The organism is Xanthomonas sp. NCPPB 3582 (assembly GCF_041475735.2).
Taxonomy (GTDB): Bacteria; Pseudomonadota; Gammaproteobacteria; order Xanthomonadales; family Xanthomonadaceae; genus Xanthomonas; species Xanthomonas codiaei.
The window spans coordinates 1,403,529-1,634,214 of sequence record NZ_CM192968.1; the positions used below are offsets into that span (position 1 = coordinate 1,403,529).

General features: G+C 66.4%; 174 protein-coding genes, 1 tRNA gene, 4 other RNA genes, 6 pseudogenes and 1 riboswitch (1 of these 186 running past the window's edge). Of the genes and pseudogenes, 99 read left to right on the forward strand and 86 right to left on the reverse strand.

The annotated features are described in order from the left end of the window. Positions 1-123: 123 nt before the first annotated feature. From aspS to ACCQ05_RS05995, 19 genes are all read left to right on the forward strand, one after another. The gene (gene aspS / locus ACCQ05_RS05905) at positions 124-1,890 is read left to right on the forward strand and encodes an aspartate--tRNA ligase (RefSeq protein ID WP_372393217.1); all 1,767 of its coding nucleotides are present in this window, start codon (positions 124-126) and stop codon (positions 1,888-1,890) included. 427 nt (positions 1,891-2,317) lie between these two features. Beyond that, entirely contained in the window at positions 2,318-2,845 is a 528-nt protein-coding gene (locus ACCQ05_RS05910) for a GNAT family N-acetyltransferase (RefSeq protein WP_064510034.1), read from the forward strand. Positions 2,846-3,002: 157 nt separating this feature from the next. Next, positions 3,003-3,680, forward strand: coding sequence for an esterase/lipase family protein (locus tag ACCQ05_RS05915; RefSeq protein ID WP_372393218.1), 678 nt, complete (start codon positions 3,003-3,005; stop codon positions 3,678-3,680). Between the two features lie 89 nt (positions 3,681-3,769). Next, positions 3,770-4,498, forward strand: coding sequence for a YebC/PmpR family DNA-binding transcriptional regulator (locus ACCQ05_RS05920; protein WP_372393219.1), 729 nt, complete (start codon positions 3,770-3,772; stop codon positions 4,496-4,498). 112 nt (positions 4,499-4,610) lie between these two features. Further along, entirely contained in the window at positions 4,611-5,135 is a 525-nt protein-coding gene (gene ruvC, locus ACCQ05_RS05925; RefSeq protein ID WP_228961359.1) for a crossover junction endodeoxyribonuclease RuvC, read from the forward strand. Between the two features lie 157 nt (positions 5,136-5,292). Beyond that, complete coding sequence (ruvA, locus tag ACCQ05_RS05930; protein WP_228961360.1) at positions 5,293-5,877, forward strand: Holliday junction branch migration protein RuvA; 585 nt, start codon at positions 5,293-5,295, stop codon at positions 5,875-5,877. 53 nt (positions 5,878-5,930) lie between these two features. Continuing rightward, positions 5,931-7,838 (forward strand): potassium transporter Kup, encoded by a 1,908-nt coding sequence (locus ACCQ05_RS05935; RefSeq protein ID WP_104539171.1) that lies wholly within the window; start codon positions 5,931-5,933, stop codon positions 7,836-7,838. 2 nt (positions 7,839-7,840) lie between these two features. Then, on the forward strand, positions 7,841-8,959 hold the full coding sequence (locus ACCQ05_RS05940; RefSeq protein WP_372393221.1) for an SMI1/KNR4 family protein: 1,119 nt from the start codon (positions 7,841-7,843) through the stop codon (positions 8,957-8,959). Between the two features lie 39 nt (positions 8,960-8,998). After that, a complete protein-coding gene (gene ruvB / locus ACCQ05_RS05945; protein WP_228961362.1) occupies positions 8,999-10,036 on the forward strand; it encodes a Holliday junction branch migration DNA helicase RuvB in 1,038 nt (345 codons plus the stop codon). Positions 10,037-10,088: 52 nt separating this feature from the next. Beyond that, positions 10,089-10,547 carry a tol-pal system-associated acyl-CoA thioesterase gene (gene ybgC, locus ACCQ05_RS05950; protein WP_372393222.1) on the forward strand — a complete coding sequence of 153 codons (459 nt, stop codon included), beginning with the start codon at positions 10,089-10,091 and terminating at the stop codon, positions 10,545-10,547. An 11-nt stretch (positions 10,548-10,558) separates the two neighbouring features. Next, the gene (gene tolQ / locus ACCQ05_RS05955) at positions 10,559-11,338 is read left to right on the forward strand and encodes a protein TolQ (RefSeq protein WP_104539175.1); all 780 of its coding nucleotides are present in this window, start codon (positions 10,559-10,561) and stop codon (positions 11,336-11,338) included. Positions 11,339-11,495: 157 nt separating this feature from the next. Next, entirely contained in the window at positions 11,496-11,945 is a 450-nt protein-coding gene (gene tolR, locus ACCQ05_RS05960; protein ID WP_372393223.1) for a protein TolR, read from the forward strand. Continuing rightward, positions 11,935-12,975, forward strand: coding sequence for a cell envelope integrity protein TolA (gene tolA, locus ACCQ05_RS05965; RefSeq protein WP_372393224.1), 1,041 nt, complete (start codon positions 11,935-11,937; stop codon positions 12,973-12,975). The genes tolR and tolA overlap by 11 nt, the downstream gene beginning before the upstream one ends. A gap of 222 nt (positions 12,976-13,197) precedes the next feature. Then, a complete protein-coding gene (tolB, locus tag ACCQ05_RS05970; RefSeq protein WP_372393225.1) occupies positions 13,198-14,517 on the forward strand; it encodes a Tol-Pal system beta propeller repeat protein TolB in 1,320 nt (439 codons plus the stop codon). A 57-nt stretch (positions 14,518-14,574) separates the two neighbouring features. Beyond that, a complete protein-coding gene (gene pal / locus ACCQ05_RS05975; protein WP_029220381.1) occupies positions 14,575-15,093 on the forward strand; it encodes a peptidoglycan-associated lipoprotein Pal in 519 nt (172 codons plus the stop codon). 6 nt (positions 15,094-15,099) lie between these two features. Further along, a complete protein-coding gene (gene ybgF / locus ACCQ05_RS05980) occupies positions 15,100-15,918 on the forward strand; it encodes a tol-pal system protein YbgF (protein WP_372393226.1) in 819 nt (272 codons plus the stop codon). Between the two features lie 41 nt (positions 15,919-15,959). After that, entirely contained in the window at positions 15,960-16,643 is a 684-nt protein-coding gene (gene queE / locus ACCQ05_RS05985) for a 7-carboxy-7-deazaguanine synthase QueE (RefSeq protein ID WP_372393227.1), read from the forward strand. Between the two features lie 281 nt (positions 16,644-16,924). Then, entirely contained in the window at positions 16,925-17,599 is a 675-nt protein-coding gene (gene queC / locus ACCQ05_RS05990; RefSeq protein ID WP_228961368.1) for a 7-cyano-7-deazaguanine synthase QueC, read from the forward strand. Between the two features lie 47 nt (positions 17,600-17,646). Continuing rightward, positions 17,647-17,722, forward strand: a tRNA-Lys gene (locus tag ACCQ05_RS05995). A gap of 141 nt (positions 17,723-17,863) precedes the next feature. Here the strand turns inward: ACCQ05_RS05995 and ACCQ05_RS06000 are convergent. Beyond that, the gene (locus ACCQ05_RS06000) at positions 17,864-18,181 is read right to left on the reverse strand and encodes a hypothetical protein (protein WP_228961369.1); all 318 of its coding nucleotides are present in this window, start codon (positions 18,179-18,181) and stop codon (positions 17,864-17,866) included. Between the two features lie 476 nt (positions 18,182-18,657). Here ACCQ05_RS06000 and ACCQ05_RS06005 point away from each other — a divergent pair, with 476 nt between their 5' ends. Both ACCQ05_RS06005 and ACCQ05_RS06010 read left to right on the forward strand, forming a co-directional pair. Next, positions 18,658-19,665: a sensor histidine kinase gene (locus ACCQ05_RS06005; protein WP_104539183.1), complete on the forward strand. Its 1,008-nt coding sequence runs from the start codon at positions 18,658-18,660 to the stop codon at positions 19,663-19,665. Continuing rightward, the gene (locus tag ACCQ05_RS06010; protein WP_104539184.1) at positions 19,662-20,024 is read left to right on the forward strand and encodes a response regulator; all 363 of its coding nucleotides are present in this window, start codon (positions 19,662-19,664) and stop codon (positions 20,022-20,024) included. Before ACCQ05_RS06005 ends, ACCQ05_RS06010 begins: the two co-directional genes overlap by 4 nt. 251 nt (positions 20,025-20,275) lie before the next feature. On the opposite strand, the gene ACCQ05_RS06015 is transcribed toward ACCQ05_RS06010, so the two are convergent. Further along, positions 20,276-20,482: a hypothetical protein gene (locus ACCQ05_RS06015; protein WP_167394408.1), complete on the reverse strand. Its 207-nt coding sequence runs from the start codon at positions 20,480-20,482 to the stop codon at positions 20,276-20,278. Positions 20,483-20,662: 180 nt separating this feature from the next. On the opposite strand from ACCQ05_RS06015, the gene ACCQ05_RS06020 reads away from it, so the two are divergent. Both ACCQ05_RS06020 and ACCQ05_RS06025 read left to right on the forward strand, forming a co-directional pair. Continuing rightward, positions 20,663-21,373 (forward strand): rRNA pseudouridine synthase, encoded by a 711-nt coding sequence (locus ACCQ05_RS06020; RefSeq protein WP_372393228.1) that lies wholly within the window; start codon positions 20,663-20,665, stop codon positions 21,371-21,373. A gap of 1,386 nt (positions 21,374-22,759) precedes the next feature. Continuing rightward, positions 22,760-22,835: non-coding RNA, sX9 sRNA (locus ACCQ05_RS06025), on the forward strand. A 105-nt stretch (positions 22,836-22,940) separates the two neighbouring features. Here ACCQ05_RS06025 and ACCQ05_RS06030 read toward each other — a convergent pair. From ACCQ05_RS06030 to ACCQ05_RS06045, 4 genes are all read right to left on the reverse strand, one after another. Continuing rightward, positions 22,941-23,345 (reverse strand): response regulator, encoded by a 405-nt coding sequence (locus tag ACCQ05_RS06030; protein WP_372393229.1) that lies wholly within the window; start codon positions 23,343-23,345, stop codon positions 22,941-22,943. A gap of 78 nt (positions 23,346-23,423) precedes the next feature. Further along, on the reverse strand, positions 23,424-23,906 hold the full coding sequence (locus tag ACCQ05_RS06035) for a hypothetical protein (RefSeq protein ID WP_228962917.1): 483 nt from the start codon (positions 23,904-23,906) through the stop codon (positions 23,424-23,426). 137 nt (positions 23,907-24,043) lie between these two features. Then, complete coding sequence (gene recQ / locus ACCQ05_RS06040) at positions 24,044-25,846, reverse strand: DNA helicase RecQ (RefSeq protein ID WP_228962918.1); 1,803 nt, start codon at positions 25,844-25,846, stop codon at positions 24,044-24,046. A 262-nt stretch (positions 25,847-26,108) separates the two neighbouring features. After that, positions 26,109-26,657, reverse strand: coding sequence for a Dps family protein (locus ACCQ05_RS06045; RefSeq protein ID WP_104539188.1), 549 nt, complete (start codon positions 26,655-26,657; stop codon positions 26,109-26,111). A gap of 105 nt (positions 26,658-26,762) precedes the next feature. Between ACCQ05_RS06045 and hrpA the strand changes: the two genes are divergently transcribed. After that, entirely contained in the window at positions 26,763-30,875 is a 4,113-nt protein-coding gene (gene hrpA, locus ACCQ05_RS06050) for an ATP-dependent RNA helicase HrpA (RefSeq protein WP_228962919.1), read from the forward strand. 158 nt (positions 30,876-31,033) lie between these two features. Here the strand turns inward: hrpA and ACCQ05_RS06055 are convergent, their stop codons facing one another. From ACCQ05_RS06055 to pqqA, 10 genes are all read right to left on the reverse strand, one after another. Further along, positions 31,034-33,670 (reverse strand): TonB-dependent receptor, encoded by a 2,637-nt coding sequence (locus ACCQ05_RS06055; RefSeq protein ID WP_228962920.1) that lies wholly within the window; start codon positions 33,668-33,670, stop codon positions 31,034-31,036. A gap of 99 nt (positions 33,671-33,769) precedes the next feature. Then, positions 33,770-34,804 (reverse strand): glucokinase family protein, encoded by a 1,035-nt coding sequence (locus ACCQ05_RS06060; protein WP_228962921.1) that lies wholly within the window; start codon positions 34,802-34,804, stop codon positions 33,770-33,772. A 425-nt stretch (positions 34,805-35,229) separates the two neighbouring features. Further along, positions 35,230-36,714, reverse strand: coding sequence for a PhoPQ-activated pathogenicity-related family protein (locus tag ACCQ05_RS06065; protein WP_372393230.1), 1,485 nt, complete (start codon positions 36,712-36,714; stop codon positions 35,230-35,232). Between the two features lie 400 nt (positions 36,715-37,114). Beyond that, positions 37,115-37,189: non-coding RNA, sX9 sRNA (locus tag ACCQ05_RS06070), on the reverse strand. 43 nt (positions 37,190-37,232) lie between these two features. Then, a complete protein-coding gene (locus tag ACCQ05_RS06075; protein WP_372393231.1) occupies positions 37,233-37,745 on the reverse strand; it encodes a hypothetical protein in 513 nt (170 codons plus the stop codon). A 242-nt stretch (positions 37,746-37,987) separates the two neighbouring features. Beyond that, entirely contained in the window at positions 37,988-39,121 is a 1,134-nt protein-coding gene (gene pqqE, locus ACCQ05_RS06080; protein ID WP_372393232.1) for a pyrroloquinoline quinone biosynthesis protein PqqE, read from the reverse strand. After that, entirely contained in the window at positions 39,118-39,396 is a 279-nt protein-coding gene (pqqD, locus tag ACCQ05_RS06085) for a pyrroloquinoline quinone biosynthesis peptide chaperone PqqD (protein WP_104539194.1), read from the reverse strand. Before pqqD ends, pqqE begins: the two co-directional genes overlap by 4 nt. Next, complete coding sequence (gene pqqC / locus ACCQ05_RS06090; protein ID WP_228962926.1) at positions 39,393-40,145, reverse strand: pyrroloquinoline-quinone synthase PqqC; 753 nt, start codon at positions 40,143-40,145, stop codon at positions 39,393-39,395. Before pqqC ends, pqqD begins: the two co-directional genes overlap by 4 nt. Continuing rightward, positions 40,142-41,041 carry a pyrroloquinoline quinone biosynthesis protein PqqB gene (gene pqqB / locus ACCQ05_RS06095; RefSeq protein ID WP_372393233.1) on the reverse strand — a complete coding sequence of 300 codons (900 nt, stop codon included), beginning with the start codon at positions 41,039-41,041 and terminating at the stop codon, positions 40,142-40,144. The genes pqqC and pqqB overlap by 4 nt, the downstream gene beginning before the upstream one ends. 82 nt (positions 41,042-41,123) lie before the next feature. Beyond that, the gene (gene pqqA / locus ACCQ05_RS06100) at positions 41,124-41,204 is read right to left on the reverse strand and encodes a pyrroloquinoline quinone precursor peptide PqqA (protein ID WP_002812057.1); all 81 of its coding nucleotides are present in this window, start codon (positions 41,202-41,204) and stop codon (positions 41,124-41,126) included. Positions 41,205-41,439: 235 nt separating this feature from the next. On the opposite strand from pqqA, the gene ACCQ05_RS06105 reads away from it, so the two are divergent. Next, positions 41,440-43,680 carry a RelA/SpoT family protein gene (locus tag ACCQ05_RS06105; protein WP_372393953.1) on the forward strand — a complete coding sequence of 747 codons (2,241 nt, stop codon included), beginning with the start codon at positions 41,440-41,442 and terminating at the stop codon, positions 43,678-43,680. 385 nt (positions 43,681-44,065) lie between these two features. Next, positions 44,066-45,580, forward strand: coding sequence for a hypothetical protein (locus ACCQ05_RS06110; protein WP_372393234.1), 1,515 nt, complete (start codon positions 44,066-44,068; stop codon positions 45,578-45,580). Positions 45,581-45,756: 176 nt separating this feature from the next. On the opposite strand, the gene ACCQ05_RS06115 is transcribed toward ACCQ05_RS06110, so the two are convergent. Continuing rightward, entirely contained in the window at positions 45,757-47,868 is a 2,112-nt protein-coding gene (locus ACCQ05_RS06115) for a glycosyltransferase (RefSeq protein WP_372393235.1), read from the reverse strand. A 219-nt stretch (positions 47,869-48,087) separates the two neighbouring features. Here ACCQ05_RS06115 and mrcB point away from each other — a divergent pair, with 219 nt between their 5' ends. The 5 genes from mrcB to ACCQ05_RS06140 all read left to right on the forward strand — a co-directional run bounded on the left by mrcB (position 48,088) and on the right by ACCQ05_RS06140 (position 55,522). Beyond that, the gene (mrcB, locus tag ACCQ05_RS06120) at positions 48,088-50,535 is read left to right on the forward strand and encodes a penicillin-binding protein 1B (RefSeq protein WP_372393236.1); all 2,448 of its coding nucleotides are present in this window, start codon (positions 48,088-48,090) and stop codon (positions 50,533-50,535) included. A gap of 13 nt (positions 50,536-50,548) precedes the next feature. Continuing rightward, complete coding sequence (locus ACCQ05_RS06125; RefSeq protein WP_372393237.1) at positions 50,549-51,073, forward strand: tetratricopeptide repeat protein; 525 nt, start codon at positions 50,549-50,551, stop codon at positions 51,071-51,073. 415 nt (positions 51,074-51,488) lie between these two features. Then, positions 51,489-53,480 carry a DNA repair helicase YoaA gene (gene yoaA, locus ACCQ05_RS06130; RefSeq protein ID WP_372393238.1) on the forward strand — a complete coding sequence of 664 codons (1,992 nt, stop codon included), beginning with the start codon at positions 51,489-51,491 and terminating at the stop codon, positions 53,478-53,480. Positions 53,481-53,888: 408 nt separating this feature from the next. Beyond that, positions 53,889-54,608, forward strand: a complete 720-nt coding sequence (gene tsaB, locus ACCQ05_RS06135) for a tRNA (adenosine(37)-N6)-threonylcarbamoyltransferase complex dimerization subunit type 1 TsaB (RefSeq protein ID WP_372393239.1) — start codon at positions 53,889-53,891, stop codon at positions 54,606-54,608. Continuing rightward, positions 54,605-55,522 carry an ADP-ribosylglycohydrolase family protein gene (locus tag ACCQ05_RS06140; RefSeq protein ID WP_228962934.1) on the forward strand — a complete coding sequence of 306 codons (918 nt, stop codon included), beginning with the start codon at positions 54,605-54,607 and terminating at the stop codon, positions 55,520-55,522. The genes tsaB and ACCQ05_RS06140 overlap by 4 nt, the downstream gene beginning before the upstream one ends. Positions 55,523-55,856: 334 nt before the next feature. Here the strand turns inward: ACCQ05_RS06140 and ACCQ05_RS06145 are convergent, their stop codons facing one another. Next, on the reverse strand, positions 55,857-56,732 hold the full coding sequence (locus ACCQ05_RS06145) for an energy transducer TonB family protein (protein WP_228962935.1): 876 nt from the start codon (positions 56,730-56,732) through the stop codon (positions 55,857-55,859). Beyond that, a complete protein-coding gene (gene gshB / locus ACCQ05_RS06150; RefSeq protein ID WP_372393240.1) occupies positions 56,729-57,679 on the reverse strand; it encodes a glutathione synthase in 951 nt (316 codons plus the stop codon). The genes ACCQ05_RS06145 and gshB overlap by 4 nt, the downstream gene beginning before the upstream one ends. Before the next feature lie 237 nt (positions 57,680-57,916). Between gshB and pilG the strand changes: the two genes are divergently transcribed. The 8 genes from pilG (at position 57,917) to ACCQ05_RS06190 (ending at position 70,848) form a co-directional block, all read left to right on the forward strand. Next, complete coding sequence (gene pilG / locus ACCQ05_RS06155) at positions 57,917-58,318, forward strand: twitching motility response regulator PilG (protein ID WP_005913706.1); 402 nt, start codon at positions 57,917-57,919, stop codon at positions 58,316-58,318. A 17-nt stretch (positions 58,319-58,335) separates the two neighbouring features. Then, on the forward strand, positions 58,336-58,698 hold the full coding sequence (locus ACCQ05_RS06160) for a response regulator (protein WP_029220782.1): 363 nt from the start codon (positions 58,336-58,338) through the stop codon (positions 58,696-58,698). Beyond that, positions 58,698-59,228 carry a chemotaxis protein CheW gene (locus ACCQ05_RS06165; protein WP_003482487.1) on the forward strand — a complete coding sequence of 177 codons (531 nt, stop codon included), beginning with the start codon at positions 58,698-58,700 and terminating at the stop codon, positions 59,226-59,228. The genes ACCQ05_RS06160 and ACCQ05_RS06165 overlap by 1 nt, the downstream gene beginning before the upstream one ends. Positions 59,229-59,267: 39 nt before the next feature. Then, positions 59,268-61,304, forward strand: coding sequence for a methyl-accepting chemotaxis protein (locus ACCQ05_RS06170; RefSeq protein ID WP_228962937.1), 2,037 nt, complete (start codon positions 59,268-59,270; stop codon positions 61,302-61,304). A 113-nt stretch (positions 61,305-61,417) separates the two neighbouring features. After that, positions 61,418-68,470, forward strand: coding sequence for an Hpt domain-containing protein (locus ACCQ05_RS06175; RefSeq protein ID WP_372393241.1), 7,053 nt, complete (start codon positions 61,418-61,420; stop codon positions 68,468-68,470). A gap of 7 nt (positions 68,471-68,477) precedes the next feature. Next, the gene (locus ACCQ05_RS06180) at positions 68,478-69,665 is read left to right on the forward strand and encodes a chemotaxis protein CheB (protein WP_372393955.1); all 1,188 of its coding nucleotides are present in this window, start codon (positions 68,478-68,480) and stop codon (positions 69,663-69,665) included. 33 nt (positions 69,666-69,698) lie between these two features. Then, on the forward strand, positions 69,699-70,178 hold the full coding sequence (locus tag ACCQ05_RS06185; RefSeq protein WP_104539208.1) for a chemotaxis protein CheW: 480 nt from the start codon (positions 69,699-69,701) through the stop codon (positions 70,176-70,178). A 79-nt stretch (positions 70,179-70,257) separates the two neighbouring features. Next, a complete protein-coding gene (locus ACCQ05_RS06190) occupies positions 70,258-70,848 on the forward strand; it encodes a GNAT family N-acetyltransferase (protein ID WP_372393242.1) in 591 nt (196 codons plus the stop codon). A gap of 603 nt (positions 70,849-71,451) precedes the next feature. Here ACCQ05_RS06190 and ACCQ05_RS06195 read toward each other — a convergent pair. Then, on the reverse strand, positions 71,452-72,135 hold the full coding sequence (locus ACCQ05_RS06195; protein WP_372393243.1) for a hypothetical protein: 684 nt from the start codon (positions 72,133-72,135) through the stop codon (positions 71,452-71,454). A gap of 450 nt (positions 72,136-72,585) precedes the next feature. Here ACCQ05_RS06195 and ACCQ05_RS06200 point away from each other — a divergent pair, with 450 nt between their 5' ends. Then, on the forward strand, positions 72,586-73,434 hold the full coding sequence (locus ACCQ05_RS06200) for a hypothetical protein (protein ID WP_372393244.1): 849 nt from the start codon (positions 72,586-72,588) through the stop codon (positions 73,432-73,434). Here the strand turns inward: ACCQ05_RS06200 and ACCQ05_RS06205 are convergent. Beyond that, entirely contained in the window at positions 73,389-73,961 is a 573-nt protein-coding gene (locus tag ACCQ05_RS06205) for a sigma-70 family RNA polymerase sigma factor (RefSeq protein ID WP_372393245.1), read from the reverse strand. The two genes, ACCQ05_RS06200 and ACCQ05_RS06205, sit on opposite strands and share 46 nt — an antisense overlap. A 29-nt stretch (positions 73,962-73,990) precedes the next feature. Then, a complete protein-coding gene (locus ACCQ05_RS06210; protein WP_372393246.1) occupies positions 73,991-75,595 on the reverse strand; it encodes a vWA domain-containing protein in 1,605 nt (534 codons plus the stop codon). Positions 75,596-76,487: 892 nt separating this feature from the next. Between ACCQ05_RS06210 and ACCQ05_RS06215 the strand changes: the two genes are divergently transcribed. Together ACCQ05_RS06215 and ACCQ05_RS06220 are read left to right on the forward strand one after the other, a co-directional pair. Next, positions 76,488-77,552: a glycosylasparaginase gene (locus ACCQ05_RS06215; protein ID WP_372393247.1), complete on the forward strand. Its 1,065-nt coding sequence runs from the start codon at positions 76,488-76,490 to the stop codon at positions 77,550-77,552. Beyond that, positions 77,549-78,280, forward strand: a complete 732-nt coding sequence (locus ACCQ05_RS06220; protein ID WP_372393248.1) for a copper homeostasis protein CutC — start codon at positions 77,549-77,551, stop codon at positions 78,278-78,280. The genes ACCQ05_RS06215 and ACCQ05_RS06220 overlap by 4 nt, the downstream gene beginning before the upstream one ends. A gap of 102 nt (positions 78,281-78,382) precedes the next feature. Here the strand turns inward: ACCQ05_RS06220 and xopL are convergent, their stop codons facing one another. Then, positions 78,383-80,158 (reverse strand): type III secretion system leucine-rich repeat domain-containing effector XopL, encoded by a 1,776-nt coding sequence (gene xopL, locus ACCQ05_RS06225; protein ID WP_372393249.1) that lies wholly within the window; start codon positions 80,156-80,158, stop codon positions 78,383-78,385. Positions 80,159-80,243: 85 nt separating this feature from the next. Next, positions 80,244-81,392, reverse strand: a complete 1,149-nt coding sequence (locus tag ACCQ05_RS06230; protein ID WP_372393957.1) for a sialidase family protein — start codon at positions 81,390-81,392, stop codon at positions 80,244-80,246. Between the two features lie 584 nt (positions 81,393-81,976). Here ACCQ05_RS06230 and ACCQ05_RS06235 point away from each other — a divergent pair. Further along, positions 81,977-82,288 carry a RebB family R body protein gene (locus ACCQ05_RS06235; RefSeq protein ID WP_372393250.1) on the forward strand — a complete coding sequence of 104 codons (312 nt, stop codon included), beginning with the start codon at positions 81,977-81,979 and terminating at the stop codon, positions 82,286-82,288. A 60-nt stretch (positions 82,289-82,348) separates the two neighbouring features. Here the strand turns inward: ACCQ05_RS06235 and ACCQ05_RS06240 are convergent, their stop codons facing one another. From ACCQ05_RS06240 to ACCQ05_RS06270, 7 genes are all read right to left on the reverse strand, one after another. Then, positions 82,349-82,549, reverse strand: a complete 201-nt coding sequence (locus ACCQ05_RS06240; RefSeq protein WP_372393251.1) for a hypothetical protein — start codon at positions 82,547-82,549, stop codon at positions 82,349-82,351. Between the two features lie 294 nt (positions 82,550-82,843). After that, the gene (locus tag ACCQ05_RS06245; protein WP_372393252.1) at positions 82,844-83,563 is read right to left on the reverse strand and encodes a M48 family metallopeptidase; all 720 of its coding nucleotides are present in this window, start codon (positions 83,561-83,563) and stop codon (positions 82,844-82,846) included. A 23-nt stretch (positions 83,564-83,586) separates the two neighbouring features. Continuing rightward, positions 83,587-86,877, reverse strand: coding sequence for a type I restriction endonuclease subunit R (locus tag ACCQ05_RS06250; protein WP_372393253.1), 3,291 nt, complete (start codon positions 86,875-86,877; stop codon positions 83,587-83,589). Beyond that, complete coding sequence (locus tag ACCQ05_RS06255; protein WP_372393959.1) at positions 86,874-88,118, reverse strand: restriction endonuclease subunit S; 1,245 nt, start codon at positions 88,116-88,118, stop codon at positions 86,874-86,876. The genes ACCQ05_RS06250 and ACCQ05_RS06255 overlap by 4 nt, the downstream gene beginning before the upstream one ends. 125 nt (positions 88,119-88,243) lie before the next feature. After that, positions 88,244-89,239: a virulence RhuM family protein gene (locus ACCQ05_RS06260; protein WP_372393254.1), complete on the reverse strand. Its 996-nt coding sequence runs from the start codon at positions 89,237-89,239 to the stop codon at positions 88,244-88,246. A gap of 76 nt (positions 89,240-89,315) precedes the next feature. Further along, positions 89,316-90,824: a type I restriction-modification system subunit M gene (locus tag ACCQ05_RS06265; protein ID WP_372393255.1), complete on the reverse strand. Its 1,509-nt coding sequence runs from the start codon at positions 90,822-90,824 to the stop codon at positions 89,316-89,318. Positions 90,825-90,839: 15 nt separating this feature from the next. Continuing rightward, positions 90,840-91,427: a restriction endonuclease subunit S gene (locus tag ACCQ05_RS06270; protein ID WP_372393256.1), complete on the reverse strand. Its 588-nt coding sequence runs from the start codon at positions 91,425-91,427 to the stop codon at positions 90,840-90,842. 158 nt (positions 91,428-91,585) lie between these two features. Here ACCQ05_RS06270 and ACCQ05_RS06275 point away from each other — a divergent pair, with 158 nt between their 5' ends. Then, complete coding sequence (locus tag ACCQ05_RS06275; protein ID WP_372393257.1) at positions 91,586-91,846, forward strand: XAC0095 family protein; 261 nt, start codon at positions 91,586-91,588, stop codon at positions 91,844-91,846. Between the two features lie 73 nt (positions 91,847-91,919). Here the strand turns inward: ACCQ05_RS06275 and ACCQ05_RS06280 are convergent, their stop codons facing one another. From ACCQ05_RS06280 to ACCQ05_RS06320, 9 genes are all read right to left on the reverse strand, one after another. After that, positions 91,920-93,758: a glycoside hydrolase family 35 protein gene (locus ACCQ05_RS06280; protein ID WP_372393258.1), complete on the reverse strand. Its 1,839-nt coding sequence runs from the start codon at positions 93,756-93,758 to the stop codon at positions 91,920-91,922. 331 nt (positions 93,759-94,089) lie between these two features. Next, a complete protein-coding gene (locus ACCQ05_RS06285) occupies positions 94,090-96,435 on the reverse strand; it encodes a GH92 family glycosyl hydrolase (protein WP_372393259.1) in 2,346 nt (781 codons plus the stop codon). A gap of 170 nt (positions 96,436-96,605) precedes the next feature. Further along, on the reverse strand, positions 96,606-98,066 hold the full coding sequence (locus tag ACCQ05_RS06290) for a glycoside hydrolase family 125 protein (RefSeq protein WP_372393260.1): 1,461 nt from the start codon (positions 98,064-98,066) through the stop codon (positions 96,606-96,608). A 766-nt stretch (positions 98,067-98,832) separates the two neighbouring features. Next, positions 98,833-101,487: a glycoside hydrolase family 3 C-terminal domain-containing protein gene (locus ACCQ05_RS06295; protein WP_372393261.1), complete on the reverse strand. Its 2,655-nt coding sequence runs from the start codon at positions 101,485-101,487 to the stop codon at positions 98,833-98,835. A gap of 436 nt (positions 101,488-101,923) precedes the next feature. Further along, positions 101,924-104,626: a beta-mannosidase gene (locus tag ACCQ05_RS06300; protein ID WP_372393262.1), complete on the reverse strand. Its 2,703-nt coding sequence runs from the start codon at positions 104,624-104,626 to the stop codon at positions 101,924-101,926. 21 nt (positions 104,627-104,647) lie between these two features. Continuing rightward, positions 104,648-107,077, reverse strand: a complete 2,430-nt coding sequence (locus tag ACCQ05_RS06305) for a family 20 glycosylhydrolase (protein ID WP_372393263.1) — start codon at positions 107,075-107,077, stop codon at positions 104,648-104,650. A gap of 444 nt (positions 107,078-107,521) precedes the next feature. After that, entirely contained in the window at positions 107,522-108,589 is a 1,068-nt protein-coding gene (locus ACCQ05_RS06310) for a glycosyl hydrolase family 18 protein (protein ID WP_167394412.1), read from the reverse strand. 3 nt (positions 108,590-108,592) lie between these two features. Next, positions 108,593-110,278: an alpha-L-fucosidase gene (locus tag ACCQ05_RS06315; RefSeq protein ID WP_372393264.1), complete on the reverse strand. Its 1,686-nt coding sequence runs from the start codon at positions 110,276-110,278 to the stop codon at positions 108,593-108,595. A 208-nt stretch (positions 110,279-110,486) separates the two neighbouring features. Beyond that, positions 110,487-113,147, reverse strand: a complete 2,661-nt coding sequence (locus tag ACCQ05_RS06320; protein ID WP_372393265.1) for a TonB-dependent receptor — start codon at positions 113,145-113,147, stop codon at positions 110,487-110,489. A 717-nt stretch (positions 113,148-113,864) separates the two neighbouring features. Here ACCQ05_RS06320 and ACCQ05_RS06325 point away from each other — a divergent pair. Then, a complete protein-coding gene (locus ACCQ05_RS06325) occupies positions 113,865-114,863 on the forward strand; it encodes a glucokinase family protein (protein ID WP_372393961.1) in 999 nt (332 codons plus the stop codon). Between the two features lie 4 nt (positions 114,864-114,867). On the opposite strand, the gene ACCQ05_RS06330 is transcribed toward ACCQ05_RS06325, so the two are convergent. From ACCQ05_RS06330 to bioA, 3 genes are all read right to left on the reverse strand, one after another. Continuing rightward, a non-coding RNA gene (locus tag ACCQ05_RS06330) (sX9 sRNA) lies at positions 114,868-114,943 on the reverse strand. A gap of 122 nt (positions 114,944-115,065) precedes the next feature. After that, positions 115,066-115,800 (reverse strand): 16S rRNA (uracil(1498)-N(3))-methyltransferase, encoded by a 735-nt coding sequence (locus ACCQ05_RS06335; protein ID WP_372393266.1) that lies wholly within the window; start codon positions 115,798-115,800, stop codon positions 115,066-115,068. After that, the gene (gene bioA, locus ACCQ05_RS06340) at positions 115,791-117,209 is read right to left on the reverse strand and encodes an adenosylmethionine--8-amino-7-oxononanoate transaminase (protein ID WP_372393267.1); all 1,419 of its coding nucleotides are present in this window, start codon (positions 117,207-117,209) and stop codon (positions 115,791-115,793) included. Before bioA ends, ACCQ05_RS06335 begins: the two co-directional genes overlap by 10 nt. A 41-nt stretch (positions 117,210-117,250) precedes the next feature. On the opposite strand from bioA, the gene nudE reads away from it, so the two are divergent. The 8 genes and pseudogenes from nudE to gcvH all read left to right on the forward strand — a co-directional run bounded on the left by nudE (position 117,251) and on the right by gcvH (position 122,963). Next, on the forward strand, positions 117,251-117,799 hold the full coding sequence (gene nudE / locus ACCQ05_RS06345; RefSeq protein WP_167394413.1) for an ADP compounds hydrolase NudE: 549 nt from the start codon (positions 117,251-117,253) through the stop codon (positions 117,797-117,799). After that, the gene (gene cysQ, locus ACCQ05_RS06350) at positions 117,796-118,596 is read left to right on the forward strand and encodes a 3'(2'),5'-bisphosphate nucleotidase CysQ (RefSeq protein ID WP_372393268.1); all 801 of its coding nucleotides are present in this window, start codon (positions 117,796-117,798) and stop codon (positions 118,594-118,596) included. The genes nudE and cysQ overlap by 4 nt, the downstream gene beginning before the upstream one ends. 184 nt (positions 118,597-118,780) lie before the next feature. After that, positions 118,781-119,626: pseudogene (gene mazG, locus ACCQ05_RS06355) on the forward strand (nucleoside triphosphate pyrophosphohydrolase); the annotation flags it as partial. Between the two features lie 8 nt (positions 119,627-119,634). Beyond that, on the forward strand, positions 119,635-119,970 hold the full coding sequence (locus ACCQ05_RS06360; RefSeq protein WP_372393269.1) for a YnfA family protein: 336 nt from the start codon (positions 119,635-119,637) through the stop codon (positions 119,968-119,970). 141 nt (positions 119,971-120,111) lie between these two features. Continuing rightward, entirely contained in the window at positions 120,112-120,735 is a 624-nt protein-coding gene (locus ACCQ05_RS06365) for an SPFH domain-containing protein (RefSeq protein ID WP_372393963.1), read from the forward strand. Positions 120,736-120,765: 30 nt separating this feature from the next. After that, positions 120,766-121,164 (forward strand): annotated as a pseudogene (locus ACCQ05_RS06370) (NfeD family protein). A 154-nt stretch (positions 121,165-121,318) separates the two neighbouring features. After that, a complete protein-coding gene (gcvT, locus tag ACCQ05_RS06375) occupies positions 121,319-122,428 on the forward strand; it encodes a glycine cleavage system aminomethyltransferase GcvT (protein ID WP_372393270.1) in 1,110 nt (369 codons plus the stop codon). Positions 122,429-122,567: 139 nt separating this feature from the next. After that, entirely contained in the window at positions 122,568-122,963 is a 396-nt protein-coding gene (gene gcvH, locus ACCQ05_RS06380) for a glycine cleavage system protein GcvH (protein ID WP_372393271.1), read from the forward strand. A gap of 430 nt (positions 122,964-123,393) precedes the next feature. On the opposite strand, the gene ACCQ05_RS06385 is transcribed toward gcvH, so the two are convergent. After that, a complete protein-coding gene (locus tag ACCQ05_RS06385; protein ID WP_372393272.1) occupies positions 123,394-123,732 on the reverse strand; it encodes a hypothetical protein in 339 nt (112 codons plus the stop codon). 223 nt (positions 123,733-123,955) lie between these two features. Here ACCQ05_RS06385 and ACCQ05_RS06390 point away from each other — a divergent pair, with 223 nt between their 5' ends. Then, complete coding sequence (locus ACCQ05_RS06390) at positions 123,956-124,399, forward strand: hypothetical protein (RefSeq protein WP_372393273.1); 444 nt, start codon at positions 123,956-123,958, stop codon at positions 124,397-124,399. A gap of 1,105 nt (positions 124,400-125,504) precedes the next feature. On the opposite strand, the gene ACCQ05_RS06395 is transcribed toward ACCQ05_RS06390, so the two are convergent. Further along, on the reverse strand, positions 125,505-126,884 hold the full coding sequence (locus ACCQ05_RS06395) for a serine hydrolase domain-containing protein (protein WP_506191543.1): 1,380 nt from the start codon (positions 126,882-126,884) through the stop codon (positions 125,505-125,507). Between the two features lie 339 nt (positions 126,885-127,223). On the opposite strand from ACCQ05_RS06395, the gene ACCQ05_RS06400 reads away from it, so the two are divergent. Continuing rightward, positions 127,224-128,594, forward strand: coding sequence for an NTP/NDP exchange transporter (locus ACCQ05_RS06400; protein ID WP_372393275.1), 1,371 nt, complete (start codon positions 127,224-127,226; stop codon positions 128,592-128,594). Positions 128,595-128,884: 290 nt separating this feature from the next. Then, positions 128,885-129,238, forward strand: a complete 354-nt coding sequence (locus tag ACCQ05_RS06405) for a DUF1304 domain-containing protein (protein ID WP_372393276.1) — start codon at positions 128,885-128,887, stop codon at positions 129,236-129,238. 433 nt (positions 129,239-129,671) lie between these two features. On the opposite strand, the gene ACCQ05_RS06410 is transcribed toward ACCQ05_RS06405, so the two are convergent. Both ACCQ05_RS06410 and ACCQ05_RS06415 read right to left on the reverse strand, forming a co-directional pair. Beyond that, positions 129,672-132,146 carry an acyl-CoA dehydrogenase gene (locus ACCQ05_RS06410; protein WP_104539241.1) on the reverse strand — a complete coding sequence of 825 codons (2,475 nt, stop codon included), beginning with the start codon at positions 132,144-132,146 and terminating at the stop codon, positions 129,672-129,674. After that, a complete protein-coding gene (locus ACCQ05_RS06415; protein ID WP_372393277.1) occupies positions 132,143-133,066 on the reverse strand; it encodes an alpha/beta fold hydrolase in 924 nt (307 codons plus the stop codon). Before ACCQ05_RS06415 ends, ACCQ05_RS06410 begins: the two co-directional genes overlap by 4 nt. A gap of 136 nt (positions 133,067-133,202) precedes the next feature. Between ACCQ05_RS06415 and ACCQ05_RS06420 the strand changes: the two genes are divergently transcribed. After that, positions 133,203-133,811 (forward strand): TetR/AcrR family transcriptional regulator, encoded by a 609-nt coding sequence (locus ACCQ05_RS06420; RefSeq protein ID WP_104539242.1) that lies wholly within the window; start codon positions 133,203-133,205, stop codon positions 133,809-133,811. A gap of 111 nt (positions 133,812-133,922) precedes the next feature. Here ACCQ05_RS06420 and ACCQ05_RS06425 read toward each other — a convergent pair whose 3' ends face one another. The 3 genes from ACCQ05_RS06425 to hslO form a co-directional block, all read right to left on the reverse strand. After that, positions 133,923-136,772: a TonB-dependent receptor domain-containing protein gene (locus tag ACCQ05_RS06425; protein WP_228962965.1), complete on the reverse strand. Its 2,850-nt coding sequence runs from the start codon at positions 136,770-136,772 to the stop codon at positions 133,923-133,925. 242 nt (positions 136,773-137,014) lie between these two features. After that, positions 137,015-137,848 (reverse strand): XOO1806 family protein, encoded by an 834-nt coding sequence (locus ACCQ05_RS06430; RefSeq protein ID WP_228962986.1) that lies wholly within the window; start codon positions 137,846-137,848, stop codon positions 137,015-137,017. Between the two features lie 152 nt (positions 137,849-138,000). After that, positions 138,001-138,891 (reverse strand): Hsp33 family molecular chaperone HslO, encoded by an 891-nt coding sequence (gene hslO / locus ACCQ05_RS06435; protein WP_228962966.1) that lies wholly within the window; start codon positions 138,889-138,891, stop codon positions 138,001-138,003. A 75-nt stretch (positions 138,892-138,966) separates the two neighbouring features. Here hslO and mtgA point away from each other — a divergent pair, with 75 nt between their 5' ends. From mtgA to ACCQ05_RS06450, 3 genes are read left to right on the forward strand one after another with little or no spacing between them, the layout of a single operon-like run. Next, positions 138,967-139,704 carry a monofunctional biosynthetic peptidoglycan transglycosylase gene (mtgA, locus tag ACCQ05_RS06440; protein ID WP_228962967.1) on the forward strand — a complete coding sequence of 246 codons (738 nt, stop codon included), beginning with the start codon at positions 138,967-138,969 and terminating at the stop codon, positions 139,702-139,704. A 2-nt stretch (positions 139,705-139,706) separates the two neighbouring features. Beyond that, positions 139,707-140,753 carry a glycosyltransferase family 2 protein gene (locus tag ACCQ05_RS06445; protein ID WP_372393278.1) on the forward strand — a complete coding sequence of 349 codons (1,047 nt, stop codon included), beginning with the start codon at positions 139,707-139,709 and terminating at the stop codon, positions 140,751-140,753. Continuing rightward, positions 140,713-141,141: a CBS domain-containing protein gene (locus tag ACCQ05_RS06450; RefSeq protein WP_169706679.1), complete on the forward strand. Its 429-nt coding sequence runs from the start codon at positions 140,713-140,715 to the stop codon at positions 141,139-141,141. The genes ACCQ05_RS06445 and ACCQ05_RS06450 overlap by 41 nt, the downstream gene beginning before the upstream one ends. Before the next feature lie 91 nt (positions 141,142-141,232). Here the strand turns inward: ACCQ05_RS06450 and ACCQ05_RS06455 are convergent, their stop codons facing one another. The 4 genes from ACCQ05_RS06455 to ACCQ05_RS06470 all read right to left on the reverse strand — a co-directional run bounded on the left by ACCQ05_RS06455 (position 141,233) and on the right by ACCQ05_RS06470 (position 146,598). Next, positions 141,233-143,188: an AsmA family protein gene (locus ACCQ05_RS06455; RefSeq protein ID WP_228962969.1), complete on the reverse strand. Its 1,956-nt coding sequence runs from the start codon at positions 143,186-143,188 to the stop codon at positions 141,233-141,235. 56 nt (positions 143,189-143,244) lie between these two features. After that, positions 143,245-143,889, reverse strand: a complete 645-nt coding sequence (trhA, locus tag ACCQ05_RS06460; RefSeq protein WP_064507376.1) for a PAQR family membrane homeostasis protein TrhA — start codon at positions 143,887-143,889, stop codon at positions 143,245-143,247. Between the two features lie 75 nt (positions 143,890-143,964). Beyond that, a complete protein-coding gene (locus ACCQ05_RS06465) occupies positions 143,965-145,569 on the reverse strand; it encodes a peptide chain release factor 3 (protein ID WP_372393279.1) in 1,605 nt (534 codons plus the stop codon). Positions 145,570-145,689: 120 nt separating this feature from the next. Continuing rightward, positions 145,690-146,598: a M23 family metallopeptidase gene (locus ACCQ05_RS06470; RefSeq protein WP_372393280.1), complete on the reverse strand. Its 909-nt coding sequence runs from the start codon at positions 146,596-146,598 to the stop codon at positions 145,690-145,692. Between the two features lie 128 nt (positions 146,599-146,726). After that, positions 146,727-146,847, forward strand: a riboswitch (SAM riboswitch). A gap of 71 nt (positions 146,848-146,918) precedes the next feature. Between ACCQ05_RS06470 and metX the strand changes: the two genes are divergently transcribed. From metX to ACCQ05_RS06485, 3 genes are read left to right on the forward strand one after another with little or no spacing between them, the layout of a single operon-like run. Continuing rightward, positions 146,919-147,950, forward strand: a complete 1,032-nt coding sequence (metX, locus tag ACCQ05_RS06475) for a homoserine O-succinyltransferase MetX (protein WP_104539253.1) — start codon at positions 146,919-146,921, stop codon at positions 147,948-147,950. Further along, positions 147,947-149,164 carry an O-succinylhomoserine (thiol)-lyase gene (locus ACCQ05_RS06480; RefSeq protein WP_372393281.1) on the forward strand — a complete coding sequence of 406 codons (1,218 nt, stop codon included), beginning with the start codon at positions 147,947-147,949 and terminating at the stop codon, positions 149,162-149,164. The genes metX and ACCQ05_RS06480 overlap by 4 nt, the downstream gene beginning before the upstream one ends. After that, a complete protein-coding gene (locus ACCQ05_RS06485) occupies positions 149,161-150,249 on the forward strand; it encodes a homoserine dehydrogenase family protein (protein WP_372393282.1) in 1,089 nt (362 codons plus the stop codon). The genes ACCQ05_RS06480 and ACCQ05_RS06485 overlap by 4 nt, the downstream gene beginning before the upstream one ends. 98 nt (positions 150,250-150,347) lie before the next feature. On the opposite strand, the gene ACCQ05_RS06490 is transcribed toward ACCQ05_RS06485, so the two are convergent. Next, a complete protein-coding gene (locus ACCQ05_RS06490; RefSeq protein WP_372393283.1) occupies positions 150,348-151,355 on the reverse strand; it encodes an alpha/beta fold hydrolase in 1,008 nt (335 codons plus the stop codon). Positions 151,356-151,927: 572 nt separating this feature from the next. After that, positions 151,928-153,310 (reverse strand): L-serine ammonia-lyase, encoded by a 1,383-nt coding sequence (locus tag ACCQ05_RS06495; protein WP_228962975.1) that lies wholly within the window; start codon positions 153,308-153,310, stop codon positions 151,928-151,930. 85 nt (positions 153,311-153,395) lie between these two features. Here ACCQ05_RS06495 and ACCQ05_RS06500 point away from each other — a divergent pair, with 85 nt between their 5' ends. Then, positions 153,396-153,638: a glutaredoxin family protein gene (locus ACCQ05_RS06500; RefSeq protein WP_372393284.1), complete on the forward strand. Its 243-nt coding sequence runs from the start codon at positions 153,396-153,398 to the stop codon at positions 153,636-153,638. 338 nt (positions 153,639-153,976) lie between these two features. Here the strand turns inward: ACCQ05_RS06500 and ACCQ05_RS06505 are convergent, their stop codons facing one another. From ACCQ05_RS06505 to ACCQ05_RS06520, 4 genes are all read right to left on the reverse strand, one after another. Next, on the reverse strand, positions 153,977-154,552 hold the full coding sequence (locus tag ACCQ05_RS06505) for an excalibur calcium-binding domain-containing protein (RefSeq protein WP_372393285.1): 576 nt from the start codon (positions 154,550-154,552) through the stop codon (positions 153,977-153,979). 133 nt (positions 154,553-154,685) lie between these two features. Further along, positions 154,686-155,255: a YceI family protein gene (locus tag ACCQ05_RS06510; RefSeq protein ID WP_372393286.1), complete on the reverse strand. Its 570-nt coding sequence runs from the start codon at positions 155,253-155,255 to the stop codon at positions 154,686-154,688. 9 nt (positions 155,256-155,264) lie between these two features. Beyond that, the gene (locus ACCQ05_RS06515; protein ID WP_372393288.1) at positions 155,265-155,828 is read right to left on the reverse strand and encodes a cytochrome b; all 564 of its coding nucleotides are present in this window, start codon (positions 155,826-155,828) and stop codon (positions 155,265-155,267) included. After that, the gene (locus ACCQ05_RS06520; protein WP_372393289.1) at positions 155,825-156,487 is read right to left on the reverse strand and encodes a YceI family protein; all 663 of its coding nucleotides are present in this window, start codon (positions 156,485-156,487) and stop codon (positions 155,825-155,827) included. The genes ACCQ05_RS06515 and ACCQ05_RS06520 overlap by 4 nt, the downstream gene beginning before the upstream one ends. A gap of 96 nt (positions 156,488-156,583) precedes the next feature. Between ACCQ05_RS06520 and ACCQ05_RS06525 the strand changes: the two genes are divergently transcribed. The 4 genes from ACCQ05_RS06525 (at position 156,584) to ACCQ05_RS06540 (ending at position 171,437) form a co-directional block, all read left to right on the forward strand. After that, a complete protein-coding gene (locus ACCQ05_RS06525) occupies positions 156,584-160,153 on the forward strand; it encodes a hybrid sensor histidine kinase/response regulator (RefSeq protein WP_228962981.1) in 3,570 nt (1,189 codons plus the stop codon). 81 nt (positions 160,154-160,234) lie between these two features. Next, positions 160,235-163,774 carry a sensor histidine kinase gene (locus ACCQ05_RS06530; RefSeq protein ID WP_372360357.1) on the forward strand — a complete coding sequence of 1,180 codons (3,540 nt, stop codon included), beginning with the start codon at positions 160,235-160,237 and terminating at the stop codon, positions 163,772-163,774. A 203-nt stretch (positions 163,775-163,977) separates the two neighbouring features. Further along, positions 163,978-167,547 carry a hybrid sensor histidine kinase/response regulator gene (locus ACCQ05_RS06535; protein WP_372360358.1) on the forward strand — a complete coding sequence of 1,190 codons (3,570 nt, stop codon included), beginning with the start codon at positions 163,978-163,980 and terminating at the stop codon, positions 167,545-167,547. A gap of 383 nt (positions 167,548-167,930) precedes the next feature. After that, positions 167,931-171,437, forward strand: coding sequence for a hybrid sensor histidine kinase/response regulator (locus ACCQ05_RS06540; protein ID WP_372393965.1), 3,507 nt, complete (start codon positions 167,931-167,933; stop codon positions 171,435-171,437). 126 nt (positions 171,438-171,563) lie between these two features. Here ACCQ05_RS06540 and mdtD read toward each other — a convergent pair whose 3' ends face one another. Beyond that, positions 171,564-172,985 (reverse strand): multidrug transporter subunit MdtD, encoded by a 1,422-nt coding sequence (gene mdtD, locus ACCQ05_RS06545; RefSeq protein WP_228961932.1) that lies wholly within the window; start codon positions 172,983-172,985, stop codon positions 171,564-171,566. A gap of 293 nt (positions 172,986-173,278) precedes the next feature. Here mdtD and ACCQ05_RS06550 point away from each other — a divergent pair, with 293 nt between their 5' ends. Then, positions 173,279-174,964 (forward strand): helix-turn-helix domain-containing protein, encoded by a 1,686-nt coding sequence (locus ACCQ05_RS06550; protein ID WP_372393290.1) that lies wholly within the window; start codon positions 173,279-173,281, stop codon positions 174,962-174,964. On the opposite strand, the gene ACCQ05_RS06555 is transcribed toward ACCQ05_RS06550, so the two are convergent. The 6 genes from ACCQ05_RS06555 to ACCQ05_RS06580 form a co-directional block, all read right to left on the reverse strand. Beyond that, positions 174,961-176,745 (reverse strand): hypothetical protein, encoded by a 1,785-nt coding sequence (locus ACCQ05_RS06555; protein WP_372393291.1) that lies wholly within the window; start codon positions 176,743-176,745, stop codon positions 174,961-174,963. The genes ACCQ05_RS06550 and ACCQ05_RS06555 overlap by 4 nt on opposite strands. 40 nt (positions 176,746-176,785) lie before the next feature. Next, on the reverse strand, positions 176,786-177,472 hold the full coding sequence (locus ACCQ05_RS06560) for a glycoside hydrolase domain-containing protein (RefSeq protein WP_372393292.1): 687 nt from the start codon (positions 177,470-177,472) through the stop codon (positions 176,786-176,788). Positions 177,473-177,528: 56 nt separating this feature from the next. Then, the gene (locus ACCQ05_RS06565) at positions 177,529-178,584 is read right to left on the reverse strand and encodes an NUDIX hydrolase (RefSeq protein ID WP_228961929.1); all 1,056 of its coding nucleotides are present in this window, start codon (positions 178,582-178,584) and stop codon (positions 177,529-177,531) included. A gap of 4 nt (positions 178,585-178,588) precedes the next feature. Beyond that, complete coding sequence (locus ACCQ05_RS06570) at positions 178,589-178,945, reverse strand: hypothetical protein (RefSeq protein WP_506191544.1); 357 nt, start codon at positions 178,943-178,945, stop codon at positions 178,589-178,591. A gap of 275 nt (positions 178,946-179,220) precedes the next feature. Continuing rightward, positions 179,221-180,291: a hypothetical protein gene (locus ACCQ05_RS06575; RefSeq protein WP_372393294.1), complete on the reverse strand. Its 1,071-nt coding sequence runs from the start codon at positions 180,289-180,291 to the stop codon at positions 179,221-179,223. 19 nt (positions 180,292-180,310) lie between these two features. Further along, positions 180,311-180,658, reverse strand: coding sequence for a hypothetical protein (locus tag ACCQ05_RS06580; protein WP_104541798.1), 348 nt, complete (start codon positions 180,656-180,658; stop codon positions 180,311-180,313). Positions 180,659-180,732: 74 nt separating this feature from the next. Between ACCQ05_RS06580 and ACCQ05_RS06585 the strand changes: the two genes are divergently transcribed. Continuing rightward, positions 180,733-180,981 carry a hypothetical protein gene (locus ACCQ05_RS06585; protein WP_372394243.1) on the forward strand — a complete coding sequence of 83 codons (249 nt, stop codon included), beginning with the start codon at positions 180,733-180,735 and terminating at the stop codon, positions 180,979-180,981. Positions 180,982-181,243: 262 nt separating this feature from the next. On the opposite strand, the pseudogene ACCQ05_RS06590 reads toward ACCQ05_RS06585, so the two are convergent. From ACCQ05_RS06590 to ACCQ05_RS06645, 12 genes and pseudogenes are all read right to left on the reverse strand, one after another. Beyond that, positions 181,244-181,405, reverse strand: a pseudogene (locus ACCQ05_RS06590) (RebB family R body protein); the annotation flags it as partial. Then, positions 181,402-181,647 (reverse strand): RebB family R body protein, encoded by a 246-nt coding sequence (locus tag ACCQ05_RS06595; protein ID WP_104541802.1) that lies wholly within the window; start codon positions 181,645-181,647, stop codon positions 181,402-181,404. The pseudogene ACCQ05_RS06590 and the gene ACCQ05_RS06595, both read right to left, overlap by 4 nt. A 23-nt stretch (positions 181,648-181,670) precedes the next feature. Next, positions 181,671-182,006 (reverse strand): hypothetical protein, encoded by a 336-nt coding sequence (locus tag ACCQ05_RS06600; protein WP_372393295.1) that lies wholly within the window; start codon positions 182,004-182,006, stop codon positions 181,671-181,673. 106 nt (positions 182,007-182,112) lie between these two features. Beyond that, positions 182,113-182,391 carry a RebB family R body protein gene (locus tag ACCQ05_RS06605; RefSeq protein ID WP_022973268.1) on the reverse strand — a complete coding sequence of 93 codons (279 nt, stop codon included), beginning with the start codon at positions 182,389-182,391 and terminating at the stop codon, positions 182,113-182,115. Between the two features lie 54 nt (positions 182,392-182,445). Then, positions 182,446-182,712, reverse strand: a complete 267-nt coding sequence (locus ACCQ05_RS06610; RefSeq protein WP_101361696.1) for a RebB family R body protein — start codon at positions 182,710-182,712, stop codon at positions 182,446-182,448. A 30-nt stretch (positions 182,713-182,742) separates the two neighbouring features. Beyond that, positions 182,743-183,012, reverse strand: a complete 270-nt coding sequence (locus ACCQ05_RS06615; protein WP_064507351.1) for a RebB family R body protein — start codon at positions 183,010-183,012, stop codon at positions 182,743-182,745. A 38-nt stretch (positions 183,013-183,050) separates the two neighbouring features. Further along, positions 183,051-183,338 (reverse strand): RebB family R body protein, encoded by a 288-nt coding sequence (locus ACCQ05_RS06620; protein ID WP_064507350.1) that lies wholly within the window; start codon positions 183,336-183,338, stop codon positions 183,051-183,053. A gap of 804 nt (positions 183,339-184,142) precedes the next feature. Then, the gene (gene hemE / locus ACCQ05_RS06625; RefSeq protein ID WP_228961924.1) at positions 184,143-185,207 is read right to left on the reverse strand and encodes a uroporphyrinogen decarboxylase; all 1,065 of its coding nucleotides are present in this window, start codon (positions 185,205-185,207) and stop codon (positions 184,143-184,145) included. 14 nt (positions 185,208-185,221) lie between these two features. Next, on the reverse strand, positions 185,222-185,473 hold the full coding sequence (locus ACCQ05_RS06630; protein ID WP_005995035.1) for a WGR domain-containing protein: 252 nt from the start codon (positions 185,471-185,473) through the stop codon (positions 185,222-185,224). Positions 185,474-185,582: 109 nt separating this feature from the next. After that, entirely contained in the window at positions 185,583-185,780 is a 198-nt protein-coding gene (locus ACCQ05_RS06635; protein WP_228961923.1) for a hypothetical protein, read from the reverse strand. A 65-nt stretch (positions 185,781-185,845) separates the two neighbouring features. Next, positions 185,846-186,958: a 3-dehydroquinate synthase gene (gene aroB / locus ACCQ05_RS06640; protein WP_372393296.1), complete on the reverse strand. Its 1,113-nt coding sequence runs from the start codon at positions 186,956-186,958 to the stop codon at positions 185,846-185,848. Next, a complete protein-coding gene (locus tag ACCQ05_RS06645) occupies positions 186,955-187,497 on the reverse strand; it encodes a shikimate kinase (RefSeq protein WP_104541810.1) in 543 nt (180 codons plus the stop codon). Before ACCQ05_RS06645 ends, aroB begins: the two co-directional genes overlap by 4 nt. Before the next feature lie 204 nt (positions 187,498-187,701). On the opposite strand from ACCQ05_RS06645, the gene pdxH reads away from it, so the two are divergent. The 9 genes from pdxH (at position 187,702) to ACCQ05_RS06690 (ending at position 194,017) form a co-directional block, all read left to right on the forward strand. Continuing rightward, positions 187,702-188,301, forward strand: coding sequence for a pyridoxamine 5'-phosphate oxidase (pdxH, locus tag ACCQ05_RS06650; RefSeq protein ID WP_104541812.1), 600 nt, complete (start codon positions 187,702-187,704; stop codon positions 188,299-188,301). Continuing rightward, positions 188,298-188,753: an aminoglycoside 6'-N-acetyltransferase gene (aac(6'), locus tag ACCQ05_RS06655; protein WP_372393297.1), complete on the forward strand. Its 456-nt coding sequence runs from the start codon at positions 188,298-188,300 to the stop codon at positions 188,751-188,753. Before pdxH ends, aac(6') begins: the two co-directional genes overlap by 4 nt. Before the next feature lie 93 nt (positions 188,754-188,846). Continuing rightward, positions 188,847-189,263: a YjfI family protein gene (locus ACCQ05_RS06660; RefSeq protein ID WP_372393298.1), complete on the forward strand. Its 417-nt coding sequence runs from the start codon at positions 188,847-188,849 to the stop codon at positions 189,261-189,263. A 9-nt stretch (positions 189,264-189,272) separates the two neighbouring features. Beyond that, the gene (locus ACCQ05_RS06665; RefSeq protein ID WP_372393299.1) at positions 189,273-190,043 is read left to right on the forward strand and encodes a PspA/IM30 family protein; all 771 of its coding nucleotides are present in this window, start codon (positions 189,273-189,275) and stop codon (positions 190,041-190,043) included. A gap of 26 nt (positions 190,044-190,069) precedes the next feature. Next, entirely contained in the window at positions 190,070-191,152 is a 1,083-nt protein-coding gene (locus ACCQ05_RS06670) for a potassium channel family protein (protein ID WP_372393300.1), read from the forward strand. After that, entirely contained in the window at positions 191,149-191,826 is a 678-nt protein-coding gene (locus ACCQ05_RS06675) for a YjfK family protein (protein ID WP_372393968.1), read from the forward strand. The genes ACCQ05_RS06670 and ACCQ05_RS06675 overlap by 4 nt, the downstream gene beginning before the upstream one ends. 34 nt (positions 191,827-191,860) lie before the next feature. Beyond that, positions 191,861-192,265 (forward strand): DUF350 domain-containing protein, encoded by a 405-nt coding sequence (locus ACCQ05_RS06680; protein WP_372393301.1) that lies wholly within the window; start codon positions 191,861-191,863, stop codon positions 192,263-192,265. 13 nt (positions 192,266-192,278) lie between these two features. Further along, positions 192,279-192,851 (forward strand): DUF1190 domain-containing protein, encoded by a 573-nt coding sequence (locus ACCQ05_RS06685; protein WP_104541826.1) that lies wholly within the window; start codon positions 192,279-192,281, stop codon positions 192,849-192,851. Continuing rightward, positions 192,851-194,017 (forward strand): glutathionylspermidine synthase family protein, encoded by a 1,167-nt coding sequence (locus ACCQ05_RS06690; RefSeq protein WP_372393302.1) that lies wholly within the window; start codon positions 192,851-192,853, stop codon positions 194,015-194,017. Before ACCQ05_RS06685 ends, ACCQ05_RS06690 begins: the two co-directional genes overlap by 1 nt. A 442-nt stretch (positions 194,018-194,459) precedes the next feature. On the opposite strand, the gene ACCQ05_RS06695 is transcribed toward ACCQ05_RS06690, so the two are convergent. Beyond that, complete coding sequence (locus tag ACCQ05_RS06695) at positions 194,460-195,830, reverse strand: MFS transporter (RefSeq protein WP_372393303.1); 1,371 nt, start codon at positions 195,828-195,830, stop codon at positions 194,460-194,462. A 97-nt stretch (positions 195,831-195,927) separates the two neighbouring features. Between ACCQ05_RS06695 and soxR the strand changes: the two genes are divergently transcribed. From soxR to ACCQ05_RS06725, 6 genes and pseudogenes are all read left to right on the forward strand, one after another. After that, entirely contained in the window at positions 195,928-196,374 is a 447-nt protein-coding gene (gene soxR, locus ACCQ05_RS06700) for a redox-sensitive transcriptional activator SoxR (RefSeq protein ID WP_104541918.1), read from the forward strand. Between the two features lie 159 nt (positions 196,375-196,533). Beyond that, a pseudogene (locus ACCQ05_RS06705) lies at positions 196,534-198,513 on the forward strand (M1 family metallopeptidase). Positions 198,514-199,250: 737 nt separating this feature from the next. Beyond that, positions 199,251-202,406 (forward strand): TonB-dependent receptor, encoded by a 3,156-nt coding sequence (locus tag ACCQ05_RS06710; protein WP_372393304.1) that lies wholly within the window; start codon positions 199,251-199,253, stop codon positions 202,404-202,406. A gap of 438 nt (positions 202,407-202,844) precedes the next feature. Next, positions 202,845-203,603 (forward strand): SapC family protein, encoded by a 759-nt coding sequence (locus ACCQ05_RS06715; RefSeq protein ID WP_372393305.1) that lies wholly within the window; start codon positions 202,845-202,847, stop codon positions 203,601-203,603. Positions 203,604-203,607: 4 nt separating this feature from the next. Beyond that, positions 203,608-204,648, forward strand: a complete 1,041-nt coding sequence (locus tag ACCQ05_RS06720) for a cupin-like domain-containing protein (RefSeq protein ID WP_372393306.1) — start codon at positions 203,608-203,610, stop codon at positions 204,646-204,648. 178 nt (positions 204,649-204,826) lie between these two features. Further along, entirely contained in the window at positions 204,827-206,347 is a 1,521-nt protein-coding gene (locus ACCQ05_RS06725) for a tryptophan halogenase family protein (protein ID WP_372393307.1), read from the forward strand. Between the two features lie 33 nt (positions 206,348-206,380). Here ACCQ05_RS06725 and ACCQ05_RS06730 read toward each other — a convergent pair whose 3' ends face one another. Next, on the reverse strand, positions 206,381-207,373 hold the full coding sequence (locus ACCQ05_RS06730; RefSeq protein ID WP_372393970.1) for an MBL fold metallo-hydrolase: 993 nt from the start codon (positions 207,371-207,373) through the stop codon (positions 206,381-206,383). Positions 207,374-207,786: 413 nt separating this feature from the next. Here ACCQ05_RS06730 and ACCQ05_RS06735 point away from each other — a divergent pair, with 413 nt between their 5' ends. Both ACCQ05_RS06735 and ACCQ05_RS06740 read left to right on the forward strand, forming a co-directional pair. Then, positions 207,787-208,545 carry a hypothetical protein gene (locus ACCQ05_RS06735; protein ID WP_372393308.1) on the forward strand — a complete coding sequence of 253 codons (759 nt, stop codon included), beginning with the start codon at positions 207,787-207,789 and terminating at the stop codon, positions 208,543-208,545. A 210-nt stretch (positions 208,546-208,755) separates the two neighbouring features. Further along, a non-coding RNA gene (locus ACCQ05_RS06740) (sX9 sRNA) lies at positions 208,756-208,831 on the forward strand. Between the two features lie 4 nt (positions 208,832-208,835). Here ACCQ05_RS06740 and ACCQ05_RS06745 read toward each other — a convergent pair. The 3 genes from ACCQ05_RS06745 to ACCQ05_RS06755 all read right to left on the reverse strand — a co-directional run bounded on the left by ACCQ05_RS06745 (position 208,836) and on the right by ACCQ05_RS06755 (position 212,057). Further along, complete coding sequence (locus tag ACCQ05_RS06745) at positions 208,836-210,233, reverse strand: trypsin-like serine peptidase (protein ID WP_372393309.1); 1,398 nt, start codon at positions 210,231-210,233, stop codon at positions 208,836-208,838. Between the two features lie 120 nt (positions 210,234-210,353). Further along, positions 210,354-210,563 (reverse strand): hypothetical protein, encoded by a 210-nt coding sequence (locus ACCQ05_RS06750; RefSeq protein ID WP_372393310.1) that lies wholly within the window; start codon positions 210,561-210,563, stop codon positions 210,354-210,356. 111 nt (positions 210,564-210,674) lie between these two features. Further along, positions 210,675-212,057, reverse strand: a complete 1,383-nt coding sequence (locus ACCQ05_RS06755) for an APC family permease (protein ID WP_372393311.1) — start codon at positions 212,055-212,057, stop codon at positions 210,675-210,677. 186 nt (positions 212,058-212,243) lie between these two features. Here ACCQ05_RS06755 and ACCQ05_RS06760 point away from each other — a divergent pair, with 186 nt between their 5' ends. The 12 genes and pseudogenes from ACCQ05_RS06760 to cydB all read left to right on the forward strand — a co-directional run bounded on the left by ACCQ05_RS06760 (position 212,244) and on the right by cydB (position 229,236). Further along, positions 212,244-213,008: a LuxR family transcriptional regulator gene (locus ACCQ05_RS06760; RefSeq protein WP_372393312.1), complete on the forward strand. Its 765-nt coding sequence runs from the start codon at positions 212,244-212,246 to the stop codon at positions 213,006-213,008. Positions 213,009-213,177: 169 nt separating this feature from the next. Then, positions 213,178-214,119 (forward strand): proline iminopeptidase-family hydrolase, encoded by a 942-nt coding sequence (locus ACCQ05_RS06765; RefSeq protein WP_228961906.1) that lies wholly within the window; start codon positions 213,178-213,180, stop codon positions 214,117-214,119. 48 nt (positions 214,120-214,167) lie between these two features. Then, positions 214,168-214,577 (forward strand): annotated as a pseudogene (locus tag ACCQ05_RS06770) (hypothetical protein); the annotation flags it as partial. A gap of 177 nt (positions 214,578-214,754) precedes the next feature. Beyond that, a complete protein-coding gene (locus ACCQ05_RS06775) occupies positions 214,755-215,426 on the forward strand; it encodes a DUF1629 domain-containing protein (RefSeq protein ID WP_228961905.1) in 672 nt (223 codons plus the stop codon). Positions 215,427-215,729: 303 nt separating this feature from the next. Continuing rightward, positions 215,730-217,109, forward strand: a pseudogene (locus ACCQ05_RS06780) (hypothetical protein); the annotation flags it as partial. A 97-nt stretch (positions 217,110-217,206) separates the two neighbouring features. Further along, positions 217,207-217,860 (forward strand): imm11 family protein, encoded by a 654-nt coding sequence (locus ACCQ05_RS06785; RefSeq protein WP_228961904.1) that lies wholly within the window; start codon positions 217,207-217,209, stop codon positions 217,858-217,860. 322 nt (positions 217,861-218,182) lie between these two features. Next, the gene (locus ACCQ05_RS06790; protein ID WP_372393972.1) at positions 218,183-221,845 is read left to right on the forward strand and encodes a coiled-coil domain-containing protein; all 3,663 of its coding nucleotides are present in this window, start codon (positions 218,183-218,185) and stop codon (positions 221,843-221,845) included. After that, the gene (locus ACCQ05_RS06795) at positions 221,805-222,521 is read left to right on the forward strand and encodes a hypothetical protein (RefSeq protein ID WP_372393974.1); all 717 of its coding nucleotides are present in this window, start codon (positions 221,805-221,807) and stop codon (positions 222,519-222,521) included. Before ACCQ05_RS06790 ends, ACCQ05_RS06795 begins: the two co-directional genes overlap by 41 nt. Before the next feature lie 624 nt (positions 222,522-223,145). Beyond that, the gene (locus ACCQ05_RS06800) at positions 223,146-224,207 is read left to right on the forward strand and encodes a pectate lyase family protein (protein ID WP_372393313.1); all 1,062 of its coding nucleotides are present in this window, start codon (positions 223,146-223,148) and stop codon (positions 224,205-224,207) included. 808 nt (positions 224,208-225,015) lie between these two features. Continuing rightward, positions 225,016-226,404, forward strand: coding sequence for an amino acid permease (locus tag ACCQ05_RS06805; protein WP_228963938.1), 1,389 nt, complete (start codon positions 225,016-225,018; stop codon positions 226,402-226,404). Positions 226,405-226,822: 418 nt separating this feature from the next. Beyond that, positions 226,823-228,220 (forward strand): cytochrome ubiquinol oxidase subunit I, encoded by a 1,398-nt coding sequence (locus ACCQ05_RS06810; protein WP_372393315.1) that lies wholly within the window; start codon positions 226,823-226,825, stop codon positions 228,218-228,220. After that, positions 228,220-229,236, forward strand: a complete 1,017-nt coding sequence (gene cydB, locus ACCQ05_RS06815; protein WP_372393316.1) for a cytochrome d ubiquinol oxidase subunit II — start codon at positions 228,220-228,222, stop codon at positions 229,234-229,236. The genes ACCQ05_RS06810 and cydB overlap by 1 nt, the downstream gene beginning before the upstream one ends. Before the next feature lie 175 nt (positions 229,237-229,411). Here the strand turns inward: cydB and ACCQ05_RS06820 are convergent, their stop codons facing one another. Both ACCQ05_RS06820 and mgtE read right to left on the reverse strand, forming a co-directional pair. Next, complete coding sequence (locus tag ACCQ05_RS06820) at positions 229,412-230,149, reverse strand: carboxylesterase family protein (RefSeq protein ID WP_372393317.1); 738 nt, start codon at positions 230,147-230,149, stop codon at positions 229,412-229,414. Positions 230,150-230,350: 201 nt separating this feature from the next. Beyond that, a protein-coding gene (mgtE, locus tag ACCQ05_RS06825; protein ID WP_228963931.1) for a magnesium transporter crosses the window boundary here: on the reverse strand, positions 230,351-230,686 show its 3' end. It continues 1,026 nt past the right edge of the window; 336 of the gene's 1,362 nt are visible here — the last part of the coding sequence; its start codon lies beyond the right edge, outside the window; its stop codon occupies positions 230,351-230,353.

The following is a 230,686-nucleotide window of genomic DNA, read 5'->3' on the forward strand; positions in this document are numbered from 1 at the left end:
TATTCAGCCGGGCCCTGACTTAAGCGCCGGTGACCGCCGCCGCATTTGCTCCCGCCGGCCGCCGGCCCCAGAATATCCGGCTTTCCGGCGCCGTCCTGCGTCGGGTTTTCAGCGGAGCTTTCGATGCGTACCCACTTCTGCGGCCTGGTCGACGAGACCATGATCGGCCAAACCGTCACTCTCGCCGGCTGGACCGACGTGGCCCGCAATCTGGGCGGGGTGTGCTTCATCGACCTGCGCGACCACGAAGGCATCGTGCAGGTGACGGTGGAGCCGGCCGAAGGCGACGCCAACTCCGCCGAGGTGTTCAAGGTCGCCGCCAGCCTGGGCTACGAGGACGTGCTGCAGGTCGAAGGCGTGGTGCGTGCGCGCCACGCGGTCAACGACAAGCTGCGCTCCGGCAAGGTGGAAGTGATCGCCACGCGTATCAGCATCCTCAACAAGGCCGCGCCGCTGCCGTTCCATGCGCACGAAAACCCCGGCGAGGACACCCGCCTGAAGTACCGCTATCTGGACCTGCGCCGTCCGGAGATGCAGCGCATGCAGCGCACCCGCATCAAGCTGGTGCAGGCGCTGCGCCGGCACCTGGACGCACGCGATTTCCAGGACATCGAAACCCCGATCCTGACCAAGGCCACCCCGGAAGGCGCGCGCGACTTCCTGGTGCCGGCGCGCATGCATCCGGGCGAGTTCTACGCGTTGCCGCAGAGCCCGCAGCTGTTCAAGCAGATCCTGATGGTGGCCGGCTTCGACCGCTACTACCAGATTGCACGCTGCTTCCGCGACGAGGCGCTGCGTGCCGATCGCCAGCTGGAATTCACCCAGCTGGACATGGAGTTCGCCTTCGTGCGCGAGCGCGACGTGCAGGATTTCGTCGAAGACATGATCCGCGCCATCTTCAAGGAAGTGGTGGATGTGGAGCTGGCCGCGCAGTTCCCGCGCATGACCTGGGCCGAGGCGATGCGTCGCTATGGCTCGGACAAGCCGGACCTGCGCATCGCGCTGGAACTGGTCGATGTGGCCGAGCTGGTCAAGAGCAGCGAATTCCCGGTGTTCACCGCCGCCGCCAACGATGCCGACGGTCGCGTGGCGGCGCTGCGCATCCCCGGCGGTGCCACGCTCTCGCGCAAGCAGATCGACGACTACGCCGCCCACGCCGCCAAATACGGCGCCAAGGGCCTGGCCTACATCAAGCTGTCGGAGACCGGCGAAGTCAGCTCGCCGATCGCCAAGTTCTTCTCCGAAGACGCGTTCGCCGCGCTGCTCAAGCACGTGGGTGCAGGCAATGGTGACATCGTGTTCTTCGGTGCCGGCGGCTACACCAAGGTGTCCGATTTCATGGGCGCGCTGCGCCTGAAGGCCGGCAAGGACTTCAACCTGGTCGCCGATGGCTGGGCGCCGCTGTGGGTCACCGACTTCCCGATGTTCGAATGGGACGAGGAAGCGCAGCGCTACGTCGCCCTGCATCACCCCTTCACCGCACCGGCGGTGGACGATATCGCCGACCTGCGCGCCAATGCCCGCACTGCGGTATCGCGCGGCTACGACATGGTGCTCAACGGCAATGAAATCGGCGGCGGCTCGATCCGTATCCATCGCCCGGACATGCAGGGCGCGGTGTTCGAACTGCTTGGCATCGGTGCCGACGAAGCGCGGGCCAAGTTCGGCTTCCTGCTGGATGCATTGAACTACGGCGCACCGCCGCACGGCGGCATCGCCTTCGGCATCGACCGCATCGCCGCGCTGATGGCCGGCACCGAGTCCATCCGCGACGTGATCCCGTTCCCCAAGACCACCGGCGCGCAGGACCTGATGACCGACGCCCCGTCGCCGATCGCCGCCGAGCAACTGGCCGAAGTGCACGTGCAGGTGCGTCCCAAGCAGGCCTGACCTGCATCGGGCCTGGCCACGCCAAGTGCGCGGCCAGGCGCTGCGGGACCGCACGCGGCGACACCGCGCTCCGGATCGGAGCCGTTTATACCTTTGGTGAGATGTGCGCAGGAGTCGCCATGCAAGGCATGGCACACCGCGCCGCCATGCCACCGCGACCCCGTCAGCCCGCTGCAGGCAACGGAGAGGCCGGCGCCCATCGCAGATCCTGCCGAGCCTGCCGCTTCCCGGGTCGCGGCCCCTGCTTGTCGCTCCTGCGAATCCCGAATCCCGAATCCCGACTCCCGACTCCCGACTCCCGAATCCCGACTCCCGACTCCCGACTCCCGACTCCCGAATCCCGAATCCCGAATCCCGAATCCCCCCGCTTGCACCACCAACGCCGCATGCGACAAGCTGCCACGTCCATCCGGTACGAGAAGCCCGCATGACCCGCATCCGCCGCGCCACGCCGGACGATGCCGAAGCCTTGTCGCTTCTGGCTGCGCAGACCTTTACCGAAACCTTCGGCCATCTCTACCCGCAGGAAGACCTGCGCGGCTTTCTCGAAGAGACCTACGCGGTCGAGCGCGCGCGGATCGTGCTGGCGCATCCGGACTATGCGATCTGGCTGCTGGAGCTGGACAACCTGCTGGTCGGCCATGCGGCCGCCGGGCCGTGCGGCTTGCCGCATGAGGACGTGCGCCCCGGCGACGGTGAGCTCAAGCGGCTGTATCTGCTCAAGGACTATCAAAGCAGCGGCTGGGGCAGCCGATTGTTCGAAACCGCGCTGGAGTGGCTGGAGCGCGACGGCCCGCGCACGCTGTGGATCGGCGTGTGGTCGGAAAACTTCGGCGCCCAGCGCTTCTACGCCCGCTACGGTTTCGAGAAGGTGGGCGAGTACGATTTTCCGGTCGGCAAGATCGTCGACCGCGAGTTCATCCTGCGGCGTCGGCCGATCGCTGCCGCAGGCTGAGTGAGAGGCGGGGATTGGGGGATTAGAGATTCGGGATTGGCGTGGTCCGCCGCGCCGCTTCCGTTCACGCGCCAGCACCGGGCGCTCGTACACTGCAGGTCCTGCGCCGCGTCCGCCTTGCCCGACGCCCGCGCGCCACGTTTCGGTCCTCCTGCCCTTGTCCAGCGCATCTTCGGCCCTTGCGGTCACGCCGCGACGCAGCGCGCGCAAACAATCGACCACCACCACCGCCGATGTGCTGCTGGTGCATGGCATCTGGAATACCGCGCACTGGCTGCTGCCACTGGCCCGCCGGCTGCGTGACGACGGGCTGGCGCCGGCGCTGTTCGGCTACGCCAGCGTGCTGGGCGGTCCGGCGCAGGCGGTGCCGCAGCTGATCGCGCGCGTGCGCAGCAGTGGTGCGCAGCTGCTGGTCTGTCACAGCCTGGGCGGGCTGATGGCCTTGCAGGCCTTGCATGAGGCGCCCGACCTGCCGGTGCGGCGGGTGGTCTGCCTGGGCTCGCCGCTGTGCGGCAGCGCTGCCGCGCGTGGGCTGGCCCGGCGCGGTGGCGTCTGGGCCATGGGCCGCAGCGCCGCGTTGCTGCAGCAGGGCTTTGCGCAGTGGGACGGGGCGGCCGAGATCGGTCAGGTGGCCGGCTGCATCCCGTATGGCCTCGGTCGCTGGCTGGCGCCACTGGACGGCGACTCCGACGGCACCGTGGCGCTGGCCGAAACCCGCCTGCCCGGGCTGCGCGACCACTGCGTGGTGCAGGCCAGCCACAGCGGCCTGCTGCGCTCGCCGGCTGCCGCCGCGCAGGCGCTGGCCTTCCTGCGCCAGGGCCGCTTTCGGCATTGAACATCCGCTGGCGCATGTTGCGGCCCCGGTGAGTGCAAGCAATCAGGTAAAATCCGCGCCCTGTCATCCAAGCCAGTCTGGAACCACCCATGGGTAGAGGCCCCTCCATCGAAGGCCGCAAGAACGCCTCCGACGCCAAACGCGGCAAGATGTTCACCAAGATCATCCGCGAGATCAGCGTGGCCGCCCGCGCCTGCGGCGGCGACCCGTCCAACAATCCGCGCCTGCGCACCGCCATGGACAAGGGCCTGTCGTCCAACATGTCCAAGGACGTGATGGAGCGCGCCATCAAGAAATCCACCGGCGAGCTGGAAGGGGTGGAGTACGAGGAAATCCGCTACGAAGGCTATGCGCCCGGCGGCGTGGCGGTGATCGTGGACTGCCTCACCGACAACCGCGTGCGCACCGTGGCCGATGTGCGCCATGCCTTCAGCAAGTGCGGCGGCAACATGGGCACCGAGGGCTCGGTGGCCTTCATGTTCAAGCGTCTTGGCGTGCTCAGCTTTGCCGCTGGCGTCGATGAAGACGCGCTCACCGATGCCGCCATCGAAGCCGGCGCCGACGATGTGGTGGTGTACCCGGAGGACGGCGCCATCGACGTGCTGACCGCCCCGGACGCCTTCGCCCAGGTCCGGGACGCCCTGGCCGCCGCCGGCCTGGAGCCCGCGCACGCCGAAATCACCTTTCGCGCCGAGAACGACATCGCCGTCGACAGCGACACCGCCGTGCAGGTCCGCAAGCTGCTGGACATGCTCGAAGACTTGGACGACGTGCAGGACGTGTATTCCAACGTCGATCAAGCGGCGCTTGGCGCCTGATGCAGGCCGGGATGGCGGGATTGGGCATTCGGGATTCGCGACAGCGATGGACGCACCGCGCTGCGCGCAGGTTACCAATCCCGAATCTCCAATCCCCAATCCCGGCCCCCCAATGATCCGCATTCTGGGCATCGATCCCGGCTCGCAGCGCACCGGGGTCGGCATCATCGATATCGACGAGAGCGGTCGCAGCCGGCATGTGCACCACGCGCCGCTGATGCTGCTGGGCGAGGGCGACTTCTCCCAGCGGCTCAAGCGGCTGCTGCACGGGCTGGGCGAGTTGATCGACACCTATCGGCCGCAGGAAGTGGCGATCGAGAAGGTCTTCATGGGCAAGAGCGCCGATTCGGCGCTCAAGCTCGGCCACGCCCGCGGTGCGGCGATCTGCGCGGTGGTCATGCGCGAATTGCCGGTGCACGAGTACGCGGCCACCGAAATCAAGCTCGCGCTGGTCGGCAAGGGCGGTGCGGACAAGCTGCAGGTCCAGCACATGGTCGGCATCATGCTCAACCTGAAAGGCAAGCTGCAGCCCGACGCCGCCGATGCACTGGCCGTCGCCATCACCCACGCCCATGTGCGCGCCACCGCGCAGCGCCTGGGCGTCAACACCCAACAGGCCTGGAGCCGGAAGAAATGAAGATCGGGATTCGGGAGTCGGGATTGGGGATTCGTAACGGCCGTTCCGCGCGCGCTGTGCCAATGCGGCGGTACGCGGCCCTCATCAGTGGCAGCAAGGGATCCTGCCAATCCCCAATCCCGAATGCCCAATCCCGGCACCACCGCGGCGGTGCCCAATGATCGGCCGTCTGCGCGGCATTCTGGCCTACAAGCAGCCGCCGTGGCTGGTGATCGATGTGGGCGGAGTGGGGTATGAGCTGGAGGCGCCGATGAGCACCTTCTACGACCTGCCCGATGTCGGCCGCGACGTCATCCTGTTCACCCACTACGCGCAAAAGGAAGACAGCGTCGCGCTGTACGGCTTCCTGCGCGAGGGCGAGCGGCGCCTGTTCCGCGACGTGCAGAAGGTCACCGGCATCGGCGCAAAGATCGCGTTGGCGGTGTTGTCCGGGGTGAGCGTGGACGAGTTCGCCCGGCTGATCACCAGCGGCGACATCACCGCGCTCACCCGCATTCCGGGCATCGGCAAGAAGACCGCCGAGCGCATGGTGGTGGAACTGCGCGACCGCGCGGCCGACTTCAGCAGCGGCGCGCCGATCACCGGCCAGCTCGGTCCGGATGCGGTGTCCGAGGCCACCGTCGCGCTGCAGCAACTGGGCTACAAGCCGGCCGAGGCTGCGCGCATGGCACGCGACGCCGGTGCAGACGGCGACGATGTCGCCACGGTCATCCGCAAGGCCCTCCAGGCCGCGCTGCGTTAAGCAGTCTCGGCCTTTCCCATTCTTCACGCCCTTCGGCGATACCCTGCGCACCCATGTCACAGACCTCCACTCCTGCAGCGGGCCACGGCCACGCGCCCGCCAACGGCCACATGGCCCTGGTCATCGGCGCCATCGGCGTCGTGTTCGGCGATATCGGCACCAGCCCGCTGTACACCCTGAAGGAGGCGTTCTCGCCCCACTACGGGCTGACCAGCGACCACGACACCGTGCTCGGCGTGCTGTCGCTGGCGTTCTGGGCGCTGATGATCACGGTGACGCTGAAGTACGTCACCATCATCATGCGCGCCGACAACGACGGCGAGGGCGGCATCATGGCGCTGATGGCGCTGGCCCAGCGCACTCTCAGGCATGGCTCGCGTTCGGCCTACGTGGTGGGCATCCTCGGCATCTTTGGCGCCTCGCTGTTCTTCGGCGACGGCGTGATCACTCCGGCCATCTCGGTGATGGGCGCGGTGGAAGGCCTGGAGATCGCCGCGCCCAGCCTGCACCCGTTCATCGTGCCGATCACCGTGGTGGTGCTGCTGCTGGTGTTCATGGCCCAGCGCTTCGGCACCGAAAAGGTCGGCAAGGTGTTCGGGCCGATCACCTGCCTGTGGTTCCTGTCGCTGGGGGCGATCGGCGCCTGGAACATCGTCGATGCGCCGGAAGTGATGAAGGCCTTCAATCCCTGGTGGGCGATCCGCTTCTTCCTGGAGCATGGCTGGCACGGCGTGTTCATCCTCGGCGCGGTGGTGCTGGCGGTGACCGGCGGCGAGGCGCTGTATGCGGACATGGGCCACTTCGGTGCGCGCCCGATCCGCCACGGCTGGTACTTCTTCGTGCTGCCGATGCTGCTGCTGAACTATCTGGGGCAGGGCGCGCTGGTGCTCAACCACCCGTCCGCGCTGAAAAACCCGTTCTTCGAGGCGGTGCCGGGCTGGGCGCTGTATCCGATGATCATCCTGGCTACGCTGGCGGCGGTGATCGCCTCGCAGGCGGTGATCACCGGCGCCTATTCGGTGGCGCGCCAGGCCATGCAGCTGGGCTACATCCCGCGCATGCTGGTCAAGCACACCTCGCGCGACACCATCGGGCAGATCTACGTGCCCGGCATCAATTGGCTATTGATGGTGATGGTCATCGCGCTGGTGCTGATCTTCCGCAGCTCCACCAACCTGGCGGTGGCCTACGGCATCTCGGTGTCGATGACCATGCTGATCGACACCCTGCTGCTGGCGCTGGTGGCGCGCGCGCTGTGGCCGCGCTGGCGCAGCTGGGTGCTGCCGCTGTGCGTGGTGTTCTTCATCATCGAGCTGGCCTTCGTCGTCGCCAATGGCGCCAAGCTGTTGCAGGGCGCCTGGTTCCCGCTGGCGCTGGGCATCGTGGTGTTCACCCTGATGCGCACCTGGCGCCGCGGCCGTGCGTTGCTGCGCGAGGAGATCCGCAAGGACGGTATCCGCATCGACAGCTTCCTGCCCGGGCTGATGCTGGCGCCGCCGGCGCGCGTGCCGGGCATGGCGGTGTTCCTCACCGCCGACCCGATGGTGGTGCCGCATGCGTTGATGCACAACCTCAAGCACAACAAGGTGCTGCACGAACGCAACATCTTCCTCAACGTGGACACCCTGCCGATTCCCTATGCGCCGGTGGACAAGCGTCTGCAGATCGAATCGATCGGCGACGAGTTCTATCGCGTGTACGTGCGCTTCGGCTTCATGGAAACGCCCGACGTGCCCTTGGCCTTGATGCGCTCCTGCGACCAGGGCGGCATCCATTTCGATCCGATGGACACCACCTTCTTCGCCAGCCGCGAGACCATCGTGGCCAGCGCCAACCGCGGCATGCCGATCTGGCGCGACAAGCTGTTCGCACTGATGCATCGCAATGCCGCACCGGCGACCGGGTTTTTCCGCATTCCCGGCAACCGCCTGGTCGAGTTGGGCGCGCAAGTGGAGATCTGAGCATGGCCGCGCTCAAGTGGATGGTCTACGGTCGCTCGCCGAGCCTGGACACCTTCTGGGACGAAGCACTCAACCTCGGTCGCGTGCCGGCCACCGACGCTGCAATCGCTGCAGCGCAAGCGCGGCTCGGCGTGCGCCTGCCGGCCTGGCTGCGCGGGTTGTACGCACGCTACGACGGCGGCGCGGTGCAGATGGCGCGTGGTCAGTCCCTCGAGGAGCCGGACAACTGGCTCAAGGCCGAGTGGCTGATCCCGCGTGCACGCTTGCTCGGCAGCGAGGAGCTGTTTTCTTTCGCCGAGGTCCGTGCTCGCGAGGAGTATCGCGATGACGCCTATGCCGGGCTGGCCATCGGCGGCGACGACCGCCGCCTGATCGCCATCGCCGCCGATGACCGCTCGCCGAGCCGGGCGCTGTGCCTGGATTATTCGGCATCGGATGCCGAGCCCACCCTGGTCTACGTCGATGCAGGCAAGAATCGCCGGTTGTGCGTGTTCGCCACTGTCGATGCCTTGCTCTCGCAGCTGGTCGACGTCCACTACTGGTCGCCGGCCTTGCAGGCCAAGCATGATGGAAATACGGTGCAGTGGCAGCCGCAGCCGCCCGCAGTGAACACGTTCTGGAGCGGCCCCGGGCACTGGAACGAGGCCGGGACTGCGGCCGGCAGCGATGCGCTGGCCGCCGCCGAAGCCCGGCTGGGCGTACGCCTGCCGGCACTGTTCAAACGCCTTTACGGCGTGCAGGACGGCGGCGACACCGGCTGGTGCTGGGTGCCGCGAACCCGTTTTCCCTCCGACCACTACGTGGATTGGGAATGCGTGCTGGTGGATCGCTATCTGCTGCCGTTGGCGAGCATCGGCAGCGTGCTGGATCTGGCTGCGGGCTTCGAAGACCCCACCGAGTTCCGCTCGGCGGCGTGCCTGCATGCCGGTCTGGATCAGGTGCTGGTGCTGTCGTGTCACAACGTCGATTGCCTGCTGTGCCTGGACTATCGCGCGCGCGGCCCGCAGTGCGAGCCGGAGGTGGTCTATTTCGAGCGGTGGGAGCAGCTGGTGCCGACCTGGCGCGCACCGAGCTTCGATGCGTTCTTCAGCGTGCTGCGGCAGGCCGAGCTTGATTTCTAGACCCTGGGCCATCGGTGCGCGGCATGAGAAGATGGCGGGATGACCGAGCAGCGCATCATCGCCAGCAGCTCCACCCGCGAAGACGATGCCGCCGATGCGAGCATCCGGCCCAAGCGCCTGGCCGACTATCTGGGCCAGCAGCCGGTGCGCGAGCAGATGGAAATCTACATCCAGGCTGCCAAGGCGCGCAGCGAGGCGATGGACCATGTGCTGATCTTCGGGCCGCCGGGCCTGGGCAAGACCACGCTCAGCCACGTCATCGCCAACGAGCTGGGCGTCAGCCTGCGCGTGACCTCCGGCCCGGTGATCGAAAAGGCCGGCGATCTGGCCGCGCTGCTGACCAACCTGCAGCCGCACGATGTGCTGTTCATCGACGAGATCCATCGCCTGTCGCCGGTGGTGGAAGAAGTGCTGTATCCGGCGATGGAAGATTTCCAGATCGACATCATGATCGGCGACGGCCCGGCCGCGCGCTCGATCAAGATCGATCTGCCGCCGTTCACCCTGATCGGTGCCACCACGCGTGCGGGCCTGCTGACGGCACCGCTGCGCGATCGTTTCGGCATCGTGCAACGGCTGGAGTTCTATTCGCCGGCCGAGCTGACCCGTATCGTGATCCGCTCGGCGGCGATCCTGGGCATCGATTGCACGGCCGAAGGCGCGGGCGAGATCGCACGTCGCGCCCGTGGCACGCCGCGGATCGCCAATCGCCTGCTGCGCCGGGTGCGCGACTATGCGCAGGTCAAGGCCGCCGGCCATATCGATCTGCCGGTGGCGCAGGCGGCCATGCAGATGCTGAAAGTGGATCCGGAGGGCTTCGACGAGCTCGACCGCCGCATGCTGCGCACCATCGTCGAGCACTTCGATGGGGGCCCGGTGGGCGTGGAATCGCTGGCGGCCTCGCTGTCGGAAGAACGCGGCACGCTGGAAGACGTGGTCGAGCCCTACCTGATCCAGCAGGGCTTTTTGATCCGCACCGCGCGCGGCCGCATGGTCACGCCCAAGGCCTATCTGCACCTGGGCCTAAAACCTCGGGACCGGGGACCCGGGACCGGGGACCCGGGGGAACTGTTCTGATGGCGCTCCTTTGCTCGCCCGCCCGGGCGGTCCCGATCAAAATTTCGTCCCCATGACCATCGAATCCCGATTCCCGACTCCCGACTCCCCGCCTGTATTCAGTTGGCCGACACGCGTCTACTGGGAAGATACCGACGCCGGCGGGGTGGTCTACCACGCGCGCTACGTCGCCTTTCTGGAGCGTGCGCGCACCGAATGGATGCGCGCGGCCGGTTACGGGCAGGAGGCGATGCGCCAGCAGCATGGTCTGGTGTTTGCGGTCCGCTCGATGCAACTGGATTTCCTCAAGCCGGCCCGGCTCGACGACGCGCTGTCGGTGTCGGCGGTGTTGTTGAAGTGCAAACGTGCCAGCCTGCTGTTCGCGCAGTCGGTGCGCCGCGAGGGCGAAGTGCTGCTGACTGCACAGGTGCGCATTGCCGCGCTCGGTGCCGGCGACTTCCGCCCATGCGGCATGGACGACGCGGTATATGACGTTTTGAAAGCTCTAGAAACTCCAGAATCCGATTACTGAGGAACGAACGGATGTCGATTGCATTGCTCCTGGCCCTGCAGGACACGGTAGTGGAAGCACTGCCGCAGGAAGTCACCGCGGCCGCGGCGCAAACCGCCACGGCGGCGCATAACAGCAGCATCAACTACGTGGACCTGATCCTGCGGGCCAGTATCCCGGTCAAGATCATCGTGCTGTTGCTGCTGATCGGTTCGTTCATCAGCTGGGTGATCATTTTCCGCAAGGCGCGCGCGTTCAAGCTGGCCAATCGCGAGGCCGACGAGTTCGAGAACCGCTTCTGGTCGGGTGCCGATCTGGCCAAGCTGTACGCCTCGGCCACCGACCGCAACCGCAGCGTCGGTGGCCTGGAAGCGATGTTCGAAAGCGGCTTTCGCGAATTCTCGCGGCTGCGCGACCGCCGCCGCCTGGATGCGCGCGTGCAGCTGGAAGGTGCCCAGCGCGCCATGCGCACCACCTTCACCCGCGAAGTCGATCAGCTCGAGCGCAACCTGGAACTGTTGGCCAACATCGGCTCCACCGCGCCGTATGTCGGCCTGGTCGGTACCGTGTTCGGCATCATGGTGACCATGCACGACATGGTCAGCAGCGGCGAGCAGGCCGGCATCGCGGCGGTGGCGCCGGGTATCTCCGAAGCGCTGTTCGCCACCGCCATCGGCCTGTTCGTGGCGATCCCGGCGGTATGGGCCTACAACCGCTTCACCACCCGCGTGGAACGGCTGTCGGTGCGCTATGAAACCTTCGCCGACGAGTTCAGCTCCATCCTGCAGCGCCAGGCCGGCGCGGACGAGTGATGCGCGCTCCCGGCATGCATCCGCGCGGTTTGGTGCGGGAGGTGGCCGGGCGAGCCAGTCGCGTCGATGCACAGCGCCCTGCGCGGCGGTCCCTCTCACGGGCGCCGCGCGACTCCGCTGCCGCCCGGCGCCGAGGATCAATTAGGAACGTTTCGCGATGATTTCCGGTATTTCCCGCCGCAAGAAGCGCAAGCTCAAATCCGACATCAACGTCGTGCCGTACATCGACGTGATGCTGGTGCTGCTGATCATCTTCATGGTGACCGCACCACTGCTGACTCTGAGCACCGACGTCAACCTGCCGAGCTCGCGCGCCAAGGCGCTGGACAGCAAGCAGGACCCGGTGATCGTGGTGGTGGCGGCCGATGGGCAGCTGGCCCTGCAATTGCCCAAGGGCAAGCCGCAGGCGATGGACGTGGCGGCGCTGCAGGCGCAGCTGGCCGCCATCGTGGCCCAGGACAAGGACGCGCGCGTGGTGGTGGCCGGCGATCGCGCAGCGCCGTACCAGAAGATCATGGACGCCATCGATGTGCTCAAGCAGGCCAAGGTCGAGAAGGTCGGCCTGATTTCCGACTCCGGCGGCACCGCAGGCAGCGATGCACGCTGACGCATTCCCCACCCAAGGTGCGCGCGAGGACGGCTGGCTGCGGCCGGTGGTCCTGGCCCTGGTCGTGCACGTACTGGTCGCGCTGGTGTTCATCGCCGGCTGGCTGTGGTCGCCGGAACGTTCGGTGGAACCGGCCGCAGGCGATCCCAGCATGGAGGCCTCGCTGGACGTCTCCGCCGCCGAGGCGCGCGTGGCGCGCCAAGCGCTGAAGGCCACCCCGGTGGAGGCGCCGCCGCCACCGGCACCATTGCCCGAGCCCGCACCGGAAGACAGCGTGCCGCCGCCGCAGCCGATTCCCGAGCCGCGCCCGCAGGACGCGCCCACCCCGCAGCAGGCGCAGGCGCAGGAGCGCGTGGCCCAGCCGGACAAGGTCGACCAGGACAAGGTCGATGCCTTGGCCGTTTCCGCCGAAAAGGCCAAGCAGGAACAGGAAGCCAAGCGCCGCCAGGAGCAGATCGACCTGACCGAGCGCAAGCGCCAGGAAGAGGCCGAGCAGAAACTGCGCCTGGCCAAGCAGCAGGAAGAAGCCGACGCCAAGAAGAAGCAGGCTGCGGCGCAGCAGGCGGCCGCCGACGCCGAGCGCGAGAAGAAGATCGCCGAGATCCGCCGCCAGCGCGAGCAGGCCACCAAGGAAGCGGCACTGGCCGAGCAGAAGTTGCGCCAGGTCGCCGCTGCGCGTGCGCAGCAGGCCTCTGCCGCCGCGGCGACCAGCGCGCAGCCGACCGCAGGGCAGGGCGGGACCAGTACCGACCTGTCGGCCAAGTACGCCGCCGCGATCCAGCAGAAGGTGCTGGCGCAGTGGGTGCGTCCGCCATCGGTGCCGCCCGGCCAGAAGTGCACCATCAACATCCGTCAGCTGCCCGGTGGCAGCGTGATGGAGGCCAAGGTCGCGCCGGGCTGCCCGTACGACGAGGCGGGCCAGCGCTCGATCGAAGCGGCGGTATTGAGCGCGCAGCCGCTGCCGTATCGCGGCTTCGAATCGGTGTTCCAGCGCAACCTGACCTTCGTGTTCACCGCGCAGGATCAGTAATCGCCGCATGCCGCCCCGGGCGTCGGTGATCGACGTCCGCTGGCGCCAGGTCGCGCGCGGCAGGCCGCAGGCGATCTGGCGCGATCTGCCCCCAGGCCTCACGGAGATGTCTTCCCGTTGTTCGCTCGCTCCATTTTCACGCTGTCGCGTTCACGATTGCGAGTATGTTCACTCGCTGATTGGTATCCCTTGCCCACTTTTCCTGCCCGATCCGAGCCGTCCATGAAAAAACCGCTGCGTTGGCTAGCCGCCCTGACTGCCCTGTTGTTGCCGCTGAGCGCACTCGCGCAACAGCAAGGGCTCACCATCGATATCGTCGGCGGTAGCGCCTCGGCCACCCCGATCGCCGTCATCCCCATGCCCTATCAGGGCTCTGGAGCCGCGCCGCAGACCGATGTGTCGGCCGTGGTCGGTGCCGACTTGGATCGTTCCGGCCAGTTCCGCACGCTGCCTGCCGCACAGATCGTCGAAAAGCCGACCCGCGGTACCGAGGTGCAGTTCCAGACCTGGCGCACGCTCAAGCAGAACTACATCGTGGTTGGTCGTGTGATGGACGCGGGCGAGGGTGCCTATCGCGTCGAGTACGAACTGTTCGACGTGGCCAAGGGCGAACGCTTGCTCGGCCTGGCCATGACCGCGCGTGCCAACGCGATGCGCGATGTCTCGCATCAGATGGCCGATGCGATCTACGAAAAGATCACCGGGGTGCGCGGCGCATTCTGGACCCGCATCGCCTACGTGACCGCCAGCGGCAAGGGCGGCGCCATGCGCTATGCGCTGATGGTGGCCGATTCGGATGGCTACAACCCGCAGACCATCGTGCGGTCGGCCGAGCCGCTGCTGTCGCCGAACTGGAGCCCGGACGGCAAGAAGCTGGCCTATGTGAGCTTCGAGCGCGGCAATTCCTCGATCTATCTGCAGGACATCGCCACCGGCGCCCGTGAATTGGTGTCCAGCTTCCGTGGCATCAACGGCGCGCCGGCGTTCTCGCCCGATGGCCGCCGCCTGGCGCTGGCCCTGTCGCGCAGCGGCAACCCCGAGATCTACGTGATGGACCTGGGCAGCAAGCAGTTGACCCAGCTCACCAACCACTTCGGCATCGACACCGAGCCGACCTGGGCACCGGACGGCGGCAGCATCTACTTCACCTCCGATCGCGGCGGTCGTCCGCAGATCTACCAGGTGGCCGCCAGCGGCGGCAGCGCCAACCGCGTGACCTTCCAGGGCAACTACAACGCCACCGCCAGCGTCTCGTTCGACGGCAAGAAGATCGCCGTGGCGCAGGGCAGCGGCAATAGCTACCGCATCGCGATGATGGACCGCAGCCTGGGTTCGCCGAGCTGGAGCACGCTGTCGCCGGGTTCGCTGGACGAATCGCCGAGCTTTGCGCCTAACGCCAGCATGGTGCTGTACGCAGCACGCGAGGGTGGTCGCGGCGTGCTGTACGCGGTCTCTTCCGACGCTCGGGTCCGCCAGCGCCTGGTCCTGGCCGACGGCGATGTGAGAGAACCCGCATGGGGGCCTTACCGAACCGCGCATTAATGTTAATATTTCGCTGCGTTAAACCACTCATTGGCCCAGAGCCTCCATAGGTATCCCATGAACAAGTCCACCCGCGTCTTGCTTGTCTCCCTGTTGTCCGTTGCCGTGCTGGCCGGTTGCTCCAAGAAGGTGAAGGAAACTCCGCCTCCGGCAACCGATACCACCGCCGGTTCCTCCGTGCCTACCGGTCCGTCCACCTCCGGCCTGTACGGCCCGGGCGACCTGGATACCGATGCTTGCCTGCGCCAGCGCGTTGTCTACTTCGATCTGGATCAGGACTCCCTGAAGCCGGAATTCCAGGCCATCATGGCGTGCCACGCCAAGTACCTGCGTGACCGTCCCTCCTCGCGCATCACCCTGCAGGGCAATGCCGACGAACGCGGTTCGCGCGAGTACAACATGGGTCTGGGCGAGCGTCGCGGCAATGCCGTGTCGTCGGCGCTGCAGGCTGCCGGCGGTTCGGCCAGCCAGCTGACCGTGGTCAGCTACGGCGAAGAGCGTCCGGTCTGCACCGAAACCAGCGAAAGCTGCTGGTCGCAGAACCGTCGCGTCGAAATCGTGTACACGGCTCAGTAAGAAGCGATGCGCTTTCGAGTGACATCCCTGTTCGTCGCGGCGGCCCTCGTGGTCGCCGCGCCGGCATACGCCCAGCGAGCCAGTCTCGCTGATCGTGTGGCCGTGCTCGAGCAACAGCAGGCCAACAGCCAGGCCAACAACGATCTTCTCAACCAGCTGCAGCAGGCGCGTTCGGACCTGCAGGCATTGCGGGCGACCGTTGAACAGCTGCAGCACGATAACGAGCAACTCAAGCAACAGTCCAAGGACCAGTATCTGGACCTGGACGGACGTCTGAACCGGTTGGAAGGTGCTGGCGGCGCAACGCCTCCGCTGCCTTCTGCCACTGGCAGCGTCCCCCCAGCCCCGGCTCCGGCCGCGCGGCCTGCAGCGGCGGCCACTTCCGAAAAGCCGCCCACCGTTCATGGCGACCCGGGCACCCTGGCCGTCAGCAACGAAGAACGCACGGCCTACAATGTCGCGTTCGACGCGTTGAAGAATGGCAAGTACGACGATGCGTCGCAGCTGTTCCTGAGTTTTCTCGAGCTGTATCCCAACGGCGTCTACACCCCCAACGCCTTGTATTGGCTGGGTGAGAGTTATTACGCCACCCGCAATTTCCAGCTGGCCGAGGCGCAATTCCGCGATCTGGTCAGCCGCTATCCAACGCATGACAAGGCCGCTGGCGGCCTGTTGAAGCTTGGCCTGTCGCAGTACGGTGCGGGCAAGAACAACGAAGCCCAGCAGACCTTGCAGCAGGTGGCAGCGCAGTATCCCGGCACCGACGCCGCGCGCGTTGCGCAGGAGCGCCTGCAGTCCATCCGCCTCGGTCAGCAACTGCGCTGAACCCGCGCACCCGCGCCTTTGGCGCAGCGCATACTTTGCCCATGAATGCCGCCGCCGTCCCCAGCGAGATCGTCCAGTCGCCCTTGCCGCGGCTGAAGATCACCGAGATTTTTCTTTCCTTGCAAGGCGAGGCCGAAGCGGCCGGCTGGCCGACCGTGTTCGTGCGCCTGACCGGCTGCCCGCTGCGCTGTACCTACTGCGACACGGCGTACGCCTTCCATGGCGGTCAGTGGCATGACATCGACGCCATCGTTGCCGAGGTCATCAGCCACGGCGTGCGCCATGTCTGCGTGACCGGTGGCGAGCCGCTGGCGCAAAAGCGCTGCCTGGCGCTGCTGCAGCAGCTCTGCGATGCCGGCTTGGATGTCTCGCTGGAAACCTCCGGCGCGCTGGACGTGGCGGGGGTCGATGCGCGCGTGTCGCGGGTCGTGGATATCAAGACCCCTGAATCGGGCGAGGCGCATCGCAACCGTTGGGACAACCTGCCGCTGCTGACTGCGCGCGACCAGATCAAGTTCGTGATCTGCAGCCGTGCCGATTACGAGTGGGCGCGCACCTGCGTTGCCGAGCACGTGCTGGACCGCCGCTGCACGGTGTGGTTCTCGCCCAGCAAGGGCCAGGTGAGCGCACGCGAACTGGCCGACTGGATCGTCGCCGACCGGCTGCCGGTGCGCTTCCAGATGCAGTTGCACAAGATTCTCTGGGACGACGAACCGGGGCGTTGAGGTCAGCTGACGCGTTATCGCCTCGGCGACTCCAGCCTGATATCCACGAATCCCGCGCGCCCCCTGGAACTTGCGCGCAGGCATTGCGATAGCGTTGGGGAGTCGTCGCCTTGCCGCGCGAAGTATGGCGCGGCCTGTCACCGGGCTGATCGCCTCATGCAGCGACCGTCGCGATGAATTCGTACGGCCATTGGCGGGGGGCTTCGTTCCACCTGCCGCGCTACCTCCTCGCTGGCCGACCCTGCTAGCCTTTCCGTTCTGCTGTCATCGTCCGATCCGTCATGAAGAAAGCCGTTGTGTTGTTGTCCGGGGGCATGGATTCCGCCGCCGTCATTGCGCTTGCCCAGGAGCAGGGTTTTGCCGTGTACGCACTGAGCGTGCGCTATGGCCAGCGGCATACCTCCGAACTGGATGCCGCCGCTCGGGTGGCTGCGGCACAGGGTGTGGTGGCGCACAAGCTGGTCGACGTGGATCTGCGCAGCATCGGCGGCTCGGCGCTGACCGACGACATCGAAGTACCTGAGGCCGGTGGCGATGGAATCCCGGTCACCTACGTGCCGGCGCGCAACACCATCATGCTGTCGCTGGCGCTGGGCTGGGCCGAAGTGGTCGGCGCCAACGACCTGTTCTGCGGCGTCAATGCGGTCGATTATTCCGGCTATCCGGATTGCCGGCCGGAATTCGTGCGGGCATTCGAGGTGCTGGCCAACCTGGCGACCAAGGCCGGCGTGGAAGGCGCGGGCCTGCGCGTGCATGCGCCGCTGCAGTTCCTGAGCAAGGCCGACATCGTCCGTGAGGGCGTGCGCCTGGGCGTGGATTTCGGCCTGACCGTGTCCTGCTACCGCGCCGACGCCGAAGGGCGCGCCTGCGGCCACTGCGACGCCTGCCGATTGCGTGCCGCCGGCTTCGCCGATGCGGGCGTCCCGGACCCCACCCACTACGCCATTTCGCCTTGACGCCTGGGTAGGGTAGAATGCGCACCCCGACGCGCAGTCGGGGCAGTGGGCCGTTAGCTCAGTCGGTAGAGCAGAAGACTTTTAATCTTTTGGTCGATGGTTCGAATCCATCACGGCCCACCATTTCAATCCGCAGTGCAGCTGGCGCCGATGGCGCCTTTTTTGTGCGTTTGCGCTTTGCGGCCGCTGCCGCTGCCGCTGCCGCGGCGATATCCATTCAGCGTCGCTCGACCGCTGGAACGCTTCGAGCCTGGGATGAGACGATCAGCCTCGGCAGATCCATTTGCCGGTGACCTTGAAGGTCTTTGCGTTGATCGCACGCGTATTGACCTGCCCGAGCTGCACGCTCTTGGTCTGCGGAAATGCGTCCCGGCATTGAGCGGCGCCATCGGCCCACTGGTGATTGAAGACTTCGATCCTGCTCGGGCCGCCACTGGTGAGCGAAGTCATCTGCTCGGTACGGGAAACGACATGAATGGTCTTGGCAGATGCTGCGGTGGCGAGCGTAGAACAGCAGACGATTCCAAAAGCCAAAATGGAGCGCTGAAAGGTTTTTCCAAACGAGAAGGTCGGCGTTTTCATCGGCGATGATCCGAAAGAGGGGAGGGTGCTGGTGGAAAATCGCCGCGAGGCTACGACGCGGATAAGACGCCGACGTGACGGGCGGCTTGCGCGACGGATGGGTTATTGCGACGTTCAGCGTTGCGGAGTCTGGTGCCGCAACCTGCGCAAAGCAGCGTGCCGCGCGATGTTCGGTTGACCGGCAGGCGCGCAGTTACGGCTCCGTCATGCAGACGGTCGAGCGGGCCGGAAGGGTGGCGATATGTCGCCTCGCTGCACCAGCCACCTATCGGCGTGTGATCGTCGCAACGGAGCCGAGCGGACACGGCGTTCTGCCCTGCTCAACGCATCGGGTGCGAGTGTTTTCGATTTGGATACGCGTCGCAAAACTTTTGGTAGATATGCTTTTTCAAGCAATCCTCGCTTCCGCGGCGGCATGATCGTGCGTTCACAGCTAGCGCTCTATTGTTTGCTCCAATTTCAGGACCACGACGTGAATGGCCGCGCATCAGGAAGACGCCGCAAGGTCGCGGATCTACGAGGCCTTGTTGCAGGCAACGCCGGATCTTTTATACGTGTTCGATACCCAGCATCGCTTCGTCTACGCCAACCAGGCGCTACTGACGATGTGGGGCATGCGCTGGGAGGACGCCGACGGAAAGACATGTCTCGAGCTGGGCTATGAGCCCTGGCATGCGGCGATGCACGACGAGGAGATCGAACGGGTGATCGCCACCGGCCAGCCGATACGCGGCGAGGTGCCGTTCCCGCATACGGTCAAGGGCCTGCGCATCTACGACTACATCTTTACGCCAGTGTTCGGGCCCGATGGCGAGGTCGAGGCGATCGCCGGGGCAACGCGCGACATCACCGAGCACAGGCAGCACGCGCAACATCTGCAATTGCTGATCAACGAGCTCAACCATCGGGTCAAGAATTCGCTGGTGATGGTGCAGTCCTTGGCGCGTCAGTCGTTCGGCAATGCCCACAGCCTTGCCGACGCCCAGGACAAGATCGATGCGCGCCTGCTGGCCTTGTCGCGCGCGCACGACACCTTGACCCGGGAAAACTGGGTCAGCGCCGATATCCTGGAGCTGACGCGCGACGCGGCGGCACTTTACGAATCGCGCGACAGCCAGCGATTCATCCTGCACGGTGAGTCCTGTCACCTGGATCCACGCCGCGCGCTGGCGCTGTCGATGGCGCTGCACGAGCTGTGCACCAATGCGCTCAAACACGGCGCCTTGTCCTCGTCCGAAGGCAAGGTGCAGATCGTATGGGAGCGCTGCGTGCGCGATGGCCAGGAGGTCCTGGAACTCACCTGGCAGGAGTCCGGTGGCCCGACCGTGCGGGCCCCTGCGCGCAAGGGGTTCGGCTCGCGGCTGCTGGAGCGTGGCCTGAAGCACGATCTCAAGGGAGAAGCGCAGCTTGCCTTCGATCCTGACGGCGTGCGTTTCCAGGTTTCGATCCCATTGCCGACTGTACCCGCCGAGATGCAGCCATGAGCATGCGTGTATTGCTGGTCGAGGACGAATCCCTGGTGGCGATGCTGCTGGAGGATTGCCTGGTCGAACTGGGCTATGACATCGCCGCGACCGTTGGCGACGTCGATGCCGCGCTCGAGGTGGTGCGGCAGGGCAACCTGGATCTGGCGGTGCTGGATGTCAATCTGGGAGGTACGCTCTCGTTTCCGATCGCAGAAGCATTGGACGCGTGCGGCGTGCCCTATCTGTTCGTCACCGGCTACGCGCAGAGCGGGATCCCGGAGAAGTTTCGCCATCGGCATGGGTTGCAGAAACCGTTCCAGTTTCGCGACCTGCAAAACGCCTTGTCGGCGCTGGAGCGCAGGGCCAGCGCCGACTGAGGCTGGCCGTCACCGGGACCACAGCGGCAGTGCTATCACCGGGGGCAGTGGCGCCTGCACGCGTGCGGGGCGACGTCCATTCCTGGCCATGGCGCGGACGCGGTGGACACGGTGCCTGTCTCGTCGGTGCACCGGCAGCGGGTCAACGCAAAAACAACAACGTCGGCATGCCCTGTGCAGCGCGATCCAGGTACTGCGCGTGAGCAATAGCCGATGCCGCTGCCATCGGGTCCACGCGTTGACGTCGTAGATCAATTTTCCAGTGCGGCCAGCACTTCGGCATGCAGCTGCTGGGCACCGGCTTCGCTGTTGAAGCGTGCAAAGACCTCTTCGCCGGAGAGCAGGCCGACCCGAACCGAATGGCAGTACGAGCCGAAACTTTCGCCGGCGTTGAACGGATCGCTGATGACGGAGATATGGTTGAGCCGTACCCGGGTGGTGCCGAACTTGATGAACATCTGCGATCTCCTGAGTGAGCGCCGAGTGTCCCACTTTGCAGCGCATGGCAGAAGCATGCGTGCGATGCGGCGCCACGACGCGGCGGCACGCGCCAGTATCGCCACTGGCCAGGCAGCCCACGCCTCACGCAGCCGGCGACCCAGCACGTACACTGCCGTCCCCGATGCCGAGCCTGCCCGATGTCCGATCCCATCCGTCTGGATAAATGCGTTGCCGCGCACGTGGGTTGCTCGCGGGGCGAGGCGCAGCAGTACATCGAGGGTGGCTGGGTCAGCGTGGACGGGGTGGTGGTCGAGGAACCCCAGGCCCTGGCCACTGCCGCACAGGTGACGCTGGCGCCGGATGCGGTGCTCGAACCTGCCGAGCCCGCCACCCTGCTACTGCACAAGCCTGCGGGGATCACGTCGGCTGCAGCGATGGCACTGGCAAGTCCGGCAACCCGCAGCGAGATGGACCTGTCGGAGGTACGCGTGCTCAAGCGGCACTTCGCGCGTCTCAGCGCGCCGCTACCGCTGGAGGACGCGGCCAGCGGCCTGCTGGTGCTGAGCCAGGATGGCCGGGTGCTGCGCAGATTGACGGCCGACGCGCATTCGATCGAGCAGGAGTTTCTGGTGGAAGTGCGGGGCGAGCTACGTCCATACGGTATGGCGCGCCTGGCACAGGGTCTGGTCTATCAACAGCGCAGTCTGCCGCCGTGCAAGGTGAGCTGGCAGAACGAAGAACGGCTCCGTTTTGCGATCAAGCAGGTACAGCCGGGGCAGCTCCGCTTCATGTGCAGCGAGGTGGGACTTGAGGTGGTCAGCATCCGCCGGCTACGCGTGGGACGCGTGCCGTTGGGCAAGTTGGCCATTGGCCAGTGGCGCTATCTGCCTGCAGGCGAACGCTTCTGAGCCCGGCTTGCGCTAGGCCGCTGCCGCCTGCAAGCAGGCAGCGCAGGCGGAAAGGTTGCAGCGATTCATTTGGATGTTGCAGGCGGCGCGTGTCGCAGTCGTGTGCTCGCTGCAATGCCGTCCGCACTGACCACGATTCCAGCCTCGTGCCCAAGACCGCGGTTCAGAACCGCGGAAAGAGCGTGCGTGGTGGGCCAAAGTCGATGAGGGTTTCAAGGCGATGCTTGAGCAATCGATCATGGGCACACCAGTCGCGCAGTATTCTGTTGTCTATCGGTCGATCGAACGCCAGATTGGTGCCGGAGCAGTGCCGCCTGATCGTCCGTCGTACCTCACACACCGGCATCTGCCGAGCGGTGCGTGCAGCTCACTTCTTGTTGCGCTTTTTCTTGGCGCGGGTCACCAGCCAGATCACTACGGCAATGATGCCGATGACCAGGATGACGAAAGCTGGTGAGAGAAATGCATTGTCGCCCATGAGGATCTCCTGAAATCGTCTGCAGCGAATCACTGCACTGACGTTAGCCTAGCGAGCGGCCTGCTTGATCGCGTGAAATGCGTTGAATCGGCGAGCAGCCACATCGTGCGCGTGCTTGGCATGATGATGGGTTCGATACCGTGTCGATCGGCAGGATCGCAATGAGCAAGCCTGCGTCGATGATGTTGATGATGTCGCAAGCGCCTTGTCGTGCTGCCCTTGCAGTGTCTGGATGGGCGATGCGTATGTCATGCAACGGCAACTGCACTCCAGCGCGAAGACACGCACGCCGAAGCACGCCACAGATGACGAACAGGGCCACGCTGGCGATGTACCCATGACCGACGATGTACCGGCAAGGGCGTGCTCAGCGCCTCGCGAGTCGAGCGGCCCAACAGGCCTCGCGTCCGGTAGCGGCAGTTTAAGTGAGACATGCATCACGTAAATCGGGGCTGCGCTGACGTGGAGTCGGGAGTTTCCTGACGTGTGGTGACTGGATGACGTTTGCAGGTGGGGTGGACGCTGCTGCGATGATGGCGTGCGATGTGCGCTGGCCATGCATGGCGGCGCTCGGCGAGAAAGACGCAGGAATATCCAAGCGTTTGACCGTTGATGCACGTGCACGCCTCGCTTCAAATCGACCGCATCGTGCCTCTCGACGCTTAGGCTTCAGCGTTTCCCGTGCTGTGCGCCACCTGCGGTCGTGGTTTCGACCCGGCAGGCGGGGATGCCGCGATCACCGCACTGCATCGGCTCACCGTTGCCTGGACGGCTGCTGATTAGTTGTCGCTCACTGTGCCGCGACCTTTGCGCCTGCTTGGCTACGCCGTATGGGTATCAGCACTTGGAGCAGCTAGCAAAACGACTGCGCTCACCGCCAGGCGGGCGCGGTCGGTGCTCGGTGCGGCATGTACCACTCATACGCTGCGGTTCCTCCGCGCCGTCCGCACCCACCTGACGACCGCTCGCCACGCTCTGTTAGCCGCTCTCAACCGCCGGGACAGTTGCGCTCGATGACGGACAACGTGCCGACGAGCGTGGCGGCTGTCATGCAGTGCTTGCAGCAGTCGTTGAATCGCGGGCCTGGTATCACGCGCCGGGCGTGGCGAGCATGCGGCGCTTGGCCATCACGCTGCGGATGGCGGTGAGCAATTGCTCGGGGGTATAGGGCTTTTCCAGGAACGCCACGCCGTCGGGCAGGATTTCTTCGACGTATTCGACCGCCAATCCGGAGGTCAACAGTACCGGCAGGTTGTACGGAGCGTGCGCCGTCTTCAGCGCCAGATCGACACCCGTCAGGCCGCCTGGAAAATGGATGTCGGAAAACAATACATCCACGCGTGGGTCGCTTTCGATCAACGCCAGCGCTTCTTCGACCGAACCGGCGCTGCGGCAGGTAAAGCCGTAACTTTCCAGGACAAGGCAGCTGAGTTGTCGGGTGCCATCGCCGTCTTCGACAACGAATACAACCGGCCGATCCTTGTTCTGTGACATGAGCATGTCTCGTGAGGCAGGCCACATTCTCAGCGATGCAGCAGTGAATCCCCCGTCAACGCAGACGCAGCCGTATGGTCACCAGCCGAACGGACCGGGACCATAGCCGCCAGGAGCGAAGCGCGGCCCGAAAACAGGTCCTTCGCCGCGGCCGACGCTGATGCTGACGCCGATCTGGTGCGCCTTGCCGTCGTCGTCGTAATAGGTCTTGCAGGAGTTGAGGTTGGCGGCCTGCCAGTTGCTGTTGCCACCGCGACTGGAATAGCCAATGCCGGTCTCGACTGCGCCGTGCAGTTTGCCCTGGCATTGTTCGGCGCGTTCGGCCGCGATCGAGGCCGCGCTCGGGCGTGCCAGTGCAGGCCTGGGGCCGCTCTTGTCGCCATAGAACGTGCCCGGCGGATCGGTGCTGTATTCCGGGTCCGAACGGTACTGCACCGGTGCCTGCGGGACGCTGAGGTCCAGGGCACGGGCGGATGCCGGCTCGGCGCTGGCGTCGCCGTTCTGGGCGAGTGCGCCACCGGCGGCCAATAGAGTGGCCAGGAGAAGCAGACTGCGTTTCATCGGTTCGACTCGACTCAAGGGACTGGCGGCGCGTGCCAGCTCGCCCTGTGAAACTAGCAACGGTTGATTGAATGCCCGCTGTCGATTCAGGCCGCTGGTGTGCCGGCCTGTGGCTCCCGCTGGCACATACGGTTGCATCAGCCTTGCTCGCGCACGATGTCGATCAACTGCGCGCCATAACGGGCCAGCTTGCCACCACCGATGCCGCCCACGCGCGAGAGCGCATCGATACTGGTGGGGCGCTGCTCGGCGATGTTGCGCAGGGTGCTGTCGTGGAAGATGACGAAAGCCGGCACGTTCTGTTCCTTGGCCAGTTCCGCGCGCAGCCCGCGCAGGGCGTTGAACAGCACCAGATCCTGCGGCTGCACCGGCAGGCCGGTCCGCTGTGTGCTGCGGTCGCGCTCGCGGCCGGCCGAAGGGTTCTCCCGTCGCATCATCACCTGGCGCTCGCCCTTGAGCACCTGGCGGCTGGCATCGGTCAGGCGCAGGCCGCCGTGGCCTTCGCTGTCGACCTCCAGCAGGCTGGCGGCCACCAGCTGGCGGAACACGCTGCGCCAGGTGCGTTCGTCCAGGTCGCGGCCGATGCCGTAGGTGCTCAGCTGGTCGTGGCCCAGCTGTTTGATGCGCTCGTTCTCGCTGCCGCGCAGGATGTCGATCAGGTGGCCCACGCCGAAACGCTGGCCGCTGCGATACACGCAGCTGAGCGCCTTCTGCGCCGCCACGGTGGCGTCCCAGGCGGCGGCCGGGGTGAGGCAGTTGTCGCAGTTGCCGCAGGGTTTGGGATAGGTCTCGCCGAAGCCGGCCAGCAGCACCTGGCGGCGGCATTGCATGGATTCGCAATAGCCGAGCAGGTGGTCGAGCTTGGCGCGCTCCAGTCGCTTGCGCTCCTCGGCCGCTTCGCCCTGTTCGATCATCTGCTTGAGCAGCACCACATCGCCCAGGCCGTAGCACAGCCAGGCCTCGGCGGCCTCGCCGTCGCGGCCGGCGCGGCCGGTTTCCTGGTAGTAGCCCTCCAGCGACTTGGGCAGGTCCACGTGCGCCACGAAGCGTACGTCGGGCTTGTCGATCCCCATGCCGAAGGCAATGGTGGCCGCCATGATGATGCCGTCTTCGCGCAGGAAGCGGCGCTGGTTTTCCGCGCGCACCTCGGCGGGCAGGCCGGCGTGATAGGGCAGGGCATTGAAGCCTTGCGCGCACAGTTGCTGGGCGGTTTCTTCCACCTTGCGCCGCGACATCGCGTAGACGATGCCGGCGCAGCCGCGATGGCGGCCCAGGAACTCCTGCAGCTGCTTGCGCGCATTGTCCTTCTGCACCACGGTGTAGCGGATGTTGGGGCGGTCGAAGGAGCTGACGAAGTGGCGCGCGTCCACCAGGTCCAGGCGCTCGGCGATCTCGCGCTGGGTGGGCGGGTCGGCGGTGGCGGTGAGCGCCATGCGCGGGATGTGCGGCCAGCGCTCGTGCAGCACGGTGAGCTGGCGGTATTCCGGGCGGAAGTCGTGACCCCATTGCGAGACGCAGTGGGCCTCGTCGATGGCGAACAGGGCGATGCGGCTGCGCTCCAGCAAGGACAGGAAGCGCTGGGTCAGCAGCCGTTCCGGTGCCACGTAGAGCAGGTCCAGGTCGCCGGACAGCAATGCGCGCTCCACCCGCTGGGCGTTTTCCGCATCCAGGGTGGAATTGAGGAATTCGGCGCGCACGCCGAGCTGGCGCAGCGCCTCGACCTGGTCCTGCATCAACGCGATCAGCGGCGAGACCACGATGCCGACGCCGTCGCGCAACAGTGCCGGGACCTGGTAGCACAGCGACTTGCCGCCGCCGGTGGGCATCAGCACCAGCGCGTCGTTGCCGGCGGCGACGTGTTCGACAATGGCCTGCTGCGGGCCGCGGAAGGCGTCGTAACCGAAGACGCGGCTGAGCAATTCGTGGGCGGGGGAAGACATCGGCCTAGGATACCGCGCGGGTCAAGCCCTGGCCGGTGTGATGCGTGCAGTGTTGCGCACTGGCGGGTCGGGGAACGCCGCGATGCGATGGTGTGCGCCCTACACTGTCTGGAATAGGCGTCCGGCGTTGCGTTGTTCTCGTGGCACAGGAGAGTTCAGGTAGGCGTTGCCTCTGAAACGACCTGGCTTTCGCCGTACCCTCACCCCAACCCCTCTCCCGGCGGGAGAGGGGCTTAAACCCGAAGGGGCGAGGCCCGCGGGTTTACTGCAACAGCGAGCGCAGCATCCAGGCGTACTTTTCGTGGGTCTGCAGGCGCTGGGTCAGCAGGTCCACGGTCGGGTCGTCGCCGGCATCGTCGGCGGTGCCCAGCACCTTGCGCGCGGTGCGGCAGACCGCTTCGTTGCCGCTGACCAGCTGGCGCACCATTTCGCGCCAGTCGGCGCTGTCGCTCAGGCCCGGCTCTTCCGGGATCGAGGTCAGGGCGACGAATTCGCGATACGAGCCCGGCGCGTTATAGCCCAGGGCGCGGATGCGCTCGGCCACTTCGTCCAGCGCTGCCCATTGCTCGGTGTACTGGGTTTCGAACATGGTGTGCAGCGAATTGAACATCGACCCGGTGACATTCCAATGGAAGTTGTGGGTCTTCAGGTACAGGGTGAAGGCGTCGGCCATGTAGCGGGCCAGGCCGTCGGAGATCTGCTTGCGATCGGCGTCCTTGATCCCGATATCGATATGCGGCGCGGATACGGCAGCGGCCGGCAGGGCATCGTTGACGACGACAGGCTTGTTGGCGTTCTTTTTCTTGGACATGGGATGGTCCTTACCGAGGGTTGGATGTCTGGTGGAACAGATATGGCGTCACAATAGACAGGCTAAAGGATCAAACGTCATTCAATCTTTCACATTCCTCGATCAATGAGCGCTATCGACACCGATCTTGCCACCACCTTGCGCGAGCGTCGCCGCGCGGTCGACGGCGCGATGAGTCGCGATCGTGGGCGCTTGCTTGGCCTGTGGTCGCGTTGGCAGGGCAAGCCCGGGAATATGCAGGCGCGCGAGGCATTCGAGCAAGCACTGGCGGCGTCGCAGGCGCAGCGCCAGGCGCGTGCCGAGCAGCAGCCGGCCGTCACCCTGGATGAGCAGTTGCCGATCGCGCGCGAGGCCGAGCGCATCATCGCGTTGATCCGCGACCATCAGGTGGTGGTGATCGCCGGCGAGACCGGCTCGGGCAAGACCACTCAGTTGCCCAAGCTGTGCCTGGCAGCGGGGCGCGGTGCGGCCGGCATGATCGGCTGTACCCAGCCGCGCCGGATTGCCGCGCGCGCAGTGGCCGCACGCGTGGCCGACGAGCTGAAGACCCCGCTCGGCACCACGGTGGGCTTCCAGGTGCGCTTCACCGACCGGGTGGGCGAGCAGTCGCGCATCAAGTTCATGACCGACGGCATCCTGCTGGCCGAGATCGCCAGCGACCGCTGGTTGTCGGCGTACGACACCATCATCGTGGACGAGGCGCACGAACGCAGTCTCAACATCGATTTCCTGCTGGGGTACCTCAAGCAGCTGCTGAAAAAACGCCCCGACCTGAAGCTGATCGTCACCTCGGCCACCATCGATACCGAGCGCTTTGCCCAGCATTTCGACAACGCGCCGGTGATCAGCGTGGAAGGCCGGACCTTCCCGGTGGAAGTGCGTTACCGGCCGCTCGAAGGCGAGGCGGGCGGCGATGACGACGCTGCTGGGCGCGACGGCGAGCGCACCGTCAACGAGGCCATCGTGGCGGCGATCGACGAGATCACCCGCATCGATCCGCGTGGCGATGTGCTGATGTTCCTGCCCGGCGAGCGCGAGATCCGCGATGCCCACCATGCGCTGGAGCGGCGCAAATACCGCGATACCGAAGTGGTGCCGCTGTATGCGCGCCTCTCTGCCGCCGACCAGGACCGGGTATTCAACCCCGGCCCACGCCGGCGCCTGGTGCTGGCGACCAACGTGGCGGAGACCTCGCTGACGGTGCCGCGCATCCGCTACGTGGTGGACCCGGGGTTTGCGCGGGTCAAGCGCTACAGCCCGCGGCAAAAGCTGGACCGTCTGCATATCGAACCGATCTCGCAGGCCAGCGCCAACCAGCGCATGGGCCGTTGCGGGCGCATCGCCGAGGGCATCTGCTACCGGCTGTATGCGGAGGCGGATTTTGCCGCGCGCCCGGCGTTCACCGACCCGGAGATCCGGCGCTCGTCGTTGTCCGGCGTGATCCTGCGCATGCTGCAGCTGGGGTTGGGACGGATCGAGGATTTCCCGTTCCTGGAAGCGCCGGACGAGCGTGCGGTGGCCGACGGCTGGCAGCAATTGCTGGAGCTGGGCGCGATCGATGCCGATCGACGCCTGACCGCCATCGGCCGGCAGATGGCGCGCCTGCCGGTGGACGTCAAGCTGGCACGCATGCTGGTGGCCGCGCAGCAGCATGGCTGCTTGCGCGAGATGATCATCATCGCCTCGTTCCTGGGCATCCAGGACCCGCGTGAGCGCCCGCCCGAAGCACGCGAGGCCGCCGACAACGCACATGCGCTGTTCGCCGATGCGCGCTCGGAATTCGTCGGCATCCTGCGGCTGTGGGAGGCGTACCGGCAGGCGCACGAAGACCTCACCCAGTCCAGGTTGCGCGATTGGTGTGGCCGGCATTTCCTGGGCTTTTTGCGCATGCGCGAGTGGCGCGAACTGCATCGGCAGCTGCGTCTGTTATGCGAGGAACTGGGCTGGAGCGAGGAGCCGGCCACGGCAATGCTGGCGCCGCTGTTGGCTGGCCCCAGCGCGCCTGCGCGCGCCGACGGCCACAACGCCAACCGGCCCACGCGCGGGCAACTGCACCGTGCGGCACGGCTGGCACGCGAAGGCAGGGCCGATCCGTCGGCGACACCGGCGCAGCCTGCAGCGATGGCGCCGGATCGGCAGGCCGAGGCCGCCGAGGCGGCGGCACGCAGCAGCGAGCGCGAACGGGCGGCCGCCTATCAGGCGCTGCACCGCGCGCTGCTGGCCGGGCTGCCGACGCAGATCGGCCACCGCACCGAGAAAGGCGATTTCCTGGCGGCACGCCAGCGCCGGTTCGTGCCGTTCCCCGGCTCGGCGCTGGCACGCAAACCGCCGCCGTGGATCCTGGCGGCCACGCTGCTGGATACGCAGAAGGTCTGGGGCATGACCAATGCGGCGATCGAACCGGATTGGGCCATCGCCGAACTGGGGCATCTGCTGGCGCGCAAGCATTTCGATGCGCATTGGTCGCGTGCGCAGGGGCAGGTGGTGGCGTCCGAGCAGATCAGCCTGTTCGGGCTGGTACTGGCGCCGAAGAAGCCGGTGCACTTCGGCAAGATCGACCCGGCGGCCTCGCATGACCTGTTCGTGCGCCAGGGCCTGGTGACCGGCGAGATCAACACGCGTGCGGCATTCGTGGCCGACAACCTGCGGGTACTTGAGCAAGCGCGCGAGGAAGAAGCCAAACTGCGGCGCGCCGGCATCGTGGCCGACGAGGACTGGCAGGCGCGCTGGTATCTGGACCGCATTCCGGCCGAGCTGCATTCGGCCAGCGGGCTGGACGCCTGGTGGAAGACGCTGCCGGCCGACAAGCGCCGCAGCCTGCACTGGAGCTTGACCGATCTGCTGCCCGGTGAAGGCAGCGAGGCCGATCGATTCCCGAAGTATTTCGCGCTGGGCGATGCGCGGCTGCCGTTGCATTACCGCTTCGAGCCGGGCGCCATCGACGATGGCGTGACGCTGGAGGTGCCGCTGCATCTGCTCAACGCGCTGGATCCGGCGCGTCTGTCGTGGCTGGCGCCGGGCTTCGTCGCCGACAAGGCCTCGGCACTGATCCGCAGCCTGCCCAAGGCGCAGCGACGCAATTTCGTGCCGGCGCCGGATTTTGGCCGTGCGTTCTACGAGGCCTACAGCCTGCCATCGGCCGACGACATCCGGGGCGAGCTGGCGCGCTTTTTGTCCAAGGCCACCGGCGTGCAGCTGGCGGCGCTGGATTTCGACGAACCAGCGCTGGATACCCATTTGCTGATGAACCTGCGGCTGCGCGACGACGGCGGCAAGGTGCTGGCCGAATCGCGCGATCTGGCCGGGCTGCGTGCGCGCTTTGGAGAACGTGCCGGACAGGCGTTTGCCGCGCGCGCGGGGCGTGCGCTGGCCGCCGAAGGCCTGCGCGAGTTCCCGGCTGCGCCGATCCCCGAGCAGGTGGCCGGGGAAGCCGGCGTGCCGGCGTATCCGGCGCTGGTGGATCAGGGCGAGGATGCGGCGCTACGCATCTTTGCCGACCGCAACGACGCGGCGCAGGCGCATCCGCGCGGCGTGCGGCGGTTGCTGGAACTCGCCCTGGCCGACAAGATCAAGCAGGCGCGCAAGCAGTTGCCGGTGTCGCCCAAGACTGGCCTGCTGTATGCGGCGATCGAGTCGCAGGAGCGCCTGCGTGGCGATCTGGTCGACGCCGCACTCAATGCGGTGCTGGACGAGGGGCTTGGCGCAATCCGCGACCCGGGCGCGTTTGCACATCGGCGCGACGATGCCGGCAAGCGCCTGTTCGGCGAAGCGATGGAGCGCCTGAAACTGGCCGAAAGCATCCTGGGCGCGGTGGCCGAACTCAAGCCGCTGCTGGAAGCGCCGCTGATGGGCTGGGCACGCGGCAACCTGGACGACATGGAGCAGCAATTGCGCGGCCTGGTGCATGCCGGCTTCCTGCGCGACACGCGGGCCGACGCGTTGGCCAATTATCCGCGCTACCTCAAGGCGATGATCCTGCGCACCGAACGCGCCAAGCGCGATCCGGCGCGCGACCAGGCACGCATGCTCGAACTCAAGCCGTTCGTGGATGCGCTGGACGATGCGGCCGCACGCGGGCTGCAGCAGCGCCCCGACTGGCAGGCGCTGCGCTGGGATCTGGAAGAACTACGCGTGTCGGTATTCGCGCAGGAGCTAGGCGCCAAATCCGGCGTCTCGGCGAAGAAACTGGCGCAGCGGGTGGCGGCGTTGCGCGGATAGCCGCAGCGCACGAGCCTGGACAGAGGCCGGTGGAGCGTGGCGCTGCACGCTCATCGCGCGCGACGACAGGGCGCAAGAAAAACTGTACGACCCCGCGCGACTAAGCGATGCATCGGGCCACCCGACGGGGTGGCCCGATGCATCCCGCCAACCATCCCTCAGAACTTCAGATGCAAGGTGGCCATGTAGCGTCGCCCGCTCTTGTAGCGTCCGGCCAGGTGGTCCTTGTCGCCGAGATACTGCAGGTACTGCTCATCCAGCAGGTTCTGCGCATCCAGCTGCAGCGACCAGTTCGGGCTGAATGCATAGCCGACGCTGGCGCCAAGTTCGGCATAGTCGTCCACGCTGGCCGGAGCGGCGCCGGCCACGTAACCGCCGGCCAGGTAGCTGTCGCGCCAGTTGTAGGTCAGCCGTGCGTTGAGCGGGCCTTTCTCGAAGTACGGGCTGAAGGCCACGCTGTTGCGCGACTGGTAGGGCAGGGCATCGCCGGTGTTGTTCTCGCCGTTGGCGTAGGTGTAGTTGCCGGTCAGGCCAAAGCCGCTGTCGCCGAAGGGTTGCTGGAACGAGAGATTGAAGCCCTTGACCTTGCCCTGCCCGGCGTTGCGCGGCCGCTGGATGCTGTAGTCGCAATAGCCGTCGGCGGTGCAGCCATTGCTGCCCACCAACTGCGCCCAGCTCTGCGGCGCGGTGTCGCGCAGTGCGTTGTACTGGCGCTCCACGCTGGCACTGGTGTCGATGTAGTTGTCGATCCTCTTGTAGAACACCGACCAGGCCACCACCGCTTGCTGGGCGAAGTAGTACTCGGCCGACAGGTTGAAATTCCACGACTCGTACGGCGACAGCTCCGCATTGCCGCCACTGCCGGTCAGCGTGATGTCGTTGAGGAAGGTGTTGTTGACCATCTGGTTGTACGGCGCCCAGGCGATCACCTTGGCCGCGGCGAAGCGGAACACCCAATCGGTGCTGGTGTCGTAGGACAGGGTCAGCGAGGGCAGCAGGAAATCCTCCTTGCGGGTGCGGGTCTGCCACAGGCTGTCGGCGTTGGCCAGCGAAGGCGTGCCGCTGTAGACGAAGCCGCTGCCTTCGGTCTTGGAGTCGACATAGCGCACGCCGAGATTGCCGCGCAGGCCACCGCCGGAAAAGTTCAGCTGCGCGTAGGCGGCATTGTTGGTCTGCTGCAGCGCCCAGGTGTTGTTGAGATAGCTGGCCGGGTCTGGAGCGGCGTAATCCACCGGGCTGTTGCGGATCCAGTTCAGCACATTGTTGCGGCCCGCCTGCACATGCCGTCCATGGTCGGGATAGAAACCGTCCAGGTCGGTGAGGCCGATGGTGCCCACGTCGGCCAGCGTGCCGGGTGTGACGCCGCCGTAGACATTGAGCTCGAAACGCTCGTCGTGTTTGCCGTGGCGCACGCCCAGCAGCAATTGATTGAACACGCTGTCGAACTGCAGGTTCAGATCCAGCTGGCCGTAGGTGTCCTTGCTTTGCGTGGAGAAGATGCCGTTGTTGCCGAACCAGCCGCCGGCCGAGCCCCAGTTGGCCGGGTCGCGCGCGGCGGTCGGATCGTCGAAGCGGATGCCGTGGCGGGTATCCCAGCTGAAGCCGCCGTTGTAGAACGGCTCGATGAAGTACTGCGACAGGTCCTTGTTCTCGGACTTGCTTTGGCCGATCTGTCCATTCAGGCCCCAGCCCTCGCCGCGAAACGCGCCGCGCAGGTCCAGGCCCTTGGTGGTGACTTCCGATTCGCGCACGTTGTTGTCGTAGATCACCGTGCCGCCCAATGGGTCGGCATTGGCGCTGGAATGGCCACTGGTCACCACGCCGTTTCGCACATCGCCCAGCCGGTCCACCGCGGCAACGGTGCCGGAATTCCAGGTCAGAAAGCTGTACATCGACTGGTTGTAGTTGTCGAAATTCTCGTTGATGTACAGGCCGCTCAGATTGAACTCCAGCGCCTCGCTGGGTTTGAGCTGCAGGTTGACCACGGCGCTGTCGCGCTCGCGGTCCTGCTGGAACCAGGCCGCATTGATCGAATTGGGCACATCGGCATCGGGCGGCACGGTGCCTGCGGCATTGGCGAAACTGCTGGCCGGTGCGTAGCCGAACACTTCCATGCCGCGGCGGTCCACGCGCTCTTGGTAATGCTGCGCCGACACCGCGATGCCGAAGGTCTGCGCGCTGTTCTTCCAGCTGTAGAGCAATGCCGCGTTGGGCTTGCCCTGGCTGGCCTGGTCGCTGTAGCTATAGCCGATCGATGCGGCCACTTCGTTGACATCCAGGTCCAGCGGCTGGCGGGTGTGCATCAACACGGTGCCTCCCAGGCTGCCTTCGGTCAGCCGCGCTTCGGAGGATTTGAGGATTTCCGCCCGGCCCAGGATCTGCGGCGCAAGCAATGTGTAGTCGAAGCCGCGATTGGGTTGTTCGCCATACAGCCAGATCGCCTGCGCCACCGGGTGGCCGTCCAGGAACGACAGATTCAGGCTGGGGTCGGTGCCGTCGATGCTGACCCGCTCGCCCTGGCCGAAGCGCCGGTCCAGGGTGACGCCAGGAATCTGCGACAGCGCTTCGGCCACGTTGGTGCTGGGGAACTTGCCGATGTCCTCGGCAGTGATCGCTTCGGAAATGCCGGCGTTGTTGCGTTTGGTGTCCAGCGATTTTTCCAGGCTGGCACGGATGCCGACCACCTGGACGGCGTCCAGGTCGGTGGCTTGCTGGCCTGCAGCGTCCTGGGCTTGCACGGTGAATGCCAACGACAACGCAATCGCACTGGACAGCAGGGTGGTGCTGTATTTCATGATGTCTCTCCTCATCACGCACAGGGATGGACGGCGGGCTGCTGCTCGCCGGATGCGGGGTCTTGCCGCCGCGCGCTAAAAAAACGCGCGGCCAATCGCTTACGACACGTCAGCGCGGTGCTGCAGATACCAGTTGGCTGCGCCGAGCACGCCCAATTGCCCGTGCTCGACCAATTTGACCGGGATGCGTTCGAGCACCTCGCGCATGCCGCCCTTGTCGAGCAAGCGCGCACGAAACGCGCTGGCCGCCAGGAAGCTGCCGATGCTCGGCAGGATGCCGCCGGCCAGATAGATGCCGCCGGCCGCGCCGTAGGCCAGGGCCATGTCGCCCACGGCATGGCCGAGCAGCGCGCAGAACACCTGCAGCGTTTCGCATGCCAGCGCATCGTCTTCGTGCAGGGCGGCATGGGTGATCGCCGCGGGCAGCGCGAGCCGCGGGGTGGCGCCATGCAATTGGCAGGTGGCGGTGTAGAGCCGCAGCAGGCCGGGGCCGGACAGCACATGTTCCAGTGGCAGGTAGTGCCGGTCGCGCAGCAGGATGTGCAGCAATTGCGCTTCGTGCGCGTGCGTGCTGGCCAGCGCGACCTGGCCGGCTTCGGTGGCCAGCACGATCGGGCGTGGCCTGGCATCGATCCACACTGCCGCCCCCAGCCCGGTGCCGGGCCCCACCACCAGGATGGGACCGGCGGCGCGCGCATGCCGCGGTGTGGGCCCGCTCAGCTGCAGCACCGCACGCGGCTCCATGAGCGGGGCGGCGTAGGCGACCGCTTCGAAATCGTTGACCAGATGTACGCTGCGCAGATCGAGCGCGCCGCGCAGGCGCCTGGGCGAAATGCTCCACGGCAGGTTGTTGCTGATGAAGGTGTCTTCGTCCAACGCGACTCCCGCACTGGCGATGACCACTGTATTTACGCGGCTCACCTGTGGCAGGAAGTCGGCCAGGATGGCGTCCAGGCTGGGGTACTCGGCACAGCGATAGGTGCGGTAATGCGCCAGCTCGATCGCGCCGCTGTCGGTCTGCAGCGCATGGCCAAGACGCACATGCGTGCCGCCAACATCGGCGGCGACGAAACCGGTTGCGGCGGGAACGGCGGGCGAGACAGAAGCCTGAGCAGAGTGCGAGGTCGCAGCCACATGCAGTCCTTTGGTCCGTCTGATCGGCCCGTGCCGTCAGCGAGTACGGGCCTGTGTAGGAGTTGGTGACAACGATGTCAATGGTTCAGCCGGGTTGGATCGATCTTGCTGGCGGGCTCAAGTGCCAAATCACCCCCATCGACGGGTTGTATGCGGACTTCGTTGCGCAGGCTGGTCAACATCGCCGAGTTGGTGGGTTCCCACGGCGTGGCGGTGCGCATCGGCGAGTCAGGCAGCTGGCACGGATGCGAAATCCGCGGGCCCGGAAGCGGCGCCGGCGGCGCTGGCCAGCACCGCGACCATCCATGCCAGCGGTGGTGCCCGATGCAGAACGGGTGGGTATGCCATGCCGACTCGGGCCGCGACCGCTCACCGCAAGGCGCATCGCTTCGGTCGGAGCAGCGCGGGTGCAGGCGGCTAGCTCTTCAGCGCGCTGCATTGCTCGCAACGCCCGGCAGCGTGCTGCAGGCGGCGTTGTCGGTGGGCGGTGCCTGGGTGGGGTATTGCTGCCGACCGAGTACATAGGTCTGGCTGGTGGCGACGAAGCCATCGGCATAGGTGGCTTCGACGAAGTACGCGCTCCAGCCAGCTGCCGGAACCTGGACGGGCACCGCCACCTTGCCGCCGCGCGGCAATGGCAGCGGGGTCGCGTTGTAGCGGATGCCGCAGGCATGGCGGAAATCGCGCGCCTGGGGATTGCTGGCACTCCAGAGCCGCAGTTGGGTAGGGCGCTCGGACAAGCGCAGGCGGATCCGCGGCGCCGTTCCCGCCTGCAGCGTAGCGCTGAGCTGCGGGAGCGCGCGCTGCTGCTGTAACCGCGTGACAAAAGGCACCAGGCTATCCACCACCGATGCGCGGATGCCCTTATGCCCACTGTTGGGCACCATGCGCAAGGCTTTGTTGCCCGGCAATGCGTCGTAAAAGAAGCGCGTGTTATCCGGCAGGAAGAAATCGTCGCCGCTGGCATTGACGATGTACTTGGGCACCGACAGACGCTTGCGATACGGCGTACGCAGGTAGCTGAGCGGATCCTGGATCTGCACCAATTGCGCGAATTGCGGCGTCTGCAGCTGGGTGGTGATTCCCTGTTTGGCGTAGGCGTTGAAGGCGATCGGCCAATTGCCGCCGTAGGTCCGGTACATATGCTCGAGCACGGCCGGCATGTTGAGGATGTCGATCACGAACGGCGCCACCGCCTCCACGCGCTGGTCGGCGATGGTGGCATGCCAGCTCGCCCAACCGCGCTTGGAGGCACCGGCCAGGATGAAACGATGGATCTTCAGCGGCGCCAGCTCGCGCTCGGCCAGCGACATGGTGCGTGCAATCGCCGCGGCCATCGGAACGTGCAGCAACAGGGTCTTGCGCTGCGGCGGCGCTTTCAGGAATTGCGACCAGGTATAAGCAACGCTGTCATCCTCGCGGCGCGGCGCATCGTCACCGCGATAGCTCAGCGCCTGGTTGGGAATGTCGCTCAGCGCGATCACCACGGTGCGGCTGCGTTGCGCCAATGCCGCCAGCGCGTCGGGCGTCAGTTCGCTGGCCGGTTGCGCCGCGCTGCCCGCAGCCGCATTGCGGATGCCATTGGTGGACAGCAGCACGGCGCGGGTGGGCAGCGCATCGGCGGGGACGTAGATCGCCACATCGTGCTGCCACACGGCCGGGGTGACCAGCGATTCGGGCGACCAGGTCTGCGAGGTCAACACATAGTCGCGCCGCTCCACACCGTTCACCGTGCTGGTGGCGACCGGGGTATAGACCAGCGGTTGCCGCTCCACCGCGTCGTGATAGCAGACCAGCGCCTGGTCGAAGCCAACCTCCGGTCGCGTGCATTGCTCGGCGGCGGTGTCGGCCAGTGCCGACCCGGTGGTGAACAGCAGCAGCGTGAGGGCACAACGTGTCGACAAGGGCATCGGCATTCTCCGGATGCAGCGCGGTGCGCTGCGATGGTCAGCGAGCAGGCATCCATCTGGCGTGTGCGGCAGGCAACAGACGGCTGCGCCGAAGTCTGGCAGACGCGTGCGTGCGGCGGTGTCTCAAGGGCGCAGGGTAGCGGCCCAAGCGAAGCCGCTATCGATCAACTCCACAGAATGCGACCACGGTGGCGCATCCGGTATGCGTACCTGGTGTGCGTACCTGCAGATGATGCTGCCTGCCGGCGGGCTTGCTTTGTCGGGCGATGGCGCAGGCTGGCAGGACCACGCACGTGTCGCGGTGGCGGCGGCGGATCTGGCCGCGCCCGCTGTGGTCGGGCGGGTGTGCCGCGCCGGCTGCCTGGTGGGCAGGCCGCAGCGTCACCGCGCGGCGTAAAGCGGACAACGTGCAATGGCGGGCAGTCGCCGGATGGGCGCGAACGGCGCGCGAGGCCGGGATGTACGGGCGGTACATGCCCGATCCGTGGACTGGCCACGCAGTGGTCCGGCTGGCAACCTTACTTGATCCGCCGTACCTTGGCCGGGGTGTTATAGCCATCGATCTGCAGATACCAGACACCGACCAGGCCGGGTTTGATCTTCACCTTCGGGGCGTCCTTGCGCACGCCCGACAGGCTGGCCGCATCGGTCTGTTCCCACTCCTGCCCGTTGGCCAGGGTGTAGATACGGCCCTTGGAGAAGCCCTTGAACTCGCCCACGAGCGTGCTTTCGATCGGCTCCTTGCTGCCGAAATCGAAGAAGCCGCGGTTCTTGACGATAATCTCCTGGCGGCCGGCTTCCTTGGCCTGTTCGACCACCACCGCCGCCTCCTTGGCGACCTTGCCCTGCAACCAGTCGTTGAGCGAGGCCAGCTCGCTGGTGGTGAGCTTGTCCAGACCGGCGGCCTTGAACTGCTCGGCGCTCATCTGTGACTGCAGGTCGCCCTGCACGGCACGCTGGGCCAGCGTCGGCGTGGCGGTCAATGCAAGGGTCAGGCAGACCAGCAGTGGAATGCGGCGCGCGAGCGACATGGGAGCCATCCGTCAGTAAGAGGCCGCTAGTGTAGACGCTGGGCGGGCAGGCGGTTGCGGGTTGCCGCTGGCTCGCAGAATCTCTGGCGTCTGCCGGGTCCTGCCCGGTGCAGCCGCTTGACGAGCTGGGCATGGCGAGCGGGCAACAGAATGGCCATGCCGAGCCGGGGGATGACCAGGTCGCTGTCTGCCGCGCAGGAATCGGTGTGCCCTGGCAACGCGCGGGCGTGATTGAGTGGCGCCTAGTCCGGCGCGACGTCGGCCGTGGAAGGCGGGCGTTCGGCACGCGCCGGGCGGCGGTAGACGAATTGCGGTGCCACTGCCGCAGCTTCGCGCTCGGCTGTGGCGCGCACCTGTGCGTGCGCGGGCGAGCGCTCGCACACCGGATCCAGCGTGGCGGCATCGCCGCTGAGCGCCAGCGCCTGGCAGCGACAGCCGCCCCAGTCGATCTCGCGTTTGGGGCAGCCCTGGCACACCTCGGGCATCCACGCGGTGCCGCGAAAACGTACGAATGCCTCGCCGTGGTTCCAGATCTGCGCCAGCGTGCGATCGCGCAGATTGTCGAAGCGCATGCCTTCGATGGTTTCGGCAGCATGGCAGGGCAGCACGTCGCCGCGCGGAGAGATATTGACGAAGCGCTGGCCCCAGCCGCCCATGCAGGGCTTGGGCTGGCGTGCGTAGTAGTCGGGGGTGACGAAGTCGATCGCCAGGCGGTCGCCAAGCTCGCGGCGTGCAGCTTCTACCGCAGCAATAGTGCCCATCAATTGTTCGCGGCTGGGCATCAGTGCGGCACGGTTGCGCAGCCCCCAGCCGTAGTACTGGGTGTGGGCCACTTCGATGCGTTCGGCCTGCCATTCCAGCGCCAGCGCGATCATCTGCGGCACCCGTTCGGCGTTGTGCCGGTGCAGCACCGCGTTGAGCGTCAGCGGCAGGCCGCGCGCACGCACGGCGGCTGCGAATTCGCGCTTCTTGGACAGGCTGTTGCGATATCCGGCAATGCGATCGGCACCGGCCGGGTCCACGTCCTGCACGCTCAACTGCACATGCTCCAGCCCGGCGGCCTGCAACTGGTCCAGCATCGGTTCGCCGCCGGCCACGCCGGAGGTGATCAGGTTGCTGTAAAGACCAAGCGCGCGCGCATGCGCCACCAGCTCGGGCAGGTCCTTGCGCAGCATCGGCTCGCCACCGGAGAAGTGCGCCTGCAGCACGCCCATGTCGGCGGCCTGCTGCAGCAGCGAACGCCAACCACTGGTATCCATCTCTTCGCGCAGTGCCGCCAGCGCAATCGGGTTGGAGCAGTACGGGCACGCCAACGGGCAGCGGTGGGTCAGCTCCAGCAGCACGGACAGCGGCGGTGGCGGCACGGCACTGCTCATAGCTTCAACAAACGCTTTTGGTGCAGGGTGCCGGTGAGTTCGATCACATCGGCCTCGATCTGCGCAGGATCGGCGTCGAATTCTGCCGCCAGCTCCAGCGCAATCTGCGCCAGCGAGCGCGCCCCGTCGAAACGTTGCGCCACCACCACCGCGATCTCGTCCAGTTCGACCACGCGCTCGGGTGCGAGCAGCACCCATTGGTCGCGTGCACGGTCGTGCTGCAGGCGCACGCCTGCGCGCAGGGCCGGCTGGCTGTCGCGGCCGATGCTGCTCATGCCGCGACCCGGCTGGCTGCGCGGTCGGGTACGAAGGCATCCGGCCAGACGATCCCCGGCGCGACATAGGCCACGTGCAAGGCATCCAGCTGCGCCCACAGCACCGAGCACTTGAAGTGCAGCGCCGCCTTGACCAGTTCCTGCTTTTCTGCGGTGTCGGCATGTTGCTTGACGTACTCCAGCGCGAAATCCGAATCGCGCGGCGCCTCGGTCAGGCGATGCTCGAAGTAAGCCAGCGCCTCGGGCGAGACGAAGTCGTAATGCTTCAGCATGCCGGCCACACGCTGGCCGATGATGTTGGGGGCGAACAACTCGGTGAGCGAGGACGCAATCGCTTCCAGCAGGCTCTTCTCGCGCACGAACTGCAGATACGCCTGCACCGCGAAGCGCGTGCCCGGCAGCAGGGCGCGCCCGGATTCGACCAGATGGCGGTCCAGGCCCAGTGCGTCGGTCAGGTGCAGCCAGCGCGCGATGCCGCCGTCGGCGGCGCTGTTGCCGTCATGGTCGAGGATGCGCTGGCGCCAGATGCGCCGCAGCGCGGGATCTTCCATGCGCGCCAGGATCGCCGCGTCCTTCAAGGGAATGCAGCGTTGGTATTCGAAGCGGTTGAGCGCCCAGGCCTGCACCTGGCCGCGATCGAGCTTGCCATCGTGCAGCAGCGCATGAAACGGGTGCTGGTCGTGATACAGGCGTGCGCCGATGGCGCGCAGCTCCGCTTCCAGTTGGTCCGGGGTGAGCAGGGCGGTCACAGGGTGATCTCCAGGCCGTCGTGCGCAACATCCCAGCCGTTGGCGCGCGCGCTGGCGTATTCGGGCGAATGGATATCGAGCACGGGATTAGTGGTGTTGATGTGGATGAAGATCTTGCGCGCCACACCGAGCGGTGCGAACGCCGCCATGGTGCCTTCCGGTCCATCGATGCTCAGATGGCCCATGCGCTGGCCGGTTTTCTGGCTGACGCCCAGTTGCACCATTTCGTCGTCGCGCCACAGCGTGCCGTCGAAGAACACCAGCTCGGCGCCGCGCAGGCGCTCGCGCAGTGCGTCGGTCATGGCCGCGCAGCCGGGGATGTAGTGCACGCGGTGGCGGCCATCGCCGATGGTCAGGCCCAGGGTCTCTTCGTTGGAACCGGCCAGGTCGCCGCCGCTGCGCGATTCCATGAACAGCGGGACCTTGCCGGGCACCGAAAATGGGGTCAATTGCAGGCCCAGCAGCGACAGGGGCGTATCCAGCGCAAACGGCTGGCGCGACACGTAGTGCGGGTTGAGGGCGTCGAAGATCGGGTTCTGTGCCAGCAGGTCCAGTACGCGGCTGCTGGCATGCAACGAGAACGCCTGGCTCTCGCGCATCGACAGCAGCCCGGCGATATGGTCGATCTCGCCGCTGGTCAGCAGCACTGCCTCGATCGGTGAATGCCGCAGCCCGTGCTGCGGCCAGAGCGCAGGCGTGGCGAGAAGTTGTTGCCGGAAATCGGGTGAGGCGTTGATCAATACCCAGCGCTGACCATCTGCGCTGACGGCGATGCTGGCCTGGGTACGGCGTTGGGCACCGTCTGCTTGTTGCCAGGCCCGCTGGCTTGCGGGGGTATGGCAATTCCACTGCGGGTGCCCACCGCCGGCCGCCGATCCCAAGACGATAATGCGCATGGAGAACTGTTACCTAATCTGCCGGCCGCGGCCGGTCACGCATCAATGGGAAGGGCGGCAGGTGAGTCAAGAAACGGCCGGATCAAAACTCGCCGGAGACGTAGCAGTTGATTTCGGCGCCACAATTCACTTCACGGACGACAGGCTTCTTCCAGGTCTTCATCGGCTACCTCGCTGTGGGTGGAAAAACGCCGTCGCTGCGTAAGGCGGCGATGACGTACAAGGAGCATAGGCAGGCGGTTTGGCCGAGTTGTAAAGAGCGCGTAAAAAGCTGATGCGATGCAGCGCTGCGTGTGCGCTATCGCACACGTCATGGCGCGCAGCGGTTACGAATCAAGCCCTTGCCGGGTGAACCGACCCTAAGTGCGTCCCGATGAGCTGCCACCGCCAGGCTGGAAATTGCGCGTTGTGGAGATGGTGACGCGCACGTTACCGTAGCTGCCAGCTCCCAGTTATCGCCTGCCGCCGTGTCCACCGCTGTGACCAGTTCCTCATTCGATCGCCTGCAGGCAGTGCTGCAGCGCCCCGCGCTGGCATCGGTTGCTCCGGCATTGCGCGAAGCGCTGGCGCGCGCCTGGCAGGACGCACCGCCTGCGCCAGCCGACAGCGTGGCCTGGTCGCTGCTCGGCGACACGCTGGATGCACTGGCGCTGCTGGCCGCCGACGAGGCCACCTTGATCGCGGCATTGCTGTTCGACCTGCCGACATTGCGCGGTGCGATGGCCGGCCTGCCCTGGCAGCCCGCCGAACGCCGGGTGGCAGTGGAGGGGCTGCTCGACGGACTGGACGCGGCCGATCAGGTCTGGGCGTTGCATGCCGGGCGCGAGGCCGGGCGCAACAGCGAGGGGCTGCGCCGCCTGCTGCTGTCCATCATCCACGACCTGCGCGTGGTGCCGATCCTGCTGGCACGGCAGCTGGCGCGCATGCGCGTGGCCGATCGCCTCAGCGAAGACCAGCGCCGCGCGCTGGCCCAGCTCACCCGCGACATCCACGCGCCGCTGGCCAACCGTCTGGGTATCTGGCAGGTGAAGTGGGAGCTGGAAGACCTGGCGTTCCGGCATCTCGAGCCGGAGACCTATCGCCGCATCGCCCGCGAAGTGGACGAGACCCGCATCGCCCGCGAGCGCTATATCGAGGCGGTCAAGCGCACCCTGTCCGGCGCGCTGGCCGAGCAGGGGCTGCGCGCGGAGGTGAGCGGACGGCCGAAGCACATCTACAGTATCTGGCGGAAGATGCAGAAGAAGCGGCTGTCGTTCGACCAGCTGTACGACGTGCGCGCGGTGCGGGTGATGGTCGATGACGTGGCCGCCTGCTATGCGGCGTTGGGGGCGGTGCATTCGTTGTGGACGCCGGTGCCCAGCGAGTTCGACGATTACATCGCCCGGCCCAAGGCCAACGACTATCGCTCGCTGCACACCGCCGTGGTCGGCCCGGAAGGGCGCACCATCGAAATCCAGATCCGCACCTTCGAGATGCACGCCCAGGCCGAGCTCGGCGTGGCCGCGCACTGGAAGTACAAGGAAGGCGGCAAGGGCGCCGAAAAGGCCTTCGACCGCAAGATCCTGTGGATGCGCCAGCTGCTGGAACAGGTGCAGGAGGGCGACCATGGCGAACTGGCCGGTGCGCTGGATGCCGAGCTGATCGAGGATCGGGTGTATGCGCTGACCCCCAAGGGCGAGGTCATCGATCTGCCGCAGGGCGCCACCCCGCTGGATTTTGCGTACCACGTGCACACCATGGTGGGGCATCGCTGCCGCGGTGCGCGGGTCAACGACCGCATCGTGCCGCTGACCTACCGGCTGCGCAGCGGCGACCGCGTGGAGATCATGACCGCCAAGGAAGCGGACCCGCGTCGCGACTGGCTGCTGGCGGCCAACGGCTTCCTGGCCAGCGGGCGTTCGCGCGACAAGGTGCGCGCCTGGTTCCACAAGCTCGACCGCGCGCGCAACGTGCAGGCCGGCAAGGAACTGCTCGACCGCGAACTCAAGCGGCTGGGCCTGCAGCAGGCCGACCTGGGCGTGGCGACGCGCAAGTTCCACGCCGACAGCGTGGACGATCTCTACATCCAGGTGGCGCTGGGCGACACCGGTCCCAACCAGGTCAGCCGTGCGCTGCTGGAAGCCGAGCGGGCCGCCTCGCAGCCGGCGGTGCCCGCGCCACCGCGTCCGACTGCGCGCCGCGATGGCCTGGGCAAGTCCAAGTTCACCGTGCAGGGCGTGGGCAACCTGCTGGTGCAGCTGGCGCGGTGCTGCCAGCCGGTGGCCGGCGAACCGATCGCCGGCTACCTCACCCGCGGCCGCGGCATCACCGTGCACCGCACCGACTGCGTGGCCCTGGCCCGTTTGGCGGCTGCGCATCCGCAACGGGTGTTGCCGGTGGAGTGGGGCAAGGCAGGCAGCGGCTACGAGGTGGATGTGCAGGTGCGTGCAGTGGACCGGCGTTGGCTGCTCAAGGACATCACCAACCTGATCGCGCAGGAGGACGCCCACGTGCTGGAGATCAACAGCGACAACGTGCGCGACACCGGGCGCGCGCAGTTGCGACTGCGGCTCAAGGTCAGCGACTACGACCAGTTGTCTGCGCTGCTGGGCAAGCTGGATGCCTTGCCCGGCGTCAGCGAAGTGCGGCGGCTGGGCTGAGCGGCCGACGCGACCGCCGCGTTTAGCGTCAAGATGCCTGCCTCCGGTCGATGCTGCCCAAGACGCGTGCGCATCCCGCACCACGCGCCCGTCCGGCTTGCCAGCGATCCGGGCCAGCCGCTCACGCTACAGCCGCGCTTGGCCGCACTGCAGGCGCCTTGAAAATTCGCCGAAAGAGTCCAACGCGCCTCCAGCCGTTCGCACCTTACCCGCCTCAACGACTCCCGAATCCCAAATCCCAAATCCCAAATCCCGAATCCCGAATCCCGAATCCCGAATCCCGAATCCCGAATCCCAAACAACCCACACCGCCTTCGCGCCACCCCGCTACCATGACGGGGTGAACGCGTCCCCGTCAGGTCGCGCCAAGGATGGACGCAACCGCATGTTTCCGCTGCCGCGCTGGGCCAGGTCGCCCCGCCTCTGGGCGCCGTTGCGCAGCCGCGCGCTCTGGCGCGTGGTGCTGGCGCTGTCGCTGTGCCTGCTGATGGGTGTGATCGTGTTGCGCCAGCCGCTTGCCGACTGGCTGTGGCCGGACACCCGGATCCAGCAACTGCTGCAGCGGGGCAATGCCGCATTGGCGCGCGGCAAGCTCAGTGCCGCCGACGGCAACGGGGCACGCGAACTGTTTGCCGCCGCACTTGCGCTGGATGGCGACCGCAGCGAGGCCCGCGCCGGGCTGGCGCGTACCGGTGCGGCTGCAGTGGTGCAGGCGCGCGCGGCGATCGCGGCCGGCGATGCGGCCGATGCGCAACGTGCGTTGGCGTTGGCAACCGCGCTGGAGGTGCCGCAGGCGCAGATCGCCCCGGTCTCCTTGCGTCTGCGCGACCTGCAGGCGCGCCGTGCCGGCTTGGACGCCCTGGTCGCGCAGGCGGTCGCCGCCCAGCACCAGGGCCGCCTGGATGGCACGCCCGACAGTGCGTTGCCGCTGTACCAGCGCGTCCTCAGCCTGGCACCGGACCGCACCGACGCGCTGGAAGGGCGCGAAGACGCCCTGACCGATCTGCTGGCGCAGGCGCGCCACGCCTTGGGACGCGATGCGCTTGGCGAGGCGGCCGCGCTGTTGGTGGCGGCCAAGCGCTACGACGCCGGCCACGCCGACGTGCCGTCGACCGAAGGCCATTACCACCGTGCGCTCGAACAGCGGCGGCAGCGCGCCGATGCCTTGCTGCGGCGTGGTCGCCTGGCACCGGCGGCGCGCGATTTCATGGCAGTGCTGGCAGCCGAGCCGGAAGATGCCGATGCGCGGCGCGGGCTCGATCGGGTGGCCAGCGAATATGCCGCCCAGGCGGGGCGCCAGGCCGCGGATTTCCAGTTCGACCAGGCCATGCAGTCGCTGCAGCAGGCGCGGGTGCTGGTGCCGGGCGCCGCCTCCATCGCCCAGGCCGAACAGGCGATCGCGCGCGCGCGCGATGCCCAGCGCGGGCCTGAAACCGGCTTGTCGCGCGGCGTACGCGAACGCCGGTTGCGCGCGCTGCTGCAACGCGTGGCCGATGCCGAGGCGCGAGAGCAGTGGATGACCCCGCCGGGCGCCAGCGCCTACGACGCCGTGCGCGCCGCACAGGCGCTGGCCCCGCGCGATGCCCGCGTGCTGCAGGCCGCTGCGCGCGTCGCGCCGGCCAGCCGGCGCTGCTTCGAGGACGAGTTGCGCAACAACCGCCTGCGTGCGGCGCGCGGATGCCTGGACGCGTGGCAGGCGCTGACACCCACTGCCGACGCCTTGGCAGGCGCGCGTCGCCGTCTGGCGCAGCGTTGGATAGCAGTGGGGAGCGAACGGCTGGGCCAGGAAGACGCGGCATTCGCCCGTCGAGCGCAGGACGAGGCGCGCCAGCTGGACCCTGGCTTGCCGGAACTGACCGAATTCACGCGACGGGTCAAGGCCGTGGCCGAGCAGCGTTGAGCGGTCGTTGCCAGGTGTCGCCGACATCGGAGCCTGCCGAACCTGTCGCTCGACCCCGCATTCTGAAACAACGCGATCTGCCACGCGCAATCCTTCTCCCATCGGGAGAAGGTGCCCCGAAGGGGAAGATGAGGGTACGAGTCAAGCCTGGCGATCTGTCTCCCGGCCGACACTGCTCACTTCGCAATAAACAACGCACGCACCGTCGCGCGTGCCGCATCCAGCGAAAAATGCTCGGCCACGTTGCGCAAGCCGTTATCGGCTAACCGCTGCCACAGCGCTGCATCCTGATACAGGCGTACGATCGCGCTGGCGAAGGCATCGGCGTCGTCGGCCACGCACACATCCTCGCCATCGCGCAGGTGCATGCCTTCCACCGCACAGGTCGTGCCGACCACCGGTTGCCCGTGTGCCATGCTCAGATTGATCTTGCCCTTGACGCCGGCGCCGAAGCGCAGCGGCGCCACCGCGATGCGGACCTTGTCCATGAACGGCAACAGATCCGGCACATGACCATGCAACTGCACGCCGGGACATTCCTCGGCCAGCAGCTTCAATGCCTCGGGCAGCTCCGCGCCGATGCAGTGGAACACCACCTCGGGCAGGCGTGCGCGCACCTGCGGGAAGATCGCACTGATGAACCACTGCACCGCATCCACATTGGGCGGGTGACGAAAGCCGCCGACGAAGACCAGGTCGCGGCGTTGCCCGAAGCTGGGGCCGTTGCCGGCCACCTCGTGCAGGTTGGAGAGCAGGGCGGTGCGGATCTGCGGCGCGTCCGCGTGCAGCTGCGCCTGTTCGGCAGCGGACACCAGCACGGTGACATCGGTGGCGGCCATGATCTCCAGTTCGCGCAGCCTGGTACGTTCTGCGCTGCGCAGCAGATTGGCGTCGCCGGCCAGTTCGGCGCCGCGCCGCTCGCGCAGGTAATGCAGGTCGACGGTGTCGAACAGCGTGCGTGCCTGCGGAGCGTACTGCTTCAACAGCGGCAGGCAGGCATGCGCGACGTGGTGGCGCACCAGCAGCACCACCGCAAAGCGCGGGCCATGGGTGCGCAGCCAGCTGCCGATGCCGTCCAGAAACGGTACATACCAGACCTCCACGCCCAGCTGCTGCAGCGCCTGGGTGTGGCGCCCGGCGTGCTCGCGGCGGGTTGGCACGAACACCACATGCGCCCCCTCCTCGCAGAGCAATCGGATCAGGTTGAACTGCCGCAGCGATCCCGAGTCGCGGTCCGGCTGCGGCACGCATTCGTCCAGGATCAACACCTGGCGTTGCCCACGGTGCAGCTGCGCCGGTCCGGGAACGGTGCCCACCGGCAAGTGCGCGACCAGGGTGGGCTGCCATTTGTCGGCGAACACACGCTGGTTGCGCACCTGATACGCCTTGACCCCGGTGCGGACGTCGGTGCCGTTGCTGGTGCCCTCGTCGTGCACCACCACGCTGGCCGGTTGCACCAGGACCTGGCGGCCGGCGGCGCGTACTGCGAAGGAAAGATCAGAAGCACTCCACGCCGTCGGCGCGTCGGCGTTGTCTAGCCGATCCAGCCCGCCCAGCGTCTGCAGTAGCGTACGTGGCAGGGCAATCGCCGCCCCCGAGCAGTAATCCATGGCGCGGACATAGGCGTAACGCGGATCCTCGGCCGATTCGAAGCGGCCATAGCTCCAGGCACTGCCATCGGCGAACACCACGCCGCCCGATTCCTGCAACCGCCCATCCGGATAGACCAGCTGCGCGCCGACCAGGCCGGCGCCCGGATGCTGGTCGAAGGTGGCGATCAGCCGATCCAGCCAGTCGGGCTGGGGGATGGTGTCGTTGTTGAGCAACACCACGTAATCGCCGCGCGCCAGCGCGATGCCGTCGTTGCAGGCTGCGATGAACCCTCCATTGCTGGCACGCAGGTGATAGTGCAGGCCGGACAGCTGCGGCAGCTGCACGGCCGTGGCATCGCTGCTGCCATCGTCCACCACGATGATCTCCATCGCCAGCCGTGGCGGATGTGCGGCCAGCGCGCGCAGGCATGCCAAGGTGTGGGCAATATGGTTGTAGACCGGAATCACCACCGTCACGCGTGGCGTGGCGCTGTGCGGCAGTGCGAACGGGGCAAACGGCGCTGCTTCGGGCAACCACAACGGGCTGCCCAGTGCGGCCGGAGGTGCTTGCGTATGCACGCGAATGCGCTGCCAGGTGGCGCGCCACCCACGCGTGCGCATGCTGGCTACGGAGCGGTGGATCAGGCCGAGCACGCGATTGAACAGATAGCGCGCATCGGCCAGGGACATCGACATTGCGTTGGAACTCCAGCGTGAAGGCAAGTGGAACGTGGTGGCGATGACCAGCCGGGCGCGGATAGGTGGCCCAGCAGTGTACCGGCCAGATCCCGCCGCCTTGCGCCCGGCATCCAGCGCCGGAGCATCGTTAGCCGCGCTTAAGTCGGAACGGGCGGGCAGACCGCAACCATGACAGCGCTGCGCTAGACTCGCCGCACCCTACATTCTCGCATCCCCGTGCCCCGACGCTACGACAACGACGATTCCGACGATTTCCAGGACGACACCGACGAGCAAGGCTCCCGCTGGCAGCGCAGACTGATCGTCTGGGGATTTGCCGCGCTTGCGCTGGCGCTCGGTTTCCTGATCCCGTACACGGTGTATCTGAACAAGCAGGTCAGCCAGCGCTTCGGCGAACTGCGCTGGCAGATTCCCACCCGCGTGTACGGGCGTCCGCTGGTGCTGGCGCCCGGCACTGCGCTGGATGCGGCCACCCTCAAGACCGAGCTGGATGCCGCCTCCTACCGCGACGACGGACAGGCCACGCTGGCCGGCACCTACCGGCAGGATGGCAGCCGCTTCCTCATCGCCAGCCGGGGCTATATCGATGTGGACGGGCGCGTGCCTGCACGGCGGATCGAGCTTGCGCTGTCGGGCGGGCGCGTGGCCAGCCTGCGCGATGCAGGCAGCCGCAAGGCGTTGAAGAGCGCGCGCCTGGATCCGGCGCGGATCGCCACGCTGTACGGGCAGAAGCAGGAAGAGCGCCGCCTGGTGCGCATGGAAGAAGTGCCCGAGCTGCTGGTCACCGGCCTGCAGGCGGTGGAAGACCGCGACTTCAATAGCCACCACGGCATCGACCTGAGCGGCATGGTGCGTGCGGCCTGGATCATGCTGCGCTCGGGCGGCCAGGTGCGCCAGGGTGCCAGCACGCTGACCCAGCAGTTGGCCCGCAGCGGCCTGCTCGGCATCGGCAAGGAGCAGACGCTCACCCGCAAGTTCAACGAAATCCTCTACGCGGTGATCATGGAGGCGCGCTACGACAAGCGCACCATCCTGGAGGCCTATCTCAACCAGGTCTACCTGGGCCAGCGGGGCGGGCAGGCGATCCACGGCGTGTCCTCGGGCGCCGAGCTGTGGTTCGGCCGCGAGCTCAATTCGATGACCACCGAGCAGATCGCACTGTTGATCGGGCTGGTCAAGGGGCCGTCGTACTACGACCCGCGACGTAACCCCGAGCGCGCGCTGGACCGGCGCAACTTCGTGCTGGGCAAGCTGCACGAGAACCAGTTGATCGACGCCGCCGAGTACAAGCGCGCACTCGCCGCGCCGCTGGGCGTACCGCAGGAGCCCGGCCTGGTCGCGGCCAACCGCTTCCCGGCGTACGTGGATCTGGTGCGGCGGCAGCTGGCGCACGATTATCCCGAAGGCGTGCTGCAGGGTGCTGGCATGAGCGTGCTCACCGGCATGTCGCCATCCGCGCAGGCGTATGCCGAAGGCGCCGTCACCGGCACCATCAAGCGGCTGGACAACAAGAAGCGCCCACCCTTGCAGGCCGGCCTGGTGCTCACCGACGTGCACAACGGCGATGTGCTGGCGGTGGTCGGTAGCCGCGATGTGGCCAAGCCGGGCTTCAATCGCGCGGTGGAAGCGCAGCGTCCGGTGGGCTCGCTGCTCAAGCCCTTCGTCTACATGCTGGCGCTGGCCTCGCCGGACCGCTGGGCGCTGTCCAGCTGGGTCGACGATTCGCCGGTCACGGTGCAGCTCGGCCGCGGCAAGACCTGGTCGCCTGGCAATTCGGACAACCGCAGCCACGGCACGGTGCGGCTGGTGGATGCGCTGGCGCATTCCTACAACCAGGCCACGGTGCGCGTGGGCATGCAGGTCGGTGCCGACCGTATCGCCCAGTTGATCCAGGTGCTGGCCGGCATCAAGGCCGACCCGAACCCGTCGCTGATCCTGGGCGCCACCGACCAGAGCCCCTACGGCATGGCGCAGCTGTATCAGTTCCTGGCGGCCGGCGGCGAGATCCAGCCATTGCATGCGGTGCGTGGCGTGCTCGACCCGCAGGGCAAGCTGCTCAAGCGCTACGACAAGACCCCGGCACCGGCGCAGGAGGGCGATTCGGTGGCCGCCAACCTGATCAGCATCGGCCTGCAGCAGGTGGTCAGCAATGGAACCGCGCGGCAGTTGCTCGGCGATGGGCTGGGGCGGTTGTCGCCGGCCGGCAAGACCGGCACCTCCAACGACGGTCGCGACAGCTGGTATGCCGGCTACACCGGCGACCATCTGGCGGTGATCTGGATGGGCAACGACCAGAACGAGCAGACCGGCCTGTACGGCGCCACCGGCGCGATGCGGGTGTGGTCGAGCATCTTCGCCCGGCTGCCCAGCGCGCCGCTGAAGGTCAGCGGCAAGGGGCTGGACTGGCAAGCGGTGGATGCAGTCGGGACCGGCGTGACCGATGCCGGCTGCCCGGGCGCGCGCCAGTTCCCGTTCGTGGTCGGCTTCACGCCCGCGTATGTTCCTTGCGCGGGCGATGCGCCGTCGATCGATGGCGTGCCTGCCGATGCTGCCTCCGCGCCGGTCGAGCAATCCAGCGGCGGCGGCTGGCGGCGCTTCTTCGGCCTGGAAAAGAAGCCCGAAGAACCCGCGCCGGCGCCCGCTTCGGCGCCCCCTGCACACTGATTGGAGCGATTCGATGATCCCACTGCACCGTCTGCTCGTCCTGGCCGCGGCCTGCGCCACACTGGCTGCCTGCGTCAGCGCGCCGCCCACGCCGCCACCGACCCCGGTGGATCCGACCACGCCGACGCAGCGCTTGCTGCTGATCGAACGCGAGGCCGGCGCCGATGACACCGAGCTGTCGGTGCAGCCGCTGCGCGACCCGCAGGTGGACGACCTGCGCGACACCGCCAAGAGCAAGCGCCAGTCCGGCGATCTGAGCGGTGCGGCGGCGGTGCTGGATCAGGCGTTGGGGCTGGTATCCGGCGACCCGGCGATCCTGCAGGAGCGCGCCGAAGTAGCGGTGCTGCAGGCCGACTGGCCGGCCGCCGAACGCTTCGCCCAGCGGGCGATCGAATTGGGTTCCAAGACCGGCCCGTTGTGCCGCCGTCACTGGGCCACCATCGAACAGTCGCGCCTGGCGCGCGGCGAGAAGGAAAACGCCGCTTCGGCCAAGGCGCAGATTGCCGGCTGCACCGTGCCGGGCATGAAGCGGTACTGAGCCGATCGCCGGGTGCGTGGCGCCCGGTGAAGTCGGGCAGGGGGCGAAGGGGAGCGGGCAATTGTCCAGCACCGACCTGTGCCATCCGACACAAGGCATCGCTGCCGACGGCGCAGTCGCGCAGCCGTCGTGTCGCCCAAGCGCATCGCTTGAAGCTGCGATCGAAGCCTGCGATCGCCACGGGCATCGGGGCCGCGCCCGACGTGCCGTTGGACGGGAACTCGCTTGCGGCACGCCGGGGCCATGCTTGCCTGTCGAACAGAAGAGCGGGTGTGACGCGACGCTGCCTCGCCATCGCCAGGATCCTTGCGTCGATGGCTGCATCGCGCACCGGCAGGAAACCGATGGCGATCAGACAGCCTCACTGCACACGCGCTAGGCTGTCGTGCTTTCCAGCCTGCATCCGTTCGATCCCATGTCCCAACTTGCCACTGCCAGCATCGAGGCGCTCAGCGAGGGCGGCGCGCTTGCGCGCCAGCTCGATGCGTTCGCGCCGCGCGCTGCGCAGCTGCGCCTGACCGGGGCCATCGCCGAGGCGTTCGAACAACGCGACGTGCTGCTGGCCGAGGCCGGTACCGGCACCGGCAAGACCTATGCGTATCTGGTCCCGGCGCTGCTGTCGGGCTTGAAGACCATCGTCTCCACCGGCACGCGCGCGTTGCAGGACCAGCTGTTCCATCGCGATCTGCCGCGCGTGCGCGCTGCCCTGGGCGTGGGCCTGCGCAGCGCGTTGCTGAAGGGCCGCGCAAACTATCTGTGCAAGTACCGCACCCAGCAGGCGCGTGGCGAACCGCGCCTGGCCACCCCCGAGCAGGTCACCCAGTTCCAGCGCATCGTGGCCTGGAGCGGGCGCACCCAGTACGGCGACATGGCCGAACTGGACGCCCTGCCGGACGATTCGCCGCTGCTGCCGATGGTGACCTCCACGGTCGACAACTGCCTGGGCACCGACTGTCCGTTCTATGGCGAGTGCTTCGTGGTGCAGGCACGCCAGCGTGCACAGGCCGCCGATCTGGTGGTGGTCAATCACCATCTGCTGCTGGCCGATCTGGCGCTCAAGCAGGAAGGCTTCGGCGAGATCCTGCCGGGCGCGCAGGCCTTCGTCATCGACGAAGCGCATCAGTTGCCGGAGCTGGCGGCCAATTTCTTCGGCGAAAGTTTCGGCATGCGTCCATGGCAGGAACTGGCGCGCGACTGCATGGTGGAAGCGCGGCTGGTGGCCGGTGCGCAGGCCAGCCTGCAGGCGCCGATCCTGGCGCTGGACGATGCGCTGCGCAGCCTGCGCGCCGGCATGGAAGGGCTGCCGGCGCGTGGCACGCAGTGGCGCGCATTGGCCAGGCCGCAGGTGCGCGAGGGCTTCGATGCGGTGCTGTCGGCCCTGGCGCGGCTGGGCGAGGCCTTGCTGCCGTTGCGCGCCGCCTCGCCGGGGTTCGATGGCTGCACTGCGCGTGCGCAGGAAGCGCTGAATCGGCTGTCGCGCTGGCTGGGCGAAGACCTGCCGGTGGCCGATTTCGCGCAGGATCCGCCGGAAGACACGCTCGACAACGACGTGCTCTGGTACGAGCTGAGCCCGCGCGGATTCCGCTGCCAGCGCACGCCGCTGGACGTGTCCGGGCCGTTGCGCGAGCACCGCGAAAAATCGCAGGCGGCCTGGGTGTTCACCTCCGCCACGCTGGCGGTGGGCGGGCAGTTCGATCACATCGCGCTGCGGCTGGGCTTGAGCGACCCGGTGACCTTGCTGCAGCCCAGCCCGTTCGACTGGGCACGCCAGGCGCTGTGCTATCTGCCGCCGAACCTGCCCGACCCGGCGGCGCGCGGCTTCGGCACTGCCTTGATCGCGGCGCTGACCCCGGTGCTGGAGGCCTCCAATGGCCGCGCATTCCTGCTGTTCGCCTCGCACCGCGCGCTGCGCGAGGCCGCCGACGCGCTGCGTGGCGCGCCGTGGCCGCTGTTCGTGCAGGGCGAGGCGCCGCGCGCGACCCTGCTGCAACGCTTTCGCGATTCCGGCAATGGCGTGCTGCTCGGGTCTGCCAGTTTCCGCGAGGGCGTGGACGTGGTCGGCGATGCGCTGAGCGTGGTGGTGATCGACAAGCTGCCGTTCGCCGCACCCGACGACCCGGTGTTCGAAGCGCGGCTGGATGCGATCCGCCGCGAGGGCGGCAACCCGTTCCGCGACGAGCAGTTGCCGCAGGCCGTGATCGCACTGAAGCAGGGCGTGGGCCGGCTGATCCGCAGCGAAACCGATCGTGGCGTGCTGGTGTTGTGCGATCCGCGGCTGATCACCAAGAGCTATGGGCGCACCTTCATGACCTCGCTGCCGCCGTTCGCACGCACGCGGGAACTGGCCGACGTGCAGGCGTTTTTTGGGGGGCCGGGACTGGGGACCGGGGACCGGGGACCCGGGTAAGCGCAGGGCGAAGTGCTCATTGCGGTGGCGTATCGTGCTCCTGTGCAATTGCAAGCGGGAACTGGCCGACGTGCAGGCGTTTTTTGAAGAGCCGGGACTGGGGACTGGGGACCGGGGACCCGGGTAAGCGCAGGGCGAGTGTTCATGGCGGTGGCGTATCGCGCTTCTGTGCAATTGCACCGGGTGGTACACCCCAACTCCACCTCTGCCCCCCAAATCGCTCAGTCGAACTACGCTTCCCCGGGTCCCAGTCCCGGCTCAGTCGAACTACGCCTTCCCGCGTCCCCAGTCCCCGGTCCCCGGTCCCGGCTCAGTCGAACTATGCTTTCCCGGGTCCCCGGTCCCGGCTCAGTTAAACTGCGCCTCCCCGGTTCCCCAGTCCCGGGTCCCCGGTCCCGGCGCTCTCCCATGAACATCCTCGCCTTCGAAACCTCCACCGAAGCCTGCTCCGTTGCGCTGCACGTGGATGGACGCGTGATCGAGCGCTTCGAACTGGCACCGCGTCGCCACGCCGAACTGGCCTTGCCCTGGGCCGACGCGCTGCTGGCCGAGGGCGGCCTCACCCGGCGTCAGCTCGATGCGATCGCGGTCGGCCGCGGGCCTGGCGCCTTCACCGGCGTGCGGCTGGCGATCGGTATCGCGCAGGGCATCGCGCTGGCCCTGGATCTGCCGGTGCTGGCGGTCTCCACGCTGCAGGTGCTGGCCTTGCGCGCGCCGGCCGAGGCCAGGCATATGCTGGCCTGCATCGATGCGCGCATGGGCGAGGTCTATGCCGGGGTATTTGCACGCAACGCGGAAGGGCTGCTGGAACTCGCGCCCGAACGCGTGTGCACGCCCGATGCGGTGGTCGTGCCGGACGCCGCGCAGCGCCTGGCCGGGGTGGGAACCGGATTTGCGGCCGCCGACGGATTGCTGCAGCAGCGCCTTGCCGCCCAGCTGAGCAGCGTCGATGCCAGCGCCTTGCCGCATGCCGCCGATCTGCTCACGCTCGCCGTGCCTGCGCTGCAACGTGGCGAAGGGCTGGCGCCGGAGCGCGTGGAACCGGCGTACCTGCGCGACAACGTCGCACTGACCCTGGTCGAGCAACAGGCCGCTCGCGCAGCGAAGGCAGCCGCAACCGCGTCATGACACACAGCGATCTCGAACGCGCGCGCTTTCGCGGCTGCCTGCTCGGCCTGGCGGTCGGCGATGCGCTGGGTACCACGCTGGAATTCCATGCGCCCGGCAGCTTCACGCCGATCGACGACATGCGCGGCGGCGGCCCGTTCGCCCTGCGTGCAGGGCAGTGGACCGACGACACCTCCATGGCGCTGTGCCTGGCGCACAGCCTGCTGCACCGGCAAGGCTTCGATGCGGCCGACCAGATGAACCGCTATTGCAACTGGTATCAGCACGGCTACCTCAGCAGTACCGGCCGCTGTTTCGATATCGGCAACACGGTGCGCCAGGCGCTGGAGCGCTATCTCGATGGTGGCCCGGCCTTCAGCGGTAGCCAAGACCCGCGCGCGGCCGGCAACGGCTCCCTGATGCGGCTGGCGCCGGTGGCGATGTACTACGCGCATCGTCCCGACGAACTGGGCGACCGTGCTGCCGACAGCTCGCGCACCACCCATGCCGCCGCCGAAGCGCTGGACGCCTGCCGGTTGTTCGCGGCCCAGCTGCGCACCGCCCTGCTCGGCGCAACGCGCGAGCAGGTGCTGCGCACGCCTTGCGAGGGAATGGTCTCCCCGGCGGTGCGCGCCCTGTCCACACGCGACCATGCAGCGGTTCCGGCAGCGCGGATTCGCGGCACCGGCTACGTGGTCGACGCGCTGTCGGCCGCGCTGTGGTGCTTCGCCACCACCGAGACATTCGCCGATGCGGTGTTGCGCGCGGCCAACCTGGGCGACGATGCCGACACCACTGCGGCGATCTGCGGCCAGCTCGCTGGCGCGTTCTACGGTATCGAGGGCATTCCCGCCGCCTGGCGCGAACGCGTGCAGGACGCGGCCGAGATCATGGCCTTGGCCGACCGCCTGCACGCCGCGGCGCAGGTGGCCTGAGACACTGGCCATTGCGAACGCGCCGCGCCATCTTCCGCATGCGGCAGATGGCGCAGCCGGTCATGCTGGCTACGCGGGTGCACCATCCGATCGCAGGACGTCGTTGCCGGCCTGCTGCGCGTCCGTGCCGCCGCGGCGCGTCGAGGTCACGCGGCCGTACAGGCCGGTGGCCAGGCTACGCAGGATCGCCGGACTGGTGTCCACGCCCAGGCCGGCTGCATCACGGTATGAGAAGCGCGCGCCGTAGCGCCGCTGATCCTGCGTTTTCGGCCTTCTCTCAGGCCGTGCCGCTCGCGGCGGGCGCCTTGCATCGCGTAGCGCGCGCCTGGGGGTGTCAGCGGTCGTCGTGCAACTCGCCATCGGGCAAGAACAGCCAGGTGCGCGTGACCTCGAGGATGTCCACGTCGTCCTTGGTCCGGGGCAGGGGAGGGAACGGCTGTGCCAGCTGCACCACCCGCAACGCGGCCGCATCCAGCGTCGGCACGCCACTGGAGACCAGTACCCGGCTGCTCTCCACGCTGCCGTCGCGGCGCACGCCCACGCTGATCACCACCTTGCCGCCCAGCCGGCGGCGGCGTGCGTCGTCCGGATAGTTCAGGTTGCCCACGCGCTCGGCGCGGTCCACCCAGGCACGCAGGTAGTTGGCGTAGGCGTACTCGCGGGTGCTGGCGGAGACGAACTTGCGGTTCGGACGCTTGGCGTACTGCTCCGAGCGCAGGTGCACCTCGGCCGCCAGTCGGGCCATCTCGGCATCGCGCTGGATGCGTTGCGCATCGGCCGGGGTGAGCGGGTCGGTCTGCGGATTCGGTTGCGGCGTCGGCATGGCCTGCTCGCCGCGGCGGCTGCTCACCACCCGGGTCTGGGTGGGTGCCGGGGCCTGCACGCTGGTGGCGCGCTGCGCCTGCGGCGCCAGCCCGGTGCGGTCCTGCGGCACCACGCCCGGCTGGCTGTCGCGCGGGCGCTGGGCGGTGTCGTGGTCGCCGCCGCCCTGCTGGTTGGCCTGGGCCAGGAAGTCGGCCTGCTTGGGCGTCAGCGGGGTGCTGGTCTGGCTGAAGATCACGTCCAGGGTCGGAACCAGCGGGGCGTCCTCGCTGACCGCAAAGCCCACCCCCAGGATCAGCGCGCCGTGCAGCAACAGCGAGACCACCAGCGTGGTGGTCAACCGCCGGCGTTCGTCCATCGCTGCAGGCAGGGCCGCGGCCGTGCTCATTGCGCGGCGCCGGCCTCGATCGCATCGAACAGCAGCCCGGCGATGTTCAGGCCGAACTGCGCATCCAGCTCGCGCACGCAGGTGGGGCTGGTGACGTTGACCTCGGTCAGGTAGTCGCCGATCACGTCCAGGCCGACGAAGCGCATGCCGCGGCGGCGCATTTCCGGCCCCACCTGGGCGGCGATCCAGCGGTCGCGCTCGGACAGCGGGCGGCCTTCGCCGCGGCCGCCGGCGGCCAGGTTGCCGCGGAATTCGTCGCCTTGCGGAATGCGCGCCAGGCAATAGTCCACCGGCTCGCCGTCCACCAGCAGGATGCGCTTGTCGCCGGCGCTGATGTCGGGAATGAAGCGCTGCGCCAGGGTCAGCCTGCGGTTGCCGTCGGTCAGCGTTTCCAGGATCACGTTGAGGTTGGGGTCGCCGGTGCCGCTGCGGAAGATCGAACGCCCGCCCATGCCATCCAGCGGCTTGAGCACGGCCTGGCCATGCTCCAGCACGAACGCCTTGAGCGCGGCGGCATCGCGGCTGACCAGGGTGGGGGGACAGCACTGCGGGAACAGCAGCGCGGCCAGTTTCTCGTTGTAGTCGCGCAGGCCCTGCGGGTCGTTGACGATCTGCGCGCCGGCGCGCTGCGCCACGCTCAGCACCTGGGTGTCGTAGACGAACTCGGCATCCACCGGCGGGTCCTTGCGCATCAGCACCACCTGGCCGGGGCCGAAGGCCAGCTCGGCGAACGCGCCCAGGGTGAACCAGTCGTTCTTGTCGTCGCGCACGTTCAGTGCTGCGACCTGCGCCACCGCACGGCCTTCACGCAGGCTCAGCCCGCCCGGGCGCACGTAATGCAGGCGGTGGCCGCGGCGCTGGGCTTCCAGCAGCATGGCGAAGGTGGTGTCTTTGGCGATCTTGATGGAGGCGATGGGATCCATCACCACGACGACGTCGAGCGACATGGGGCTAAACCTTTCGAACAGGCTGCCGATGGTAACTTCAAGCGGCGGGCGATGGCGCGTCCGGCCGGTTGCGAATGCGCGACTTGCCGGTCGAAGCGCACCCGGACGCGGTCGGAACGTCCGCCTGGCGGGGCCCCGGCAACGCGCCCTTGACAGTCGATGCGGGTCTTGGGATATACATGCAGTTTCGTAGCGACGTCGGAAGGGATGAAGCGTTGCGCGTCCGGGGATATTTGCATGAGTGAAAACATCGCTGCGGGTGGGGAACTCGCAGGACTGAAGGTGATGGTGATCGATGATTCGAAAACCATTCGCCGCACCGCCGAAACGCTGCTGAAGCGCGAAGGGTGTGAAGTAGTGACAGCGACGGATGGTTTCGAGGCACTGGCCAAGATCGCGGACCAGCAACCTCAGATCATCTTTGTGGACATCATGATGCCGCGTCTGGATGGGTACCAGACCTGCGCGTTGATCAAGGGCAACCAGCTCTTCAAGTCGACGCCGGTGATCATGTTGTCGTCCAAGGATGGCCTGTTCGACAAGGCACGCGGCCGCATCGTCGGCTCCGAGCAGTATCTGACCAAGCCATTCACACGTGAAGAACTACTGAGCGCGATCCGCACGTACGTCCACGCCTGACCAGGGGGAAAGGCAACATGGCTCGAATTATATTGATCGAGGACTCGCCCACCGATCGGGCGGTCTTCAGTCAATGGCTGGAAAAAGCTGGCCACACGGTCGTCGCCACCGACAACGCCGAAGAGGGACTTGAGCTGGTTCGCAGCCAGGCGCCCGATCTGGTGCTGATGGACGTGGTGCTGCCCGGCATGAGCGGCTTTCAGGCAACGCGTGCACTCGCGCGCGACCAGGCCACCAAGGACATCCCCGTGCTGCTGGTCAGCACCAAGGGCATGGAAACCGACAAGGCCTGGGGTTTGCGACAAGGTGCCAGCGATTACATCGTCAAGCCGCCGCGCGAAGACGATCTGATTGCACGCATCAAACAACTGGTGCGTTGATGCGCTCTCCATTCGACATTCTCGAAGACTACGAGCGGCGTAGTCTTGCGCACGCCACGCCGCTGCCGGAACGCCAGTTCTCCGCAGACATCTGGCGTGGCGTCGGCTATCGCGTCGGTACCCGGCGGCTGGTTTCGGACTTCCGCGAAGTGGCGGAAATCGTGCCGATGCCGCCGGTGACGCCGGTGCCGGGCGCCCAGCCCTGGCTGCTGGGCGTGGGCAACCTGCGCGGCAACCTGTTCCCGGTGATCGACCTGAAGCAGTTCCTGGAGGGCCGGCGCACGGTGCTGCAGGAAGGCCAGCGGGTGCTGATCATGCGCCAGAGCGGCGGCGACGTCGCGCTGACCATCGACGAGCTCTACGGCCAGCGCAGCTTCGAACAGGTGCAGGCGGTCGAGCCTGGCGAGCTGGCCCAGGGCCGCTACGCCCATTTCATCGACCGTGCCTTCCGCAACGAGACGCAGGACTGGGGTGTGTTCTCCCTGGCGTTGCTGTCGCGCACTCCTGAATTCCGGCAGGCCGCGGCCTAAGCCGCGACCCCGCCACGTCATACAGATCGAGGTCGAACCATGAGTACCGCCCCGGACGCCCGCAAGACCAACAAGCTCGGCAGCGTCAGCACCAGCTTCTGGCTTGGCCTGCTGGTGTTGTCGATGATCGTGTTCGGCGCCAACACCGGCGTCGCCACCTGGCAGGGCAGCCGTCTTGCCGGTGCCGGCACCGGCGCCGCCGACCTGCAGGTGCTCTCGCAGCAGCTGGCCAACCAGGGCCGCGAAGCGGTCTCCGGTGACGCCAAGGCCTTTGCCGCCTTCAAGGAGACCAAGGGCCGCATCGACAGCACGGTGAGCGAACTCGATGGCCGCTACGGCCAGGAGGGCTCGGTGGCCAGCGCGATGGCGCAGCTCAAGGCGACCTGGGTGCCGCTGAGCAAGAACGCCGATCAGGTCATCGCCAGCGAACCGGCGGTGCTCGGCCTGGCCGGCAACGCCGAACGCTTCTCCGGCAGCGTGCCGCAGCTGCAGGCGCAGTTGAACGAAGTGGTGCGTGCGATGACGGTCAGCGGCGCGCCCGCCTCGCAGATCTACAACACCCTGCAGCAGGTCGTGGTCGCCGGCACCATGGCGCGGCGGGTGACCGAAATGCGCGCCGGTGGCGCCAATGCGGCCGCCTCCGGCGACGCGCTGGCACGCGACTCGGTGGTGTTCACCCAGATGCTGGAAGGCCTGCGCGCGGGCAACGAAGAACTCGGCATCGCCGCGGTGCGCAACCCGGCCGCCCTGGCGGCGCTGGAACAGTCGCAGACGCAGTGGGCGACGATGAAGAAGGACGTCGACGCCATCCTCGCCAGCTCGCGCAACCTCTTCGCCGCGCAGTCCTCGGCCGCGGCGCTGACCGCCGGCTCGGGCAAGATGCTCGACGACAGCAAGAAGCTGTTCGACGCGTTCTCCGCGTTCGGTTCGGTGCGCGACACCCGCCTGTTTCCCAACTTCTGGCTGGGCGTGGTGTCCGGCCTGGTCGCCTTGCTGGCCATCGTCGGCTTCGTCTGGAGCTCGGTGCGGGTGCGGACCCGCGAGCAGGACGTGCGCTACCAGGCACAGGTGGAATTCAACAGCCGCAACCAGCAGGCGATCATGCGCTTGCTGGACGAAATCAGCTCGCTCGGTGAGGGCGACCTGACCGTCAAGGCCTCGGTGACCGAGGACATGACCGGCGCCATTGCAGACGCGATCAACTACGCCGTGGACGAGCTGCGTCACCTGGTGACCACCATCAACGACACCTCGGCCAAGGTGGCCGTGTCGACCCAGGAAACCCAGGCCACGGCCATGCAGCTGGCCGAAGCGGCCGGCCAGCAGGCCAACCAGATCACCACCGCCTCCGAGCGCATCAGCGAAATCGCTGCCAGCATCGAACAGGTGTCGCGCAACTCCACCGAGTCGGCCGAAGTGGCGCAGCGCTCGGTGGTCATCGCCGCCGAGGGTGCCGGCGTGGTGCGCGAAACGATCCAGGGCATGGACCAGATCCGCGACCAGATCCAGGAAACCTCCAAGCGCATCAAGCGGCTGGGCGAGTCTTCGCAGGAGATTGGCTCGATCGTGGAACTGATCAACGACATTTCCGAGCAGACCAACATCCTGGCGCTCAACGCCGCGGTGCAGGCCGCCTCGGCGGGCGAAGCCGGTCGCGGTTTCGCGGTCGTGGCCGACGAAGTGCAGCGCCTGGCAGAACGCACCTCCAGTGCGACCCGACGCATCGAAGGCCTGGTGCAGACCATTCAGGCCGATACCAACGAAGCGGTCAGCTCGATGGAGCAGACCACCTCCGAAGTGGTGTCCGGTGCGCGCCTGGCCGAAGACGCCGGTACCGCGCTGACCGAAATCGAGCGCGTGTCCAACGCCTTGAACAACCTGATCAAGAACATCTCCATCGCCGCGCACCAGCAGTCGGCTGCGGCGACGGACATCACACAGACCATGGGCGTGATCCGACAGATCACCAGCCAGACATCGCAGGGTGCGGAGCAGACGGCCGAGTCGATCGGCAACCTGGCTCAGCTCGCTGCCGATCTGCGCCGTTCGGTCGCCGACTTCAAGCTGCCGGCGTGACCACGACGCGGAACGGGAAAGGATCAGCAGATGGCGCGTAGTCGCATTACGTCGATGCAGGAAGTGACCGGTGGCTGCGCAAGCGGTGTGCCGGCCGTAGTCAGGGGGCTGCAATGAGTGCGCTTCGCGATGCGATGAGCCACGCCGCGCTGGGCTGGGTCAAGCCGGAGCTGGACGAGACCTTGCGCCAGGCGCGCAACGAGATCGAGTACTTCGCCGAAGAACCCTCCGACACCAGTCGGATGCGTTTTTGCGCCGGCTACCTGCACCAGGTGCAGGGCACCTTGCGCATGGTCGAGCTGTATGCGCCGGCCATGGTCGCCGAGGAGCTGGAGCTGCTGGCCCAGGCCGTGCAGGCAGGCGAGGTGGCCGACCGCGACGAAGCCTGCGCCATGCTGATGCGCGGCACCGTGCTGCTGCCCGATTATCTGGAACGCCTGCAGAACGGCCATCGCGACATTCCGATCGTGCTGCTGCCGCTGCTCAACGAAATCCGTGCCACGCGTGGCCAGCCGGGTCTGAATGAAAGCGTGTTGTTCGCGTTCGACCCGCAGGCCGGTGTCGCCACCGAAGCCGAGCTGGATCACGCGCGCGGCAGCCTGAGCGGGCGCAATCGCGAGCTGCTCGACACGGTCGGCAGCGCGGTCAAGGAAGAATTGCTGCGCGTCAAGGACGCGCTGGACCTGCACCTGCGCACCGGCGGCGACATCGCCGAGTTGCAGACCCAGGTCAACGACCTGGGCAGCGTGGCCGACACCCTGGGCATGATGGGCCTGGGCGTGGCACGCACGGTCGTCGTACAACAGCGCGATGCGCTGGCGCGCGTGGTCGACGGCCAGGTGCAGATGGACGAAGGCGTGCTGCTGGATATCGCCGGCGCGCTGCTGTACGTGGATGCCTCGCTGGATGACCAGGTCGCCAGTCTTGGCGCCGACATCGGCGATGGCAACGAAGCCAGCAACAGCGCCACCTCCTCGGAGGTGCGCCGCACCGTGGACGTGCTGGCGCAGGAAGCGATCGCCAATTTCGGTGCGGCGCGCGAGCACTTCGTCGCCTTCATCGAAACCAACTGGGATCACGCGCGCCTGGCCGAGGTGCCGCACCTGCTGGGCGAAGTCGGCGGTGCCTTGCGCATCCTCGAACTGCCGCAGGCCGCCGATTACCTGGAAGGCGTGCGCCGGTATGTCGATCTGGAGCTGATCGGCAAGCAGCGCGTGCCCAGCGGCCGCCAGCTGGACACTCTGGCCGATGCGATGGCCAGCCTGGAGTACTACCTGGAAGCCCTGCGCGAGCGCCGTCCCGGCCGCGAGGAGATTCTGGACATCACCCGCAACAGCCTGGAAACACTGCGTTATTGGCCGCTGCCGTCCGGGCAGCCGTCCGAATTGCCGGTGGGTACCGACCAGCCGGGCAGCGTCGTCGAGCCGCAACAGGTCGCCGTCGGCGGACTGCAGCTTGCCGGAACTCCGGATGCGGCGGCCAACGATGCCGCCCCGGCCGCCGCGCTGGAATGGGCCAACGCAACCGTGGTGGAAGCGCCGTTCGCGGCCAGCGCGGTGCACGACACCGGCGCGGCAGCGACCGATACGGTGTTTTCGTTCGACCCGGTTGCCGCCGAGGAAACCGTGTCCGGTCAGGCGCACGTGCCGTTTACGGTGGCGCCGCTGGACCTGTCCGAGGATGGCGCGCAGGCGCCTGGCGATTGGCAGCTGGAAACGACCGAGCAGGCGCCGCCGATTGCTCCCTCCGCGTTCGACCCGGTGTCGGCCGAGCAGGATGGGCATCTCGCCAGCGAGGCCGCGCAGGTCAGCTACACCGTGGACCTGAGCGCGCTGGAACAGGAACATGCCGCTGCGCCCGTGGTGGCCGATGAGGCGCCGCTGCAGATCGAACAGATCAGCTTGCCGGGCGACGCCGATCAGACCGACGCACCGCTGGAGTTCATTGCCGAACACCAGACGCGCCGTGCGCAGGTCAGCATCGAGGATGCGTTCTCGCCGCCGCCAGCTCCGCCTGCGCTGCCGCAGGAACCGGACGGCCCGTTCGTGGATGCCGTGCCCGATGCGCCGGACGCAGCGGTCGAAGCGACTGCCGAGCACACCACGCCGCGCGTGCAGCAGGCCGTGGTCAGCGAGTTCGAGCTGGATGCGGCATCGGCTGCGTTCCTGGCCGATCTCGATGCAGCTGCCGCGCAGTTCGACACCGAGCGGCCGCAGGTCTCGCCGGGCAGTACCGATGCCGCAGCCGATACCGCGCCGGTGCAGGCGCCTGGCGAGCCGGTGCCGGCGGCGGCCGATGCCGGCATCTTCGGCGGCTTCGGCGACAGCGATATCGATGACGACATCCGCGATGTGTTCCTCGAAGAATTCGACGAGGAACTGGTCAACCTGGGGCAGTTGCTGCCGGTCTGGCGCGCTGCGCCGAACAGCCCGGACAACCTGCGTCCGATCCGCCGCGTCTTCCACACCCTGAAGGGCAGCGGCCGCCTGGTCGGCGCCAGCGTGCTCGGCGAGTTCAGCTGGAAGATCGAAAGCATGCTCAACCGCGTGCTCGACAACTCGCGCCCGCCCAGCCCGGCGGTGGTGGCGATGGTCGAGCTGGCCTACCAGGTGCTGCCGCAATTCAATGCAGCATTGCGCGAGCAGGGCCGCATCGACGCGGACCTGCCGGAAATCCAGGCGATCGCCGAGCGCGTGGCTGCCGGTGAAGAGGTCTATTACGTGCCTGCGGCGGCGACGCCGGCAAGCACCGAGGTGTCCGCGGTTGCGGCCGTGGCCGGCGCATCTGCGGCCAGTGGCGGAACCCCGGCATCGGTGGACAGCGTGCTGCGCGAGATCCTCGAAGCCGAAGTCGCAACGCATCTGGACACCGTCAACGCATGGCTGCAGGCCAGCCAGGCGGCGCCGCAGTTGGCGACCGAAGAACTGTTGCGTGCCGTGCACACCATGAGTGGCGCGTTCGCAATGACCGACGTGCCGGAAATCACCCTGGTGACGACCCCGGCCGAGAGCTATGTGAAGCGTCTGCTCGCGGCATCGGCAGCGCCGTCGCCCGAAGGTATCGATGCGATTGCGGCCATGGCCGCGGCGATCGCCACCACGGTCACCGCATTGCGCGCCGACGCGCCAATGATTCCATCGTTCGCGCCGTTGACCGAGCGCCTGCGCGCCCTGGTGGACACCCTGCCGGAAGCGCAGTGGCCGCCGCAGGCGTTCCTGGAAGACCTGGACGATGTCGACGCGGCGAGCCAAGAGGCTGCCGGCGGCGATGCGAGGGTCGAATTGACCGGCGTGGAAGACCTGTCGCAGTACCTGGATGCCAGCGCACTGCCGTCCGAGTCCACCTCGCCGACGCAACTGGCCGACCACACGCACGCCGCCGACGCCGAGGCTCCGATCGCGGTGGACGAACTGGCCGAAGCCGAGGCCGATCAACACGCCGCGCATGCGCTGCAGGCACCGGCGCCGGACGATCACGACGCACTGTCGCAGGATCAGCACGCCGCGAACGTCGACACCGCAGAGACGGCAGTCGACGACGCAGCAGCTGTGCAGGGCGACACCGTGGGCGCCGACCACCATGAAGCTGCGACGCAAGCCGACGACGCACACGACACGCTGGCCGATGAGCCGGCGGTCGAAGCCGATGCCTGGGACGCCACCGAAGGGCAGCCTGCCGAAGCCGCCGACGCGGCGCTGGCGCACGCTGCAGCGCAGGTACCGGTCGATTCGGGTGACATGCAGGCGCATGACTTGCCCGATGCGAATGCGTCGTTTGCTGCGCACGACCCAGCAGCGGGCGATGCGGCTGCAGATGGCACGGACACCGGCGTTTCCACGCAGGACACCGTGGCGGTCGACGAGCTGGCCGACGCGGAAGCCGCGCTTGGCCAGACGCAGACCCTTGCCAGCGCGGACGAGGCCCACGCCGTGGCCGACGACGCGACGGTCGAGAGCATCGACGCGCTGCAAGCGGTGCACACCGATGCCCCGGTGGGCGAGGAGGCACCCGCCGCCATCGCCGAGGACTGGACGCCGGAAACCACGGCGCTGGACAGCGTGTCGACCGATCACGACTTGCCGCAGGGCGATCGAGGCGAGGCGGAATACGCCACCGAGTCGTCCGATGCCGATGCCACCGCGCCGGCCCACGCCGAGGACGTCGCCGAGCAGGCAGGTGAAGACGAAGCCGCACCGTCGCACGACGCCGACGCCGACGTCGACGTCGACGTCGACGCACAGCATGCTGCGCAGTCGGATGCCGACGCGGACACCGAAGCGCACGTAGAGCAGCCGCAGCAGCCGGCTGCCTGGGACATGCCGTCCGAGACACACGCAGAGTCCGGCGAGCACACCGGCACGGCCGAACACACGGCAGTCGAGGACGCGACGCACGGCGAACACGTTGCCGAGATCGAGGCCGAACACGCCGATGCGGCGCAGTCCGCTCAGCATGACGATTCGGTGCATGCCGATGCGGCGCTGCCCGAGCACACCATCGAATCGGTGCAGGCGTTCGAGATGGCGCATGCGGCCGACCAGATGGAAGAGGCGGGTGATCCGCCATCGGACATCGCGCCCGACGTGCATGCCGAGCCGGTTGCCGAGACCGACGCACAGCACGATGGCGAACCTGCATCCGTCGATGCGATGGCCACGACAGACGAGGTCGAGCACCTGGAACAGGCCGGGCACACCGATGCTGCCGAACACGACGCCTCTGCCAGCGAACACGCGGCCGAGCCGGCTGACGCTGCCGCTGCCTTCAGCGCGCCGGTGGAAGACCGCGCGCGTGCCGATACCGTCAGCAACGACGTCGGGGCCGCGTTCGATGTGGGCCCGCTCAACTTCGATCAACTCGATGGCGAACTGGTCGACATCTTCGTCGAGGAAGGCCGCGACCTGCTCGATCACAGCGATGGCCTGATCGCGCGGATGCGCGAAACGCCGGACGACCGCGAGGTGCTCAACGGCTTGCAGCGCGACCTGCACACGCTCAAGGGCGGCGCGCGCATGGCCGGCATCAACGCCATCGGCGACCTGGGCCACGCGATCGAATCGCTGCTCGAAGCCGTGGCGGCCAACCGCACCGACATCGACCGCGACGACGTGCGCCTGTTCGAACGCGGCTTCGATCGTCTGCACCAGTTGCTGACCCGTACCGGCATGCACCGCGCGGTGGCCATGCCCACCGACCTGGTGGATGCCTTCGAAACCCGCACCCGTGGCCGCAATGCCGCAGAGCCCAGCGACGCGGACGTGCGTGCGATCGCCAAGGCGTCGGTGGAACCGGCACCGCTGTCGGCACCGATCCCGGTCGAAGGCCAGAGCGAAGACGATTTCCTGCCGCGCGTGCAGCAGGAGCAGGTGCGTGTGCGTGCGGATCTGCTCGACCGCCTGGTCAACCACGCCGGCGAAGTGGCGATCTACCGCTCGCGCCTGGAACAGCAGCTGGGCGCGTTCCGGGGCGCCATGGGCGAACTGGATCGCACCAACGCCCGTCTGCGCGACCAGTTGCGCCGCCTGGATCTGGAAACCGAAGCGCAGATCGTGGCGCGTTACCAGCGCGAGCAGGACCAGGGCGACCGCACCTTCGATCCGCTGGAACTGGACCGCTTCTCCACCCTGCAGCAGCTCAGCCGCGCGCTGAACGAATCGGCGGCCGACTTGGGCGGTTTGCAGGGCGTGCTGGAAGACCTCTCGCGTCAGTACGACGGCCTGCTGCAACAGCAGTCGCGCGTCAGCTCCGAACTGCAGGACGGCCTGATGCGTGCGCGCATGGTGCCGTTCGACGGCCTGGTGCCGCGCCTGCGCCGTGTGGTGCGCCAGGCCGCCAGCGATACCGGCAAGCAGGTGCACCTGGTGCTGGAAGGCACCCAGGGCGAACTGGATCGCAACGTGCTCGATCGCATGGTCGCGCCGCTGGAACACATGCTGCGCAACTCGGTCGCGCATGGGCTGGAAACGCCCGAGCAGCGCCGCGACGCGGGCAAGCCGGAAGAAGGCAGCATCGCGATCCGTCTGCGCCGCGAAGGCTCGGAAATCGTGCTGGAAGTGGCCGACGACGGCGCCGGGCTGGACCGCGAGGCGATCCGTCGCCGTGGCGAACAGCGCGGCCTGATCGAACCGGGCCAGGAACTGAGCGAGGCCGAACTCGACAACCTGATCTTCGCCTCCGGCTTCAGCACCTCCGAGCAGGTCAGCCAGCTGGCTGGCCGTGGCGTGGGCATGGACGTGGTGCGCAACGAAGTGCGCCAGCTCGGCGGCTCGGTGGACATCCACTCGGTGCGTGGCCAGGGCGTCACCTTCACCCTGCGCCTGCCGCAGACGCTGGCGGTCACCCAGGCGGTGTTCGTGCGGATCGGCGACACCACCTTTGCGGTGCCGGTGGCGTCGGTCAGCGGTATCGGGCGCATTTCGCGCACCCGCTACGAGTCGGGCGAGGGCGGTTATCACTACGCCGGCGAAGAGTACGTGCTGCACGACCTGGGCTCGCTGGTCGGCCAGGCCGCGGCGCGTGCCGATGGTCAGGCGCAGGTGCCGTTGCTGCTGGTGCGTGCGGGCGACCTGCGCGCGGCGGTGGCGATCGACCAGGTGCTGGGCAACCGCGAAATCGTGGTCAAGCCGGTCGGCCTGCAGATCGCCTCGGTGCCGGGCATCTACGGCGCCACCATCACCGGCGATGGCCGCGTGGTGGTGATCCTGGACGTGGCGCCGTTGGTGCGTCGTTACCTCAGCCAGCCGGCGCGTCCGGCGCTGGACACCCCCGCCGAAGCGCAGCGCCAGGTGCCGCTGGTGATGGTGGTGGACGACTCGCTGACCATGCGCAAGGTCACCAGCCGCGTGCTGGAACGCCACAACCTGGACGTCACCACCGCCCGCGACGGTGTCGAGGCACTGGAACTGCTCGAAGAGCGCGTGCCCGACCTGATGCTGCTGGATATCGAAATGCCGCGCATGGACGGCTACGAGCTGGCCACCGCGATGCGAGCCGACCCGCGCTTCAAGGCGGTGCCGATCGTGATGATCACCTCGCGCAGTGGCGAGAAGCATCGCCAGCGCGCCTTCGAGATCGGTGTGCAGCGCTACCTGGGCAAGCCTTACCAAGAGTTGGATCTGATGCGAAACGTGTATGACCTGCTGGGGATCGCCCGTGTCCGAGACTAATGGCGCAATGGGAACTCCGGTCGCCCTGCTGGGCCGGCCCGGACAGGCGCGCGAACGCCTGCGCGAAGCGCTTGGCCTGGCCGGTGCGCAGGTGGTGCTGGAAGACGAGCCCGCGGCGGTGGACGTGCAGATGCTGCGCGATGCCGAGCCGGTGGCGGTGCTGGTGGCGCTGGAGCCGGCCATCGAAGACGCGCTCGAAGCGCTGGAGCCGGCCTTCAACATCCCTGGCGTGACGGTGATCTTCGACGAGGCCGAACTCACGGTGCGCCGCGAGGGCTGGGAAGCGCAGCGTTGGGTACGCCATCTGGCTGCCAAGCTGCACGGCCATGCCGACGTGTTGCCGCCGGGTACCGAAAGCGAGCCCTCGCTGCAGCCCGAGCGCGGCCTGACGCTGGCACCGCAGCAGCACTCGGACCTGCAGCTGGACCAGCACCTGGAAGCGGCCGCGCATGCCTTCGAAAGCGTGCCTGGCGATGGCTTGTTCACCCATGCCCCCGAGCACGCCGAGACATCGGCCGGTGCCGGAACGGGCGCCCAGACGCTGGGCGATTCCAGCACCTGGGGCCTGGTGGATGAGGTCGCCGTGGTGGTGCGCCCGCGCACCGAACCGGATGTGGCTGCGCTGTCCACCGGCGGCCTGTCGCTGGTGGAACTGGAGCACAGCGGCGAGGTCACGGGCGCGGTGCTGGTGATGGCCGGGATCGGTGGGCCGGATGCGATCCGTCGCCTGCTGGCCGCATTGCCGCCGCAATTCCCGCGCGCCGTGCTGGTGCGCATGACCCTCGATGGTGGCCAGTACGGCAATCTGGTGCGGCAGATGGGGCGCGTGTCCGCGCTGCCGGTGGAGCTGGGCGAAGCCGGGCAGACCGTCGCAGCGGGCAAGGTCTATGTGTTGTCCGACGAGATCGGCCTGCAGCAGCACGCCGGCGCACTGGCCTTCGTGGCGCAGAGCGATCCGGCCGGGCTGATCGCTGCCTTGCCGCCGAGCGACAGTGCCGTGCTGATGCTCAGCGGTGCCAACGAAGCATTGGTGGAAGCCTCGCTGGCGCTGGCCGAGCAGGGCGCCTGGCTGGCGGGTCAGTCCGCCGATGGCTGCTACGACCCGGCTGCGGCAGCGCGGCTGGCGCGACAAGGTATCTTGACCGGCGATCCCGCGCAGTTGGCGCAGGCGCTGGCACAGCGTTGGCCGGCGTAAGCCGGGCGCTTCCTCTCAGATCGGAACAGTGCGATGAGCTACGCCAATAACGACGAAATCCGCGGCGTCCTGATTCAGGCGGGCAACGAGCGCGTGCTGCTGCCCAACGCGACGGTGGCCGAGGTGATGTCGCGCGTGGCGGTCGAAGCGCTGCCGGACATGCCGCGCTGGGTGGTCGGGCGCATCGACTGGTACGGCTGGAAGGTGCCCTTGCTGTCGTTCGCACGCCTCAGCGGCCTGGGCGACGAACCTGCGGCATTGAACAACAAGGTCATCGTGCTGAAGGCGCTGGGCGGCAATCCCGCACTGCCGTACTTCGCCCTGCTGACCGCCTCGTTCCCGCAGCTGATCTCGGTGCCGCGCGACGGACTGCTGGCCGATGCGTCGGAAGACGCGCTGCCGGAAGGCGTGCACATGCGCGTGCTGCTCGGCGAGCAAAGTGCGCTGTTGCCGAACCTGGATGCCATCGAGTGGCAGGTGGCGCAGGCGCTCGCAGCGGCCGACGCCGCCTGAGGGCGGCTGACCCAGTTTCTGTTTTAGCCGTGTCTCACGCAGACGGCTATCTGCAACAACGCGGTAATGGAGGCAGGCAATGAGCCTGCCGGCGTTTTTGCCGCGGCGGCACGCCGACGGTGTGCTGCTCTGCGACCTTGCCAGCGTCGACCCCGCCGCGGTCGCCGACTATCACGCGCGCAACCGTGCGCACCTGGCCGATGCGATGCCGCTGCGGCCGGAAGCGTTCTACACCGCGGAAGGCTGGAGGAGGCTATGCATCGCCTATCGCAATTCTGTTCCTGGCGAGCGCGAACTGCAGCTGGTGCTGGTCTCGGCGCAGCAGGTGATCGGCACGGTGGGGTTTACCCAGATCCAGCGCGGTGCGTTTCAGGCCTGCCATCTCGGCTATGGTCTGGATGCCGCGGCGCAAGGCCGTGGCCTGATGCATTGGGCTGCCACGCAGGGCATCGCGTTCGTGTTCGGTCCGTTGGGCCTGCACCGGGTGATGGCGCAGTACGTGCCGGAGAATGTGCGCAGCGCGCAGGTGCTGGCGCGGCTGGGCTTCCAGATCGAAGGCCGCGCGCGGCGTTACCTGCAATTGAATGGGGTATGGCGCGACCACGTGCTCAGCAGCCTGTTGCGCGAGGACGGTGAGGCTGGCGAGAACGGTGAGCTGGCCGAAGGCTGAGTGGCGCAGCGAAGGCGTGCGGTTTGTGAGGTCTCTGGCTGTGGTTGTGCGTTGCGCGTTGGCCGGCGATCGCTGAGGCCCGGAGTCGCGTTGCACCGGTGCGTCGATGCCGGGACGGCGCGCTGAGGATGCACTGCGTGACCCTGCCTTGGCCTGAACTTTGGTGGACTGCGCGCTATGATCGGCGCCTTCAACGGCCAAGCGTGCCAATGAGCTGCCGTACTCGATGGATGGGTGGCACCAACGCCGGGACGCACGCGCATCGACGCGCTGTGACCTGAAGGTGGAACACGTGTGTGCGGATGCGCTGGGCTTGGATATTGCCGCCGCCCGCCGCCCGCATGCATGCAGCGGGTCGCTGCAAGCTCAACTGTCGTCATCGATCCTCTGCGCAACAGCGAACCGCACGGGTCCAATACATCGGTGCGCACTGCGCTACACGCTTTGCTCTTGCGGTGGCACGGATCAGCAGTTGCTGCCGAACGGCTGCGGTTGGCCTTCATGACCAAGCGGCGTCCACAGCCACTGTACGATTGGTCCACGCCGATTCCGGGCAGCGGCCCTGCCAATCTGGCGGCCGAAACCCAGCTGCAGGCGCCGGGCTCAATCGGTGCTCAGGGCGACCTGCACTTCGATGCGCAGGCGATCATCCGGTAGCTGCGCATTGGACGCGATCTCGATCTGCGTGGACCAACCGCGATCGCGGCAGGCGGTACGCAGCTGGTCCACCCAGCGCCTGACGTCAGGTGCATCCGGTGTGGCGGCTTCGAGACGCAGCCTGGTCGGCGCTCGCTGGCCCGCACGCAGATGGTGATCGATCCATTCGCCTGGAGTGCTCGACAGTGGCAGCAACTGCACTGCCGCGGCAGATGCAGCGCGCTGCTGCGCGGTGTCGGATGTCGCAAGCCTGCTGGCCGAGATCGGTTGTGACGCCGCTGCTTCGCCCGGCATTGCAGCAGTGTCGTCTGCTTGCCGCCGCTGGGCCGCGGGGGCCTTCAGTGGAGCCGTTTTCGGCGCAGTGCGCGATGGCAGTGCGGAAGGCTGAGTGGCTGGAGCGTCATTGTCAGCCTGGATGGGCGGTGTCGACTTGCCGGCCTCGGCGAGTGATCGCTGCTGGGTGTCGATTGCCGGCAGGAGTGCGCCGGGGACGTGTGCCGATGGGGGAGCCGCTGCGTTCGGCCGCTCCTGCGTGGTCTGTTGCGCGCTGCCGTTGGCGATCGCGACAGATTCCCGCTCGGCAGACAGGGACCGAGCGGCGTCGAGATCCGGGCTGGTAATGGCTGCCATCGGGGCTGCAGGCATCGATGGGGCCGGTGCAGCGACCATCGGTTCCGGCAAGGCTGCAGCCGGCGCGGGCGGTGCCGGTGGAGCGGGCGAGGCAGACGGCGCTGGACTCTGGGGAGCGGCGAATCTGTCTGACGGCGGTGCCGATGCAGGGCGTGGCATGGATGCCAATGGTGGTGGCATCGGCGAGCGTTCTGCGACCAAGCCGCTTTCGAATGCAGATGCAGAATCAGACTCGGCCGGGCTTGCCGCCACCGACCCAGCCTGCGGTTCATTGGTCTGGTCTGCAGGCTCCTGGACGGCGACGCGTGCCGCCTCCATGGCCGGCGCGGGCACCGGTGCGTTGGCCTGCCAGTGCAGCCCGACACCCACGGCCAGGATGACGGAGGCAGCCAGCGCCAGCGTCGGCATCCAGCGTTGTCGGCGCGCGCGCCGCACCTCCGGTGTTGCCGCATGCAGGGTATCGGCTGCTGCCGTAGCACCGTGCGTTACGGCCTTGGCCGTTACCTGCGACGTTCCGACGGCCTGTGCCGCGCTCTGTGCGCGATCGCCCGGCGCAGGACTGGACACCTCAGCGTTCGCATCCTGCGCAGCTGGCTGACTGTCATCGGCCGACGCAGCCGCTTCAGCGCCGTCGTGCCGATACCGTGCATCGCCATCGGTCGATTCGGTGCCGGTGGCCGGCGGCTGCAGCTGCTGCAGCCATGCACGCGTCGCGTCCTGCACGGGTGCGCCCAGCGCCTGCGTCGCATCTTCGCCGGCACCGAGGCGCGCCTGGACGGCGGCGCGCCGTGCGGCCTGCGCCAGGTCGGCCTGTGCGGCTGCCGCAGCAAACACCGCGGCCATCGATGCTGGCGGTTCGAACGGCTGCGCCGTTGTGTTGCGCGAGCCGTCGGCCGGCGTTGCGGTGTGGGGTCTGCCAGCCTGCACTGCCGATGCGACAAACGGGGTGTCCATCGATGCGGGCGGCTCGAATTGTCCGGCCTGTTGCGTGGCCGCATCGCGCGCGCCTTCCGCGGGCGGCGTGGCTTGCGTCTGATCGGATTGCGCAGCCGACGCGGCAATCGGCGCGCCCATCGACGCTGGCGGTTCGAACTGCGCGGCGTCTTGCGCGGATGTGTTGCGTGCGCGTTCGGCCTGCCGCGCGGCCTGCGCAAACCAGGCATCCATGCGCGCAGGCGGCAGATAGCCCGGCTGGGCCTGCAGCAGTGCAGCCAGGCCGTCGTCGCCAGCCAGAAAGCGCTCGAAGGCCGCGCTCATTGCACTGCGTCCAGGCTCAGGCGCAGTTTGGCGAAGGCGTAACGCAGGCGGCTCTTGACCGTCTCGAAGCCGTCGCCCACCACCTGCGCGATGTCTTCCACCGCCAGCCCGACGAAGAAGCGCAATACCACCACTTCGCGCTGGGCATCGGGCAGGGCCATGACGGCGGCGCGCACGCGCTGTTGCTGCTGCCCCAGCATGGCCAGCTGCTCGGTGGACAGGTCGTCGTCGGGCAGCTGCAGGTGGGTGTCTTCCAGCGGTACCGAGGTGGCGACGTAGGCGCTGCGCCGCGTGTCGAGCCAGGCATTGCGCGCGATCTGGAACAGGAAGCTGGTGAAGGCGGCCTGCCCCGGGCGATAGTCGCTGCAGCGGGTCATCAGCTTGACCCAGGTTTTCTGCGCAAGGTCTTCGGCCTCGCTCAGATTGCCTTCGCACTGCCAGGCCAGGAAGTTGAACAGGGCGCGGTTATGGCGCTTGAACAACTCGGTGGCCGGTTGTTCGACAAAGCCATTGGCGACGAGGAGCATGAGCTCCTCGTCGGGTAGCGGCGCAAGATCGGCTGGATGCATGCGCGCAGTATAGGCAACCGCCGCGTGCATCAGTCCGCGGTTGCGAGCGGCCGGCTGCCGAGTGCTTCGGCCTGCTGCACCATGCGCAGGAAGTCGGCGCGATACCCGTAACGATCCTTGCCGATACTGCCTGCGGCCAGGGCGCGCACCTGCGGGAAATCCCAGCCGTGCAGCTGGCTGCCACCGCGCAGGCGCTGGCCGAAACCGGCCACGGCGGCAGAGAATCGGAAGGCCTCGCTGGAGGCATCCAATGCCACTTTCTGGTCGCTGCGGATGACGGTGTCGAGCAGGCTGCTGCGGTGCGCGCTGGGCAATTTGTAGCGCAGCTTCAGGTGGGCAAGTTCGTTGTCTGCGTTGCCGGCCGGACGCAGCAGGCTGGCGGCGTAGCGCAACGGATCCACCGACGCGGGGCTGGTGATCGGGGTGATTTCATACAGCGCGGTCACGCTGTGGCCGGCACCGATGTCGCCGGCATCGACCTGGTCGTTGTTGAAGTCCTCGCGGCGCAGGGCACGATTCTCGTAGCCGATCAGCCGGTACTCCTGCACCGTTGCCGGATTGAACTCGACCTGGATCTTGACGTCGCGCGCGATGGTCTCCAGCGTGGCGCCCAGTTCGTGGGTCAGTACCTTGCGCGCTTCCAGCGGCGAGTCGATATAGGCGTAGGCACCGTCGCCGGCATCGGCCAGTTGCTCCATCAGAGTGTCGTTGTAGTTGCCGGTGCCGAAACCCAGCGTGGACAGCGCCACGCCGGAACGCCGCTTTTCGGCCACCATGCCCTTGAGCGTATCGAAGTCGGTGACGCCGACATTGAAGTCGCCATCGGTGGCCAGCAGGATGCGATTGATGCCGCCGCGCAGGTAGCTTTGCTGTGCCGCGCGGTAGGCCAGCTCGATGCCGCTGGCACCGGCGGTGCCGCCACCGGATTGCAGGCTGTCGATGGCTTCGACGATGCGCCCCTGCTGGTTGCCCGGCGTCGGCGGCAACACCACCGCGGTGCTGCCGGCGTAGGTGACCAGGGTGATGCGGTCCTGCGCGCGCAGCTGGCGCGTCAACAGCTTGAGCGAGGATTGCAGCAACGGCAGCTTGTCGGGCGCGTCCATCGAGCCGGAGACATCGACCAGGAACACCAGGTTGGCGGCCGGCAGCGCAGTGGTCTGGACATCGCGTCCATTGATGCCGATGCGCAGCAGCAGGTGCTTGCCGTTCCAGGGCGCGGGCGCCAGTTCGGTGCGTACCGCGAAGGGCTGGCCATCGCGGGGCGCGGGGTCGTCGTAGCGGAAGTAGTTGATCATCTCTTCCACGCGCACCGCATCCACCGGCGGCAGGCTGCCAGCGGTGAGATAGCGCCGCACGTTGCTGTAGCTGCCGGTATCGACATCGATGCTGAAGGTGGACACCGGGTTGTCCGCGGCCTGCACGATCGGGTTGTCGCTGAGGGTCTGATAGGTTTCGCGGTTCTCGGCCGGGGCGGCCGGTGGCGCCTGCATGATCATGCTGCGGCTCTCCGGGAGTGCCATCAGTGCCGCAGCAGGCGCTTGCCGCGCCAGCGCGCCGCTGGGCATCGGTGCGGGCCGCGCGTGTACCGGTGGCGCTGGGGGGGCGGGCGTGTACGCGACCGGCGGAGACGGCATGGGCAGGTCAATAGGCGTGTATGCGATGTCGTCGGTGTAGGGGGACGGCGCCGCTGCCTCGGGCGATGCGGGCGGGTCGCCGACGACGGGTGAGGTGGGTTCGTGCGAGCAGGCGCTCAGCAGCAAGGCGAGCGCGAGAAGGCTGTGACGTGGCATGGGAATCCTTTGCGTGGCGAGAACGAATGGGTGAACAACCGGGCAGCCCGAGGTCGCCGTGCACTGCGCCTCTGCAGGTGAAACGGGCCAGGGCGGCAAACGGGGTTAAACGGATGCAGTTTTTTTTTGAAGCACGGCCGTGGCGCTCAATGGCCGTCGGCGGGAGTGGCTTGGCGCTGTCCGACGGGTTTGCGGATTCGGCTTGGCGGCGCGTGGCGGGCGCAGCCGCGCTGGTGGGTTGACGTGCGTTGAGAATCCGAGACGGGTCGTGGCATTTGTGCAGTCCGCCTTGGTTCGCGCAGGTGATGTCCTGGGAGCAGAGGGTGTGTGCGTCGTCCACGGATCAGATCGCTATCGGCTCGCGTCTGGCGATTGCACGCGGTGGACCGGAGGCGTTGCGCTTGCTCGCCCGATGCCTTGCCTCCGTATTGGCGGCAGGTCCTGGCATACGCCATCGACGCAGCAGTCAGAGCGCAGGTCCGCCATGGCCGACATCCGCGTGCCCGCGCCCACTGGCCTGCATCGACGTCCGTGCAGGCTGTCTGCAGCAACAGCGCTGGCCGAAGTTGCGACCTTGCGAAAGCAGGTGCGGCCGCGCGCATCATGCCTGCGGGCGTTATGCCTCAATCCGCATCGCGGCGCGGGGTAATGCGGTTTATCCGCGGGCGTCGCTGCCGCATGATGGGAGGCTGCGGCGCAGTGCGCGGCATCTGTTTCCGTTACGGAGTTCGCCTGGATGATTCAACGTCGTCATTTCCTCAAGAGCGCCACGCTGGGCGCCATCGCTTCCGGCCTGGCCGGATGGGGCGCGCGTGCGCAGGCCGCGGCCGCGGGTACGTCGGCGGTACGTCCCGCAGCGTTGCCCAAAGGCCAGGCGCGGGTGATTTCCACCTGGGATTTCGGCGTGGCCGCCAACCAGGCCGCGTGGAAGCTGCTGAGTACCGGTGGCATGGCGCTGGATGCGGTGGAGGCCGGTGTGCGCGTGCCCGAAGCGGATCCGAACAATCCCACGGTGGGCCTGGGCGGGTATCCGGATCGCGATGGGCGGGTGACGCTGGACGCCTGCATCATGGATCACCTGGGCAATTGCGGCGCGGTGGCGTCGCTGGAAGACGTGGTGCATGCCATTTCGGTGGCACGCGCGGTGATGGAAAAGACCCCGCATGTGATGCTGGTGGGCGACGGCGCGCGGCAGTTCGCGCTTGCGCAGGGTTTTCCGCAAACCAAGCTGCTGACGCCGAGTTCGGAAGCGGCGTGGAAGCAATGGCTGAAGACTTCCCAGTATTCGCCCGAGGCCAACGTGGAAAACCGCGCCTGGCGCGACGCCAAGCTGCCCGGCGGCAAGGACAACCACGACACCATCGGCATGATTGCACTGGATGCGCACGGCAATCTGTCCGGCGCGTGCACCACCAGCGGCATGGCGTGGAAGATGCACGGGCGGGTCGGCGACAGCCCGATCATTGGCGCCGGCCTGTATGTGGACAACGAGGTGGGCGGCGCCACCTCCACTGGCGTGGGCGAAGAGGTGATCCGCAATGTCGGCAGCTTTGCGGTGGTGGAAATGATGCGCCAGGGCAAGTCGCCGGCCGATGCCTGCCGCGAGGTGGTGATGCGCTTGATCCGCCGCAAGCCGGAGCTGACGCGCACGCTGCAGGTGGGATTCCTGGCGATGAACACGCGTGGCGAGGTGGGCGCCTTCGCGATCCAGAAGGGCTTCAGCTACGCGGTCTGCGATGCGCAGCGGCAGGATCTGCTGGTGCCCGGCGACAGCCACTACACCACCGAGCCGGCCGCATGAGCGCGCTGGGTCTGGAAGTGGCGGCCGATTCGGTGGCATCGGCCGTGGCCGCGCAGGACGGCGGGGCGATGCGGGTGGAGTTGTGCGGCGGGCTGGATGGCGGTGGGCTGACGCCATCGTTCGGCACCCTGGCGGTGGTGCGCGCGCGCTTGCGGATTCCGCTGTATGTGCTGATACGCCCGCGCTTGGGCGACTTCGTGTTCAGTGCCGATGAGGTGGAGGCGATGCGCCGCGATGTGCAGCAGTGCGTTGCGCTGGGCTGCGATGGCGTGGTGCTGGGCGCGCTGGATCGGCATGGCCAGGTCGATATGGAGACGATGCGCGTGTTGATCGAGGCGGCTGGCCCGCTGGGCGTGACCTTCCATCGTGCGATCGACGTCAGTGCCGAACCTGCGCGCGCGCTGGAAGATGCGATTGCGCTTGGCTGCGAACGCGTGCTGACGTCGGGCGCACGTGCGAGTGCGCCGGAGGGAATCGACACCATCGCCGCGTTGGTGCGGCAGGCAGGTGGGCGCATCGGCGTCATGCCGGGTGCCGGGCTATCCGAGCACAACATCCGCACCGTACGGCAGCATACCGGCGCCCACGAATTCCATGCGTCGGCGCGAGGCATGATCGCCGCCCAGGTGCCGTCTCCGCACCCGTATATCCGTGACCTGGGCGGAGACTATCAGCGGACCGATATCGTGCGGGTACAAAGGATGGTGGACGCGTTGCGGCAAGAGTGAAACACGCCCAACGGATCGTTCGGCCACGGGAGGCGCCGCCCGACCTGCTCAGGCACGACGACGGCGATGCCCGATTGGCCGCTCTGCATGTGGCGTTTGCCGCTATTGATGGTGTGAAGGTTCCGAGGTTGTGTGCTGTTCGCTATCTGCGTCGTCGCCGACCTGCTCGGGAATGTGCAGTGGGAAGGAGGGAAAGCGTTCCCGTTCTTCGGGGTATGCATCGACAATCAACTCCCGGGTCTTCCACATCTGGACTGCCCTGGCCAGCGTCTCTGCATTGAGCTGGCTTGCTTGGTGATAAACGAACTGCCCGAGATGATCGACGATGCCCAGGTGCGCGCTCTTCTGCGCCTTCCAGTTGCTGACGTTCGTGTAGTGGCTGCGGAGGCCTTCCTCGGACGGGTCTTCGACTCTGGGGGATGGGCCTGCGATGTCGCTCACCCGTGCCAGGAAATGACCATCCCTGCTTTCCTCCAGCATTTTCTTCAATGCCGGGATCTGACCGAAGGTGGTGGGAGTTCCTGCGTCGCGCTCTTGTGGAAGATAGGAGGGGGCGCCTTCCAGAAAGGGATTTCTTTCCTGATCGATGACCGTGCTCAGCATGGCCTGTGCGGTGGCTTCGATGCGTTCGAGCGCAACCTTGTGCAGAGGTTCGGTTGTGGGCGCCGAGGAGGATGCGCTGGCTTGATTGCCGGCAACAGGTGGCGAGAGATCCGGGGGGGCTGGGCCAGTCTGCCCTGGTTCGGCGGGGCGTGCAATCAGACGAAGACGGTCGAGTTCGGCCTGTAAATGCGGCGGCAGCCGGATCGTGCAACTGGCAGGTAATCTGGCGATCGACGAGGGCAGTCTGGAGAGATTCTCGCAGCCTCGCAGGTCGAGTTCTTCGAGTTGCGTCAGGCGGTGAATGTCCAGCGGCAGGGTGCGCAGGTTGCTGCAGTCTTTCAGACGCAGTCGTTTCAATGGCGCACTGCCGCCAAAAATCGGCGGATAGTTGCACAGCGCTGTGCAGCCTTCCAAATCGAGTTCTTCCAGCCTAGGCATTCGATGGATGGCCGGGGCAAGGTTGGACAGCGGCGAATTGCGTATCTGTAGGGTTTTCAGGTTTTGCAGGCCGGTGATGGAAGCCGGAAGCGATGTGATCCCGGTCCCCACCAGCTGCAGCTTCTGCAGGTTGACCAACCCCTCGTGCTCGCCGGATGCATTGGTGCTCGCCAGGCGTTCGGGAAGTTCCTTCAATTCCGGGCAGGAAAGGATGGAAAGCTCACGCAATCGGCTGAGGCTTGCGATGGATGCAGGTAGCGAGTCAAGCGGATTGTGCGCAAGCGTCAGTGTTTCCAGGCTCGCGAATTGCTGCATGGTGGCCGGAAGCTCCATCAACCCCGCTGCGTTGATCGTCATGTGCTGCAGATGAGAAAGACGGTATGCCTGATCGGGAAATTGCGGAAGGGGAACTGAGTGCAGCTCCAGCGCTACCCGCCCCGGTAGGGTTGCGTCTTCCAGCATGTCGGCTGTTGCCTTGAGCGCCCGGGCCGTTCTTGTTTCGACCTGCGGATCGTTGCTGTTGGCCTGGCGCCATGCGCTGTGCCAGCGGCTGCGATCTGCGCGGTAGTGTCGTTGCCATTGCGACAGGACGTCGCGGTACGGGCGAAGCGCTGTGGAGCGCTGCAATGGTGAAGCGCCAACGGTCGGTGGCACACGGGGGCGACCGGACCGGTAGCCAGGCACATATCTGATCAGGCCGCCGAGTATGCCGGTAGGGCGTTCGGGCGCGGAGTGTGCGGGTGGGACATCGCGCGCGGGTGCATTCGCATTGGACGCATCCTGCTCTGGCAGTCCGACAGGCGTGCCCGGCGGGCGTGGTTGATCGACGCGTCGCATCGCATTCCTCGTCTTGGCGGTAGCTCACCGACGATGATCGGCATGCAACGCTACTGGCGAATCCGTGGAGGCGAAGCCACCGTCATCACGACGAAGGATCGGCGACGTGGCCGCATGCCGTTGTGCAGCGCTCAGACTGCGTTGCGGGGGCGGGCGCCTGGCAGGGGCCGCATGCGTCGATTCGCGTGGGATCGAGTAGCACATGCTTGATGCGCTGGCGCCTCCATGTGTAGCTGATGTGGACCAGCCCATCGCGGGTCTGGATCGCGGCAGGATACGAAAATTCGTCCTTGGCGCTGTCTTCCAGCGTGAGCACTCGCTGCCAGTGCACACCATCGTCCGATAGTGCCACCGCCAACGTGCCGCGTCCCTCCCACCAGTTGTTGCCGGCAATGGCGGGGTTGTAGACCAGCAAGGCGCGGCCGTCGCGCAGCAGTACCGCGTCGGTGCCGGAATTGGGATTTTGCACATCCAGCAGTTGCATCGGTTGCCAATGCAGGCCGCCATCGTCGGAGAAGATGCTGAAGAGCTTGTTCTGCTGGCTGCGGCCCAGCGCCTGCACGCGTCCATCGGCATGCAGCAACAGGCTGGGCTGGATCGCGCCGATCACGCCCGGGTCGTTGAGCGGCATGCCGCGCTGCCAGTGCGCGCCATCGTCGTCGCTCCATTCCAGATGCGCGCGCCAGCCGCGGTCTTCGCTGCTGCTGGGCGCCAGGATGCGCCCGCCCGGCAGCTGCACGGGCTTGTTCTTGATCGGCCCAAGGATGCCGTCCGGCAAGCGCTGCGGTGCCGACCATGTCGCGCCGCTGTCCATGGAGGTGAGCCGCAGCCCCCACCACTGCCGCGGGTTGGGGCCGAGTTTGTAATACAGCTGCACCGGCCCGCTGGTTGATTGGAACAGCACCGGATTCCAGGCCGGCACATCGACACCGTGCTTGCCGGCATGCGCGCCATCGGCGATGCGTTGCGGGGCCTGCCACTGCTGCGCGCCACGCCGCGCCAGCCAGATGCCGACGTCGGGCGCACCTTCGCGCGTACCGCCGAACCAGGCCGCCAGCAGCTGCCCATCGCGGGTTTCCAGCAAGGTGGAGGCATGCGCCTGTGGCGTAGGGGCAGGGTCGGCGATGAATTCGCTGCGCACGATGGGCGACGCCGGAGAAGAAGGAGAGCCTGCCTGCGCGCTGCAGGCAGCAAGACTGGCAACAAGGCAGGTCAGCAAGCGCGTGGAAAACATCGGGGTCCCGTGCTGTATGGAGTGCATGGAGACCTGTTTAGCATCTATTGCATACCTGTGCTCGGGAGCGACTGGCAGAACGATTGTGGCGTCGGCGCTCGAAATCCTCATGGACCAGTCGGACACTCCGACTCCGGGTGCGCCGTCCGCATCCAGCCGAGGTCTGCCCGCGGTGCTCCGTCTGGCCGTGCTCGGTCCTCCCCTGCAGTCGTGGCCGACCATGCGCGGCCGCCAGCGAGGCAGCAGGCAGGAAAGGTGCGGGCGTTGGCATGTCTCTGTCGTCGCGGCATCACCACGCGCCCACGTACGCCGATGTCATGGTGTTCTGGAAATTTTATGCCGCGCAGCCGATGGCGCTGACCTCGCACGATAGCCCGATCGCCCGGTGGTGCCTGGACGACACACCGGTGCTGCGACGCGCGTTGCGAAGCTGCATGGCACCGATTCAGCCCTGCGCGTGTGCGCCGCTATCGGAACGGCACCGCAGTGCGCCGCACCCTGGCCGGTGAATCGCGACGCCGCGCGCAGGCCGTTGGCGGCCAGGGCGCATCACCTCGTGCATTGCGTCCACTCAGGAGCCGAGCATGGTCTTTCCAGCTGCAGTCAATGACCAGATTACCGACGCCGTCACCCGGTCCAACGTCGAGGTTGCAGGCAAAGCGCCGGCGATTGCGCTGGGCTCGGCCTACCAGGCCGTGGCGCACGCTACCGATGTCCTGTTCCAGAACGCCGTCGCGGCGCAGCAACAGCAAAACGCCCTTGCGCGGGCGCAGGGCGTGATGGAGGTCGATGGCATGGACACCCGCGCGGCCGCCGGTGCCGGCGGAAAGATGGCGCAGACTGGCGTGGCCGGTGACCTGACCAGCCTGCTCACGGTGCTTCAGGCGTTCAAGTGAGCCAGCGAACGACTGGCGATTGCAGATTGCGCTCGCCAGCGGTTCGCGTGTTCGGCGTGCTCAGGCCGCGTTGTCGTCGCGGACCTGCGGCGGCAACAGCGTCTGCGGCTTCTTTGCCGATTCGGTCTGGCACAGGAAGGCCATCCGGTGCGCCGCCTCAGTGCTGTCCATGGGCTTGCCGTGGACCTGCTCGGCGAACGCCTGCTGGGTGTACTCCGCATCGGCGGGAACGGAATCTTGCGTAACGGTGGACGAGGACATGCAACGCTCCTGGAACCTGCAATCAAGCCGTCAACGTCGCAAGCAAGCGCATCCGTAACGGGGTCAGCCGGTGATCTTGCCTGGAATCTGGTCCGCCCGATACATCCACGGTAGCAGGCGGCGCGGCGGCACCGGACGTTCTGATAACGGCGGCACGCGTCGCGGCTGAAGGGGGCGACGGAAATCTGCCTTGGGCGGCGTTAGGCCCTGGCTTCCTGGGCAGGCGCCGGGGGCATTCCCAACTGGTGCATCGCCACCGTCGGGTGAACGCTCAGCTTGCGGTGGAAATACCTCTCACTGACGTAGTGCAAGCTCCGCTAGGCCATCCAGGCGACGCTTTACATTCCGCCAGTCGGGCATATGCGCGTCGAGCAATCGGTAGAAGCCCTTGCCGTGGTTGTGAAGCTTCAGGTGACACAGCTCGTGGAGGATGACGTAGTCGATGCAAACCGTGGGGACACGGATCAGTGCCAGATTCAGGCTGATCCTGCCCAGAGGCGAGCAACTGCCCCATTGCCGCTGCATCGTTCGCACTGCGAGGGGCGGTGGCTGCCTGAGCCAGCGTAGATGCGCGGCCATGTCGGCGACGCGCTGCGGCAACACCTGTCTGGCACGCTCGCGCTGCCACCGGTCCAGCGCGGCGCGTACCGCCTCGGGCGCCCGGCTGGTGACGCGTATTTCGATATAGCCGCCACGCAGGCGCACGCCGTTCTGCTCTGCGTCAGGGATCACCTTCAGCCGATAGCGTCTGCCCAGATGCAGCACGGTTTCGCCACTGACGTAGGCGTAGGGCGTGACGTGCCGCAGGCGGCTTTCGATCGCAGTCAGGTGCAGGTGAATCCAGCGTGCACGCCGGGTGAGGGCCTGTCGTATCTGTGCGTCGGTTGCCTGCAGCGGCGCATCCAGCCGGACGCGACCATCCGGCTCCACATGGATCGCCACGCGCGTGATGGGTCGGGTGGGGGAACGGTGGATCTGGCAGCGAATAAGGCGCTCGCCATAGGTCACCACCATGTGGGCTTGTGGGGCGGCATCTGTCACGCGCGGCTGCGCCCGATGCGCACGATGTGGATCACCTGGTCCACGATGGCCTTGGCGTGATCCAGCCCAAGCAGATCGAACATCGCCGGAAGCAGCGTCTGACGAATCTGGGACTCGATGCTGTGCGGGTTTAACGAATGTTCTGCCACCGCATTGCGTACCACCTCGTCGATGGTGATGGCCAGCGTCACCAGCACCGTCATCCGTTCAACGCTATTGGCATCCATGGCTTGTTCGCCCAGCGTGAGACGGATGGCACCGAAATACGCACTGGCCTGCGGCTTGTCGGCCAACGCATCAGGAATTCCAGGGGGCTGTTCGTTCTGCAGGCGCTGCTCGAATGCGCGCAGCACCGCATACTGTTTCAACGGATGGTCGAACATGGCGGCTGCCTCGGCGATGGCCTGCCGCAGCAGCTCGCCGAAGACCTTTTGCGCGTATGGATCGCCGGCCAGGTCCTGTTCGATGGTCTTGCGTAGCCGGGTCTGGATCAGATCCGCTTCGTTGCGGGTTTTTTCCTCCGACCAGGTGTCCGGATCCTGCGTCTGTCCCAGTTCGTGCACCACATAGGCGCCTTCCGGTTCGCGGACCTCGCGCCCGATCACCTGTTTGTCCACCAGCTTGCGGATCTGTTCTTCGTAGACGCCGTAGTCCACCGTTTCCATCGCATCCTGGCGGGCCGTTAGCCGCAGGCCAGAGAAAAAGCGCAGATCCTGTTTGTAGCGATCGATCAGTGCGTCGGGAAATGCAGTGTCTTCGAAGAAGCTGCGCGAGGACAAGGCGGTCTGCAGGCACAGGCCGAACGCAGTCAGTGCCGCATAGAAGTCCTCGCGCACGGCCTGGCGTTCGTCGTAGTCCTCGCCATCGGCGCCCCGGACGAAGTGCGGGATCAGCCGTTGTCGGAACTGTTCAAGGTCGCGGCGGTTGGTGATGCCGTCGAAGAACGCCCATAGCCGCGTATGCAGGGAGGGCAAGCGTTCGTATTCGCTGCTGACCGCGTAGTACAGCCCCTCCAGGTCGGCTACATCGAAACCGGCCTGGGTGCGGGTTTCCAGATCACGGTAGGCGCGCACGGCGGTATCCAGCTCCGGCAGGATGCCGCGGTAATCCACCAGCAGGCCATGGCGCTTGGCATCGTGCAGGCGGTTCACCCGTGCTACTGCCTGGATCAGGTTATGGCCCTTCAGCGGTTTGTCGATGTACAGCACGCCATTGCGCGGCTCGTCGAAGCCGGTGAGCAGCTTGTCCACCACGATCAGCAGATCCGGCTCGCCCTCCCCGCCGAAGGCGTGCACCGTTTCGCGCTCGTAGTCGTCCGGGCTGATGCGCGCATCGGTGATGGTCTGCTTCCACCACTTGTGGATGTCCGGCGCATTGTCTTCGTCTACCGTGCTGTTGCCCTCGCGGGTGTCGGGTGGGGAGATCACCACGGCGCTGCTGGCCAGGCCGGTCTGGTCCAATGCGCGCTTGTAGCGGATCGCGTCGCGCTTGCTGTCGGTGGCCACCTGGCCCTTCAATCCCAGTGGTTTGACGTGCTCGTGGTAGTGGGCGGCGATGTCCCAGGCGATGAGTTCGATGCGGTTTTCGGCGCCATACACCGCGCGCTTGCTGGCGAACTTTTTCTTCAGATCACTGCTCTGCGCCTCGGACAGGCCGGCGGTGATCTTGTCGAACCAGCGGTTCACCGCCGCTTCGTTGACATCCAGCTCCGGCACGCGTTCTTCGTACAGCAACGGCGCCACCGTCTGGTCTTCCACCGCGCGCTGCATCGAGTAGGCGTGCAGGATCGGGCCGAACTTGTTGGCGGTCTTTTCGTCCTTCAGCAGCGGGGTGCCGGTGAAGGCCAGATAGGCCGCATTGGGCAGCGCCTTGCGCATGCGTTCGTGGGTTTCGCCGCCGTGGCTGCGGTGGCCTTCGTCCACCAGTACGATCAGATCCGGCGAGGGATTGCGGCACTCGGGCAGCTTGGCGGCAGTGGTGAATTTCTGCACCAGCGAGAAGGTGATGCGCTCATTGCCCTGGCCGATGCGCTGCGCCAGGTCGCGGCCGGTGGTGGCCTTGCTGCGTTCACCGTCCTTGCGGGTGGCGACTGCCGAGCCGAACGCGCCGCCGCTGAGGAAGTTGCGCGCCAGCTGGGTTTCCAGGTCGGTGCGGTCGGTGACCACCAGCACCCGGCATTCCTGCAGGGCCTCATCCAGCAGCAGCGCCTTGGTCAGGAACACCATGGTGAAGCTCTTGCCCGAGCCGGTGGTGTGCCAGAGCACGCCGCCCTCGCGGCCGCCATCGGGCCGAAACGTGCGCAGTTGTGCCAGCAATGCACGGATACCGAAGAACTGCTGGTAGCGCGCCACCAGCTTGCCCACCTTGCGGTCGAACAGCACGAAGTTGCGCAGCACCTCCAGCAAGCGGGCTGGCGTGAGCACGCCGGCCAGCAGCCGGTCCTGCTCGGTGGGCAGCATGGGGTGCGCCCACAGCGCCTGGCAGTAGGCGCGCAGCGGTGCCGGCTTGCCGGCCAGCAGCGCATCGCGCGTGGCCGCGGGCAAGGCGGCGTTCTTGAGGCGATGCAGATACGCCTCGTCGAACTGCTCATCGCGCCAGCGCGCCCAGAATTTGGCCGGGGTCTGGGTGGTGCCGTAGCGCGCCTCGGTCAGACTGAGCGCCAGTAGCAGCTGCGCGTAAGCGAACAGCTGCGGAATCTCCTCACTGCGCTGGTTGCGCAACTGCTGGCTGATGGCCTCGTCCACCATCGACTTGCCGGCATGCCCGGCAGCCGGGCGCTTGGCCTCGATCACCACCAGCGGCAGGCCATTGACGTAGCCCACGATGTCCGGCGTGCGCGTGTGCGTGCCCTGCGCGGACAGCACCCCGCACTCTTCAGTGATGTCCCAGCGATTTTTAGCCGCATCGGCCCAGTCGATCACCGCGATGGTGGGCTGGTGCTTCTTGCCGTCGGGCATGAACTCGGTGACGGTGATGCCCAGTGCGAGTAACTGGTACAGCCGCTCGTTGGCTGCCAGCAACCCATCGCCCAGCGGCAATGCCGACAGCTCGCGCACGATCTGGTCGATGGCGCCGGGCGAAAGTGGGTACTCCTGGCCCTTGTAGGTGTAGCGCCGCGTTTGCAGCACCTCCAGCAGCCGCGGCACCAGCAGCACTTCGCGGGTGCTGCCGCGCAGCGCCAGGCACTCGGCGGCGCTCAGGTAGTGCCAGCCCAGGTTACAGAGCAGGTGCAGGGCGGGCAGCTGCGCGCTGGCCTGTTCGCGGGTGTCGGGGGCGCTGTGGCTCATGCGGCGCTCGCTTCGTCGGTGGGCAGGCGCACGCGGCGTTTGCCGGTGAGGAGTTGGGCCATGAGAGCCTTCTTCTCATCGCGGAGTTTGTCCAATTGCGCTGCGATCAGTTGTTCTTTTTTCTCGGCCATATTCAGGATGGCAGCGAGGCGCCGTTGCTCTGTCACATCCGGAATATGCAGCCGCAGTTTGAAGAAGTCGCCGACACCGACATTGAGCAATCCATGATTGCGCGCGCCCTCCTGCGCGATACCCGAAAGTCCTTCATTGAGCATGCCTTCCTCGAAGTAATGCCGGAAGAAATCTGCATCCGCCTCTTCTCCATCACGGAAACGGAAGCAAATGTAAAGGCTCGACACCACGCCTCGGTCATAGCGCGTCAACGGCTTGATCGCGCCCATGGGGTAGCCCGCAGAATAACTCTTGTTGTAAGCAAATTCGCCACGCTCAAGGAGCGTGTAGCCAGTGAGATTTTCGCTTGCGACAGACTTGTTGAAATAGTCGCGCTGGCTCACAAGCCCGCGAGTACCGGAGATGGTGAGTACGTTTGAGTTCGCAACCGAGTTGCGCCGTGTCACGCGCTCGAAAATTTCATCAAAGTTGGCAAATTTCCATCCATGTGTAGTCATACTGCTGTGTCGTCCATGGATGAAGAGTTGCTTGGTCAGCACTTTCCGCTGTGCGCGGGCGTTTGCAAGGAGCAATTCAGTGGTGGCGATGGCCTGATCCCAGGTGGAGAGGATGCGGGCGATGCGATCCTGCTCCGGGACGGGAGGTAGCAAGACTGGAAAGGCCTTCAACTGAGAGGAGTTGATGCTTGCGAGGTTGGTGCTGCGTTTGGCGCAACCCAGGAAATAAGTGCGCCCGTATTCGCTTCCGGACAGCGCGGATAGGAATAGGGGATTGACCAGCTCGCGCTGTGCACGGACCGCGAAGACATGGTTTTGGTGCAGGCATGGGGCGAGCGCACCATTCCAAACGGCACCTCGTCCCAGTTTGTCGAAGTCGCCGCCCTCGGTCATCAGGATGTCGCCCGCCTGGAGCGAGTACCGATCGATCTGATGCCGTTCCACGGCAATCGTCTTTACCTCGCTTAGGTCGATAAAGCCATCCTGCACGTTCGCCACGCGAAGATAAGGAAGTTCCACCGGGTCAGTCAGACCAGTTTTCCCTTTCGCCACTCCAGTGCGCACATCCGCAACTTCGTGAAGCGGTCGGCGGCTCCAGCCTTCAGGTAGCATCACGGCTTTCCTTGTAACTTTTCTTCGTATCGACGGTTGATGTGATGTGAGCGGTAGGCAAGAAGCCACATGCGGGATTGCCGGTTGGGAATAAAAAAGGTGTTTTTGGCATCGCGTTACTCTCGTCATTCGGAAGCACGACTGCCTCCTTTGCGCGCCAACCTTTCCACCGACTCCAGCGCCTTGATGTCTTCCTTGTCCGCCGCCAAAGCCTCTTCCTTGCGCCGCTTCGCATCAAACGCCGCATAACGCTCATGTGCGATCTGCTGCATGCGCTCGTGGCTGACAGTGCCGGCATCCTTCAACAACGGCCGTTCGTTGAATTGGACGAAGCGGTCCACGTACTGGCGCCAGTCGTCCATGCTCAGGTCCTGGCGCTGGCTGGCGCGGTCCTCGGCGTAATCCAGGAACATCGCGGCGATGCGGTTGAGCTGGGTGATTTCCTCGGCGTGCAGGTAGTTCTTGGCCACGATGACATCGGTCTTGCGCACGCGCCCGGCCTTCCAGCCAGTCAGCGCCATATTGGGTTGGTCGGGATCGGCACGTTCCACGATCAGTTGCGCGGCGGTCTTCTGGGTGACGGCGTAAAGCATCTTGTTCTGCACCACGGCAAAGAATTGGCCGGTGGCGGTGTCGTCGTCGCGGTAATCCACCGACAGGGCGAACAGGTCGCGGATCTTCTGGTAGAAGCGCTTCTCCGAGGTGCGGATCTCGCGGATGCGCTCCAGCAGCTCGTCGAAGTGGTCCCAGCCGGCCGGGTCCTTCAAGCGCGCGTCGTCCATCACGAAACCCTTGACCAGGTACTCGCGCAGATGGGTGGTGGCCCACTGGCGGAACTGGGTGCCACGCGGGGATTTCACCCGGTAGCCGATGGCCAGGATCATGTCCAGGTTGTAGAGCCTGGTGCGGTAGCGCTTGCCGTCGGCGGCAGTTGTCAAGTCTTCCTTGACAACTGTGAGCTCCACTAACTCATTGTCTGATATGACATTTTTGACATGCAGGCTGATATTTTGCTTGGTGGTCTGGAACAGCTCCGCTAGTTCAAGTTGGCTGAGCCAGACGCTGCCGTTCTCCGCGCGCAGGTAGAAGCGAGCGGTGCCATCGTCTGTGGCGTAAAGCACCAGTTCGCCATGGGGCGCAGATGAGTGGCCTGCGGCAGGGGCTTGCGGAGTCGTCGGCAGTTCAGGCTGCGTGCGCTTATTCATAGCCCAGTTCCTTCAGATACCCAGCCATCTGCTCCTCCAGCTTGGCCAGTTCGGCCTTGAGCTGCTCGCGCTCGCGGCGCACGGCCATCAGGTCGATTTCGGCTTCTTCCTCGAAGGTATCCACGTAGCGCGGGATGTTGAGGTTGTAGTCGTTGCCGGCGATCTCGGACGGGCTGGCCAGGTAGGCGTACTTGTCCACGCTCTGGCGCGCCTGCACGGTGTCCAGGATGCGCTGTAGATCGCTTTCGCGCAGCAGATTCTGGTTCTTGCCGTCCTGGTACTGCCGGCTGGCGTCGATGAACAGCACGTTCTTGTCTTTTTTCTTGGTGCGGAACACCAGCACGGCGGCCGGGATGCCGGTGCCGTAGAACAGCTTTTCCGGCAGGCCGATCACCACGTCCAGCAGGTTTTCGTCGATGAGCTTCTGGCGGATGCGGCCCTCGGCGGCGCCACGGAACAGCACGCCATGCGGCACCACCACGGCCATGCGGCCGCTGCGCGGCTTCATGGTGGCGATCATGTGCAGGATGAAGGCGTAGTCGCCCTTGGTGCGTGGCGGCAGGCCGCGGCGGAAGCGGTCGTGCGGGTCGTTGTCGGCGCTGTCGTGGCCCCACTTTTCCAGCGAGAACGGCGGGTTTGCGACGACGATGTCGAAGTCCTTGAGGTGGTTGCCGGCCAGCAGCTTGGGATTGCGGATGGTGTCGCCCCATTCGATGCGGTGGTTGTCCTCGCCATGCAGGAACATGTTCATCTTGGCCAGCGCCCAGGTACTGCCGATGGCTTCCTGGCCGTACAGCGCGTACTTGCCGGTGCCGGTGCGCTCGCGGATCAGGCGGCCGCACTTGAGCAGCAACGAGCCGGAGCCACAGGTGGGGTCGCAGATCTCGTCGCCTGGTTGCGGGTCCATCAGGCGCGCCATCAACGCGGAGACTTCCGGCGGGGTATAGAACTCACCGGCCTTCTTGCCGCTGCTGGAGGCAAAGTTCTTGATCAGGTACTCGTAGGCGTTGCCGATGATGTCCAGCTGGCCGATGCGCGAGGGGCGCAGATTGAGCGCGGGCTTGGCGAAGTCTTCCAGCAGGTGGCGCAGCAGGTCGTTCTTCTGCTGTTCTTCGCCGAGTTTGTTGGCGTTGAAGCTGATGTCCTGGAATACGTCGCGCAGCTTGCCCAGGTTGGCGTCTTCGATGGCGTGCAGGGCGGTGTCGATGCGCTCGCCATTGCCGGGGCGGTGGCGCTGGTCGTACAGGGTGTAGAAGTTGGCGCTGTGCGGCAGCACGAAGCGCTCGCTCTTGAGCAGTTCTTCGATCAGGCCGGGCTTGTTGCCGTGTTTGGCCTTGTAGTCGTCATAGTGGTCCTGCCAGACGTCGGAGACGTACTTCAGGAACAGCATGGTCAGCACATAGTCCTTGTAAACGCTGGGATCCACGGTGCCGCGGAAGGTGTCGCAGGCGCCCCACACGGCGGCGTTGATGGTGTCCTGGGCGATATCGGTCTTGCTCATGAAAATTCCAAAGGCTTAGGCGAGAAGGCGCTCGGCGAAGATCGCCAGCTCGGTGGTGCGGTTGTCGATCAGTGCGTGGAGGGTGGCGCGCTCGGCCTGTGCGGCCTGGTCGATGGCGATGGCGGCGTATTGGACCTGTAGCGGGGGTAATCGAATCAGGGTGCTGTCCAGAACGGCGCGGCGAATGCTTAGCTGGTTGCTGCCTTCGGCAGATTGGCGCAGGTAACGTTGCGCCGGGGCCTGGTTGAGCTGCCATGCAAGAAAGGCTGGCAACAACCGGTGTGGCGTCTTGACCCGGATGACATAGATGTGGGGCGAGCAAAGCGTGCGCGGCGGCGGTGCCTGTGCCAGCGCTGCGAAGGTATGTGCGCCCCTGGCGATGAAGACGATGTCCTGGTCCTGTAGCCAATCAGGCTCTTTGCGCCCTTCGACTTCTGTGGCAACAAGCGCGTTGTAGGCGCAAAGGCCGGCGCGCGTTACGTCCCTGGTCTGGATGACGCGGACGCTGCCGTCAGCGACTTCAGGGATCGCGCCTCTGAACGGGTAGCCCATACGGGTATCGGCCAGTTCGGATAGAGTAAAATTGACTGCATGATTCGACATGAAGCATATGATACGTTCACCATCGTTAATGAGTCAACAAATATTTTGCTTCAAATTAGATGGTGCAATTAAAACCGGAAAAATTGCTCTGCTTAGCTGGTAGCATTCAAGCCAAGTGCCGCAGCTAACGGCGCCACTTACCTGCTGCTGGAGGATGGATGAGACGAGGGCCCAACGCAGCCGGCTCACTGCCCGGCTACTACCTGCCAGAGCAGGCGCAGTACCGTTTGCAAAAGCTGGGAGACCACATGCGTTTTTTGGCGCGCATGGCCGAGCCGCGCACACGCAGCGAAGAGCAAGCCCCGCGTGCGGCGATCCGGATGGACGAACTGGCGTTCTGCCTGGAGCTACTGGCCGAGCAGGTGCAACAGGTTCTTGAGCAAGCGCGCCTGCCGGCAACGCTAGACGTTGCCGAGTAAGTGACTGACGAAGGACGGCGCTTGCATTTGCGCCGCTGCGATCGCATTCCCGCTTCTGGAACAGCGGGCGTGGTCAATCGTTGGGTTTGATCCACACCTGCTGTTCCAGGCCGCGCACGCTGGGCTTGGCAGTGCTGTCCAGGTCGAACACCACCACCGCGTTGTCGCCCTTGCGCTGGAACGGCGCTGGGAAATACAGCGCCGTCTGCGGGCCGATGTTCCAGTGGCGGCCCAGGTTGACGCCGTTGGCCCAGGCGATGCCCTTGCCGAAGGCGCGCATGTCCAGATAGGTGTCGGTGGGGGTGCCGATGCGCAGGTTGCCGCGGTGAAACGCGGGGCCTTGTACGGGCTTGCGGGTCCAGCCGCGGAGGCTGTCGGGCGAACGCATCGGCAGCGGGAAGGCCTGCCAGCCGGTGAGTTGTTGGTTGTCCAGCAGCACCGGGTCGACCAGGCCGGCGCGGCCGTCGGCCATGCGCGGGCCGTAGTTGATGCGGCCGCTGTTTTCGACCAGGACATCCAGCGTGTGTTGGCCAGCGGGAATGTCCACGTCGGTGGAGACCTGTTGCAAACGCCGTTCGACGCTGCCCACTGGCTGCTGATCCACATATACACGCGCTACGTCGCGCACCTCCCCCAGATACAGCGAACCCTTGCGCGGGCCGGTGATGGTGGTGCGGTAGAGGATGTAGCCGTAGTCCTGGCCGAAGTGCTCCATCGGCTGCGGGGTGTCGATGGCGATCGGGGTTGGCAGGTTGTCCCATAGCGAGGCCGATTCGCGCAGTGAAGTTTCCGGCAGTGTGGTGGTCGCGATCGGGGCGGGGAGCGCCGGTGCTTGCACGCCGGTGACGCGGGCGATGGCATCGCGCATCAGCGCGAACTTGGGGGTGGGCTGGCCGGCTTCGTCCAGCATGGCGTTGTAGTCGTAGCTGGTGGTCTGCGGGGCGTAATGGTCGCTGGGGTTGCCCTGGAAATTGGCGCCATTCATGAAGCCGAAACTGGTACCGCCCACGAACATGTACAGGTTGGCCGAATAGCCCTGGCGCAGGATCCATTCCAGCTCTTCGGTCTGTTGCTTGGCATCGGTGTTGGCGTGCGGCGTGCCCCAGTGATCGAACCAGCCTGCCCAGTATTCGCCCACCATGCGCGGTTGCTCGGGGCGGAACTTGATCAGTTTGTCGAACGCGCTCTTGGCCTCGCCTGGCGCGAAATTCACCACCGCCAGGGTGTCGGGCAAGGTGCCATTGGCGAGCATGTCCGCGCCGTCGGAGGTGAACAGCAAGGCCTTGTCGAAGCCGGCCTTGACGTACATGGCGCGGTTGTCGGCCATGTAGGCGTGGTCGTCGTCGTAGGAGCCATACTCGTTTTCCACCTGTACGGCGATGATCGGCCCGCCGTTGTGGTTGAGCAGCGGTTGCACCTGCTTTGCCACCGCATCCAGGTAGGCCTGGCTTGCGGCCAGAAAGCGCGGGTCGCGGCTGCGCACGCGGATATTGTCCTTGCCGAACAGCCAGGCCGGATACCCGCCGGCCTCCCATTCGGCGCAGACGTACGGGCCCGGGCGCAGGATCACGTTGAGGCCCTGCGCGGCGGCTTCCCGGATGAAGGCGGCAACATCGTTGTTGGCGGAGAAATCGAACTGCCCCTGCTGCGGTTCGACCAGATTCCAGAACACGTAGGTTTCCACCGTGTTCAAGCCGAGTGCGCGTGCCTTCTGCAGGCGGTCCTTCCAGTAGGCGCGCGGGATGCGCTGGAAGTGGATGGCGCCGGAGAGGATCTGGTACGGCTTGCCGTCGCGCACGAACTGCGTGCCCTGCGTGCCGAAGGTGGGCCAGGGATCGTCCTTGGCAACCGCGGTGATGGGGAGCGCGAAGGCCAGGGCCAGAACGAGAGGGGTGAATGTGGCGCGCAGCATGGGCGATTCTCGACGGTGGCGAGTGAGTGGTGAGTGGGTGACGATGGTAGTGGATTGTGTGCGTGTGGCGGCTTGTGCGTTGGCCCTCATCCGCCCTTCGGGCACCTTCTCCCGCTTGCGGGAGAAGGAATAGCGCAATTCCCGCTTGCGGGAGAAGGAATGGAGCAATTCCCGTTTGCGGGAGCAGGGGTAGAGCAATCCCTGCTTGCGGGAGAAGGACAGGCGGCTACCAATCGCGCCCAAGCGATCCCTGGGTGCGTGAGCAGGCAACGAAATCCCGCATCGCGCAGCAAGAATCCAAAGTGCCGCGTGCGCAGGTAGGGCCTTGCCATTACGCGAACGACGGTGGCAGATCCTTCTTGTCCGCGCCGAAGGCCGGATTCGGCTTGGGCCCCATGGCAAATTCCAGCGTGCCGCCGGCAGCCAGCTCGGTGTGGCGTAGCCAGGCGCGGGTGAGCGGTTTGCCGTTGAAGGTCAGCGACTGCACATAGATGTTCTGCGCGCTGTTGTCCTTGGCCAGGATACGCAGCGTGCGGCCGTTGCCGACGTCGAGCTCTGCGCGCTTGAACAATGGGCTGCCCACGATCCAGTTGCCGCTGACTGGATCCACCGCGTACAGGCCAAGGGCGCTGAGTAAGAACCAGGCGCTCATCTGCCCGCAGTCCTCGTTGCCGGACAATCCATTGCGCGCGTCGTGGTATTGCTCGCGCAGCAGCCGGCGCACCATCGCCTGGGTCTTGTACGGTTGGCCGGCATAGGCGAACAGATAGGCCACATGGTGGCTGGGTTCGTTGCCGTGCGCATACTGGCCCACCATGCCGTCGATGTCTGGCGGCGCATCGGCCGGTAGCTCGGAGCTGGTGGAAAACAGCTCGTCCAGCTTGGCCACGAAGCCATCGCGGCCACCGTACAGGTCCATGTAGCCGTACAGGTCGTGCTGGTTGAGGAAGGTGGCCTGCCAGGCGTTGGATTCGGTGAAATCGCGCCACTGTTTGCCATGGCCCATGCCGCGCGGGTCGAACGGTGTGGCCCAGTTGCCGTCTTCCAGGCGCGCCTGCACGAAGCCGCTGTCGCGGTTGAACACGTTGCGATAGTTGCGCGAGCGCGCGCGCAACGCGCGGGCATCGGCGCTGGCACCGGCCGCCTGCGCCAGGTGCGCGCAGGCCCAGTCGTCATAGGCGTATTCCAGGGTACGGCTGACCGCTTCGTCCACCTTGTCGGCCGGGATGTAGCCGAGCGTGCGGTAATACGCCAGGCCGTGGCTGGTGTCGTCCATCGCACGTTTGCGATACGCCGGCCATGCGGCTTCGTAGTCGATGCCGGTAAAGCCCTTGGCGTGCGCTTCGGCCAGCACCACGGCCGAGTGATAGCCGATCATGCAGCCGGTTTCCACGCCCTGCAGCGGCCAGATGCCCACGCCGTCCGGGCATTCGTTGGCGCCGCGCACCAGGCATTGCACCAGGTCGGGCACGCGCTTTGGCTGCACCAGGGTGAGCAGCGGATGCGCGGCGCGGTAGGTGTCCCACAGCGAGTAGGTGCTGTAGTTGTTGTAGCCGCTGGGCGCGGTGTGGATCTGCAGGTCCATGCCGCGGTAGCGGTTGTCCACGTCGGAGAACAGCGTGGGCGCCAGCAGGCTGTGATACAGGCCGGTGTAGAAGATGCGCCGTTGTGCTTCGTCGTCGCTGTCGATGCGGATGCGGGCGAGTTCCTTCTCCCAGGCTGCGACGGCTTGCGCATGCACGCGTGCGAAGTCGAAGTCCGGCAGTTCGGCATCCAGGTTGGCCAGTGCGTTCTCGGCGCTGACGGCGGAGATGCCGACCTTGATCAGCAACGGAGCGTCGGCGGCGTCGGGAAAGTGCAGCGCGGCCTTGAGGTGGGTGCCGTCGCGGCTGTGCGTGCCGGCGGGCAGCGGTCGATCTTCGTCGTACAGCTGCACGCTGGCGAACGGCCGCGACAGCCGCAGGGCGAAATAGATGTAGCGCCCCTTGGCCCATTGATAGACACGGCGCCCGCCGGTCAGGGTTTGCGCATCGACCACGCGCAGCTGCGCATCGCTCACGCGAGTGGGAATGCCGGGTTTGTCCTGCATGCCATGGCACAGGTCCAGCAGCACGTGTGCGGGTTTGCCCTTGGGAAAGTGATAGCGGTGCAGGCCGGCGCGCGCGGTGGCGGTGAGCTCGGCATGCACGCCGCTGTCCTTCAGCCGCACGCGGTAGTAGCCGGGCGATGCGGCTTCGTCGCTATGGTCGTAGCGCGAGCGGTAGCCGGCATCGGGATCATCCAGCGGGCCGGGCACCAGCTTGACCTCGCCGGTGGCCGGCACCAGCAGGAAATCCAGCATGTCGCCGATGCCGGTGCCGGACAGATGGGTGTGCGAGAAGCCCATGATCGAGCCATCGGATTCGTGATAGCCCGAGCACGAATCCCACACCGCGTTGTAGGTGTCCGGGCTCAGCTGCACCATGCCGAACGGCAGCGTGGCGCCGGGAAAGGTGTGGCCATGGCCGCCGGTGCCGATGAATACATCGACATGCCGGGTGAGATCGGCGCGAGTGCGCGCGTCGGCCGGGAGGGCGTAGTTGCCGGCGCGCGCGCGGGCCAGTCCGGTTGCAAGTGCGCCGCTGCCGAAGAGGGCTGCGGCGATGGCGCCTTGGAGGAAGCCGCGTCGTGTTGCCATGGTGTTTGCTCTCGTCAATCATGGGCCGGTGCGGGAGCGCCCTCATCCGCCCTTCGGGCACCTTCTCCCGCATACGGGAGAAGGAATGGGGCAGCTGTCCGCATGCGGGAGAAGGAATGGGGCAGCTGTTCGCATGCGGGAGAAGGGCTGGGTCAGGCGCTGCGCATGGATCAGGCGCTGCGCAGCAGCTGGGGCTTGCGTTGGTGCAGGTCGATGATCAGTTCGCCGAACAAGGTGTTGGCCCAGGCGAACCAGTCGCGGGTGAAGGTGCTTGGGTTGTCCTTGTGGAAGGCCTCGTGCATGAAGCCGGTGCCGGCATGGGTGGTCTTGAGCCACTGCAGGCACTGGCGCAGTTGCGCGTCGTCGTCGCTGACCAGCGCGTACTGGATGATGGACATCGGCCAGATGGTGCCCATGCCGCTGTGCGGGCTGCCCACGCCCTCGGCGGCGGTGCCGCGCGAGAAATATGGGTTGCGCTCGCTCCACGCCAGCTGGCGGGTGCGCAGGAACACCGGGTCAGCGCGATCGCAGCAGCCCAGGTAGGCCAGGCTGAGCAGGCCCGGCGCGTTGGCGTCGTCGATGAACAACTGGTTGCCGAAGCCATCCACTTCGAAGGCCCAATACGCCTGGCCATCGCTGTCGCGCTGCTGGCCGAACTGGCGGGTTGCGGTTTCCACTTCATCGGCCAGTGCGCTGCACTCGGCGGCGAACACGGCGTCGCGATGCAATGCGGTGCTCATCGCAGCGAGCTGGCGCAGCGAGGTCACCGCGAACAGGTTGGCCGGCACGAACAGCGGAAACACGCAGGCATCGTCGGAGGGACGGAACATCGAGTGGATCATGCCGTTGGGTCTGGTCGGCTGGCCGTAGCCTTCCAGCACCAGCGTTTCGGTGGCCAGCGGCGAGGGGCGCTGGAACACGTACGGGCCGCGGTCGTGCTTGCGCTGCTGCTCGCGGAAGGTGTGCACCACCACGTGCATCGCCTCGCGCCAGTCATCGTCGAACGGTGCGGTATCGCCGGTGGCGCGCCAGTATTCGTGCGCGATGCGGATCGGGTAGCACAGCGAATCCACTTCCCACTTGCGCTCGCCCACGCCGGGTTTCATTTCGGTGATGTCGTTGAGCGACCACTTCAGGCGCTGGGTCTGGCCATCGGGCAGGAACGCATTGGCGTACGGATCGAGCGTGATGCAGGCGGCCTGGCGCTGGATCAGGCCATGGAACATGCGCCGCAACGCCGGGTCACGCTTGGCCAGCGGCACGTAGGGGTGCACCTGCGCGGAGGAATCGCGCAGCCACATCGCATGGATGTCGCCGGTGATGACGAAGGTGTCCGGCTTGCCGTTGCGGGTGCCGGTCTCCACCGTGGTGTCCAGCGTGTTGGGGTAGCAGTTCTCGAACAGCCAAGCCAGCTCGGGATCGGCGATCTGCGCCTTGATCTGCGCGATCTGCTGCTCGACCGCCTTGCTGACGAATCGGCGTTGCGCCTTGGGCGGGCGCTTGCTGACGAAGCCGCCGACGCCACGGGTGCCAGGGGCGGACGCCGCCGCGAAGGCGGGCAGGGCACTGGCGAGCATGCCGGCGCCCACGCCGGCACCGAGCAGCTGGAGGATGTCGCGACGGGTGTGCATGACCTCAAGACTCCGTGGGTTCACTGTAGCGGTCGCACGCCTGCAGATCGGCGCCGGTGGCCGCGCCGGGGCGCGAGACGGCGATGAGACCTATGCATGACCAATTCCCGATGACCATACAACGTGTGCGCCGCAGATGCATAGTGCGCCCGCACAATTCGACGCCGTACGTGGTCAGCGGCGGCGATGGAGCAGGCCGCGACCACGGTGGCCTTGCCACCGGTGCCGCTCCATGGTGCGGGCGCATACATCGGGGCTGACTCCGCACCGCGGGACAGCGCCGGACACGCTACCGGGCGACAGCGTGTGCGCTGCCGATTTCCAGCAAAACGGCGCCATCGCCGACATCCGCGGCAGGCACGATCTTTGGGCAGGCACTTAGCGGTGTCGCGCCTGCTCCGGCAGATCGCACATGCCGACCACGCACAGGCGGGCATGCACGCCGATGGCACGGGCCATCCACCCTGGCGAGGTCGATGAACGCTCACCCGCGGCGATTGGGTTTTCCGGCTCCTCGACGATACGGAGGGACGATGAGCGACGCGCGGCGTGACCGGATAGGTGACGACGAGCGACGGGCTCGTCGTCGCGTCCCGCCCGGCGTCCGGATTCGGTCGCTCCCTCAACGGGCTCGATCGAGCGGCACTGGCACCGTGCGCGAGGCCTTGGCGACGCCACCGCAGCCGGTGGCTTGCCGGCCGCAATGACCCTGGCCGATCAGTGGCCTGGGCCGCCGATGTCGGCTGGCGGTTGGCGGCTGCGTCGATCACTTCGGCAGCGGCGAACGTCCCTGGATGGTCAACGCCGCCGCCGCGCCGGGCGCGCCGGTGCCGGGCTGTCCGCCACCGACGAAGACCTGATAATCGCCAGCCTCCACCGCGCGCTGACCACTGCGATCCACATCGCTCAGGGCGCGTGCATCCAGCTGGAAGGTCAGCTCGCGCTGTTCGCCCGGCGCAAGATGCACGCGCTGGAATCCGACCAGGCTGCGCAACGGCGACTGCGGGCGGTTTGGGTACTGCAGATACACCTGCGCCACTTCGTCGCCGGCGCGCGAGCCGGTGTTGCGCACGGTCGTGGTCACCTGCAACGCGTTGCCGGCCTGCAGGGTGGCGGTGGACAGTTGCGGCGCCGTGTAGGCGAAGCTGGTGTAGCTCAGGCCATGGCCAAACGGGAACAGCGGCTCGCCCTTGAAGTAGCGGTAGGTGCGGCCCTTCATGTCGTAGCTGACGTAGGGCGGCAGGTCCTTGGTGGAGCGGTAGAACGTCACCGGCAAACGCCCGCCGGGGTTGTCGTCGCCGGCCAGCGCACGGGCGATGGCAGTACCGCCGGACTGGCCGGGATACCACGCCGCCACGATCGCATCGGCGTGCTGCCTGGCCCAGTTCACGGCCACCGCGCTGCCGCTCATCAACACCACCACCAGCGGTTTGCCGGAGGCCTTGGCGCGTTCGAGCAGGGCCTGCTGCGGGGCGGGCAGGGAAATGTCGTTGCGGTCGCCGCCGTCGAAGCCCGGCACGTCGATGCGCAGCTCTTCGCCTTCCACGTCCGGCGACAATCCGACGAAGGCCACCACGGCATCGGCCTGCGCCACTGCCTGCTCGGCCTCGGTCAGCTGCGCGGCTGCCGGTGCCAGCCATTCCAGGCGCACGCCCTGGTCCTGTCCGCGATGCTCCATCTCCAGGCGGATCCTGCGCGGGCGGGTGTCGTCGAAGTGCAGCACGGTCTCCACGTTGCGACCGTCGGCGTTGTGCATGCCGGCCGGCACGTGCCTGTCTTCGGCGTTACCGGCAACGACGAGCTTGTCGTCGATGTACAAGCGCACCGGATCGTGACCGCTGCAATCGAAGCAGCGCGCCACGCGCACCGCCAGGGTGTAGTCGCCGGCGCCTGGCGGCAGCAGTTCGCCGCTCCAGCGCACCGCATAGCGATCGGCCGGTACGCCCTTGGCCGGGCTGACCTGGTCCCAGTTGAAGCTGACGATACGATCCTGGCGCACCACCGCCGGCTTGCCGGCCAGGTCGAGGTTGTCGAAATATTCGCCACGCAAGCCCGGCATGCCATCGCTGCGCAACGCGGTTTCAGGAATCATGCCAGGCACGCCGGCGGCCAGTGGCGCGCCTTGTGCGTAGCGCACCTGCGGCGCACCGAAGCGCTCGCGCAGACCCAGCAGCGGGGTCACCGGTTGCGCGGACGTGCCCTGGTAGTTGGCCTCCAGCGCGGCCAGCGCATCGGCGTTGGGACCGAGCACCGCCAGCCGCGTGCCTGGCTTCAGCGGCAGGGTACCGGCGTCGTTCTTCAGCAGCACGATCGACTCTGCGGCCGCTTGCAGGGCCAAGGCACGGTTGGCGCGGTTGTCGATGTCCTTGGCGCCCAGCCGCGCGTACGGGTCCCTGCGCGGGGCTTCCAGTTCGCCCAGGCGGTAACGGGCGGCGAACAGCCGCACCAGCGATTGATCGAGCAGGGCTTCGTCCACTTCGCCGCGTTCGATCGCCGTGCCGAGTTCGCGATAGGCATGCCCGCAATTGAGGTCGTGGCCGGCCTTGAGTGCGGCGGCCGAGGAGCCGGCATTGTCCGGGCGGAAGTAATGGAACTGGGTCATGTCGTCCACCGCATCGCAGTCGGATACCACGAAGCCCTTGAAGCCCCAGTCGCCGCGTACGCGGCCATTGAGCAGCCAGTCGGCCGCGCACGCGGGGATGCCGTGCAGCGAGTTGTAGGCGCACATCACCGAGCCGGCCTGGCCCTCGACCAGCGCGGCGCGGAACGCGGGCGTATAGGTCGCTTCCACATCGCGCGGCGAGACATCCACGTCGAAACCATGCCGGCCCGGTTCCGGACCGCTGTGCACGGCGATGTGCTTGGGCGTGGCGATCGTCCGCGGGTGGCCCGGGTCCTCGCCCTGCAGGCCGCGAATGAAACCGACCGCGAGCTGCCCGGTGAGGAACGGGTCTTCGCCATAGGTTTCCATGCCGCGGCCCCAGCGCGGATCGCGGAAGATGTTGATGTTGGGCGACCAGATGGTCAGCCCGGCGTAGCGCTTGTGGTCCTTGCCCGGGCCGCCGGCCAGATTGAACTTGGCGCGCGCCTCGGTGGAGACCACCGTGCCCACCTGCTGCATCAGCTGCGTATTCCAGCTGGCCGCCAGGCCGATCGCCTGCGGAAACACCGTGGCGTAGCCATTGCGGGCAATACCGTGCAGGCCTTCGCTCCACCATTCGTAGGCGGGGATGCCCAGGCGTGGGATCGCCGGCGCATCGTTCATCGCCTGGGCGACCTTCTCCTTGCGGCTCATCTGCGCTACCAGCGCGGCGGCGCGCTGTTCGGGCGTGCCGCTGCGGTCGGCGGGTGCGGCGTGCGCGATGCAGGACAGGCTCAGGCCCAATGCCATGGCAAGACGCGATACAAACAGGGACGACATCGATTCACTCCTGCGCAGCGGCCAATGCCGCCAAGCGTTGTTCGGGTAGCGCCGCAGAGTCAGCGGCGAGGTGGGGGGCGGGCGTGGCGGTGTCATGCGCGCGGTTGGGTGTGGTGGTGGCTCGTGCTGCGGTGGGCCCTCATCCGCCGCTACGCGGCACCTTCTCCCGCTTGCGGGAGAAGGACACCCATGGCTGGCGGAAAGCCAGGGTGCCGGACGAAAGGCATGCCAGGACATCAGTTCCTTCTCCCGCTCTGCGGGAGAAGGTGCCCGCAGGGCGAATGAAGGCATGCATCGCAGGACATCAGTTCCTTCTCCCGCTCTGCGGGAGAAGGTGCCCGCAGGGCGAATCAAGGCATGCATCGCAGGACATCAGTTCCTTCTCCCGCTTTGCGGGAGAAGGTGCCCGCAGGGCGGATGAGGGCCGCTTCGTGCTTCATTTCGCTGCCGCTGCCTCCGGCGGCTCCGGCGGAGCGCCTGCCAGCGTCGAGGCCAGGTCGCGCACCTGCAGCGCTGCCTGCACCTGCGCCATCGGCAGCTTGCTGGACACGTGCAGCGTCAGCGGCTCGCCCGGCAGCAGGTCGAAGGCGTTATCGGCCACCTTCACCTCCAGCTCGCCGAACGACAGCCACACCTCGCGCGCCAGCGTGTTGCTGGTCAGGGTCAGCGCATAGCCATCGCCATCGGCGCGCCACTGGGTGTCGATCTTGGCCGTGGGCAAGGCCAGCTGCTTGGCCGGTGCGAAGAACACCACTCCGCGCGAGAGCACCGTGTCGTCCTCCAGCAACTCGAACACCGCATAGCTGCGCTTGGGGTCGGCCTTGCCCAGCAACTGCGCATCGCTGAAGTCGCCTACCTGCAGGCTGCTCAGCGGCTTGACCATGGCCTTCTGCTCGCGCTTGCTCAGCACCTTGCCGTCCATGCCCATCACCCGCATGCGCCAGCGTGCATTCAACGCGGTGGTGCGATCGGAGACCAGCGAGACCTCGGTCTGGCCCTTGTCGTTGCGCAGCGCGGCGATCAGCTCCGGCGCATAGAAGCGGCGCGCGTGATAGTGCAGCGCCTTCCAGCGGCCGTAGTAATCCACGCTGGACCACGATGCGCCCGGCCATACATCGTTGAGCTGCCAGTACAGCGAGCCCATCGACTGCGGACGCGAGGCGCGCAGGTGCGAGGCGGCCAGGTTGATGCCTTCGGCCTGCATGAGCTGGCTCAGGTAGACGAAGCTTTCGAAATCCTTGGGCTCGCCGAATTCGCGGCGGATGTACAGCATCAGCCGCTTGTTGCCGTTGCCCTTGTCGAACTTCTGGTGCGCGCGCATCACCGGCGATTCCGGGTCCATGTCGGTCGCATCGGCGAACACACGCACGGTGCGCATGTCCGGGAACGACTGCAGGCCGTATTCGGACATGAAGCGCGGGGTGACGTTGAGGTATTCGGTCACCGGCAGGGCCGGGCCGCCCCACACCTTCCAGTAGTGCATGTCGCCGTCGTTGGCCTGGTCGGCGGCGCCATCGAAATTGGTGCCCGGCGAGGTGGCCCAGTACGGCACGTCGCTGTCGTAGGTGGTCACCACTTCGCGGAACACGGTGCCGAACAAGGTGGTCATGCCGCGCTCGATGCGGCTGCGTTCCTCCGGGTCCACCGACTGCTTGAACTTGACCCGGTCGCCCCAGTTTTCCCAGCCGGTCTGTACTTCGTTGTTTCCGCACCACAACACGATGCTGGGATGGTCGCGCAGACGCTTGACCTGTTCGATCGCTTCCTGCCGGGTGTTCTCGCGGAATTCCACGTCATACGGCGGCACCGCACCACCGAACATGAAGTCCTGCCAGATCATGATGCCCAGTTCGTCGGCCACCTCGTAGAAGTGGTCGTCCTGGTAATGCCCGCCGCCCCACATGCGCAGCATGTTCATGTTGGCATCGCGCGCGTCCTGCAAGGTGCTGCGCATGCGCTCGGCGGTGACGCGCGAGGGGAAGGCATCCAGCGGGATCAGATTGGCGCCCTTGGCGAAGATCGGGATACCGTTGATCACGATCTCCATGCTCTTGCCCCACTTGTCTTTTTCGCGGCGCAGCTCCACCGAACGCAGGCCGGTGACGCGCTTGATCTGCTGGCTGTCGCCATCGGCGTCGCGCACGCTGGCCACGAAGGTGTAGCGATCCTGCGCACCATAGCCGGCCGGAAACCAGCGCTTGGGATTGGCGATGCGTACCGGCAGATCGATGCGGTTCTGGCCCGGGTCGACCACCGCGTCCTGGGTGAACTGGCCCACCTTCTGCCCGTCCGGGCCCAGCACCTCCAGCGTCACCTGCACCGGCCCGCCGCGGCCGGCCTGCAGTTCCAGCTGCGCCTGCAATTGCGCGCTGCCGGCGTCGACGCGTTGCTGGGCGATATGCAAGCCGTCCACGCGCAGCGCGTCCCAGGCTTCCATGCGTACATCCTTCCAGATGCCGGCGTTGACCATGCGCGGGCCCCAGTCCCAGCCGTAGCTATACGGCGCCTTACGCACATAGGTGGAGCTGTGGCGGCCATCGGGCTCGTCGCCGAACGCCGAATCGTAGGCGCCCGGCAGCGCATACGGCTGCTTGGCCAGCCACGGCTGGATCTTCTTGATCGGCGAGAAGAACTTGATTTCCAGCACGTTGTCGCCGCGCTTGAGCAGCGGCTTGGCGTCCACCCGCCACTGCCGGAACATGTTGTCGGCACTGAGCAGCTTCTTTCCGTTGAGGGTGACCTCGGCCAGCGTGTCCAGGCCGTCGAACACCAGCTCCACGTGCTCGCGCTTGAGCGTGGCCGCATCCACGTTGAAGCGGGTCTGGTACTGCCAGTCGCTCAGGCCGGCCCACTGGATCTTGCCTTCGTTGTCGCGCAGGAACGGGTCGGGCACCACCTTGGCGGCGATCAGGTCGGTCTGCACCACGCCCGGTACCTGCGCCGGCATCCAGCTGGCGGCCTTGGGATAGGTCTTGGCCTGCGGTTGCCCCGGCACCAGGCGCACCTGCCAGCCGCTGTCCAGATTCACTGCCGTCGGCGGTGCGGCCCAGGCCTGCGAAAGTGCAAAGGTGAGGGCAAGCCCGAGACGTGCGGGTGTGAGCAGGGACAGTGCGGGAGTAGTGCGGTGCGACAGGGGCATGGGTCGATCTCCTTGGATGGGTCAACGCGTGGCGGCGGGGGGCGCCTGCGCGGTGGTTTCGATCAGTTGCACGGCGCCGATGGCATACAGCGGGCCGCGGATCGGTGCGGTGAAGCGCAGGCACAGATCATGGATGCCGGTGCGTGCGGGCAATGGGGTTTCCAGGGTGAATTGTTCGCCCAGGGCGTCGCTACGGGGCAATTGCACGCTGGCGAGCAGCTCGCCCTCGCAGCCCTGGCGCACTTCCAGCTCGCCACCGCGGGTTCTTGCCGGGTACTGCACCACCTTGGATTGTTCGTGCGCCAGGCCGAAGTTGTTGGGCAGGCGGGCGGCCTCGATGCGGATCGCACCAACGCCATCCAGGCGTGCCTGCGGATACAGCCGGCAGGCATGGAACAGATCGACGTTGTAGACCGGCGTGTCGGCGCCGGTCATCTCCGGCAGCAGCGGCAGGCGCAGGCCGAGCGCGCCGGTCTCCACGCAATGGCGCAGGCCTTGCGTGTCTACGCGCAACAGCGAGGCGCGGTCGAAGCTGCGGCTGCGCGTGGCGGCCAACGGCCTGCCGTCGGCGGTGAATGCCGTGGCCTTGACCGTGATCGGCAGGGTGATCGTAAACGGCGCCTCATAGCGCGGCGATGCCGGCGTGGGGTCGCTGCCGTCGATGGTGTAGTGCAGTGCGCCCGCGCCGGTCTGCGTGCTCAGCGCCACCTTGGCCGGACTGCCGGCAAGCACCGGGTTGGGGCCGTTTTCCAGGGCGATCTCGGCGGCAAAGGCGCCATCGCTGTAGTCGATGCCCAGCGCCTGGTAGCGCTGCAGCTGTGCCGGAAGACGCGCCAGAAAGCTGTCCCAGTTGCGCGCCGCCGGCGGCGACCAGGTCACTTCCGCCACCGCCGACAGACGCGGAAACAGCGCGTGATCCACATGCCAGCGCGAAGGAATGTATTCGGCCCACAATGCGCCTTGTGCGCCCAGCACGTGCCTGGCCTGATCAGCGCTGAGCTCTGCCGGTACCGGGTCGAACGCGTAGACCTTGGACAGCGGCAACACCGTCAGGCGGCCGTTGGGCTCGTCGTTACGGGTGGTCTGCAGGTTGTCCAGATACAGCCAGTCGCCCGGCGCCAGCACCACATCGTGGCCTTGCTTTGCTGCAGTCACTGCACCTTCGACACCACGCCACGACATCACCGACGCACTGGGCGGCACGCCGCCTTCCAGAATCTCATCCCAGCCGATCATGCGCCGGCCGTGCTTGGTGAGATAGGCCGCCAGCTGTTCGTTGAACCAGCCCTGCATCGCATGCGCGTCCTTGATCCCCAGCCTGCGCATCTGCGCGCGCACCGCCGGCGAGGCTTCCCACTGATCCTTGACCGCCTCGTCGCCACCGATATGGATGTAGGTCGACGGGAACAAGGTCAGCACTTCGTCCAGCACCTGGGTGATGAAACTCAGACTGCGCTCGCTGGTATTGAACAGATACGGGTTGACTCCCCAGTTCACGCCCACCTGCGTGCGCACACCGGGCACGCCCACCTCTTCCGGATACGCGGCAACGGCCGCCTGCGCGTGGCCGGGCATGTCCAGCTCGGGCAGCACGGTGATGTGCAGGCGCGCGGCGTAGGCGACGATCTCGCTGATCTGCTCCTGGGTATAGAAACCGCCGTAGCGTTCCGGCGTGCCATGCCGGCCTGCGCCCGGCGGCGTGCGCCAGGCACCGACCTCGGTGAGTTTCGGGTAGCGCTTGATCTCGATGCGCCAGCCCTGGTCGTCGGTGAGATGCCAGTGCAGCACGTTGAGCTTGTGCACGGCCATTGCGTCCAGCACATGCTTGACCGTGTCCACATCGTGGAAGTGGCGGGCCACGTCCAGGTGCTGGCCGCGCCAGCCGAAGCGTGGCCAGTCGCGGATGCTGGTCCCTTGCACCGTCACCGCGCCCTTGTGCGCGTCCGCTGTCATCAACTGCCAGGCGCTGATGGCGCCATACAACAGCCCGGCGCCATCGCGTGCGGCGATGCGGATGCCCTTGGCGGTCACGTCCAGGCTGTAGCCTTCCTTCTGCGCCACCGGTGCCTGCGCGTTGCGCTGCAGGCGGATGCTGGCCGGCGACGCGGTTGCCTCGGTGCGCACTTCCAGCGTCAGCCCGCGGGTGCGCTTGAGCAGCTGTGCCAGGTATTCGGCACTGCTCCGTGCGTCGGCATCGCCGCCTTCGATCGAAATCACCGTGCCGGCATCGATGGTGAAACGACCGGCCGCAGGCTTCGCCTCGACCGGTGCGGGAATCAGGGGTAACGGTGCACTGGATGAGGGCGCGGACGCGGTCGCCCCCGCATCTGCCACCGCCGGTGCGGTGCCGGCTTCGCGCCTACCGCAGCCGGCCAGCATCAGCGCGGCCAGCGACAATGCAAGCAAACGCGACGGCAGCCTGCTCAACGACAGCCTGCCCAATGACGGCATGCGCACTGGTCGCGTGCACGATGCAGACGTGCTCGATAGGGGCGTACCCGATGACGATGCATCCAGCCGCAGCACTCTCGACAATGGCGTGTGTGGAGCCCGGCTGGTGTTGACCATCATGCAATCACATCCCGATATGACGGAGAGCGGGTCGCTGCGACAGGGCATCGACGCAGCGGAGTAGGGCAGCGGCATCGTGCAGTGCCGCAAGCAGCTGTGCCCGGCCGCTGCGATGCTGCGACTCACACATGTGGCGACACTGGCTGCAGCCCCGTTGCAGTGTACGAGTGGCGAGCGATGATTTCGAGCGCATGCCGCATCCCCGCCGCATCGGTGCACATGGCGATCTGCTCATGCATCGCGCAACGCACAGTAACAAAGCCTCCATGCTTTACGCAGGGACTGGCGCACGCTTCAGCGCGCTGCGCCAGTCGGGTGTGTGGGTCAGCGCTGCGCGACCGGCAATTCGTCCCACACCTTCGGGTCTTCCGCACCCAGCACCCAGCAGCTGAAGCCTTCCAGGCCGTACTGCTTGGCCATGTCGTAGCGTGCCTTGAAGCTGCGCGCGTCGGGGCGGAACACCCACTCGCGCATATCGTCGCGATAGAAGTAGAACCACGACTCCTGCTCGACCGGATCCCATTGCACGGTGGCGTTCTGTTCGATCGCCAGCGGGAAGGACTCGTCGGCATCGATATACGTCGCGGAAATATTCGACGCCTCGGTGCCGTCTTCCTTGACCGGGTTGCCGGTGTACCAGCGATAGCCATAGGTGGCGATGCCCAGCGAGAGCTTCTCCTTCGGCACCTGGGTGATGGCGTAATCCAGGTGCTTCTTCATCCACACCATGCCATCGACCGGGCCCGGCGTGGTCCAGCGGGTATGCTGATCGTAGGTCATCAGGCTGATCAGATCCGCGGCCTGGCCCAGCGCCTTCAGGTCGTAAGCGCCGCGCCAGTATTCCCACATCCACTTGGAGAACTGGCCGCCTTCGGCATGGCCCGGTGCGTTGGGCACCACCGCCACCGACATCTTGAAGCCGGCCTTGTGCAGCGCATCGGCGGTCTGTTTCACCATCAGGGTGTAAGCGTCGCGATCGGTCCAGGCGATATTCTCGAAATCGAACTGGAAGCCGTAGTACTTGTGCTGCTTGCCGTGGATCAGCAGCGATTCGATCATGCGCTTCTTGGCCGCTTCATCGTGCATCAGCTTGTGGAAGCCGTCGCGTCCGGTAGTCATCGACAGGATCGGCATCACCCGCAGCTTCTTCTGCTTGGCGATGTCGTACAGGTACATGTTGGGGGTGCCGTTGACCAGGCCGTTCTGGTCCACGCCGTACCAGGTAGGCACCACCACATCGATCTTGTCGACGTTGGCAATGAACGAGTTGGTCGATTTCTGCGTGTTCATCAGGTAGAACAACGCCGTGGGGTTCTTGGCCAGGGCCGGGGCGCAGGTCAGTGCCAGCGCAAGTACTATCCAGCTCAATCGCTTGCTCATGAAAGACAACATCCGTCAGGGAGTGGGGGAAGAAAGGTCGATACGGAACACATACGCACTCTCGCCGACCGGCTTTAGCGGAAGGCGCAGATGCAGGCCGTCGGCGCGTTGTTCGAACGGAATCTTCTTGCCGTTGGCCAGCAAGGTCACGCCGCGCACGCCATCGGCGGGTGTCAGCGAGCGGATCACCGCTTCGCCATCGGTTGGCCAGCCGAGCTCGATCGCATACAGCGCGCCGTCGCGGGTGGTGAAGCGGAAATCTTCTGCCGTGTACGGTTTGGTCTTGACGTCCTGGAAGGTGCCGCCCACCACTTCGGTCGGGCCTTCGCCATACACGCGCCACGGCGTGCTGTCGTAGACCGCGCCGCCGTTGGTCTTGAGCCAACGACCGATCGCCAGCAGGATGCCGCGCTCGGTGTCGGGGATCGAGCCGTCGGCGCGCGGGCCGATGTTGAGCATCAGGTTACCGTTCTTGGCCACCACGTCGGCCAGCATGTGGATGATGAAGGTGGGCGATTTGTAGGTGTCGTTTTCGATGTAACCCCACGATGCATTGCTCACCGAGGTATCGGTCTGCCAGTGGGTGGGGTGGATGCCGGTGAGCTGGCCGCGCTCGATATCCAGCGTGCCGGCGCCTTCCGGGAATGCGCCCAGCTTGTAGTTCACCACCACCCCGCGGTCGGCGTCGGTACGCGCCGCGCCCTGGTTGTAGTAATAGGCCAGCATGGTCGGCAGGCTGCGCCGGAAGGTGGGGTGCGCAATCCACCAATCGAAATAGATCAGGTCTGGTTGATAGGTGTCGATCAGCTCGGTGGTGCGTGCCAGCCAGTCGTCCAGCCAGGCCTGCGACACCGGCGTCCAGTCGTTGGCCACGTCGGCATCGTCCTTACCCGGCAGGCGCACCTGCGCCGGGCCGTACAGCGCCGCATAACGCGGATCGTTGACGTCCGAATCGAACTTGCGCCCGCCATCGAAAAACCAGTTGTGTTCGGCGCGGTGCGAGGACAGGCCGAAGTGCAGCCCTTGCGCGCGGATGGCGGTGGACAGCTCGCCCAACAGGTCGCGCTTTGGCCCCATCTTCATCGCCGTCCAGTCCGACAGCTTGGAGTCGTAAAGCGCAAACCCGTCGTGGTGTTCGGCCACCGGCACCACGTAGCGCGCGCCGGACTCACGGAACAGCCTGGCCCAGCCCTTGGGGTCGAACCTGGGTGCGGTGAATTTGGGAATCAAATCCTTGTAACCGCTGGTCGCCTGCGGGCCGTAGGTCGCCACGTGGTGGGCGAATTCCTTGGAGCCTTGCAGATACATGTTGCGCGAGTACCACTCGCTGCCGAACGCCGGCACCGAGAACACGCCCCAATGGATGAAGATGCCGAACTTGGCGTTGTCGTACCACGCCGGTGATCGATATGCCTTGAGCGCGGCCCAGTCGGGGCGGAACGGACCCTTGCGTGCGCCGGCCTCGGCTTCGCGCACCAGGCGCTCGCGTTCGGGCGCGTAGGCGGCGGTGGCATCGAGCCACTGCTGATCGATGGCCTCAGGGCTGAGCGTGGTGGCGGTCGGCGCAGTGGACGATGGCGCCGCACTCGCGTGGAAGGCCGGTAACGCGAGCAGCAGACCGAGCGCGAGCGCTCGTGTCCTGGGTGCAGCTCCGGCGTGGCGGCGGGATGGAGCCGCAACTGCGCGGCTATCGGTCGTCATGGGAACTGCACTCCTGTTGAGCAAGACGCGCCGGCGATGTTACAACCGTGCGTGGATGGCAAAAGCAGACCTGGCCATGCCCCCTCAGCGGCGAAGGGGCGTGGCCAGTACCACTCCTTGTTACAACATCAAGCTGTGCGCTGCATGCAACGCACAGCTCAAAAAAAAGCGCGCCACCGTGGAGGGTCGGTGGCGCGCCGGTGCTACGTCAGAACTTGAAGTTCAGCTGGGCCTGATAGCCGCGGCCGTTCTTGTAGAACGCCGTGGGCGCTGCCCGGGTGTTGCTGAAGAGCCGGTAGGTCGAATCGAGCAGGTTGGTCGCGCCGAAGGTGATGCCCATGTAGTCGGTGATCTGGTACGAGGCGGTCAGGTCCAGCTGCTTGTAGCTGTCGGCGAAGTCCTGCGAGGCCAGGCGTCCGATCTGGGTGAAGTACTTCGAGCGGTAGCTGTAGTTGACGCGCACCATCCAGTCGCCATGTTCCCAGTACGGGATGATGTTGTAGGTGTCGCGCGACAGATACGGCAGGTTCAGGCCGGAGCTGGAGTCGGATTCGGCGAAGGTGTAGTTCGCCTGCACGCCGAAGCCCAGGCCCAGCGACTGCTGGTAGTTCACCGCCACGCCCTTGACCTTGGCGTCGGACACGTTCACCGGCGTGGTCACCTGGTAGATGCCGGCTACGGCCGGCGGTGCCGGGTTGAGCTGTTGGCTGACCGTGGTGTTGACGATGTACGAACTGATATCGCGGTAGAACACTTCGCCCGACAGCATGCTGGACGGAGCGAAGTACCACTCGGCCGCCACGTCGTAGTTGGTGGATTCGTACGGCTTCAGATCCGGGTTGCCGCCATTGGCGGTCAGGTTGCCGTTACCGCTGTTGATGGTGAACGAACCGGCCAGATCGGCGTAACGCGGGCGCGCAATGACCTTGGCTGCCGAGAAGCGCAGCACGGCGTCGTCGGTGATGTCGTAAGCGATATTGAAGCTGGGCAGCGCCTTGCGATAGTCGTTGGTCTCGGCCACACGGTTGAAGGTCGCGCCACCGTCCTGGCTCTGCCAGAACTCGGACTTGTCGGTAGTGTCGATCAAGCGCACGCCGACGTTACCGCGCCACTGGCCCGACTCGAAGTTCAACTGCGTATAGACGTTCTGGGTGATTTCCTTCACGTCGAACGAAGAGCCGAAATCCGTGCGGTATGCACCCTGCGGCTGCGCGAGCAGATAGCGACGCACGGCCTCCAGGTTGGCGGTCGGCCAGGTGGTCAGGTCGCCGCTGGCGCCCAGGCCGTCGTACAGGCCGCTCGGCGTGGTGCCCGGGTTGAACTGCGTCAACGAAACCGGGTCGGTGGTGTTGATGCGGTTACCACGCGCTTCCACGCCGTTGTTGTGGTTGATGTACTTGTAGCCGAACATCAGCTTGGTGAACGGACCCCAGGCCAGATCGCGCGCCGCGTCCCACTGGAAGTATTTCTCTTCGTCGGTGCTCTTCTGATAGAAGATGCCGCCGGCCTGCATGGCGCTGGAGTCCTGCGAGCCTGCCGGCAGGCCCGCCGGCGAACCCGGCAGCGTCCAATTGGCGGCGTTGCCGTTGTCGTAGTTGACGGCGGTGTTGCGGCCGTCGAATGCATAGTTGTAGCCACCGTCCTGCATCAGGAACTTCATCAGGTATTCGGGGTTCTTGCCGCCGGTGGCCTTGGTGTCGCCGAGCTGCGTGGTGAACACCCACTTCTCGCCCGACCAGTCGTGGCGCAGGTTCAGGCTCTTGGTGGTGACGGTGCTCTCGCGGTAGTTGGCATCCAGCTGCGCGTAAGGCTGGCCGGCAGCGCCATCGCTGACGGTGGCCGAGGTGACAATGCCGTTCTGCACGTTTGCCTGGGTGATCTTGCGCATGTCGTCGTTGCAGGCCGGGCAGACATAACGCGACTGACTGAAGTTGTTGTACTTGCCCTTGATGTACAGGCCGGTCAGGTTGAACTCGTTCTGCTCGTTGGGCTTCCACTGCAACGCGCCCTGCACGCCGCTACGTTCGCGGGTCTGCTGGAAGAATGCGCTGTTGATGCCGGCCGGCACACGGGCGGTGGCCACGTTGCTGCCGTCGCCGGTGATGGTGGCGGTCGGCGGGATGTTGGCGCCGGTGGTGTAGCCGAAGTATTCGATACCGGCGCGCGCCAGGTCCTGCTTGTCGTGCGTGGCGGAGATCAACGCGCCGAAGGTTTCGTCGTCGTTCTTCCAGCTCCACAGCGCCGAGCCGCGCGGATTGCCTTCTTCCGAGCGGTCGTTGTAGTTGTAGCCGAGCGAGCCGCGGATGGTGTTCTTGGGCAGGTCCAGCGGCTTGCGGGTGTGCACGATCACGGTGCCGCCGATCGAGCCTTCGTCGATGCGCGCCTCGGGGGTCTTGTAGACCTCCATCAGGCCGATGATTTCCGGCGACAGCAGGGTGTAGTTGAAGGTGCGGCCGCTGGTGTCGGTCGGGTTGCCGCCCCAGTCGCCGGAGGCGATGGTCTGGCCGTTGAGCAGCACGCGGTTCAACGCCGGGTCGGTGCCGTTGATGCTGACCTTCTCGCCTTCGCCGAACTGGCGGTCGACGCTGATGCCCGGCAGATGCGACAGCGATTCGGCGGCATTGATGTCCGGGAACTTGCCGATGTCCTCGGCGCTGATCGCATCGACGATGGAGTTGGCCGAGCGCTTGACCGCCTGGCTCTTCTCCAGCGACGCGCGGTAGCCGGTGACGGTGATGGTGTCCAGTTCGGTCGTTGCCGATGCGCTGGCAGGCGCTTGTTGTTGTTCTTGTCCGGCAGCCATTGCAGAGCCGGAGCAGTACAGAGCGGCGGTGATACAGAGTGCTAACGTCGTGGTGCGGCTGTGCATGGCTAAACCTCGTTGGTTAGTGCTGTGAGCGCGCCGCCTTCCAAAGGCGTCACGCGCTCGGCGTGGCCGGCAAAACAACACGCCCTGACCGATCGCGGTGGTCGCACTCGGTGCCGCGCAATGGCAGCAGGCGGTGTCGATTCGCGTGGTAGAGGAGGTGTCCCCCGTATGGTGAAGCGGTGGAGCGAACGCGACATCAGCGGGCCGCGCGTCTGACGACGCAGGACCCACGAACCTGGAATCAGCAGGGAAGGGAAGAACCGTTCTTCAGTACCGAACAGTCCATGGCCCCTCCTGCCAGAACTCCGATTTGGATCGAGTCTCGCGTAGCGCTGACAGCGTTGTCAACACATCGTCACAGATCTCTGATGTGGCTGCGATTGCGCTGCAATGCAGCATTTTTGCGACGTGATCGCCGAAGTGCGCGTGCGTCCGGCCGCGATAATGCACCTGGCCGGAGGGCGCGATTGGCGCTTTCAATGGCTGCACGGAGCGTAGCCGGCTCTTGTCCGATTTTTGTGCGGAAATCGTTGTGATCGGTGCGGATTTTTCGTGGATGATGGGCGTAGGCCGGGACTGCGTCGATTGTGGCCGGCACGGTTGCGTTACACGGCGATTACTGACAACGTTGTCTACCCGGTGCCGTTCGTCGGACAGCGGGACTCGACGCCAGCCCGCTGCCACTTATCAGGAGAACGCGTGAGCGCAAGCAGCCCAATGGAAGCGGTGGCCTTTCCGCGCCCCGACACCTTCGTTGCCGCAGACGTGGGCGGGACGCATGTGCGCCTGGCGTTGGTGTGCCCGAGCAACGATGCGCGCACGCCGGTCACGGTGCTCGACTACCGCAAGTACCGCTGCGCCGATTACCCGGGCCTGGCCGAGATCATGTCCGCCTTCTTTACCGAGTTGGGATGCGCGCCGGTGCGCCGCGGCGTGATTGCCAGCGCCGGGTATGCGCTGGAGGACGGCAGTGTGATCACCGCAAACCTGCCGTGGGTATTGGCGCCGGAGCAGATCCGCCGCCAGCTCGGTATGCAGGCGCTGCACCTGGTCAACGATTTCGAAGCGGTGGCCTATGCGGCCAACTCCATGGTCGGCAATCAGGTCATGCAGCTCTCCGGCCCGGCGCAGGGCGCGCCCGGCCCGGCACTGGTGCTCGGCCCGGGAACAGGGCTTGGTGCGGCGGTGTGGATCCCCAATGGTGCCAACCCTGTCGTGCTGCCGACCGAAGCCGGCCACGCCGCGCTTGCCGCTGCCAGCGATCTGGAGGTGGCCTTGCTGCAGGAACTGCGCCGCACGCGCAGCCACGTAGGCACCGAAACGCTGCTGTCGGGCCCAGGTCTATTGACGCTCTACACCGCACTGGCCACGCTGCGCGGCGAGCCGGCGGTGCATGCCGGTCCGGCCGATGTCACCGCCGCCGCACTGTCCGGCAACGACGTACTCGCGCGCGATGCGCTGCAGGCCTTCTGCGGTTTCATGGGCAGCGTGGTCGGCGACATGATGCTGCTGTACGGCATCCGTAGCGGCGTGTATCTGGCCGGTGGGTTCCTGCCGCAGATCGCCGACTTCATCGCCGCCAGCGATTTCGTCGCCCGCCTGCTCGACAAGGGTACGCTGCGCCCCGCGCTGGAGCAGGTGCCGGTGCGCATTGTCGAACATGGCCAGCTCGGCGTGATCGGCGCGGCCAACTGGTTTCTGCAGCGCGCCAGCTGAGAGCGGCTAACAAAATGTAGCGAGCGCTCGTCAGGTGGGTGCGGACGGCGCGGAAGAACTGAAGTGTGCGCGTGGTACATGCCACACCGAGTACCGACCGCGCCCGCCTGGCGGCCGCGCAGTCGTGGCTGCCTTGCCTGTGGGAGCCGCTCCATCCGGCTGTAGCTGCACCTTCCACGGCCCATGCCGCCACGGCAGCGCCTTATAGATCCCCGAACCGCGATTGCAGTGCCGCAATCGCCGCCAGCCCGGCGGTTTCGGTGCGCAGGATGCGCGGGCCCAATTGCAGGCCGCTGAAGCCGGCGTCTGCCAGGATGGCGCGATCGCGCGGCGACCAGCCGCCCTCCGGCCCGATCGCCACGATAAGCCCCTGTTCCATATCCGCACTCAGCGTGGACAGGCGATGCTCACCCTGCGGGTCCAGGGTCAGCCGCAGTGCCTGCAGGTCGCTGGCCTGCGCTGCCTCCTGCAAGCCAAGCGGCGCGGCGACGGTGGGTACGCGCGCGCGGCCGGATTGCTCGCATGCGGACACCACCACGCTGCGCCAGTGCGCCACGCGTTTCTCCAGGCGTGTCGCATCCAGCTTGACCTCGGTGCGCTCGGCATTGACCGGCACGATGGCCGCAACGCCCAACTCGGTGGCCTTCTGCAGGATCAGGTCCATCTTCTCGCCGCGTGCAATGCCCTGCAGCAGGGTGATCCGCAATGGCGATTCGTTGTGCAGGGGCTCGACACGCTCCACCCGCGCACGCGCCTCGCGCTTGCCGGCCACGCTGATGCGGGCGTGGTAATCGCTGCCGTCGCCATTGAATAGAATGCAGGCATCGCCCTCGCGCAGCCGCAGCACGCGCAGCAGGTGATTGGCGGACTCGTCTGGCAGGGTGACGTCCTGGTCGCACTGCAGCGGCAGTGCCACATGCGAGCGGGTCAGGCGCATGCAACGGCCTCCTCGATGGCGTGGCGGGTAGTGGCGGCCAGCAACGCGAGTTGCGTCTCGTCCACGCAATACGGCGGCATCCAGTACAGCACATCGCCCAGCGGCCGCAGCACCACGCCACGGTCCAGCGCCGCGCGATACGCCTTCAACCCGACCCGCGCCGCCGCAGGGAAGGGCGTACGCTTGTCGCCGTCCCGGGTCAGCTCGAATGCCACGATCATGCCGGCCTGACGCACGTCCGCCACCGCCGGGTGTTCGCCGATCTGCGCCGCGAGCGTGGCCATGTGGGCAGCGGTGTGTTGGTTGCGCGCAATCACCTCGTCGTCCGCGAAGATCTGCAGGGTCGCCAACGCGGCCGCGCATGCCAGTGGATTGCCGGTATAGCTATGCGAATGCAGGAACGCGCGCTCGCGCGAATCATCCAGGAACGCGTCGTATACCGCTTGCGTGGCCAGCACCGCCGCCAATGGCAGGAAGCCGCCGGTCAGGCCCTTGGACAGGCACAACAGGTCGGGCATCACCCCGGCCTGTTCGCAGGCGAACAAGGTGCCGGTGCGGCCGAAGCCGGAGGCGATCTCGTCGGCAATCAGGAACGCGCCATGCGCATCGCACAGTTCGCGTGCCCGACGCAGATAGGCCGGGTGATACATGCGCATGCCGCCGGCGCACTGCACGCGCGGCTCCAGGATCAGCGCGCAGATCTGCCCAGGCGAGCGCTCGAACATGGCCTGCAGTGCATCAGCCGCCTGCAGCGCGTACTCCTCCGCAGTCTGTCCGGGCTCGGCCAGATAGGCATCCGGGGATGGCGCAAAGAGCGATTCCAGCAGCAGCGGTGCGTACACGCGGCGATACAAGGGAATGTCGCCCACCGACAGCGCGCCGATGGTCTCGCCGTGATAACCGTTCTCCAGTGCGATGAAACGCGTGCGGCCGTGCTCGCCGCGGTTGTGGAAATAGTGGAAGGCCATCTTCAAGGCCACCTCTACGCCGGCCGAACCATTGTCGGCATAGAACACCTTGGCCAGCGGCGCGCGCCCGGCCTGGCGCGGTGCAATCGCCAGCAGGCGCTCGGCCAGCTGCACTGCCGGCGCATGCGTGAAGCCGGCCAGCATGACCTGCTCCAGCGTGCCGGCCTGCTGCGCGATGGCCGCACCGATACGCGGTTCGGCGTGGCCGAACAGGTTGGTCCACCAGCTGCTGACCGCGTCCAGATAACGGCGACCATCGTGGCCGATCAGCCAGGCGCCCTCGCCGCGGGCGATCGGTACCAGCGGAAGCGTGTGCGGGTGCTCGCGCATCTGCGTGCATGGGTGCCACAGCACCGCGAGATCGCGTTCTCGCCAATGATCGGCAGCTGCGGAGGCTGCCGGGTCTGCTAGGATTTCGGGCTCATGAACATGTCGATGCATCCGCCTATTCTATCGGCCCGCTCAGCGGCTGCGTGCTGCGCATGAGCCCGCGTCTGCCGATCATCCACAAGACCACCGATCTGGGCGACGGGCCGTTCCGGCGCCAGCAGCTGGATCTGGAGTTTTCCAACGGCCAGCGCCGCATCTACGAACGCCAGCTCAGCCAGGGCCATGGCGCGGTGGTGGTGGTGCCGCTGCTGGACGAACAGACCGTGCTGCTGGTGCGCGAGTACGCCGCCGGCGTGCACCGCTACGAGCTGGGCCTGGTCAAGGGCCGCATCGATGCCGGCGAGACGCCCGAGCAGGCCGCCGACCGCGAGTTGAAGGAAGAAGCCGGCTACGGCGCGCGCCAGGTGCAGGTGCTGCGCGCCATGACGCTCGCTCCTACTTATATGAGTCACCAATCGTGGCTGGTGCTGGCGCGCGACCTCTACCCCGAACGCCTGCCCGGCGACGAACCGGAAGAGATGGAAGTGATCCCTTGGCCGCTGGCGCGCCTGGACGAGTTGATGCTGCGCGATGATTTTTCCGAAGGCCGCTCGCTGGCGGCACTGTTCATTGCGCGCGAGTGGCTGGAGCGCAACCGATGATCCGCATCCCGATGGAGTTGCGCGAAACCGTGATCGCCATCGCCCGCGAAGCCGGCGACGCCATCATGCAGGTGTACGCACAGGACTTCGCGGTCCAAATCAAGGACGATGCCAGCCCGTTGACCCAGGCCGATCTGGCCGCCAACCGCGTCATCGTCGAAGGGCTGCGCCGGATCACCCCGGACGTGCCGGTGCTGTCGGAAGAATCCGCGCACGTGGCATGGACGCAGCGCCAGTACTGGACCAGTTACTGGCTGGTCGATCCGCTCGATGGCACCCGCGAATTCGTCAAGCGCAATGGCGAGTTCAGCGTCAACATCGCGCTCATCCATATGGGCGCGCCGGTGCTGGGCGTGGTGCAGGCGCCGGTGGATGGCCGAGTGTGGTACGCCGCACGCGGCGAGAACGCCTACCGCCGCGATGGCGATCGCGATGAAATGCTGCAGACGCGCACGCCGGCCGCTTCGCCGCTAAGGGTGGCGGCCAGCCGCTCGCACCGCGATGCGCGCACCACGGCAGCGCTGGAGCGCATGGGCGAGATCGACGTGGTGGCGCAGGGTTCGTCGTTGAAGTTCTGCCGCATCGCCGAAGGCGATCTGGATGTCTACCCTCGCTTCGGCCCCACGTCCGAGTGGGACACAGCCGCAGGCCAGTGCGTGCTGCACGCCGCCGGCGGCGTCCTGCTGGCCGGCGCCAGCGGCAAACCGTTCCGCTACAACCGTCGCGAGACCTTGCTCAACGGCGATTTCATCGCGCTGGGCGACCCCAATCTGCCATGGCGCGATTGGCTGGCCTAAGCGTGACCGTCGCTCGTGGGTGTGGCGAACGGCCGGTGGGCGCGGCCGTCATCGGCTGACCGCTACACTTCGGCAGCTTCTCCGCGCGGCATCGGTTGCGGCGATCGGCGATCGGCGATCGGCGCGGCGCGCCGGTGAATCGCGGAAGGCGCCTTCTCCTTGCATCCCGTTTCAGGAATCCAGCATGTCCCAGACTCCCTCCACCGGCGATCTCCACGGCCTGCTGCAGCTGATGGCGCGCCTGCGCGACCGCGAGCATGGATGCCCGTGGGATCTTGAGCAGACCTTCGCCAGCATCGCCCCGTACACCATCGAAGAGGCCTACGAAGTGGCCGACGCGATCGATCGCAACGACCTGCAGGGGCTGCGCGACGAGCTGGGCGACCTGCTGCTGCAGGTGGTCTTCCACGCGCAAATGGCGGCCGAGCAGGGCGCGTTCGGGTTTGCCGATGTGGTCGCCACGCTCAGCGACAAGCTGGTGCGTCGCCACCCACATGTGTTCGCGGCGCAGGCGGCCGACGATGCGCAGGCGGTCAGCGCCAATTGGGAGCGGATCAAGCGCGACGAACGCCGCGCCGCCGGACACCAGGACGACTCGGCGCTCGCCGGCATCGCCCGTGGCCTGCCGGAGTGGCAGCGCTCCACCAAGCTGCAGGCGCGCGCGGCGCGGGTCGGCTTCGACTGGCCGGGCCCGGCGCCGGTACTGGACAAACTGCAGGAAGAAATCGAGGAGCTGCGGGTGGAATTCGCGCGCGGCCCGGTGGCCGACAATCAGGCGCGCCTGCAAGACGAACTCGGCGATGTCCTGTTCGTCTGCGCCAATCTGGCGCGGCATGCCAAGGTCGACGTGGGCGCCGCGCTGCGGCACGCCAATCTGAAATTCGAACGGCGCTTCCGCGCGATGGAAGCCCGCGCGCAGGCGCAGGGCAGCGCACTGGACGCGCTGTCGTTGAGTGCGCAGGAAGCCTTGTGGCAACAGGTCAAGCGGGACGAAGCGGCCGCAGCGGCGATTCCCGATACCGACCCTGCGGCACACCGATGAACTCCGCGCTGGGCACCGTGCTGCTGTTCGTCGCCACCGCCGTGGCCGAGCTGGTGGGCTGCTACCTTCCTTATCTATGGCTGCGCAAGGGCGGCAGTGTGTGGTTGCTGCTGCCCACCGCGTTGAGCCTTGCGCTGTTCGTGTGGCTGTTGAGCCTGCATCCCACCGCCAGCGGGCGCACCTACGCGGCCTATGGCGGGGTCTATATCGCCAGCGCCTTGCTGTGGTTGTGGTGGGTGGATCGCATCGTGCCTACACGCTGGGACCTGCTCGGTGCCGGCTGCTGCCTGCTGGGCATGGCGGTCATCATGTTCGCGCCACGCAGCGCCTGAGCCGGGTAGACGCCGGTCGCGCAGGCCGGCTGAAGCTTGCGCGCAACGGCGTGGCCGGCCGCGCAGCGTTGCCGTTGCCGCCGGTGCGATGTATGCGGCGGGTGCCTACCTCGCGCAGGACCGACGCGTCATGCAAAGGGACTGCATAGGTTTCCAACTTCGTTTCTGGCCATCGTCGTGCTGGTCGCCGGCGTCGTCGTGTCGTTCAAGACCGTGCCCATGGTGCCGCAGGGATTCCAGTGGACGGTAGAGCGCTTCGGCCGCTACACCCACACCATCTACATCCGCGGCACCCAGCCGCCGCGCGATCCGATCGATTCGACGGCGCGGCAGATGAAGGCCGAGCGCGAAAAGCCCGCGCAGATTCTGGAAGCCGAAGGCTCGCGGCAATCGGAGGTCCTGCGTGCCAAGGGCCAGAAACAGGCCGCCGTGCTAGAAGCCGAAGGCCGCAAGCAAGCCGCCTTCCGTGATGCCGAAGCAGGCGAGCGCCTAGCCGAGGCCGAATCCCGCGCCACCCAGGTGGTGCCCGATGCGATCGCCAACGGCAGCGTGCAGGCGATCAATCGTTTTGTTGCGCAAAATGACGTGGAGGCGTTCGAGGCGCTGGCCACTGCGCCCAGTCAGAAGTTGCTGCTGATGCCGATGGAGTCCAGCGGCATCAGCGGCTCGATCGCCGGCATCGCCGACCTGGCGAAGGACGCGCTGGCCACGCCCGATACCGCCGGCGTTCGGGTGCCGCCGATGCCCCCGCGCGCGCGAGGCTGAGCCATGCGTTGGGACGTGGTGGTGTAGGCGGTGCTGTTGATCGCCGCCGAGACCTTGGTGCCTGGTGCATTCCTGTGGTGGATGGGTATTGCCGCGGCCGCGGTGTGCGTGCTGGTGCTGGCAGTGCCGGGCATGCCGCTGTTGGTGCAGATCGCGGCGTTCGTGCTGCTCAGCTTCGTATCGGTGCACGTCTAGCGCAGCTGGTTTGGCGGCAAGCGGCGGCAACGCGACCGTCCCTTGCTCAACCGGCGCGCCGAGCAATTGATCGGCCGTCGCGTGTTGCTCGATCAGCCCATCCACGATGGCCGCGGTCGCGCCGAGGTCGACGATGCGTTCCGGGTGGTCAGCGGCCTGGAGCTGCCCGCCGGCGCACCCGTACGTATCGTAGGCGTGGATGGCATGACCTTGCTGGTGGAAGCGGCGGGCTGATCGGACTGCCGGCATCCCGTGCTGCACCGCATGTTGCAGTGCGGGGTCGCAGTGTCAGGCGTACGCACCTTGGAGTCCGGTTGTGCGTCTGCACGGCTTCCCCGCAAGTGCGGCCGGGCGGCGATAATGGGCGACTTTCCTCGGACCGGCGCTCATGACCCAGAAGACCATCCTCAACGACACCCACCGTGCGCTCGGCGCCAAGATGGTCGACTTCGGCGGCTGGGACATGCCGATCCACTACGGCTCGCAGATCGACGAACACCATCAGGTGCGTCGCGACGCCGGCATGTTCGACGTCAGCCACATGACCGTGGTCGACCTGCACGGGGCGCGCGTGCGCGAGTTCCTGCGCTACCTGCTCGCCAACTCGGTGGACAAGCTCAAGGTCGCCGGCAAGGCGCTGTACACCTGCATGCTCAACCCGCAGGGCGGGGTGATCGACGATCTCATCGTCTATTTCATGCGCGAGGATTTCTTCCGTCTGGTGGTCAATGCCGCTACCCGCGAAAAGGACCTGCAGTGGATCGGTGCGCAGGCCGCACGCTTCGACGTGCAAGTGCAAGAGCGCGGCGACTTCGCCATGGTCGCGGTGCAGGGCCCCAACGCGCGTGCCAAGGTCATCGCGTTGCTGGACCCGGCCGACGCCGCGGCTGCGAGCAAGCTCGGCCGTTTTGCCGCGCTGCAGACGCACTCGCGCGACGGCGTCGCATTGTTCGTCGCACGCACTGGCTACACCGGCGAAGACGGCTTCGAGATCGTGCTCCCGCAGGAGGCGGCGGTCGCGTTCTGGAATGCGCTGCTCGCGCAGGGCGTCAAGCCTGCCGGCCTGGGCGCGCGCGACACCCTGCGGCTGGAAGCGGGCATGAATCTTTATGGCCAGGACATGGACGACGCGGTCAGTCCGTATGAGGCCGCGCTGGCCTGGACCATCGCACTGGACGAAGGCCGCGACTTCATCGGCCGCGAGGTGCTCGAATCGCAAAAGGCGCAGGGCGCCCCGCGCCAGATGATCGGCGTGGTGATGGACGAGAAGGGCGTGCTGCGGCACGGCCAGACCGTGCTCACCGCGGCCGGCCAGGGCAAGATCCTGTCCGGCACCTTCTCGCCCACGCTGGGCAAGGCGATCGCCTTCGCACGCGTGCCTGCCGGCAGCATCGACGACCTGCGCGTGGACATTCGCGGCCGCCAGGTGCCATTGCGCGCGGTGAAGTTTCCGTTCGTGCGCGATGGGCAGGCGCAGCCTGGCGTGCTTGGCGAATGAGTCCGGCGATGCCGGCCGTCGTCGGCCGGCGTCATGCGATCGCATGCAACCCAGCCATGCCGGCGCGCGTGCACCTGTCTCATCGCGCGGTCTAAACTAGCCACCTGTCCCCAACCCCAAGTTTCCCCGGAGCACACCCATGAGCGAGATTCCTGGCGACCTCAAGTTCCTCAAATCCCACGAGTGGGCCCGCGTCGAAAGCAACGGCCGCGTGACCGTCGGTATCTCCGACCACGCGCAGGGCCTGCTGGGCGACCTGGTCTATGTCGAACTGCCGGGCGTCGGCGACACCGTGCAGGTCGGCAACGGCACGGCGGTGGTCGAATCGGTCAAGGCCGCCTCCGACGTGTATAGCCCGGTCAGCGGCACTGTGGTCGAGGTCAACAGCGCGCTGAGCGACAAGCCGGAAACCATCAACGAAGACGCCTACGGCGACGGCTGGATCTTCGTCGTCGAGATGGACGACAAGGACCAGCTCAACGATCTGCTGTCGCCGGACGACTACGCCGAATTGCTCGAAGACGACGACCACTGATTCGAGCTTGCCAGCCGCAACACCGATGGCCGCTCTCCGAGCGGCCATTTTTTTGGCGGCAGGGCGCGCGCGATGTGCGTGCCGGAGCGTGATCGAGTGGGCAATCGGCCCCGCGCGCTGCGATCGACGCCCTCGTCATGGCCGGTGCTGCCGCTGATGGGTTCGCGCTTGCCTGCATCGTCGACAGGATTCCACGGCGGCGGCACCCTGCCGGTGCGTTGGACGTCTGTGGCGTGAGTCGGTCGTGAGGGCCCGGCGTGCGCTCGGTGAAAACTTTGTCGGCGACGACGCGCATCGACGATGCTTTCCATCTCGCGTGCAGTGCCATCGCCACCGCGCAAGAGCGCATGCGCGAGGATCGAACGACGCAATAAGTTTGCGCATTTCTGCTTGTGCGACGCCGGAAGTGGAGCTTGCGGATAAAAAATTTTCAGCTGGCGGACAGGCGGCGGGCGATGCCGTGATGCGTGCCGCGCAGTCGCGGCAACGTGGCTGCTCCAGCCGCACGGTTTTGCGTCGCTTGCAGAAAACAGCGGAAAAGAAGTGCTTTTTCGAAAACGGTGTTGCGCGGCTGTGCGCCATGGGCAGGCTGCGCATACCGCGTGCGGCGCACCGGCCCGACGTCGATGCCGAACATTGCGATGGCCGGCGGAAAAAAATTTGCAAAAGAGTGTTGACAGTAAAAAAAAGCGTGATTAGGTTTCGCCCAGCAGACATTGCTGCGAAAGAGAGTGAGCAGAATCGACACCAAGCCGACCAGCTTGTCCAAGACGTCCACCGAAGCACGATCGATGGTGGAGTCGGGTCCGCTTCCCTCCAAGAAAACAGCAGTCGTCCCGATCACGCACCCGTGTCGCCGTTCGATGCGGGTGTTTCTGTATCCGTCCCGTCGCGCATCACCCGCGGACGGTTCCCGACGACGGCATGCCGGCGCGGGGTTTGGTTCAACTGGGCGTTTCACCTCCATAGTTCACTGACGAGGAGCCAATTACATGGCCACTAAAAAAGCTGCGAAGAAGAAACCCACCGCCAAGAAGGCAGTGAAGAAGACCGCCGCCAAGAAGGCGACCAAGAAGGTCGCGAAGAAGGCAACCGCCAAGAAGGCAGTGAAGAAGACCGCTGCCAAGAAGGCCGTCAAGAAGACTGCCAAGAAGGCAGCCGCCAAGAAGGCAGTGAAGAAGACTGCGAAGAAGGCAACCAAGAAGACTGCCGCCAAGAAGGCAGTGAAGAAGACCGCCAAGAAGGCGACCAAGAAGGCAGCCGTCAAGAAGACTGCGAAGAAGGCAGTAGCGAAGAAGGCAACCAAGAAGGCGGCTACCAAGAAGTCCGCTGCCAAGAAGCCTGCCGCGAAGAAGGTCGCCAAGAAGAAGCCGGCCGTTCGCAAGAAGAAGGCCGCTCCGGTCGCGCTGCCCGCAACCCCGGCACCGCTGATCTGATCTGCAACACCCGATCGCCGTAAACATCGAGCTCTCTCCCCGACGCCCAGCGGGGAGGGAGCTTTTTTATCGTGTGTCCCCCAGGTCGATTGCAGCGTGCGCAGCGGTGCTGGTGGGCCGGTCAGGGATCGTGGCGGCGTCACGCAAACCGGGGCTGCTGGCTGCAGCTTTGGCAGGCGACCCCACTGCGACGCAGCTGGGTAGAGGACGACGCTAGATGCCTGCTCCGGCCGTATCCACCGGCAACGCGACGTCTGCCCCAGCTGCCCTGTGCAACGCGCAGGATGCCCAAAGCGCCAGTTGCGGGCTGCCGTGTCGCGGGCTACGCCGCGGCCCCAGCACAGTACCGTCGAGCTACCGCATGGCCCGAGTTGCAGCACTGCGAGAGCTACAGCATGGCCAAAGCTACAGCATAGTCAGAGCTACAGCATGGTCAGATCTACAGCAGGGCCGGAGTTACAGCACCGCCATATCTGCATCACAGCCAGATCTGCATCACAGCCAGATCTGCAGCACAGTCAGATCTGCAGCACAGCCAATCTGCAGCACAGCCAATCTGCATCACAGCCAGATCTGCCAGCACAGCCAGATCTGCCAGCACAGCCAGCCTTCGCTGAGCGTACCCCTGGCCGCATTCCAGCGTACCGGCCGCACCGCGCGGCGGAGGTCGAAGCGTATCGCCTTCCTTCCCCCGCCTGCGGGGGAAGGTGCCCGAAGGGCGGATGGGGGGGCGTGGTGCCCGCACTCCGCCGAGCCGAGCCGCTGCACGACTGCACGACTGCACGGCCGCACTGTGCGACGCGGCGAGCGCAGGCCGGCGCGCCAGCTTGGAGTGTGTCCATATGCTGTCCCACGCCTGCGGCTTCGCCAGCAGGCGCGCGGTCCGGGCCGAGCATCGCAGGCCATCTCCCCCGCGTGGACGAATTGCGATGCCTCGGCGGTGCCATCCATTCCTCCACCGCGTCTCTCGCATCGTCCTGTGCTGCGACGTGGGGCGTCCTGCGACGATACGCGGGCGGTGCACCGGTCAGAAACGACACAGGCGGCCGAAGCCGCCTGTGTCTGCACGTGCGCCATCAGGCGCTGGAGACCGCGACGTGCTGGCTCAGCGCGGCGAGGCGACCGACTTGCCGGATGAAGCGCCCTTGCCGGCTGGATCGGGTCGTTCGGCCAGCATGTTCTCGCTACCGAAGTCGCCATCCACATCGATGTCCAGCCAGCGCTTGGCCGGCAACCCGAGCGCGCGGTCCAGGATGGTCGGCATCATGCCGGAGGGCAGGCCGCTCTCGCCGTTCCACATGATCGCGATGCCGAGGTCGCGCTCGGGCAACAGGGCGACCAGGCCGCGATAGCCCTGCACCGCGCCGGCATGGAAGATCACCTGGTGGCCGGCGTAGTCGAACACGCGCCAGCCCAGCGCGTAGCTGGCGGCATCCACGCGCTCGTGGCGCCAACCCGAGCGCATTTCGCCCGGAGTGGAGATCAGCGGTGCGTGCAAGGTGGCCAACAGCGGGGCAGGCAACACATCGGTGCGGTGCCCGGTATGCGCAAGCAGCCACTGCGCCATATCGCTGGCGCTTGCATTGACGCCGGCGGCCGGTGCCAGGCGGTAGTAGGTGGGCTTGGGCGTCAGCGACACCCAGCCGTTGCGGCTGCGCACATGCGGGCGCGCCCAGTGCGGGCTGGCCTGGATACCGGCCAGGCCCATGCTGGCATCGTTCATGCCCAGCGGTTTGAAGATGCGTCGCTCCACCGATTGCTCGTAGAAGCTGCCGGAGGCGGCAAACACCACATCGCCCACCAGACTGAAAGCGACATTCTGGTAGGCATAGCAATCGCCCGGCGCACAGCGCAGCGGCGCGGCCGCCAGCTTGTGACTGAGCGAGTAGTAATCGGCGTTGGACTCGATGTCGCGGTCGTAGGCATTGCGGGTCAGGCCGACGCGATGGCTGAGCACTTCGGCGACGGTGAGGTGGCGGGTCGCTGCGGTATCGCTGAGCTGGAAGCCCGGCACGTAGTCGACCACCTTGCTGTCCCAGCGCAGCACGCCGTCGTTGACCAGCAGGCCGGCCATGGTGCCGGCGAAGGCCTTGGACAGCGAGGCCAGACGGAACACGGTGTGGGCGTCGACCGGCTGCGGGCGATTGACGTCGGTGACCCCATAGCCGCGCGCGCTGAGCACCTTGCCGCCCTGCACGATGGCCATCGCCATGCCGGGCACGCGGTTGCCATAGGTCAGCTGGTCGGCCATCGATTCGAACGCCGCCACGTCGAAGCCGGCGGCTGGCGCCAACACGCTGCTGGCCGGCAATGACGCGCGGTACGCGAGCGGTGCAGTGGGAGACTGCGCGATGGTGGCCGGCTGCAACGCGTTAGCAGTGGGCGCAGGCGTCTGTGCCGTGGAAGAGAGGGCCAGAGGCAATAACGCCCCAAGCAGCCCGATGGCCAACGGACGGAACCGTCGGCGCCTGCGCATTTGTGTCATGGTTGTCCCGCCTGTTCCACTGCCTTCGGCGATTCTAGCGCCGCGCTTCGCAATAGCACAAACTGCCGGAAGATGAATGGGCATCATATTGATCCTATTGACGATTTTGATTCAGAAACCGGGCCGCTTCGGGCGCCTGAAGTGCAGCCGGTGACCTGCATGTGGACCTGTGGCTGAAGCACTGCAAGCGGCGTGCCGGACGATGGAGCCATGGCATCCGCGTGCGGCGGCCGCTGGTCGTGCTGCGCTGCATCGGCTAACTTGCGCGCTTCTTCCGCCGCGTGCTGTGGCTGCCATGCTCTTGCTGTCGGGCTCGTTCGCGCGGGCGATGTTGACGCCATGACCCACTCGCCTGCACCGCGCTCTGCGCTTGGCCGGCTGAGCGCAGCATTGCGCCGTTCACCGCCGCTGACCTGGTCGTTCCTGTATTTCTTCTGCCTGCTGAGCGGGTATTACGTGTTGCGCCCGGTACGCGAGGCGATGGGTGCCTCGGCGGATGTGGAAGCGATCTTTCCCACTGGCGTGATCGCCTTCTTCGCCGCACACGGTGTGCCGCTCAAGGACTTCACCTTGCAGGTGCTGTTTACCTGCACCTTCCTGATCATGGTGCTGCTGCAACCGCTGTACGGTGCGCTGGTCAGCCGCTACCCGCGGCGGGTATTCCTGCCGGCGGTGTACGGCTTCTTCATCGCGACCCTGCTGCTGTTCTATGTGCTGTTCGACAGTGGCGTGCCCGGTCGCGGCATGGCGTTCTTCCTATGGGTGACGGTGTTCAACCTGTTCGCGGTGGCGGTGTTCTGGAGCTTCATGGCCGATGTCTTCAGCAATGCCGAGGCGCGCAGCTACTACGGCTACATCGGTGCGGCGGGCACGCTGGGCGCGTTTCTCGGGCCCGTCCTCACCCGCACCCTGGTGGAGCGGATCGGCGTCGCCCATCTGATGCTGGTCTCGGCCGGGTTCCTGACGGTGTGCCTGGTGTGCGTGTTGCGGCTGCGGCTATGGGCGGTGGCGCGCGAACGGCAGTTCCGCCTGGATTCGGGCGAAGTGCCGATGGGCGGCGACGTGTTTGGCGGACTCAAGCTGATCGTGCGCGAGCCGCTGTTGCGCTGGCTGGCGCTGATGACTCTATTCGGTGTGGGCGTCGGCACCTTGCTCTATAACGAACAGGCTGCGTTGGTCCGTCGGCTCTACACGGATGCGGCGGCCAGTACGGCGTACTACGCCACCATCGATCTGGCGGTCAACGCGCTGACCCTGGTGCTGCAATTGCTGGTGACGCGCGCGCTGTTGTCGCGTTTCGGCATCGCGCCGGCGCTGCTGATTCCCGGCGTCGCCATCACCCTGGGCTATGCCGTGCTGACGGCCTCGCCGTTGCCGATGATGATCGCGATCGTGCAGGTGATCACCCGCTCCAGCGAGTTCGCGCTCGCCAAGCCGGCACGCGAGACGCTATACACGCGGGTCAATCGCGAGTGGCGCTACAAGGCCGGCGCGGCGATCGATACGGTGATCTACCGCGGCGGGGACCTCAGCTTCGTGTGGATCCACAAGCTGGTTTCGGCCTTGGGGTCCAGTGCGGTGTTCGGCGTCGGCTTGCTGGCTGCGGCGGGCATGACGGTTGGGGCATTCGGCCTGTTGCGCGAAGCGCGCAAGCTGCCTGCAGAGCGCGATGCGGCGGAGGAGCGAACCCCGGCCGGCTCACAGGGCTGATCGACGGCGCAATGTGCGTTTTGCCGCGGGTGCAGGCAGGTGGGCGAGGACCGCCTGCGCCACGGTGCGGCTGGGGCTGAGCACGCATGCCATGTCCACGCCTCGGCGCTGTCTGCATTGCTGGTGGTCTCCCGGCGGTGCCGTCGATGGCATCGGGCTGCCCTGGCGTCCCCGCCGTGCCGGTTGTGCCGTCCTGGCAGGAGCCGATTGCCCGCCTCTGCGTGGTTTTCCCAACGAAGAGCAGGTGATCGCGGCTATGCTTGCCGCCCCGTCCATCACTGCTGCCTGCCATGTCCCTGTTCGCCATCCTTGCCGGCCTGTGCGTCGCCCTGCTGCACGTCTACATCCTGGTGCTGGAAATGCTGCTGTGGACCCGCCCGTTGGGTCTGAAGACCTTCCGCAATACGGCGGAGAAGGCGCAGGCCACGCGCGTGCTGGCGGCCAACCAGGGGCTCTACAACGGCTTTCTGGCCGCTGGCCTGTTCTGGGGCGCACTGGCCGAACGTGCGGACGTGCTGAGCTTCTTCCTTGGCTGCGTGGTCGTGGCCGGTTGCTACGGCGCCTACAGCGTCAACCGCCGGATCTTCTTCGTGCAGGCCTTGCCTGCGCTGATCGCATTGGCGCTGCTGTGGTTGCCGGTCTGATCGAAGCGCTTGACCAACTGCACTTGGGTGCCATGGCGCGGGCGATGATCGCCTGGCGCTAGCACCCGGCATCGTCAGTTGGGCTCGCAGGCCGGGGGCGTGGCAGTGTGGCGTTTGATCGCCGCGATGGCGTCGCTGTGCTGAAGAATCGTCCTTAACTTTATGTGGTCGGCTGCAGGCGGATGTCCTTCGCCTGGCAAGTCACATCGTGCATTCGCAGCGTGATACCCGATCACGGCTGACCTCGGGCATGGCCGATGCGACGGCTGCGTCCCCCACCTGGCAAGACACCCGCGCAGCAGCCCTGCGCGTTTTTCCAACCGGCGCACCTGGTCCGAAAATCTTCGCTGCAGCCCCGCAGGCATTGCCCTCAACCGCAAACGGCGAGCCGAAGCTCGCCGTTTGTTTTTGCCTTGTCGACGAAAGCGCCGAATCAGGCCGCTTCGCGCGGCTGCTGTGCCTGCGGCTTGTCGTAGAAGCTGGCCGCACGCAACTCATGCGGATCGAAGTCGTCCACGGTGATGGTATCCATCATGATCTCGCGCAGCTCTTCCAGCAGCTTGCGCTCGTCCAGCGTGAGCACGCCTTCGGCTACCGCTTCGTCCAGCTGTGCGGTGAACTCCAGCGCTTCGATGCCCTTGGTCTTGAGCGCCTTGAGGAACTTGCGCTCCACCGGCTCGGCCATCACGGCTTTGGTCAGATAGCTGGCGATGCGACCACCCGGGTTGTTGGCGCACGGGGTCAGGAACACACCCTGTGCCAGGCGATCGCGTGCCTCGTTGGGCGCCATCAGGATCGATGCAACGCGGTGGCCCAGACGGTCGCCCGGCGCTTCGGCGCGGCGGCCCAGCGGGAAGATCAACACCCACATCAGCCAGCCCACCGGACGGATCGGGAAGTTGCGCAGGGCGGCCGACAGTGCGGTTTCGATCTTGTGCACGCTGTCGTGGAAGGCCCAGGCCAGCAGCGGCTGGTCGCTGGCCGGTGCGCCTTCATCGTGGTAACGCTTGAGCATCGCGCTGGTCATGTAGATGTGGCTCAGCACATCGCCCAGACGGCCGGACAGCGACTCCTTGAACTTCAACTTGCCGCCCAGCATCAGCATCGAGACGTCGGCCATCAACGCCAGGTTGGCCGAGTAACGGTCCAGCTTGCGGAAGAAACGGCGGGTGTAGGCATCGCCCGGCGCGGCGCCAATGCGCGCACCGGTCAGGCCGAACCAGAACGAACGCACCGCATTGGAAATGCCGAAGCGGATATGGCCGAACAGGCTCTGGTCGAACGCTTCCAGGCCGCGACGCGTGTCCGGATCCTGCGCCGCCTGCATTTCCTTCATCACCCACGGATGGCACAGGATCGCGCCCTGGCCGAAGATCAGCAGGCTACGGGTCATGATGTTGGCGCCTTCCACGGTCACGCCGATCGGCGCGGCTTGCCAGGCGCGGCCGGCGAAGTTGCGGGGCCCCAGGATGATGCCCTTGCCGCCGATCACATCCATCATGTCGCTGACCACTTCGCGGCCCATGGTGGTGCAGTGGTACTTGGCGATCGCCGACGGTACCGACGGAACGTCGCCGCGGTCCACCGCCGCTGCCGTGGCCTGCGACAGCGCACTGATCGCATAGGCCTTGCCGCCGATACGCGCCAGCGCCTCTTCCACACCTTCGAAACGGCCGACCGACAGGCCGAACTGCTTGCGGATACGTGCATAGGCTCCGGTGACCACCGCAGCCGCCTTGCTGCCGCCACTGGCGGTGGAGGGCAGGGTGATCGAGCGACCCACGGCCAGGCACTCGTTGAGCATGTTCCAGCCCTTGCCGACCATTTCCACGCCGCCGATCAACTGGCTCAGCGGGATGAACACTTCTTCGCCATGGATCGGGCCATTCTGGAACGGCGAGTTCAACGGGAAGTGGCGGCGGCCGATTTCCACACCGGGGGTTTCGCGCGGCAGCAGCGCCAGGGTGATGCCGATGTCCTTCTTGTCGCCGATCAGACCTTCCGGATCGTAGGCGCGGAAGGCAAGGCCGATCAGCGAGGCGACCGGTGCCAGGGTGATGTAGCGCTTGTCGAAGGTCAGCTTGACGCCGAGCACGTTGGCGCCATTCCACTCGCCCTTGCAGACGATGCCGTAGTCCGGGATCGAGGTGGCATCGGAGCCGGCAAACGGACCGGTCAGGCCGAAACACGGCACTTCCGCACCCACGGCCAGACGCGGCAGGTAATAGTCCTTCTGTTCCGGAGTGCCGTAGTGCAGCAGCAGCTCGCCGGGCCCTAGCGAGTTCGGCACGCCGACGGTGGAGCTGACCACGCTGGAGATCGAGGACAGCTTCTGGATCACCTTGTGGTGGGCCAGCGCGCTGAAGCCCAGGCCGCCGTACTGCTTGGGAATGATCATGCCGAAGAACTTGTTCTTCTTGATGAAGTCCCACAACTCCGGCGGCAGGTCGGCATGGACGTGGGTGATTTCCCAGTCGTTGACCATCTTGCACAGCTCTTCCACCGGGCCATCCAGGAACGCCTGCTCTTCGGCGGTGAGCTGCGGCTTGGGATAGTTGAGCAGCTTCTGCCAATCCGGGTCACCGGTGAACAGCTCGCCTTCGAAACCGACCGAGCCGGTCTCCAGCGCGATGCGCTCGGTCTGCGACAGCGGCGGCAGCACCTTGCGGAAGAACGCCATCAACGGCGTGGTCAGCAGCGGCTTGCGCAGAAAGGGCAGCAGCACCGGCGCGGATACCAGCACGACCAGCGCGGCCGCAACGATGGTGGCGATCAGGTTCGCGTCCAGCAACCAGCACGCCACCAGCACGCAGGCGCTGATCGCAACCCAGGTCGCAAGGCGCATCCGGTGATAGGCAGCGATACCCGCCGCCAGGATGACGAGGAGGAACGGTGCAACGATGCTCATGGTCTTGCTCCAGTGACATGCTCGGTGATGTTGGACGCTGCGATGGTGCCAACCGAGGGTAATGCGTCCAGGTACTGCAACACGGTGGCGGTAAACGTGGTGTTGTCGTCGCCGGCCAGCATGTGCGTGGCCTCGGGCAGGTGCACGTGCTGTGCGTGCGGCACGATCGACAGGAACTCATTGATGGTGGCCGGCGTGACCAGGTCGCTGCGTCCGCCGCTGATCAGCAGCATCGGGCAACGCACCTGCGCTGCGGCATCCAGCAGCGCATGCTGCTGCAGCTGCGCATCCTGTCCGGCCAGCTCGTCGACCAGGCGCGGATCCCAATGCCATTGCCAACGGCCGTCGTCGCGCTGGCGCAGCAGCGCCTGCAACTGGCTTGCCGTCTTGCGTGGCCGATGCGGCAGATAGTCGGCGATGGCATCGGCGGCGGCCTCCAGCGAGGCGAAGCCATCCGGGTGCGCGGTCATGAAGCGCAGGATGCGCTCCACGCCGCTGGTGTCCCAACGCGGCGTGATGTCGACCAGCACGATGGCGCGAAACAGGCCCGGCCAACGCGCTTCGGCAAGCAGCCCGAACAATCCCCCCATCGAGGCGGCGACCAGCACCGGCGGTTGCGCGTGCTCGCCGGCCACCACGATCAGGTCATCGGCGAACTGCGTCGGCGAGTAGCGCACCTCGGCCGCATTGAAGCTCGAATCGCCATGCCCGCGCGCATCGTAGGACAGCGCACGGTAGCCAGCCTGCGCCAACGCGCGTGCAGTCGCTTCCCAGGCATGCCGCGTTTGCCCGAACCCATGCGCCAGCACGACCGTTTGCGCGCGTTCGGCGCCTTGGACCGACACCGCCAACTCGGCATCGCCAGCGCTGATGTGCGGCGCAGATACAGTGCGGGCGAGGGTAGGAGGAAGAGTGACCATACCTAATGGTATGGATGCGTCACGGCAGCTGTCAATACTCTCTGGTATGGACGGTTAAGCCATTGAATCATGGCGATTGTGCGTCGATTTCGTGACGCATACTGCAACTGACTCAAGCGTATGGTTAAATCGCAGCATGAACGACATCACCGAATCCAGCCCCACCACTCCCCGGGCCAGTTCCGGCCGCGGCAACCGCCTCAGTGCGGACGACTGGGCGCAGGCCGCGCTGGACCTGATCGCCGAACAAGGCGTGGGCGCGGTTGCCGTAGAACCGTTGGCGCGCCGGCTCGGCGTGACCAAGGGCAGCTTCTACTGGCACTTCCCATCGCGCGACGCGCTGCTGCAAGCCGCCCTGGAGCGCTGGGAAATCTTTGAACAGAAGGAAGTGTTCGGCAGCCTGGAAGACGTCCCGGACCCCAGCGCCCGCCTGCGCGCCCTGTTCCAGCTGGTCGCCCATGAAGTCAAGCCACACGTGATCTATAGCGAACTGCTCAAGGCCCTCGACCATCCTGCGGTACGCCCGGTCATCGACCGCGTCTCGCAGCGCCGCCTGGATTACCTGATCGCCTCCTTCCGCCAGGCCGGCCTGTCCCGCACCGACGCCCAGCACCGTGCCCGTCTGGCCTACGCCGCCTATGTCGGCTTCCTGCAGCTTTCGCTGCAACTGCAGCAACCCAAGCCCGCCCGGGAAGATTTCGAGGCCTATGTCGAGCATGTGATTCAGACCTTGATTCCTGGCTGATCAGCCATGCCGGTGCGCGCGCAGGCGTGTATCACTACAGCATCGACCAAATAGAAAAGCCGCGATTCTTTCGAATCGCGGCTTTCTTGTGCGCAGTGATAAACCTGCCTATCAGAACTTCTGGGTGTAGCGCATGTAATAGAAGCGACCCGGGATTTCGTACTGCGAGTCGAAGCTATTGGCAAACGCCGTCGCGGCCTGCGGCGGATCGCGATCGAAAGCGTTGTTAACGCCGACGGTCACGCGTGCGTTCCACGGAGCCTTCCAGTAAGCGGCCAGATCGGTATAGGTCACGCTTGGAACATGGTTGCGCGGAGCAGCACCGGCGCTGGTCACGCGGTTCGGATCCGAGCACAGCAGCGCGACATTTGCCGGGGTGGCAACATTGGCACCCGTGCAGTTTTCAACCTGCGAGCTGTAGTAGCGCATGGATGCCGAGCCACCGACATCGCCCAATTCCCAATTGAGCATCAGGTTGGAGCGGATGCGCCAGTTGTTGTCACGAGCCGAGCCGCCACGGTACAGGCCAACGCGGGTTTCCGGATCCTGCAGCGGCTTCTCGACCACGAACTTGCTCATGTAGGTCGAGTCCCACACCACGCTGAAGCTGCCCCACGCGGTGTCCGGCAGGCGATATCCAACGGTCAGGTCGTAGCCTTCAGCTTCGATCCTAGCGATGTTGTTGGGCACTGCGAGCAGGTTGGACACTTCGCCAGTCGGCTCGCGCTGAATCAGCGAGCAAGCGTTGGCGATGCCGGCCAGGTAGCAGCTGTCCAGAGTCTCCTGTACGGTCTGCGTGTCGATGGCATCTTCGATTTCGATGTTCCACCAGTCCAGCGAGACATCGAGACCAGTGACCCAGCCCGGGCTGTAGACGAAGCCCAACGTCTTAGACGTGGACGTTTCCGGCTGCAGATTCGGGTTGCCGCCGGTGGCGGTACGCACCTGCGGGTTGGCCTGAGCGTAGGCGGGCACTGCACCGCACGAGCCCGGGCGGGTGCCGTTGACGGAGCCGTCGCTGAACGAGCCCGCGCACGGATCGCGCACGTCTTCGAACGTGTCGCTCACACCCTGGAACAGCTCATTGATCGACGGGGCGCGGAAGCCCTGCGACCAGTTACCACGGATCATCAGGTCCGTGATCGGCTTCCAGCGGAACCCGAACTTGCTGTTGGTGGTGTCGCCGAAGTTGCTGTAATCCGAGTAGCGGGTTGCCAGGCTGAAATCGAGCAGCTGTGCACCGGGCAGGTCTGCCAGCAACGGCACTGCGAACTCGATGTAGGCCTCGTCCAGCTTGTAGCCGCCGTTGGTTGCCGTACGTGCATTGCCGGTGGTGTCACCGGAGTTGATCAGTGCATCCGGATCGTCGAAACCCGACTCTTCGCGGTGTTCAGCGCCCAAGGAGAATGCGAACGCACCTCCTTGCAGGTCGAACAACTCGCCGCCGATATTGCCGAAATAGGTCTTCTGCTCATACCCGTACAGGTCATGCGCGTTGAACCCGGCGTAGCTCAGCATTTCGGGGGTCAACGAACCCGGGCCGCTCAACATGTCCATTGGGACGCAACCATCGATCGTGTTGGCTGCGGTGCCGCAACGTGCTACGCCGCTAGCGTCGACGAACGACGGGCCAAGCGCGTTACGCAGTGCGGAAATGTTGAACAGGCCAGTGGTGCGATCGGTCTGGTCGTTCTTGCCGTAGAACATACCGGCTTCCCAGTTGAAGAAGCGCTGGCCAACTTCGAAGTCGCCTTCGAACGCGCCACTGAAGCCGAACGTCTTGACGTTCTGATTAAAGATGCGGCCGCCGGTCTCTTCGGCGCGGTACTGGATGTAGTCGATATTGCGGCCGGTGTTGTTGTAGATGTTATTGGCCGAAATGACGATGTCGGCACCATTGGTGCCCGGAGCGGAGCGACCCAGCACGACCGGCATCGGTGCCAGGATCTGGCTCGACTCACGTTCGTTGTAGGTCACCGTGGTCTTGAAACGCACGTTGTCGGTGATCGACAAACCTGCGTCTGCAAAGACCGACTTGCGCTCCTGCGGTGTTACCAGATAGTTGGCCGGCGCAAAGTTGTAGCTGTCGGCAGCGGTGTAGTTGCGCGACGTCGTGCCGCCATCATTGGTGATCGAGAAGCCCGGTGTGCCGTTGAAACGCGTTGCGCCAAAGGTCGGGGTGCCCGTTGCGCTGGTGCCGGTCGGGCCGAAGATGCCGAAACGACCACCTGGAATCGTGGTGCTGTTGCCAGTGCCGGCGACTGCGCCGAACACCGGTACGGACGAAATCTCACGGTCGCCCGCCCAGACCGGCTCTTCCTTCACGTAGCCAACGCCCAAGGTGGCGTGCCAACGCTCGCCCGTCGAGCCGATGGTGAAGTCGTAAGACTCGCGGCTGCCGTCGCCCTTGTCGTACTGGCCGTAATACGCATTTGCTTCGGCGCCATCGAAGTTCTGGCGCAGAATGATGTTGATCACGCCAGAAATGGCGTCAGAACCGTAGATCGTGGAGGCACCGTCCTTCAAGACTTCGATGCGCTCGACGGCAGCAGTCGGAATCGTGTTGAGGTCGACCGCGCCGCCCAAGCCCGTGCCGCCAACCCAGCGACGACCATTGACCAGCACCAGGGTGCGGTTGGAGCCAAGGTTGCGGAGATTGACGCGCGTTTCGCCGTTGCCGCCGTTGTTGACGTTGCTGTTAAGTGCCGAACCGCCCGAGCTGATGTTCTGGATCACGTCGCCGATGGAGGTCAGACCCTGCGATTCGATCTGCTGACGGCTCATGCTGAAAACCGGCTGCGAGGTTTCGACATCGGCGCGCTTGATGCGCGAACCGGTCACCTCGATCTTGTCGAGGTTGGTGGTGCCGGCTTCCTGAGCGATGGCGGTACCGGTACCGCCCACGCCCACGACAAGCGCGAGGACAACGGCATCGCGCAGCTTGTTGGACTTGCAATTCATTAGCTCTCTCTCCAAGTGATCTTGGGTACTGCCAAGGGTTGTTTGCCTGCCGGCGGTTCCGAAAAGTGCGGATCCAAAACGCCAGGGTGAACCGATGGTATATGCGTTGTGCGGGAAATTAAAGTCCCGTTAACGAAAAAGAAGAAAGCCGTGAAAAGCCTGCCGACGAACGGTCTCTACAAAGTAAAACGCCACCGGGAGAGACTCGGTGGCGTCAAGAAAACGTCATTTCGATCAATGGGTTACAGGTCTTGCTCGTACCGGACGTAAGGAACCGTGCCGTCGCTGTTGCTGTCGTTGTTCGGCGCGAAGGGGTTCTTGCCGCGCGAGATGACGTTCTCGGCGCCGACAGTCAGCTGCCCGCTCCAGGGGGTGCGCCAGGTCAGGCCCAGGCCCAGACCTTCCCACTTCTCCGGCTGGCCGGGGACGTCCACGACGCGGCCGATGACGTTGGCGCTGAAGGCGCCATAGCCGCCGCCAACGCTCAAGGTCTTGCTGTCCCATTGGTCGGCAATGGCCGGGGAGACATCCGCGAGCGGCACCAGACGTGCGCGGGCGTAGGTGCCGCCGATCGAGACGAAGCCTTCGCGGCCGATGTTCTTCTGGCCGAACACGGTCAGATCGTTTTGCTCGACGCGCGTCAGCGGTGCCTTGCCGGCGCCGATCAGCCAGGCGGGCAGGGTGTCGCGACCGGTGCCGGCGGTGACGCCCACTCTGCCGCCGGCGCGGTTGAAGCCCAGCGTTCCGGACACCCGGCGCGAGGCGGCGGCGCTGTCTTCTTCGTCGTCGCCGATGCCGGCCAGCAGGCAATGGCTGGCCAGTCCGCTGATGTTGGTGCCACGGCTGCTGTTGCAAAGCAGGCCCAGCGAATCGCCGGAGGTCAGGCCGAATGCCGCATCCAGCGAGTTGCGACCGAAGTGCCAGCGTGCGCCGGCCTTCTGCTCACCGGTAGGTTCCAGATACAGGAACGCCTCGACCTTGCCGCTTCCCTTGTTCCACACCGGCAGGATCGTGCTCTCGCGCAATTGCTGCGCCGACTGCGCGTGCACGCCCGTGACTGCCGCGAGGGCAACCAGCAAAGCGAGCGGAAGGCGCAGAAGGTGTCGCATACCGAGAGTCAGACCCAGGCGTAGTTGTTAAGTTCCCGAGAGCGGGCAGGGAGAATGCTAGGGTGTTTATGATTATTTAACAAGTAGTCACGTTCCCCAGAACGCAGCCGTAATGCTATCTATTGCAACCGTTCCGGCGCCTGCTGAGAGGGTTGCGCTGCACTGAAAAGTACGGCCAGATCGGTCAACGGAAAGTGATACTCACGGCCGCAGAATTCGCAGCGCACGTCCACGCTGCCGGTCTCTTCTGCGGCGGCGCGCGCCTCGTCTTCGCCCAGCGATTGCAGCATCGCGGCAACTCGTTCGCGCGAGCAGGAGCAGCCAAAAGCGAGTGGCTTGCTGCCCATCAACTGCGTGTCTTCTTCGTGGAACAGGCGGTGCAGCAGGTCGTCGCCGGCGACCGACAACAGCTCCGGCGCGCCGAGTGTGTCGAACAGGGCGCCGATGCGGGTCCAGCCGTCGGTGTCGCCTTCGTCGCCTGGCAGCTTCTGCAGCAGCAGGCCAGCGGCCTGATCCGGGCCGGCCGCCAGCAGCAGGCGGGTCGGCAGCTGTTCGGACTGCTGGAAATAGGTTTCGAAGGCCTCGGCCAGGTCCGGGGCCTGCATGCCGACCAGGCTCTGGTAGCGCTGCGGTTCGCGCGGGTCCAGGCCGGGGTTTTCGATGGTGATCGCCAGCAGGGCTGCCTCGCCCAGCTCGCGCAGGTCGGTCGGCGCATCGGCGCCGTCGGCCAGTTGCACGATGCCGCGCAAGGTGCCGGCGGCGGTGCACTCGGCAAACAGGGTGCGCAGCGTGTCGTTGCCGCGCAGCTGCACGGACAGGCGCCCATCCACCTTGGTGTGGCCGGTGAACAGAGCGGCCGCCACCGCGGCTTCGCCAAGCAGCTGGCGCGCGGCTGGCGGGTACTCGGCGGCGCCCTGGATGTCGTGCCAGGCCTTGGTCAGACGCACATGGACTCCGCGCACGCCGGCGGCCGGCAGCAGGAAACGGGAAAGCTGATCGTGATCGGTCATGGAGACATCGGACGTAAGGGACGCCGGTTGCCGGATAATGCGGCAGGCATCGGGATTGAAGGTCGAAGCGAACTAATGGGGACGGATGCATTGGATGGCAAGCAGGGGACACCACCGCGGCGCAGGCGCTGGTTGCGCTGGCTATTGGCCGCACCGCTGCTGTTTGCCGCCGCGAGCGTGTTGCAGGTGCTGGTGCTGCGGGTGGTCGATCCGCCGATCAGCAGCATGATGGTGGGCCGCTATCTGGAAGCCTGGGGCGAGGGCGATGTCGGGTTTTCCCTGCATCAGCAATGGCGCGACTACGAGAAGATCGCCGCCAGCCTGCCGATCTCGGTGGTGGCGGCAGAGGATCAGCAGTTCCCGATGCATCACGGGTTCGATCTGCAGGCCATCGAAAAGGCGCGCGATCACAATGCGCGCGGCGGGCGGGTGCGTGGCGCGAGCACGATCAGCCAGCAGGTCGCCAAGAACGTGTTCCTGTGGCAGGGCCGCAGCTGGCTGCGCAAGGGCCTGGAGGCCTGGTACACGGTGCTGATCGAGCTGTTCTGGCCCAAGCAGCGCATTCTGGAGGTGTATCTCAACGTGGCCGAGTTCGGCGACGGCGTGTATGGCGCGCAGGCGGCTGCCCGGCAGTTCTGGGGCAAGGATGCGGCCGGGCTGTCGCCGACCGAGTCGGCGCGTTTGGCTGCGGTGCTGCCATCGCCACGGCGCTATGACGCGCGCCGGCCGGGCGCCTATGTGCAGCGGCGCACGGCGTGGATCCAACGGCAGGCGCGGCAGCTGGGCGGCGCTGCCTACCTGCAGGCCAGGTGAGCATGAGCAGTATCGACCCCAGCGCCGCCCCTGCCGTTGGCGAGCGCCTGACCGTGGTGATTGCGGCCTACAACGAGGAAACCAGCATCCCGTTGTTGCATCCACGGCTGTGCGCGGTGCTGGCGCAGCTGCATGGGCTGCAGACGCAGGTGCTGTATGTCGACGACGGCAGCACCGACGGCACCTGGGACGTCTTGCAGGCGCTGGTGCAGGCCGATGCGCGGGTGGGCGCAGTACGGCTGTCGCGCAATTTCGGCAAGGAAGTGGCGGTCTCGGCGGGACTGGATCATGTGCTGCCCGGCGCGGTCGTCCTGCTCGATGCCGATGGCCAGGACCCGCCGGAACTGATCCCGGAATTCGTCGCGCTGTGGCGGGCCGGCTACGACAATATCTTCGGAACCCGCGTGTTTCGCGAGGGCGAGAGCTGGCTCAAACGCAGTGCCGCCCATGCGTTCTATCGGGTGATCCGGCGCCTGTCGCGCACGCCGATCCCCGCTGACACCGGCGATTTTCGCCTGCTGTCGCCGCGCGTCGTGCAGGCCTTGCAGCAGTTGCGCGAGCGGCATCGTTTCATGAAGGGGCTGTTCGGCTGGGTCGGATTCCGCCAGGTGGCGTTGCCGTACCGGCGCGCGCCGCGCCTGTCCGGGACCAGCAAGTTCACGGTCTGGCGGTTGTGGAATTTCGCGCTGGACGGCATCACCAGCTTTTCCACTGTGCCATTGCGGGTAGCGACCTATCTGGGCCTGCTGACGGCGCTGGCGGCGTTCCTGTTCGGAGGCTGGGTGGTGATCAAGGCGGCGCTGGTGGGCGATCCGGTCGCGGGCTGGCCGACGATGATGTCGGTGATCCTGTTCCTGGGCGGCATCCAGTTGATTGCGCTGGGCCTGATCGGTGAATACCTGGGCCGCTTGTACGATGAGGCCAAGCAGCGCCCGCTGTACCTGGTCGATACCCAGCGCGGCGCGGTGGGAGTAGGCTGCGATCACCAGACCAAGCGCGGAGCGGGCCATGCAGACCGTACGACAGCTGTTGGGGACCAAGCAGGTTGAGGTGTTCGCCGTTGCGGCCGATGCCGCAGTGATCGAAGCGATCCGGCTGATGGCCGAGAAGGGCATCGGCGCGGTGTTGGTGATGGACGGGGCGAGGCTTGCCGGCATCGTATCCGAGCGCGATTACGCGCGCAAGGTGGTCTTGCGCGAGCGTTCGTCCCATAGCACCAGCGTGGCGGAGATCATGAGTTCGCAGGTAGTGACGGTGTCGCCTTCGGACACCGTGGAGCGCTGCATGCAACTGATGACCGACGGCCGCTTCCGGCATCTGCCGGTGGTCGAAAATGGCCGTGTGCAGGGAGTCATCTCGATCGGCGACCTGGTCAAGGCGGTGATCGAAGATCAGCGGCGCGATATCGATCAGTTGCAGCGGTATATCGCCAGCTGACATCCGCGCGTGGTGCCGGTGCGGTCGTTGGCAAGCCTTCCGGGTAGGTGATCAGCGCAGGCGCGCCAGCGATCGGGCCGCGCCTTGGTGCTCACTGCGCGTACTTGCCGCCGCAGTCGCTGTCCTTGCCCGGGCCAGGTTCGAAGGTGGCCAGCAGCGCGGCGGGCGGCGCGATGCTGCCCAGGGCAACGGCAATCGCACCACGCACGCCCAGGGCCTTGAAATCGGGGCGGAACGAGGGGTCCTTGAAGGTGCCGGCGATACGCAGCGGCGAACGCAGGCTCAGGATGCTGCGGTCCTTCGGGCGCGGGCGCAGCAGCAGGTCCAGGGTTTCGTTCTTCAGGCTGATGTTGCCTTCGCCGACGATGATGGTGTCGGTACTGTCGAAGGCCAGGGCGCGCGATTGCATGAGACCGTCCTGCACGCCGAAATCGCCGAAGATGCAGCGCACCGGGATCTGGCGGTCCTTGGTGATCAGGTACTTCAGCGATTCGGCGATGTCCAGGCCGGCCAGCTCCATGATCAGGTTGCCGACATGGCCGCGGCCCATACCCACGCCAATCGAGCCATCGGCGCTGCCGAGCATGGCGGCGATCGAGTTGCCGCGGCCGCGCAGATCCAGCTCGCCGCCGATGGCGCCGGAGGCCTGCTTGGCCAGGGCGGCATCGGGGAACAGCCGATCCAACCGGATGCCGCGGATGCCGGCCTTCAGATGCGTGGCGATGACCTCGTTGCGCGCATCCATGCGGATGGTGGAGCGGATATCGCCGCCGGCCACGCCGAAGTTGAGTGGATCCAGCTGCAGCAGGCCATCTTTCAGGTTCAACGAGGCATCCATGTCGTCCAGCGGCCAGGACGGTGCGTTGATGCGTTGCGCGCGCCAGCGCACCTGCGCATCCATGGCGCGCAGCTTGGACAGGTCGTAGGGCGTGGCCGGCAGGACACGCGCGCTGGCGGCAAGTTGGCTGGCCTGCTTCTTCTGTTGCGCATTGGCCGATTCATCTGCGTCGGTCTTGGGCGGTGCGCCGACGAAGCCTGCAAGATCGTCGAAATCCAGGCGTTTGGAGGCCAGGTCCGCGCGCAGGATCGGGCGTTTGTTGCGCAGGTCGATCTCGGCGGTACCGGACAGGTCGCTATCGCCAGCGGTGCCGGTGAACTTCTCATAGCGCCACACATCGCCATCGCGCCGCAGCCGGCCGTCCAGTGCATACGGCGGGGTGGAGGGCATGGCAACGCCGGTTAGTGGATACAGGTCCTGCATGTCCTGGCCGCTCAGCGCCATCTGCAGGTCGAACACGCGGAACTGGAACGGATTGGTCAGCGTGCCGCGCACATGCGTGCGGGTGGCGCCGGCGCGCCCACGCAGATCGACGCGGAAGGGATGCTCGCTCTGGCTCAGCTCCAGCGGCGAAGCGGTGTCGCCTTTCAGCGTGAATGGGTAGCCCTTCCAGCGGCCCTTGCCCTCGATGCCGATCGGCGCCGCACGCTGATCGCTGCGCGGCGGCGCCAGGCTGTTGATCGCCACGTCGATATCCGAACGGCTGGCGTCGTCGATATAGCGCAAGCGCCCGTCTGTCACCAGCAGCCTGCCAAGCCGCGGCATGCTGCCGTCGCCGCCGTCGGTATCGAACACCCAGTTGCCGGGATGGCCGTCGTTGCCGGCTTCGAGCAGCACATTCGGATGGTCGAGCCGGATTTCCGGCAAGCGAACCGTGCCACGCAGCAGGGGCCATAGCTCCACATCGATCTCGGCTGCGTTCAATTCCGCCATCGCGCCGCGTTTGGACCAGGCGGCATTGCCCAGCTGCAGGCGTTGGCCGCGAACCGTGGTGATGCGACCCAGATCCACGTCCAGGTGGCCCAGATGGAATTCGCGCCCAGTCTTGGCGCTGACCGCACGCTCGACCGGGCCACGTAGCCAGTTCCAGTCGAACAGGATCAGGAAAACCACCACGAGCAAGGCGACGATGCCAAGCCCGATCAGCCAGCGTCGCCGACGCGGTGGGCGCAAGGTGCGTGGATCGGCGGCGGGAGTCACGTTGTTCACGTGCGCATGGTTGGCGATGGCTCGTGCAGGCCGCGCGAACGCCTGCACGCGCCGCCTCACATCACTTGCTCGATCACCGCAACGAAGTGGCAGGCGCTACCGGCAAGCACGAACAGGTGCCAGATGGCATGGAAGTAACGCTGGGTGTCGCGCTGGTAGAAGTAGGTGCCCAGGGTGTAGAACAGCCCGCCGGCCAGCAGCCAGCACAGCGACCAGGTGTCGACCGAGCGTAGCAGCGGCTGGATCGCCACGATGATCAGCCAGCCCATCGCCAGATACAGGATGGTTGAGAGCAACCGAAAACGGCCGGTGAAGAACAGCTTGAAGATCACTCCGGCGGCGGCGATCGTCCAGATGGCCGCAAACAATCCCCAGCCCCATGGGCCGCGCAGGTTGATCAGCGTAAACGGCGTGTAGGTGCCGGCGATCAACAGATAGATCGCGCAGTGATCCAGCACCTGCAGGCGCGCCTTGGCGCCTGGATGCGGGATGGCATGGAATAGCGTTGAGGCGACGTAGAGCAACACCAGCGTGGCACTGAACACGATGGAGGTGGCCAGCTGCCAGCCATCGCCATAGATGGCGGCCAGCGTGATCAGCACCGAGCCGCCGGCCAGGGCGGCAATGGCACCCAGGCCGTGGGTCACGGCACTGGCAATTTCGTCGCGCAGGTCGGTCGAGGGGGAGGCGTCTGCGTTCATTCCAAAAAGGTACCGCAACTGCGAGCGATTCGCATCGCCGGCAGTGGCATGCGTCGGCGGGAATTCAAGTGCAGGTCAATCCATCGCCTTGGCATGCGCATGTTCGCGCGTGGCCGAGAAGCGCACATCCGGCGCGCGTTCCTGAGCCAGTTGCAGGTTCACGCGTGTCGGTGCCAGGTAGACCAGTTCGCCGGCCGCGTCGATGCCGAGGTTACCGGCGTTCTTCTCGCGGAATTCCTCGAGTTTCTTGGCGTTGTCGCAATGCACCCAGCGTGCGGTGGTCACGCTCACCGGCTCGAAGATCGCATCCACACCGTATTCGTCCTTGAGCCGGTACGCGACTACGTCGAACTGCAGCACGCCCACCGCGCCCAGGATCAGGTCGTTGCTCATCAACGGGCGGAAGAACTGCGTGGCGCCTTCTTCGGACAGCTGCGCCAGGCCCTTCTGCAGTTGCTTGAGCTTGAGCGGGTCGCGCAGGCGTGCGCGGCGGAACAGTTCCGGCGCGAAGTTGGGAATGCCGGTGAACGACAACGATTCGCCCTCGGTGAAGGTGTCGCCGATGGAGATGGTGCCGTGGTTGTGGATGCCGATGACATCGCCCGGCCAGGCCTCGGCAGCGATCTCGCGGTCGGAGGCCATGAAGGTGAGCGCATTGGCCAGCTTGACCTCCTTGCCGCTGCGCACGTGCAGCGCCTTCATGCCGGCGGTGAACTTGCCCGAGCACACGCGCATGAACGCGACGCGGTCGCGGTGTTGCGGGTCCATGTTGGCCTGGATCTTGAAGACGAAGCCGCTCAGTTTAGGTTCGGTGGCTTCGACGCGGCGGCCGGTGGTGTCGCGCGCCTGCGGCGGCGGTGCGTGCTCGACGAAGAAATCCAGCAGCGGCTGCACGCCGAAGTTGTTGACGCCCGAGCCGAAGAACACCGGGGTCTGCTGGCCGGCGCGATAGGCCTCCAGGTCGAACGGATTGCTCGCGCCCTGCACCAGTTCCAGCTCGTCGCGCAGTTCGGCCAGCATCTGCGCGCCGATCTTCTCTTCCAGGCCCGGGGCATCCAGCGACGGGAAGATGGTCGAGTCCTGGCGGGTGAAGTTGCGGCCCTGTTCGTACAGATGCACCTCGCCGCTGATCAGGTGCACCACGCCTTTCAGGCGCTGGCCCATGCCGATCGGCCAGGTGACCGGGGCGCACTGGATGCCGAGCACGGTTTCCACTTCGTCCAGCAGTTCGATCGGGTTCTTGCCCTCGCGATCGAGCTTGTTGATGAAGGTCATGATGGGGGTGTCGCGCAGGCGGCAGACTTCCATCAGCTTGATGGTGCGTTCTTCCACGCCCTTGGCCACGTCGATCACCATCAGCGCCGAATCCACCGCGGTGAGCACGCGGTAGGTGTCCTCGCCGAAGTCGGCGTGGCCGGGGGTGTCGAGCAGGTTGACGATCTTGTCCTCGTAGGGGAACTGCATCACCGAGGAGGTCACCGAGATGCCGCGTTCCTTTTCCAGCGCCATCCAGTCCGAGGTGGCATGGCGGGCGGCCTTGCGGCCCTTGACCGAGCCAGCCATCTGGATCGCACCGCCGAACAGCAGCAGCTTTTCGGTCAGCGTGGTCTTGCCGGCGTCGGGGTGGGAAATGATGGCGAAGGTGCGGCGGCGCGCGGCTTCGTTGGAGACTTCGGACATGGGCGGTGCGCGCCCGGTCGGACGCCTGCGGAAACGGAGGAAGCCGGTGATTATAGCGGCTTCGGGGAGGCGGACCTTTGCTGGCTGCCGGCCAGACCTGCGAGACCTGGGCAGCGCCACTCAGGGAGCGGGCGAGGGAAACTGCAGCTCGCCCTGCGGCCCCAGCATGCGGAACGGTACCGAGACCAGTTGCAGGCCGGCGTTGCGCTGGACCGAGAAATGCAGGTGCGCAGCCGTGCTGTAGCCGGTATTGCCGGAGGCGCCGAGCCGCTCGCCGGTGTCGACCCGCTGGCCGAGCCGCACCGCCACGCCGCCGGGCGCCAGGTGGGCGTACAGCGCCATGCTGCCGTCGGCGTGCAATAGGCGCACCAGATTGCCGCCACCGGCAGCCGGGTCGTCGGCGCTGCCGTCGGTCACGTCCTGGCGCAACTCCATGACCACGCCTTCGCGTGCAGCCAGCACCGGCGTGCCCTGCGGCAGGGCGAAGTCCACCGCATACCAGTTGGGCAGGTCGGTATGGCTGAAGTGCCCGCCGTAGCCCTGATCCACCTGCACGGGTCGATCGCGGAACGGCAATTGGTAGCGCACGGGCTGCGGTTGGGCCTGCGGATCGCCGGGAATCACCTCCAGCCTGAGCCCCAGCCCTGCCAGGGTGCGTTGGCTGCTGGCCGGATAGAGCCGGGCGAGCAGGCGCCGCTCGTGCGCGGCCAGCAGCAGCGTCAGCGGCAATTGCGGCACGGCGCGGTAGTCCTCGCTGGGCGGCGCGCTCAGGCGAACCTGCGCAGGCCCGGCCAGCGGGTTGTCGACCCAGGCCAGGTAGGCCGGCGCCTGCCATTCCAGCCGCAGGGTCGGGCCGGTTCCGGTCGCGGCGGAGCGCGGGGACGTGGTGGAGGTTGCGGACGGCGCGGCTGGAGCGCCGGGCCAGTGCCAGCGTTGCTGCGCCCCGGCGGCAGCCGCACAGGCCAGTAGCACCGCCGTCATCGCTGCGCAGATCGCGGGAGTGGGGGGGCGTAACAGGCGGTGGCGCACGCGATCGAGCCGGGACGAAGGGGCGCAAGTATGCAGCCGGACGCTGTCGGTGGTGGTATCGGATGAAAATATATCTTTTCATCCGCATGAAGCGATTGACATCGCAAAAAAGCGGTGGCATCTTGGCCTCACCATCGAGACCGGCGGAGGGACAGGCCCTTTGATGCCGGGGCAGCCAGCGGAGCGCGCAAGCGCCCGCGTTTGGTGCCAAATCCTGCGGGGACCACCGCGTCCGCCGAAAGATGGTTCGATTCGTGCCTTGCGCACGTCGAACGCGAGCTCCCGCGAAGCTCGATGGCCGATCCACCCCGGATATCGCCATGAGCCTCGTGACCACAGCATCGCCAACCACGTCTGATGACCTTGTAACCCTCGCTGCCGAATCGGCTGGCCCCGCTGCGGTGCGCGGCGAACTCGTCGTATCGCTGCCGATGCGCCATGCCGGACTGCGCGAGTTGCGGTTGCGCTATGAACTGGTCGGCGCCGCCAACGCGCCGGTGGTGTTCGTGGCCGGCGGTATCTCTGCGCACCGGCATCTGGCCGCCAATGCCCTGTTTCCGGAAAAGGGCTGGGTGGATGGCCTGGTAGGCGCCGGCCGCGCGCTGGATCCGGCCACGCGCCGCCTGCTGGCGTTCGATTTCCTGGGTGCCGACGGCACCCTGGATGCGCCGATCGATACTGCCGACCAGGCCGATGCGATCGCGGCGTTGCTGGACGCGCTGGGCATCACCCGCCTGCACGGCTTCGTCGGCTATTCGTACGGCGCGCTGGTCGGGTTGCAATTGGCCGTTCGCCATGCCGGCCGCATCGGCACCTTGATCGCCGTCAGTGGCGCGCACCGCGCGCATCCGTATGCGGCGGCCTGGCGCGCGCTGCAGCGCCGCGCGGTGGCGCTGGGCCAGCTGCAGTGCGCCGAACACCATGGCCTGGCGCTGGCGCGCCAGTTCGCCATGCTCAGCTACCGCACGCCGGAAGAATTCAGCGAGCGCTTCGACGCGCCGCCGGAAGTGATCAACGGCCGCGTGCGTGTGGCGGCCGAAGACTATCTGGATGCCGCTGGTGCGCAGTACGTGGCGCGCACCCCGGTCACAGCCTACCTGCGCCTGTCCGAATCCATCGACCTGCACCGCATCGACCCGGCGCAGGTGCGCGTGTCCACCGTGGTGGTGGCGGTGGAGGGCGACCGCCTGGTGCCGCTGGCCGACATGGTCGGCCTGGTCGAAGGCCTGGGGCCGCGCGGCAGCCTGCGCGTGCTGCGCTCGCCCTATGGCCATGACGCCTTCCTGAAAGAAATCGATCGCATCGACGCGATCCTGACCACTGCCCTTCGCATTACCGGAGAAACCGTATGAGCTTTCGCGACCCTGTCGACGCCCCCTGTACTGCCGCCACTGCCGCCGTGCGCGCCGGTATCGACCGCGATACCGCCTACGGCGCGGTGACTCCGCCGATCGTGCTGTCGTCGAACTTTTCGTTCGACGGATTCGGCAACAAGCGCCAGTACGACTACACCCGCAGCGGCAATCCCACCCGCGACCTGCTCGGCGAAGCGCTGGCCGAACTGGAAGGCGGTGCGGGCGGGGTGATCACCTCCACCGGCATGGGCGCGATCAATCTGGTGCTCAACGCGGTGCTGCAGCCGGGCGACACCCTGGTGGTGCCGCACGATGCCTATGGCGGCAGCTGGCGGCTATTCAATGCGCTGGCCAAGAAGGGCCATTTCGCGCTGATCACCGCCGACCTCACCGACCCGCGCTCGCTGGCCGATGCATTGGCGCAATCGCCCAAGCTGGTGCTGATCGAAACCCCGTCCAACCCGCTGCTGCGCATCACCGACCTGCGCTTTGTCATCGAAGCGGCCAAGAAGGTGGGCGCGTTGACCGTGGTCGACAACACCTTCCTGTCGCCGGCGCTGCAGAAGCCGCTGGAATTCGGCGCCGATCTGGTGCTGCACTCCACCACCAAGTACATCAACGGCCACAGCGATGTGGTGGGCGGTGCGGTGGTGGCGCGCGATGCAGAGCTGCATCAGCAGCTGGTGTGGTGGGCCAACGCGCTGGGCCTGACCGGCTCGCCGTTCGATGCCTTCCTCACCCTGCGTGGCCTGCGCACGCTGGATGCGCGCCTGCGCGTGCACCAGGAAAATGCCGATGCCATCGCTGCGTTGCTGGACGGGCATGCGGCGGTCAACCAGGTGTATTTCCCGGGGCTGGCGTCGCACCCGGGCCACGCCCTGGCCGCGCGCCAGCAGAAGGGCTTCGGCGCGATGATGAGTTTCGAATTGAACGGTGGCGAAGCGGCGGTGCGTGCCTTCGTCGATGGCCTGCGTTACTTCACCCTGGCCGAGTCCTTGGGTGGCGTGGAAAGCCTGATCGCGCATCCGGCCTCGATGACGCATGCGGCGATGACCGCCGAGGCACGTGCGGCGGCCGGAATTTCCGATGGCCTGCTGCGCTTGTCGATCGGGATCGAATCCTCCCAGGACCTGCTCGCCGACCTGCAGGCCGGCCTGGCACGGGCCGAAGCGACCCTGGCCAACGCCACCCGCAAACAGGTCGACGCATGAGCAGCGTGCTGCCCGTATCGCCGCGCGCAGCGAAGCCGGCGGTGACACCCACGCCCCGGCTCGCGTTGCTGGGCACCGGAACGGTGGGCCGTGCCTTCGTCACCCGCTACACCGCCTTGCAGCAGCGCCAGCTGCAGCTGCCCCGGTTCGATTGGCTGGCCAATTCGCGCATCGCCCACGACTGCGGGGTGAGCGCCGAGCAGGCATTGCAGCAGGCCAATGCGGCCCCGCGTGGCCAGGCCGTGTTGCAGCCCTGGGCAGAGACCGTGGCCTTGCGGGCCGGCGATGTGCTGGTGGATGCGACCGCCAGCGACGTAGTGGCGCAGTGGCATGTGGAATGGCTGGGCCGTGGCGTGCACGTGGTCACCGCCAACAAGCTGGGGCAGGGCACCGCGCTGGCGCGCGCGCAGGCGCTGCACGCCGCCCGGCATGCCAGTGGCGCGCACTACGGCGACAGTGCCACCGTGGGCGCCGGGCTGCCGGTGCTGAGCAGCGTGCGCGCGCTGGTGGCCGGCGGCGACCATATCCATTCGATCAAAGGCGTGTTGTCCGGATCGTTGGCGTGGCTGTTCCATCGCTATGACGGAAGTGCCGCTTTTTCGGACTGCGTGCGCGAGGCGATGGCGGCGGGCTATACCGAGCCGGATCCACGCATCGATCTGTCCGGTGAGGACGTGCGACGCAAGCTACTGATCCTGGCGCGCGCGGCCGGCTGGCAGCTGGAAGCCGAGCAGGTGCATGTGGAATCGCTGGTACCGGCCAGCATCGCCAGAACCCCGCTGGCGCAACTGGAGGCACAGCTGGGAGCGCTGGATGCCCAACTGGATGCGCGCTGGCAGCAGGCACGCGCGGCAGGACGTTGCCTGCGCTTCGTGGGTCGCGTGGATGCGCACGGTGCGAGCGTGGGATTGCGCGAGCTGGCGCTGGATCATCCCCTGGCCGGCGGTGCCGGGACCGACAACCGGGTGGCGATCAGCAGCGACCGCTACCGGGGTCAGCCCTTGCTGATCCAGGGACCGGGTGCGGGCGCCGAGGTGACGGCCGCAGCCTTGCTGGATGACGTACTGCGGATCGTGGCTGGCTGACGGCGACGCGACGGAGCTGACTCCATCGCGTCGTCATGCGTCATGCGTCTTGCGTGTGCATGATCGATGTTGCGGGTGCCGGCGTCATGCCCGCAGGATCAATGCGCGATCGCCTTCAACAGCGCAGCGTTGAAGCGCGCCGGATCCTGCACCTGCGGCGAATGGCCCAGGTCGGCGAACTCGATCAGTGTCGCATTCGGAATCGCGGCCGCCGCGCGCTTGCCGAGCTTGGTGTAATCGCCCACGCGGGCCTTGACCTCGGGTGGCGCGGTGTCCTTGCCGATGGCGGTGCGGTCCTTGAGACCGATGAACAGCGTGGTCGGCACTGCGAGTTTGGGCAGCTCGTAGACCACCGGCTGGTTGAACACCATGTCGTAGGTCAGCGCCTGATTCCACGCCACCGCCTGCTTGCCCTGGCCCAGCGACATGCCGGCCTGCATGCGCGCCCAGCGTTCGAATTCGGGCTTCCATTGACCGGCGTAGTACACCTCCATCTGGTACTTCTTGATGCGTTCGAAGCTGCTCTTCAGCTCGTTGGCGTACCAGGCATCCACGCTGCGCCAGGGGATGCCTTCGGCCTTCCAGTCTTCCAGCCCGATCGGGTCCACCAGCGCCAGATGCTCGGTGGCCTGCGGGTACATCAGCGCATAGCGGATCGCCAGCATGCCGCCCATCGAATGACCGACCACCACCGCACGCTCGATGCCGAGTTGCTTCAACAGCGCATGGGTGTTGTCGGCCAGTTGCGCGAACGAGAACTGATAGGCGGCCGGCTTGCTGGATTTGCAGAAACCGATCTGGTCCGGCGCGACGACGCGGTAGCCGGCCTTGCGCAGCGCGGCGATGCTGTCCTCCCAGGTGGCGGCGCAGAAATTCTTGCCGTGCAGCAGCACCGCGGTGCGCCCGTTCGGCGTACCGGTGGGCGCGACATCCATGTACGCCATTTCCAGCGGCTGCTGCTGCGAGGTGAAGGCGTAGGTCTTGAGCGGGTGGGGGTAGTCGAAGCCTTCCAGGCGCGGGCCATAACTGGCTTGCTGCGCCATCAGCGGACTGCAGGCCAGGGCAAGGGCGAGGGTACAGGCGGGCTTTCGCATCGTGATCTCCATCCAAATCCGGTCGCTGAGGCTAGCGCGGTGGATGTGGTGGGGGTGTACAGCCGGGCGAGGTTTGGCGGGCGCTGCCAGTGCGTTGCTGGCGATGGCGTGGTGATCCGACTCCAGTGTGTGCGTCGATGCCTGTTGCCCTCATCCGCGCTTCGCGCACCTTCTCCCGCACGCGGGAGAAGGGCAGAGCGTTCTCTGCGCGTGATGCGTTCGCTCATTTGCGCTTGGCGCACCTTCTCCCGCACGCGGGAGAAGGGCAGAGCGTTCTGCGCGTCTGGTGGGTTCACTCATTTGCGTTTCGCGCGCCTTCTGTCGCATGCGGGACAAGGCAGGGCATTCTCTGCGCCTGGTGCGTTCATTCATCCGCACTTCGCGCACCTTCCCCGCTCGCGGAGACGGCCGTGCATCTGTTCGCGCTAGCTGCTTTCCTCGTTCGCACTCGGCGCGCCCTCCGCTGCTTGCGGCAAGAGGGCAGTGCGTCCACGTGCGTCTGGCGTCTCTCTTGCATCGAGAAGGGCGCGCATCTGTCGCCGCTGCGAGCGCCGGCCCAGCCAGCGCTCCCGCATACGATTGGCTCAGCACTCGATGACGTTCACCGCCAGGCCGCCACGGCTGGTTTCCTTGTACTTGTCCTGCATGTCGCGGCCGGTGTCGCGCATGGTCTTGATGACCTTGTCGAGCGAGACCTTGTGCTTGCCGTCGCCGCGCATGGCCATGCGGCTGGCGTTGATCGCCTTCACCGCGCCCATCGCGTTGCGTTCGATGCACGGAATCTGCACCAGCCCGCCGATCGGGTCGCAGGTCAGGCCGAGGTTGTGCTCCATGCCGATTTCGGCAGCGTTCTCGATCTGGCCCGGATTGCCGCCGAGCGCGGCAACCAGGCCGCCGGCGGCCATCGAGCAGGCCACGCCGACCTCGCCCTGGCAGCCCACTTCGGCGCCGGAGATCGAGGCGTTTTCCTTGTAGAGAATGCCGATCGCCGCGGCGGTGAGCAGGAAGTCGAAGATGCGTTGCTCCGATGCGCCGGCGCAGAAACGGTCGAAGTAATGCAGCACCGCCGGGATGATGCCGGCCGCGCCGTTGGTGGGGGCAGTGACCACGCGGCCGCCGGCGGCGTTTTCCTCGTTGACCGCCAGCGCGTAGAGGTTGACCCAGTCCAGCGTGGTCAGCGGATCGCGCATCGCGGCTTCGGGCTTGGACGAAAGCTCGCGGTACAGCGCCGGTGCGCGCCGCGAGACGTTCAGGCCACCGGGCAGGTTGCCTTCCTCGCGGATGCCGCGCGCCACGCAGGACTGCATCGCATTCCAGAGTTCGCGCAGGCCATGACGGATCTCGTCTTCGCTGCGCCAGCTCTTTTCGTTCTCGAACATCAGCGCAGCAATGCTCAAGCCGCTGCGCGCGCATTGCGCCAGCAGTTCGTCGCCGCTGAGGAACGGATACGGCAGCGGGGTTTCGTCGGCCACGATGCGGTCGTCTGCGGCATCGTCCTGGTTGACCACGAAGCCGCCGCCGACCGAGTAGTAGTCGCGCGTGGCGATCACAGCGTCTTGGGCATCGTAGGCGGTGAAACGCATGCCGTTGGTGTGGTACGGCAGCTTCTGCCGCTTGTTCATCGGCAGGTCGCGTTTTTCGTCGAAGCCAATCTCGTGCTCGCCCATCAGATTGATGCGCTTGCTGGCGCGGATGCGCTCCAGCGCGGCGGGGATGATGTCCGGGTCGATCAGGTTGGGGCGGTGGCCTTCCAGCCCCAGCAGCACCGCCTTGTCGGTCCCGTGGCCGCGGCCGGTGAGCGCCAGCGAGCCAAACACTTCGGCGCGGATGCGCACCACCTCGTGCAGGCGGCCCGCGTCGAGCAGCCAACGGTGCACGAAGCGCTCGGCGGCACGCATCGGCCCCACGGTGTGGGAGGAACTGGGACCGATACCGATCTTGAACAGGTCGAACGTGCTGACAGCCATGCGTGCCGGAGAGGTGAGCGTAAAGGCGGCTATTCTAGTCGTTCGGCGCTTGCGGCAAGGCTGCAGCGCAGCATGAGAACCCGGCATGGCCCTGACCCTGTACCAACGCGACGACTGCCACCTGTGCGACCAGGCCATCGAAGCGCTGGCGCAGGCGCGTGCGGGCGACTTCCGCAGCGTGTTCATCGACGGCGATGCCTCGCTTGAGTCCGCTTATGGCCAGCGTGTGCCGGTGCTGCGGGATGCGCACGGGCGCGAACTGGCGTGGCCGTTCGATGGCTCCCTGCTGCGTGCATGGCTGGAGCAAGGCCGCGACCAGCACGGGTAGTGGGGCGATAGCGTGCAGCCGGCACTGCTCGCCTGCGTTGGTGATGGGGTTGGAAGACCCCCGGCTCGCGCCTTGCCCAGCACCTACCTCGCGCGGGACCCGATACGTCTTGCTGCGCTGCGCCGCGCGGGTCCGCGATATCAGCAGGCGACGCGTGAGAGCAGCTAACAGCACGACTGCGCTCACCGCCAGGCGGGGCGCCGCCGGTGCCCGGAATCGGCACGAACCTCTCCTACGCCGCGGTTCGGAGCGCGCCATCTCACCACGGCTGACCACCGCGCGCCACGCTCTGCCGACCGCGCTACGTTGCCAGGCCCATGGCACCGGCTGAATTCAGTTCAACGGCACCACTGCTGCTCGCAGGGCACCCCGTCGCCGTCGCCATCCATCTGGGTATTGGGGCAGTGCTGCAACACATAGGTGGCATCGGCACAGGAGCGCATTTGCGAACACTGGGTACGGCCATCGCAGCTGGGTGGCGCCGGGGTGGCAGCAGGCGTGGCGACCCGGGGTGCCGGCGCTGGTCCGGCGATGGTGGTGGGCGCCATCGCCGCGCTCAGGCCGTCGCGTTGCAGGTAGGCGACTGCGGCGCCACCGGTCAGCAGCATCAGCATTACCACCTTGCCGACCCCGAGCCGGAACCCGCTGCTGGTCCCTGTGCGCGGTGCGTGGCGATGGCCGGAAGCTGCGTGCCTGCCGGTCTGGGCACCGGCGCGGGTGATGCGCACCGCGCGCAGGCGCCCGTCAGGGCCGGCGTCGGTCTCGAAGGAGATCAGCTCGCCGATGCGCGGCGGCGGCGTGCCGCGGCCGAAGGCGGAAACATGCACGAACACATCGTCGCCTGGCCGCGCCGGAGTGATGAAGCCAAAGCCTCGCTCGGCATTCCAGCGGGTCAACGTTCCATGTGTGCGCATCGTTCGCGTCCTTGAAGTCAGCCCCCAGTCTAGCTGTCTTGCGGTGTCATTCCGCACTGCTGGCATAAAAAAGCGGCGGACCCGACGAGGTAGTCCGCCGCTCAGTGGCCGCGTCCGATTGCGGCCTGTGGCGTTACTTCGCCTTCAACACGACCTTGGTGCTGATCGCGGTTTCGTTGGGGATGGTCTTGGTGTCGGCCCAGTCGCCGCCGCCCACGCCGAAGTCCAGCCGCTTCACTACCGCCTTGCCGGCCAGCACCGGCTGCGCGCCTGGCGTCCAGGTGAAGGTGAGCGTGACCGGCTTGCTGACCCCGCGCAGTTCCAGGGTGCCGTCGGCAGCGTACTGGTTGCCGCCCAGGGCGCGGAACTTGTCGGCGCGGTAGCGTGCGGTGGCGAACTTGGCGACATTGAAGAAGTCCGGGCCCTGCAGGGTCGAGTCGCGGTCGTTGTTGCCGCTGACCGCGCTGGCCAGCGGAATGCGCACATCGAGCTTGGCGCCAGCCAGGTTGGCCGGATCGAAACTCAGCGTGGTGTCGAAGCCGGGGAACTTGCCGGTGAACATTTCGCCGTCGTATTTGCTTGCGAACACCAGCGTCGAGCCGGGGGCCTGCACGTAATCGGCGGCCAGCACCGGCGCGGCTGCAAAGGTGGCCACCAGCGATGCGGCGACCAGCATGGGAGAGGCGAACAGCTTGGACGACATGGGAAATCCTTAGGGTCTGGAGGAAAGCCAACCGCGCGGCAACATCCGCGCAAGGGTGGCGTCACGCTGGAACAGGTGGTGGTAGAAGGCGGCGCCGGCATGTGCCAGCACCGTGGCGATCAGCAGCCAGAAGCCCCACTCGTGGATGAAGTGCGCGATGGCGCGCAGCTGTTCGTCCGGCGGGCTGAGCTTGGGCACATCGAACAGGCCGAACCAGCGGAACGGCCGCAGGCCGCTGGTGGAGTCGTACAGCCAGCCCGACAGCGGCATGGCGAAGATCATCGCGTACAGCAGCCAGTGGGTGAGCGCGGCGATGCGCTCCTGCCAGCGCGGCGTGCCGGACACCGGTGGCGGTGCGCCTGCATAGATCCGCCATCCCAGCCGCACGACGACCAACGCCAGCACGGTCAGCCCCACCGATTTGTGTGCGGTGTAGACCCAGAAATATTTCGGCGTCTTGGGCAGCTCGCCCATGGTCAGGCCGACGATGCCCAATACCAGGATCAGCAGCGCGATCAACCAGTGCAGGGCCTGGCTGACGCCACCCCAGCGGTCGGTATTCTTCAGGCTCATGTTCCCGATTCCTGGCTGGCGGCGGCGTCCGGCGTGGTGGGTGCGGCGTGCGGCGGTGCTGCCTCGTCGTCGGCGCGGCCTTCGCGCACCGCTTCGGCTTCGATGCGCACTTCCACCGTATCGCCGATCATCGATTTCCATGCGTCGATGCCGAACTCGGCCCGGCTCAGCGTGGCGGTGGCGGAGAACCCGGCGGTGCGGCGAAACGGTGGCAGCGGATGGCGCTTGAGCGCGTTGAGGGTCACCTCCAGGGTGACCGGGCGGGTGACGCCGCGCAGGGTGAGGTTGCCGGTGACCCTGGCGCGGTTCTCGCCGCTGGCCTCCACGCGCGTGGAGACGAAATGCGCGTCGGGAAAGCGCTCGGCGTCGAGTAGGTTGCGTGCCAGGGTGGCCTGGTTCCACTTGGCATCGCCCAGGTCCGCGCGCTGCAGCGGCACGCTGACATCGAGCCGGGCCGACGCCCAGTCGTCCGGGTCGAAGACCAGGCTGCCGGTACTGCCGGATACCGTGCCCAATGCCTTGGAAAAGCCGGCATGTTCGACCGCGAACAGCACCCGGGTGTGCACCGGATCCAGCGTATAGCGCACCGGCGCGGCGGTGGCGGCCAGGCTGGTGAAGGCCAGGGCGGGAAGCAGCAACAGGCGGGCAAGGGGCGTCATGGGCGGATTCTAGACACATCCCGGCGGCACGCGCTCGGCTTGCGCTCGCAACGATCCGTTGCGAGCATGCCGGCTGGACGTGGAAGGGATTCCCACATGCGTGTGCTGATCGTCGTCGTGGCCTTGTTGCTGGGTGTGCTGCCCTGTGCAGCCAGGATCCCGGAGGTGCCGCGTTTTCGGGTCCTGGGCCCCGGCGATGGTCTTCCGTCGACCATGGTGGTGGCGATCGGCCAGGACCATGCAGGCTACGTATGGCTTGCCACGATGGATGGCCTGGTGCGCTACGACGGCGCCGGGTTCAAGACCTGGCGCCACGATCCGGCCGATCCCGCATCCTTGCCGTGCAATGCGATCCAGGCGCTCTACATCGATGCGCTGGATCGGCTCTGGATCGGGTGCGGCAAGACGTTGAGCGTCATGGACGCCAGCCGCAGCCGTTTCCGGCATTACCGGGCGGCCGCCTATCCCTTGTTGAAGGACGGCCAGATCTTCAGCATTGCCGAATTCGATGGCGATATCTGGGTCGGGACCACGACCGGTGCGCTGGCACGTATCACTGCCGATGATGTCATGTCGTCGATCGACCTGGGCTCGGTCGAGGGCGAGCTCGATCAGGCCATGGTGATGAACCTGGCCGTCGATGCCAGCCATCGCTTGTGGATCGGGACCAGCAATGGACTGGCCTACTACGACGGAAAGCGGCTGCACCGCGAGTACATCCCGGGCGAGGAGAATCCGCAAGCGGCCATCTTCGGTCTGCAGTGGACTGGCGATCGCCTGTGGCTGGGCAGCGATTCGGGACTGCATGTGCGCGGCCCTGGCGAGCAGTGGCAGCCGTTGTCCTGGTCCGGCATGTTCGGCGTCGGCAACGAACTGTGGAGTGCGGTCGCTGCCCCGGACGGCGAGTTCTGGCTGGGCAGCGGGCGTGGCTTGTGGCGTACCCGTGGCACCCGGCCGCCGGTACCTGCCTTCAATGGCGAAGGGCCGCTGTCGCGGCGCAACGTCATCGGCTTGCTGAGAGCGGCCGACGGGGGATTGTGGGTCCCGATGCACGGGACCGGGCTTGGCTATCTGCCTGCGGACTGGAAGCGCACGGCGGTGATCAAGCCCGCTGCGCCGTCTGGCGATGCGATCTATTGCAACCTGGCGCCGGCGGCCCGCTCCGGCGGGCTGTGGCAGACGGATGCGGAGGGTCGTTTGCTGCGCGTGGACCTGGCCACCGGCGACACGTTCCGGACCGGTCTGCAGTCGCCGCATCTGAAGGGGATGGAGCTGGTGTCGGCGCTGGAGGATCGCCTGCAACGCGTATGGCTGGGCAACCTCAGTTTCAGCCTGTCGCGCATCGATCTGCGCACCGGCGAGCTCATTCACTGGCCATCCGATGGCCCCGAACCGGCCTCCTCGCTCTCGCCGCCGGAATGGATCGTCGAAGACGGCGATACCGTCTGGATGGCCTTCATCGATATGGTCCAGCAACGCGATCTGCGCAGCGGACGGGTGCTGCAGCGCATTACCTCGCAAGCGCTGCATGGACTGCGCGACATCGACGTGCGGCAGCTGGCGCAGGGCCCGGATGGGCGCGTCTGGGCTGCAGGCGAAGGTGGCATGTTTGCCTGGGACGCGGCGGCGCAGCGCTTCGTGCCGGTGGCGGGTCTGGAAGGCGCGCAGATCCAGGCATTTGCCAGTCAATCGCGGCAGGCGTTCTGGGCGTACCGTGCGACCGGCGCAGAGCACTGGAAACTGATCGACGGGCGCTGGAAGCGCGTGCAGCGCATCGGGGAGGGCGAGGGGCTGGCCGGGTTCGATGCGTCCGCGATGCAGATCGATCCACGCGGCCGGGTGTGGATCTCCAGCCTGCGCGGACTGTGGCGCATCGACGCGTCGGTGACCCCGGCGCGGGTGCGCACGATCGGTACGCGCGATGGCCTGACCAGCCAGGAGTTCATCCAGCATTGCCTGCTGATGGCCGGCGACACCCTGATCGGCGCGACCAGCGATGGTGCGACGGTTCTGCTGGACACCGCCATGCCCGACAGCGTACCGGTGGTGCCGGCGCTGCAACTGGAACGCGTCAGCGTGCTCCGCAACGGCAGCCGTATCGCATTGCCGATGGATCGCCCGTTCCAGCTGGGGCCGGGAGACCGGCAATTGCAGGTCGTCAGCCGGTTGCTGTCGTACACCGATCCGGTGTCCAACCGGTACCGCAGCTTCCTCAAAGGCTTCGACACGGAATGGCAGACCTCCGGCAATACCGGGGTCCGGGAATTCGCCAGTCTGCCGCCTGGCAACTATGAGCTCGCATTGCAGGGCGTAGACCCGCTGGGCAATCGTTCGCAGCTGCGTCGCCTGCAGTTCTCGGTCCGCCCTCCGTGGTGGCGCAGCGATGTCGGCATCGCGCTGATCTGCCTGTCCGGATTGCTGCTGGCCGCGCTGGTCGCCGCCGCCTATCGCCGCCGTGTTCGCATGCGCGCGCAGTGGCAGCTGGCCCAGCACAAACGCGAACTGGCCGAGCAGGCGTCGTTGGCCAAGACGCGCTTTCTGGCGACGCTGGGACACGAGGTCCGCACACCGATGACCGGCGTGCTGGGCATGAGCGAACTGTTGTTGCAGACGCGGTTGGACGAACGGCAGCAGGGCTATGCCGGGGCGATCCAATCGGCCGGCAAGCACTTGCTGCGGCTGGTCAACGATGCGCTGGATCTGGCCCGGATCGAAGCCGGCAAGCTGCCACTGGACTATCGCGATTTCGATCTGCGCCAGTTGATCCGGCAGGTGGTGGAGCTGGTGCGTCCCAGTGCCGAACAGAAGCAGCTGGAGTTCGCCTGCGAGCTGGACGATGCGCTGCCGCCGGCGCTGCATGGCGATGCCAGCCGGGTACAGCAGATCCTGCTCAATCTGCTGTTCAACGCGGTCAAGTTCACCGAGCGGGGCAGCGTGCAGCTGCGTGTGTCCGGCGTGCCGCATCGCCCCGGGCAAGGCATCCGGGTGGAGGTGCGCGATACCGGCCCGGGCATGAGCGCCGAGCAGCGTGGGCGGCTGTTCCAGCGCTTCGAGCAGGCCGAAGGGGCGCTCACCCATGCGCGGCATGGCGGCAGTGGACTGGGACTGGCCATCTGCCGCGAACTGGCCGCGGCGATGGGCGGGGCGGTGAGCGTCAGCAGCGAGTTGGGGCAGGGCGCGTGTTTCGTGGTGGAGCTGCCGTTGCCGTGGGTGACCACGCTGCCTGTAGGGGCGCAGGACGCGGCACGTGCGGTGCTGCCGCTGCAGCAGGCGTCCCTGCAGCTGTTGCTGATCGAGGACGACCCGACGGTGGCGCAGGTGATCGTGGGCCTGCTGCAGGCGCGCGGGCACGCGGTGACGCATGTGATGCACGGTCTGGCGGCCCTGGCGGAGGTGAGCATGCGCAGCTTCGATGCGGGCTTGTGCGATCTGGACCTGCCCGGTATCGACGGGGCCGCGCTGGTGGCGCAGATGCGCGCGCGTGGGGTGCGCTTCCCGATCGTGGCGGTGACCGCGCGGGCCGACGCCGATGCCGAGCCGCAGGCGATGGCGGCCGGCTGCAACGGCTTCCTGCGCAAGCCGGTCACTGGGGACTTGTTGGCCACCGCGCTGGCGCGGGCGCTCGCCGAGGCGGCGGATGCGTCGGACGGTGGCGCTGCCGGGTAGTCACCGCGCATACCGAAGCAGGTACAGTGCAGTCCGGCCGGGGAGTGCGCGATCGCGCAGGTGGCCGGGACAGGGATGACAATGAACATTCGAGTGCTGTGCGCGCTTGCGTCCGTGCTGCTGTCGATCGGCATGGACGCGATGGCGGTGAACCAGATCGAGACGCCACGGATGCGTCGCTTCGGCCCGGCCGAGGGGCTGCCTTCGCGCATGGTGCTGGCCTTGGCCCAGGACCGGCAGGGCTATGTCTGGGCGGCCACCAGCGACGGGCTGGCGCGCTACGACGGCATCGGCCTGCAGGTGTGGCAGCACGACCCGCAGACCGCGCGCTCGATACCCGGCAACGAAGTGGAAACCCTGCTGGTCGACGATCGCGACCGGGTCTGGCTGGGCGTCAACGGCTCGCCGCTGAGCATGCTCGACGCCGAGCGCACCGGCTTTACGACCTTTCCCGCCGTGGCCAACGCCTGCGCCGGGCAGGTCTGGGCATTGGCGCAGGCACAGGGCGCGATCTGGATCGGAAGCAGTGGCGGTGGCCTGTGCCGCCGCGAGGAGGATGGCCGGGTCACGGTCTTCCGTGCCACTCCCGATGCGCCGGACGGGCTTCCCAGCGACACCATCTTGAGCATGCTGGTCGATGCGCGTGGCCGGTTATGGATCGGTACCGCAAGCGGCCTGGTGATGCGCGATGGCGAACGGTTCGTGCGTATTGCGCCAGACCGCCTGAGCACGACGGTGGTGAAGTTGAGCAAGGATGACGACGGCACGCTGTGGGTGGGCAGCGCCAAGGGCTTGTACCGGGTGACAGCGGACGGCGTGCTCGAGCCCGCGCCCTGGGCGGGGGCGTCCAGCGTGCGTGCCGGCACCGTGGTGCACGATGTGCACGGCGGCTATTGGGTGGGGGCGGCCGACGGGTTTTTCCGCGTTGCGCCTGGCGAGCGCGCGCTGCGCGTCATGGAGGGCGACCGTGGCAGCGGCTTTCTGACTGCGCACAGCGGGGTGCTCGATGTCATGCAGGACCGCCAGGGCGGGCTCTGGCTGGGACTGATTTCGCAGGGCGTGGCCTACCTGCCGCCGGACTGGCGGCGCTTTTCCACCATCTTCGAGACCCAGGGCAAGCAGCTGGAAGGCCTGTATCTGGTGAACGCGGCCGCCGACGGCGACAGCTTCCTGGTGACCACCGGCGAAGGGGTGTATCGGGTCGGCGACCAGGGCGAGGTGCTGCCCGTGTTGCATAGCGATGTGCTCGGTGGCGGAACCGTGCAGTCGGTGCTGCCGGCCGGCGATGGTGCGCTGTGGGTCGCGCTGCGCGACGGCGTCACCCTGTATCACCCCAGGACCGGGCGAAAACGCAGGCTCGCGATGGGATTCGAAACCTCCGACACCCATCGGGTGGAACTGATGGCGCCCGGCGTCGATGGCGAGTTCTGGCTGTCGATCGTGGAAGGCGGGGTGCAGCGGCGCGCGGCAGACGGCCGCCTGCTGGCCACCTTCCGCTTCGGCAGCGACCTCAGCGAGGTGGGCGGCATGGTGCAACAGCTGCTCATCCGTCCGGACGGTTCGGCGTGGGTGGCCGCTGGCGATGGCTTGTGGGTCTGGCAGGGCGAGCGCTTCCGCCGGGTGATCGATGGCGACGCGTCCGAAGTCTATGCGCTGGCGTTCGTGTCGCCGCGCGAATTCTGGGTCGGGCGCTCCGGGGCATTGGAACGCTACCGCTGGGACGGGCAGCAGGCGCAGCGGCTGGAACGCGTGGGGCGCGAGCATGGCCTGCCGTCGACCGAAATCCGTGGCCTGGCGCTGGGCGGCACGGACACCGTGTGGGCGACCACCTCGCGTGGCCTGTTCGCCTACAAACGGGGTCAGCCGCAGGTGCGCCTGTTCGGCCAGCGCGACGGTCTGCCCGACAGCGAGTTTTCGATGCGCCCTCCGGTCACCGGCCCCAGTGGACAGGTGCTGGCGCTGACCACCAGCGGCATCGTGCTGTTCGATCCAGCGCGGCCGTTTTCCCCGGCGCCGGTGGCACGGTTGGTGATCGAATCGGTGCAGGTCCGCCGCAATGACGCGGAGCGGCCGCAGCCGATTGCGCACAAGCAGCCGATCGTGCTGCAGGCGCGCGACCGCGACTTGCGCATCAGTGCGCGATTGCTGTCCTTCGTCGATCCTGCGGCAACCCATTACCGCTACCGGGTGGAGGGCTACGATGAGCGCTGGGTGGAACAGGGCGCCACCGGCGAACGGGTCATTTCGCGGCTGCCGCAGGGCGATTACCGCATCGAAGTGCAGGCGCGCGCCGGCGATGGCGAGTGGATCGCCGCTCCTGCGTTGCAGCTGGAGGTGCGGCCGCCGTGGTGGTCGAGTGCGCCCACCCAGCTGGCAGCGGTGCTGCTGTGCGTGTTGCTGTGCTGCCTTGGCGTGTGGGGATGGCGTCGGCGGGTGCGGCGCCAGCAGGAATGGGTGCTGGCACGGCAGCGTCAACAGCTGGCCGAGCAGGCTTCGGTTGCCAAGTCGCACTTCCTGGCCACCCTCGGCCATGAGGTGCGTACGCCGATGACCGGTGTATTGGGCATGAGCGAACTGTTGCTGGCCACGCCGCTGGACGCCAGGCAGCGCAGCCACGTCGATGCGATCCGCAAGGCCGGAGCGCATCTGCTGCGCCTGGTCAACGATGCGCTGGATCTGGCGCGCATCGAGGCCGGCAAGCTGGAGCTGGTGCAGCAGCCGTTCGATCCATCGCAGCTGACCCAGGAATTGGCCGATTTCATGCACCCCATCGTCGAGGCGCGCGGGCTGCTGTTCCGCTACCGCAACCAGCTGCCCGCCGGGCTGATGGTGGTGGGCGATGCCACGCGGGTGCGCCAGATCCTGATCAACCTGCTGGGTAACGCGATCAAGTTCGCCGAGCGTGGCGAGGTGGGGCTGGCGGTTGCGAAGCGTGGCGAGTTCCTGCGTTTCAAGGTGCGCGATTCCGGTCCCGGGATCGGGCCCGAGCAGCAGAAGCGACTGTTTCAGCGCTTCGAACAGGGCGAGGGCGCGCGCACCAGTTCGCGCTACGGCGGCAGCGGGCTGGGGCTGGCGATCTGCCAGGAACTGACGGTGGCGATGAAGGGCCGGATCCGCGTACGTAGCCGGCTGGGGGTGGGCACCCAGTTCACCGTGGACCTGCCGCTGCCGATCGACCGTTCGACCCCGCGCGCCGCTGCCGGCCAGGCGCGCACCCTGGCTGGCGAGCCGCTGCGCATCCTGCTGGTGGAAGACGACCCGACCGTGGCCGAAGTGATCAGCGGGCTGTTGAGCGGGTGCGGCCATCGCGTGGTGCACGCCACGCATGGCCTGGCGGCGCTGTCCGAGGCGGTCGATGGCGGTTTCGATGTGGCACTGCTGGATCTGGATCTGCCGGGGCTGGACGGTTTTGCGCTGGCATCGCAGTTGCGCCGGCTCGGTCATGGCTTCCCGTTGCTGGCGGTCACCGCACGCGCCGATCGCGACGCCGAGACGCAGGCGCACAGCGCCGGGTTCGACGGTTTTCTGCGCAAGCCGGTAACCGCCGACATGCTGCTGGAGGCGATTGCCGCCGCACGCATGGCGCGCGCACGCGCGCAGTCGATTCCCTTGCCGGGCTGATGCTGCCTGCAACGCACCGTGCCCGCGTAGCTGGCGAGCAGCCGATGGCCGGCCGCAGCCGTTGCACGCAACGCAGGACAGTGCCGGCGATGCACCAGCTCACTGCGTGTTGCCAGCATGCAGCGCGGTCCGCACTATGCGTCGAAAGGGAACAAGGGTGCATGTTGCAACCAATCCGTCTCTGCTGCCGCGTGCCGGCGATCATGTCGCTGCTCAGGTGCATGCTGTGGGTGTGCCTGACGGCCGCGGTCGCCTGGCCGATGTCGGCCTGTGCCGGTGTGCCGGTGCTGCCGCAGCCGCGGCAACTGACCGTGGCCGACGGATTGCCGTCCAACGTGGTGTACGGCTTCGACGAAGATGCCAATGGCTATCTGTGGCTGGCCAGCAGCGATGGGCTGGCGCGCTACGACGGCCGCAACTTCCGCATCTGGCGCATCGAGGACGGGTTGCGCGACAACCAGGCCTGGGCGGTCCATGTCGACAAGCGCAATCGGGTCTGGGTGGGTACCGGCATGGCGGGGCTGGCGATGCTGGACACCTCGCGGCATCGCTTCACCTTCTACGACAGCACGCGGTATCCCGCGCTGCGCGGTGCGGCGATTTGGAACATCGAGTCCACCGAAGACGGCAGCATCTGGTTCGGCACCGAAAGCAGCGGACTGTATCGGCTGCGGCCGGACGGCACGCTGGAGCATTTCGTGCATCGCGCCGACGACCCGCGTAGCCTGCCCGACAACGCGATCTACCGGCTGGAGGTCGATCGCCACGACACGCTGTGGGTGGGGACCGCCGACGGCGCTGCGCACTGGAACGGCAAGGACTTCGAGCGACAGGCGTTTCCTTCGCCAACGTCGCAGATCATCACCCGGCTCACCGCCGATCCCGATGGCAGCGTGTGGATCGGCACCAGCGACGATCATCTGTTCCGTCGCGATGCCGAGGGCAACGTGCGCCCGCATCACTGGAAGGTGTCGGCCGAATTCCCGGTGCTGGGCGTGCTGCTGCGCGACCACGATGGCAGCTATTGGCTGGATACGCTGGACGGGCTGGGCCACGCCATCGGCGATGAGGTGAGCAACGTGCCGCTGTACAGCCTGTCTGCGCATGGCCGCATCCGCCCCAACTGGGAGTCGGCCTACCAGGATCGCGAAGGCGGAGTGTGGTTCGCCAGTCCCAATGGCGGGCTCTGGCATTTGCCGTCGAACTGGCGCCGCTTCGCGGTGGTCTTCAATTCCAAGGAAGACGGCCAGCATGGCGGCAACCTGGCCATCCAGGCCACTGCCGAATCGCGCGATGGACGCTTCTGGCTGGTGGGCACCGCCGGCGCGCTCGAGCGGGTCGATCCGGCCGTCGGCAAGCTGGAGCGGGTATTGCCGAGCCTGGGGGTGAGCAGCTGGTCCTACAGCGTGCTCGAAGATCGCAAGGGCCGGGTCTGGGTGGGGCATTTCGGCGAGCTGGTGCGCTACGACCCGGCCAATGGCGCGCTGCGCCGCTGGAAGATGGCCGACGAGCAAGCGCGGGCCGACGGCCAGGATGAAACACAGGATGCCGCGATGGAGGCGCTGCAGCAGACAGCCGACGGACACATCTGGGTGCGCACCACCACCGGGCTGCAGGAACGCGACGAAGAGGGCAGGCTGCTGCGCAGGGTGTTCCGCGGCAGCCATGGGCTGGAGCGCGACATGGTCGTGCACGATCTGCAGAACGGCCCGGATGGCGCGCTGTGGTTGGCAGGAAGCCGTGGCCTGCAACGCTGGAATGCCACCAGCGAAAGATTCGAGGCGATCGCCGGGGCGCCGCGGGAGCAGATCTTCACCTTCCGCTTCAGCGACAGTGGCGTGGCCTGGTTCGCCGGGTTGGGCAAGCTGCATCGGTACCTGTGGAAGAACGGCCGCCTGCAGCATCTGGACACGGTGGGCACCGAGCAGCAATTTCCGGCGTTGGCGCCGCAAGGGCTGGTGATCGATGGCGATGGCGTGGCCTGGCTGTCGAGCATGCGCGGCCTGATCCGCGTGGATCCGGCCACGCGCGGGGTGCGGGTCTTCGGCGTGCATGACGGCTTGCCCAATCCGCAGTTCGTGGCACGCTCGCTGGTGCAATCGTCCAAGGGCATGATCGTCGGCGCCACGCCCGACGGCCTGGTGGTCTTCGATCCCGCCGAACTCAAGCCCAACGATCATCGTGTGCCGTTGGTGATCGAGCGGGTGGGGCTACGGCGTGGCGAGCGTGGGCTGGACGTCAGTCATGTGCAGCCGCTGGTGGTGCGCGATGGCGATCGCGATCTGCATATCGTCGCGCGTCTGCTGAGCTTTGCCGACTCCGAGTCCAATAGCTACCGCTTCCGCCTCAGCGGCTACGACCCGGACTGGATCGATGTCGGCCCCAGCGGCGAGCGGCTGTTCTCGCGCCTGCCTGCCGGCCATTACGTGCTCGAGGTGCAGGGGCGCACGGCCGACGGTATCTGGTCGGCCAGCCAGAGCCTGCGCTTCCAGGTCCTGCCGCCGTGGTGGTTGTCGCCATGGGGCCTGGCGGCCTTGGGCTTGCTGGTGCTGTGCATCGTCACCGGGGCAGTGTTGCTGTACCGCCGTCGCCTGCGCCGCTTGAGCGCCTGGCAGCTGGCGGTGCACAAGCAGGAGCTGGCCGAGCAGGCCTCGCTGGCCAAGACGCGTTTCCTGGCCACGCTCGGCCATGAAGTACGCACACCGATGACCGGCGTGCTGGGCATGAGCGAGTTGTTGCTCAAGACCGCGCTGGACACCAGGCAACGCAGCTACACCGAATCGATCCGCCGTGCCGGCGCGCACCTGCTGCGGCTGGTCAACGACGCGCTGGACCTGGCGCGGATCGAATCCGGACGCCTGGAACTGGACCTGCAGCCGTTCTCGGTGCGCCAGCTGGTGGCCGAAGTGGAAAGCCTGATGGCGCCGCTGGCACAGGAACGCGGCCTGCGTTTCAGCCTGGAAGTGGGCTTGTTGGGCGATATCACCGCCAGCGGCGATCCCACCCGCATCCGGCAGATCCTGCTCAACCTGCTCAGCAATGCGATCAAGTTCACCGAACGCGGCGTGGTGGGGCTCAAGCTGACCACGCTGGGCTCGTATCAGGGCCTGCGCTTCGAGGTGGCCGATACCGGCCCGGGCATCAATGCCGACCAGAAGGCGCGGCTGTTCCAGCGCTTCGAACAGGGCGACGGGGCCAAGACCACCTCGCGCTACGGCGGCAGCGGCTTGGGCCTGGCGATCTGCCAGGAACTGGCCCTGGCGATGGGCGGGCATATCGAAGTGATCAGCCGGCTCGGTGCGGGTACGCGCTTCATCGTGGACCTGCCGCTGCGCTGGGTGAACTCCAGCGCCCCGCTCGCTGAGGCGGCGCAGACGGCGACGGCGCTGGCGCCGCAGCGCATCCTGCTGGTGGAAGACGACCCCACCATTGCCGAGGTCATCGTGGGCCTGTTGCGATCGCAGGGCCATTCGGTGGTGCACGCACCGCACGGGCTGGCGGCGTTGACCGAGGCGGCCGACAACAGCTTCGACGTCGCCTTGCTGGACCTGGATCTTCCCGGGCTGGACGGCTTCGCACTGGCACGGCAATTGCGCGTGTTCGGCTACGAGATGCCGCTGATCGCAGTGACCGCGCGCTCGGACGAAGCCGCCGAACCGGCCGCGCAGCAAGCCGGTTTCGACAGTTTCCTGCGCAAGCCGCTGACCGGGGACATGCTCGCCGACATCATTGCCGAGGCATTGCGCAAGGCAGAGCCGCGCGATGGCATGTAGCTGAAAGCGTAGCGACCGGCGTTGGTTGTGCCCGTGATGGCGCCGCCCCCTGCCTTGGGCAACGGTCGGCTGTAGGGCGCTGCAGTGTGCGGCGGCTAGCGCCCGGCGCCGCGCGGTGTCAGGCCGGGTGCAGCGCAGTGCATGGCGGGCGGGTGTGGCCGGCTGGTGGCGCCTGGCCGTCCGGCAGCGTCATACCCGAGGTGAGCGGTCGGATCGTGCAGACACGCCGGGTCGGCGGTGGCACGCCCGGGCTTGCCCGCACCGCGCGTGGCCCGCACTATGCGCCCACTTGTCGTGAAACTGATCCGGTGCGCCTCCTGACCCGCCTTGCCCATTGGCTGCTTGCTGCGCTCTGGTTGTGCCTGTGTCTGGCCGTGCTTCCGGTGCAGGCGCGTACCCCGGCCACGCCGGTGCCCACCCAGTTGACGATTGCCGACGGACTTCCCTCCGACACGGTCAATGATTTCGCCGAGGACAAGCAGGGCTACCTGTGGATCGCCAGCGATGACGGGCTGGCCCGGTTCGATGGCCGCAACTACCGCATCTGGCGGATGGAGGATGGCCTGACCAGCAACGTGATCTGGGGCATCTGCGTGGATGCCGAAGATCGCGTATGGCTGGGCTTCGAGGACGGAGGCGTCGGCTTCCTGGACGCAAGGACGCGCAACTTCCAGCGGCTGGAAGATCCGCAGTTTCCGGAACTGCGCGATGCCATGGTGTGGACATTGGCAACGGCCTCGGATGGCGCTCTGTGGATCGGCACCGCCAAGCAGGGCGTATACCGCTATCGGCCAGGCGGGCGCATGCAGCACTTTTCCACAGCCGCCAGTGAGCCGCACCGACTGCCATCCGACAGCGTGGTGGGTTTCGAAGCCGCCGCTGACGGCTCGATGTGGATCGGCACCTGGGGTGGACTCGTGCACTGGGACGGTCAACGCATGCAGCGTGTGCCGCTTCCGGTGGCAGAGCAGGCCGTCAACAGGCTCTACATGGAACCGGGCGGCAAGGTGCTATGGGTTGGCGACCTGGCCGGTCATGCATTCCGGCTCGATACCGCCGGGCGATCCATCACGCGCCCATGGCAGAGCGCTGCGACCGAGCCGCAGGTCAGGAGCGTGCTGCTGCGCGATCGACGCGGGCGCTACTGGCTGGACATCGACGCTGGCCTGGGCATCAGCCCCGACGGGTCGTCCGTCGGCAAGGTGCCGACCTACAGTGCATCGGCGCACGGCCTGGTCAACCGGAACTGGATCACCTCCTATCAGGATCGCGAGGGCGGGCTGTGGTTCGCCAGCCTTGAGGGCGGTCTGTGGCATCTGCCGCCGCGGTGGGACACCTTTGCGGTGTTCTCGCATCACAAGGATGACGCGCAGTCGCCGACCAACGCGTCGATTACCGCCACAGCGCCATCGGCCGCAGGTGGTGTCTGGGTGGCAGGCTCGCATAGCGCGCTGGAATACTTCGATCCGGCGACCGGGCGGGTCAAGCTGCATCTGCCCAATATCGATCCGGTGCGCATCCCCGACACCGTGTTCGAAAGCAGCCAGGGTGTGGTCTGGATCGGCGTCCAGGGAACGCTGGTGCGGTACGACCCGCACACACGCCAGCTCGAGCGCTGGCCGCTGTTGCAGAGTGTCGATCCGGCGGCCGATCCCGACAATGCGGGCAGGCCGGGCCGGATGGCCGAAGATGCGCAAGGGCGCATCTGGGTCGCGCTGATGACCCAGGGCATTCAGCTGTGGAGCGGCCAGGGGCAACTGCTCAGGACCATCGACTATGCAAGCCACGGCCTGAAGGCGCTGAGCGTGCTGGACATGCGGATGGGACCGGATGGGCAGATCTGGCTGAGCAACAACGCCGGACTGTGGCGCTGGGACCCGCAGGCCGACCGGTTCGTCGCGGTTCCCGGCGCCGCTGATCTGCCGACGTATGTGTTCCGCCTGAGAGATGGCGGCATCGTCTGGGTGGGGCTGGCGGGCGAGTTGCGGCGGTATCTGTGGGATGGCGCGCAGCTCAAGCATCTGGATACGGTGGGCAAGGAGCAGGAGTTTCCCAAGGTGGCGCCGACCGGCATGGTGGTCGACGCCGGTGGCGTGGCCTGGGTCTCCAGTCATCGTGGACTGATCCGTGTCGATCCCGGCAGCAAGCTGGTGCGCGTGTACAACGTGCACGATGGGCTGCCCAGCTCGCCCATGCAGGTGGCCTCGCTGGTGCAGGCAAGCGGCGGGCAGATACTGGGTGGCACGTCCGATGGCGTGGTGGTGTTCGATCCGTCCACGATGCGCCCCAATCTGCGCCGGCCGCAGTTGTTGATCGAACGGGTAGGGCTGCGGCGTGGCGAGCGTGGGCTGGATGTCACCGGCGCCGCGCCGCTGCAGATACAGGACGGCGACCGCGACCTGCACATCGTGGCGCGCATGCCGACCTTCACCAATCCCGAATCCACCAGCTACCGCTTTCGCCTCAGCGGCTACGACCCGGACTGGATCGATGTCGGCCCCAGCGGCGAGCGGCTGTTCTCGCGGCTGCCTGCCGGGCATTACGTGCTCGAGGTGCAGGGCCGCACGGCCGACGGTATCTGGTCGGCCAGCCAGAGCCTGCGGTTCCAGGTCATGCCGCCGTGGTGGCTATCGCCATGGGGCCTGGCGGCCTTGGGCTTGCTGGTGCTGTGCATCGTCACCGGGGCGGTGTTGCTGTACCGCCGTCGCCTGCGCCGCTTGAGTGCCTGGCAGCTGGCGGTGCACAAGCAGGAGCTGGCCGAGCAGGCCTCGCTGGCCAAGACGCGCTTCCTGGCCACGCTCGGCCATGAAGTGCGCACGCCGATGACCGGCGTGCTGGGCATGAGCGAGTTGTTGCTCAAGACCGCGCTGGACACCAGGCAACGCAGCTACACCGAATCGATCCGCCGTGCCGGCGCGCACCTGCTGCGGCTGGTCAACGACGCGCTGGATCTGGCGCGAATCGAATCCGGACGCCTGGAACTGGACCTGCAGCCGTTCTCGGTGCGCCAGCTGGTGGCCGAAGTGGAAAGCCTGATGGCGCCGCTGGCACAGGAACGCGGCCTGCGTTTCAGCCTGGAAGTGGGCCTGTTGGGCGATATCACCGCCAGCGGCGATCCCACCCGCATCCGGCAGATCCTGCTCAACCTGCTCAGCAATGCGATCAAGTTCACCGAGCGCGGCGTGGTGGGGCTCAAGCTGACCACGCTGGGCTCGTACCAGGGCCTGCGCTTCGAGGTGGCCGATACCGGCCCGGGCATCAATGCCGACCAGAAGGCGCGGCTGTTCCAGCGCTTCGAACAGGGCGACGGGGCCAAGACCACCTCGCGCTACGGCGGCAGCGGCTTGGGCCTGGCGATCTGCCAGGAACTGGCCCTGGCGATGGGCGGGCATATCGAAGTGATCAGCCGGCTCGGTGCGGGCACGCGCTTCATCGTGGACCTGCCGCTGCGCTGGGTGAACTCCAGCGCCCCGCTCGCTGAGGCGGCGCAGACGGCGACGGCGCTGGCGCCGCAGCGCATCCTGCTGGTGGAAGACGACCCCACCATTGCCGAGGTCATCGTGGGCCTGTTGCGATCGCAGGGCCATTCGGTGGTGCACGCACCGCACGGGCTGGCGGCGTTGACCGAGGCGGCCGACAACAGCTTCGACGTCGCCTTGCTGGACCTGGATCTTCCCGGGCTGGACGGCTTCGCACTGGCGCGGCAACTGCGCGTATTCGGCTACGAGATGCCGCTGATCGCAGTGACCGCGCGCTCGGACGAAGCCGCCGAACCGGCCGCGCAGCAAGCCGGTTTCGATAGTTTCCTGCGCAAGCCGCTGACCGGAGACATGCTCGCCGACACCATCGCCGAAGCGCTGCGGCGCGCTCGGCTGCGCGAGGATGGGTAGACATTACCGCTCGACGTGCGCGCTACAGCGTTGTAGCGGCAGCGCTGGCACGGCGAAGGAAAGAACTTCCATCAGGATCGACAGCCATGCTGCGGAGACGCGCGTGTCACCGCCGCACGCACTTCACTACTCGGCAACCGCTTCGACCTCCTTCGGATGCGGTCGTGTCTCGGCCAGCTGCCAGAAGATCAGCGTGGAGGTCAGGGTGATGCCGCCCACGCATAGGAAGGTGGCATGCAATGCAGCGGTGGCGCCGTGCGTATCGCCCAGGTGTGTGTTGAACGCGGCCAGCAGGCTGCCGGCTGCCGCCGCGCCGAAGCCGGTCGCCAGCATCATCACCATCGACAACAGGCTGTTGCCGGGGCTGGCCTGCTCGCGGTCCAGGTCGCGCAGGGTGACGGTATTCATGACGGTAAACTGCAGCGAATTCACCCCGCCGAAGCAGGCCAGCTGCAGCAGCCGCACCCACAGCGGTTGGCCGGCCTCGATCAGCGCGAAGCTGGCCATCGCCAGGCCCACCAGCACGGTGTTGACCATCAGCGTATTGCGGTAGCCGAAGCGCCCCACCAGTTTCACCGCCGCGCGCTTGGCGGCCATGCCGGCCAGCGCCACCGGCACCATCATCAGCCCGGCGTGCATGGGGCTCATCTCCAGGCCTACCTGCAGCAGCAACGGGATCAGAAACGGCATCGAGCCGCTGCCCACCCGTGCGAACAGGTTGCCCAGGATGCCGATGCGATAGCTCGCCACCTTGAACAGCGCCAACGGAAACAATGCATTGGCCGCGGTGCCGGCATGCAGCCAGTAACCGGCAAGCGCGGCCAGCCCACCGATCGCCAGCAACATCACGAAGGCATGGCGCAGGCCGGGCTCGGCGATGCCGTCCAGCGCCAGCGACAAGGCCACCATGCCGAACGCCAGCATCAGATAGCCGACCAGATCGAAGCGCTTGCGCGCGTCGCCGTAATGGTCCGGCATGATCTTCAATGCAGCGATGAATCCGAGGGTGCCGATCGGCAGGTTGATCAGGAACACCCAGTGCCACGACGCCACTTCCACCAGCCATCCGCCCAGCGTCGGGCCGATCAGCGGGCCGATCAAGGCGGGAATGGCGATGAAGCTCATCGCGCGCAGAAAGTCTTCGCGAACCACCGTCTTGAGCACCGCCAGCCGCCCGACCGGCAACAGCATCGCACCGCCGATGCCTTGCACCACGCGCGCGGCCACCAGCTGCGGCAGCTGGTGCGCGACAGCGCATAGCAGCGAGCCCAGCGTGAACACGATGATGGCGGCCAGGAAAGTACGCCGGGTGCCGAAGCGGTCGGCGATCCAGCCCGAGGCCGGGATGAACATCGCCACCGCCAGTGCGTAGCTGAAGACCACCGACTGCATCTGCAGCGGGCTTTCGCGCAGGCTGCGCGCCATCGACGGCAACGCCGTGTTGACGATGGTCGCATCCAGCATCTGCATGAAGATCGCCAGCGACACCAGCCACAGCAACGGCTTGGCTTCGGCATAGGCACGCACGGCGGGAGCGGGGTGGGGCATGGGCATCGCCATCGGAAAGATTGCGCAGTATCTGCTGGGCACTGTGCAGGAAGTCGCAACGCCATGCATCACGCCGTTGCATGAGCCCGCCGCAGCGCTGCATGGCTGCAGCGGCAACGAGTGAGACGCGTCTCACCCAATCGAATCGTGGAGGGACCGGGTGCCACGAATCGTCGGGACAGGGCAGTGGTGGCGTGTTAATGCCCGATCAGGCTTGCAACATGCGGTCGATTCGCAGGCGAATCCGTTGCCCCTCCACGGGTCCAGCCACCGCAAGCGAGGAGCGTCCCTGGTTGTGGCGGATCGATCGAAGGCAGGCGAGGCGCATTGGACCGCAACGCGGAATCGACCGGTGGAGCGTTGCCGACGGTCTGGTCAGGGATGGCGCGACTTGGGTATGGCCGCCTTCCGAGCGCGCCAGTATCAGGTCGAACACACCCATGGAAAAACAGGTCTTCGAGGTATTGCAGCGTGCCTATCTCCCCGGCGATCCCCTGGCAGAAATGCTGGAAAAGATCGCTGCGGAATTGTCGCGGAGCGGGAGTGCGAGTGGTGCGGCGTGCGGGATTGTCGCAATGGAACATGGCGGTCCATCGACTGTGGATCTGGAGCAGACGCACACAACGATCACGCGGTGTTTTCCCGTCCGGCATGCCCGCCACGTGCTCGGCACATTGAACGTGGTGCCGGCCGAGGGCGGGTTGACTCCGCAGGCGGAGAGGCTGTGCCAGCAGGTCGCCACGTATTGCGGGTATCTGATCAAGCGCGACGCCGCGCGCGCGTTGGCGCAGGAGCGGTTCGGTCGATCGACGTCGATCGTGGGCGTGAGCGAAGAGGTCTGGGCGATCGACGCCTTCGTCGAGCACGCGGCGTACAGTCCCTTGCCGGCCATCGTGCGCGGCGAGTTCGGTACCGAAAAGGAACAGGTGGCGATCCTGCTGCATGCCGCTGCGCCCTGGCGCGATGGGCCGTTCGTGGCGATCGATTGCAGCGCTCCTGCCGACGCGCCGGCCGCATGGTTCGAGCGCGCAGCCGGAGGAACGTTGTTCCTGCAAGGTGTGGACGATCTCGACGACGCCTTGCAGCGCCAGTTGGCCGGGCAGCTTCGGGGCTGCTGCAGTACCTGGTCTGCGTTAGGCAGCGAGGACTTGCCCCGAATAGTAGCTTCCACGACCGCCGATCCATCGCGCCGCGTGCGCGCCGGACGCTTTTCGCGGGCGCTGCTCTCGCAACTGGATGTCCTGTCGTTCGAGCTCGCGCCGTTGCGCAAGCGGCGGGCGGACATCGGCTTTCACGTCGAACGCGTGCTGCATCGGCAGGGATTGGATCACGGTCAGGTGGTCACTGAGGCGCTGATGGACGCCCTGATCCACTACCCATGGCCCGAAAACCTCCAGGAACTGGAGCGGATGGTGCTGCGGCTGGCGGTCATGACCGCTGGCAGGCCGGTGGGGGTCGCCGACATCCAGCGCCACGCACCGCGTCTGTTGGAAGGCCGGTATTACGAAGCGCAGCGCGATGTGCGCTCAGCGATGCCATCGCAGGCCGATGTTCCGGTCAAGCCAACGCCGCCGGAAACCCCGGTCGACTGGATCGCCGGTCTTCCGCACCGCCCCGGCCAGCGCCTGGCCAGCCTGCACGACGCACTGCGGCGCGCCCTGGTGCATCTGGGCGAGCACTACGCCGAGCCGTTGACCCTGGGCGACCTGGCCCGGCAGGCGCACGTCAGCCAGTCGCATCTGGGCTTTTTGTTCCGCGACGAACTCGGCACCCCGTTCAAACCGATGCTGCAGCAGCTCCGCATCGAAAAAGCCAAGGAGCTCTTGCATCGGCAACCGAAGCTGCGCATCACCGAGGTGGCGCTGAAGGTCGGCTTCGGCGACCTGAGTCATTTCGAGAAGAGCTTCCGGCGACTGGTAGGGGTGAGTCCGCGTGAGTTCCGTAACGTCGGTGCCCAGGTCGGTGCGTCACCGGTCTAGGCGTCGGGTAGCAGCGTCTTGATGGTTTCGTGCTGCTTGGACAGCAGATCACGCAGCACGAACTCTCCGATCAGCGCAGCGGCCGCCTTGCGCTGACCGTCGATGTCCAGCAGCGCTGCATATGCATTGGCTGGATCGGACGCGCTGGAATAAAACGGTGCCTGCGCGTCGGTGGCGGTGGTGAGAGTCAAAAAGGCGATGGCTGTTTTTGCGAACGGCGGTTTTTTGTGTTTGACGAACACCACCAGTGTGCACTCGTAGCTGAGCCCTCCTACCCGTGGCGTGTTGTGTGGTTGGGCCAGGACCTGGACGTCCTCGCCAAGCCAGCGTCCGACCGCTTGCTCGAATGCGGCAATGTCCAGCCCTCGTAGCTGTTTGTGGGTCACCCGTGCCACCGCCGCCATGTCGACGCCGGAAAAGCGCAGTTGGTCGATCGCCAGATAAGGGCTCTGGGCGAGGATGCTCATCAACCGCAGATCATCGCTGGAAGCGGCCGAAAGCACGACCGGCCCAGTGAAGGATGCCGACAGTAGCGTGAGCAGGGTGCCGGTGCCGTAGCGTGCGGCCTGGATGCGTGTGCGCGTGGCATCGGTGGGTTGCCCGTTGACGTAGTCCGGTGCGGCTCCCAACGCGCGTGCACGCACCGATGCCATCAAAGCGTTCACCAGCGCGGTGGCGTCGTCGCCAGCTTGCCCGACGTGTCTCCCCGCCATTTCATTGAGCACATCTTGAAAATGCGGTAGCTGCGCTTTGGAGGCGTACCAGGCGTGGATGGCGGCCACGCGCTCGCGTCGCTTGGCCTCCTTGTGTGCGCCCAGTGCGAGCGGGTCGCTGGCGATCTCGCACAACATCAGCAGATTTTCGCGCAGATGATAATCCAGGTCCGGTAACGGCAATTGCCAGCGCTCCTGCGCGCCGCCAGCAGTGGCGATGGTCAGGTGGCCGTTCTCCATCTCCGACCAGATCGCGATCGCTTCGATCGTGTCGCGGCGCGGCAGGCTAACGTCGATCAATTCCATCAGGATGCCGCGTGGACTGGCCGGCTGCGTAACAATCCGGTCGACATAGGTTTCCATGAGGTTGGCGTGCCAGGTGTAACCCAGGCGATAGAGCACGAACGGCTTGATTCCGTCATTCAGCACGATCCCTGGCGGGGATGGTTTATCGCGCTCGCCGATCGTGGCGATCTCCACGCCGGTGTAGGCGGACAGGCCGGTGCGGTCGCGCTCGAAGACGCGGCGCAATGTCTGCGGCGCGTCACAGGTGACCAGACACCTCACGTCGACTGTGTTCGGACTCCATTGCGCGCGTGGAATGGGGTAAAGCTGCTCCGACAGCGGAGATTCGAGTGCCGTCAGCAGACCAAGCTCGAAGGCGATGAGGACGCCGGCCTTCTGCATCTCATCGACGACGATGTCTTCGATTTCCGCATGCAGCGCATCCTGCACGGACGTGGGAAGCCAGGGGTCAATCGCGACCTGCGTGTCCCAATCCGAGCTTCCCGAATCGAACAGGTGCTGGTCCTGCCCTTGCAACAGGTCCATGCATGCTGTGAATGCATTGCCGCCTTTGATGTAGAAACGTGCCAGCGGCTGGTCGCCGCGCAACATGAATCGCTCGCGCACCGCGATGCATAGACCCGCGATCCGATCCTGGATGGTGCCCAAGGCCTGGATCACTGCAGCGCGCACGTTGGGATAGCGCGCCGCGTCGTTGATCCGCTTGGTCAACTCGCCGCTGATCGCACGGCGCAGTTGTTCTTGTTCGGAAGATTCCTTCATGGCGTGGCCTCGGCTCGCAACGGGTGGAGGATGCGCTTGCTCAGGGAGCGCTTGGATCTGCGGCGTCGGAGTAAGTGAGGTCGATCTGCAGACCATCGCAGGGCGTCCCCGGCAGCGAAAGCACCGCGTTCTGTTCGCACTGCCAAAGCGCGGCATGCGCATAACCGCAGCCCGCTGGATCGCATGCGTTCAACGTCTGGATATCGCCGGCGTAAGTGTGGGTATTGGCATTGGCGACGCGCCAAGCCCAGATTTGCAGCGCCGGCCCCGGCGCGAGTGCGGCAACCAGGCTGGCGGCCAGCACGTGCGAGCAGTACAGGCCTGGCGCATAACCCGCAGCGACCAGTGCCGCGATCCAGGCGCGGATGTAGACGATTGCATCGGGACTGGGGGAGCTGCCGTCTTCCCAGTCCAGATAGACCGTCGCCCCAAAGGGAAAGCCCTCTTGATGGGCCAGGGCGGCCGCGTTTGCGCCGTCTAGGCTGCCCTGTGCTGCAGTCACGGTATGCGAGCCCGGCCCAGTGGTCTGCTGGCCCAGATAAACCGGCGCCAGCCCCCACCCATTGGCGACCAGTGTTGGCCGCCATCCCATCCAGCCAGTGTCGGCATGGCTAGGTGCCGGCGCCAGGTAATAGCCGCACCATGCCAGGGAGGTATTGGCCTTCAACCAAGCGAGCGCGGGCAGTCCAGGAAAGCGGTCGGTGTCAAAGCCGATGTGGAAGGTCATGGTGGAACTCCGCGTCTATAGAGTGGTGGTGGAGCAAGAAATCCAGTAGCGAGCAATCAACGAAGGGATTGCAGATGGAGTGCGATCAGCTCGTACCAATCGATGGCCTGGCGTCTGCCTCGCTGCCAGCCTCTGTCATGCCTGCTCGGAGAGGGCGCGTCGGGCAGTGGTGGATAGGCAATGCCGGCCTTGGCGTAGGCCGCTTCTTCGATAGCGGAGCGCGTCAAGAATTGATAGGCGCCTAGATGTTTGGCCAGTTGCGATTTATTGACGCGTTGCACACACGCAAGCTCCCAATCGCAGACCCCACTGCCGTTTGGTCGATTGACCCCGACGCGTGGAATAGTCGCCTGATTGATGGATGTCACGATGGCATCCAGATCAAGTTTGGTAAAGAAGCACGCCAGCCAGAACGACTGACCTTGTGTGTCGGTCAATTTGACGGGTGGATCGCCTGGGAAGTGACTCACATTGTCGAGCGAGAAACCGGTCTCCTCGGCAAATTCGCGCCGCGCCGCTGCCTCGACAGATTCGCCGCCGTGGATGCCGCCACCGGGCAACGCCCATTGACCCGCTTGGTTGACGATGCCTGGTGGCTGGGAGACTGCCCAGCTGCCGATGTCAGACGCGATCGAGTTGGCCTGCGCGCGCGGCGTATTCCATTGCAGGGGATTGTCGACGGCAGCGGCGATGCTGGATGCAAGCGCATCGGTATCGCATCTGATGCTCGGAGCGAGCGCAACGCCGTTGCCACGTGCAATCGTCACATCAATGAGGTTTCTGATGGCGAACAGCGTGTTGTCGGCGATCATTTTTCCGTCGGGACTGGTGATGCACGCGTCCCTTGCGATCTTGAGAGCACTTGCTGCATCGGGAAAGACAGCGATGCCGTCAGAAAAAACTCCATTTGCCGCTTGGTAGGCCGCACTTAGCCCGGCATGGGCGGTGTTCCAGTTCTGCACTGGATTTGCATTGATCTCGCAGACCACCGTCAGTGCTTCCACTGCCAGCACCGGTGCCGCATATTCTGCCCACCACCGATTGAGTATGCGTTTGCGCGCGATCAGATAATGGCCGGCCCCGTCCGACACCGCCGCATAGACCTGTGGCATGCCATCAGCTCCGATCTGGCGTCGATTGGGGCGACCCATTGGGTGACAGCGAGTTGGGTATGCCGGCGCTCATCGCCTGCTCGGCCTGCTGCTGCGTGGCGGCAACCGCGGCGGCGGCAGCCTGGTCGGCCTGCTGCAGTGCCTGGTTTGCGCTGTCGACCGCCTGATTGTTGCCGGCTGCGGCGGTCGCCGCGGTCGCGGCCTGCATGGCCGCCCGCACCGCCATATCGCTGGCCGCCATCGCCTGGTCGATCTGGGCTTGCGCCGCCTTCAGCGCGGCTTCGATCTGCGACGATCCTGATGGTTGCACCGTGGTGGCTGGTGTCGGGTTCGGGGGCGTGGGCTGGGTATCGTCGGACATCTTGGTGTCTCCTGAAGTGGAAGCGGAATGGATCGGCGCGAGGTCATCGGTACGCGATGGCTGCATCGGCGCGGCGCGTGGTGCGGCTTGAGTTGGGTGCTGCGCTGCAAGCGCGCGCAGCATTTCGCCCAGTGCGTGTTCGGCTTGCGACATGCCCTGGCGTGCGGCCGCCAGGGCAGCGGCGCGACCTGCATGCACCGCGTCGCGGGCCGCGTCGGCGGCGCTGATCGCAGGCGGGGCCTGTTCGGTGGTCGCGGGGAGCGAACTTGATGCGTTCACTCCGAGTCCTCCGTTTCCGCAACCTGCGACGCACTACTGGATGCAGGTGCGGCACCGAAATCGCGCAGCGAGATGACGCCGCCGTTGACCTGCAGCACTGCGGCCAAGGCGTCGCTGTGCATCGCGAACGTGCAGCTGTTGCCATCCTGGCCCAGTACGCCGCGGCTGGGCCGGTTGGCGGCCAGGAATGCCTGCGCAGACTGCATGTAGAGGCCGATCGCGTCGCTCGCCGCCTGGTCGCCGCTGTCGCCGCGGTAGCGGGTGTGCTGGACGATCTGCTGGGCCGCCAGCGATAGCCGGGCGAAGCCGATCTGGCGGCCGCGCGCCAGCCACTCGGCAACGCTGCGTTCGACCTCGCTGGGCGAGGGCAGCCCCTGCACCTGTGGGCAATCCAGCGTGCCGAACAGCTGCGGCAGGAGTGTCTGCAGCGCCGAGGCCGCCGCATGCGCGCGTTCGTCCGCAGCGGCGATGTTGGCGGCGCAGGCCAGGTAGAAGCGGTAGTAATCGCAGAATTCCAGCGGCGTGCGCGCCTGCTCGACGGCGAATGCCGCCGCTTCCTGCTGCAGTGCCGGCGTCACGTCGGCCGGTGGCGGGTCGGCGGCCAGCTGGCGCAGTGCCAGGCTTTCTTCCAGATCCAGCGACTGGAATACCGCAGCGCCATCGACCTTCAACTGCGTCAGCAGGCTGCGGCCTGCGGCCAGGTCGCTTGCGGTGTACAGGGCATTGTCGCGGAAGATGCGCTGCAGCTGCGCCTTGACCACCGAACCGGTATCGCCGGCTTCGGCCTGCGCCAGCGTGCCCAGGTCGGTCGGGCTCAAGCTCATCAGCTTGACCGGGCTGACCTTCAATTCCAGCTGCGGCAACAAGGCCAGGCGCGAGCCGTGCAGGCCTTGCTGCACTTCGTCGAGCAAGCTGCTCTCGTCGGGAAAATCGTAGCGCACGCCGGGCGACTGGATCGCCCAGGCCAGCCATTGCGTGCCGCCATCGATGAAGGCCAGGCACTGCCTGCCCAGCGTGGAGAGCATGGTCGGCATCGAGATCAGGCGGCCTGCGATTGAAACGGACATTGCATGACTCCTTGTGGATTCAACCGGCGGGGAAATTCTTCAGTACCAGGCCGGCCGCCGAACCGATCTTGGCGAAATCGTCGGTGGCGCTCTGCATCAGCGACTGCGCCTGGGTGAGTGCGGTGACGTACTTCGCGTCGCCGGTCGCCAGGTACTGCGCCATCGCCACGCCGACCGCGGTGGTTGCGATGGTCGAGACATTGCGCAGTGCATCGGTGGCGTCCTGCACCGCGATGGCCGTCGATTGCGCCACGGATTGGTAGGCCTTTCCGGCCCCGCTGGTCAGCACGACCTGCGGGCTCATGGTGGCCATCTGGGTCTGGTTGATCACATCGATGACCTGGGCATTGACCTTGCTCGGTTCCATCTCGGCTCCCGTGGATTGATCGGCGGCCTGGCAATGAGGCCTGGTGGTGAATCGCGCCCCTACGCAGATGGCTTATGGCGGAGGCGGCGTTGCAGGTGCAGGTGCAGGTGCAGATGCAGGCACAGATGCAGATGCAGGTGCAGCAGGAGCAGCAGGTGCAGGTGCAGGTGCAGGAGTGGGTGCGCCAGCAGCTGCGGCTGCGGGTGGAGCTGGGGGTGGAGCAGCAGGAGCATCAGCAGTGGCAGCATCATTGGGGGCAGCGCCGGGGGCGGGGGGAGTGGCAGGCAGCGGCGGCGGTACGCTCAGCGCATGCACTTCCATGAGATCGGCGGTCGCGGTTGCGGCGTCGGCCGAGGCGCCTTGCGCCTGGGTCTTCAACACGTCCACGGCCGTCTTCGCTTCCGCCGCTGCAGCAGCGATCAGCGCTGCCGGCGGGGGCGGTACGGGCGGTGGGCCAGGCAACGGCGCAACGGTCGGCGCTGGTCCGGGTGGTGCAGGCGGAGGCGGTGGTGCAACCGGGAACGGTGCCGAGATCATCTTGGCGCAGGCCGCGGTGATCGCGGCGGCATTGATCATGCCGGCGCCCTGCTGCCGATTGACGGCGTTGTGCATCGCCATGCCCAGCGTTTCCAGCATCACCGCATCGAGCATGGCCAATGCCTGCGCAGGGGCCTGCCCGGTGGTCAGGGTCACGATGCTGCTGACCGAGTCGACGATCTGGCTGTTCACGGTACTGTCGTCGATCATGACGAAGTCGCTCCCTTCTGGATGATCAAGGCAAGGATCTGGGTGAGTGCGGCATCGGCGAGCACCTGTCCGCGTTGCTGGCTGGCGACGGCGTTTTCCATTGCAAGCGCGATGGAATCCGACAACGCCAGATACGTTGCCCCCATCGCGAAGGCCGGCGCTTGCCCAATGGCCAACGCTGCACCTGTTGCGGCAGTGCCGACCAGGCTGGCGACGCTTGCGGCACGCGCGCTTGGCTGCATGGAGGGGCACTAGCGTCGGCTTTCTAGGCCAACGATGGCCTGCGCTGTTCAACGCCGGCCGACGCAGAGAACAGAACGGTATTCTGAGGCTCGTGTCTGCCTGCGTATTGCAAGGCCACGCCATCGGGCACGCGTTCCAGAAATGCAAAATTGCCGTGCGCCACGTCGATCACGCTGTCCAGCTTGTGGCGATACACCAAGGGCTGCGCGCCGGGAATCACGGGCAGGATGCCGTCGAACTCGACGTTCATCACCGCCTTCTGGTGTGGCGCGAACGTCGCCACGATGGTGCGGCCCCGAATCAGTCTCACGACGACGTCCAGGGTGTTGGATGTGGGGATATGACGTAGTTGCAGCATGAGGCGTCCTTTCTCGATTCGACCAGCCAGATGCGTGGAGGTGACGAGGGCATCGCGTATCGAACCAGGCGCCGCTCACACGCTGGCAGCGGCGCCTGGCCGTCGATCACCGAAGCCCGGCGCTGAGAATTTCCCGGGTGGCCACACCATCGGAGGCGGTGTCGATCGAATACAGGGTGGACACGCCCTGGGTGGTCGATGCCTGCATCGTCACGTAGGACTGCTGCTGGTTGTTGGTGGCGTTGTGCGCGGCGTTGGACAGCGCCTGGCTGGTGGCGACGAACAGGTTGCCCATTGCGATCGCCGGCGCATCGCCGAGGACCTTGGTGTTGACCTGCGAAACGGAATCGGTGATCTGGCTGTTGACGGCGGTCGGAAAGGCCATGGTGATAGCTCCTTACAGGGTGGTGGAAGAACGAAGACGCTGCGGCGTTAGCGGTTAGCCGAGAATCTTCTTGGTGGCGGCGCCAGTGGCGCCGGTATCGAGCGAATACAGCAGCGAAACGCCCATGGTGGTTGCTGCCTGTGCGGTCACATACATCTGTTGTTGCGCGAGTGTTGCGTTGTGGGCCGCGTTTGCCAGCGCCTGGGCGGTGGCCTGGTACAGATTGCCCATGGCTGCGGCGGGCGAGCTTCCCAGCACCTGCAGGTTGGCCTGGGTAACCGAGTCGGTGATCTGGTCGTTGACGGCGGTGGGAAATGCCATTGGCGAATGTCCTTGGCGTCAGCCTGGCCGTTAAACGCTCAGGATCTGCTTGGTAACGACGCCGGTGGTCGCGGTGTCGATGGAGTACAGGGTGGCCACGCCCATGGTGGTGGCCGACTGCGCGGTGACATAGCTCTGCTGCTGCGCGTTGGTCGCGTTGTGGGCGGCATTGGCCAAGGCCTGGGCGGTGGCCTGATAGAGGTTGCCCATGGCGATGGCCGGGGCGTCGCCAAGCACCTTTGTGTTGACCTGGGTTACGGAGTCGGTGATCTGGTTGTTGACTGCAGTGGGAAATGCCATTTGGTGCTCCTTGGTGGACGAAGGTCAGCGCATCACGTTCAACCCAGGCCTTTGACGCCTGTGCTCAGAATCTGCTTGGTCGCCACTCCGGTGGTGGCGGTATCGATGGAGTAGAGCGTGGCCACGCCCATGGTGGTGGCCGATTGCGCAGTGACATAACTCTGCTGCTGCGCGTTGGTCGCGTTATGTGCCGCATTGGCCAACGCTTGTGCGGTCGCCTGGTAAAGATTGCCCATGGCGATGGCCGGGGCATCGCCCAGCACCTTGGTATTGGCTTGTGTGACGGAGTCGGTGATCTGGTCGTTGACGGCAGTTGGAAAGGCCATGCTTTTCTCCCTGATGGACGGATGATTGAAGCGCTGGAACAAACGTGACGGTGTCGAGGTTGCGCAGGCGGCTTCGCCTGGCTGGAGATGTGTTGCAGTGGCACCGCATCACCGTGGAGACACAGTAAATCTCCTTGGTCCGGGAAAATTGGTTTAAACAACGGCAATGCCGGGCTTATCGACGTGAAGCCCGATCCGCTTTAGAAGCGTCTGCGATCCAATGACGCGTTTTGGAACGGCGTGCGGTGAATGTAGTGGGGAATCGCAAAGCGGATTACAGAAAGGCCACGCAGAACGGACGAGTACAGGCTGCTCTTGACGCAAATCAGGAAGGCTTGCGTCCGCCTGGCGATTCTTTTGCAGCTGGCAATGGCCAGCCGCCAGGCTATCGGTGCCCTACGAACTCCCAGTCCACGCGTTCCAATGAGTGGCCGCGTTGCTGTTGGGCTCGGTATGCATCAGGTCGGTGACCTCGGCAAGGCACACGCCCACTGCCACGCATCCATTGGTGTGGCGAGATACGTTCAAGGGAATCGGGCGGGAAGGCCGCACCTGGAGCGGATGCAGGCGCGATGCAGATGGAGGCATGCAAGCTGGGCCTGCTATCCCCGGGGAATGCCTTCGTCATTGCGTCGCATACGTGGCGGCGCGGCGGCCTGGCAGCATCGGCTACGTACCGGCGGTGCTGCCCATCCATTGTCGACGCAGCCACCGCCCGTCATCACGCTCGGCGTGGGCTACCCGGGTGCAAGCGCTGAGCGGCAGTCGACAGCACACCGGTGCGCTGTCGGCCCGTGTGTTGCATTACCGCCTGCTCAAACTCTGCACCGCCTCGACCAGCACGCCCACGTGCTCCGGATTCATATCCGGCGACATGCCGTGGCCGAGATTGAACACGTGGCCTTCGCGCGAGCCGCCGTTGCCCTCGGCATAACTGTCCAGGGTCTTGCCGACTTCGGCGCGGATCGCCTCGGGCGAGCCGTACAAGGTGGCCGGGTCCAGGTTGCCCTGCAGCGCAACGCGGCCGCCGGCGCGCTGTGCGGCGTCGGCCAGCGAGATGGTCCAGTCCACGCCCACCGCTTCGGCGCCGCTGGCGGCCAGCTCGCTGACGTAGGCGCCATTGCCCTTGCCGAACAACACCAGCGGGGTGCGCTCGGCCCCGTCGCCGCGCTCCAGCTCACGCGCGATGCGGGTCAGGTAGGGTAGCGAAAATTCGCGGTACATCGCCGGCGACAGCACGCCGCCCCAGGTGTCGAACACCTGCAATGCCTGCGCGCCGGCGGCGCGCTGCGCGGACAGGTAGGCGATGACCGCATCGGTGACGGTGCCGAGCAGCTGATGCAGCACAGCCGGCGCGTTGAAGGCCATTGCCTTGATGCGCGCGTATTCCTTGCTGCCGCCGCCTTCGATCATGTAGCAGGCCAGCGTCCACGGGCTGCCGGAGAAGCCGATCAGCGGCACCGCGCCATCCAGTTCGCGGCGGATCAGGCGCACCGCGTCCATCACGTAGCGCAGCTCGGTTTCCATGTCCGGCACGCCCAGGCGGGCGATGGCGGCCGCATCGCGTACCGGGTGGCGGAACTTGGGGCCTTCGCCTTCGACGAAGTACAGCTCCAGGCCCATTGCATCGGGGATGGTCAGGATGTCGGAGAACAGGATCGCCGCATCCAGCGGAAAGCGCTGCAGCGGCTGCAGGGTCACCTCGCAGGCGATCTCCGGGTTCTTGGCCATGCCCAGGAAGCTGCCGGCGCGCGCGCGGGTGGCGCGGTACTCGGGCAGATAGCGGCCGGCCTGGCGCATCAGCCACACGGGGGTGCGGTCCACGGGCTGGCGGTTGAGGGCGCGCAGCAGGCGATCGTTCTTGAGCATGGGAAGAGATGTCCTCAAAGCGGCGCGTCGGCGCCGCCGGTGATGAGTTGGAAGCCGCGTTTGAGCTGGGTGTCGCGGGCCTTTTCGAAGGCACGGTCGGCCTCGTCCTGCAGCAGGTACTGGTCGCGTCGCAATTGCGTGCGCCCGCCGATCTGGCCGCTTTCGCGCAGCAGTTCCCAGCCACCGAACAGATCCGGTTGCAGGGTCAGCTGGACGTAGCGAAGCGGCTCGTTACCGCCGGAATCGTGTTGCAGAAGGATACGCATGGCGCCGATTGTAGCCGGGCGCTGCTGAAGGCTGGGAGGCGGTGGGCGCGCCGGGTTGCTCCGGTTGCGAAGCTCCAGCGGGCAGTGCTGGCGATCCGTGCGGTGGATGTCAGCAGGCCGGCGCGTTGAGCGGCGGCGATCCGCCGCGCTGGTGAAAGGCTGGCGCCGCGGTGGTGGATGGGCGCTCCGCTTCGTCCGCGCAGGCGATCGGCACGCAGGCACGGCGCAGGAGCGCATTCGGGCGCGGCAGAGCGTTACCGGTCATGCCCGATCGCGCCCCGGTGCGCTCCTGCAAAAGAGTGAGCATCGGGGCGATCGACGGCAGTTGTGTGCGGCCATGCAGCGTGCCGTGCCTGTATTGGCAGGTGGGCCTCAGCCGGCCAGGATCTCCCGCACCGCGGCCTCGTCCACATCCGGCACCACTTCGGCCTTGCCGATGCCGCGCCACAGCACCAGGCGCAGGCGTCCGGCCACGTTCTTCTTGTCCAGGCGCATGCGGCCGAGCAGCGCATCGGGCGACAGCCCGGCCGGGATCTTGGTGGGCAGGGCGAAGTCGCGCAGCAGGGCGCGCAGCGCCTCGGTGTCCTGCGCGGTGCTCATGCCCAGCGCCGCCGACAGGCGCGCGGCCAGCACCATGCCCACCGCCACCGCTTCGCCATGGTTGAGGTTGTCGTTGCCGGGCGCGCCGTAGCCCTGTTCGGTCTCGATGGCGTGGCCGAAGGTGTGGCCCAGGTTGAGCAGGGCGCGCTCGCCTTTTTCCAGCGGGTCGCGCGCCACGATCTCGGCCTTGTGCTCGCAACTGCGGGCGATCGCCTGCGCCAGCGCGGCGGCATCGCCGTCCAGCAAGGCGTGGCGCTCGGCATGCAGCCACTGGAAGAACAGCGGGTCGCGGATGGCGCCGTACTTGATCACCTCGGCCAGGCCGGCGCGCAGCTCGCGCGCGGGCAGGGTGCGCAAGGTGTCGGTATCGGCGATCACCGCGCGTGGCGGATGGAACGCGCCGACCAGGTTCTTGCCCTGCGGGATATCCACCGCGGTCTTGCCGCCCACCGACGAATCCACCATCGCCAGCAGGCTGGTGGGCAGCTGCACGCAGTCCACCCCGCGCATCCAGCAGGCGGCGGCGAAGCCGGCCAGGTCGCCGACCACGCCGCCGCCGAGCGCGAACACGCAGGCGTCGCGGGTGGCGCCCAGCTCGGCCAGCGCGGCGATGGCGGCACCGAAGTTGTCCAGGGTCTTGGAGGCTTCGCCGGCGGCGATCACCAGCTCGCCCAGCAGCAACTCCGGGCGTGCCTGCAGCAGCGCGTTGCGCACGCCGGCGGCGTAGTGCGGGGCCACCTGCGAGTCACTGAGCAGCAGCACGTGGCGGCCGCGCACGTGGCTGGCCAGGCGTGCGCCATCGGCCAGCAGTCCGGGGGCGATGGTGATGGTGTAGGGGGTCGCACCGTCGACATCGACGCTGCGCGAGGAACGGGGAAGTGTCATGCAGGGGTACTCGACATGCGCCATTGCGCGGCCAGCCGCAGCACCAGCTGCGCGGTGGCCTCGTTGGGGGAGAAATGATCGGTTTCCAGCGTGAGGTCGGCGACCTCCTGGTACAGCGGGGTGCGCTGGGCGGCCATGCTGTGCAGCACCTGCTCGCGGTCGGCGCGCTGCAGCAGCGGACGATTGCGGTCGCGCGCCAGCCGGGTGAGCTGCGCCGGCACGCTGACATGCAGGTAGACCACGAAGCCGCGCTCGCGAATGCGCTGCCGGTTGCGCGCATCCAGCACCGCGCCGCCACCGGTGGAAATCAGTTTGTTGTCCTGTTGCAGCAGCGCCTGCAGCGTCTCCGCTTCCAGCTGCCGGAAGCGGGCTTCGCCGTGCTGTTCGAAGATGGCCGGGATGCTGCTGCCGGCCTGCTCGACGATGGCCTGGTCCACATCCACGAAGTCCAGCCCGAAGCGCTCGGCCAGGCGGCGGCCGATGCAGCTTTTTCCGGCGCCCATCGGGCCGACCATCACGAGATTGGGAGCAGGGTTCATGCGCACCGATCCTAGCATTCACGCCCACGCAAGGGGCCGGTTGCGGCGTGGTGAAACCATTTCTTGCTGCGCGCTGCCCGCGCTTGCCAGGGTGCGCGTGGCAACGCAGCGGACGCCGCGGTCATCGCAGGCCGCGGTGTGGCAAGGGGACAAGCGCACGCGATGCGCCCACAATGGACGCCCATCCTGCTGCCACGCACCGACATGCCCGATCTGTACGCAGAAGCCCTTGCCACCTTCACCGCGCTGTATGCCGAGGCGCACGACAGCGCCGAGCTGGAAGCCAGCGCCATGACCGTGGCCACCGCCAATGTGGACGGGCGCCCGAGCGCGCGGACCGTGCTGCTCAAGGCCTTCGACACGCGCGGCTTCGTGTTCTACACGCATCTGGACAGCGCCAAGGGCCGCGACCTGCAGACCCATCCGCAGGCGGCGCTGCTGTTCCTGTGGCGCAGCCTGCGCGAAGCCGGCATCCAGGTGCGCATCGAAGGCGGCGTGCAGCTGGTGAGCGCGGACGAATCCGATGCCTATTTCGCCTCGCGCCCGCGCATGAGCCAGATCGGCGCCTGGGCCTCGCTGCAGTCGCAGACGCTGGGCTCGCGCGCCGAATTCGAGGCGGCGATCGCCAAGGTGGAAGCCACCTTCGAAGGCCGTGACGTACCGCGTCCGGACGGCTGGGGCGGCTTCCGGGTAGTGCCGCAGGCGTTCGAATTCTGGTACGGCGCCAAATTCCGCCTGCACGAGCGCTGGCGTTACGAAGCCGATGCGGCCAGCCACTGGACCAAGCGGATGCTGTATCCATGAGCGCGCAGGCCGGGTGGCGGGTGCGCGCGGCGGTCGCTGCCGATGCACAGGCCTTGCTGGCCTTGCGCCTGGCGTTGTGGCCGGATGCCGACGATGGCCTTCACGACCTGCAGGCCGCGCTGGCGCAACCAGGGGCCAGCCACCTGTTGGTGGTGGACGAGGCGGATGCGGCGCTGGGGTTTGCCGAGGTGTCGGTGCGCCACGACTACGTCAATGGCACCGACAGCACGCCGGTGGGCTTTCTGGAAGGCTGGTATGTGATGCCGGCCTGGCGCGGCCGCGGGCTCGGTCGTGCGCTGGTGGCAGCGGCGGCCGAATGGACCCGGGATCGGGGCTGTGCAGAGCTGGCCTCCGATGCGCGGCTGGAAGACAGCGGCGCCCAGGCGGCGCATGCGGCGTGCGGTTTCGAGCCAACTGAACGGGTGGTCTACTTCCGCCTGCCGCTTGCCTGACCAGCGGACGTGTGGCCCTTTCTGCCGATCGCAGACAGTCTGTAGTATGTCCGCCCATCGCTTGACCACCGTTTCCAAAGGACAGGACTTCGTATGACGCAGTACACCACTGTCGAACTGCACGGCCTGCTGGCCGAGCGCTACCGCGGCCAGCCGATCGAGGTCGAACTGATCGACGGGCTGGAGCCGGCCATCAACCTCACCCTGGCCGACCACGGCGACATGCAGATCCAGGTGGCCGCATCCGGGTCGCAGATCTTCGTCTCCACGCTGCTGGCGCATGCTGACCAGGTCAACGACCGCGCCGCATTCAACGATGCCTGCCTGCGGCTCAATCCGCTCAATCCGCTCTCCAACCTGGGCCTGGTCCAGGTCGACGGAGAGGACAGCTACGTGGTGTTCGGCGAGCTGTCGGCCTCGTCCACGCTCGACCAGATCGACGAGGAAATCCAGACCCTGGCGGCCAACACGCTGGACGCCGCCGAATCTCTCAAGCCGTTCTTTTCATAAGGCGTTGTCATGAGTATTTTTTCCAAGCTGATCACGCTGCTGCGTGGGACTGCACATGAAACCGGCCAGAAGGCCGTCGATGCCAACGCATTGCGTATCCTCGACCAGGAAATGCGCGATGCCGGCGCCCAGCTCACCCGCTCGCGCGAAGAGCTGACCAAGCTGATGGCGCAGAGCAAGCTCGCCCAGCAGAAGATCGACGCGCGCGCCGGCAAGATGGCCGAGTACACGCGCTACATCGAAGGCGCGCTGGCCAAGAACGATGAGGCGCTGGCGCACGACGTGGCAGTGAAGCTGGCCGCGCTGGAAAGCGAGGACGCCGGCGACAAGGCGTCCAAGACCGCGCTGGACCAGTCGGTGGCCACGCTCAAGACCACCATCCAGAAGACCGAAAACCAGCTGCGCGGCATGCGCCAGCAGATCGATACGGTCAAGGCCACCGATGCGGTGCAAAAGGCGCAGGCCGCCATCGCTGCGCGGCATTCCGGTGCCAGCAGCAAGATGGGCTCGGCGCTGGAATCGCTGGAACGCATCAAGGCGCGCCAGGCCGAAACCTCCGCACGCATCGAATCGGCCGAAGAGCTCGAGGCCGCCAGCGGCGACGGCGATCTCAACCGTCGTCTGGCTGCCGCCGGCCTGATGGAGGGCGAATCCAACGCCGCCGCGGTGCTGGCCCGCTTCAAGAAGCCGGCTGCGCAGCTGGGCCATGAGAGCGGCGGCAGCGCGCCGTTGATCGGCCAGGTGCGCGACGTGCAGCAGGTTCCGCGCAGCGACAGCTGACCCAGCGCCACGGCACAGGACGCGCCATGATCATCGTTGGAAAGCTTTTCCGGGTCTTGCGGCGCCACGTGCGCCGCGTCAGCTGGGGTGTGGTGGCGCTGGCGTTGCTGGCGCACATGGGCCTGAGCTGGGTGTTGCTGCTACTGGCTGGCGAGCACAAGCTCGTCGGCCTGGACGCGTTCCCGTATTACTACATGACCACCGCCACCACGATCGGCTACGGCGACCTGTCGCCAGGGTCGGTGGCCGGGCGCTATATCGCCGCATTCGTGCTGATGCCGGGCGCGGTGGCGCTGTTCGCCACGGTGCTGGCCAAGACCAGCGCGGTGCTCATCACTTTCTGGAGGCGCCACTACATGGGCAAGATGGCCTACGACGGGTTGCGCGGGCACACCGTCCTGATCGGCTGGCAGGGCGCGGCCTCGGCCCGCCTGCTGGAGCTGTTGCTGTCCGATACCGCCACCGACGACGAGGGCGTGGTGCTGGTGGCCGAAGGCATCGCCGAAAATCCGATGCCCGACCATATGCGCTTCATCGCGGCCGAGTCGTACACGCATACCGAGGTGTACCAGCGTGCCGGCATCGCCGGCGCGGCGCGGGTGATCGTCAATCCGCCCTCCGACGACCAGACCCTGGCGGCGGTGTTCGCGTTGATGGCGCATGCGCCGGCTGCGCATGTGGTGGCGCATTTCGATTCGGCCAGTGCCGCGCGGCTGGTCAACCATCATTATCCGGCCATCGAATGCACGCGGCCGATGACTGCCGAAATCCTGGCCCGCGCGGCGCAGGACCCGGGCAGCGCGGCGATCACCGCCGAACTGCTGTCGGTGGACGATGGCCCCACCCAGTTCAGCCTGTCCGTGCCGGCCGGTCTCCAGCCCCTTGACTACAGCCAGGTCGCGGCGGATTTCAGCCGACGCGGCGCCTTGTTGCTGGGCCTGCGCGCGCCCGACGGCGCGCTGCGCCTGAATCCGCCAGCGGGCACCGCGGTGCCTGCCGGCGCCACGCTGTACTACCTGAGCGAGCAGCGTCTGCCTGCGCAGGCCATCGCATGGCCAACGCTGTGCGCTGCCACGGCTTCCGTTCCCGCATCGCCACGAGGTGTCTGACGATGAGTTTTTTCAGCAAGTTGTTCGGCCAGGCGCAGCCGCCACCGTTGCCCAACGCCGCTACCGGCGCGATCGGGCATGCGCTGCCGTTGGGGTTGCGCGTGGGTGGGCAGGTCGCCATCGATACCACGCTGTACCGCATGGCGCCGGACGCCATGACCGCCGAACTGCCGGGCGGCAATCAGGGCATCCCCTGCTACGGCCACGTCGACCTGGGCGATGGCTATGCGCTGCACCGGTTCTACCTGGATGACGACGCGTTCCTGCAGGTCACCACCGTGGGCGGCGATCTGGAGGCGATGAAAGCGTTCGTGTATTGCGAGACGGTGAACCCGCCGAGCAAACAGGCCTTCCAGGACTTCGTGATGCAGCATCCGCACCTGGGTGCGGCGCAGATCGACTACGCCGGCAAGCGCTGGCAGCGCGCCACCCAGTCCACCGACGCTACCGCCCGCATTCCGCCCATCGCCTACGACGAAGTGCTGTACCGCTACCAGCCGCCGCGCCGCGATGGCGATCTCACCCATTACGCCATGCTCTACAGCCGCGACGTGCCGGAACTGCAGCGCGAGGAATTCCTGCTGGTGACCGGCGAGGATTCGGGCCCCAACGAGTTCTGCGTTACCTACGCGGTCGGCATCGACGTCACCGTCGCCGATCTGGACATCACCTGAGCCTGTGCTCGCCCTTCTCTCAACCGGTGCTTTCATGAATCCGATCAACCTGCAGAGCTTCCTGGCGTTTCTTTCCTACTTCGGCACCGGCCTGGGCGTGCTGATCGTCTCGGTGGTGCTGGTGACCCTGATCACCCCGCACAAGGACTTCACCTTGCTGCGGCAGGGCAATGTGGCCGCCGCCGCCGCGTTGGCCGGCAACCTGGTCGGCGTGGCGCTGCCGCTGCATTCGGCCATTTCCCACTCGGTGAGCCTGGTCGATGCGCTGATCTGGGGCGCAGTGGCGTGTGGCATCCAGGTGCTGGCGTATCTGCTGGCCAACCTGGTGGCCGGGCGCATCTCGCGCCAGATCACCGACAACGTCGCCGCCGCGGGCATCTTCTCTGCCGGCGTGTCGATCGCAGTTGGCCTGATCAACGCCGCGGCGATCACGCCGTAACGGAGCCTGCGCCATGAAGCGATCACGCAACCTCACGCTCACCCTGATGGCCGCCTTGCCGGCCGCGCTGACCACCGGCTGCGGCTCGGAGCCGGAAACCGGGGTGGTGCTGCAATCGGCATCGGACTGTTACCAGATCAAGCAGGAACAGGGCAGCATCGAGCAATGCCTGAAGGCCTACGACGAGGCCGCAGCCAAGCACCAGCAGACCGCACCGCGTTTCAACACGCGTTACGAATGCGACGAGCAGTTCGGCAGTTGCACCGCGATACAGAACCAGGGCCAGCAAAGCTGGATCCCGCCGATGGGCGGGTTCCTGCTGGGTTATGCGCTGGGCAATATGAGCGGTGGCGGCGGCTATCGCTACGGCGGCGCGATCCCGTTGTATCGCGATTACCGCAGTGGCGGTTTCTACAAGCCCAATGGCGATCTGGCCAGCAATCGCACCGGCACCGTGCGCGGGCGCAGCGGTGCCATCGACATGCCGACGCGGGCGATCACCGTGTCGCGCTCGGGCTTCGGCTCCAGTGCGGCGGCGCGCAGTTCGTTCGGCAGCGGCGGCCGCAGCTCCGGGTTCGGCGGCTGATGCAACGCATCGCCATCGCCGAGCGCCCGGATTGGCGCACCCAGGCCGAGTCGCTCGGCTTTCATTTCCATACCATCGACGGCGAGCCATATTGGGACGAGCGCGCGTACTACGCGTTCTCGTTGCGGCAGATCGAAGACGATATCGAAGCGCCTACCCAGGATCTGCATGACATGGCGATGCAGCTGGTGGACGAGGTGGTCGGCTCGGAAGAATTGCTGACCAGGCTGGCCATTCCAGCGTTCTACTGGGACTGGATTGCCGGCTCCTGGAACAACCGCGACCCGCATCTGTACGGCCGCATGGACCTGGCCTATGCCGGTGACGGCCCGGCCAAGTTGTACGAGCTCAATTACGACACGCCGACCTCGTTGTACGAAGCGGCGTACTTCCAGTGGCTTTGGCTGGAGCAACAGATCGCCAGCGGTGCGCTGCCCAAGGGCACGGATCAGTACAACCTGATCCAGGACCTGCTGTGCGAAACGCTGGGTGCGCTGGCGATGGAGGGCGCGGTCGGCGCGCAGATGCATTTTTCCGCGGTGCGCGACTCGCTGGAAGACCGCGCCACGGTGCGCTACCTGCGCGACTGCGCGCATCAGGTGGGCATCGCCACCGAAGAAGTGGCCATCGAAGACATCGGCCTGAGCGCCGAGGGCTGGTTCACCGACGACCAGGACCGCGTGATCCACACGCTGTTCAAGCTCTACCCGCTGGAATTCATGATGGAAGAGCGCTTCGGGCCTGCGCTGATCGCCAACCGCGTGCGCCTGATCGAGCCGGCGTGGAAATCGGTGCTGAGCAACAAGGGCATCCTGCCGCTGCTGTGGGAACGGCACCAGGGCCATCCGAACCTGCTGCCCGCGCGTTTCGCGCAGGCAAACGAAATGGCAAGCGCCGGTTGGGTGCGCAAGCCGCTGCTGTCGCGCGAGGGCGCCAATATCTCCGTGGTGACCGCACAGGGCGAGACCGCGCAGACCGACGGGCCGTATTCGGACGGGCCAGCGATCCTGCAGGCGCACCATCCGCTGCCGGTCTTCGACGGCCGCCACGCGCTGGTGGGCAGCTGGGTGGTGGCCGATCGCCCGGCCGGGCTGGGCATGCGCGACGACGACGGCCCGATCACCCGCGACACCTCGCGCTTCGTGCCGCATGTGATCCTGGATTGAGGGTGTGCATTGCATACGCCGCAACCGCTGGCAAGTCCGTGCGGATGTGCGATGCAGTGCAGGTTTTCCACACCCCCTGTGGATGGAAGTTGCACAAGGCTGTGGACAAGTGCCGGCAGGCCCCGGCCTGCAAGGCTGTCAAGATGGGTGGCGAAAAAATGACCAATCGACCGCGGTGATCCATTCGCCACGCCGATCGACGCGATGCCGGCAAGATCGGCAAAGTCGTCGCCGGTCTCATGCCCGTCGATGCGTCGCACGTGGGGCCGGCATGAGACAGCGCATCAGGTCTTTCGTTGGGGCAACGATGCAGGCGATGCAAACGATGCCCATCGAACGGCGGCGACACTGTGGCGGCGACATCCGCACGCCACGGTCAACAGGGCTTCAGTCTCCCGCCCCCCCGTTGCGGACACGCGCGTCGCAGCGCATGCCGTACGCCTCAGACCCGCCGCGCGACCACAAAGCTCGCCACCGCCAGCAACCAGGCCAGCACGAATACGCTGAGATAGGCGGCCGCGGTGGCCGATGCCAGCAGCGCGGCGAACACCGCGCCGGCCAGCGCCAGCATGCCGGCCACCGCAATGGCTTCGCTCAACTGCATCGCCGAACTGTTCGCCCCTTGCCGATCGGGCGGCGACAGCGACAGGGTCAGCACCGACAGGCTGGGATACAGCAAGCCCATACCCAGCCCGGTCAACGCCCAGCCGGCAATCGCCACCGGCACCGGAAACGCCGGCCACACCGTACCGGCGCCGATCGCGATGCCCACCATCATCAGCACAGCCCCGGCCTGCAGCAGGCGCGGTCGCGACCAGCCGGCACGGCTGTGGCCCTGGTACCAGGAGCCACTGAACCAGCCCAGCGCACCAACGCTCAGCGCGATCCCGGCCAGCAACGGCGACAGCCCGCGCTCGCGCGACAACAGCAGCGGCAAGAACGCCTCGAAGCCGAAGAACGCCGCCGCCGCGATGCCGCGCAGCGCGATCACGCTGGGCAGGCCGCGGGCCAGCCGCAGGCTGCCGGCCGGCAACAGATGCCAGGCGCAATACACAGTGAGCAGCAGCGCCGGCAGCATCGCCGCCGGCGCCTGCATGCCGTGCAGTTGCCCGCCCAGATACACGCCGAGCACGCCGGTCGCCGCCCCGATCGCCCAGCCCACGACCGCATTCGAGTCGGTGGCGGTCGGGTTGGACCAGCTGCGCCCGCGCAATGCCGGCCACAGCATCAGCCCCGCCGGAATCGCCAGCAGCGGGACCGACAAGAACACCCAGCGCCAGCCGGCGTGCTGCACGATCACGCCGCTGATGCTCGGCCCGATCAACGACGGCACCACCCAGCCTGCCGAAAATGCCGAGAACACCCGCGGTCGCAGGTGTTCCGGATACAGCCGCCCGACCAGCACATACAGCGCCACCGAATAAGCGCCCGCGCCCAGCCCCTGCAGCAGGCGGCCGGCGATCAACAGCGGCATGCTCGGCGCCAGGCCGGCGATCAGCAAGCCGATCACGAAGCACAGCAGTCCGGCGCCCAGCGCGCCGCCGGGGCCGTGGCGGTCGCTCCAGCGCCCGGCCGCAGTCATGCCCACCACGCTGGTGGCCAGCGTGCCGCCGAACGCCAGCGCGTACAGCGGCAGGCCGTTCAATTCGCGCGCCACCGTCGGCATGGCTGCGGCCACGGCCAGCGATTCGAAGGCATTGAGCGAGACCAGCGCCACCATGCCAAGGGTCGCCGCACGATACGGCGCGGACAGAATCGAGGCAGGCGACGAAGGGGGGCGGGCGGCGGCGGGCAGGGCGGTATCGGTGGGCATCGAACATCCAGGGCAGGTGGGCACAGCCAGGACCGTGCTGCTTGCATCGGTCATGGCCGCGCAGCATCCTGCCTCAACCAAGGTTGAGGTCAACGCAATGCAGCGTGAGTTGTCGGTGGGCGAGGTGGCCAGGCGCAGCGGCGTGGCGGTATCGGCGTTGCATTTCTACGAGCGCAAGGGACTGATCCGCAGCCTGCGCACCGCCGGCAACCAGCGGCGCTACGCGCGCGATGTCCTGCGGCGGATCGCGGTGATCCGCGTCGCGCAGCGGCTGGGCATACCGTTGCAGCAGGTGCTGGAGGCATTTTCGGTGCTGCCGGAGCAACGTACGCCCACGCGTGCGGAGTGGGCGCGCATGTCTGCGCGCTGGCGCGGGCAACTGGATGCGCGCATCGGCGAGCTGCAGGCCCTGCGCGACCAGCTGACCGATTGCATCGGCTGCGGCTGTCTGTCGCTGCGGCGGTGCCGGTTGAGCAACCCGGACGATCGATTGGCCGACGACGGCGATGGCGCCCTGCGCCTGGGTGCTCTGGCCCCGGAGTGATGGCCGCAATGCGGTGGCGTGCGTTGGGTAGTGCGCGCGTTGGCAGCGACAAGCGGCGCGCCTTGCGGACGCGTCGATGGCGGCCCGTTTGACCGCGGGCGGCACGGACGCCGAGGCGAGTGGCCGTAGCATGGACATTCCCCCGTTGCAGGATTCGCCATGTTCCCCACCATGCGCCAAGCGCTCGCCGTTGCCGTGTCGCTGACCTGTGCCTGTGCAGGGGCCGCGAGCGCTGCTGCGCAGCCATCGGCCAGATTCGATCCGCTGGTGTTGTTCGCGCCGCTGCAATTGCCCGACGCCCCCAATGCCTACCGGAGCGGCAGCGGTGTGCACGGCCCGCTGTTCTGGCAGAACCGTGCCGATTATCAGCTGCAGGCCAGCATCGACCCGGCCAGCCACACGCTCAGCGGCGAGGCCGCGATCCGCTATACCAACCACAGCCCCGACACCTTGAGCGTGTTGTGGCTGCAGCTGGACCAGAACATCTACCGCGCCGACGCACGCGCCGCCGCCAGCCGCCCGTCTGGGCGCACCCAGTTCACCGACGGCATGCAGATCGCCAGCGTGGAGATCGACAGCGGCGGGAAGCGCCAGCCTGCGCACTTCCTCATCGACGACACCCGCATGCGGGTGGACCTGCCGCAGCCGCTGGCCGGGCAGGGCAAGGCGCTGACCTTGCACATCCGTTACCGCTACCGCATTCCCGGTACCTGGGGCGGGCGCACCGCCTACAGCGCCAGCAAGCAGGGCGAGATCTACGAAGTGGCGCAGTGGTATCCGCGCATGGCCGTCTACGACGATCTGCGCGGCTGGGACACGCAGCCATACCTGGGCTCGGAGTTCTACCTGGAATATGGCGATTTCGATTATGCGGTGACCGTGCCGGCAGGTTTCCTGGTGGTCGGCTCCGGTGCGCTGACCAATCCGTCCGAGGTACTCAGCCGCGCCGAGCAACAGCGGCTGCAGCAGGCGCGTGGCAGCGATCGCACGGTGCTGATCCGCACGCCGGCAGACGTCGCGGCAGCGGCAGCGGCGCCGGCAGGGCCGGGGACGCGTACCTGGCGCTTCCATATGGAGCACACCCGCGACGTGGCGTTTGCCGCATCGCCTGCGTTCGTGTGGGATGCCGCACGCATCGACCTGCCGGACGGCAAGCAGTCTCTGGCGATGTCGGTGTACCCGTTGGAAGCGGTGGGCGCGGACAAGTGGAATCGCTCCACCGAATACGTCAAGGGCGCGATCGAACATTTCTCGCAGTGGTATGCGTACCCGTGGCCGGCGGCGATCAACCTGGGCGGCTACGGCGCCGGCATGGAATATCCGGGCATCGTGTTCGATGGTTTCGAGGACGGCGGCAAGGACCTGTTCTGGATCACCGCGCACCAGATCGGCCACACCTGGTTTCCGATGATCGTCGGCTCCAACGAACGCCGCCACGCGTTCATGGACGAGGGCTTCAACACCTTCATCGATGTCTATGCATCGGATGCCTTCAACAAGGGCGAGTACGCGCCCAAGCGCGATTCGGAATATGCGCCCAAGGGCGGAAATCCGGTCGATGAGATCCTGCCGTTGCTGGCCGACCGTAGCGCGCCGACGCTGATGGACATCGCCGATGCCACCAGCGAGACCTACCGTCATCGGCTGACCTATTTCAAGGGTGCGCTGGGCCTGGTGCTGCTGCGCGAACAGATTCTGGGGCCGGAACGCTTCGACCCGGCGTTTCGCAAGTACATCGCCAGCTGAGCCTACAAGCATCCCACCCCGTCGGATTTCTTCCGTCTGATGGAAAGCGAGAGCGGCGAAGACCTGGGCTGGTGGTGGCGCGGCTGGTACTTCAACAACTGGCAGCTGGACATGGGCATCACCCGGGCGCAATACGTCGACCAGGATCCGGCCAAGGGGCTGCGGCTCACCCTGCGCAGCCGCCAGCCACTGGTGATGCCGGTCACCGTGCGCGTGGACCTGGCCGACGGCAGCCACCTGGACCGCCGCGTGCCGGTGGAAACCTGGCTGCAGAACGCCACGCCCACGCTGACCCTGCCGACCACCCAGAAAGTGCTGCACGTGACGCTGGACCCGGAGCATGCGCTGCCCGACGCGGATCGGAGCGACGACCGGCTGGATGCGATCGGCTGAGTGTCGCGTGCGCACGCGCTGCATCCTGTCGCAGGCGCGAGGAGCCGTCGCCACGCACTGCGTGGGTCGCCTGTGGTGTGCATCCAATCGATTGCGATGCTGGTGCTGGCGATGTCATGCCTCGGGCGCGGCGGCTGTGGCACAGACGTGTCTGCGGCGGTGGCGGTCCGATGGCGTCCCGGCGCCGGATTGCCACCGCCCTCGCCGCATTGCGGGCCGCCGTCGCGCTCGCGCTGCAGGGTTTGCGCAGTCGCCGTGGGTGGCTGCGGCGCGGTGGATGCATTGTGCAACTTTCACCGCATTGGCCGACGGTTTCGGCGCAATTGGATGATAACGCTTACAGCCGCGCCGCCATTACATGGCGTATACGGACTCAAGCGACTGCGGTATCGGCTGTAACAATGCCTGTCCATCACTATGCTGCAACGCACGGTGACAAGCCCTTCGACGCCTGACTAGTCTGCACAACGTGTTAGCGCTATCACTGGCCGACACGTCGTGCAGGAGATGCCGCGCAGGCGTTCGCGACACCAGGGTGTCGACGCTGTCTGCGCAAGGGATGCACCGCACAACGCAGGTTGGCGATCGAAGGGGCGATTGCCGGCGTGCGCGCTAGGGGACCTTATTGAAGAGCAGTACTGTTCGCCACCGCCATCGGGCGGTGGTCATGACTCTGCCGTGTCGCACACCGCGACAACGGCCGTAGGCGGTTGGACTCCACTCCCGAGGACACAGCGATGCGTCGTACGTTGAGCAGCTTCAAGTCGAAGGCCATGTTTACCTTCGTCGGTGGCCTGTTGGTCATCAATCCCGCATTTGCGCAAGACGTCGCTCCGCCGCCGCCCGCGCCGCAGTCCAGCAGCGATGCCGCCACCACGCTCGACACCGTCACCGTCACCGGTATCCGCAGCAGCCTCGACCAATCGATGGGCATCAAGCGCGATGCGGCCGGCGTGGTGGATGCGATCAGCGCCGAAGATATCGGCAAATTTCCCGATACCAACCTGGCCGAATCGCTGCAGCGCATCACCGGCATCTCGATCGAACGCCGCGACGGCGAGGGCGCGCAGGTCACCGCGCGCGGCTTCGGCCCGCAGTTCAATACCGTCACCCTCAACGGCCGGCTGATTCCCGGCGCCGATGCGTTCGGCGCGCCCGGCCAGACCCCGATCGGCGGCGTGGACGTGGGTACGCGCGCGTTCAACTTCGCCCAGCTCGCTTCCGAAGCCATCACCGGCATCGAGGTGTTCAAGACCAGCCGCGCCACCGCGCCCAGCGGCGGTATTGGCGCCACCATCAATATCCAGACCGACAAGCCGTTCAATCACGATGGCGTGGTGGCCAATGCCGGCGCCAAGATGGTGTCCGACCGCTCGCAGCCGTTCGGCGATTCGCTCACGCCGGAAGTGTCGGGCATCTTCAGCTATACCAACCCCGACAAGACCTTCGGCATCGGCCTGAGCGCCAGCTACCAGAAGCGCCACGGCGGTTCGGTGCAGGCCACCGAAAACCGCTGGAACATCCAGCGCTGGACCGGTACCGACCCGGCGTTGCGTCCGGACACGGTGGTCACCAATGCACCGGCGATCGGCCAGCTGTACGGCATGCCCAACGACATCCGCTATGCGTTCGCCGATTTCCAGCGCGAGCGCATGAACGGCCAGGCGGTGATGCAGTTCGCTCCCAGCGACAGCCTCACCCTGACCCTGGATTACACCTACTCGTCCAACGAAATCCGCGAAGAACGTGGCGAGCAGGGCATCTGGCTGCAACGCGCCAACAGCTTCACCGACCTGACCTTCGATACCGGCCAGACGGTCGCCACGCCGGTCTACCTGCGCGACGTGCCCAATGGCGCCAAGGACTTCGGCATGGAGCAGCAGCGCAACGAGCAGAAGTACACGCTCGGCTCGCTCGGCTTCAATGCGGATTGGCAGGTGAGCGAGCGCTTCCAGTTGACCTTCGATGCGCACAACTCCAAGACCCAGAGCCTGCCCAACGATCCGGTCACCGGCGGCAGCGCCACCTATTTCAGCTTCGCCGGCACCAACAATTGCACCAACGGCCCGTCCTGCGGCGGGCAGTGGGCGCAGGAGCTGTGGTTCAACAACTCGCTGCCGATCGGCGCACGTACCTGGTATCCCACCGTCGCCGATTCGCTGGCCGGCACCAATGGCGTGGTCAACCCGGATTTCACTACCAACAATCTCGGCTCGCAGGTGCAACGCATCTATTATCAGAAGCAGGTGACCGAAACCAAGGAAGGTCGCCTGGACGGCAAGTTCGATTTCGACGACGGCCGCTTCCAGTTCGGCGTCAGCTCGTCCAACACCACCATGCATCGCCTGACCAGCGACACGTACTCCGCATTGGGCGATTGGGGCGTGGCCAATGCCGGCAGGGAGCCGGGCATGACGGCCTTGCTGCGGCCGGTGAGCATCGTCGGCATGTTCGACGACTTCAATCCCAACGGCGCTGCCCGCAACGCCTGGCGCGGCGATGCGAGCCAGCTGGCGTTGTGGGGCGGCAGCCAATACGGCGCGGCCACGCGCTACAACCCGCTCTACAGCTCCGACAACCAGGTCGAAGAAAAGACCCGCGCCGCTTACGTGCAACTGGAACTGACCGGCGATATCTCCGGCATGACCACCAATACGCGGCTGGGCCTGCGCTATGAGCGTACCGATGTGGAATCCACCTCGCAGGTGGCAACGCCGGTCGCACTGCAATGGCAGGCCAACAACGACTTCCAGTTGTTGCGCTCCACCGAGCAGCAGCCCTTCAGCGAGAAGACCAGCTACAACTACATCTTGCCGAACCTGGACTTCAGCATCGACATCACCGACCAGCTGAAGGGCCGTGCCTCGTTCGGCCAGACCATCGCACGCGCGCCGTACAACAACCTGCTCGCCGGGCCCACGCCCAACACCCCGGCGGGCTCGATCCTGATCAATCCTTCCAACCGCGCCAGTGGCGATTCGCAGACACCAACCCTGGACCCGCTGGAATCGGACAACCTCGATCTGGCGCTGGAATGGTATTTCGCCGACGCAAGCTACGTGTCGGCCACGTTCTGGAACAAGCGCGTCAGCAACTTCCTCGGTACCACGGTATCGCGCGAAACCCTGTACGGGCTGACCGATCCCACCTCGGGTCCGGATGCGCAGGCCGCGCTGGCATTCCTGCAAAGCGGCGCGTGTGCCGCCCAGGTCGGCGCCGCCGGCAACGACGTGGCCGCGGCCTGTTCGGCCAACGACACCTCGCTGTTCGCAGCCACTGCGCTGTTGCGCAACGCTGCCGCCACCGGTGGCCTGGCTGCCTACAACGGCAGCTCGGCGCAGAGCCTGGCGCTGGAAAACGCCTACGACCTGGTCGGTACGGCGGCCGACCCGCTCTACCAGTTCGATGTCTCGCGGCCGATCAACCAGAACAAGGCCAACATCCACGGCTGGGAACTGGGGGGGCAGTACTTCTTCGGCAGCACCGGCTTCGGCATCTACGCCAACTACACCATCGTCGAAGGCGACGTGGCGTTCGACAACAACGTCATCGACCGCGACCAGTTCGCGCTGCTCGGCCTGAGCGATACCGCCAACGTCATGCTGATGTTCGAAAAATACGGCTGGAGCGCACGCCTGGCCTGGAACTGGCGCGACGAATACCTGATCGCCGCCAACCAGGACGCCTCCAACCGCAACCCGTACTACGTGGAGGCTTACCAGCAGTTCGATCTGAGCGTCAGCTACGCGCTCAGCAAGCAGCTGTCGGTGGGCTTCGAAGCGATCAACCTCACCGGCGAAGACGTGCGCTGGCACGGGCGTTCGGAGAAGCAGATCATCCGTCTGATCGATCAGCAGCCGCGTTACACGCTGGGCGTGCGCTACGCCTTCTAGGCCGGCGGCACGGCGCTGGCGCTCCGCGTCAGGTGGGTGCTGACGCGCCATGGAGTGGCATGTTCCCTGGACATGCTGCGCCCATGGCGCGGTCGTCGCTTGGCTGACGGCCGTGTATCGCGCGCGCATCGCTCGCGCATCGTGCGTGCGGGGACTCTTGCGCAGGCACCAGCCGAAGGTGGCGGGCGCAACCGCTGTGCCTGCCGTGCGGCGTCCACGCACGCGCGGTCTGCACGCATCGATGTGGTGAGTGTTCCCGACCGGGCGGCGCATGCAGGCACCGGGCGATTCGCGCTGCCGGTGCGGCGCGCATGCTGCCCTGCCGCTTGCCGGCCCGGGTTTTTTTGGCAATGCTCGGTGCCTGTCGCGTGCAGCGAGTGGGCGGCACGCCAATCGTTCAGTGCAGGCGTCCACCGCGGATGCCTGCGGGAGTCGTCGATGACGCGATATGCAGTGCTCAACAATGTGGCGCATCACGATGTGCGCGTGGTCCTGCGCTTCGGTGCCGAATTCGGGGATGCGGTCGGGCTGGTGCCGGCGTTCGTGACCGAGTACGCCGACCTGCAGCGCGAATACCCGCTGTTCTTCCGCAAGGACCCCGCCACCGGTGGCTACCAGTCGGTGGCCTTGCTGGGCTTTGCCCAGGACGAGAACCTGTTCCTGCACGAGGGCCGCTGGAGCGCCAACTACCTGCCCGGCATCGTCGCCAAGGGACCATTCCTGATCGGCTTCCAGGAGCAGCGGATCGACGGTGCGCTGGTGCAGGAGCCGGTGATCCATATCGACCTGGAGCACCCACGCGTCAGCCGCAGCGAGGGTGAGGCCGTGTTCCTGCCGCAGGGCGGCCACAGCCCGTACCTGGAACACATCATCGGTGTGCTGCGCGGCATTCGCGAAGGCGTGGACGCCGGGCAGGCCATGGCGGCAGCCTTCGATGCCCTGGGCCTGATCCAGCCAGTGCGCCTGGATGTTGCGCTGGATGCCACCCATGCCGCGCACTTGGATGGCCTGTTCGCCATCGATCGCGAGCGACTTGCCGCACTCGAGGCGCAGCCCCTGCAGCAACTGCACCACGCCGGATACCTGGAAGGCGCCTTCCTGATGCTGGCATCGCTGCATAACGTGCGCCGCCTGATGGCCGAAAAGCAGCGCCGCCTGCAACACGCGCGCAATGCGCCTGTCGCTGCCCATGCCTGATCGTATGGATGCACCCGCACGCCCCGGCGCTGTTGCAGGCGCGATCGCCGAGCGCACCGATTGCACGCCAGAAGCGCTGCCACTCGCCGCACTGTGCGAGGCGGCCGAGCCGGTGGTGTTGCGTGGGGTCACACGCGATTGGTCGCTGGTACAGGCCGGCCTGCGCAGTCCGGACGAGGCGATGCAACAGTTGCGCACCTTCGACACCGGACGCGCCTTGCAGTATTCCTATGGCGGGCCGGCAATTGCCGGCCGTCCGTTCTACACCGAGGACTGCAGCGCGCTGAATTTCGAGGTGCAGCGCGGCAGCCTGGGCAGCTTGCTGGATGCGATCGCCGCGCATCGCGACGACCCGCAACCGCCCACCTACTATCTGGCCTCGCTGCCTGTCGACGATGGCTTGCCTGGCTTGCGCGCGCACAACGATCTGGATCTGGCGGCCAGCGGCATCGACGTGCAGCCCAGCATCTGGATCGGCAATCGCGTCACCGCGTCCTGCCATTACGATGCACCGAACAACCTGGCGTGCTGCGCGGTAGGGCAGCGGCGCTTCACGCTGTTTCCCCCGGAGCAGGTGGCCAATCTCTACCCCGGGCCGCTCGATCCCACGCCGGGCGGGCAGGTGGTGAGCATGGTGGATATCGCCACTCCCGACCTGCAGCGCTACCCGCGATTTGCGCAGGCACAGCCGCATGCGCGCACCGCCGTGCTGGAGCCGGGCGATGCGCTGTTCATCCCGAGCATGTGGTGGCATCACGTGCAGTCGCTGCAGCCCTTCAACGTGCTGGTCAACTACTGGTGGAGCACCGCGCCCGCGCAGTTGCCGGCGGCGATGCCGGCGCTGTATCACGCGCTATGGGCCATCCGCGACCGGCCGGTGGCAGAGAAGGAGGCATGGCGTGCCTTGTTCGATTACTACGTGTTCGGCCCGGCCGAGCGTGCCGGCGCGCATCTCCCCGAACCGGCGCGACAGGCGCTGGGGCCGATCGATCCCGTCCTGGCGCGCCAGCTGCGCGCCATGCTGATCGGCAGGCTCAATCGCTGATGGACGGCATTGCCTTCAACACCGATTGCCTGATGACCATGCCGTCCATCGGCAGGACGCGTGGCAGCGCATCCTCATGCCGTGTCGGCATCGATGTGCATGCACGCCTTCTGCGGTGCCGAGCAGGATCGCCCCACATGGCAGCCGCCATTCCACAACCAGTTCACGGGAGTTCGCAGTGACTCAGGCTCAGATTCGCAAGGTGGTCATCGCCGGCGGTGGCACGGCTGGCTGGATCGCCGCCTGCGCGCTCTCGCACCAGTTCCGCGACTTGCTCGACATCACCCTGGTGGAGTCCGAACAGATCGGCACGGTGGGTGTCGGCGAATCGACAGTGCCGCCGATCCGCACCTTTCACCGGTTCCTGCAGATCGACGAGCAGGAGTTCCTGCGCGAGGTGGCGGGCACCTTCAAGCTCTCGATCTCCTTCGAGCACTGGCTGCGCCAGGGCGATCGCTATATCCACCCGTTCGGCATCACCGGGCAGAGCACCCTGGTGTGCGCGTTCCATCATCTGTGGCTGGAGAGCCGGCGCCGCGGTATGGGCGGCAGCTTCGGCGATTACTGCCTGGAAACCGTGGCCTCGCGCGTGGACCGCTTCGCCTTGCCGCGCGAGCCCGCGGTCAACTACGCCTATCACCTCGATGCCGCGCTGTACGCGCGCTTCCTGCGTAAACGCAGCGAGGCCTGTGGCGTCACCCGCATCGAGGGCCGGATCCAGCAGGTGACGGTGCACCCGGACAGCGGCGATGTCGCCAGCCTGGTGCTGGAAGACGGGCAGGTCATCGCCGGCGATCTGTTCATCGATTGCAGCGGTTTCCGCGGCCTGTTGATCGAGCAGACCCTGCACACCGGCTACGAAGAGTGGAGCCATTGGCTGCCGTGCGACCGCGCCGTGGCGGTGCAGACCGAGGCGCTGGGCCCGCCGGTGCCGTACACGCGCGCCATCGCGCACGAAGCCGGCTGGCGCTGGCATATTCCGCTGCAGCATCGGGTGGGCAACGGCCTGGTGTTTTCCAGCCGGCACCTGTCCGACGACGAGGCGCATGCCAAGCTGCTGCGCGAGGTGGCCGCCCCCGCGGTGAAGGATCCCTGGATGGTGCCCTTCCGCACCGGCCGCCGGCTCAAGGCCTGGAACAGGAACGTGGTGTCGCTGGGCCTGGCCAGCGGCTTCATCGAGCCGCTGGAATCCACCAGCATCCACCTCACCATCTCGGCGGTGGTGCGGCTGCTGACGCTGTTCCCGGCGCAGGGCATCGCGCCGTCGCAGGTGCAGCTGTTCAACGATGTCAGCCGCGCCGAGATGGAGCACGTGCGAGACTTCGTCACCTTGCACTACCACGCCACCCAGCGTGCAGAACCGCTGTGGCGGCAATGCCGCGAGATGGAGCTGCCGGAGTCGCTGGCAGTGCGCCTGCGCGCCTGGCGCGAGCGTGCGCACGCCTGGCAGGCGGCGGACGAATTGTTCCGGGTCGACTCCTGGACGCATGTGCTGATGGGCCAGGGCCTGATGCCGGAGCAACATCACCCGCTGACACGCGCGTTTTCCGACCAGGATCTGCAACGCCTGCTGCACGGCATCGCCCAGCCGATCCAGCAGGCGGTGGAGCAGTTTCCCTCGCAGCAGGCCTTCATCGATCGCTATTGCAAGGCAAGGCCGGAAGTGTGGGGAGCGCGCACGCCGGTCATGGCCCGCTAACCATCCCGGATTGGATCAACGCCATCTGCTGCCCTACAACCGCATCAGGTCGGCGCCGACCACGATCGGGCCGGCGTAGTGCGTGCGTGCGCCTTCGCTCCACATCGCATCGGTGATGGATGGGTCGCCACCAGGCACGAAGTGGCTCAGGACCAGCAGCTTCGCGCGGGCAGCGGCGGCGATCCTGCCGACCTCTTCGCTGGTGGAATGGCTCTTGAGCAGGTGGTCGAGCAAGGTGGGCGCGTTGTCGCTGGTCTTGAGCATCTTTTCCAGCGCGGGCAGGTACATCACCTCGTGCACCAGGACATCGGTGTCCCTGGCAAAGTCGGCCAGCGCCGGCAGATAGCGCGTGTCGCCGGAGAACACCACGCTGCGGTCGCGCGCCGCGAAGCGGTACGCAAAGGCCGGCTTGAGCGTGTAGTGGTCCACCAGGGCAGCGGTGACTTCCACCTGATCGTTCCGCAGCACCATGCCGGGCTGGTCGAACTCATGCACATGGATCAACGGCCGGAACGGCGGGCGGCCTTCCTCGCGCATGCGCGCCTCGATGTCGATGGCATTCATCGTCACGAACGCATCCACCATCGCGCCGATGCCTGGTGGCCCATACAGATGCACCGGCGTCTGCAGGCCGCTTGCCCAGGCCAGCCACACCACGTTGAGCAGGTCGGCGTTGTGGTCGGAGTGATGGTGGGTCAGGAAGATGTCGCGCAGTGCCGGCAGCGCGATGCCGGCCTTGGCCAGTTGCTGCGCGACACCGTTGCCGCAGTCGACCAGATAGGGCTGCCCGTCGATCACCAGCGCATTGGCGGCCGCTGCACGCAGCGGCGAGGGCGTCGGCCCGCCCTTGGTGCCCAGCAATACCAGCACGCTGCCCTTGGCCGGAAACGGTGCAGGCGCCGTCGCGTTGCCATTGGCATGCGTGAGGCTGGCGCCGGAACTGGACGCCGCCACGAGTGGCCTGGCCGTGGACATTATCCCCGCGGACACTGTCAGCTGCAGTAGCGCCCGGCGGGAGCGCGACATGAGGGGGTCGGGCATGACGATTCCTTGGGCGCGCCGAAAGTGCAGAGTGTGCCGACAGCGACGCCGTGCCGCCATCGCTGCTGCCTGCCGGGCCAGGCCCTGCAGCTTGGCGACGATGCACGATGTGCAGCACGCCCAACGCGTCGGCCGCCCGTACATAGCGATGTGGGGCAATGGGCAGTCTGCATGCCGCAGCGCACCCAGCATCGCGCTGCGCACCACGTGAGCGTAGATCGGCGGGCGGGCGATGAATGCCGCCGGCGCCGGCGAGCGATCCTGCCGGGGGTGCAGCGCACCGGCGTTGCCGCTGCACGCCCTTGCCGCAGGCAATGGCCTTGCGCATAGTGCGGCACTACCGAGACCGTAGGCACCGCCATGGAATGCGCGCGATGACATCACCGGCAAGCTGCCGCATGGCAACTACGCGCTACGTCTTGATCGTGCTGCTGGTGCTGTCCTCCGGCGCACATGCCTGGCACCCGCAGTATCCGCCGTGGTCGCGACCTCCGGCAGGCTCGCAATGCCCGGTAGCCGAACTGCCGGCGGAGGAGGGCGGTGCGCAATGGGAGGGCATCACCCATTTTCGCGACGCGGGGACCGTGCTCGCCATGGATAACCGTGGCGCGGCGCCGACGCTGCAGGTCCAGGATGCCGCCGGCCGCGTGCAGTTGGCGGCGGTCGAACTGGGCGGCGGCTTGCTCGGCTTTCATGGCGTGGAGCGCGCCGACCTCAATGGCGACGGCCGTGCGGATTACGTGGTGACCCTGGGCAGTGGCGGCGTTGGTCTGGCCGGCGGCAATGCCTGGCGCACCGTGGTGCTCTCGCAAGGCGATCGCTACCGTGCGCTTCGTGTACCCACGCACGAGCCCAGTGCCGACGATTACCGGCGTGTGCCGGGACGCCGCGGCTGCGCACTGCTGCAGCTGTCGGTGATCACTGCCGACCCCGCTGCCACGCGCGACCTGCGCTGGCATACCTTCTGGGTGTATCGGTTGGTGCGCTTCCAGGGCACGCGGGCCGTGGAGGCGAACACCGCATTGCCCGGCTTGCCGAACTGGATCCTCTATACGCATCGTGCAGGCAATAGCGCCCCGACCACCTTGCTGGGCGAGGCCGCAAAAGCGCGGCTGTGGAATGACGCAGCACGCGAACGCGTCACTGCCTTGCCATGATGGCGTCAGTCCATCGGTTGCATCGACTGCTGTCGATGTGGGGCGCAGGCCGGCGATGCATCCGGGGTATGGGCTGGACCGCGCTGGCCAAGCCGGCATCCCGGCGACACGTGGCAGGCGACCGGGCGCCTGCCACGTGCATCCCACTTAGAGCAGCTAGCAAAACGACTGCGCGGCCGCCAGGCGGGCGCGGTCAGTGCTCGGTGCGGCATGTACCACTCGTACACTGCGGTTCCTCCGCGCCGTCCGCACCCACCTGACGACCGCTCGCTACGTTTTGTTAGCCGCTCTTACTGCCCGAAGAACGTGGAGATCGACGAGTACACGTCGGAGAAGCGCGAGTAGTAGTCCGGGTCGGTCTGCGCGGTGCAGTACGAATACCCGCCGTACAGGCCGCCGCGCAGCTGGTATGCGCCACCGCTGGCGATGGTGAACAGGCCCGAGCCGGACGAGCCGCCTTCGGTGACACCGTCGTTCCAGACCACGCGATAGAACGGGCTCTTGCCGTCGATGGACGTGTTCAGCCCATTGACCGTGCCCAGCGAATACTTCTTGACGTCGCCGGAGGGGTGGTGGATACCCACGATCGAGGTGCCGGTCGAGCCGATCGCCGCGCTGTTCCAGGCCGCGTAGAAAGCGCCGCTTGGCGGTGCGGTCTTCAACTCCAGCAGCGCGGTGTCGCGTGCGGTGTTGGCATGGCGCAGGAACGCACCGCCGGTCAGCGTGGTCGCCTGCGCACTGGCGGTATTGCCATTGCAGCTGGCCGCGTCGTAGAACCAGTAGGTCTGCAGCGTGTTGGCCACCGTCTGCGTGCTGATGCAGTGCGCCGCGGTCCAGAACAGGTTGCGCTTGGGCGTATTGGTATTGTTGAGCAAGGTGCCGGTGCACAGGAACGAGCCCTGGCTGGTGGTGAACACCATGCGTGCCACCGCCTTGGCGGCGCTGGTGAAACCGGCGGTGGGATTGGCGCGGCAGACGATATCGTTCTGGCACGAATCGCTTTCGCCAATGGCAATGGTCATCATGTCGCGCGGGCTGGCCGTGGGGCTGATGTCCAGATGCGACAGCTGCGGAACGCTGAGGCTGAAGTTTTCCGGATACAGGCCGGCCGGCAGCGAGATCTCCACCAGCAGGTCGTCGCCGCTGACCGTCGGCGACCAGCCGATGGCATCGCCGGTGCCGACGAAGCTGGCGCCGGATTGTTCGAAGACGCGGCCATCATCGCCGGCAAAACGCAGCGTCACCCGCGACGGATCGCCCGGCGTTGCACCGGCGCCGCGCAGCACCAGTGCCGCGCGCAGAGCCGCCGCCTGCGCGGAGCCGAGCTTCACGGTGGCAACGCGCGAACCGTCGCCGGCCATCTGCCAATCCAGCTTGGCCAGGCTGACGAGCGGCTGCGTCACCGCACGCGAAAAGCCGATCTGCAGCGGCTGCCCATGTTTGACTTGCGCGATGCGCTTTTCGCGCACGCGACCGAGTTCCTTGCTGCTGGGTGCGGCCAGTTGCACCACACGTGTGGGCAGGATGCCGCCACGCAGGCTTGCCGACTGCAATGTCGCCGCGCCGAGCTTGGTCGCCTGCGGCGCGGTGCTCACCGGTGCGGCATCCATCTCGGTGGGCGGCGCGGCCAGCGCGGAGCCGGAAACAGCGGAAAACAGCGCCAGATACAACGCATTCTTGCGAATCATGGGTAGTCCTTCTCGTCAGGGGACGGCAGGCAGCGGCGGGGGCCAGGGCCTGCGGCGCCATCGTTGGCGCCAGATGAGACTAGCGAATGTTTACAACTGAATATGTGCTGAAAATCTCTTTCAGAGATGATTATTCGATAAAACGATAATGTCCTTCACCGACCTTGCGTTGCCAAGCCTCGCCAACGTTGCAGCTGCGATCACCTCGCACCGCAGGCAGAGCGCAAGGCGCTGCCATGCGGACACGCTGCCGCGGCAATACGCGTCAGGGATGCTTGCAGCATTGGCGACGTCAGCCTGCCGTTGCGCAACGGCGTCCTTGCGCTGCATTGCGCGCGTCTGATCGCACGCTGGGCGCGTGCGGGGTCGGCCGCCACTCGGCTACCTGCAAGCGCTTACAGAGGGCTGCAGCGCAGTGTTGGGCCTCGGCGGTGAAGCGGGCTACTCCAGCGCATCGCTGGCACGGAACTCGGTCGAGCGCCCGCTGAATTTCAGAAAGGCCAGCACCGCCAGGCCCACCGTCAGCCACGCCATTCCGCCGAGTTGCGCATGCCGGTCGGCATTGATCAGCACATAGCCCAGGATCACGCTGCCGATCAACGGCACCACGCCATGCAGGACCAGCCGGCCCTGCCGGCGGAAATGCCAGGCCACTGCCACATGCAGCAGCACAAAGGCGGTCAGCGCGCCCACATTGCACAGCGACGACAGCAAGGCGATCTGGCCGACGAAGACTTCGCCCAGCACCATGCTCAGCGCCGCCACCAGCAGGATGGCGCGCTGCGGCACACCGGTGCGCGGATGGATGTAGCGCAGGAACGCCGGCAACTGGCGATCGCGCGCCATGGCGAACAACAGCCGCGAGGTCGCCGCCTGCGCCACCAATGAATTGGCGATTGCCGCACTGATGGCCACTGTCAGTGCGATCACGATCTGCAGCCATGGCCCGGCGATCAGGTGGCCGATCTCGAAGAATGCATCGTTGGATGCCTGCTGGTTGGGGTAGCGCAGCAGGGTGGGTTGCAGCAGGGCGGCCAGCCAGGTCTGCAGCACGAACAATCCGGCCACCAGCAACAAAGCCAGCAAGGTGGCGCGGCCGACCACGCGGTTGCCGCCGCGCGCTTCTTCCGACAGCGTGGAGATCGCATCGAAGCCCAGGAACGACACCACCGCCACCGACAGCGCGCTGAAGATCAGCTGCGGCGAGAACGCCTGCGGGTTGTAGAACGGGCGCAACGACCAGTGCGCGCCATTGACGCCGCGCTGGATCGCCAGGCTCGCCAGCACCACGAACACCGCCAGCACCACCAGTTGCGCATACAGAAACACCCGGTTGGCCCGCGCAGTGGTTTCGATTCCGCGCAGGTTGACCACGGTGTTGAGCACCACGAAGAACGCGATCCACGCCGGCTGCGGTACCGACGGCAGCACGTTGTGCATCGCGTTGGCGCCGACCACGTAGAGCAGGGTGGGCACCAGCAGATAGTCGAGCAGGATCGCCCAGCCGGCCAGGAAGCCCATGCCGCTGCTCAATCCGCGTCCCACGTAGGCATACACCGAGCCGGCCACCGGAAACGCCTGCGACATCTGCTGGTAGCTCAGCGCGGTGAACAGCATCGCCACGAAGCCGACCAGATAGGTCAGCGGCACCATGCCCGCACTGATGTCGAATACGCCACCGAAGATCGAAAACGGCGCGGTCGGCACCATGAACACCAGACCGTAGATCAGCAGGTCCTTCAGCGTGAGCTGGCGCTTGAGCTCCTGCGTATAGCCAAAACGTTCCAGTGCAGCCGCATCGTCGCGGCGAGGGGTATCGGTCATGCAGGGGTTCGCTGTCAGGAAGGCCGGGGTCGAGGCGGGCACGGGTGGCGAGGATGCGGATGCTGCAGTGCAGCCGTGTGACCGGCATTGTGACGATAAGGTGGCCGGCAAGCCCAACCACTGGTAAAAATGCTAGGTTTTCCATGCTGGATGCGTCCAGTGCCTCTGGAGGCCTGAAGGAAGCCCATGTTCGACACTCTGGCCAGCCTGGGCCGCGACCTGCAGGCATTGCACACGCTCGATGCCTGCCTGGACCGAGTGTTCAGCGACGTGTGCGCGTTGGGGTTTCAGTCGGTGGTGTACGACTACGCACCGGTGCCGTTGAGCATGGAGGGCGCGTTGATCACCCCGACGGTATTCATGCAGCGCAATGCCCCTGGCGACATGCAGCATGTCTGGTGCGAGCATGGCTATTACCAGCATGACCCTGTTCAGCAGCGTGCCACGCGGCGCACCACGCCGTTCGTGTGGTCCTACCGCACCGACGGCGGCTGCGACGGCGTGGAATACGTCGGCGGCCAGCATCGGCAGGTGACGCGCTATCTGTGCGACAGCGGGATGGGCACCGGTGTCACCGTGCCCCTGCATCTGCCCGGCGGCGCGTTTGCGACCTTCAGCGGGGCGGTGGATGCGGTGGCCACGGAAGCGCCGCGCCTGGCCGAAGCCCAGCTGTCGCCGTTCCTGTTGCTTGCGCACGCCTTCCAGGCGCGCGCGCAGGAGCTGCTGGATCCGCAGGAGCGCCGCTGTCACCACATCGCGCTGACCCGGCGCGAGCGCGAATGCCTGCAGTACTCGGCCAAGGGATTGACCGCCAAGAGCATCGCCGCCGCGCTCAATCGCTCCACGGCCACGGTGAACCTGCACCTGAACTCGGCCGCACGTAAGCTGGGCGCGCGCAATCGTGTCGAGGCGGTGGTGCGCGGTATGCACTATCGGTTGCTGGAGCCATAAGGGCTTTAGAGCTGCTCTTAAGCGGATCGACCGCATTGCCGGTCATGCGCATTGGCCGCACCCGAGGCGGCAGCCCAGAAGTAGTGCAAACCTGTGAGATTTGCCAGTTAACGCCAGGCCGACTGCCCGCTAGGCTCGGCGCTCATCATTGCCGCAGGCAGCGCAGGTCATGCAGTCCACCGAAGGTTACGTCGAATTTCGCGGCTATCGCACCTGGTACCGCATCACCGGCGACCTGCGCAGCGATGCCTGTCCGCTGGTGGTTGCCCATGGCGGCCCGGGATGTACGCACGACTACGTCGACAGCTTCAAGGACCTGGCCGCCAGCGGGCGTGCGGTGATTCATTACGACCAGCTCGGCAATGGCCGCTCCACCCACCTTCCCAATGCCGACCCTGCGTTCTGGACGGTGGGCCTGTTCTTGGACGAACTGCAGCGCCTGATCGAGCATCTGGGGCTGTCGCAGTACGCGTTGCTCGGCCAGTCCTGGGGCGGAATGCTGGCGGCCGAACACGCGGTGCGTCGGCCCAGCGGGCTGCGTGCGCTGGTGATCGCCAATTCGCCGGCCTCCATGGGCTTGTGGCGCGCGGCCGCACTGCGCCTGCGCGACGGCCTGCCCGAACCGGTGCAGGCCGCACTGGACGAACACGAGGCCGCCGGCACGCTGGACCACCCGGCGTATCGGGCGGCAAGCCAGGCGTTCTACGCGCGCCATGTCTGCCGGGTGCTGCCATGGCCCGACGAGGTGGCGCGGACCTTTGCCGCCATCGAGGCCGATCCCACCGTCTATCACGCCATGAACGGCCCCACCGAATTCCACGTGGTCGGCAGCCTGCGCAACTGGAGCATCATCGAGCGCCTGCACCGCATCACCGCGCCCACGCTGGTGCTGTCGGGCAAGTACGACGAAGCCACGCCGGAAACCGTGGAGCCCTATGCGCGATTGATTCCGGATGCGCGCTGGCATGTATTCGCCAACTCCAGCCACATGCCGCACGTGGAAGAACGCGCGGCCTGCATGCGCATGGTCGGCGACTTCCTCGATGACCACACGCCGTGGCCCGGCCGGGAACGTGTGCAGATACCGGCACTGGCCGCGCGCGCCGTCTGAGCCCGGGATGCTGGCGGAAGGAGCGCACCTAGCGCGCATGCATCGCCTGAGCCCACCGATGCCGCCGCCGCACTGGCGCTGAAAGATGCGCCTGCACCGCAGGATCCTTACCAGCAGCCAGCCAACGCCACTGACCGCCCGAGCCTTAGCCCTGCCGACTGGAAGCGCGACCCGGCAGACGGGCAATGGCATCGTCTGGTCAAGACCGCGATCTCCGGTGCCAACGATCGCGGCAGCTACGTGCAGGAGAGCGCATTGCCGCCACGCGCGGCGGAACTGGAGGCGCAGGCGCAGGCCACCATCGCCTGCAACATCGCCAACAGCCCAGGGGCGATCGCCGCGCGTTATGAACTGGCCTACCACCGCAGCGGCTGGCCGCCGAGGGCTTGCCGATGTCGCCGGCGGTCCAGCAGGCGCGGCACGACCCGGATGCGTTGACCGCCTTTAACCACCAACGTACTCTCGTGGGATAGCGCGTCTCTATTTAGGGTTCACCCCATGCTAGGCGGGAGCGTGGTGGCAAGCATTGATGTTGCCTGTTCAGAAATATGGTGCTGCCTGAAAGTGAATCCCTGGGCTGTTTATACCTCATTCTGACGAAGTCACTTTAACCAAAAAGCTGTCGGGTAATACTTATGAACGCAATACAAGAAGTGGAAGTGGCTGGTCAGGATAAGCCACGTAAAGGCGAGTTCTACGTCCTGATGCCAGATCTTGAATGCGGACCTGAACTCGGGGTGGTGTTCGAAAACATAAAAAAACTCCTCGTGCCTCCCAGATTGATTTTAAGGCCCAGTGAAGGGGGCTTTCCTCCATTTTCAGAAAGGCCACGCCTCATCTTCGACCCATCGAAAGGTATTATGCCTAGAGACCTGGAAGCCGGTTTCAGTGGCTATTGGCTCGTGTCCGAGCGTTTGCATCAGGTGTTTTCAACTGTCGATCCAGAGGGATTTAGCTTCATAGAGTGCGATTTTCTGATGGACGATGGAACTCAGGGTCCTAGATACTTCTTGTGCGATGTGGTGCGAGTTCTGGATGCACTCGATGAGGGGCGATCCAAAGTGGAGATAGAAGTTAGCGACGAATTTGTGAATGGAAAATTTTACGATCTAACGGGTGGGGCGAGCTTGGCTTTTCGAAAAGAGGTGGTTCAAAATTCTCACGTATTCCGAACACCTTTCTCCGCTGACTACTATGTAATCTGCGATCGCACACTGTTGGATGCAGTGCGTGAGGCTGGTATCGATACGGGAAAATTTTCTGATGGGCTTTGGTTTCGAGACGCTGCTGATTGGAAAGATGCTTAATTTCGATAACGGAATTCCGTCATGCCGAGACGTACGATTTTTCAAGAGCATCATATTGCGGAGCGGCAAACGCTTCGCAACAGCCCATTGCTTGAAATACTTCAGCAGAAAAAATTATTCAATATTAATGCTGATCGTAATCTTGTTTACATGCCAAGTGAGCCAACACTGGCGCATTCCCTAGGACTTTCACCACATAGTGGTGGACCTATTAAAGACTACCAAGATGGCTCCTTGGCCCGACTGGAGCGTTTGTCACGGACCTCTGACGGTCAGTTGGCCATGGCTGGCGATGCAGATGCCATCGCCAGAATTTCCTCAAAGGTCGATCGACTGATCGATACGATGAGAGTCGGCTTGGCGAACGCGGACCTCTACACCAATGCCCCGATCGGCATGGTTGCAGACGACATGCGGCCTGGCATCAATGCGTTTTTCAAGGGCGCCTCGAGCTACGACAGCAGGCTTGCATCTCAGATCGACGCAATTCCAACGTTGCAGAGACCCGAACTCGGCTGGTCATCAATCGTCCATTCCGAACAGCGTGTCATCTCTACGCTTCAGTACCTAGGACAATCCAGCACCAACCTCACCAAAGGCGGCGATCCAGAGATCGGTAGAAATTCACTCTCACAAGCAATTGCCCAAGCTCATGCAAATGGCCGCCTGACGCTTTCCGACCAAGGCATTCTGCAGGTCGAAAATGTGCTTGGTGAAGAAGCTGCACGGCCGCTGCGGGTACCACCAGGTCAACGCGGCTTCGCCACCGCCGAGCTACTGGCAGGCGATCTGTCCGCAGGCCAGGCGCTGCGCACCGCCGGCCTGCTCGCCACCGCCGCCGACGCGGTGGCGTCCGGCCAACGCGCCACGCACTTGCTCGGCCAGGACAACCCGCTGGCCGCGCAGTCGGAGCTGGCGCAGTTCGCCGGGCGCAATGTCGGTGGCTGGGCCGGCGGCACGACGGCCGCCTACGCGCTGGGCAGCTCCGGCGCCGGACCGATGGTGCTGATCGCCGCCGATGCCTATTTCATGAGCGTGGCCGGCGAAAAAGCCGCCGCGTTGCTCGACAATCGCGCGATCTACCACCAGACCGATCGCGATGGCACGCAGTGGTCGTTCGATGGCTGCGCCTGGGCGCGCGAGGGCAAGGCCGACACCCAGGCCACCATCGCCCGCAACACCGCCAACAGCCCCGGCGCGATCGCCGCGCGCTATGAGCTGGCCTACCACCGCAGCGGCTGGGCCGCCGAGGGCTTGCCGATGTCGCCGGCCGTGCAGCAGGCGTTGCCGGATCCGGATGCGCTGACCGCCTCGAACGGCCAGCGCTACTACCGCAACATGGAGGGCCAGTGGACCAGTCACGGCGCTCCGCCCGATGCCAACCGGGTGCTGGAACTGGAGACCACGCGCGCCATGCTGCAGCCGGCGCTCGCCGAGCAGGCCCAGGCAATTGCCGCCATCGGGCAAACTCCGCCGTCGCCGCAGGACGTGCAGCGCGAGCAGACGCTGTATCGCTACCGCATCGTAGGCACGGAGCTGCAGCCGCACTGGCGCGAAGCGATCGAACTGGCGACACAGCGCACGCGCGAAGCGAAAGGACTCACAGGCGATGGCGCCCTGCAGCTGCAGCGCGGCCCGGGCGGCCACTATGGCGCCGACAGCCCGATCGCCCATCTGCAACGCGATGTCAGAACATACAAATCGCGTATGCTGGCGGCGCCCGCTTGATGAAAGCGGATATAGCATTTTGCTTATACGCAGGGTTGATCGGAGAACACCCATGAACCAGTCAAATCAAGCGCAAGCGATACATCCGAATGCGCCCAGAAAAGGCGAGTTCTATATCCTCAGGTCCGACGTGCGTGGCGGCGGTCGTGGGCATGGCGTGGAGTTCGAGAATGAAGATGCGGTGCCGTTTTCCATTGCTGACAGCCTGCCTGGAGAGGACGCGGGCCTGGCTGCACTGAAGGAAACCCCGCGCCTGCGCTACGACAGCCGCATCGGCGATATGCCCAATGACATGCACAGTGGATTCAAGAGCTACTGGCTGGTCTCAGAGCCACTGAAGCAGGTCCTTGAAGCTGCGGACCCGGAGGGGTTTGCCTTCGCGCTATGCGACTTCCGATTGGAAGACGGTACGCCCGGGGCACCGCACTATCTCTGCGAGGTGGTGCGGATTATCGATGCCATCGACGAGGAAGCATCCACCGTCAAGGTCTTGACCGGATACCGTAATGGCAAGCACTACAGTGTTGCGGGTGGTGCAGAGTTGGGATTCAGGAAAGACGTTGTCGGGGCCGCGCATGTCTTCAGGACACCTTATACGTCAGATGCCTTTTGCGATCGGTTCTTGCGCGACACCTTGATCGCGCATGGATTTGGCAAATCGCCCAGGACACGCGGCGTCTGGTTGATAGACGCTTTCGGTTGCTGAGCAATACATTTCCGACATTTTGATGGAGTGAAAGCAGATGCCGTCGGGTAACGTCATCCTTGAAAGTCATCATGTCATTGAAAACACCGTCTTTCGTGACCACAGGTTACTCAAGAAATTGCTTGAGCATGGCTTGATCGACAAGGATGTGTCGACCAATCGCCTGTACCTGCCGGTAGATGGCAAGCTGGCTGACGAAATCGAAACATCCCCCCACCGAGGACGCACGCGCAGCTCTTACACGAAAGCAATCTTTGGTCATCTTGACGATCTCATTGATTCCCCGGATGGCGAAGCCGCCATGCGCAACGACGCTGCCGCATTGAAGCGTGTCTCTGCCCAGGTCCACGACCTGCAAGACACCCTCAAAGTCGCCCTGATCAACGGCAACATGTTTGCAACGACCCCGGATCACTTGACCAAGGCCGAGACCAACGCGCAAAACCGCAGAGCCCTCTTCGAGATTGATCAGTACCGCGCCATCCACGCCGACCAGCTGAAGACGCTGCGCTCAATGAGCACTGTCGAATCCGAATGGGCCGCGATCACGCACTCCGAACAGCGGATCGCAGAGGTGATCGAAGCAGCACGTACGACCGGCAAAAATCTGGTCGCTGTCCCTGATGAACGCGATGCCGTGATCCGCGAGATCGCCGGCCGCGAGGAATTCCGTATGGCCATCGCGCACGCCGAAGAGGCCGGGCGCGTGAGGTTATCCGAGTCCAACGCGACCTTGGTCCAGCAGGTCTTGGATGACACGCCGACAACCATCGGCGTTGCTATGCGCAGCATCCGCCAAGGCGCAGGCGCCACACCGCAGCCGTCGTACACACCAGTATCGCAACGCGGCTTCGCCACAGCCGAATTGCTGGCAGGCGAGCTATCGGCAGGCCAGGCACTGCGCACCGCCGGCCTGCTCGCCACCGCCGCCGACGCGGTGGCGTCCGGCCAACGCGCCACGCACTTGCTCGGTCAGGACAACCCGCTGGCCGCGCAATCGGAGCTGGCACATTTTGCCGGGCGCAATGTCGGTGGCTGGGCCGGCGGCACGGCAGCGGCCTATGCGCTGGGAAGCTCGGGCGCCGGGCCGATGGTGCTGATCGCCGCTGACGCGTACTTCATGAGCGTGGCCGGCGAAAAAGCCGCCGCGTTGCTCGACAGTCGCGCGATCTACCACCAGACCGACCGCGATGGCACGCAGTGGTCCTTCGATGGCCGCGCCTGGGCGCGGGACGGCATGGCCGATACAACCGGCGATGGGATCGACAACCCCACCGCCACGCCCATCGTGGCCAGCTACCAAAAGGCCCGCGAACTCAATTACCAGGCCACCAATGCCGCCGCCGCACTCGCTCTCAAAGATGCACCCACACCGCAGGATCCTTACCAGCAGCCAGCCAACGCCACCGACCGTCCCAGCCTGAGCCCTGCCGACTGGAAGCGCGACCCGGCAGACGGACAATGGCATCGCCTGGTCAAGACCGCGGTCTCCGGTGCCAACGAGCGCGGCAGCTACGTGCAGGAGACCGCCTTGCCGCCTCGCGCGGCCGAACTGGAGGCGCAGGCGCAGGCCACCATCGCCCGCAACATCGCCAACAGCCCCGGCGCGATCGCCGCGCGTTATGAACTGGCCTACCACCGCAGCGGCTGGGCCGCCGATGGGCTGCCGATGTCGTCGGCGGTCCAGCAGGCATTGCCGGATCCGGATGCGTTGACCGCCTCGAACGGTCAGCGCTACTACCGCAACATGGAGGGCCAGTGGACCGGCCACGGTGCAGCGCCCGATGGCAATCAGGTGCTGGAACTGGAGACCACGCGCGCCATGCTGCAGCCGGCGCTCGCCGAGCAAGCCCAGGCGATTGCCGCCATCGGGCAGTCGCCACCGTCGCCGCAGGACGTGCAGCGCGAGCAGACGCTGTACCGCTACCGCATCGTTGGCACGGAGCTGCAGCCACAATGGCGCGAAGCGATCGAGCTGGCAACACAGCGCACCCGCGAAGCGGAAGGACTCGCAGGCGATGGCGCTCTGCAGCTGCAGCGCGGCCCCGGCGGTCAGTATGGCGCCGACAGCCCGATCGCCCATCTGCAGCACGGCGCCGATGGCGTGGCGCGCATTGCAGCGGTCACCAGCACCGAGGACATCCGTCAGGCGCTGCAGGAGCTGCAGGCTCGCCAGCAGCCGGACGCACCGATGCAGCAGCTGGCCTCCGCGCCGCCTTCGTCCGAAGGCTCCACGGATGCGGACACGTCCGCCTCGCCGCCCTCGAACCAGCTTGTGCTCGACGTGCAGGCCCGGGGCCAGGCCGCCAGCGCTGCGCAGGAGCACCAGCAGCGGCAGCAGGAGGCACGCCAGGCGCAAGATCAACAGTTGGCGCAGGCTCGCGCCCACGCGCTGCAGGCGCAGGCATCGCACGACGTGCGGGCGCAAGCTGCCCAGGCGCTGCAGGCGCATACCGAGCTGGAAGCACGGCAGCAAGCGCAGCGGCTGGAGCAACAAGAACGCCAGGCGCAGGACATCCAGCACCGCGAATACGTCCAGCGGCAGGCGCACGCGACGGAGCAGCGCGAACAAGCGCAGATGCAGGCTCAGGAGACACAGCAGCGCGAACAGGAAATACGCCAGGCACGGGACGCCCGGCAGAGCCAGCAGGACCGGCTGCAGGCGCAGACTGTGCACCATGCCGGGCAACAGCCACTGCACGCCCAAACGGCTCCACAACGCGAGCAGGAGCTGGCACAGGAAGCAGCCTCGCGCGCGCCGTCGTCGCTCCATGCGCAAGACACATCGCCGCACCAACCCGAGCAGCGGCCTAACCAGGATGCCGTCGCCCAACGGCCCCGGGAACAGCTGGTAGAGCCCGCGCAAGCACATGCATCCGACGTAGCGCAGCAGCGTCCGCAGGAAGTCCAGCAGCAGACAGCGCAGAGCGCTGCGATTGCGCAGACCGCGCCGGCAGAGCAGCAGGTTGCGAACCTGCACAGCGACCAACAGCCGATGACGGCACAAGCCTCGGATGCGCAGCAAGATGCACCTGCGCAGCAGCTCGAGCAGTCGGCGGATGCATACCTGGCCCAGGCGGCGAACGCGCCTTCCGCGCCATCGCTCGCCACCCCAGGGACCGCAAAACACCGCGACGAGCAACAGGCGCGCACGCCACAGACTCAAGCACCGGAAGCACCCGATCCCCCTGCAGCGTTGCCAGTGCCCGCACACCTCGCGCATGCGACAGCGCCATCGCCGGAGATGCCGATCGCTGGCCGCGCAGCCGATGCACCCGAGGACGCGGCCGATGCGCGCGCGCCGCTGTCCGCGTCCCTGGCAGATGAGCACGACCGTCCTGCCGCTGTGCCCGCCGATCCGGACTCCTGGGAGGAAATAGAACGCTCCATGCGTGAGCTACGCATCCAACTCGAACAGGATCTCGAAACAGAAAACCGCGTCGCAGAAGCGCGTCAGGCGCGCGTGGACCGTGGTGAGCGGCCGTTTACCGAGTTGGAATTGCGTGATGGGTACGATCCGGATGGCCCCTCTGGGCTGAGAGCACCACGCGCTCCGCCGGCAGACACCGCGCCACAACGTCTTGCCGCTGGCGAGCAGGAGGATCGGCCGCAGCCCCAGCGTAAAACCATCACCGGCGATCCGGATGTGGACGAGTTGCTGTACGCCATCGACTGCAAGGACGAACTGGCGATCGAACAGGCCTTGAAGCGGGTCGCCAATAGCCCCCATAGCCAGGCCCTTGCCAAACAAGGGCATGAGTTTCTGGATGCCCAGGCGATGCAGGAGGCTCAGGAACAGGCGAGTATGCGCCAGGCCCTGAACATGGACGTCTCGACAGAGGTGCAGACCAGCCGTGGCCCGGTGATGGTGATGACATTGCCGCAGTTCGCCAACGGGCCGGCGATGCAAGGTGGTCCGCAGGGTGACGGCGGTGGTGGCGGAGATGGTGGCGGTGGCTGTGGCGGCGGTGGTGGTGGTGGATAGCCGGAACACGTGCAGCAAGTTGAATCATCGAGAGAACACTATGGAGATGCAGAACACCTTCGCACTACCCGATGCCAACGCGTCGGAACGCACGCTAAAAGAATCGATCCAGGCCATGGCGGCACTGATCGGGACGCTGCAACGGCGCGAGCACGCATTGGAAGATCTGGTCCGGGAGCAGCTGCAGCTTCTGCAGATTGCCGTCAAACATGCCGATCAGCGCGTCAGTGGCCTGGTGGAAAATGCGCTGCCCCGCCTGACGCAATTGAGCAACCAGGCGCTGACGCAAACGCTGGAACCGGGGGCCGAGCGATTCAACAAGAAGATGGTCCAGGCGGAAAGGACGCTTGAGCAGGCGACCGCGCGCTACGCACAGGCGCAGCAATCGCTGGAAACCACCGTCACCCGGCGTAGCTGGGCCGGGCTCGGCGCGCTGTTGGTCGGCACGCTCCTGTGCCTGGCTGCAGTCGGCTACGCCGTCCAGGGCGCCCGGCCTGTGCTGGCCGAGGCCACCCAGCGCCGCGCGGAAATCGCCTTTCTGGATCGCGTCGCGCGCGCGGACCTGGTGCCCTGCGGCCAAGACAGGCTCTGCGCCGTTGTCGAGCAGAAGGGGCCACGTTATGGCGATCGCGGCCAGTATCGCGCTGTCGCCCTGCGCCAATCCTCAAGCCGATGAGGGCAGGGCTGCCCTGGGGGCCGCCTTGCCTCTGGAACTTGCAGCGTCCTCGGCGGATTGCACGTCACAGCGACGCATTGGTTCGTCATCTCGGTGCCGATCGCCGTAAAACCCGGCGTCAGGGAGCCGGGACGTTGTTGCACAGCGCGTATCGGCACCATCGGTGACGAGCTCGGTCTCTGTATCGAGTCCATTGCCTGCATGCGCTTCCGGTTGCGGCGCCGACGCCGCGTAGCGCTCGCGGGAAAGCCATCTACCGATGGCATCCATGCCCTGCAGGTGGCGCGCACCGCATGCCAACCGACCTCGCGCATCGCGATGCGCGTCGCGGCAATCGATCGACGCCGTCCAGCCGATGATGCGGGCCGTACCAACGTAATGCCACTGAGGCCGGCGGCGGCACCTGATCGCAGGGCGGCAGTGTCCTGTCCCGGGTGTCTCCGACTGTCTCTTTTGGGTGTCTCTCACCCGGAACACCGCGGTGCGTCAAAATTTCAGCTATTGATAATTGTTTTATGTTTTAAATCGCGCGAAGAATGCAGCCCCCCACGTAACGCGTCGCTGTCGCCGCTACCAATGCGCAGGCGGCATGCGTCGCTCATCGACATCTTTGGGAGAGGCTGCATGACCAGCAAGATGCTTCAGGGCGCTGTTGCGCTCGCACTGTCCGCCTGCGCCGCGGGCACCATCGCCGGTCCGGTCGGATACGGCGCCGCCACCACCGGCGGCGGCAACAAGACACCGGTCAACGTGGCCACCTTCGAGGCGATGCAGGCGGCGATCGACAGTTATTCCGGCAGCGGCGGGCTGGTGCTCAACTACACCGGCAAGTTCGACTTCGGCACCATCAAGGACGTCTGCGCGCAGTGGAAGCTGCCTGCCAAGACCGTGCAGATCAAGAACAAGAGCGATGTCACCATCAAGGGCGCGAACGGGTCGGCGGCAAACTTCGGTCTGCGCGTGGTGGGCAATGCGCACAACGTGATCATCCAGAACATGACCATCGGCCTGCTGCCCGGCGGCGAAGATGCCGATTCGATTTCGCTGGAGGGCAACTCCAGCGGCGAGCCGTCCAGGATCTGGGTCGACCACAACACCGTGTTCGCCTCGCTCACCAAGTGCTCCGGCGCCGGCGATGCCTCCTTCGATGGCGGCATCGACATGAAGAAGGGCGTGCACCACGTCACCGTGTCCTACAACCATGTCTACAATTATCAGAAGGTCGCGCTCAACGGCTTCAGCGACAGCGACACCAAGAATTCGGCGGCACGCACCACCTATCACCACAACCGCTTCGAGAACGTGGAATCGCGCGTGCCGCTGCAGCGCCGTGGCCTGAGCCACATCTACAACAACTACTTCAACAACGTCACCACCTCCGGCATCAATGTGCGCATGGGCGGCGTGGCCAAGATCGAATCCAACTACTTCGAGAACATCAAGAACCCGGTGACCTCGCGCGACAGCAGCGAGATCGGCTATTGGGACCTGATCAACAACTACGTGGGCGGCGGCATCACCTGGAGCACACCGGACGGCAGCAAGCCGTACGCCAATGCCACCACCTGGATCAGCTCCAAGGTCTTCCCCGAACCACTGGGTTACACCTACACCGTCACCCCGGCCGCGCAGGTCAAGGCCAAGGTGATCGCCACCGCAGGGGCGGGCAAGAACCTGGCGGAGTAAGCGCCAGCGCAGCGGCTCAGCCAAGAATCCCCGGCACTGCCGGGGATTTTCATGAGCGGCAATGTCGTCAGAGACCTGCGCCGGGTCTACCGGCCGACTTTCGCAGAATCCAGCGCAGGCCCGGAATGGCTGCAGCCATCGCAGCTTGCTGCTTGCGGGTGAGGAAGGCGCCGCCACGAAATTCTTCGCGATGCGCCAGCTCGCGGCGCGTGCCAGACGCATTGCTCCGCTGCATGGGGTGGGCGATACGCGACCTTGCGATAGCGCAGTGGCATGCATGCGTGCGATAGCTGCGTCCATCGCAGCCTGCAGCGCGAGGCAGGCTGATGGCCTGTTGCCGAACGCCACGCCCCGGTAGGCACTGACTGGCCGATACCGATGATGGCGCACAAGAGTCGCGGCGCAGCAGTCGGCGCTGGGATGCAGTGATGCAGAGCGCTTTGCGCCATGGCGACCGGTCCACCAGATGGCGAGGGCTTCAGATAGATCCACGTGCCGCTCGCGCGAGGGTGCGCGGAGCTGCCGCCTCCAGAAGCAGCCGGGCGATCTGGCGGCCGTGCACAGATGCAGATCCCGCGGATGCTTGGCATGCAGCACGTTTCTTGTCCGTATCACCGGCACCATCGCCCCGATGGGTGTGCACCGCAGCAGAGCGGGCCGCCTCGTCCTGTGTGCATCGGGTCGGGCGCGGGCGCCATGCGCAACGCGGCCACCACACCGTCAGCCTGGACGAGGCGGCTGCGTCAAGAGGCGCGGCCGGCGCCGCGACGCGGTATCGTGTCGCGCTACCACCTCTCCGATGCCGTCCATGTCGCTTCCGACCGATCCTGTTGCCCAGAACGCTTCGACCGCCGCGCCCGCGTTGCGCCATGCGCTCAAACCGCGGCAGTTGATGATGATGGGCCTGGGCACCGCCATCGGTGCCGGGCTGTTCCTGGGTTCGGGCGTCGGCATCAAGGCAGCCGGGCCGGCAGTGCTGGTGTCCTACCTGATCGCCGGTGCGCTGGTGATCATCGTGATGAACGCGCTGGGCGAGATGGCGGCGGCCAAGCCGGCCAGCGGCGCCTTCTCGGTGTATGCGGCCGATGCGATGGGCCCGACCGCTGGCGCCACGGTGGGCTGGCTGTGGTGGTTCCAGGTGGTGGTGGTGATCGCAGCCGAGGCGGTCGGCGCCGCCGGCCTGCTCGCGACCGTCTGGCCGGCGTTGCCGGTGCCCTTGCTGGCGCTGCTGTTCATGGCGACCTTCACCGCGATCAACCTGCTGGGCGTGCGCAATTTCGGCGAATTCGAATTCTGGTTCGCCATTCTCAAGGTCGTGGCGATCGTGGTGTTCCTGCTGATCGGCCTCGCCTTGCTGGCTGGCTGGCTGCCCGGCGTGACCTCGCCGGGCCTGTCCAACTTCACCCAGAACGGCGGGTTTGCGCCCAATGGGCTGGCCGGCGTCGGCGCAGCCCTGCTGGTGGTGGTGTTCGCTTTCGGCGGCACCGAGATCGTGGCGGTGGCGGCGGCCGAAACCGCCGACCCCGGGCGCAGCCTGGCGCGCACCATCCGCACCGTGGCCTGGCGCATCCTGGTGTTCTACATCGGTTCGATCAGCGTGATCGTGGCGGTGGTGCCGTGGACCAGCAAGGCGCTCGGCTCGCCCTTTGCCGCAGTGCTGGACGTGGCGCGCATTCCCGGCGCGGCCACTGCGATCACCCTGGTGGCGGTGGTGGCGCTGCTGTCGGCGCTCAACGCCAACCTGTATGGCGCGTCGCGCATGATCTTCTCGCTGGCCCAGCGCGGCGAGGCGCCGCGCGTGCTCGCCAAGACCAGCCGCGAGCAGGTGCCGCTGACGGCGGTGCTCGCCAGCGTGTTGTTCGGCTTTACGGCCGCCGCACTGGAGCTGCTGTATCCCAACGAGGTGTTGCCGGTGCTGCTCGACATCGTCGGTTCCACCTGCCTGCTGGTGTGGACGATCTCGCTGCTGTCGCAGCTGATCCTGCGCGCCCGCGCCGATCGCGCCGGCATCGCATTGCCGTTTCGGATGCGCGGCTACCCATTTCTGACCGTGCTGGCGCTGGCGATCCTGGCGGTGATCTTTGTGCTGGTGGCCAGCTCGGACGAGAAGCGGACGGAGTTTTTGTCAATGGTAGGCCTGACCGTTGCCATTGCGGTGGTCAGCGAAATCGCCCGGCAGATCCGCCGCACGCAATAGTCAACGCGAGCGGACGTCATACCGCAGGGCCACATGCCTGGTGGCGCAGAAGGCCAGGCTTGGCTAGAACGCCCGGTGATCGCCACTTCCAAACGTCCGCGCATGGCGACGAAGGCGGCAAGGCGCGGGCGTGCGCAGCGCCGTGCATCGGGCGACGGCGACACCGTGGTGCTGGACGCAGTCAGTACCCAGGCGCGATGGTGCTCATCGCCATGCCGCCTGCCATGGCATCGCACGCTTCGCCGCAAGGGCGCGACGGTTTGACGCAGATGCGACGCCGTGTCGCATCGGGAACGTGCTCTAGCGTCCCTATCATGATGGCGTAGCGCAGTCAGACGCGATCGATCGCCGCAAGCATGGCGGCAATCGCTCTGCACCGACGCGTTGGTGGTCTTCCCATTTGCCTGGAGGTTTCTCCATGGACGCCTTGCTGTTGTCGCGGATCCAGTTCGGATTCGTCATCGCGTTCCACGTGCTGTTTCCCGCGTTCACCATCGGCCTCTCCAGCCTGCTGGCGTTTCTGGAATGGCGCTGGTTGCGCACCCGCCTGCCGGTGTGGCGCGAGCTGTATTTCTTCTGGCAGAAGATCTTTGCCGTGTCCTTCGGCATGGGCGTGGTCAGCGGCATCGTGATGGCCTTCCAGTTCGGCGCCAACTGGCCGGAGCTGAGCCGTATCGCCGGCAGCGTGATCGGCCCGCTGCTGAGCTACGAGGTCCTCACCGCGTTCTTCCTGGAAGCCAGCTTCCTGGGTGTGATGATGTTCGGCTGGGGCCGCATCTCCGAGCGCCTGCATTTCTTCGCCACCTGCATGGTGGCGCTGGGCACGCTGTTTTCCACGTTCTGGATCCTGTCGTCCAACAGCTGGCTGCAGACGCCGGCCGGCTACGAGGTCATCGATGGGATCGTGCATCCGGTGGAGTGGCTGAAGATCATCTTCAACCCCTCGTTTCCGTATCGGCTTGCGCATATGGCGCTGGGCTCGTTCATCACCACCTGTTTCGTGGTGGGTGCGGTGGGGGCGTGGTATCTGCACCGTGGCGTGCATCGCGAGGCGGGCCTGCGCATGCTCAAGCTGGCGGTGGTGTTCGCGGCCATCACCGTGCCGCTGCAGATCTTCGTCGGCGACATGCATGGGTTGAATACGCTCAAGCATCAGCCGATGAAAATCGCGGCGATGGAGGCGCACTGGCACGCCGAAGAGCCCGGCAAGGGCTTCCCGCTGGTGGTCTTCGCCGTGCCCAACGCACAGGCCGAGCGCAACGACTACGAGCTGGCGATTCCGCGCCTGGGCAGCCTGATCCTGACGCACAGCCTGGACGGCGACATCGCGCCACTGACCTCGGTGCCGGCCGCCGACCGCCCGCCGGTGACACCGGTGTTCTTCGCCTTCCGCATCATGGTCGGGATCGGCTCGCTGATGCTGTTGGTGGCCTGGGTGTCGGCGTTCGCGTTGCGGCGCGGCACGCTGGTGCAGTGGCGCTGGTTGCTGGCGACCTGGCGCTGGATGTTGCCGAGCGGCTTCATCGCGCTGATTTCCGGCTGGTTCGTCACTGAAATGGGCCGCCAGCCGTATGTGGTCTACGGCCTGCTGCGCACCGCCGACGCGGTGGGCCCGCAGTCGGCGCTGATGACTGCCATCTCGCTATCGGTGTATGTGGCCGGCTATGCGTTCGTCTTCGGCTGGGGCATCTGGTACCTGGTCAAGATCGGCAAGATCGGGCCGACCCCGCACGATGCGCCGCAGTTGGACCATGGCGAACACACGCCCGCACGGCCGCTATCGGCCGCGGACGAACCGATCGATGGAGCTGCCTGATGGACATGACGACCCTCTTGCCCGTGGCGTGGTTTGCGGTGATCGGCTTCGGCGTGCTGATGTACGTGGTGCTCGACGGCTTCGTGCTGGGCATCGGCATCCTGGCCCCGTTCCGCCGCGACGAGGCGCAGCTGGACCTGATGATGAACACCGCCGCGCCGATCTGGGACGGCAACGAAACCTGGCTGGTGCTGGGCGGGGCAGGGCTGCTGGCCGCCTTTCCCAAGGCCTATGCGGTGATCCTGTCGGCGCTGTATCTGCCGGTGCTGCTGATGGTGATGGCGCTGGTGTTCCGCGGGGTGGCGTTCGAGTTCCGCTTCAAGGCGCAGCGCTCGCGGCGGCTGTGGAGCAATGCCTTCGCGGCCGGCTCGATCCTGGCCACCTTTGCGCAGGGCGTGATCCTGGGCGCGCTGGTGCAGGGCCTGCCGATCGAGAACGACCGCTATGTCGGCGGCATCTGGGGCTGGTTCAGCCCGTTCGCGATGCTGACCGGCGCGGCCCTGGTGTTCGGCTATGCGCTGCTCGGCAGCACTTGGCTGATCCTCAAGACCGAAGGCCATGTGCAGCAGCTGGCGCGGCAGCTAACCCGGCCGTTGACGCTCAGCGTGCTGGTCTTCATCGGCCTGGTCAGCGCCTGGCTGACATCGCTGCAATCGCATGTGATGGAGCGCTGGTTCAACGATGCGCATTACCTGTGGTTGATGCCGGTACCGGTGCTGGTTGCCGTGGTGGGTTATGCACTATGGCGCGCGAGCGAGGCCGGGCGTGCGGATGCGCCGCCGTTCCTGCTGGCGATGGGCTTGTTCGTGCTCGGCTTCCTCGGCCTGGTGCTGGGCATGTGGCCGTACCTGGTGCCGCCGGTCTACACCCTCTGGCAGGCGGCCGCGCCGCCGTCCTCGCAGCTGTTCGCCATGGTGGGGCTGGTCATGTTGCTGCCGTTGATCCTGGGCTACACGGTGTGGTCGTACCGCGTGTTCCGCGGCAAGATCACCGCCGAGACCGGCTACCACCATTGATGGTCGGTAGCCGGCGCGCAGGCGCCGTGCAGCCGCCAGGCGATGGGCGCGGCATGCGGTGCCTTTGGGGGCGCCATGCGACGACGACGGCATGCGCTGGTCGCCGTCGCCACCATCGAGCCAGGTGCCAGGCTCGCATCGCGCCGATCGCGCCGATCGCGCTGTAACGCCGCTCTCAGCGCAGGCGCTGCTTGAACATCCACTCCCACATCGCCGGGTCCGCGTAGGTCGCGTCCCAGACGTTGTGGTTGCCTTCCGGATATTCGCTGTAGCGCAGGTTGGCGCCCACGCCTTTCGCGGCGCGGTACAGCGCGCGGTCGTCATGCGGTGGCACGGAGGTGTCCTTGGCGCCGTGGAAGGTCCAGATCGGCACGTGCCGAAGCTGGGTGACCGCTGCCGTATACGGGTCCGCTTCCTTGGCCACCAGGCTCACGTACAGCGTGCGGCGCTCATCGCGCGGAGCCTTGAGCGCGCCGCAGATGGGCACGATGGCGGCAAAGCGCTGCGGCTGCATCAGGCCGATTTCCCATGCGCCATATCCGCCCATCGAGAGGCCGGTCAGATACGTGCGCTGCGGGTCGGCAGCGAATTCGGCGCTGGCGGCATCAAGCGCGGCGATGGCCATGCGCGCGTTGATGCCCAGCCATTCTTCGTTGTCGGGCACCTGCGGCAACACCACCAGCGCGGGAAACCGGGCGGTGTGCTCGCTCAGGTACGGGCCTATTCCCACTTCGGCCTGGTCGCGTCCGTTGTCGCCGCGTTCGCCTGAACCATGCAGGAACAACACGATCGGCAACGGCCGGGCCGCCTTGGCGGCCGGGACGAACACCTGATAGCGATACAGCCGGCCTTCCATCTGCAAGGTGCGGCTTACGAAGTGGCCGCTGCGGCCATCGTGTCGACGCTCACCCATGCTGGAGCAGCCGGCAAGCACCAACGCAAGCAGTCCAAGTACGACGCAACGTAAGATCACGCACGGCTCTCCCTCGGGTACAGGTCTGCAGTATTACCGCATGCACGTGCGCTGGCACGTCACGCGGTGGCGGTGGGTGACGTCGATTCATGCGACGCCAGGATGGCCGACGCCGGCAGGCACGCTCGCTGCTGCGCGCGGTCAGGGCAGCAGGATCAAGGTGGCAAGGCCCAGGAAGCTCAAAAAGCCCATCACGTCGGTCAGCGTGGTCAGGATCACCCCGCCCGCCAGTGCCGGATCGAAGCCCAGTCGCTTGAGCGTCACCGGCACCAGCACGCCGCCGAAGGCCGCGGTGAGCATGTTGGCGGTCAGTGCCGTGCCGATCACCAGCGACAGCATCGGCTGGCGGAACCAGACCAGGACGATCAGGCCAAGCCCGATGCCCAGGCACAGGCCATTGATCAGCGCCACGGTGAGTTCCTTCTTGAGCAGCGTCATCACGTTGGACGAGCCGATCTGCCCCAGCGCCAGGCCACG

Bases quoted from the DNA above. Each gene is read 5' to 3' on its own strand.
- aspS (WP_372393217.1), top strand. From the start codon at position 124: ATGCGTACCCACTTCTGCGGCCTGGTCGACGAGACCATGATCGGCCAA.
- ACCQ05_RS05910 (WP_064510034.1), top strand. From the start codon at position 2,318: ATGACCCGCATCCGCCGCGCCACGCCGGACGATGCCGAAGCCTTGTCG.
- ACCQ05_RS05920 (WP_372393219.1), top strand. From the start codon at position 3,770: ATGGGTAGAGGCCCCTCCATCGAAGGCCGCAAGAACGCCTCCGACGCC.
- ruvC (WP_228961359.1), top strand. From the start codon at position 4,611: ATGATCCGCATTCTGGGCATCGATCCCGGCTCGCAGCGCACCGGGGTC.
- ruvA (WP_228961360.1), top strand. From the start codon at position 5,293: ATGATCGGCCGTCTGCGCGGCATTCTGGCCTACAAGCAGCCGCCGTGG.
- ACCQ05_RS05935 (WP_104539171.1), top strand. From the start codon at position 5,931: ATGTCACAGACCTCCACTCCTGCAGCGGGCCACGGCCACGCGCCCGCC.
- ACCQ05_RS05940 (WP_372393221.1), top strand. From the start codon at position 7,841: ATGGCCGCGCTCAAGTGGATGGTCTACGGTCGCTCGCCGAGCCTGGAC.
- ruvB (WP_228961362.1), top strand. From the start codon at position 8,999: ATGACCGAGCAGCGCATCATCGCCAGCAGCTCCACCCGCGAAGACGAT.
- ybgC (WP_372393222.1), top strand. From the start codon at position 10,089: ATGACCATCGAATCCCGATTCCCGACTCCCGACTCCCCGCCTGTATTC.
- tolQ (WP_104539175.1), top strand. From the start codon at position 10,559: ATGTCGATTGCATTGCTCCTGGCCCTGCAGGACACGGTAGTGGAAGCA.
- tolR (WP_372393223.1), top strand. From the start codon at position 11,496: ATGATTTCCGGTATTTCCCGCCGCAAGAAGCGCAAGCTCAAATCCGAC.
- tolA (WP_372393224.1), top strand. From the start codon at position 11,935: ATGCACGCTGACGCATTCCCCACCCAAGGTGCGCGCGAGGACGGCTGG.
- tolB (WP_372393225.1), top strand. From the start codon at position 13,198: ATGAAAAAACCGCTGCGTTGGCTAGCCGCCCTGACTGCCCTGTTGTTG.
- pal (WP_029220381.1), top strand. From the start codon at position 14,575: ATGAACAAGTCCACCCGCGTCTTGCTTGTCTCCCTGTTGTCCGTTGCC.
- ybgF (WP_372393226.1), top strand. From the start codon at position 15,100: ATGCGCTTTCGAGTGACATCCCTGTTCGTCGCGGCGGCCCTCGTGGTC.
- queE (WP_372393227.1), top strand. From the start codon at position 15,960: ATGAATGCCGCCGCCGTCCCCAGCGAGATCGTCCAGTCGCCCTTGCCG.
- queC (WP_228961368.1), top strand. From the start codon at position 16,925: ATGAAGAAAGCCGTTGTGTTGTTGTCCGGGGGCATGGATTCCGCCGCC.
- ACCQ05_RS06000 (WP_228961369.1), bottom strand. From the start codon at position 18,181: ATGAAAACGCCGACCTTCTCGTTTGGAAAAACCTTTCAGCGCTCCATT.
- ACCQ05_RS06005 (WP_104539183.1), top strand. From the start codon at position 18,658: ATGGCCGCGCATCAGGAAGACGCCGCAAGGTCGCGGATCTACGAGGCC.
- ACCQ05_RS06010 (WP_104539184.1), top strand. From the start codon at position 19,662: ATGAGCATGCGTGTATTGCTGGTCGAGGACGAATCCCTGGTGGCGATG.
- ACCQ05_RS06015 (WP_167394408.1), bottom strand. From the start codon at position 20,482: ATGTTCATCAAGTTCGGCACCACCCGGGTACGGCTCAACCATATCTCC.
- ACCQ05_RS06020 (WP_372393228.1), top strand. From the start codon at position 20,663: ATGTCCGATCCCATCCGTCTGGATAAATGCGTTGCCGCGCACGTGGGT.
- ACCQ05_RS06030 (WP_372393229.1), bottom strand. From the start codon at position 23,345: ATGTCACAGAACAAGGATCGGCCGGTTGTATTCGTTGTCGAAGACGGC.
- ACCQ05_RS06035 (WP_228962917.1), bottom strand. From the start codon at position 23,906: ATGAAACGCAGTCTGCTTCTCCTGGCCACTCTATTGGCCGCCGGTGGC.
- recQ (WP_228962918.1), bottom strand. From the start codon at position 25,846: ATGTCTTCCCCCGCCCACGAATTGCTCAGCCGCGTCTTCGGTTACGAC.
- ACCQ05_RS06045 (WP_104539188.1), bottom strand. From the start codon at position 26,657: ATGTCCAAGAAAAAGAACGCCAACAAGCCTGTCGTCGTCAACGATGCC.
- hrpA (WP_228962919.1), top strand. From the start codon at position 26,763: ATGAGCGCTATCGACACCGATCTTGCCACCACCTTGCGCGAGCGTCGC.
- ACCQ05_RS06055 (WP_228962920.1), bottom strand. From the start codon at position 33,670: ATGAAATACAGCACCACCCTGCTGTCCAGTGCGATTGCGTTGTCGTTG.
- ACCQ05_RS06065 (WP_372393230.1), bottom strand. From the start codon at position 36,714: ATGCCCTTGTCGACACGTTGTGCCCTCACGCTGCTGCTGTTCACCACC.
- ACCQ05_RS06075 (WP_372393231.1), bottom strand. From the start codon at position 37,745: ATGTCGCTCGCGCGCCGCATTCCACTGCTGGTCTGCCTGACCCTTGCA.
- pqqE (WP_372393232.1), bottom strand. From the start codon at position 39,121: ATGAGCAGTGCCGTGCCGCCACCGCCGCTGTCCGTGCTGCTGGAGCTG.
- pqqD (WP_104539194.1), bottom strand. From the start codon at position 39,396: ATGAGCAGCATCGGCCGCGACAGCCAGCCGGCCCTGCGCGCAGGCGTG.
- pqqB (WP_372393233.1), bottom strand. From the start codon at position 41,041: ATGCGCATTATCGTCTTGGGATCGGCGGCCGGCGGTGGGCACCCGCAG.
- pqqA (WP_002812057.1), bottom strand. From the start codon at position 41,204: ATGAAGACCTGGAAGAAGCCTGTCGTCCGTGAAGTGAATTGTGGCGCC.
- ACCQ05_RS06110 (WP_372393234.1), top strand. From the start codon at position 44,066: ATGTTTCCGCTGCCGCGCTGGGCCAGGTCGCCCCGCCTCTGGGCGCCG.
- ACCQ05_RS06115 (WP_372393235.1), bottom strand. From the start codon at position 47,868: ATGTCGATGTCCCTGGCCGATGCGCGCTATCTGTTCAATCGCGTGCTC.
- ACCQ05_RS06125 (WP_372393237.1), top strand. From the start codon at position 50,549: ATGATCCCACTGCACCGTCTGCTCGTCCTGGCCGCGGCCTGCGCCACA.
- yoaA (WP_372393238.1), top strand. From the start codon at position 51,489: ATGTCCCAACTTGCCACTGCCAGCATCGAGGCGCTCAGCGAGGGCGGC.
- tsaB (WP_372393239.1), top strand. From the start codon at position 53,889: ATGAACATCCTCGCCTTCGAAACCTCCACCGAAGCCTGCTCCGTTGCG.
- ACCQ05_RS06140 (WP_228962934.1), top strand. From the start codon at position 54,605: ATGACACACAGCGATCTCGAACGCGCGCGCTTTCGCGGCTGCCTGCTC.
- ACCQ05_RS06145 (WP_228962935.1), bottom strand. From the start codon at position 56,732: ATGAGCACGGCCGCGGCCCTGCCTGCAGCGATGGACGAACGCCGGCGG.
- gshB (WP_372393240.1), bottom strand. From the start codon at position 57,679: ATGTCGCTCGACGTCGTCGTGGTGATGGATCCCATCGCCTCCATCAAG.
- pilG (WP_005913706.1), top strand. From the start codon at position 57,917: ATGAGTGAAAACATCGCTGCGGGTGGGGAACTCGCAGGACTGAAGGTG.
- ACCQ05_RS06160 (WP_029220782.1), top strand. From the start codon at position 58,336: ATGGCTCGAATTATATTGATCGAGGACTCGCCCACCGATCGGGCGGTC.
- ACCQ05_RS06165 (WP_003482487.1), top strand. From the start codon at position 58,698: ATGCGCTCTCCATTCGACATTCTCGAAGACTACGAGCGGCGTAGTCTT.
- ACCQ05_RS06170 (WP_228962937.1), top strand. From the start codon at position 59,268: ATGAGTACCGCCCCGGACGCCCGCAAGACCAACAAGCTCGGCAGCGTC.
- ACCQ05_RS06175 (WP_372393241.1), top strand. From the start codon at position 61,418: ATGAGTGCGCTTCGCGATGCGATGAGCCACGCCGCGCTGGGCTGGGTC.
- ACCQ05_RS06180 (WP_372393955.1), top strand. From the start codon at position 68,478: ATGGGAACTCCGGTCGCCCTGCTGGGCCGGCCCGGACAGGCGCGCGAA.
- ACCQ05_RS06185 (WP_104539208.1), top strand. From the start codon at position 69,699: ATGAGCTACGCCAATAACGACGAAATCCGCGGCGTCCTGATTCAGGCG.
- ACCQ05_RS06190 (WP_372393242.1), top strand. From the start codon at position 70,258: ATGAGCCTGCCGGCGTTTTTGCCGCGGCGGCACGCCGACGGTGTGCTG.
- ACCQ05_RS06195 (WP_372393243.1), bottom strand. From the start codon at position 72,135: ATGGCAGCCATTACCAGCCCGGATCTCGACGCCGCTCGGTCCCTGTCT.
- ACCQ05_RS06200 (WP_372393244.1), top strand. From the start codon at position 72,586: ATGCAGGGTATCGGCTGCTGCCGTAGCACCGTGCGTTACGGCCTTGGC.
- ACCQ05_RS06205 (WP_372393245.1), bottom strand. From the start codon at position 73,961: ATGCATCCAGCCGATCTTGCGCCGCTACCCGACGAGGAGCTCATGCTC.
- ACCQ05_RS06210 (WP_372393246.1), bottom strand. From the start codon at position 75,595: ATGCCGTCTCCGCCGGTCGCGTACACGCCCGCCCCCCCAGCGCCACCG.
- ACCQ05_RS06215 (WP_372393247.1), top strand. From the start codon at position 76,488: ATGATTCAACGTCGTCATTTCCTCAAGAGCGCCACGCTGGGCGCCATC.
- ACCQ05_RS06220 (WP_372393248.1), top strand. From the start codon at position 77,549: ATGAGCGCGCTGGGTCTGGAAGTGGCGGCCGATTCGGTGGCATCGGCC.
- xopL (WP_372393249.1), bottom strand. From the start codon at position 80,158: ATGCGACGCGTCGATCAACCACGCCCGCCGGGCACGCCTGTCGGACTG.
- ACCQ05_RS06230 (WP_372393957.1), bottom strand. From the start codon at position 81,392: ATGTTTTCCACGCGCTTGCTGACCTGCCTTGTTGCCAGTCTTGCTGCC.
- ACCQ05_RS06235 (WP_372393250.1), top strand. From the start codon at position 81,977: ATGGTCTTTCCAGCTGCAGTCAATGACCAGATTACCGACGCCGTCACC.
- ACCQ05_RS06240 (WP_372393251.1), bottom strand. From the start codon at position 82,549: ATGTCCTCGTCCACCGTTACGCAAGATTCCGTTCCCGCCGATGCGGAG.
- ACCQ05_RS06245 (WP_372393252.1), bottom strand. From the start codon at position 83,563: ATGGTGGTGACCTATGGCGAGCGCCTTATTCGCTGCCAGATCCACCGT.
- ACCQ05_RS06250 (WP_372393253.1), bottom strand. From the start codon at position 86,877: ATGAGCCACAGCGCCCCCGACACCCGCGAACAGGCCAGCGCGCAGCTG.
- ACCQ05_RS06255 (WP_372393959.1), bottom strand. From the start codon at position 88,118: ATGCTACCTGAAGGCTGGAGCCGCCGACCGCTTCACGAAGTTGCGGAT.
- ACCQ05_RS06265 (WP_372393255.1), bottom strand. From the start codon at position 90,824: ATGAGCAAGACCGATATCGCCCAGGACACCATCAACGCCGCCGTGTGG.
- ACCQ05_RS06270 (WP_372393256.1), bottom strand. From the start codon at position 91,427: ATGTCGAATCATGCAGTCAATTTTACTCTATCCGAACTGGCCGATACC.
- ACCQ05_RS06275 (WP_372393257.1), top strand. From the start codon at position 91,586: ATGAGACGAGGGCCCAACGCAGCCGGCTCACTGCCCGGCTACTACCTG.
- ACCQ05_RS06280 (WP_372393258.1), bottom strand. From the start codon at position 93,758: ATGCTGCGCGCCACATTCACCCCTCTCGTTCTGGCCCTGGCCTTCGCG.
- ACCQ05_RS06285 (WP_372393259.1), bottom strand. From the start codon at position 96,435: ATGGCAACACGACGCGGCTTCCTCCAAGGCGCCATCGCCGCAGCCCTC.
- ACCQ05_RS06290 (WP_372393260.1), bottom strand. From the start codon at position 98,066: ATGCACACCCGTCGCGACATCCTCCAGCTGCTCGGTGCCGGCGTGGGC.
- ACCQ05_RS06295 (WP_372393261.1), bottom strand. From the start codon at position 101,487: ATGTCGTCCCTGTTTGTATCGCGTCTTGCCATGGCATTGGGCCTGAGC.
- ACCQ05_RS06300 (WP_372393262.1), bottom strand. From the start codon at position 104,626: ATGCCCCTGTCGCACCGCACTACTCCCGCACTGTCCCTGCTCACACCC.
- ACCQ05_RS06305 (WP_372393263.1), bottom strand. From the start codon at position 107,077: ATGCCGTCATTGGGCAGGCTGTCGTTGAGCAGGCTGCCGTCGCGTTTG.
- ACCQ05_RS06310 (WP_167394412.1), bottom strand. From the start codon at position 108,589: ATGTTGTCTTTCATGAGCAAGCGATTGAGCTGGATAGTACTTGCGCTG.
- ACCQ05_RS06315 (WP_372393264.1), bottom strand. From the start codon at position 110,278: ATGACGACCGATAGCCGCGCAGTTGCGGCTCCATCCCGCCGCCACGCC.
- ACCQ05_RS06320 (WP_372393265.1), bottom strand. From the start codon at position 113,147: ATGCACAGCCGCACCACGACGTTAGCACTCTGTATCACCGCCGCTCTG.
- ACCQ05_RS06325 (WP_372393961.1), top strand. From the start codon at position 113,865: ATGGAAGCGGTGGCCTTTCCGCGCCCCGACACCTTCGTTGCCGCAGAC.
- ACCQ05_RS06335 (WP_372393266.1), bottom strand. From the start codon at position 115,800: ATGCGCCTGACCCGCTCGCATGTGGCACTGCCGCTGCAGTGCGACCAG.
- bioA (WP_372393267.1), bottom strand. From the start codon at position 117,209: ATGCATCGACATGTTCATGAGCCCGAAATCCTAGCAGACCCGGCAGCC.
- nudE (WP_167394413.1), top strand. From the start codon at position 117,251: ATGAGCCCGCGTCTGCCGATCATCCACAAGACCACCGATCTGGGCGAC.
- cysQ (WP_372393268.1), top strand. From the start codon at position 117,796: ATGATCCGCATCCCGATGGAGTTGCGCGAAACCGTGATCGCCATCGCC.
- ACCQ05_RS06360 (WP_372393269.1), top strand. From the start codon at position 119,635: ATGAACTCCGCGCTGGGCACCGTGCTGCTGTTCGTCGCCACCGCCGTG.
- gcvT (WP_372393270.1), top strand. From the start codon at position 121,319: ATGACCCAGAAGACCATCCTCAACGACACCCACCGTGCGCTCGGCGCC.
- gcvH (WP_372393271.1), top strand. From the start codon at position 122,568: ATGAGCGAGATTCCTGGCGACCTCAAGTTCCTCAAATCCCACGAGTGG.
- ACCQ05_RS06390 (WP_372393273.1), top strand. From the start codon at position 123,956: ATGGCCACTAAAAAAGCTGCGAAGAAGAAACCCACCGCCAAGAAGGCA.
- ACCQ05_RS06395 (WP_506191543.1), bottom strand. From the start codon at position 126,884: ATGACACAAATGCGCAGGCGCCGACGGTTCCGTCCGTTGGCCATCGGG.
- ACCQ05_RS06400 (WP_372393275.1), top strand. From the start codon at position 127,224: ATGACCCACTCGCCTGCACCGCGCTCTGCGCTTGGCCGGCTGAGCGCA.
- ACCQ05_RS06405 (WP_372393276.1), top strand. From the start codon at position 128,885: ATGTCCCTGTTCGCCATCCTTGCCGGCCTGTGCGTCGCCCTGCTGCAC.
- ACCQ05_RS06410 (WP_104539241.1), bottom strand. From the start codon at position 132,146: ATGAGCATCGTTGCACCGTTCCTCCTCGTCATCCTGGCGGCGGGTATC.
- ACCQ05_RS06415 (WP_372393277.1), bottom strand. From the start codon at position 133,066: ATGGTCACTCTTCCTCCTACCCTCGCCCGCACTGTATCTGCGCCGCAC.
- ACCQ05_RS06420 (WP_104539242.1), top strand. From the start codon at position 133,203: ATGAACGACATCACCGAATCCAGCCCCACCACTCCCCGGGCCAGTTCC.
- ACCQ05_RS06425 (WP_228962965.1), bottom strand. From the start codon at position 136,772: ATGAATTGCAAGTCCAACAAGCTGCGCGATGCCGTTGTCCTCGCGCTT.
- hslO (WP_228962966.1), bottom strand. From the start codon at position 138,891: ATGACCGATCACGATCAGCTTTCCCGTTTCCTGCTGCCGGCCGCCGGC.
- mtgA (WP_228962967.1), top strand. From the start codon at position 138,967: ATGGGGACGGATGCATTGGATGGCAAGCAGGGGACACCACCGCGGCGC.
- ACCQ05_RS06445 (WP_372393278.1), top strand. From the start codon at position 139,707: ATGAGCAGTATCGACCCCAGCGCCGCCCCTGCCGTTGGCGAGCGCCTG.
- ACCQ05_RS06450 (WP_169706679.1), top strand. From the start codon at position 140,713: ATGCAGACCGTACGACAGCTGTTGGGGACCAAGCAGGTTGAGGTGTTC.
- trhA (WP_064507376.1), bottom strand. From the start codon at position 143,889: ATGAACGCAGACGCCTCCCCCTCGACCGACCTGCGCGACGAAATTGCC.
- ACCQ05_RS06465 (WP_372393279.1), bottom strand. From the start codon at position 145,569: ATGTCCGAAGTCTCCAACGAAGCCGCGCGCCGCCGCACCTTCGCCATC.
- metX (WP_104539253.1), top strand. From the start codon at position 146,919: ATGAGCCTCGTGACCACAGCATCGCCAACCACGTCTGATGACCTTGTA.
- ACCQ05_RS06480 (WP_372393281.1), top strand. From the start codon at position 147,947: ATGAGCTTTCGCGACCCTGTCGACGCCCCCTGTACTGCCGCCACTGCC.
- ACCQ05_RS06485 (WP_372393282.1), top strand. From the start codon at position 149,161: ATGAGCAGCGTGCTGCCCGTATCGCCGCGCGCAGCGAAGCCGGCGGTG.
- ACCQ05_RS06490 (WP_372393283.1), bottom strand. From the start codon at position 151,355: ATGGAGATCACGATGCGAAAGCCCGCCTGTACCCTCGCCCTTGCCCTG.
- ACCQ05_RS06495 (WP_228962975.1), bottom strand. From the start codon at position 153,310: ATGGCTGTCAGCACGTTCGACCTGTTCAAGATCGGTATCGGTCCCAGT.
- ACCQ05_RS06500 (WP_372393284.1), top strand. From the start codon at position 153,396: ATGGCCCTGACCCTGTACCAACGCGACGACTGCCACCTGTGCGACCAG.
- ACCQ05_RS06505 (WP_372393285.1), bottom strand. From the start codon at position 154,552: ATGCGCACACATGGAACGTTGACCCGCTGGAATGCCGAGCGAGGCTTT.
- ACCQ05_RS06510 (WP_372393286.1), bottom strand. From the start codon at position 155,255: ATGTCGTCCAAGCTGTTCGCCTCTCCCATGCTGGTCGCCGCATCGCTG.
- ACCQ05_RS06515 (WP_372393288.1), bottom strand. From the start codon at position 155,828: ATGAGCCTGAAGAATACCGACCGCTGGGGTGGCGTCAGCCAGGCCCTG.
- ACCQ05_RS06520 (WP_372393289.1), bottom strand. From the start codon at position 156,487: ATGACGCCCCTTGCCCGCCTGTTGCTGCTTCCCGCCCTGGCCTTCACC.
- ACCQ05_RS06525 (WP_228962981.1), top strand. From the start codon at position 156,584: ATGCGTGTGCTGATCGTCGTCGTGGCCTTGTTGCTGGGTGTGCTGCCC.
- ACCQ05_RS06530 (WP_372360357.1), top strand. From the start codon at position 160,235: ATGAACATTCGAGTGCTGTGCGCGCTTGCGTCCGTGCTGCTGTCGATC.
- ACCQ05_RS06535 (WP_372360358.1), top strand. From the start codon at position 163,978: ATGTCGCTGCTCAGGTGCATGCTGTGGGTGTGCCTGACGGCCGCGGTC.
- mdtD (WP_228961932.1), bottom strand. From the start codon at position 172,985: ATGCCCCACCCCGCTCCCGCCGTGCGTGCCTATGCCGAAGCCAAGCCG.
- ACCQ05_RS06555 (WP_372393291.1), bottom strand. From the start codon at position 176,745: ATGAAGGAATCTTCCGAACAAGAACAACTGCGCCGTGCGATCAGCGGC.
- ACCQ05_RS06560 (WP_372393292.1), bottom strand. From the start codon at position 177,472: ATGACCTTCCACATCGGCTTTGACACCGACCGCTTTCCTGGACTGCCC.
- ACCQ05_RS06565 (WP_228961929.1), bottom strand. From the start codon at position 178,584: ATGCCACAGGTCTATGCGGCGGTGTCGGACGGGGCCGGCCATTATCTG.
- ACCQ05_RS06570 (WP_506191544.1), bottom strand. From the start codon at position 178,945: ATGTCCGACGATACCCAGCCCACGCCCCCGAACCCGACACCAGCCACC.
- ACCQ05_RS06575 (WP_372393294.1), bottom strand. From the start codon at position 180,291: ATGTCCGTTTCAATCGCAGGCCGCCTGATCTCGATGCCGACCATGCTC.
- ACCQ05_RS06580 (WP_104541798.1), bottom strand. From the start codon at position 180,658: ATGGAACCGAGCAAGGTCAATGCCCAGGTCATCGATGTGATCAACCAG.
- ACCQ05_RS06585 (WP_372394243.1), top strand. From the start codon at position 180,733: ATGGCGGAGGCGGCGTTGCAGGTGCAGGTGCAGGTGCAGATGCAGGCA.
- ACCQ05_RS06595 (WP_104541802.1), bottom strand. From the start codon at position 181,647: ATGCAGCCAAGCGCGCGTGCCGCAAGCGTCGCCAGCCTGGTCGGCACT.
- ACCQ05_RS06600 (WP_372393295.1), bottom strand. From the start codon at position 182,006: ATGCTGCAACTACGTCATATCCCCACATCCAACACCCTGGACGTCGTC.
- ACCQ05_RS06605 (WP_022973268.1), bottom strand. From the start codon at position 182,391: ATGGCCTTTCCGACCGCCGTCAACAGCCAGATCACCGATTCCGTTTCG.
- ACCQ05_RS06610 (WP_101361696.1), bottom strand. From the start codon at position 182,712: ATGGCATTTCCCACCGCCGTCAACGACCAGATCACCGACTCGGTTACC.
- ACCQ05_RS06615 (WP_064507351.1), bottom strand. From the start codon at position 183,012: ATGGCATTTCCCACTGCAGTCAACAACCAGATCACCGACTCCGTAACC.
- ACCQ05_RS06620 (WP_064507350.1), bottom strand. From the start codon at position 183,338: ATGGCCTTTCCAACTGCCGTCAACGACCAGATCACCGACTCCGTCACA.
- hemE (WP_228961924.1), bottom strand. From the start codon at position 185,207: ATGCTCAAGAACGATCGCCTGCTGCGCGCCCTCAACCGCCAGCCCGTG.
- ACCQ05_RS06630 (WP_005995035.1), bottom strand. From the start codon at position 185,473: ATGCGTATCCTTCTGCAACACGATTCCGGCGGTAACGAGCCGCTTCGC.
- ACCQ05_RS06635 (WP_228961923.1), bottom strand. From the start codon at position 185,780: ATGCTCACTCTTTTGCAGGAGCGCACCGGGGCGCGATCGGGCATGACC.
- aroB (WP_372393296.1), bottom strand. From the start codon at position 186,958: ATGACACTTCCCCGTTCCTCGCGCAGCGTCGATGTCGACGGTGCGACC.
- ACCQ05_RS06645 (WP_104541810.1), bottom strand. From the start codon at position 187,497: ATGAACCCTGCTCCCAATCTCGTGATGGTCGGCCCGATGGGCGCCGGA.
- pdxH (WP_104541812.1), top strand. From the start codon at position 187,702: ATGCCCGATCTGTACGCAGAAGCCCTTGCCACCTTCACCGCGCTGTAT.
- ACCQ05_RS06660 (WP_372393298.1), top strand. From the start codon at position 188,847: ATGACGCAGTACACCACTGTCGAACTGCACGGCCTGCTGGCCGAGCGC.
- ACCQ05_RS06665 (WP_372393299.1), top strand. From the start codon at position 189,273: ATGAGTATTTTTTCCAAGCTGATCACGCTGCTGCGTGGGACTGCACAT.
- ACCQ05_RS06670 (WP_372393300.1), top strand. From the start codon at position 190,070: ATGATCATCGTTGGAAAGCTTTTCCGGGTCTTGCGGCGCCACGTGCGC.
- ACCQ05_RS06680 (WP_372393301.1), top strand. From the start codon at position 191,861: ATGAATCCGATCAACCTGCAGAGCTTCCTGGCGTTTCTTTCCTACTTC.
- ACCQ05_RS06685 (WP_104541826.1), top strand. From the start codon at position 192,279: ATGAAGCGATCACGCAACCTCACGCTCACCCTGATGGCCGCCTTGCCG.
- ACCQ05_RS06690 (WP_372393302.1), top strand. From the start codon at position 192,851: ATGCAACGCATCGCCATCGCCGAGCGCCCGGATTGGCGCACCCAGGCC.
- ACCQ05_RS06695 (WP_372393303.1), bottom strand. From the start codon at position 195,830: ATGCCCACCGATACCGCCCTGCCCGCCGCCGCCCGCCCCCCTTCGTCG.
- soxR (WP_104541918.1), top strand. From the start codon at position 195,928: ATGCAGCGTGAGTTGTCGGTGGGCGAGGTGGCCAGGCGCAGCGGCGTG.
- ACCQ05_RS06710 (WP_372393304.1), top strand. From the start codon at position 199,251: ATGCGTCGTACGTTGAGCAGCTTCAAGTCGAAGGCCATGTTTACCTTC.
- ACCQ05_RS06715 (WP_372393305.1), top strand. From the start codon at position 202,845: ATGACGCGATATGCAGTGCTCAACAATGTGGCGCATCACGATGTGCGC.
- ACCQ05_RS06720 (WP_372393306.1), top strand. From the start codon at position 203,608: ATGGATGCACCCGCACGCCCCGGCGCTGTTGCAGGCGCGATCGCCGAG.
- ACCQ05_RS06730 (WP_372393970.1), bottom strand. From the start codon at position 207,373: ATGTCGCGCTCCCGCCGGGCGCTACTGCAGCTGACAGTGTCCGCGGGG.
- ACCQ05_RS06735 (WP_372393308.1), top strand. From the start codon at position 207,787: ATGGCAACTACGCGCTACGTCTTGATCGTGCTGCTGGTGCTGTCCTCC.
- ACCQ05_RS06745 (WP_372393309.1), bottom strand. From the start codon at position 210,233: ATGATTCGCAAGAATGCGTTGTATCTGGCGCTGTTTTCCGCTGTTTCC.
- ACCQ05_RS06750 (WP_372393310.1), bottom strand. From the start codon at position 210,563: ATGCAGCGCAAGGACGCCGTTGCGCAACGGCAGGCTGACGTCGCCAAT.
- ACCQ05_RS06755 (WP_372393311.1), bottom strand. From the start codon at position 212,057: ATGACCGATACCCCTCGCCGCGACGATGCGGCTGCACTGGAACGTTTT.
- ACCQ05_RS06760 (WP_372393312.1), top strand. From the start codon at position 212,244: ATGTTCGACACTCTGGCCAGCCTGGGCCGCGACCTGCAGGCATTGCAC.
- ACCQ05_RS06765 (WP_228961906.1), top strand. From the start codon at position 213,178: ATGCAGTCCACCGAAGGTTACGTCGAATTTCGCGGCTATCGCACCTGG.
- ACCQ05_RS06775 (WP_228961905.1), top strand. From the start codon at position 214,755: ATGAACGCAATACAAGAAGTGGAAGTGGCTGGTCAGGATAAGCCACGT.
- ACCQ05_RS06785 (WP_228961904.1), top strand. From the start codon at position 217,207: ATGAACCAGTCAAATCAAGCGCAAGCGATACATCCGAATGCGCCCAGA.
- ACCQ05_RS06795 (WP_372393974.1), top strand. From the start codon at position 221,805: ATGGTGGCGGTGGCTGTGGCGGCGGTGGTGGTGGTGGATAGCCGGAAC.
- ACCQ05_RS06800 (WP_372393313.1), top strand. From the start codon at position 223,146: ATGACCAGCAAGATGCTTCAGGGCGCTGTTGCGCTCGCACTGTCCGCC.
- ACCQ05_RS06805 (WP_228963938.1), top strand. From the start codon at position 225,016: ATGTCGCTTCCGACCGATCCTGTTGCCCAGAACGCTTCGACCGCCGCG.
- ACCQ05_RS06810 (WP_372393315.1), top strand. From the start codon at position 226,823: ATGGACGCCTTGCTGTTGTCGCGGATCCAGTTCGGATTCGTCATCGCG.
- cydB (WP_372393316.1), top strand. From the start codon at position 228,220: ATGGACATGACGACCCTCTTGCCCGTGGCGTGGTTTGCGGTGATCGGC.
- ACCQ05_RS06820 (WP_372393317.1), bottom strand. From the start codon at position 230,149: ATGGGTGAGCGTCGACACGATGGCCGCAGCGGCCACTTCGTAAGCCGC.